This is a genomic window from Variovorax sp. J22G73, assembly GCF_030317035.1.
In the GTDB taxonomy this organism is placed as follows: Bacteria; Pseudomonadota; Gammaproteobacteria; order Burkholderiales; family Burkholderiaceae_C; genus Variovorax.
This window is the reverse complement of the sequence record NZ_JASZYK010000001.1, coordinates 900764-1121208: the sequence shown is the minus strand read 5'-3', so window position 1 is coordinate 1121208 and position 220445 is coordinate 900764. Positions and strand designations below refer to the sequence as shown.

At 67.7% G+C, this 220445-nt stretch carries 221 protein-coding genes, 2 tRNA genes and 1 pseudogene (2 of these 224 running past the window's edge); 119 read left to right on the top strand and 105 right to left on the bottom strand.

All coding sequences use genetic code 11. The features are described from left to right. The 3 genes from QTI51_RS05290 to QTI51_RS05280 all read right to left on the bottom strand — a co-directional run. Positions 1–223: the 5' end (the start) of a DUF72 domain-containing protein gene (locus tag QTI51_RS05290; RefSeq protein ID WP_116908602.1), read on the bottom strand. It extends 563 nt beyond the left edge of the window; only the first 223 of its 786 coding nucleotides appear in the window; it begins with the start codon at positions 221–223; its stop codon lies off the left edge, out of view. Continuing rightward, positions 198–1109 (bottom strand): site-specific tyrosine recombinase XerD, encoded by a 912-nt coding sequence (xerD, locus tag QTI51_RS05285; RefSeq protein WP_116908601.1) that lies wholly within the window; start codon positions 1107–1109, stop codon positions 198–200. Before xerD ends, QTI51_RS05290 begins: the two co-directional genes overlap by 26 nt. A 109-nt stretch (positions 1110–1218) precedes the next feature. After that, positions 1219–2193 (bottom strand): tripartite tricarboxylate transporter substrate binding protein BugE, encoded by a 975-nt coding sequence (locus QTI51_RS05280; protein ID WP_116908600.1) that lies wholly within the window; start codon positions 2191–2193, stop codon positions 1219–1221. Between the two features lie 100 nt (positions 2194–2293). Between QTI51_RS05280 and QTI51_RS05275 the strand changes: the two genes are divergently transcribed. Next, positions 2294–3211: an AEC family transporter gene (locus QTI51_RS05275; RefSeq protein ID WP_165840304.1), complete on the top strand. Its 918-nt coding sequence runs from the start codon at positions 2294–2296 to the stop codon at positions 3209–3211. A 37-nt stretch (positions 3212–3248) separates the two neighbouring features. On the opposite strand, the gene QTI51_RS05270 is transcribed toward QTI51_RS05275, so the two are convergent. The 3 genes from QTI51_RS05270 to QTI51_RS05260 form a co-directional block, all read right to left on the bottom strand. Continuing rightward, positions 3249–4946 carry an ATP-binding cassette domain-containing protein gene (locus QTI51_RS05270; protein ID WP_116908598.1) on the bottom strand — a complete coding sequence of 566 codons (1698 nt, stop codon included), beginning with the start codon at positions 4944–4946 and terminating at the stop codon, positions 3249–3251. A gap of 182 nt (positions 4947–5128) precedes the next feature. After that, the gene (locus QTI51_RS05265) at positions 5129–5881 is read right to left on the bottom strand and encodes a sulfite exporter TauE/SafE family protein (RefSeq protein ID WP_116908597.1); all 753 of its coding nucleotides are present in this window, start codon (positions 5879–5881) and stop codon (positions 5129–5131) included. Between the two features lie 73 nt (positions 5882–5954). Continuing rightward, the gene (locus tag QTI51_RS05260) at positions 5955–7214 is read right to left on the bottom strand and encodes an MFS transporter (protein WP_116908596.1); all 1260 of its coding nucleotides are present in this window, start codon (positions 7212–7214) and stop codon (positions 5955–5957) included. A 149-nt stretch (positions 7215–7363) separates the two neighbouring features. Here QTI51_RS05260 and QTI51_RS05255 point away from each other — a divergent pair, with 149 nt between their 5' ends. The 4 genes from QTI51_RS05255 to QTI51_RS05240 all read left to right on the top strand — a co-directional run bounded on the left by QTI51_RS05255 (position 7364) and on the right by QTI51_RS05240 (position 10643). Beyond that, positions 7364–8248 (top strand): AraC family transcriptional regulator, encoded by an 885-nt coding sequence (locus QTI51_RS05255; protein ID WP_286512516.1) that lies wholly within the window; start codon positions 7364–7366, stop codon positions 8246–8248. A gap of 92 nt (positions 8249–8340) precedes the next feature. Further along, entirely contained in the window at positions 8341–9027 is a 687-nt protein-coding gene (locus QTI51_RS05250; RefSeq protein WP_286512519.1) for a phosphatase PAP2 family protein, read from the top strand. Between the two features lie 144 nt (positions 9028–9171). Further along, a complete protein-coding gene (locus QTI51_RS05245) occupies positions 9172–9414 on the top strand; it encodes an acyl carrier protein (protein ID WP_116908594.1) in 243 nt (80 codons plus the stop codon). After that, a complete protein-coding gene (locus tag QTI51_RS05240; RefSeq protein ID WP_116908593.1) occupies positions 9411–10643 on the top strand; it encodes a beta-ketoacyl-[acyl-carrier-protein] synthase family protein in 1233 nt (410 codons plus the stop codon). The genes QTI51_RS05245 and QTI51_RS05240 overlap by 4 nt, the downstream gene beginning before the upstream one ends. Here QTI51_RS05240 and QTI51_RS05235 read toward each other — a convergent pair. Next, positions 10640–11560 carry a LysR substrate-binding domain-containing protein gene (locus QTI51_RS05235; RefSeq protein WP_116909077.1) on the bottom strand — a complete coding sequence of 307 codons (921 nt, stop codon included), beginning with the start codon at positions 11558–11560 and terminating at the stop codon, positions 10640–10642. The genes QTI51_RS05240 and QTI51_RS05235 overlap by 4 nt on opposite strands. A 168-nt stretch (positions 11561–11728) precedes the next feature. Here QTI51_RS05235 and QTI51_RS05230 point away from each other — a divergent pair, with 168 nt between their 5' ends. The 4 genes from QTI51_RS05230 to QTI51_RS05215 all read left to right on the top strand — a co-directional run bounded on the left by QTI51_RS05230 (position 11729) and on the right by QTI51_RS05215 (position 16372). After that, positions 11729–13084: a M20/M25/M40 family metallo-hydrolase gene (locus tag QTI51_RS05230; RefSeq protein ID WP_116908592.1), complete on the top strand. Its 1356-nt coding sequence runs from the start codon at positions 11729–11731 to the stop codon at positions 13082–13084. Positions 13085–13158: 74 nt separating this feature from the next. Continuing rightward, positions 13159–13608: a DUF2501 domain-containing protein gene (locus tag QTI51_RS05225; protein WP_116908591.1), complete on the top strand. Its 450-nt coding sequence runs from the start codon at positions 13159–13161 to the stop codon at positions 13606–13608. A gap of 131 nt (positions 13609–13739) precedes the next feature. Then, positions 13740–15467 (top strand): SulP family inorganic anion transporter, encoded by a 1728-nt coding sequence (locus QTI51_RS05220; protein WP_116908590.1) that lies wholly within the window; start codon positions 13740–13742, stop codon positions 15465–15467. A gap of 11 nt (positions 15468–15478) precedes the next feature. Next, positions 15479–16372: a LysR substrate-binding domain-containing protein gene (locus QTI51_RS05215; protein ID WP_116908589.1), complete on the top strand. Its 894-nt coding sequence runs from the start codon at positions 15479–15481 to the stop codon at positions 16370–16372. 57 nt (positions 16373–16429) lie between these two features. On the opposite strand, the gene QTI51_RS05210 is transcribed toward QTI51_RS05215, so the two are convergent. After that, entirely contained in the window at positions 16430–17011 is a 582-nt protein-coding gene (locus tag QTI51_RS05210; RefSeq protein WP_207786657.1) for a DUF3299 domain-containing protein, read from the bottom strand. A gap of 127 nt (positions 17012–17138) precedes the next feature. Here QTI51_RS05210 and QTI51_RS05205 point away from each other — a divergent pair, with 127 nt between their 5' ends. Beyond that, positions 17139–17672, top strand: coding sequence for a hypothetical protein (locus tag QTI51_RS05205; RefSeq protein WP_116908588.1), 534 nt, complete (start codon positions 17139–17141; stop codon positions 17670–17672). Here the strand turns inward: QTI51_RS05205 and arfB are convergent. The 6 genes from arfB to clpB all read right to left on the bottom strand — a co-directional run bounded on the left by arfB (position 17641) and on the right by clpB (position 23949). Continuing rightward, on the bottom strand, positions 17641–18048 hold the full coding sequence (gene arfB / locus QTI51_RS05200; protein WP_116908587.1) for an alternative ribosome rescue aminoacyl-tRNA hydrolase ArfB: 408 nt from the start codon (positions 18046–18048) through the stop codon (positions 17641–17643). The genes QTI51_RS05205 and arfB overlap by 32 nt on opposite strands. A gap of 35 nt (positions 18049–18083) precedes the next feature. Then, a complete protein-coding gene (locus QTI51_RS05195; protein WP_286512530.1) occupies positions 18084–19268 on the bottom strand; it encodes an acetyl-CoA C-acyltransferase family protein in 1185 nt (394 codons plus the stop codon). A gap of 31 nt (positions 19269–19299) precedes the next feature. Then, a complete protein-coding gene (locus QTI51_RS05190; protein WP_116907897.1) occupies positions 19300–20082 on the bottom strand; it encodes an enoyl-CoA hydratase/isomerase family protein in 783 nt (260 codons plus the stop codon). Further along, the gene (locus QTI51_RS05185; protein ID WP_116907898.1) at positions 20079–20831 is read right to left on the bottom strand and encodes a TetR/AcrR family transcriptional regulator; all 753 of its coding nucleotides are present in this window, start codon (positions 20829–20831) and stop codon (positions 20079–20081) included. Before QTI51_RS05185 ends, QTI51_RS05190 begins: the two co-directional genes overlap by 4 nt. Before the next feature lie 148 nt (positions 20832–20979). Beyond that, positions 20980–21318: a hypothetical protein gene (locus tag QTI51_RS05180; RefSeq protein WP_286512536.1), complete on the bottom strand. Its 339-nt coding sequence runs from the start codon at positions 21316–21318 to the stop codon at positions 20980–20982. 9 nt (positions 21319–21327) lie between these two features. Continuing rightward, positions 21328–23949 (bottom strand): ATP-dependent chaperone ClpB, encoded by a 2622-nt coding sequence (gene clpB / locus QTI51_RS05175; RefSeq protein ID WP_116907900.1) that lies wholly within the window; start codon positions 23947–23949, stop codon positions 21328–21330. 148 nt (positions 23950–24097) lie between these two features. Between clpB and QTI51_RS05170 the strand changes: the two genes are divergently transcribed. Then, positions 24098–25102 (top strand): Bug family tripartite tricarboxylate transporter substrate binding protein, encoded by a 1005-nt coding sequence (locus tag QTI51_RS05170; RefSeq protein ID WP_116908525.1) that lies wholly within the window; start codon positions 24098–24100, stop codon positions 25100–25102. 48 nt (positions 25103–25150) lie between these two features. Here the strand turns inward: QTI51_RS05170 and QTI51_RS05165 are convergent, their stop codons facing one another. Beyond that, positions 25151–25627 (bottom strand): molybdenum cofactor biosynthesis protein MoaE, encoded by a 477-nt coding sequence (locus tag QTI51_RS05165; RefSeq protein ID WP_116907901.1) that lies wholly within the window; start codon positions 25625–25627, stop codon positions 25151–25153. A gap of 253 nt (positions 25628–25880) precedes the next feature. On the opposite strand from QTI51_RS05165, the gene dapA reads away from it, so the two are divergent. Continuing rightward, complete coding sequence (gene dapA, locus QTI51_RS05160; protein WP_116907902.1) at positions 25881–26792, top strand: 4-hydroxy-tetrahydrodipicolinate synthase; 912 nt, start codon at positions 25881–25883, stop codon at positions 26790–26792. Here dapA and moaD read toward each other — a convergent pair. From moaD to QTI51_RS05125, 7 genes are read right to left on the bottom strand one after another with little or no spacing between them, the layout of a single operon-like run. Continuing rightward, positions 26779–27030 carry a molybdopterin converting factor subunit 1 gene (moaD, locus tag QTI51_RS05155; RefSeq protein WP_116907903.1) on the bottom strand — a complete coding sequence of 84 codons (252 nt, stop codon included), beginning with the start codon at positions 27028–27030 and terminating at the stop codon, positions 26779–26781. The genes dapA and moaD overlap by 14 nt on opposite strands. Positions 27031–27039: 9 nt before the next feature. Beyond that, on the bottom strand, positions 27040–28326 hold the full coding sequence (locus QTI51_RS05150) for a molybdopterin molybdotransferase MoeA (RefSeq protein WP_116907904.1): 1287 nt from the start codon (positions 28324–28326) through the stop codon (positions 27040–27042). After that, positions 28319–28864, bottom strand: a complete 546-nt coding sequence (gene mobB / locus QTI51_RS05145; protein ID WP_116907905.1) for a molybdopterin-guanine dinucleotide biosynthesis protein B — start codon at positions 28862–28864, stop codon at positions 28319–28321. Before mobB ends, QTI51_RS05150 begins: the two co-directional genes overlap by 8 nt. Before the next feature lie 18 nt (positions 28865–28882). Beyond that, positions 28883–30298: a threonine synthase gene (gene thrC, locus QTI51_RS05140; protein WP_286512543.1), complete on the bottom strand. Its 1416-nt coding sequence runs from the start codon at positions 30296–30298 to the stop codon at positions 28883–28885. Further along, positions 30295–31617 carry a homoserine dehydrogenase gene (locus tag QTI51_RS05135; RefSeq protein ID WP_116907907.1) on the bottom strand — a complete coding sequence of 441 codons (1323 nt, stop codon included), beginning with the start codon at positions 31615–31617 and terminating at the stop codon, positions 30295–30297. Before QTI51_RS05135 ends, thrC begins: the two co-directional genes overlap by 4 nt. 55 nt (positions 31618–31672) lie before the next feature. Next, positions 31673–32689: a DUF1176 domain-containing protein gene (locus QTI51_RS05130; RefSeq protein ID WP_116907908.1), complete on the bottom strand. Its 1017-nt coding sequence runs from the start codon at positions 32687–32689 to the stop codon at positions 31673–31675. Further along, positions 32686–33918 carry a pyridoxal phosphate-dependent aminotransferase gene (locus tag QTI51_RS05125; protein ID WP_116907909.1) on the bottom strand — a complete coding sequence of 411 codons (1233 nt, stop codon included), beginning with the start codon at positions 33916–33918 and terminating at the stop codon, positions 32686–32688. The genes QTI51_RS05130 and QTI51_RS05125 overlap by 4 nt, the downstream gene beginning before the upstream one ends. A gap of 156 nt (positions 33919–34074) precedes the next feature. Between QTI51_RS05125 and QTI51_RS05120 the strand changes: the two genes are divergently transcribed. From QTI51_RS05120 to QTI51_RS05090, 7 genes are all read left to right on the top strand, one after another. Continuing rightward, entirely contained in the window at positions 34075–34458 is a 384-nt protein-coding gene (locus tag QTI51_RS05120) for an Mth938-like domain-containing protein (protein ID WP_116907910.1), read from the top strand. Positions 34459–34609: 151 nt separating this feature from the next. Continuing rightward, positions 34610–35086: a peroxiredoxin gene (locus QTI51_RS05115; RefSeq protein ID WP_007830801.1), complete on the top strand. Its 477-nt coding sequence runs from the start codon at positions 34610–34612 to the stop codon at positions 35084–35086. Positions 35087–35296: 210 nt separating this feature from the next. Then, positions 35297–37141, top strand: coding sequence for a PhoH family protein (locus tag QTI51_RS05110; protein WP_116907911.1), 1845 nt, complete (start codon positions 35297–35299; stop codon positions 37139–37141). 161 nt (positions 37142–37302) lie between these two features. Then, a complete protein-coding gene (locus QTI51_RS05105) occupies positions 37303–37683 on the top strand; it encodes a VOC family protein (protein WP_116907912.1) in 381 nt (126 codons plus the stop codon). Positions 37684–37689: 6 nt separating this feature from the next. After that, positions 37690–38139 carry an EVE domain-containing protein gene (locus tag QTI51_RS05100; protein WP_116907913.1) on the top strand — a complete coding sequence of 150 codons (450 nt, stop codon included), beginning with the start codon at positions 37690–37692 and terminating at the stop codon, positions 38137–38139. 23 nt (positions 38140–38162) lie between these two features. Beyond that, positions 38163–38612, top strand: a complete 450-nt coding sequence (locus QTI51_RS05095; RefSeq protein WP_286512551.1) for a GyrI-like domain-containing protein — start codon at positions 38163–38165, stop codon at positions 38610–38612. A gap of 58 nt (positions 38613–38670) precedes the next feature. Next, positions 38671–39426, top strand: coding sequence for a helix-turn-helix transcriptional regulator (locus tag QTI51_RS05090; RefSeq protein WP_116907915.1), 756 nt, complete (start codon positions 38671–38673; stop codon positions 39424–39426). Positions 39427–39432: 6 nt separating this feature from the next. On the opposite strand, the gene dnaB is transcribed toward QTI51_RS05090, so the two are convergent. From dnaB to ppsA, 7 genes are all read right to left on the bottom strand, one after another. After that, entirely contained in the window at positions 39433–40839 is a 1407-nt protein-coding gene (gene dnaB, locus QTI51_RS05085) for a replicative DNA helicase (protein WP_116907916.1), read from the bottom strand. Positions 40840–41017: 178 nt separating this feature from the next. Next, positions 41018–41470 carry a 50S ribosomal protein L9 gene (gene rplI / locus QTI51_RS05080; protein WP_116907917.1) on the bottom strand — a complete coding sequence of 151 codons (453 nt, stop codon included), beginning with the start codon at positions 41468–41470 and terminating at the stop codon, positions 41018–41020. 12 nt (positions 41471–41482) lie between these two features. Then, complete coding sequence (rpsR, locus tag QTI51_RS05075) at positions 41483–41764, bottom strand: 30S ribosomal protein S18 (protein WP_007830781.1); 282 nt, start codon at positions 41762–41764, stop codon at positions 41483–41485. An 18-nt stretch (positions 41765–41782) separates the two neighbouring features. After that, positions 41783–42097, bottom strand: coding sequence for a primosomal replication protein N (gene priB / locus QTI51_RS05070; RefSeq protein WP_116907918.1), 315 nt, complete (start codon positions 42095–42097; stop codon positions 41783–41785). Positions 42098–42101: 4 nt separating this feature from the next. After that, the gene (gene rpsF, locus QTI51_RS05065; RefSeq protein WP_093125029.1) at positions 42102–42476 is read right to left on the bottom strand and encodes a 30S ribosomal protein S6; all 375 of its coding nucleotides are present in this window, start codon (positions 42474–42476) and stop codon (positions 42102–42104) included. A gap of 116 nt (positions 42477–42592) precedes the next feature. After that, positions 42593–43072 (bottom strand): hypothetical protein, encoded by a 480-nt coding sequence (locus QTI51_RS05060; protein ID WP_116907919.1) that lies wholly within the window; start codon positions 43070–43072, stop codon positions 42593–42595. Positions 43073–43205: 133 nt separating this feature from the next. Beyond that, entirely contained in the window at positions 43206–45599 is a 2394-nt protein-coding gene (gene ppsA / locus QTI51_RS05055) for a phosphoenolpyruvate synthase (protein WP_116907920.1), read from the bottom strand. Between the two features lie 193 nt (positions 45600–45792). On the opposite strand from ppsA, the gene ppsR reads away from it, so the two are divergent. Beyond that, positions 45793–46614, top strand: a complete 822-nt coding sequence (ppsR, locus tag QTI51_RS05050; protein ID WP_116907921.1) for a posphoenolpyruvate synthetase regulatory kinase/phosphorylase PpsR — start codon at positions 45793–45795, stop codon at positions 46612–46614. Positions 46615–46653: 39 nt separating this feature from the next. Here ppsR and QTI51_RS05045 read toward each other — a convergent pair whose 3' ends face one another. The 7 genes from QTI51_RS05045 to ahpC form a co-directional block, all read right to left on the bottom strand. Then, positions 46654–47454, bottom strand: a complete 801-nt coding sequence (locus tag QTI51_RS05045) for a heme ABC transporter ATP-binding protein (protein ID WP_116907922.1) — start codon at positions 47452–47454, stop codon at positions 46654–46656. After that, positions 47451–48485 carry a FecCD family ABC transporter permease gene (locus QTI51_RS05040; protein WP_116907923.1) on the bottom strand — a complete coding sequence of 345 codons (1035 nt, stop codon included), beginning with the start codon at positions 48483–48485 and terminating at the stop codon, positions 47451–47453. The genes QTI51_RS05045 and QTI51_RS05040 overlap by 4 nt, the downstream gene beginning before the upstream one ends. Further along, positions 48482–49387 carry a heme/hemin ABC transporter substrate-binding protein gene (locus QTI51_RS05035; RefSeq protein WP_116907924.1) on the bottom strand — a complete coding sequence of 302 codons (906 nt, stop codon included), beginning with the start codon at positions 49385–49387 and terminating at the stop codon, positions 48482–48484. The genes QTI51_RS05040 and QTI51_RS05035 overlap by 4 nt, the downstream gene beginning before the upstream one ends. Next, entirely contained in the window at positions 49384–50520 is a 1137-nt protein-coding gene (locus QTI51_RS05030) for a hemin-degrading factor (protein WP_116907925.1), read from the bottom strand. Before QTI51_RS05030 ends, QTI51_RS05035 begins: the two co-directional genes overlap by 4 nt. Before the next feature lie 39 nt (positions 50521–50559). Further along, complete coding sequence (locus QTI51_RS05025; protein ID WP_116907926.1) at positions 50560–52773, bottom strand: TonB-dependent hemoglobin/transferrin/lactoferrin family receptor; 2214 nt, start codon at positions 52771–52773, stop codon at positions 50560–50562. Positions 52774–52933: 160 nt separating this feature from the next. Next, on the bottom strand, positions 52934–54490 hold the full coding sequence (gene ahpF / locus QTI51_RS05020) for an alkyl hydroperoxide reductase subunit F (protein WP_116907927.1): 1557 nt from the start codon (positions 54488–54490) through the stop codon (positions 52934–52936). Positions 54491–54580: 90 nt separating this feature from the next. After that, the gene (gene ahpC / locus QTI51_RS05015) at positions 54581–55144 is read right to left on the bottom strand and encodes an alkyl hydroperoxide reductase subunit C (protein ID WP_116907928.1); all 564 of its coding nucleotides are present in this window, start codon (positions 55142–55144) and stop codon (positions 54581–54583) included. 262 nt (positions 55145–55406) lie between these two features. Here ahpC and bfr point away from each other — a divergent pair, with 262 nt between their 5' ends. The 12 genes from bfr (at position 55407) to hemP (ending at position 63890) form a co-directional block, all read left to right on the top strand. Continuing rightward, entirely contained in the window at positions 55407–55883 is a 477-nt protein-coding gene (gene bfr, locus QTI51_RS05010) for a bacterioferritin (RefSeq protein ID WP_116907929.1), read from the top strand. 128 nt (positions 55884–56011) lie between these two features. Beyond that, on the top strand, positions 56012–56656 hold the full coding sequence (locus QTI51_RS05005) for a PepSY-associated TM helix domain-containing protein (RefSeq protein ID WP_116907930.1): 645 nt from the start codon (positions 56012–56014) through the stop codon (positions 56654–56656). Positions 56657–56717: 61 nt separating this feature from the next. Continuing rightward, positions 56718–57218, top strand: coding sequence for a DUF2271 domain-containing protein (locus QTI51_RS05000; protein WP_503011482.1), 501 nt, complete (start codon positions 56718–56720; stop codon positions 57216–57218). A gap of 55 nt (positions 57219–57273) precedes the next feature. Beyond that, the gene (locus QTI51_RS04995; protein WP_116907932.1) at positions 57274–58083 is read left to right on the top strand and encodes a DUF4198 domain-containing protein; all 810 of its coding nucleotides are present in this window, start codon (positions 57274–57276) and stop codon (positions 58081–58083) included. 14 nt (positions 58084–58097) lie between these two features. Continuing rightward, on the top strand, positions 58098–59102 hold the full coding sequence (locus tag QTI51_RS04990) for an FAD:protein FMN transferase (protein ID WP_116907933.1): 1005 nt from the start codon (positions 58098–58100) through the stop codon (positions 59100–59102). Further along, entirely contained in the window at positions 59099–60457 is a 1359-nt protein-coding gene (locus tag QTI51_RS04985) for a sulfite reductase subunit alpha (protein ID WP_286512561.1), read from the top strand. The genes QTI51_RS04990 and QTI51_RS04985 overlap by 4 nt, the downstream gene beginning before the upstream one ends. A 92-nt stretch (positions 60458–60549) precedes the next feature. After that, positions 60550–61230, top strand: a complete 681-nt coding sequence (locus QTI51_RS04980) for a Fe2+-dependent dioxygenase (protein ID WP_116907935.1) — start codon at positions 60550–60552, stop codon at positions 61228–61230. Positions 61231–61342: 112 nt separating this feature from the next. Further along, positions 61343–61615, top strand: coding sequence for a (2Fe-2S)-binding protein (locus QTI51_RS04975; protein WP_116907936.1), 273 nt, complete (start codon positions 61343–61345; stop codon positions 61613–61615). A gap of 122 nt (positions 61616–61737) precedes the next feature. Beyond that, complete coding sequence (locus tag QTI51_RS04970) at positions 61738–62427, top strand: energy transducer TonB (protein WP_503011481.1); 690 nt, start codon at positions 61738–61740, stop codon at positions 62425–62427. 22 nt (positions 62428–62449) lie between these two features. Continuing rightward, positions 62450–63163 carry a MotA/TolQ/ExbB proton channel family protein gene (locus QTI51_RS04965; RefSeq protein WP_116907938.1) on the top strand — a complete coding sequence of 238 codons (714 nt, stop codon included), beginning with the start codon at positions 62450–62452 and terminating at the stop codon, positions 63161–63163. 5 nt (positions 63164–63168) lie between these two features. Continuing rightward, positions 63169–63582, top strand: a complete 414-nt coding sequence (locus QTI51_RS04960) for an ExbD/TolR family protein (protein WP_116907939.1) — start codon at positions 63169–63171, stop codon at positions 63580–63582. A 95-nt stretch (positions 63583–63677) separates the two neighbouring features. Continuing rightward, on the top strand, positions 63678–63890 hold the full coding sequence (hemP, locus tag QTI51_RS04955) for a hemin uptake protein HemP (RefSeq protein WP_116907940.1): 213 nt from the start codon (positions 63678–63680) through the stop codon (positions 63888–63890). A gap of 184 nt (positions 63891–64074) precedes the next feature. Here hemP and QTI51_RS04950 read toward each other — a convergent pair whose 3' ends face one another. Continuing rightward, on the bottom strand, positions 64075–64482 hold the full coding sequence (locus QTI51_RS04950) for a GlcG/HbpS family heme-binding protein (RefSeq protein WP_007830736.1): 408 nt from the start codon (positions 64480–64482) through the stop codon (positions 64075–64077). A 172-nt stretch (positions 64483–64654) separates the two neighbouring features. Here QTI51_RS04950 and QTI51_RS04945 point away from each other — a divergent pair, with 172 nt between their 5' ends. Next, positions 64655–65356: a Bax inhibitor-1/YccA family protein gene (locus QTI51_RS04945; protein WP_116907941.1), complete on the top strand. Its 702-nt coding sequence runs from the start codon at positions 64655–64657 to the stop codon at positions 65354–65356. Between the two features lie 44 nt (positions 65357–65400). On the opposite strand, the gene rlmD is transcribed toward QTI51_RS04945, so the two are convergent. Genes rlmD through surE form a run of 5 tightly spaced genes read right to left on the bottom strand, consistent with a single transcriptional unit; the run spans position 65401 to position 70396 of the window. Beyond that, complete coding sequence (rlmD, locus tag QTI51_RS04940; protein WP_116907942.1) at positions 65401–66885, bottom strand: 23S rRNA (uracil(1939)-C(5))-methyltransferase RlmD; 1485 nt, start codon at positions 66883–66885, stop codon at positions 65401–65403. Positions 66886–66915: 30 nt separating this feature from the next. Beyond that, entirely contained in the window at positions 66916–67938 is a 1023-nt protein-coding gene (locus QTI51_RS04935; RefSeq protein ID WP_116907943.1) for a sigma-70 family RNA polymerase sigma factor, read from the bottom strand. Between the two features lie 4 nt (positions 67939–67942). Beyond that, a complete protein-coding gene (locus tag QTI51_RS04930) occupies positions 67943–68851 on the bottom strand; it encodes a peptidoglycan DD-metalloendopeptidase family protein (RefSeq protein ID WP_116907944.1) in 909 nt (302 codons plus the stop codon). A gap of 11 nt (positions 68852–68862) precedes the next feature. Continuing rightward, positions 68863–69636: a protein-L-isoaspartate(D-aspartate) O-methyltransferase gene (locus tag QTI51_RS04925; protein ID WP_116907945.1), complete on the bottom strand. Its 774-nt coding sequence runs from the start codon at positions 69634–69636 to the stop codon at positions 68863–68865. 1 nt (position 69637) lies between these two features. After that, the gene (gene surE / locus QTI51_RS04920; protein WP_116907946.1) at positions 69638–70396 is read right to left on the bottom strand and encodes a 5'/3'-nucleotidase SurE; all 759 of its coding nucleotides are present in this window, start codon (positions 70394–70396) and stop codon (positions 69638–69640) included. 128 nt (positions 70397–70524) lie between these two features. On the opposite strand from surE, the gene QTI51_RS04915 reads away from it, so the two are divergent. Then, positions 70525–71511, top strand: a complete 987-nt coding sequence (locus tag QTI51_RS04915; RefSeq protein WP_116907947.1) for an NADPH:quinone oxidoreductase family protein — start codon at positions 70525–70527, stop codon at positions 71509–71511. Positions 71512–71599: 88 nt separating this feature from the next. Here the strand turns inward: QTI51_RS04915 and QTI51_RS04910 are convergent, their stop codons facing one another. From QTI51_RS04910 to QTI51_RS04900, 3 genes are all read right to left on the bottom strand, one after another. After that, positions 71600–71944, bottom strand: a complete 345-nt coding sequence (locus QTI51_RS04910; RefSeq protein WP_116907948.1) for an H-NS histone family protein — start codon at positions 71942–71944, stop codon at positions 71600–71602. Between the two features lie 271 nt (positions 71945–72215). Continuing rightward, positions 72216–72291, bottom strand: a tRNA-His gene (locus QTI51_RS04905). Positions 72292–72367: 76 nt separating this feature from the next. Next, positions 72368–73012: a YbhB/YbcL family Raf kinase inhibitor-like protein gene (locus tag QTI51_RS04900; protein ID WP_116907949.1), complete on the bottom strand. Its 645-nt coding sequence runs from the start codon at positions 73010–73012 to the stop codon at positions 72368–72370. Positions 73013–73192: 180 nt separating this feature from the next. On the opposite strand from QTI51_RS04900, the gene QTI51_RS04895 reads away from it, so the two are divergent. Beyond that, positions 73193–73441, top strand: coding sequence for a GlsB/YeaQ/YmgE family stress response membrane protein (locus QTI51_RS04895; RefSeq protein WP_116907950.1), 249 nt, complete (start codon positions 73193–73195; stop codon positions 73439–73441). Between the two features lie 113 nt (positions 73442–73554). Continuing rightward, entirely contained in the window at positions 73555–73851 is a 297-nt protein-coding gene (locus tag QTI51_RS04890) for a hypothetical protein (protein WP_116908526.1), read from the top strand. A gap of 14 nt (positions 73852–73865) precedes the next feature. On the opposite strand, the gene QTI51_RS04885 is transcribed toward QTI51_RS04890, so the two are convergent. The 6 genes from QTI51_RS04885 to QTI51_RS04860 all read right to left on the bottom strand — a co-directional run bounded on the left by QTI51_RS04885 (position 73866) and on the right by QTI51_RS04860 (position 79251). Next, the gene (locus QTI51_RS04885; protein ID WP_116907951.1) at positions 73866–74540 is read right to left on the bottom strand and encodes a histidine phosphatase family protein; all 675 of its coding nucleotides are present in this window, start codon (positions 74538–74540) and stop codon (positions 73866–73868) included. Positions 74541–74661: 121 nt separating this feature from the next. Next, the gene (locus tag QTI51_RS04880) at positions 74662–76575 is read right to left on the bottom strand and encodes a SurA N-terminal domain-containing protein (RefSeq protein ID WP_116907952.1); all 1914 of its coding nucleotides are present in this window, start codon (positions 76573–76575) and stop codon (positions 74662–74664) included. Between the two features lie 78 nt (positions 76576–76653). Then, positions 76654–76729 (bottom strand) — tRNA-Val (locus QTI51_RS04875). Positions 76730–76758: 29 nt separating this feature from the next. Continuing rightward, on the bottom strand, positions 76759–77031 hold the full coding sequence (locus QTI51_RS04870) for an HU family DNA-binding protein (protein WP_007830705.1): 273 nt from the start codon (positions 77029–77031) through the stop codon (positions 76759–76761). A gap of 220 nt (positions 77032–77251) precedes the next feature. Next, positions 77252–78337, bottom strand: a complete 1086-nt coding sequence (locus tag QTI51_RS04865; RefSeq protein ID WP_116907953.1) for a tartrate dehydrogenase — start codon at positions 78335–78337, stop codon at positions 77252–77254. Then, on the bottom strand, positions 78334–79251 hold the full coding sequence (locus QTI51_RS04860) for an alpha/beta fold hydrolase (protein ID WP_286512572.1): 918 nt from the start codon (positions 79249–79251) through the stop codon (positions 78334–78336). Before QTI51_RS04860 ends, QTI51_RS04865 begins: the two co-directional genes overlap by 4 nt. A 71-nt stretch (positions 79252–79322) precedes the next feature. Here QTI51_RS04860 and QTI51_RS04855 point away from each other — a divergent pair, with 71 nt between their 5' ends. Further along, on the top strand, positions 79323–80291 hold the full coding sequence (locus QTI51_RS04855) for a LysR family transcriptional regulator (protein ID WP_286512575.1): 969 nt from the start codon (positions 79323–79325) through the stop codon (positions 80289–80291). 25 nt (positions 80292–80316) lie between these two features. Here the strand turns inward: QTI51_RS04855 and QTI51_RS04850 are convergent, their stop codons facing one another. The 4 genes from QTI51_RS04850 to QTI51_RS04835 form a co-directional block, all read right to left on the bottom strand. Next, positions 80317–81204, bottom strand: a complete 888-nt coding sequence (locus QTI51_RS04850) for a DMT family transporter (RefSeq protein ID WP_116907955.1) — start codon at positions 81202–81204, stop codon at positions 80317–80319. After that, the gene (gene pgsA / locus QTI51_RS04845) at positions 81201–81767 is read right to left on the bottom strand and encodes a CDP-diacylglycerol--glycerol-3-phosphate 3-phosphatidyltransferase (protein WP_116907956.1); all 567 of its coding nucleotides are present in this window, start codon (positions 81765–81767) and stop codon (positions 81201–81203) included. Before pgsA ends, QTI51_RS04850 begins: the two co-directional genes overlap by 4 nt. Before the next feature lie 58 nt (positions 81768–81825). Continuing rightward, positions 81826–83829: an excinuclease ABC subunit UvrC gene (uvrC, locus tag QTI51_RS04840; protein WP_116908528.1), complete on the bottom strand. Its 2004-nt coding sequence runs from the start codon at positions 83827–83829 to the stop codon at positions 81826–81828. A gap of 73 nt (positions 83830–83902) precedes the next feature. Next, complete coding sequence (locus tag QTI51_RS04835; protein ID WP_116907957.1) at positions 83903–84817, bottom strand: alpha/beta fold hydrolase; 915 nt, start codon at positions 84815–84817, stop codon at positions 83903–83905. A gap of 114 nt (positions 84818–84931) precedes the next feature. Here QTI51_RS04835 and earP point away from each other — a divergent pair, with 114 nt between their 5' ends. The 3 genes from earP (at position 84932) to QTI51_RS04820 (ending at position 87725) form a co-directional block, all read left to right on the top strand. Then, a complete protein-coding gene (gene earP / locus QTI51_RS04830; protein ID WP_116908529.1) occupies positions 84932–86023 on the top strand; it encodes an elongation factor P maturation arginine rhamnosyltransferase EarP in 1092 nt (363 codons plus the stop codon). 153 nt (positions 86024–86176) lie between these two features. After that, a complete protein-coding gene (gene efp / locus QTI51_RS04825; protein ID WP_028258883.1) occupies positions 86177–86731 on the top strand; it encodes an elongation factor P in 555 nt (184 codons plus the stop codon). A gap of 130 nt (positions 86732–86861) precedes the next feature. Next, entirely contained in the window at positions 86862–87725 is an 864-nt protein-coding gene (locus tag QTI51_RS04820) for an LOG family protein (RefSeq protein ID WP_116907958.1), read from the top strand. A gap of 43 nt (positions 87726–87768) precedes the next feature. Here the strand turns inward: QTI51_RS04820 and QTI51_RS04815 are convergent, their stop codons facing one another. The 8 genes from QTI51_RS04815 to pncB form a co-directional block, all read right to left on the bottom strand. Next, a complete protein-coding gene (locus QTI51_RS04815) occupies positions 87769–88434 on the bottom strand; it encodes a TetR/AcrR family transcriptional regulator (RefSeq protein ID WP_116907959.1) in 666 nt (221 codons plus the stop codon). Between the two features lie 8 nt (positions 88435–88442). Further along, complete coding sequence (locus QTI51_RS04810) at positions 88443–88910, bottom strand: hypothetical protein (RefSeq protein WP_116907960.1); 468 nt, start codon at positions 88908–88910, stop codon at positions 88443–88445. Between the two features lie 83 nt (positions 88911–88993). Beyond that, a complete protein-coding gene (locus QTI51_RS04805; RefSeq protein WP_116907961.1) occupies positions 88994–90532 on the bottom strand; it encodes an MFS transporter in 1539 nt (512 codons plus the stop codon). A gap of 124 nt (positions 90533–90656) precedes the next feature. Continuing rightward, positions 90657–91820, bottom strand: coding sequence for an MFS transporter (locus QTI51_RS04800; RefSeq protein WP_116907962.1), 1164 nt, complete (start codon positions 91818–91820; stop codon positions 90657–90659). Next, the gene (locus QTI51_RS04795) at positions 91817–93211 is read right to left on the bottom strand and encodes a DNA recombination protein RmuC (RefSeq protein WP_116907963.1); all 1395 of its coding nucleotides are present in this window, start codon (positions 93209–93211) and stop codon (positions 91817–91819) included. Before QTI51_RS04795 ends, QTI51_RS04800 begins: the two co-directional genes overlap by 4 nt. 38 nt (positions 93212–93249) lie before the next feature. Continuing rightward, positions 93250–94236: a 2-hydroxyacid dehydrogenase gene (locus QTI51_RS04790; RefSeq protein ID WP_116907964.1), complete on the bottom strand. Its 987-nt coding sequence runs from the start codon at positions 94234–94236 to the stop codon at positions 93250–93252. A gap of 69 nt (positions 94237–94305) precedes the next feature. After that, complete coding sequence (locus QTI51_RS04785) at positions 94306–95718, bottom strand: sodium:proton antiporter (RefSeq protein WP_116907965.1); 1413 nt, start codon at positions 95716–95718, stop codon at positions 94306–94308. A gap of 50 nt (positions 95719–95768) precedes the next feature. After that, positions 95769–96989: a nicotinate phosphoribosyltransferase gene (gene pncB / locus QTI51_RS04780; protein ID WP_116907966.1), complete on the bottom strand. Its 1221-nt coding sequence runs from the start codon at positions 96987–96989 to the stop codon at positions 95769–95771. Between the two features lie 205 nt (positions 96990–97194). Between pncB and QTI51_RS04775 the strand changes: the two genes are divergently transcribed. Next, positions 97195–97428: a CsbD family protein gene (locus QTI51_RS04775; protein ID WP_093303623.1), complete on the top strand. Its 234-nt coding sequence runs from the start codon at positions 97195–97197 to the stop codon at positions 97426–97428. Between the two features lie 61 nt (positions 97429–97489). After that, positions 97490–97897 carry a hypothetical protein gene (locus QTI51_RS04770; RefSeq protein WP_116907967.1) on the top strand — a complete coding sequence of 136 codons (408 nt, stop codon included), beginning with the start codon at positions 97490–97492 and terminating at the stop codon, positions 97895–97897. Positions 97898–97970: 73 nt separating this feature from the next. Here the strand turns inward: QTI51_RS04770 and QTI51_RS04765 are convergent, their stop codons facing one another. After that, on the bottom strand, positions 97971–98426 hold the full coding sequence (locus QTI51_RS04765; protein ID WP_116907968.1) for an acyl-CoA thioesterase: 456 nt from the start codon (positions 98424–98426) through the stop codon (positions 97971–97973). Between the two features lie 249 nt (positions 98427–98675). Between QTI51_RS04765 and QTI51_RS04760 the strand changes: the two genes are divergently transcribed. After that, positions 98676–99227: a phasin family protein gene (locus QTI51_RS04760; RefSeq protein WP_116907969.1), complete on the top strand. Its 552-nt coding sequence runs from the start codon at positions 98676–98678 to the stop codon at positions 99225–99227. Between the two features lie 131 nt (positions 99228–99358). Next, positions 99359–100117: a 3-hydroxyacyl-CoA dehydrogenase gene (locus QTI51_RS04755; protein WP_116907970.1), complete on the top strand. Its 759-nt coding sequence runs from the start codon at positions 99359–99361 to the stop codon at positions 100115–100117. Here the strand turns inward: QTI51_RS04755 and QTI51_RS04750 are convergent. Continuing rightward, the gene (locus QTI51_RS04750; RefSeq protein WP_116907971.1) at positions 100065–101009 is read right to left on the bottom strand and encodes a YihY/virulence factor BrkB family protein; all 945 of its coding nucleotides are present in this window, start codon (positions 101007–101009) and stop codon (positions 100065–100067) included. The genes QTI51_RS04755 and QTI51_RS04750 overlap by 53 nt on opposite strands. An 85-nt stretch (positions 101010–101094) precedes the next feature. Here QTI51_RS04750 and dnaG point away from each other — a divergent pair, with 85 nt between their 5' ends. Next, positions 101095–103134 (top strand): DNA primase, encoded by a 2040-nt coding sequence (gene dnaG / locus QTI51_RS04745; RefSeq protein ID WP_116908530.1) that lies wholly within the window; start codon positions 101095–101097, stop codon positions 103132–103134. Between the two features lie 203 nt (positions 103135–103337). Here the strand turns inward: dnaG and QTI51_RS04740 are convergent, their stop codons facing one another. Then, positions 103338–103586 carry a hypothetical protein gene (locus QTI51_RS04740; RefSeq protein ID WP_286512593.1) on the bottom strand — a complete coding sequence of 83 codons (249 nt, stop codon included), beginning with the start codon at positions 103584–103586 and terminating at the stop codon, positions 103338–103340. Between QTI51_RS04740 and rpoD the strand changes: the two genes are divergently transcribed. The 3 genes from rpoD to QTI51_RS04725 all read left to right on the top strand — a co-directional run bounded on the left by rpoD (position 103579) and on the right by QTI51_RS04725 (position 108265). Then, a complete protein-coding gene (rpoD, locus tag QTI51_RS04735) occupies positions 103579–105771 on the top strand; it encodes an RNA polymerase sigma factor RpoD (RefSeq protein WP_286512596.1) in 2193 nt (730 codons plus the stop codon). The genes QTI51_RS04740 and rpoD overlap by 8 nt on opposite strands. Before the next feature lie 111 nt (positions 105772–105882). Then, on the top strand, positions 105883–107118 hold the full coding sequence (locus QTI51_RS04730; RefSeq protein WP_116907973.1) for a multidrug effflux MFS transporter: 1236 nt from the start codon (positions 105883–105885) through the stop codon (positions 107116–107118). A 19-nt stretch (positions 107119–107137) separates the two neighbouring features. Beyond that, on the top strand, positions 107138–108265 hold the full coding sequence (locus tag QTI51_RS04725) for an HPP family protein (RefSeq protein WP_116907974.1): 1128 nt from the start codon (positions 107138–107140) through the stop codon (positions 108263–108265). A gap of 173 nt (positions 108266–108438) precedes the next feature. On the opposite strand, the gene QTI51_RS04720 is transcribed toward QTI51_RS04725, so the two are convergent. From QTI51_RS04720 to QTI51_RS04710, 3 genes are all read right to left on the bottom strand, one after another. Beyond that, positions 108439–109443, bottom strand: coding sequence for a tripartite tricarboxylate transporter substrate binding protein (locus tag QTI51_RS04720; protein WP_116907975.1), 1005 nt, complete (start codon positions 109441–109443; stop codon positions 108439–108441). A gap of 35 nt (positions 109444–109478) precedes the next feature. After that, complete coding sequence (locus QTI51_RS04715; protein WP_286513715.1) at positions 109479–110618, bottom strand: CaiB/BaiF CoA transferase family protein; 1140 nt, start codon at positions 110616–110618, stop codon at positions 109479–109481. Between the two features lie 107 nt (positions 110619–110725). Beyond that, on the bottom strand, positions 110726–111673 hold the full coding sequence (locus tag QTI51_RS04710) for a hydroxymethylglutaryl-CoA lyase (protein WP_286512601.1): 948 nt from the start codon (positions 111671–111673) through the stop codon (positions 110726–110728). Positions 111674–111785: 112 nt separating this feature from the next. Between QTI51_RS04710 and QTI51_RS04705 the strand changes: the two genes are divergently transcribed. The 3 genes and pseudogenes from QTI51_RS04705 to QTI51_RS04695 all read left to right on the top strand — a co-directional run bounded on the left by QTI51_RS04705 (position 111786) and on the right by QTI51_RS04695 (position 114419). Continuing rightward, positions 111786–112688: a LysR family transcriptional regulator gene (locus QTI51_RS04705; protein WP_286512602.1), complete on the top strand. Its 903-nt coding sequence runs from the start codon at positions 111786–111788 to the stop codon at positions 112686–112688. Positions 112689–112827: 139 nt separating this feature from the next. After that, positions 112828–113736 (top strand): annotated as a pseudogene (locus tag QTI51_RS04700) (MBL fold metallo-hydrolase); the annotation flags it as partial. After that, a complete protein-coding gene (locus QTI51_RS04695; protein ID WP_116907980.1) occupies positions 113730–114419 on the top strand; it encodes a DsbA family protein in 690 nt (229 codons plus the stop codon). The pseudogene QTI51_RS04700 and the gene QTI51_RS04695, both read left to right, overlap by 7 nt. Here the strand turns inward: QTI51_RS04695 and QTI51_RS04690 are convergent. The 8 genes from QTI51_RS04690 to QTI51_RS04655 form a co-directional block, all read right to left on the bottom strand. Then, entirely contained in the window at positions 114416–115120 is a 705-nt protein-coding gene (locus tag QTI51_RS04690; RefSeq protein ID WP_116907981.1) for an ABC transporter ATP-binding protein, read from the bottom strand. The two genes, QTI51_RS04695 and QTI51_RS04690, sit on opposite strands and share 4 nt — an antisense overlap. Continuing rightward, on the bottom strand, positions 115113–115874 hold the full coding sequence (locus tag QTI51_RS04685; protein ID WP_116907982.1) for an ABC transporter ATP-binding protein: 762 nt from the start codon (positions 115872–115874) through the stop codon (positions 115113–115115). Before QTI51_RS04685 ends, QTI51_RS04690 begins: the two co-directional genes overlap by 8 nt. Then, a complete protein-coding gene (locus QTI51_RS04680; RefSeq protein WP_116907983.1) occupies positions 115871–116866 on the bottom strand; it encodes a branched-chain amino acid ABC transporter permease in 996 nt (331 codons plus the stop codon). Before QTI51_RS04680 ends, QTI51_RS04685 begins: the two co-directional genes overlap by 4 nt. Further along, entirely contained in the window at positions 116866–117738 is an 873-nt protein-coding gene (locus QTI51_RS04675) for a branched-chain amino acid ABC transporter permease (RefSeq protein WP_116907984.1), read from the bottom strand. Before QTI51_RS04675 ends, QTI51_RS04680 begins: the two co-directional genes overlap by 1 nt. Positions 117739–117932: 194 nt before the next feature. Then, positions 117933–119105 (bottom strand): ABC transporter substrate-binding protein, encoded by a 1173-nt coding sequence (locus QTI51_RS04670; RefSeq protein ID WP_116907985.1) that lies wholly within the window; start codon positions 119103–119105, stop codon positions 117933–117935. Between the two features lie 168 nt (positions 119106–119273). After that, positions 119274–120260 (bottom strand): PDR/VanB family oxidoreductase, encoded by a 987-nt coding sequence (locus QTI51_RS04665; protein ID WP_116907986.1) that lies wholly within the window; start codon positions 120258–120260, stop codon positions 119274–119276. A gap of 40 nt (positions 120261–120300) precedes the next feature. Then, the gene (locus QTI51_RS04660; RefSeq protein WP_116907987.1) at positions 120301–121095 is read right to left on the bottom strand and encodes a GntR family transcriptional regulator; all 795 of its coding nucleotides are present in this window, start codon (positions 121093–121095) and stop codon (positions 120301–120303) included. After that, positions 121092–122198, bottom strand: a complete 1107-nt coding sequence (locus tag QTI51_RS04655; RefSeq protein ID WP_116907988.1) for an aromatic ring-hydroxylating dioxygenase subunit alpha — start codon at positions 122196–122198, stop codon at positions 121092–121094. Before QTI51_RS04655 ends, QTI51_RS04660 begins: the two co-directional genes overlap by 4 nt. 148 nt (positions 122199–122346) lie before the next feature. Between QTI51_RS04655 and QTI51_RS04650 the strand changes: the two genes are divergently transcribed. The 4 genes from QTI51_RS04650 to QTI51_RS04635 all read left to right on the top strand — a co-directional run bounded on the left by QTI51_RS04650 (position 122347) and on the right by QTI51_RS04635 (position 127534). Then, the gene (locus tag QTI51_RS04650; protein WP_116907989.1) at positions 122347–123468 is read left to right on the top strand and encodes a 5-methyltetrahydropteroyltriglutamate--homocysteine S-methyltransferase; all 1122 of its coding nucleotides are present in this window, start codon (positions 122347–122349) and stop codon (positions 123466–123468) included. 38 nt (positions 123469–123506) lie between these two features. Then, positions 123507–124208, top strand: coding sequence for a glutathione S-transferase family protein (locus QTI51_RS04645; protein WP_116907990.1), 702 nt, complete (start codon positions 123507–123509; stop codon positions 124206–124208). 70 nt (positions 124209–124278) lie between these two features. Next, on the top strand, positions 124279–125667 hold the full coding sequence (locus QTI51_RS04640; RefSeq protein ID WP_116907991.1) for a phospholipase D-like domain-containing protein: 1389 nt from the start codon (positions 124279–124281) through the stop codon (positions 125665–125667). Positions 125668–125860: 193 nt separating this feature from the next. Then, positions 125861–127534: an Ig-like domain-containing protein gene (locus QTI51_RS04635; RefSeq protein WP_286512603.1), complete on the top strand. Its 1674-nt coding sequence runs from the start codon at positions 125861–125863 to the stop codon at positions 127532–127534. A 4-nt stretch (positions 127535–127538) separates the two neighbouring features. Here the strand turns inward: QTI51_RS04635 and QTI51_RS04630 are convergent, their stop codons facing one another. After that, the gene (locus tag QTI51_RS04630) at positions 127539–128717 is read right to left on the bottom strand and encodes an ROK family protein (protein ID WP_286512604.1); all 1179 of its coding nucleotides are present in this window, start codon (positions 128715–128717) and stop codon (positions 127539–127541) included. Between the two features lie 156 nt (positions 128718–128873). Here QTI51_RS04630 and QTI51_RS04625 point away from each other — a divergent pair, with 156 nt between their 5' ends. Further along, the gene (locus QTI51_RS04625; RefSeq protein WP_286512605.1) at positions 128874–130493 is read left to right on the top strand and encodes an ABC transporter permease/substrate-binding protein; all 1620 of its coding nucleotides are present in this window, start codon (positions 128874–128876) and stop codon (positions 130491–130493) included. Between the two features lie 148 nt (positions 130494–130641). Here QTI51_RS04625 and QTI51_RS04620 read toward each other — a convergent pair whose 3' ends face one another. The 6 genes from QTI51_RS04620 to QTI51_RS04595 all read right to left on the bottom strand — a co-directional run bounded on the left by QTI51_RS04620 (position 130642) and on the right by QTI51_RS04595 (position 137149). After that, positions 130642–132078: an aldehyde dehydrogenase family protein gene (locus QTI51_RS04620; protein WP_116907993.1), complete on the bottom strand. Its 1437-nt coding sequence runs from the start codon at positions 132076–132078 to the stop codon at positions 130642–130644. Positions 132079–132217: 139 nt separating this feature from the next. Next, on the bottom strand, positions 132218–133552 hold the full coding sequence (gene gudD / locus QTI51_RS04615; RefSeq protein ID WP_116907994.1) for a glucarate dehydratase: 1335 nt from the start codon (positions 133550–133552) through the stop codon (positions 132218–132220). A 50-nt stretch (positions 133553–133602) separates the two neighbouring features. Next, entirely contained in the window at positions 133603–134052 is a 450-nt protein-coding gene (locus QTI51_RS04610) for a nuclear transport factor 2 family protein (RefSeq protein ID WP_116907995.1), read from the bottom strand. Positions 134053–134129: 77 nt separating this feature from the next. Next, positions 134130–135041 carry a 5-dehydro-4-deoxyglucarate dehydratase gene (gene kdgD, locus QTI51_RS04605; RefSeq protein WP_116907996.1) on the bottom strand — a complete coding sequence of 304 codons (912 nt, stop codon included), beginning with the start codon at positions 135039–135041 and terminating at the stop codon, positions 134130–134132. A gap of 56 nt (positions 135042–135097) precedes the next feature. Continuing rightward, positions 135098–136111, bottom strand: a complete 1014-nt coding sequence (locus QTI51_RS04600) for a Bug family tripartite tricarboxylate transporter substrate binding protein (protein WP_116907997.1) — start codon at positions 136109–136111, stop codon at positions 135098–135100. Positions 136112–136288: 177 nt separating this feature from the next. Continuing rightward, positions 136289–137149, bottom strand: a complete 861-nt coding sequence (locus QTI51_RS04595; protein ID WP_116907998.1) for a FadR/GntR family transcriptional regulator — start codon at positions 137147–137149, stop codon at positions 136289–136291. A gap of 127 nt (positions 137150–137276) precedes the next feature. Between QTI51_RS04595 and QTI51_RS04590 the strand changes: the two genes are divergently transcribed. The 23 genes from QTI51_RS04590 (at position 137277) to QTI51_RS04480 (ending at position 162568) form a co-directional block, all read left to right on the top strand. Further along, complete coding sequence (locus QTI51_RS04590) at positions 137277–138038, top strand: amino acid ABC transporter permease (protein ID WP_116907999.1); 762 nt, start codon at positions 137277–137279, stop codon at positions 138036–138038. Then, on the top strand, positions 138035–138691 hold the full coding sequence (locus tag QTI51_RS04585; protein WP_116908000.1) for an amino acid ABC transporter permease: 657 nt from the start codon (positions 138035–138037) through the stop codon (positions 138689–138691). The genes QTI51_RS04590 and QTI51_RS04585 overlap by 4 nt, the downstream gene beginning before the upstream one ends. Positions 138692–138755: 64 nt before the next feature. Further along, positions 138756–139493: an amino acid ABC transporter ATP-binding protein gene (locus tag QTI51_RS04580; protein WP_286547591.1), complete on the top strand. Its 738-nt coding sequence runs from the start codon at positions 138756–138758 to the stop codon at positions 139491–139493. Positions 139494–139549: 56 nt separating this feature from the next. After that, a complete protein-coding gene (locus QTI51_RS04575; protein ID WP_116908002.1) occupies positions 139550–140344 on the top strand; it encodes a transporter substrate-binding domain-containing protein in 795 nt (264 codons plus the stop codon). A gap of 14 nt (positions 140345–140358) precedes the next feature. Then, a complete protein-coding gene (locus QTI51_RS04570) occupies positions 140359–141180 on the top strand; it encodes an NAD-dependent epimerase/dehydratase family protein (RefSeq protein WP_116908003.1) in 822 nt (273 codons plus the stop codon). Further along, positions 141170–142078 carry an SMP-30/gluconolactonase/LRE family protein gene (locus QTI51_RS04565; RefSeq protein ID WP_116908004.1) on the top strand — a complete coding sequence of 303 codons (909 nt, stop codon included), beginning with the start codon at positions 141170–141172 and terminating at the stop codon, positions 142076–142078. The genes QTI51_RS04570 and QTI51_RS04565 overlap by 11 nt, the downstream gene beginning before the upstream one ends. Positions 142079–142130: 52 nt before the next feature. Beyond that, positions 142131–143108: a TRAP transporter substrate-binding protein gene (locus QTI51_RS04560; RefSeq protein ID WP_116908005.1), complete on the top strand. Its 978-nt coding sequence runs from the start codon at positions 142131–142133 to the stop codon at positions 143106–143108. Between the two features lie 140 nt (positions 143109–143248). Continuing rightward, positions 143249–143737, top strand: coding sequence for a TRAP transporter small permease (locus tag QTI51_RS04555; protein WP_116908006.1), 489 nt, complete (start codon positions 143249–143251; stop codon positions 143735–143737). A 2-nt stretch (positions 143738–143739) separates the two neighbouring features. Next, positions 143740–145035 carry a TRAP transporter large permease gene (locus QTI51_RS04550; protein WP_116908532.1) on the top strand — a complete coding sequence of 432 codons (1296 nt, stop codon included), beginning with the start codon at positions 143740–143742 and terminating at the stop codon, positions 145033–145035. Between the two features lie 36 nt (positions 145036–145071). Continuing rightward, positions 145072–146646, top strand: coding sequence for a galactarate dehydratase (garD, locus tag QTI51_RS04545; protein ID WP_116908007.1), 1575 nt, complete (start codon positions 145072–145074; stop codon positions 146644–146646). Positions 146647–146688: 42 nt separating this feature from the next. Then, on the top strand, positions 146689–147450 hold the full coding sequence (locus tag QTI51_RS04540) for an SDR family NAD(P)-dependent oxidoreductase (RefSeq protein WP_116908008.1): 762 nt from the start codon (positions 146689–146691) through the stop codon (positions 147448–147450). Between the two features lie 73 nt (positions 147451–147523). Beyond that, positions 147524–148504: a Bug family tripartite tricarboxylate transporter substrate binding protein gene (locus QTI51_RS04535; RefSeq protein WP_116908009.1), complete on the top strand. Its 981-nt coding sequence runs from the start codon at positions 147524–147526 to the stop codon at positions 148502–148504. Positions 148505–148515: 11 nt separating this feature from the next. Further along, positions 148516–149586, top strand: coding sequence for a lactonase family protein (locus tag QTI51_RS04530; protein ID WP_116908010.1), 1071 nt, complete (start codon positions 148516–148518; stop codon positions 149584–149586). Between the two features lie 65 nt (positions 149587–149651). Beyond that, the gene (locus QTI51_RS04525; RefSeq protein ID WP_116908011.1) at positions 149652–150659 is read left to right on the top strand and encodes a Bug family tripartite tricarboxylate transporter substrate binding protein; all 1008 of its coding nucleotides are present in this window, start codon (positions 149652–149654) and stop codon (positions 150657–150659) included. 136 nt (positions 150660–150795) lie between these two features. Beyond that, on the top strand, positions 150796–151647 hold the full coding sequence (asd, locus tag QTI51_RS04520) for an archaetidylserine decarboxylase (protein ID WP_116908012.1): 852 nt from the start codon (positions 150796–150798) through the stop codon (positions 151645–151647). Between the two features lie 241 nt (positions 151648–151888). Next, complete coding sequence (locus QTI51_RS04515) at positions 151889–152359, top strand: winged helix-turn-helix transcriptional regulator (RefSeq protein WP_286512630.1); 471 nt, start codon at positions 151889–151891, stop codon at positions 152357–152359. A gap of 86 nt (positions 152360–152445) precedes the next feature. Then, positions 152446–152796, top strand: a complete 351-nt coding sequence (locus tag QTI51_RS04510; RefSeq protein WP_116908013.1) for an FKBP-type peptidyl-prolyl cis-trans isomerase — start codon at positions 152446–152448, stop codon at positions 152794–152796. 163 nt (positions 152797–152959) lie between these two features. After that, positions 152960–153532: a nucleotide exchange factor GrpE gene (gene grpE / locus QTI51_RS04505; RefSeq protein ID WP_116908014.1), complete on the top strand. Its 573-nt coding sequence runs from the start codon at positions 152960–152962 to the stop codon at positions 153530–153532. Between the two features lie 127 nt (positions 153533–153659). Next, the gene (gene dnaK, locus QTI51_RS04500) at positions 153660–155597 is read left to right on the top strand and encodes a molecular chaperone DnaK (protein WP_116908015.1); all 1938 of its coding nucleotides are present in this window, start codon (positions 153660–153662) and stop codon (positions 155595–155597) included. Between the two features lie 110 nt (positions 155598–155707). Then, complete coding sequence (gene dnaJ, locus QTI51_RS04495) at positions 155708–156853, top strand: molecular chaperone DnaJ (protein WP_116908016.1); 1146 nt, start codon at positions 155708–155710, stop codon at positions 156851–156853. A 782-nt stretch (positions 156854–157635) separates the two neighbouring features. Beyond that, on the top strand, positions 157636–159558 hold the full coding sequence (locus QTI51_RS04490) for a PrkA family serine protein kinase (RefSeq protein WP_116908017.1): 1923 nt from the start codon (positions 157636–157638) through the stop codon (positions 159556–159558). Positions 159559–159701: 143 nt separating this feature from the next. Continuing rightward, the gene (locus tag QTI51_RS04485; RefSeq protein WP_116908018.1) at positions 159702–160994 is read left to right on the top strand and encodes a YeaH/YhbH family protein; all 1293 of its coding nucleotides are present in this window, start codon (positions 159702–159704) and stop codon (positions 160992–160994) included. Further along, complete coding sequence (locus QTI51_RS04480; RefSeq protein ID WP_286512636.1) at positions 160991–162568, top strand: SpoVR family protein; 1578 nt, start codon at positions 160991–160993, stop codon at positions 162566–162568. Before QTI51_RS04485 ends, QTI51_RS04480 begins: the two co-directional genes overlap by 4 nt. A gap of 42 nt (positions 162569–162610) precedes the next feature. Here QTI51_RS04480 and aroQ read toward each other — a convergent pair whose 3' ends face one another. Next, entirely contained in the window at positions 162611–163051 is a 441-nt protein-coding gene (gene aroQ, locus QTI51_RS04475) for a type II 3-dehydroquinate dehydratase (protein ID WP_116908019.1), read from the bottom strand. Between the two features lie 47 nt (positions 163052–163098). Next, a complete protein-coding gene (locus QTI51_RS04470; protein WP_116908020.1) occupies positions 163099–164070 on the bottom strand; it encodes a LysR family transcriptional regulator in 972 nt (323 codons plus the stop codon). Positions 164071–164259: 189 nt separating this feature from the next. On the opposite strand from QTI51_RS04470, the gene QTI51_RS04465 reads away from it, so the two are divergent. From QTI51_RS04465 to fghA, 6 genes are all read left to right on the top strand, one after another. Continuing rightward, positions 164260–164928 carry a Rieske 2Fe-2S domain-containing protein gene (locus tag QTI51_RS04465; protein ID WP_116908021.1) on the top strand — a complete coding sequence of 223 codons (669 nt, stop codon included), beginning with the start codon at positions 164260–164262 and terminating at the stop codon, positions 164926–164928. 13 nt (positions 164929–164941) lie between these two features. Continuing rightward, positions 164942–165793 (top strand): aromatic ring-hydroxylating oxygenase subunit alpha, encoded by an 852-nt coding sequence (locus QTI51_RS04460; protein WP_116908022.1) that lies wholly within the window; start codon positions 164942–164944, stop codon positions 165791–165793. Then, the gene (locus tag QTI51_RS04455; RefSeq protein ID WP_116908023.1) at positions 165790–166506 is read left to right on the top strand and encodes a glutathione S-transferase family protein; all 717 of its coding nucleotides are present in this window, start codon (positions 165790–165792) and stop codon (positions 166504–166506) included. The genes QTI51_RS04460 and QTI51_RS04455 overlap by 4 nt, the downstream gene beginning before the upstream one ends. A 40-nt stretch (positions 166507–166546) precedes the next feature. Beyond that, a complete protein-coding gene (locus QTI51_RS04450; protein WP_116908024.1) occupies positions 166547–167665 on the top strand; it encodes an S-(hydroxymethyl)glutathione dehydrogenase/class III alcohol dehydrogenase in 1119 nt (372 codons plus the stop codon). A 130-nt stretch (positions 167666–167795) separates the two neighbouring features. After that, positions 167796–168719 carry an alpha/beta fold hydrolase gene (locus tag QTI51_RS04445; protein ID WP_286512640.1) on the top strand — a complete coding sequence of 308 codons (924 nt, stop codon included), beginning with the start codon at positions 167796–167798 and terminating at the stop codon, positions 168717–168719. 8 nt (positions 168720–168727) lie between these two features. Further along, positions 168728–169615: an S-formylglutathione hydrolase gene (gene fghA / locus QTI51_RS04440; protein ID WP_116908535.1), complete on the top strand. Its 888-nt coding sequence runs from the start codon at positions 168728–168730 to the stop codon at positions 169613–169615. A 19-nt stretch (positions 169616–169634) separates the two neighbouring features. On the opposite strand, the gene QTI51_RS04435 is transcribed toward fghA, so the two are convergent. Next, on the bottom strand, positions 169635–170591 hold the full coding sequence (locus QTI51_RS04435; protein ID WP_207786637.1) for a LysR family transcriptional regulator: 957 nt from the start codon (positions 170589–170591) through the stop codon (positions 169635–169637). Positions 170592–170685: 94 nt separating this feature from the next. Between QTI51_RS04435 and QTI51_RS04430 the strand changes: the two genes are divergently transcribed. The 4 genes from QTI51_RS04430 (at position 170686) to QTI51_RS04415 (ending at position 173341) form a co-directional block, all read left to right on the top strand. Further along, positions 170686–171528, top strand: a complete 843-nt coding sequence (locus QTI51_RS04430; RefSeq protein ID WP_116908536.1) for an NAD(P)-dependent oxidoreductase — start codon at positions 170686–170688, stop codon at positions 171526–171528. Positions 171529–171637: 109 nt separating this feature from the next. Beyond that, on the top strand, positions 171638–172132 hold the full coding sequence (locus tag QTI51_RS04425) for a GNAT family N-acetyltransferase (RefSeq protein ID WP_286512646.1): 495 nt from the start codon (positions 171638–171640) through the stop codon (positions 172130–172132). An 88-nt stretch (positions 172133–172220) separates the two neighbouring features. Beyond that, a complete protein-coding gene (locus tag QTI51_RS04420) occupies positions 172221–172727 on the top strand; it encodes a TfoX/Sxy family protein (protein WP_116908027.1) in 507 nt (168 codons plus the stop codon). Beyond that, positions 172724–173341: a 3'-5' exonuclease gene (locus QTI51_RS04415; RefSeq protein ID WP_286512649.1), complete on the top strand. Its 618-nt coding sequence runs from the start codon at positions 172724–172726 to the stop codon at positions 173339–173341. The genes QTI51_RS04420 and QTI51_RS04415 overlap by 4 nt, the downstream gene beginning before the upstream one ends. A gap of 21 nt (positions 173342–173362) precedes the next feature. On the opposite strand, the gene QTI51_RS04410 is transcribed toward QTI51_RS04415, so the two are convergent. Continuing rightward, on the bottom strand, positions 173363–174091 hold the full coding sequence (locus QTI51_RS04410) for an alpha/beta fold hydrolase (protein WP_116908029.1): 729 nt from the start codon (positions 174089–174091) through the stop codon (positions 173363–173365). A 155-nt stretch (positions 174092–174246) separates the two neighbouring features. On the opposite strand from QTI51_RS04410, the gene QTI51_RS04405 reads away from it, so the two are divergent. From QTI51_RS04405 to arsH, 4 genes are read left to right on the top strand one after another with little or no spacing between them, the layout of a single operon-like run. Then, entirely contained in the window at positions 174247–174606 is a 360-nt protein-coding gene (locus QTI51_RS04405) for an ArsR/SmtB family transcription factor (RefSeq protein WP_116908030.1), read from the top strand. Beyond that, on the top strand, positions 174600–175892 hold the full coding sequence (locus QTI51_RS04400; protein WP_116908031.1) for an arsenic transporter: 1293 nt from the start codon (positions 174600–174602) through the stop codon (positions 175890–175892). The genes QTI51_RS04405 and QTI51_RS04400 overlap by 7 nt, the downstream gene beginning before the upstream one ends. Next, a complete protein-coding gene (arsC, locus tag QTI51_RS04395; protein WP_116908032.1) occupies positions 175889–176320 on the top strand; it encodes an arsenate reductase (glutaredoxin) in 432 nt (143 codons plus the stop codon). Before QTI51_RS04400 ends, arsC begins: the two co-directional genes overlap by 4 nt. Next, positions 176304–177023, top strand: coding sequence for an arsenical resistance protein ArsH (gene arsH / locus QTI51_RS04390; RefSeq protein ID WP_116908033.1), 720 nt, complete (start codon positions 176304–176306; stop codon positions 177021–177023). The genes arsC and arsH overlap by 17 nt, the downstream gene beginning before the upstream one ends. A gap of 18 nt (positions 177024–177041) precedes the next feature. Here the strand turns inward: arsH and QTI51_RS04385 are convergent, their stop codons facing one another. Further along, complete coding sequence (locus QTI51_RS04385; protein ID WP_116908034.1) at positions 177042–178016, bottom strand: AraC-like ligand-binding domain-containing protein; 975 nt, start codon at positions 178014–178016, stop codon at positions 177042–177044. A 242-nt stretch (positions 178017–178258) separates the two neighbouring features. Here QTI51_RS04385 and gnd point away from each other — a divergent pair, with 242 nt between their 5' ends. Then, complete coding sequence (gene gnd / locus QTI51_RS04380; protein WP_286512654.1) at positions 178259–179683, top strand: decarboxylating NADP(+)-dependent phosphogluconate dehydrogenase; 1425 nt, start codon at positions 178259–178261, stop codon at positions 179681–179683. A gap of 4 nt (positions 179684–179687) precedes the next feature. Next, positions 179688–180242 carry a GNAT family N-acetyltransferase gene (locus QTI51_RS04375; RefSeq protein ID WP_116908036.1) on the top strand — a complete coding sequence of 185 codons (555 nt, stop codon included), beginning with the start codon at positions 179688–179690 and terminating at the stop codon, positions 180240–180242. A gap of 46 nt (positions 180243–180288) precedes the next feature. On the opposite strand, the gene QTI51_RS04370 is transcribed toward QTI51_RS04375, so the two are convergent. From QTI51_RS04370 to QTI51_RS04360, 3 genes are all read right to left on the bottom strand, one after another. Then, the gene (locus QTI51_RS04370) at positions 180289–180747 is read right to left on the bottom strand and encodes a DUF2000 domain-containing protein (protein WP_116908037.1); all 459 of its coding nucleotides are present in this window, start codon (positions 180745–180747) and stop codon (positions 180289–180291) included. Next, positions 180744–181484 carry a TetR/AcrR family transcriptional regulator gene (locus tag QTI51_RS04365; RefSeq protein WP_286512660.1) on the bottom strand — a complete coding sequence of 247 codons (741 nt, stop codon included), beginning with the start codon at positions 181482–181484 and terminating at the stop codon, positions 180744–180746. Before QTI51_RS04365 ends, QTI51_RS04370 begins: the two co-directional genes overlap by 4 nt. 84 nt (positions 181485–181568) lie before the next feature. After that, positions 181569–182081, bottom strand: coding sequence for a gluconokinase (locus QTI51_RS04360; protein ID WP_286512662.1), 513 nt, complete (start codon positions 182079–182081; stop codon positions 181569–181571). A gap of 108 nt (positions 182082–182189) precedes the next feature. Between QTI51_RS04360 and QTI51_RS04355 the strand changes: the two genes are divergently transcribed. The 4 genes from QTI51_RS04355 (at position 182190) to QTI51_RS04340 (ending at position 189362) form a co-directional block, all read left to right on the top strand. Further along, on the top strand, positions 182190–185417 hold the full coding sequence (locus QTI51_RS04355) for an efflux RND transporter permease subunit (RefSeq protein WP_116908039.1): 3228 nt from the start codon (positions 182190–182192) through the stop codon (positions 185415–185417). Between the two features lie 93 nt (positions 185418–185510). Beyond that, positions 185511–186785 carry an efflux RND transporter periplasmic adaptor subunit gene (locus QTI51_RS04350; protein WP_116908040.1) on the top strand — a complete coding sequence of 425 codons (1275 nt, stop codon included), beginning with the start codon at positions 185511–185513 and terminating at the stop codon, positions 186783–186785. Between the two features lie 8 nt (positions 186786–186793). Beyond that, positions 186794–188302: an efflux transporter outer membrane subunit gene (locus QTI51_RS04345; RefSeq protein ID WP_286513717.1), complete on the top strand. Its 1509-nt coding sequence runs from the start codon at positions 186794–186796 to the stop codon at positions 188300–188302. A 109-nt stretch (positions 188303–188411) separates the two neighbouring features. Further along, a complete protein-coding gene (locus tag QTI51_RS04340; protein WP_116908041.1) occupies positions 188412–189362 on the top strand; it encodes an alpha/beta fold hydrolase in 951 nt (316 codons plus the stop codon). A 10-nt stretch (positions 189363–189372) separates the two neighbouring features. Here the strand turns inward: QTI51_RS04340 and QTI51_RS04335 are convergent, their stop codons facing one another. Beyond that, entirely contained in the window at positions 189373–190467 is a 1095-nt protein-coding gene (locus QTI51_RS04335) for a PA0069 family radical SAM protein (protein ID WP_116908042.1), read from the bottom strand. 124 nt (positions 190468–190591) lie between these two features. Here QTI51_RS04335 and QTI51_RS04330 point away from each other — a divergent pair, with 124 nt between their 5' ends. From QTI51_RS04330 to QTI51_RS04305, 6 genes are read left to right on the top strand one after another with little or no spacing between them, the layout of a single operon-like run. Then, a complete protein-coding gene (locus QTI51_RS04330; protein WP_116908043.1) occupies positions 190592–191212 on the top strand; it encodes a GbsR/MarR family transcriptional regulator in 621 nt (206 codons plus the stop codon). A gap of 59 nt (positions 191213–191271) precedes the next feature. Continuing rightward, a complete protein-coding gene (locus QTI51_RS04325; protein WP_286512666.1) occupies positions 191272–191694 on the top strand; it encodes a thiol-disulfide oxidoreductase DCC family protein in 423 nt (140 codons plus the stop codon). Between the two features lie 32 nt (positions 191695–191726). Continuing rightward, positions 191727–192683, top strand: coding sequence for an SAM-dependent methyltransferase (locus tag QTI51_RS04320; protein WP_116908045.1), 957 nt, complete (start codon positions 191727–191729; stop codon positions 192681–192683). Between the two features lie 51 nt (positions 192684–192734). Then, positions 192735–193763, top strand: coding sequence for an SRPBCC family protein (locus QTI51_RS04315; RefSeq protein ID WP_116908046.1), 1029 nt, complete (start codon positions 192735–192737; stop codon positions 193761–193763). Continuing rightward, a complete protein-coding gene (locus QTI51_RS04310) occupies positions 193760–194383 on the top strand; it encodes a DUF4166 domain-containing protein (protein WP_116908047.1) in 624 nt (207 codons plus the stop codon). Before QTI51_RS04315 ends, QTI51_RS04310 begins: the two co-directional genes overlap by 4 nt. A gap of 57 nt (positions 194384–194440) precedes the next feature. Further along, complete coding sequence (locus QTI51_RS04305) at positions 194441–194788, top strand: DOPA 4,5-dioxygenase family protein (RefSeq protein ID WP_116908048.1); 348 nt, start codon at positions 194441–194443, stop codon at positions 194786–194788. Positions 194789–194807: 19 nt separating this feature from the next. Here QTI51_RS04305 and QTI51_RS04300 read toward each other — a convergent pair whose 3' ends face one another. Further along, positions 194808–196172 carry a Rieske 2Fe-2S domain-containing protein gene (locus tag QTI51_RS04300; RefSeq protein ID WP_116908049.1) on the bottom strand — a complete coding sequence of 455 codons (1365 nt, stop codon included), beginning with the start codon at positions 196170–196172 and terminating at the stop codon, positions 194808–194810. A 19-nt stretch (positions 196173–196191) separates the two neighbouring features. Further along, positions 196192–197178, bottom strand: coding sequence for a Bug family tripartite tricarboxylate transporter substrate binding protein (locus QTI51_RS04295; RefSeq protein WP_286512672.1), 987 nt, complete (start codon positions 197176–197178; stop codon positions 196192–196194). 108 nt (positions 197179–197286) lie between these two features. Between QTI51_RS04295 and QTI51_RS04290 the strand changes: the two genes are divergently transcribed. Further along, on the top strand, positions 197287–198117 hold the full coding sequence (locus QTI51_RS04290; protein WP_116908051.1) for a helix-turn-helix domain-containing protein: 831 nt from the start codon (positions 197287–197289) through the stop codon (positions 198115–198117). A 22-nt stretch (positions 198118–198139) separates the two neighbouring features. Here QTI51_RS04290 and QTI51_RS04285 read toward each other — a convergent pair whose 3' ends face one another. Continuing rightward, the gene (locus QTI51_RS04285) at positions 198140–198796 is read right to left on the bottom strand and encodes a glutathione S-transferase family protein (RefSeq protein WP_116908052.1); all 657 of its coding nucleotides are present in this window, start codon (positions 198794–198796) and stop codon (positions 198140–198142) included. An 81-nt stretch (positions 198797–198877) separates the two neighbouring features. On the opposite strand from QTI51_RS04285, the gene QTI51_RS04280 reads away from it, so the two are divergent. Then, positions 198878–200107 (top strand): polyhydroxyalkanoate depolymerase, encoded by a 1230-nt coding sequence (locus QTI51_RS04280; RefSeq protein WP_116908053.1) that lies wholly within the window; start codon positions 198878–198880, stop codon positions 200105–200107. A gap of 366 nt (positions 200108–200473) precedes the next feature. Further along, positions 200474–201403 carry a universal stress protein gene (locus QTI51_RS04275; RefSeq protein ID WP_116908054.1) on the top strand — a complete coding sequence of 310 codons (930 nt, stop codon included), beginning with the start codon at positions 200474–200476 and terminating at the stop codon, positions 201401–201403. Positions 201404–201424: 21 nt separating this feature from the next. Here the strand turns inward: QTI51_RS04275 and QTI51_RS04270 are convergent, their stop codons facing one another. Both QTI51_RS04270 and QTI51_RS04265 read right to left on the bottom strand, forming a co-directional pair. Then, entirely contained in the window at positions 201425–202027 is a 603-nt protein-coding gene (locus tag QTI51_RS04270) for an ORF6N domain-containing protein (RefSeq protein ID WP_116908055.1), read from the bottom strand. 83 nt (positions 202028–202110) lie between these two features. After that, the gene (locus QTI51_RS04265; RefSeq protein ID WP_286512677.1) at positions 202111–203073 is read right to left on the bottom strand and encodes a LysR family transcriptional regulator; all 963 of its coding nucleotides are present in this window, start codon (positions 203071–203073) and stop codon (positions 202111–202113) included. 95 nt (positions 203074–203168) lie between these two features. On the opposite strand from QTI51_RS04265, the gene QTI51_RS04260 reads away from it, so the two are divergent. Beyond that, positions 203169–204269: an adenosine deaminase family protein gene (locus QTI51_RS04260; protein ID WP_207786638.1), complete on the top strand. Its 1101-nt coding sequence runs from the start codon at positions 203169–203171 to the stop codon at positions 204267–204269. Positions 204270–204277: 8 nt separating this feature from the next. Next, positions 204278–205270, top strand: a complete 993-nt coding sequence (locus tag QTI51_RS04255) for a Bug family tripartite tricarboxylate transporter substrate binding protein (RefSeq protein ID WP_286512679.1) — start codon at positions 204278–204280, stop codon at positions 205268–205270. Between the two features lie 21 nt (positions 205271–205291). On the opposite strand, the gene QTI51_RS04250 is transcribed toward QTI51_RS04255, so the two are convergent. Continuing rightward, on the bottom strand, positions 205292–205747 hold the full coding sequence (locus tag QTI51_RS04250) for a CBS domain-containing protein (protein ID WP_116908059.1): 456 nt from the start codon (positions 205745–205747) through the stop codon (positions 205292–205294). A 221-nt stretch (positions 205748–205968) separates the two neighbouring features. Here QTI51_RS04250 and QTI51_RS04245 point away from each other — a divergent pair, with 221 nt between their 5' ends. Together QTI51_RS04245 and QTI51_RS04240 are read left to right on the top strand one after the other, a co-directional pair. Further along, on the top strand, positions 205969–207306 hold the full coding sequence (locus QTI51_RS04245) for an O-acetylhomoserine aminocarboxypropyltransferase (protein WP_116908060.1): 1338 nt from the start codon (positions 205969–205971) through the stop codon (positions 207304–207306). A 1-nt stretch (position 207307) separates the two neighbouring features. Continuing rightward, a complete protein-coding gene (locus QTI51_RS04240; RefSeq protein WP_116908061.1) occupies positions 207308–208114 on the top strand; it encodes an alpha/beta fold hydrolase in 807 nt (268 codons plus the stop codon). A gap of 56 nt (positions 208115–208170) precedes the next feature. On the opposite strand, the gene QTI51_RS04235 is transcribed toward QTI51_RS04240, so the two are convergent. The 3 genes from QTI51_RS04235 to QTI51_RS04225 form a co-directional block, all read right to left on the bottom strand. Continuing rightward, positions 208171–209106: a Bug family tripartite tricarboxylate transporter substrate binding protein gene (locus tag QTI51_RS04235; protein ID WP_116908539.1), complete on the bottom strand. Its 936-nt coding sequence runs from the start codon at positions 209104–209106 to the stop codon at positions 208171–208173. 229 nt (positions 209107–209335) lie between these two features. Then, complete coding sequence (locus QTI51_RS04230) at positions 209336–210361, bottom strand: Bug family tripartite tricarboxylate transporter substrate binding protein (protein WP_116908062.1); 1026 nt, start codon at positions 210359–210361, stop codon at positions 209336–209338. A gap of 14 nt (positions 210362–210375) precedes the next feature. Further along, positions 210376–211812, bottom strand: coding sequence for a M20 family metallopeptidase (locus QTI51_RS04225; protein ID WP_116908063.1), 1437 nt, complete (start codon positions 211810–211812; stop codon positions 210376–210378). Positions 211813–211956: 144 nt separating this feature from the next. On the opposite strand from QTI51_RS04225, the gene QTI51_RS04220 reads away from it, so the two are divergent. Continuing rightward, positions 211957–212895 carry a LysR family transcriptional regulator gene (locus QTI51_RS04220; RefSeq protein ID WP_116908064.1) on the top strand — a complete coding sequence of 313 codons (939 nt, stop codon included), beginning with the start codon at positions 211957–211959 and terminating at the stop codon, positions 212893–212895. Positions 212896–212951: 56 nt separating this feature from the next. Here the strand turns inward: QTI51_RS04220 and QTI51_RS04215 are convergent, their stop codons facing one another. Then, positions 212952–213614, bottom strand: coding sequence for an NAD-dependent epimerase/dehydratase family protein (locus tag QTI51_RS04215; protein WP_116908065.1), 663 nt, complete (start codon positions 213612–213614; stop codon positions 212952–212954). Between the two features lie 36 nt (positions 213615–213650). Continuing rightward, positions 213651–214034 carry a thioredoxin family protein gene (locus QTI51_RS04210; RefSeq protein WP_116908066.1) on the bottom strand — a complete coding sequence of 128 codons (384 nt, stop codon included), beginning with the start codon at positions 214032–214034 and terminating at the stop codon, positions 213651–213653. 144 nt (positions 214035–214178) lie between these two features. Here QTI51_RS04210 and QTI51_RS04205 point away from each other — a divergent pair, with 144 nt between their 5' ends. Continuing rightward, complete coding sequence (locus QTI51_RS04205; protein ID WP_116908067.1) at positions 214179–214517, top strand: Mpo1-like protein; 339 nt, start codon at positions 214179–214181, stop codon at positions 214515–214517. Positions 214518–214540: 23 nt separating this feature from the next. Here the strand turns inward: QTI51_RS04205 and QTI51_RS04200 are convergent, their stop codons facing one another. Next, positions 214541–215752: a YihY family inner membrane protein gene (locus tag QTI51_RS04200; RefSeq protein WP_116908068.1), complete on the bottom strand. Its 1212-nt coding sequence runs from the start codon at positions 215750–215752 to the stop codon at positions 214541–214543. Positions 215753–215862: 110 nt separating this feature from the next. Here QTI51_RS04200 and QTI51_RS04195 point away from each other — a divergent pair, with 110 nt between their 5' ends. The 5 genes from QTI51_RS04195 to QTI51_RS04175 all read left to right on the top strand — a co-directional run. Beyond that, complete coding sequence (locus tag QTI51_RS04195; RefSeq protein WP_116908069.1) at positions 215863–216285, top strand: DUF2069 domain-containing protein; 423 nt, start codon at positions 215863–215865, stop codon at positions 216283–216285. Beyond that, the gene (locus QTI51_RS04190) at positions 216285–217712 is read left to right on the top strand and encodes an FAD-binding oxidoreductase (RefSeq protein ID WP_116908070.1); all 1428 of its coding nucleotides are present in this window, start codon (positions 216285–216287) and stop codon (positions 217710–217712) included. Before QTI51_RS04195 ends, QTI51_RS04190 begins: the two co-directional genes overlap by 1 nt. Before the next feature lie 319 nt (positions 217713–218031). Then, positions 218032–218874, top strand: coding sequence for a thymidylate synthase (locus QTI51_RS04185; protein ID WP_116908071.1), 843 nt, complete (start codon positions 218032–218034; stop codon positions 218872–218874). A gap of 13 nt (positions 218875–218887) precedes the next feature. Then, on the top strand, positions 218888–219472 hold the full coding sequence (locus QTI51_RS04180) for a dihydrofolate reductase (protein WP_116908072.1): 585 nt from the start codon (positions 218888–218890) through the stop codon (positions 219470–219472). Beyond that, a protein-coding gene (locus tag QTI51_RS04175; RefSeq protein ID WP_286512687.1) for a phosphatidate phosphatase App1 family protein crosses the window boundary here: on the top strand, positions 219469–220445 show its 5' portion. 175 nt of this gene lie beyond the right edge of the window; 977 of the gene's 1152 nt are visible here — the first part of the coding sequence; its start codon is at positions 219469–219471; its stop codon lies off the right edge, out of view. Before QTI51_RS04180 ends, QTI51_RS04175 begins: the two co-directional genes overlap by 4 nt.

Below are 220445 nucleotides of genomic sequence, written 5' to 3'. Positions count from 1 at the left end.
GAAAGCCCGCGGGCGTGCTCGCGGCCCAGCGTTCGTAGGTGTCGCGCCGGTGCGGGCGGTAGAAAGACGTGTCGATCTCTACCGCGTCGAAACGCCGCGCATAGCGCTCCAGGTGCGAGCCCTTGGGCGAAAACTCTGGCCACAGCACGCGCGGCAGGCTCCAGCCGGCGCAGCCGATGCGCCACGGCGGCGACAGCTCAGCCGCGCGGATGGTGCTTGGCATGCAACTGCTTCAGGCGCTCGCGCGCCACATGCGTGTAGATGGTGGTGGTCGAGATGTCCGCATGCCCCAGCAGCAGCTGCACCGCGCGCAGGTCGACGCCGTGGTTCAGCAGGTGCGTGGCGAAGGCATGGCGCAAGGTGTGCGGCGACAGCGGCACATGAATGCCGGCGGTGGTCGCGTGCTTCTTCACGATGATCCAGAACATCACGCGCGTCATGCCCGCGCCGCGCGCGGTCACGAACAGGTCGGGCGTTTGCTGGGCGTCGAGGATGACGGGGCGCGACTCGTCGATGTAGCGCTCGATCCAGCGGCGCGCCTCGCCGCCGAAGGGCACCAGCCGCTCCTTGTTGCCCTTGCCCAGCACGCGCAGCACGCCGTCGTTCAGGCTCAGGTCGATGGCCTTGAGCGCCACCAGTTCGCTCACGCGCAGGCCGCTGGCGTACATCAGCTCCAGCATCGCGCGGTCGCGCAGGCCCAGCGGCGTCTCGACGTCGGGCGCGCCGAGCAGGTCGTCCACCTGTTTCTCCGACAGCGTCTTCACCGTGCGCGGCATCTGCCGCGCGGGCATGAGGCGGATGGTCGGGTCGGCCACCACGCGGCGCTCGCGCAGCGCCCAGCGGTAGTAGCGCTTGAACACCGTGAGCCGGCGGTTGGCCGAGGTGGCCTTGCCGTTGGTGGACAGGCGCGCGCCCATGTACGCCTGCACGTCGGGCTCGCGCGCGGCGGCGAGCGTGGCGCCCTCGCGCTGCTGGCGCAGCCACTGCGCGAACAGCGCCAGGTCGCGGCGATAGGCGGCCAGCGTGTTCTTCGACAAGCCGTCCTCGAGCCAGAGGGCGTCGATGAATTCGTCGATCTCGGGAGTGGGTGCGGTGGCGGCCTCGGTCATGCGCTGCAAGATAACAAAATCCGGAAATGAAAAAAGCCGCCCGGGCTGCGGGCGGCTTCGGGGGGGCGGCTGCAAGTGGAACGCAGCGCGCGGGAAGCTGCAAGCGGGATCAGTCCAGCTTCAGGTTCTGCTTCTTCACCACTTCCTTGTACACCTCGTACTCGGCCTTGATCTGCGCGGAGAACTGCTCGGGCGTGTTGGCCACGATGAGCGAGCCGGTGTCCTCGATGCGCTTGCGCACCGCCGGTTCTTCCACGGCCTTCTTCACGCCCGCGCTGATCTTCTCGACCACTTCCTTCGGCAGGCCCTTGGGGCCCAGGATGCCGTAGTACGCCATGCGGTTTACCGGCTCCAGGCCCACTTCCTTGAAGGTCGGCACGTTGGGCAGCGCGGCCAGGCGCTGGGGCGCCGACACCACGATGGGGATCAGCCGGCCGCTGGTGATGAAGGGCATGGCCGAGGGAATGTTGTCGAACATGATCGGCACCTGGCCGGCCACCACGTCGTTCAGCGCCGGGCCCGCGCCGCGGTACGGGATGTGCGTGACGAAGGTGTTGGTCAGGCTCTTGTAGAGCTCCATCAGCAGGTGGCCGATGCCGCCGGTGCCCGACGAGGCGTACGAGTACTTGCCGGGGTTCTTCTTCAGCTCGGCCACGAACTCGGCGTAGTTCTTCGCCGGAAAGTTCGGGTTCACCGCAATGATGTTGGGCGTGGCCGCGATGTTGATGATGGGCGTGAAGTCGTTGATCGGGTCGTACGGCGTCTTCGGGTTGATGGCCGGGTTGGCCGCCGTGCTCGACACCGTGGCAATGCCCAGCTTGTAGCCGTCGGGTGTGGCGCGTGCGGTTTCGGCCGCGCCCACGATGCCGCCGCCACCGGCGCGGTTGATCACAACCACCGGCTGGCCCAGCACCTTGCCCAGGGGGTCGGAAATGACGCGCGCCACGATGTCCGTCGTGCCACCCGGTGCGAACGGCACGCTCAGCTCCACGGGCTTGTTCGGATAGCCCTGTGCAAAGCTCTGGCCTGCCACCGCGACCAGCACGGCGCCTCCCACCAGCGCGCTCCATTGACGACGTTGCATCGATAACTCCTTGATTTGTGATGTCGAAAAAACGAAGCCCGGATGCTAGCGGCTGGAGCGCCGTTTACGTGCTGTGGAATACCCACAGTCTGGCCGGTTTATCCTCGAAGCGGTGAACTATGCCCAGCTGCTCTTCCCCGACTTCTCGCTCATCGCCATCGGCTGGCTCCTGTGCCGCTACACCGCGCTCGACCGCCGCGTGTGGGACCAGGTCGAGAGCCTGGTTTACTACTTTCTTTTTCCGGTGCTGCTGTTCCATTCGATCGTGCGCAGCCCGCTCGACTTTGGTGCAACGTCGAACCTGCTGACCGCCGGCCTGTGCATCGGCGCGTGCGGCATCGCGATGGCCTATGCCCTGCCCTTCGTGCCGGGCATCGGCAGGCACATCGACCGGCGCGACCATGCGGCCAGCACGCAGATCGCGTTCCGCTTCAACTCCTTCATCTGCCTGGCGCTGGCGGAGCGGCTGGCGGGCGCCGAGGGCCTGCTGCTGATTGCGGTGCTGATCGGCGTGTGCGTGCCCATCTTCAACATCGCGGCCGTGTGGCCGATGACGCGGCATGCCAAGACCGGCTTCGTGCGGCAGCTGGTGCGCAACCCGTTGATCGTCGCGACCGTGGCCGGGCTGCTGGCCAATGTGCTCGGGCTCACGGTGCCGGGCTGGGCCACGCCCACGCTCACGCGCATCGGTGCCGCCTCGCTCGCGCTCGGGTTGCTCGCGGCCGGCGCGGGCATGAAGTTCTCGACGCTGGGCACGGGCAAGGTGCTGGCGGTGGCGGTGCTGTCCATTCGCCACCTGTTCCTGCCGCTGGTGTCGTGGGGGCTGGTGCACGCGCTGCGGCTCGACGCCACGCAGGCCGTGGTGCTGATGGCCTTCTCCGCCGTGCCGACCGCGTCGAGCGCCTATGTGCTGGCCGCGCGCATGGGCTACAACGGGCCGTACGTGGCGGGGCTGGTGACGTTGTCGACCTTGCTGGGCGTGGCGAGCCTGCCGTTCGCGCTGGCCTTGCCTCGCTGACACCTTGAAAGCGTTGAAGCGTTGACGCGCTGAGCTGCTAGCGCAAGTCGCTCAGCACCCAGCCGCTGCCTCCGCCGCGTCGCGCATCGAGCCGGTGCGTGAGTGCGAGCGCCGACAGGAATCGCTGGTCGTGCGACACCACGACGATCACTCCCGGAAACCCGCGCAGCGCCTGTTCCAGCGCAAGCACCGACGCGATGTCGAGGTGATTCGTCGGCTCGTCGAGCAGCAGCATCTGCGCCGGTGCACCGCCCCACAGCGCGCAGGCCAGCGCGGTCTTCAGGCGCTCGCCGCCGCTGAGCTGCGCCACGGGCCGGCACGCCGCGCCGGCACCAAGGCCCAGCAGCGCGAGCCGGGTGCGCAATTCGCTTTCGAGCAGGGGCGAGTGCAAGGCTTGCAATTGCTGCAACAGCGAACGACCGGGCTGCGATTCGTCGTCCACACCGCGTTCTTGCGCCAGCCACGCGCAACGCAGCGGCGCCTCGCAACGCCCGGCACGCGGCTCATCGCGGCCCGCGAGCATCCGCAACAGGCTGGTCTTGCCGCAGCCGTTCGCACCCGTGACACCGATGCGCACCGGACCATGCAGGCACAGGTTCAACGCCCGCGCATCGGTCGGCCATGCGGGCACCGCTTCTTCGAGGGACAGCACGCGGCGCCCTGCGGGAACCGACGAAGCCGGCAGCGCGAGCGCCACCGCGGGCGCGGCCATCACCTGCGCGGCGGCTTCGCGCACTTCGCCATCGAGCGCATCGCGGCGCTCGCGCTGGCGTTCGTTCTCGCGGCCTGCGTAGGCTTGCGCGTTGTCCTTCAGGCGTCCCAGGTGCAGGCCGCCCAGGTTGGCGTCGCGCGCCCAGTTGGCACCGCGAGCGGCGCGGCGCTGTTGCGCGTCGTGCTGCCTTTGCTGTTCGCGCAGGGCGGTCGCGCGCTCGGTGCGCGCGTGGTCGAGCCGCGCTTGCGCAGCCGCGGCTTCGCGCTCGCGCCACGCGCTGTACGCGGTCCAGCCGCCGGTGCAACTGCGCAGGCGGCCTTGCGGCGTGATTTCCACGATGCGGCCCATGTCCTCCAGCAGTTCGCGGTCGTGGCTTGCGATGACGGCCACGCCGCGCCATGCGGCGAGCTGTGCACGCAGCCAGCGCCGCGCGTCGGTGTCGAGGTGGTTGCTGGGCTCGTCGAGCAGCAAGGCGTCGGCGCCCGACAGGAAGGCGCCGAGCAGCGCCACGCGCGTGCGCTCGCCACCGCTCAACCCGTCGGCTGGTCGGTGCGGCGCGAGTGAGAGTCCCGCGGCCTGCAGCGCGGCGGCGAATCGTGTCGGCAAGTCCCAATGACTGCCGCCTTCGACGAGTTCAAAATCCGACGCCGCACCCGTGCCCGCCTCGATGCGCGCGAGCGCCGCCAGTGGCTGCGCGAGCCCCGCGAGGTCGGCAACGAGCGTGCCCGGTGTCGATGCGATGTCCTGCGCCACATGCGCCACCCGCGCGGGCCGCAGCACCACGCCGGAGCTCGGCGTGGCGTGGCCCGCCAGCAGCTCGATGAGCCGCGTTTTGCCCGCACCGTTGCCACCCACGAGGCCGACGCAGCCGGGCTGGAAGGTCTCGCCGATGTCGTCGAACAGCAGCCGCCCGTCGGGCAGCGCGAGGCTCACGTGACGGAGTTCGAAAGAAGAAAAAGAAGAAAGGAAAGATGAAGCGCCCGGGCCTGCGGCCGCGCGCGGAGCGTGTGTGCGATGAGCCATGCGGCCCTCCGATGAGTTCGTGGCAAGGCGATGCAAGGTGCTGCATCGCGGCGAATCAAGGAAGGCTCAAAGGCGCATTTCGGGGGGACGCTCCAGAAGGGAAAAAGGCCGGCCAAGCCAGCCGGTCACGCACTTGGAAAGCATGCGGCCGGGAAGGTTCCCGGATTCACGGATCTGCTGGATCAAGCGCGCTGCATCAACGCCGGCACCGCCGATGCCAGCATCGCCACGCCCGATGCCGTGAGCAAGCTCAGCACCAGCTTGCGGAACACGGCCTCGCTGATGCCGATGTACAGCCGCGCCCCCAGCAGCACCGGCACCGCGACCGCCACGGCCACCAGCCCCAGCAGCGGAACGGTCGAACGCGCGATGCTGCCGCTGGCCAGGTGGATCGAAAACGCGACCACCAGCATCGCGAGATTGAAGTTCTGGATGACCGCGCGCTGCGTGTCGCGCTGGAAGCCGCGCAGCGTGCACCACAGCGTGGGAATGGTCCCCGAGAACCCGCCGATGCCCGCCATGGCGCCGCCGATGGCGCCGGCCACTCCGTCGGCCACGCGGCCACCGAAAGCCAGCTTGGGCAGGTGCTGCGACATCAGCATGGCCGGGCACCACAGCACCAGCAGCACGCCCAGGCAAAGCTTGAAGACCACGAGGTCCAGGTGCGGCAGCAGCCACACGCCGAAGGGCACGCCGACCAGGCCGCCGAGCACGAAGGGCCAGAGGATGCTCTTGTCGAAGGCGCGGCGCACGGTGAGCGCGGCAATCACCTGGCCGGTGAGCGCGCCGAACAGCGCGAGCACGGCGGCCAGTTGCGGCTCCAGCGTCCAGGCCCAGACCGACATGGCCACCAGCCCGAAAGCAAAGCCCGACAGGCCCTGCACGAACCCCGCCAGCACCGCGCCGGCGATCACATAGACATACAAGGCTTGCATGCGGCCGATGATATCGGCGGCATTCGTACAGGCAGAGAGGTCGGCAGCGAGGTCAGCTCATGCCGCTTGTGATTCAGGCCGAGGCCGGCACCAGCGCCGTGCGGCGCACCCGGCGCACGTTGAAGGCGCTGGCAATCAGCACGCCCTGCACCAGCGCCAGCCCGACGATCACGCTCGTGTACTGGCCGCTGTCCATGAGCCGGCCGAACACCAGCGGCGCAACGGCCTGGCCGATGTCGAGCCCCGCATACACCACGCCGTACACGCGCCCGGTGGCGTTGGGCGGGGTCGACTTCTTCACCAGCAGGTCGCGCGACGGACCGGCCACGCCCGAGACGAAACCCATCGCGCCGAACAGCACCGGCACCACGACCGGCGGAAAGGTGGCAAAGGCCAGCACCAGCGCCAGCGCCGCCGCCACGCCGAAGCCCGCGCCCACGATGCGCTCGCAGCGCGACGGGTCCGACGCCAGGAAACCGCCGAACACCATGCCGACCGCGCTGGCCACCATGTACACGGTGAGGCACATCGCCACCAGCGCCACCGGCACCGCATGCAGGTGGCCGGCGGCCACGGGCGCGAAGGTCTGCACCACGCTGATCACCGCGGCATAGAAGAAGAAAAAGCCGAAGCACATCCACACGGCCGGAATGCGCAGGAAGTCGAATTCGCCGCCGGCCGGCGCGGGCGCGCCCTGCCCCGTTGCCTTGTGCACGGCCGCCGCGTCCAGCGACAGCACGCTGCGGTACACCCACAGCATCAGCAGCACCACGATGGCCACGGCACCCGCCGAAGCCAGCGCCACGCGCCAAGAGAACGCAATGGCGATGGGCACCACGAAGGCCGGCGCCAGCGCCCAGCCCAGGCTGCCGGTGATGCCGTGCACGCTGTACGCATGGCCCAGCCGCGTGGGGGCGACCTTGCGGTTGAACAGCGTGTAGTCCACCGGGTGGAACACGCCGTTGCCGATGCCGCCGACCACCGCGCACAGCAGCAGCATCCAGTAGCTCTGTGCCGCGGCGTAGCCGAAAGCCGCCAGGCCCAGCGCGCCCAGCCCCACGAACAGCACCGGGCGCGGGCCCAGCTTGTCGACGATGAAGCCCGAGGCCGCCTGCACGATGCACGACACCACGAAGAACACGGTCAGCACCGCGCCCAGTTCCACGTAGCTGACGTTGAACGCGTCCTTGAGCCACGGGAACAGCGGCGCCAGGATGAGCTGGCTGAAATGACTGACCGCGTGGGCCAGGCCGACCAGGCCGATCAGCTTGGCGTCGGTGCGCAAGGTGGTGGGCGGGGTGGCGCCCGAAGACGCTGACGATGAAGAGGACATGGATTGCTAAAAAAAACCGGGGCGGGCACCGATGCTATTCGCCGACGACGCGGCAGAATGGCGATACAGCGACAACATTTGTCGAAACCATGCCAAGCGACGCCTCCCCCTCCCTTGCGACTTCCGCGAACGCAGACAACCACCCACCGGTGACACCGCAGCAGCCACCGGCGCCGGGCCCGAACCCGGGCGCACGCGCGCCACGCGGCGCCGTCGCCGCACCGGCGAACAGCGTCGGCCCGCTCACGCCGCACCTCTACGCCCCCGACGCGGTGCGCCCGCTGCGCGCCAAGGAGCACTTTCTCACCGCCGACACGCTGGTCGAGCTGCACCAGCATCCGTGGCCGCAGCTCACCTTTTCCACGCGCGGCGTGATCCGGCTGAGCACGCAGGACGGCAGCTACATCGTGCCGCCCTCGCGCGCGCTGTGGGTGCCGGCCAACATGCCGCACAGCATCACCCTCATCGAAGACGCGGAGCTGCGCACCGTGTACCTGCACGCCTGGATCGCGCCCACCTGGGACAAGTGCGAGGTGCTAGAAATCAGCCCGCTGCTGCGCGCGCTGATGCTGGCGCTGGACACCACGCCCGACGGCCTGCCGCCGGCCGACCCGCATGCGCCGCAGCGCGAACGCATGATCGCGCCGCTGCTGGTCGACGAGGTGGAGCGCGCCACGCAGATCCGCATCGACGTGCCGCTGCCCACCGACAAGCGCCTGCGCCAGCTGTGCGAGGCGCTGCTGCGCAACCCGGCCGACCGCGCCACGCTGGCCGAGCGCGCGGCCACCATCGGCGCCAGCGAGCGCACGGTGGCGCGCCTGTTTCGCGACCAGCTCGGCATGAGCTGGCAGCAATGGCGCCAGCAGGCCGTGATGGCGCACGCCCTGCCGCTGCTGGCGCGCGGCATGGCCGTGAGCCAGGTGGCGGCGGCCAGCGGCTATGCCACCGACAGCGCGTTCTGCGCGATGTTCAAGGCGGCGACGGGGCGCTCACCGACCTCGTTCCAGCACCGCAAGCGCGCCGCCACCGCCTGAAAGGCCAGCCCGGCACCAGGCCGGCATGAGGACCGGCAGCGGGACGTCAGGCCGCGGCGTCATGCCGGTCTGGCAAGATCGCGCACCGACACATGCACACACAGATCCCCCTGCACATGGCGCCCGAGGCCGGGCCACCGACGTGGACCGCCGACATCTGGCTGCGCATGCGCCGCCATTTCGTGCTGAAGGCGGTGGGCACCACGGTCTTCACCTGGCTGTTCTTCATCGGCTACTTCCACCTGCTGCGCAACCCGGCGTTTCCGGTCACGGTGATGCCGCTGACGGCGCTGGACCACCTCATTCCCTTCCAGCCCTACACGCTGGGCGCGTACCTGTCGCTCTGGGTGTACGTGGGTTTCGCGCCGGGCCTGCAGCTGACCTTCAAGGAGCTGGTGGTCTACGGGCTGTGGATCGGCGGGCTGTGCCTCACGGGGCTGGGGCTCTTCTACTTCTGGCCGACGCAGATCCCGGCGCTGCCCCTCGACGCCTCCGGCTACCCCGGCTTCGCGATGCTGCAGGGCGTGGACGCGGCCGGCAACGCCTGCCCGTCGATGCACGTGGCGGTGGCCATCTTCACCGCGGTGCGGGTGCACGACGTGCTGCGCCGCGCGCGCACGCCCGCCTTGTTGTTCTGGATCAACTGGCTGTGGTTCGCCGCTATTGCCTATTCGACGCTGGCGGTCAAGCAGCACGTGGTGCTCGACGTGCTGGCCGGCGCGCTGCTGGGCATGGCGTTTGCATTGCCCTCGCTGCGCTGGAGACCGGGGAAGCGTTAGCACGGGGGATGTCCCTCGTGTTCGAGCGGATATCATCGCTAATCATTGATAACACTCACCACTGGCCGAGGAAGGAATCGATTCAATGGCGTGCCCTCCAGGGGTGGCAATCGATCGGCGGCACATGACGACAGGCATCGCACGATGAGTTCGCTGAAGGAATTGCAGGACCTGATTCACGAGAAGTACGGCATCGATCCGTCGAAGCTCGACCCGCATGCATCGATGCGGGAAACCGGCGGGCTCGACTCGCTGGCCCTCGCTGAATTTCTCTTCGCCATCGAAGACCACTTCGGCATCACCATGCCCGACGAAGACGCGAGCATCGACACCCTGGCCGAACTCGCGCAGCTGGTCGACAAGGTGCGGGCCGCGAAAACAGCGTGAACCACGCCGTCGCGGTCACCGGTCTGGGCGTCGTGGCGCCGCATGGGGACGAGCCCGGCGCGCTGTTCAAGGCGCTGCTGCAGGGCCGTTCGGCCATCCAGCCCGTCTTTCCTGAACTGCCCAAGCCGGCCGCCGCGGCGACGGTGGCCTTCGACGAAACCCGCTGGTTCACCAAGCTGCAGCTCGCGGGCGTGGACCGCGTGAGCCAGCTGGCCGTGGCCGCCGCCGACCTGGCGATGCGCGACGCGGGCCTGGTGAACAGCGACGCCAGCGTCGCGGCCGGCCGTGCCGACCCCGAACGCATCGGCGTGTTCTCGGGCTGCGGCATGGGCGGTGCCGCGGCGCTCGAGGCGGCCTACCGCGGCAACGGCCGGGTGTCTCCGCTGACCATTCCGGCCTTCATGCCCAACGCACCCGCCGCCCACGTGGCCATGCGCCAGGGCGTGCAGGGCCCGGTGCTCACTTATTCGGTGGCCTGCGCCTCGTCGTCCGCGGCGATTGCCGAAGCGGCCAAGGCCGTGCAGCGCGGCGAGGTCGACATCGCCATTGCCGGCGGCAGCGAGGCGCTGATCGTGCCCGGCGTGGTCGTGGCCTGGCAGGCCATGCAGACACTCGCCACCTTCCAGCCCGGCGAAGCGGCCGGCGCGGTGCGGCCCTTTGCCGCCGACCGCAGCGGCTTCGCGCTGGGCGAAGGCGCGGCCTTCCTGATTCTCGAATCGGCCGAGCGCGCACGCGCACGCGGCGCCCGCAGCTACGCCACGCTGGCCGGCTGGGGCCTGAGCAGCGACGCCACCCACCTCACCAAGCCCGACGCCCCCGGCCAGGCCCGCGCCCTGCGCGCCGCCTTGCGCCAGGCCGGCCTGCAGCCGCGCGACGTCGGCTACTGCAACGCGCACGGCACAGCCACGCGCATCGGTGACGTGGTCGAGCGCAATGCGCTGGCCGATGTGTGGGGCGACGACTTCGGCGCGCTGCGCGTCAGCTCGACCAAGGCCTTGCACGGCCACATGCTGGGCGCGGCCGGGGCCATCGAGGCGCTCATCACCGTGCTGGCGCTGCACCACCGCCAGCTGCCGCCGAACGCGCACTGCGCGGACATCGATCCGGCCTGCGCCATGAACCTCGTGGCGCCCGGCGACACCGCGGCGCCCACGCTCGAGGCCGCCATCAGCAATTCATTCGCCTTCGGCGGCACGAACTCCGTGCTGCTGTTCCGCCAGCCAGGCTAGGCCTGCGCAGCCGACAGCTGTGGCTGCGGCTCGGCGGCCGTTTCGCGCAGCCACGCCACGAAGGCGCCGATGAGCGGATCGTCCGTGCGGCTGGGCGCCACGAACACGCTGTAACCCCGGCTCGACGGCGCCCGGTGCGGGCAGGCCAGCACCAACTCGCCGGACCGAAGCTCGCGCTCGACGAAATACGCCGGCACCAGCCCCACGCCCAGGTCGGCGCGCACCGCGGCGATCAGCGTGGAAAACAGGTCGAAGCGGTGCCCCGCCACCAGGTTCTCGGGCGCCCGCGCGTGGGCCGTCTGCGCGAACCATTCTTCCCACGCGCCCAGGCGGGTGCGCAGCTGCAGCAGCGGCGCGGCGCGGAAGTCGCCCCGCGCCATCGCTGCGCGGCCCTTGGCCCCGGGCGCGCAGACGGCCACGCACGACTCGCCCATCAACGGCAGCGCGTTGGCGCCCGGCCACACGGCGTCGTCGTATTGCACGCCGACGTCGAAGGGCATGTCTTCCATGTAGAGATAGGTGGGAAACACCTGCAGGTGCAGGCTGCAACCGGGGTGGCGCGCGATGAAGTCCGGCAGCCGAGGCATCAGCCAGCCCTCGGCCAGCACCGGCACCGCGCCCACAAGCAGGCGCAGGCCGTCGGTGCGTTGGGCCATGGCTTCGAGCGTGTGGTTCTGCAGGCGCAGCAGGTCGCCTGACACCTGGCCGTGGTAGCGCCTGCCGGCCTCGGTCAGCTCGGTGCCGCGCGCGGTGCGCTGCACCAGCCGCACGCCGATCTGCGTTTCCAGCAACCGCAGCTGCTGGCTCACCGCGCTGTGCGTGAGGCACAGTTCCTCGGCCGCCTTGCCCACGCCATGATGGCGGGCGACGGCGTCGAAAATCAGCAGCGCGCGGGTGCTGGGAATGTGGCGGCGCATGGTGGCCATGAAAGCAGCTTGGGAATGCCCCGGAAATGCCGGTTCGTTAGAAAAACTGACAACGCCGCAGATTAAACCAGAGCAGCCGCCTAGCACAGCCGCAAGAATTGCTGACGACGCCGCGTCGACGGCTCGTTTGTTTCCGCTTCACTTCCAAGGATTCTTCACATGGCTCGCCCTGCACTCTTTCGCCTTGCTCCGCTCGTGCTTGCGCTCGCATCCGCCGCGGCCGGCCTTGCCCACGCCCAGACCGGCTCCGTCGCGGCCACGCCGACGCAGGTGCGCCCCGAGATCGACAAGGCCTATACGCAGCTGATGGCCTCGCCCGCCATCCAGAAGCTGCTGGAAGCGGTCAAGGCCGACCACGAGCGCTCGGTGGAAGACCTGAAGATGCTCACCGAAATCGAAGCCCCGCCCTTCAAGGAACAGAAGCGCGCCGAGGCCTTCCTTGCGCGCATGAAGGCGCTGGGCCTCACCGACGCGAAGATCGACGCCGAAGGCAACGTGGTCGGCCTGCGCAAGGGCACGGGCAACGGGCCCAAGCTGCTCATCTCGGCCCACCTTGACACCGTGTTCCCCGCCGGCACCGACGTGAAGGTGAAGGAGCGCGACGGCAAGCTCTACGCGCCGGGCATCTCCGACGACACGCGCGGCCTGTCGGTGCTGCTGTCGTGGCTGAAGGTGCTGAACGACAACAAGGTGCAGACCGTGGGCGACCTGCTGTTCGTGGGCAATGTGGGCGAAGAAGAGCTCGGCAACCTGCGCGGCATCAAGGCCATCTTCAGGGACAACCTCGACATCGACGGCATGGTCGGGCTGGAGCCCGCGCCCGAAGGCACGGTGCTGATGCTGGGCACCGGCAGCCACCGCTACGAAGTGACCTTCAAGGGCCCGGGCGGCCACAGTTTCGGCGCCTTCGGCCAGGTGCCCAGCGCCATCCACGGCATGGGCCGCGCCATTGCGAAGATCGCCGACGTGCGCACGCCGAGCTTCCCGAAGACCACCTTCACCGTGGGCACGGTGGGTGGCGGCACGTCGGTGAACACCATTGCGCCGGACGCGCGCATGGCCGTCGACATCCGCTCCGACGAGATGGCGCCGCTGCTGGAAACCGAGAAGAAAATTCTGGCCGCCATCGACGAGGCGGTGGTCGAGGAAAACAAGCGCTGGAACGTGAACACGCTGAGCGTGAGCACCAAGCTCATCGGCGACCGTCCGGGCGGCCGCACGCAGTCGGACACGGTGATCGTCGAGGCCGCCACGCGCTCGAACGCGGCCTTCGGCCACAAGACGCTGCTGACGGGCGCCAGCACCGACGCCAACGTGCCGATGTCGCTGGGCATTCCGGCCATCATCATCGGCGGCGGCGGCAAGACCGGCGGCTTCCACGCGCTGTCCGAGTGGATCGACGTGACCGACGGCTGGAAGGGTGCGCAGAACTCGCTGGTGACGGTGCTGGGCCTGGTCGGCGTGCAAGGCACGAGCACGCCGTTGCTCGAAAAGCGCCCCCCGCGCGCGAAGTAAAAACGCGCGCCGCGGGGCCCCGGGCGCCATGGCGTCTCCGTTATGCTGGTGGCCGCTTTCCACAGGAGACCACCATGCATGCTCGCTCCACCCTCATTGCCCTGGCCCTGCTCGCAGCGGGCGCCTCGGCGCAGGCCAACAACCTGCTCGACCAGCTGAAGGAAAAGGCCGGCGAGGCCGCCGGTGCCAGCTCGGCGGGCTCGCAAGGCAGCGCAGGCGGCTCCGCCCTCGGCAACCTCGGCTTCAAGATGCCGGCCATCGGCTCCAGCACCATCGGCAACGCCGCCGGCGTGCTGCAGTACTGCGTGAAGAACAACTACCTGGGCGGCGACGCGGCCTCGGTCAAGGACAAGCTGCTGGCCAAGATCACCGGCCAGAAGCCGCAGGAGACCGGCTTCGCCAGCGGCGCCAAGGGCCTGCTGAAAGGCGGCGACGGCCAGACGCTGAACTTCAAGATCCTGTCGTCGAAGGTCAAGACCAAGGCCTGCGACTACGTGCTGAAGAACGCGACCTCGCTGATCTGACGCCCCCCGGGGCGCTGAAACCGACGCTGCCTCCTTCATTGCATTCCGCATAGCTTCCCGCGGCGCACCGCGCACCTGATCGCCGCCTTTTTCTCCGCCCTGCCCGCTTTCCCGTGCGCTCGCAAACGTCCATGACCCCGGCTGCCTCCCCTTCTTCCCTCCGCCAGCGCCTCGCGCGCTGGGTTCCCTGCCTGGCCTGGCCGCGCCCTTCCGCCGCGCTGCTGCGCAACGAGGCCATGGCCGGCATCACCGTGGCGCTGATGGTCATTCCTCAGGGCGTGGCCTACGCGGCGCTGGCCGGCATGCCGCTGGTGACGGGCGTGTACGCGGCGCTGTTCCCGGCGCTGATCGCGGTGATGTTCAGCTCGTCGCAGCGGCTGTCGGTCGGGCCCACGGCGCTCACCAGCTTGCTGGTCGGCGCCTCGCTCGCGCCGCTGGCGGTGGCGGGCAGCGCCGAATGGGTGGCCATGGCGGTGTGGCTCACGCTGATGTCCGGCGCCATCCAGATCGTGCTGGGCGCGGGGCGTTTCGGCTGGCTGCTGCGGCTGGTGAATTCGCCGGTGCTCATCGGCTTCACGCAGGGCGCGGCGGTGCTCATCGCCATTTCGCAGCTGCCCGCGCTGCTGGGCTTCACGGGACGCACGATTCCCCAGGTGCTGCAGGGCGGCCCGCTGCCCGACCTGGTGGCCATCGCCTTCGGGCTGGGCAGCGTGGCGGTGCTGTGGCTGGGCAAGCGGCTGCTGCCGCGCTTTCCGACCACCATGGCGCTGGTGGCCGGCGCGGCCGCCATCAGCTGGCTCGTCAACTACGCGCTGCGCGGCGGCGCGGTGGTGGGCAGCCTGCCCTCGGGCCTGCCTTCGCTCTACTGGCCCGGCCTGCTGCCGCTGGGCACCTTCAGCGCGCTGGTGCTGCCGGCGCTGATGATCACGCTGGTGAGCTTCCTGGAAACCGCCTCGAGCGCCAAGGTCGACAACGCCCGCGCCGGCACGCTGTGGAACGAAAACCAGGACCTCATCGGCCAGGGCCTGGCCAAGCTGGCCTCGGGCTTCACGGGCGCGTTCCCGACCAGCTCGTCGTTCTCGCGTTCGGCCATCACGCTGTACGCGGGCGCGCAGACCGGCTGGGCCACGCTCTTCAGCGTGGTGGTGGTGGCCGGCGCGCTGCTGTGGCTCATGCCGCTGCTGTACCACGTGCCGCAGGCGGTGCTGGCGGCGGTGGTGGTCACGGCCATATTGGGGCTGGTGAAGCCGGCGAGCTTCAAGGCGCTGTGGCGGGTGTCGCGCATCGAGGCGGGCATTGCCTTCGGCACCTTCGTGCTGACCATCGCGACCGCCCCCAGCATCTACTGGGGCGTGCTGGGCGGCCTGCTGGCCAGCATGGCGCACTACATGTACCGCCACCTGCACCCGCGCATCATCGAGGTGGGCCTCCACCCCGACGGCAGCCTGCGCGACCGCCACCTGTGGAAGCTACCGCCGCTGGCGCCGCACCTGTATGCGCTGCGCATGGACGCCGAGCTCGACTTCGCCTCCGCCTCCACGCTGGAGCGCGCGCTCACCGTGGCGCTGGCCGAGCAGCCCGCGCTCACCGACGTGTGCCTGTTCGCGCAGCCCATCAACCGTGTCGACATCACCGGCGCCGAGGTGTTCGGCTCGATCCGCCGGCTGACCGAAGCCAAGGGCGTGCGGCTGCACCTGAGCGGCCTGAAGCTGCCGGCCATGCAGGTGCTGGAACGCGCCGGCCTGCTGGCGCCCGGGCCGATGCTTTTCAGCTATCGCACCGACGGCGAGGCGCTGGCCGCGCTGATGCCGCGCATCGACGTGCCGGTGGCGGAAGCCGCGGCTGAAGCGGCGCACTGACCCTTGCGCCCATGAAAACCACCATCGAGGAACTCGTCGCCTTCCGCACGGTGGTGGACGCGGGCTCGATCACCGCCGCGGCCGACCAGCTCGCGCAAACCGTGTCGGGCATCAGCCGCGCGCTGAGCCGGCTCGAGCAGAAGCTGGACACCACGCTGCTGCGCCGCACCACGCGACGGCTCGAGCTCACCGAGGAAGGCGCGGCCTTCCTGCAGCGCACGCGCGCCATCCTGGAGGCCATCGACGACGCCGAGGAGCACATGGCCGCGCGCCGCGAGCAGCCCGCGGGACGGCTGCGCGTGAACGCGGCCTCGCCCTTCATGCTGCACGCCATCGTGCCGCTGGTGCCCGCGTTTCGACAGCTCTATCCGCAGATCAGCCTCGAGCTGGACACCGACGACCTGCCCATCGACCTGCTGGAGCGGCGCACCGACATCGCCATTCGCATCGGCCCGCTGCGCGACTCCACGCTGCATGCGCGCCCGCTGGGCACGCACCGGCTGCGCGTGCTCGCGAGCCCCGCCTACCTCGAGGCGCACGGCAAGCCGCGCAAGGTGAGCGAGCTGGCCGAACGGGCCGGGCATGTGCTGCTGGGCTTCACCCAGCCCGAGTCGCTGAACCGCTGGCCGCTGCGCGGCGTGCATGGCGACGAATGGAACATCACGCCCACCGTGGCCGCGTCGAGCGGCGAAACACTGCGCCAGCTGGCACTGGCCGGCGTGGGCATCGTGTGCCTGTCGGACTTCATGACCGAGGCCGACCGCGTGAGCGGCGCGCTGGTGCAGGTGCTGGCCAAGGACACGGTGGACGTGCGACAGCCCGTCAACGCGGTGTACTACCGCAACACGCAGCTGTCGGCGCGCATCACCTCGTTCCTGGATTTCCTGTCGCAGCGAATGACCTGAACTCAGCGCATGAGCTGAACGGTGCGGCGGCTCTGCCGCCCGTTCAGCTCCGCGAGCTCACTGCGGCTGCTTCGGCGTGAAGCGCTCGACCTCGGCCGACGCGATCTCGTAGCCGCTCACGCCCATGTCCACCGAATTGAAGCGCGCCGCCTTCAGAGTGCCGCTGACGTACACCGTGTCCATCGCGTGCAGCCCCTTGACGGGCGCGGGCGCGATCACGTGCACGATCTGGTTGGCCGGTGGCGGCGGGGTGTGGATGCAGGCGCCGAAGTAAGGCACCAGCAGGAATTCGCGAATGCCGTCCTGCGTGGCGTCCAGCGGCACCACGAAACCCGAGAGCCTGGCGGCCTTGCCGTCGAGCGCCACGTTGACCGGTGCGTTGTCCCACACGGCGCGCATCTCGTCGAGCATCTGGATGGCGATGGGGTCGTTGTCGCGCAGCGCCTCCAGGCTGATGTTGCGATAGCGCTTGGTCGGGTCCCAGCTCTTGGGAATCAGCTCTTCCCACTTCAACTCGGTGGCCGTGGCCGCCGCGTTGCCCGCGCCCTGCGCAACCCCCGGCCCGCACCCGGTCAGCAGCGCAGCCGCCGGGGCCAGTACCAGCGCGGACAGCAGCACGCGCGAAAAGAACCTTCTCATGACTCCGATTGTGCTTGGGCGGTGTGTCAGACCCGTAAAGCGGGGTCTTTGGCACTCAATGTCTCCCAGATCACACAAATTCATTGCAAAGCGCCAGAATGCCGCACCACGACACGAGGAGCTCCGCATGGCACCCACAGGATGGCTGGGACTCACGTCCCTCGGCACGGTTCACACGGCGATCAGCCTGGTCGCTGTCGTCGCAGGGCTCTGGGCCCTGTTTCGCTACAGGGAAATCACGATGCGCACCGGCCTGGGACAGGTCTTCGTGTGGACCACCGTGCTCACCTGCCTCACCGGCTTCGGCATCTTCCAGCACGGCGGCTTCGGCAAGCCGCATGTGCTGGGCATCATCACGCTGGTGGCGCTGGCGGTGGGCGCCGCGGCCGGGCGCGGCCTGCTGTTCGGGCGCGGCGCGCGCTACGTGGAGGCGGCGGCGTTTTCGGCCAGCTTTCTCTTCCACTGGATTCCGGCCTTCACCGAGCCGCTGACGCGCCTGCCGCTGGGCGCGCCGCTGCTGTCGAGCCCGGATGCGCCCGAGCTCAAGGCCATTACCGGCGTGCTGTTCCTGCTGTACCTGGTGGGCGTGGGGCTGCAGGTTCGGCGGCTGCGCGGTGGGGGCGCGCCGCTCAGTCCTGCACCCGTCCGCGCAGGCTCTTGATCTGCGAACGCTGGCTCTTGCCCTCGAGCCGGCGCTGCTTGGAACCGTAGGTCGGCTTGGTCGCGCGCCGCGCGCGCGGCGGCGTGGCCACGCTGTCGACCACCGCCTGCAGGCGCGCGAACGCGTCGGCGCGGTTCATTTCCTGCGTGCGGTGCTGCTGCGCCTTGAGCACCAGCACGCCCTCCTGCGTGATGCGGCTGTCGCGCAGGGCGAGCAGCCGCTCCTTCACGTCGGCGGGCAGCGAGCTGGCGGGAATGTCGTAGCGCAGGTGCACCGCGCTGGACACCTTGTTCACGTTCTGCCCGCCCGCCCCCTGCGCGCGAATGGCACTGATCTCGACTTCGTCGGGATCGATCAGCAGGGGTGGGCGCAGCATGGCGGCAAGTGTGCCCTGAGTCCGCTCGGGTGGGCTCAGACGCGCTCGAACACCGCGGCAATGCCCTGCCCGCCGCCGATGCACATCGTCACCAGCGCGTAGCGCCCGCCGGTGCGGTGCAGCTCGGCAATCGCCTTGGTGGTGATGATCGCGCCCGTCGCGCCCACCGGGTGGCCCAGCGAAATGCCCGAGCCGTTCGGGTTCACCTTGGCCGGGTCGAACCCCAGCTCCTTGATGACCGCGCAGGCCTGCGCCGCGAAGGCCTCGTTCGACTCGATCACGTCGAAGTCGCTCACTTTCAGCCCGGTGCGCTCCAGCACCTTGCGCGTGGCCGGCACCGGGCCGATGCCCATGTACGCCGGCTCCACGCCCGCGTGCGCGTAGCCCACCAGGCGCGCCAGCGGCTTCAGGCCCAGCGCCTTCACGCGGCCGCCTTCGGCCAGCACCACGGCGGCGGCGCCATCGTTGATGCCCGAGGCATTGCCGGCGGTGACCAAGCCGTCCTTCTTGAAGGCGGGCTTCATCTTCGCCAGCGTGTCGACGGTGGTGTCGGCGCGCACGTGCTCGTCGGTGTCGAACAGCACCACGCCCTTGCGCGTCTTGACCTCGACCGGAACGATCTGCTCCTTGAAGCGGCCCGCGGCAATGGCGGCCGCCGCGCGCTGCTGGCTGGCCACGGCCAGTTCGTCCATCTGCTCGCGCGTGATGCCATAGCGCGCGGCCACGTTCTCGGCGGTGATGCCCATGTGGATCTTCTCCCACGGGTCGTGCAGGATGCCCAGCATGTAGTCGACCAGCACCGCGTCGCCCATGCGCGCGCCGTAGCGTGCCGAGGTGTCGAAGTACGGGCCGCGGCTCATCGACTCCGAGCCGCCGCCGATGGCGATGTCGCAGTCGCCCAGCGCAATGGCCTGCGCCGCCGACACGATGGCCTGCAGGCCCGAGCCGCACAGGCGGTTCACGTTGAAGGCCGGCGTCTCGATGGGGCAGCCCGCGTCGATGGCCGCCACGCGGCTCAGGTAGGCGTCCTTCACGTCGGTGGGAATCACGTTGCCCATCACCACGTGGCCGATGGCGTCGGCCGCCACGCCGCTGCGCTCGATGGCGGCCTTGACGGCGGTGGTGGCCAGCTGGGTGTTGGGCACGTCCTTCAGCGCGCCGCCGAAGGTGCCGATGGCGGTGCGGGCGGTGCCGACCACGAAGATGTCGCGTTGGGTCATGGGTGGGTCTCCTGGGTTTGAAAGATGGAATTCAGCGGCCTGTGAAGGCTGCGGGCTTCTTGTCGAAGAAGGCGTTCAGGCCGATGCGGAAGTCGTCGGTGGCCGCGCAGACCTGGAAGGCGGCCGATTCGGCGTCGAGCTGGCCCGCCAGGTCGCGCCCGAGCGAGCCGCGCATCAGCCGGCGCAGGTTGCCCAGCGCCACGGTCGGGCCCTTGGCCAGCCGGTGCGCCAGCGCCAGCGCCTGGGCCTCCAGCTCGGCGGCGGGCACCACGCGGTTGACCAGGCCCATGCGCTCAGCGGCGGCCGCGTCGTAGGTGTCGCCGAGCATGGCGATTTCCAGCGCGCGGCGCATGCCCACCAGCCGCGGCAGCGCCCACGAGGCGCCCACGTCGCAGCTGGTGCCGATGTTCACGTAGGCGAGGTTGAAGCGCGTGCCCTCGGCGGCGAGCACGAAGTCGGCCTGCAGCATCAGGCTCAGGCCCGCGCCGGCGGCCACGCCGTGCACCTGCGCGACCAGCGGCGCGTCCATGGCGTCGAGCACGCGCAGCGCCTCGTGCAGCGGGCCGATCAGGTCGGCCGCGCCCTGTTTCGGGTCGGCGCTGAGCACGCCGAGGTCGCCGCCGGCCATGAAGCCCTTGCCCGCGCCGCTCATGAGCACGGCGCGCACGCCCTTGTCGGCGGCCAGCTCGCGGGCGGCGGCGAGGAAGGCATTGGCCATCGGCACGTCGATGGCGTTGAGCGCGCCGGGCCGGTTGAAGCGAATGGTGGCCACGGCACCGTCGCGGGCCAGCAGCAAGGGGGCGTCTGTCGTCATGCGGTCTTTCCTTTTTTTGCAGCAGATTGGCGTGGCGCCGCGCCCGTGGCGGGCGGGCTGGCGGGCGCGGGCCGTTGAAGCAGGCCGCCCAGCAGCAGGTCGATGCCCTGGTCGGCGATCTGCGTGGGCGTGAGGCTGCCGCCGGGGCGGTACCAGCGGCCGATCCAGCTGAGCGCGCCCGCGAGCATGAAGGCCGCCATCTTCGGATCGCAGGGCGCGAGCGAGCCTTCGGCGATGCCGGCTTCGACGAGCTGGCGAAACTGCGCGTCGATGCCCGCCTTCAGGCGGAGCAACTCGGCCTTCAGCGGCTTGGGCAGCGGGTCTTCGCCGATACGGATCACGCAGCGGCCGAAGTCCTGCGTGACCACGCCCGCGTAGATGCGCATCGAGGCCTCGAGCTGGTCGATGGCGCTGCCACCGTTGGCGCGCACCTCGGCAATGCCGGCATGCATCAGGTCGAGCGCGGTCTTCACGCACTCGAGCAGGATCTGGTCCTTGTTCTCGACGTAGTAGTACAGCGTGGGCTTGCTGACGTTCAGCCGCTCGGCAATGTCGTCGAGCGAAGTGGCGTGGAAGCCGCGCTCGTTGAAGAGTTGCGCGGCGGTCTGCAGCACGGCCTGGCGCTTGACCTCGCGCTGGCGCGCGCGCTTGCCCGCGGGCTCCCAGGGAGAGCCGGAAGACCCCGCAGATCCGGCGGGCTCGGCGGATGAGGGATAAGGAACGGAAGGAGGAGAAACGGAGCGGGCCATCGGTGCGAAACAGGATGGCCGAAGGTCCGACACCGCACAGCGCGGCGAGAAGGGAATTTACTGGCCAGTAGAAATTCTACGGGCCGGTAAACATCCAGGCAGCGAAGGCTGCAAAAACCGCCAAGACCGCGAAGCCCGTTGCCGGGGCTCAGTCGCCGCGCACAGGCCGGGCCCGCACGTCGGTCACGTCATCGGCGGGGCCGATGGCGATGGGACTGCGCACCGACTCGCCGCGCGCGCGGGCGTTGACCACATCGGCCGCCTGCGGCTCGGCCGGCTGTGCCGCATGGCGAAACCGGTCGAAGCCCGAGCGCGGGTTGAAGCGCCCGCCCATCGACGCGGTCCAGGGCGTCACGGGCTTGCCCGTGAGCCGGCCCCAGGCGTAGCGCATGCCCCACACCGCGGCCAGCAGCATCACCGCCACGGCCAGGCTGGCCGCGAAAACCAGCCCCAGGAGCAGAAGAACGACGCGAAAAATAAAGTTCATCATCCGACTTTAGGCCGAGGCGGCCGCCGTTGGTTCCCCGCTCTTGGTGAACGAGAACTGCCCCGGCGACTGGATCGGGTCGGTGTTGACCTCGATGGTGTCCTTCGGCCCGAAACTGCCGTCGAGCAGCAGCTTCGACAGCGGGTTCTCGATGCGCTGCTGGATGGCACGCTTGAGCGGTCGCGCGCCGAACACCGGGTCGAAACCGACCTTGGCAATCTCGGCCAGCGCCGCGCTCGACACCTCCAGCCCCAGGTCCATCTTCGCCAGGCGCGCGGTCAGCACCTTCAGCTGGATGGCGGCAATCGACTCGATGTTCTTCGCGTCCAGCGCATGGAACACCACGGTCTCGTCGATGCGGTTCAGGAACTCGGGGCGGAAGTAGTTCTTCAGCTCGTCCCACACGGCTTCCTTGATCTCTTCCGAGGGCTTGCCCACCATGGCCTGGATGATGGGCGAGCCGATGTTGCTCGTCATCACGATCACTGTGTTCTTGAAGTCCACGGTGCGGCCCTGGCCGTCCGTGAGGCGGCCGTCGTCGAGCACCTGCAGCAGCACGTTGAACACGTCGGGGTGGGCCTTCTCGACCTCGTCGAGCAGCACCACGCTGTAGGGCTTGCGGCGCACGGCTTCGGTGAGGTAGCCGCCCTCTTCATAGCCCACGTAGCCCGGCGGCGCGCCGATGAGGCGGGCCACCGAGTGCTTCTCCATGAACTCGCTCATGTCGATACGGATCAGGTGGTCTTCGCTGTCGAACAGGAAGCCCGCGAGCGCCTTGCACAGCTCGGTCTTGCCCACGCCCGTGGGGCCGAGGAACAGGAACGAGCCCGTGGGGCGGTTCGGGTCCGACAGGCCCGAGCGCGAACGGCGGATCGCGTTGGCGACCGCGCCGATGGCCTCGTTCTGGCCGACCACGCGCTCGTGGAGCTTGTCTTCCATCACGAGCAGCTTGTCGCGCTCGCCCTGCATCAGCTTGGCGACCGGAATGCCGGTGGCGCGCGCCACGACCTCGGCGATTTCCTCGGCGCCGACCTGCGTGCGCAGCAGCGTGGGCGCGCTCGACTTGCCCTTGCTGGCTTCGGCGTCCTGCGCCTCCTTCAGGCGCTTCTCGAGCGCGGGCAGCTGGCCGTATTGCAGCTCGGCCACCTTGTTGAAGTCGCCCTTGCTGGTCGACTCGGCAATCTGGAACTTGATCTTGTCGATGTCCTCGCGCACCTTGGCGCTGCCCTGGGCCTGCGCCTTCTCGGCCTGCCAGATCTCGTCGTAGTCGGCAATTTCCTTCTGCAGCTTGGCGATCTCGCCCTCGATCAGGCCGAAGCGCTTCTGCGAGGCCTCGTCCTTCTCGCGGCGCACGGCCTCGAGCTCGATCTGCAGCTGGATCAGGCGGCGGTCGAGCCGGTCCATGACCTCGGGCTTGGAGTCCATCTCGATCTTGATCTTGGCCGCGGCCTCGTCGATCAGGTCGATGGCCTTGTCGGGCAGGAAGCGGTCGGTGATGTAGCGGTCGCTCAGCTCGGCCGCGGCCACGATGGCCGGGTCGGTGATGTCCACGCCGTGGTGCACCTCGTACTTTTCCTTCAGGCCGCGCAGGATGGCCACGGTGGCTTCCACGCTGGGCTCGCCCACGATGATCTTCTGGAAGCGGCGCTCCAGCGCGGCGTCCTTCTCGATGTACTTGCGGTATTCGTCCAGCGTGGTGGCGCCCACGCAGTGCAGCTCGCCGCGCGCGAGCGCCGGCTTGAGCATGTTGCCCGCGTCCATCGCGCCCTCCGCCTTGCCCGCGCCGACCATGGTGTGCAGCTCGTCGATGAAGACGATGGTCTGGCCTTCGTCCTTCGCGAGCTCGTTCAGCACGGTCTTCAGGCGCTCTTCGAACTCGCCGCGGAACTTGGCGCCGGCCAGCAGCGCGGCCATGTCGAGCGACAGCACGCGCTTGCCCATGAGCGACTCGGGCACCTCGCCGGAAATGATGCGCTGCGCCAGGCCTTCGACGATGGCGGTCTTGCCCACGCCGGGTTCGCCGATGAGCACGGGGTTGTTCTTGGTGCGGCGTTGCAGCACCTGGATGGCGCGGCGAATTTCCTCGTCGCGGCCGATGACCGGGTCGAGCTTGCCCAGGCGTGCGCGCTCGGTGAGGTCGGTGGTGTATTTCTTCAGGGCTTCGCGCTGGCCTTCGGCGTCGGCGCTGTTCACACCCTGGCCGCCGCGCACGGCATCGATGGCCGACTCGAGCGACTTGCGGCTCAGGCCGTTTTCCCTGGCGATCTTGCCGACGTCGGCCTTGCTGTCAGCCAGCGCGAGCAGAAAGAGTTCGCCCGCGATGAACTGGTCGTTGCGCTTGATCGACTCTTTCTCGGTCGCCTGCAGCAGCTTGTTCAGCTCGGGGCCGACCTGCACGACGTCGTGGCCCTGCACCTGGGGCAGTTTCTTGATGGCGCCCTCGGCGGCCTGCAGCAACCCCGGCACGTTGACGCCGGCACGCTCCAGCAGGGCGCGCGGGCCGTCGTCCTGGCGCAGCATCGCGACCAGCAGGTGGGCCGGTTCGATGTAGGCGTTGTCGTTGCCCAGCGCGAGCGACTGGGCATCGCCCAGGGCTTCCTGAAATTTGGTGGTGAGTTTGTCTTGTCGCATGGTGGTATTCCTGCTTCCAAAATAGGGCCGTTCGGGCACGATTCAAGGTTTTGACAATTACGTGCGGACTACCGGAGCCTGGGCACGGGTATTGCACGACACCCGTTTCCTGCCCGTAGGCATTTCTCTCTCTCGAATGGAGTCGATCATGGTTTTTTCAATGCAGCGCGTTCAACCGGTGCGCCGGGCGATCAGCGCCGGCCTGCTTCTGGGCGCTCTGAGCACCCTGGGCCTGAGCGGCCTTGCGCAGGCGCAAAGCGGCACCCCCATCCGCCTGCTGGTCGGCTTCCCGGCCGGCGCGGGCACCGACGCCATTGCGCGCACCCTGGGCGAAAAGCTCAAGGACGTGCTGGGCGTGCCGGTGGTGGTCGAGAACCGTGCCGGCGCCGGCGGCCAGATTGCCGCGACCGTGTTGAAGTCTTCCCCCGCCGACGGCCACACGCTGCTGCTGTCGCACGACCACACGATCTCGATCCTGCCGCAGGTCATCAAGAACCCGGGCTTCAACCCCGCCACCGACTTCGTGCCCGTGGCCGGCTTTGCCACCTTCGCCAACGTGCTGGCCGTCTCGGGCGGCACGCCGGCCAAGACCATGGACGAGTACGTGAAATGGGTGCGCACGCAAAAGGGCGGCAAGGAAACCATCGGCATCCCGGCGCCGGCGTCGATTCCCGAGTTCCTGGTGAAGATGATCTCGGACAAGTACAAGATCGACGTGCAGCCCGCGCCCTACCGCGGCAGCGCGCCCATGACGGCCGACATGCTGGGCAACCAGATCACCGCGGGCATCGCCTCGGTGCCTGACTTCATCGAGAACCACAAGGCCGGCAAGGTGCGCATCGTGGCGTCCATCGGCGCCAAGCGCCAGGCCGTGATTCCGAACGTGCCGACCTTCACCGAGCTGGGCTTCGCCAACCTGGACGACCTGCCCTACTACGGCATCTTCGCGCCGGTGGGCACGCCGCAGCCGATCATCGACAAGTACGGCGACGCGCTGCAGAAGGTGCTGGCCATGCCCGACGTGAAGCAGAAGCTGACGACGATGGGGCTGACGGTCGGCTACGAGTCGCAGGGCCAGTTCGCGGGGCGCGTTCGCACGTACACGCAGAGCTGGGAAAAGATCATCCAGGGCAGCGGGTTCAAGCCGCTCTGATGCCTTGCGCTTGCTCCCTCTCCCCTCGGGGAGAGGGAGCGACGCGGCTCAGGCGTTGGGAGCGCTGATGCCCCAGCGCGCCAGCGCCGCGTCGTCCGCGACGCGCGCATCGACCCAGCGCGCACCTTCGGGGGTCTGTTCCTTCTTCCAGAACGGGGCCTGCGTCTTCAGGTAGTCCATCAGGAACTCGCAGGCCTCGAAGCTCTGGCCGCGGTGCGCGGACACCACCGCCACCATCATGATCTGGTCCAGCGGCTGCAGCAGGCCCACGCGGTGGACCACGCGCGCACCCAGGATGTCGAAGCGCCGGTGCGCCTCGTCGATCATGGCCTCGACGGCCTTCTCGGTCATGCCGGGGTAGTGCTCCAGCTCCATCGACGCGACGCTGCTGCCGTCGTTGCGGTCGCGCACCGTGCCCACGAAACTGCAGACCGCGCCCACGCGTTTGTCGCCGGCACGCAACGCGGCGACCTCTTGCGAGAGGTCGAAATCGGCCGTCTGTATGGAAACACGCGCAACGTTCATTTCCGAATTGTGGCATCGCGCTAGACTGCCGCCATGCCTTGCCACGCCACGCCCTCCACAGTGCTTTCGCACGCGGGAAGCGGCTGCGCGCGCCAGGGCAGCAAAGCCAAAAAACCAAAGCTCGTCTGACCGGAGCCGAGGTTCCGTCGTCGGATGAGCGACGGAACCTGCCAAGGTCTTTGGCCCCTTCATGGGTTTCGCGCACGTCCGACGGTGGTTCTTTCCATCGGTCGATTCCTCGAAGGAAGCCCGCGTGCCTCAACAACCTACCGCCACCGCCCCTGACTTCTCGGGCTTCTGGGTGGCCCTTGTCACCCCGTTTCGCGACGGCGCCGTCGACCACGACGCCCTTGCCGCCCTGACCCGTCGCCTGGCCGCCGACGGCGTGACCGGCTTCGTGCCCTGCGGCTCCACCGGCGAAGCCGCCGCCCTCGACGAGGCCGAGCAGCTGGCCGTGCTCGACACCGTGCTGGCCGCGGCCGGCGGCCTGCCGGTGGTCATGGGCATTTCCGGCTACCACCTGGGCAAGGCCACGGCCTGGGCCCGCAAGCTCGGCGAACGCCCGATCGCGGGCCTGCTGGTGGCCGCGCCGCACTACATCCGCCCGTCGCAGGCCGGCCTGCTCGAATGGTTCGGCACCATCGCCGACGCGAGCACGGCGCCGGTGCTGGTCTACGACATTCCCTACCGCACCGGCGTCACCATCGCCCGCGACACGCTGCTGGCGCTGGCCGCGCACCCGCGCATCCGCGGCATCAAGGACTGCGGCGGCGACATGGCCAAGACGCGCGCGGTGATCGCCGACGGCCGGCTGCAGGTGCTGACGGGCGAAGACCACCAGATCTTCGGCACCATGGCCGAAGGCGGCGTGGGCGCCATCGCGGCCAGCGGCAACGTGCAGACGCGGCGCTTCGTGCAGTTGGTGCGCCTGCTGGCGGACAACAGGCTGGCCGAGGCGCGCGCCGAATGGCAGGCGCTGCAGCCGCTGGTGGAAATGCTGTTCGCCGAACCGAACCCCAGCCCGCTGAAGGCGCTGCTCGCGCACGGGGGCGAGGTGCACGACGAGTTGCGCTCGCCGATGACCCGCGCCTCCGAAGGGCTGCGCGAGCGCCTCGTGGCGCTCGACGCCCACCTCGAAAGCCTCGACGGCCTCAACCGCCAGTAACGGGGGGGAAGAAGGCGACCTCGCAGCCTTCGCGCAAGGCTGCGGCCTCGTCGCTCATGAGCTGGTCGAGCGCCATGCGCACCGCCTTGCCGCGCGCCAGCGCGGTGGCATAGGCGCCGCCGCGGGCGATGAGCTCGTCGCGCAGGGCGGCGAGCGTGTCGGCTTGCGTGTCGACGGTTTCGTTGCTGCGCGAAAGCGCCTCGCGCACCGAGGCGAAATAACGGACCTGGACCTTCATGGCGAATGCTCAGCCCAGCAGCGAGGCGAAGGGAATGAAGTTCACCGTGTCGCCCGCTCGAATGGTCTGGCCGGCCGGGTTGTCGACCACGCCGTCGCCCCAGACCATCGAGGTGAGCACGCCCGAGCTCTGGTTGCCGAACAGCGCCAGCCCGCCCGCCGCGTTGCGCCGCGCGCGCAGGAATTCGCGGCGCTTGTCGGCGCGCAGCCAGTCGAAGTCGGCGCGCATCTGCACGGGCTCGGGCGCCACGCGCGTGGCACCCTGCAAGGTCAGCAGAAAGGGCCGCACCAGCATCAGGAAGGTCAGGAAGCTCGACACCGGGTTGCCCGGCAGCCCGGTCACATGGCAGGCACCCTGCCCGTTGCTGCGCGCAATGGACCCATAGGCGAACGGCTTGCCCGGCTTCATCGACAGCGACCACAGCTGCAGCTCGCCGAGCGATTGCAGCGCGGCGCGGATGTGGTCTTCTTCACCCACCGACACGCCGCCGGTCGTGATGATCAGGTCGCTGGCCTCGGCCGCGTCGCGCAGCGCGGCGATGGTGGCTTCGCGGTCGTCGGGCACGATGCCCAGGTCGTTCACCTCGCAGCCCAGGCGGTGCAGCAAGGCACGCATGAAGAAGCGGTTGGAGTTGTAGATGGCGCCGGGCTTCATCGCGTCGGGCGCGACCTCGCCGGGCATGACCAGCTCGTCGCCGGTGGAGAGCATGGCCACGCGCGGCTTGCGCGCGACCTGCAGCTTGTGAAAGCCGACGCTGGCCGCCAGGCCGAGCGCGGCGGGCGTGAGGCGCTCGCCCTTCTTCAGCACCACGTCGCCCGCGGCCACGTCTTCGCCCGCGCGGCGCACCCACTGGTCTGCCGCCGGCACGATGGCGATGCGCACCGAGCCCAGGCTGCCTTCCTGCGGCGTGGCGGCGGTGTCTTCCTGCATGACGACCGCGTCGGCGCCCTCGGGAATCTGCGCGCCCGTGAAGATGCGCGCCGCCGTGCCGGCCGCCAGCGCCGTGCCGACGGTGCCCGCGGGAATGCGCTGCGCCACCGTCAGCTCGGCACCGGGCGCGGTGCAGTCGGCCACGCGCACGGCGTAGCCGTCCATGGCGCTGTTGTCGCGCGGCGGCACGGTCAGGCCGGAAACCAGGTCTTGCGCCAGCACGCGGCCGTCGGCGTCGAAGGTGATGACGCTTTCGGTCGGCAGCGCCGGCTGCGCCTTCGCGAGCAGGACGGCAATGGCCTCGTCCAGCGGCATCAGCGGCGGGCGCAGGGAAGAAGCGGCGAAGGGAACAGGTGTGTCAGCCATGGTGTTCGGGGTTGTATTCGAAGCGCTCGCCGCTGTCGATCAGCCACCTGGCAATGGCCTCGGCGTCGTTGAGGTCGAACAGGGGACGCTCGGTGGGCGACGGCAGGCTGGCCGGGTCGTCCGTGGCAATGGCGACCACGAAGGGGTCGTCGGTGTAGAGCACCGGGCGAAGCGGCTCGCCGCCCTCGGGCTGGCGCCAGATCTCGATCTTCGGCACGTCGCTGTGCCTGAAGCCCTCCACCAGCACCCAGTCGGCCGCGGGGTGCACCTCGGCCAGCAGCTGGTGCACGTCGGGTTCCACCGGCACTTCGAACTCGCGCATGACCGCCAGCCGCTGGTCGGAGGCCACGACCACCTCGAAGGCGCCCGCCTCGCGGTGGCGGTAGGTGTCCTTGCCCGGGTGGTCGATGTCGAACTTGTGGTGCGCGTGCTTGACCACCGACACGCGCTGCCCCAGCCGCTTGAGCGCCGGAATGAGCCGCTCCAGCAGCGTGGTCTTGCCCGCGCCCGAGTAGCCGGCGAAGCCGACGACCTTCATGCGGGGGCCCGGGCGTGCTCAGTCACAGTTTTCCGCGATGTAGGCCTTCACGGCTTCGGCGTCGGCCGGCAGCTTGACGACGCGCTTGGGCAGCGCCTCGATGCCTTCGAACTTCTTCGGCCGCTCGGGCTCCTGGCCCAGCGCCTCGACCAGCGTGGCCGCGAACTTGATGGGCAGCGCCGTTTCCAGCACCACCATCGGCACGCCGGGCGCGAGCTGTTCGCGCGCGGCCTTCAGGCCGTCGGCGGTGTGGGGGTCGACCAGCGTGGCGAAGCGCTTCTCGGTGTCGCGGATGGTGGCCAGGCGGTCGGCGTGCGTGCTGCGACCGCTCTTGAAGCCGAAGCGTTCCGCGGCCTGCTTGAATGCCGGGTCGGCGCTCAGGTCGAAGCTGCCGTTCAGGCCCAGGTCTTCCACGAACAGCTGGCGCAGCCTGGCGGCGTCGCGACCGACCAGGTCGAACACGAAGCGCTCGAAGTTGCTGGCCTTGCTGATGTCCATCGACGGGCTGGAGGTCTCGTGCGTGTCGACGGCGCCGCGCACGCGGTAGATGCCGGTGCGGAAGAATTCGTCGAGCACGTCGTTCTCGTTGGTGGCGACCACCAGCGTCTGGATGGGAAGGCCCATCATGCGCGCCACGTGGCCCGCGCAGACGTTGCCGAAATTGCCCGAGGGCACGGTGAAGCTCACCGGCTTGTCGTTGCCCGCGGTGGCCTGGAAGTAGCCCGCGAAGTAGTAGACGACCTGCGCCAGCAGCCGCGCCCAATTGATCGAGTTGACCGTGCCGATGCGGTACTTGCGCTTGAAGCCCAGGTCGTTCGACACGGCCTTGACGATGTCCTGGCAGTCGTCGAACACGCCGGTGATGGCGATGTTGTGGATGTTCTCGTCCTGCAGGCTGAACATCTGCGCCTGCTGGAACGGGCTCATGCGGCCGTCCGGCGAGGTCATGAACACGCGCACGCCCTTCTTGCCGCGCATGGCGTACTCGGCCGCGCTGCCGGTGTCGCCGCTGGTGGCGCCCAGGATGTTGAGCTCGGCGCCGCGGCGGGCCAGTTCGTACTCGAACAGGTTGCCCAGCAGCTGCATCGCCATGTCCTTGAAGGCCAGCGTGGGGCCGTTGGACAGGGCCTCGAGGTACACGCCGTCTTTAAGTTCGCGCAGCGGTACGATTTCTTCGGTGCCGAACACCTCGGCCGTGTAGGTCTTGGCGCAGATCGCCTTCAGGTCGGCCGGCGGAATGTCGTCGATGTAGAGCGAGAGGATCTCGAAGGCCAGCTCGGCATACGGCAACGCGCGCCACCTGGCGAGCGTGGCGGTGTCGACATGCGGATAGGTCTCGGGCAGGTACAGGCCGCCGTCGGGCGCCAGGCCCTCGAGCAGGATTTCGCAGAAGCGCTTGCGGTCGGGATGGCCGCGGGTGCTCAGGTAGTTCACTTCAACTCTTCCTTGCGGATACGCACGATGGGTTCGAGCACGGTGGGCAGCGCCTGCAGTTCGGCCAGCACGTCGTTGACGGTGCCTTCGCGCGCGTCGTGCGTGAGGATGATGAGGTCGGTCTGCGTGGAGCCTTCGCCGCCCACTTCGTCGGCTTCGCGCTGCAGCACGGCGTCGATGCTGATGCCGGCGGTGGCCAGCAGGCCCGTCACCTTGGCGAGCACGCCGGCCTGGTCGGCCACGCGCAGGCGCAGGTAGTAGCTGGTGACCACCTCGGACATCGGCAGCACCTGCAGGTCGCTCATGGCGTCCGGGTGGAACGCCAGGTGCGGCACGCGGTGCGCGGCGTCGGCGGTGTGCAGGCGGGTGATGTCGACCAGGTCGGCAATGACGGCGCTGGCCGTCGGCTCGCTGCCCGCGCCCTTGCCGTAGTACAGCGTGGTGCCCACGGCGTCGCCGTGCACCACCACCGCGTTCATCGCGCCCTCGACGTTGGCCAGCAGGCGCTTGGACGGCACCAGCGAGGGGTGCACGCGCAGCTCGATGCCCTTGGTCGTGCGCTTGGTCACGCCCAGCAGCTTGATGCGGTAGCCGAGCTGCTCGGCGTACCGGATGTCCTGCGCGGCGAGCTTGGTGATGCCCTCGACATGGGCCTTGTCGAACTGCACCGGAATGCCGAACGCGATGGCGCTCATCAGCGTGACCTTGTGCGCGGCGTCCACGCCTTCGATGTCGAAGGTCGGGTCGGCCTCGGCGTAGCCCAGGCGTTGCGCCTCCTTCAGCACGGTGGCGAAGTCCAGGCCCTTGTCGCGCATCTCGGACAGGATGAAGTTGGTGGTGCCGTTGATGATGCCGGCGATCCACTGGATGCTGTTGGCCGTGAGGCCTTCGCGCAGCGCCTTGATGATCGGGATGCCGCCGGCCACCGCGGCCTCGAAGGCCACCATCACGCCCTTGGCGTGCGCGGCCGCGAAGATTTCGGTGCCGTGCACCGCGAGCAGCGCCTTGTTGGCGGTGACCACGTGCTTGCCGGCAGCGATGGCCTCGAGCACCAGCTGCCTGGCGATGCCGTAGCCGCCGATGAGCTCGATGACGATGTCGATGTCGGGGTTGGCGATGACTTCGCGCGCATCGGCAACCACCTTCACGCCTTCGCCGGCCACTTCGCGGGCGCGGGCGGTGTCGAGATCGGCCACCATGGTGATCTCGATGCCGCGGCCGGCGCGGCGCTTGATTTCTTCCTGGTTGCGCTGGAGCACCTTGAAGGTGCCGCTGCCGACCGTGCCTGCGCCGAGCAGGCCTACTTGGATGGGTTTCATTGGGAGAGTCGAGTTCATGGCGTTCATGGTTTGAATGGGGTGGTGAGCGGCGCGATCACGGCGCGGTCACGACGCGGCTGACGTGGCGCGGCAGGTTCCAGGCGCCGCCGGGAAAGTCGCGGCACAGGCTGTCGACGGTGGCGCCGGTTCGCACGAAGCCCTTGCCGTCGAAGTGCCAGGTTTCGGTCGACACGCAGTCGCCGATGCCGCGGACCCTCATGACCGAGGAGACGCTGGCGTCCTTGTCGTCGAAGTCGCCGTTGGCCTCGAGGGCCGATGGCGCATAGGGCGGCTTGTCGTTGGCGATCCAGAGCTGGCTGGTGGAGTTGTAGGCCCCCACGCTGCAATCCAGCGACAGCAGCACCTTGCTGTCGGTCAGGCGGTGGACCTGGAACGACTTGGGCTGCACCGCGTCGGTGTTGTTGCACGGGCCGTCGGCTTCGCTCAGCTTGAGAGAAGGAAAGATGCGCGCCGCCAGGGCGTCGTCACCAGGGCGCGGCTTGACGGGCTTGAGCGCATGGACCACGGGCATCGGCAACGCCGCCAGCACGGCGGATTCAGGCTTGCTGCCGCGGCGCACCAGCGCGCCCGGCGTATCGACGCGGCCCTGGGCTTCGTCCATCTTCAACAGCACGGCGTTGAGGCCGGAAAGAGAAAGCACCCATTTCTTGCCGCCACCGGCCGTGAGGGTGGCGTCGTCGCTCTTGAGGAGTTCGGGCAGCACGGCGCGAACCTGGCTGGCGTCGAGGCTGGGGGAGCCGCCTTCGAGGCCGGACACGGTGGCCTTGCCGACCTTCAGGCGCAACGGGCCCTTGGGTTCTTCTTCGCCGCCGGTCTGCAGTTCGATCTCTACCGCGGTGCCGGGGCCGGCCTTGCGGGTGATGCGCATCGACACCGGCTCGCCGTCCTGCTGGTAGCCGGCGGCGCGGCAGGTGCGCGTGTTGTCGCAGGCCAGCTCCCAGTCGTTGTGGGAAAAGGAGACCGGCCGCGTCTCGGCGGCTCCCGCTGCGATGGCAGCCGAGGCGGACAGTGCCGCGAACGACAGCACCGCGGCAAGGCAGGCGGGTTTCATGGGCGCGTCTTGCGGCGCAAGCGGTACTGCTCCAGGAACTTCGCGATGCGGTTGATGGCCTCGCGCAGGTCGTCCTCATGGGGCAGGAACACGATGCGGAAGTGGTCGGGCGTGGCCCAGTTGAAGCCGGTGCCCTGCACCAGCATCACGCGGGTTTCCTTCAGCAGCTCGAGGAAGAACTGGCGGTCGTCCTCGATCGGGTAGACCTCGGGGTCTAGCTTGGGGAACATGTAGAGCGCCGCGCTGGGCTTGACGCAGCTCACGCCGGGAATGGCGGTGATGAGTTCGTAGGCCAGGTCGCGCTGGCGGCGCAGGCGCCCGCCGTCGCACACCAGGTCGTTGATGCTCTGGTAGCCGCCCAGCGCCGTCTGGATGGCCCATTGACCGGGCACGTTGGCGCACAGGCGCATGTTCGAGAGCATGTTCAGGCCCTCGATGTAGTCCTGCGCACTGCGCTTGTCGCCCGACACCACGAGCCAGCCGGCGCGGTAGCCGCACGAGCGGTAGCTCTTGGACAGCGAGTTGAAGGTCAGCGTGAGCACGTCGCTCGACAGGCTGGCGATGGCGGTGTGCTTGACGCCGTCGTACAGCACCTTGTCGTAGACCTCGTCCGCGAAGATCACGAGGCCGTGCTCGCGCGCGATGGCCACGATGCTCTTGAGCAGTTCGTCCGAATAGAGCGCGCCGGTCGGGTTGTTCGGGTTGATGACCACGATGCCCTTGGTGCGCGGCGTGATCTTGGCGCGGATGTCGTCCAGGTTGGGCATCCAGCCGTTGGCCTCGTCGCACAGGTAGTGCACCGGAGTGCCGCCCGAGAGGCTGGTGGAAGCGGTCCACAGCGGATAGTCGGGGGCCGGCAGCAGCAGCTCGTCGCCGTCGTCGAGCAGCGCGTTGGTGGACATGGCGATCAGCTCGCTCGCGCCGTTGCCCAGGTAGATGTCGTCGAGCGTGACGCCCGTGATGCCCTGCTTCTGCGTCTCGTGCATCACCGCCTTGCGCGCGGCGAAGACCCCCTTGCTGTCCGAATACCCCGCCGAGTTCGGCAGGTTGCGGATCATGTCCTGCTGGATTTCCTCGGGGGCATCGAAGCCGAACACGGCGAGGTTGCCGATATTGAGCTTGATGATCTTCTGGCCGTCCTCTTCCATCTGCTTGGCGGCGTCCATGATGGGGCCGCGGATGTCGTAGAGCACGTTGGCCAGCTTGGCCGATTTCTTGAGCTGCTTCAAAGGGCCCTCCCGGGCGCGAATTAACGGGTTGAAACGGGTTGCTTACTCGGAGTTACAGGCCGCCGGAGGCCGCGTCCAAAGATCCAGGGGAAAGCCCTTTCGAGCCCCTTGGCACCAGGGAAAACCTATAATTTGACCACAGTTCCCAGTGCCCAGATGAAGCTCCAGCCCGACAAATCCGACGCCCAATCCCTCACCGCACACGGCCCCGGCTGGGTGGCGATCAACAACGAAAAAGTCGAGGGCAGCGTCGTGGTCGGCTCGCGCGGCGAGCGCTTCGAATGGCCCTGCAAGAGCTTCGACGACATCGGCGCCGCGCATTTCGAGCAACTGGCATCGCTCGGCGCCGAATTGATCATCTTCGGCAGCGGCAACCGCATTCGTTTTCCCCAGCCCGCGTGGCTGCGTCCGTTGATGGCGCAACGCACTGGCGTGGAGACCATGGACACCGCCGCAGCCTGCAGAACGTACAACATATTGGCCGGCGAAGGCAGGCACGTGATCGCCGCTCTGCTGGTCGAGAGTGCGTCGGGCGGCTGAGCGCCGAGTTTTCGGGGTAAAATACTAGGTTGCGAACAGGCCCGCTACCCCAAAGTTAGCAACGACCAATCCTTCATTCTTCGAGCAAGCCCCGTCTGAAAACGTGGCGAGAGGGCTCGGAGAACGGAATCTAACGGAGAAAACAAGTTTCATGGCGATCGTTGTCAACAAACCCATTCCTGAATTCGACGCCAACGCCACGGGCGGCCTCAAGGTCTCGAATACCTCGCATCTCGGCCACGTGCTGGTCATGTACTTTTACCCGAAAGATAACACTCCGGGTTGCACGACCGAAGCGATGCAATTCCGCGACCGCTACAAGGACTTCGAAAAGGCAGGCGCCACGGTCTTCGGCGTGTCGCGCGACAACATGAAGTCGCACGACGAATTCAAGGCCAAGCTCGAACTCCCCTTCGAGCTCATCGCCGACACCGAAGAAAAGATGTGCCACATGTTCGGCGTGGTCAAGAACAAGATCATGTACGGCAAGAAGGTCAAGGGCATCGAGCGCAGCACCTTCCTGATCGGCGCCGACGGCATCCTGAAGGCCGAATGGCGCGGACTCAAGGTCCCCGGCCATGTCGACGACGTGCTCAAGGCCGTCAAGGCCCTCAAGAAGGCCGCCTGAGATTTGCACCGGGCGCCGGGCTGTTCTTTTGCGCCGCGACGTGGGGATTGCCCTACGCGGCGCGTAAAGAGCCTCCGGCGCGTCATCCGGGGTGTGCATAATGGCCTCATGCCGTTGAGCTCCACGACCGCATCCCCCGAACAAAGCCGCCTTGGTCAACAGGCGGCTTTTTCGTTTTCTGGTTCCCACCTTCTGCGAGCGACCTGACCCATGCCATTGCCTCCCGCCCCCTCGAAACGCGCTGCATTGCTCTCGCCGGACGCTCTCGACGCGCCCGCGCGGCCCTCGCACAGAGGTTCGCGCCGTGCCGGCGATTCGCGCGATGACGCCTCCGCGAAAAGCGGACCGCAGCCACTGGAACTGTTCGACAACCTCGGCACGGAAGGCGGCGGCGACGCTGTCGCGCGTCCGGCACGCCGCGCCAAGGCCAAGGTAGCGCCGGCGTCTGCCCCGGCGACCGCACCCGCCCGCGCACCCGTGAATGCGCCCGTCAGTGCACCTATCAGCGCACCTGTCAGCGCACTCGTGAGTGCACCGCAGCAACCCGCCGCCGTGCAGGTCGAGACGCGCGTCCCCACGCCCTCCCCCGCACCGGTCGCCGCGCCACAGCCCCCGGCACGCGCCAAGCGCAGCAAGTCCGCCGGCCCGGCCAAGCTGTTCGTGCTCGACACCAACGTGCTGCTGCACGACCCGATGTGCCTGTTCCGCTTCGAGGAGCACGACATCTTCCTGCCGATGATCGTGCTGGAAGAGCTCGACGGCCACAAGAAGGGCACCACCGAAGTCGCGCGCAACGGCCGCCAGACCAGCCGCACGCTCGACGCACTGGCCGGCGCGCAAGACGCCGACATCGACAAGGGCCTGAAGCTCGACACCACCGGCCACCGCGAAGCCGGCGGCCGGCTGTTCTTCCAGACCGCCCCGCTCGACTACTCGCTGCCGGTCAGCCTGCCCCAGGGCAAGGCCGACAACCAGATCCTCGGCGTGGTGCAGGCCCTGCGCGACGAGTACGCCACCGACAAACCGGGCAAGCCCAAGCAGGAAGTGGTGCTGGTGTCCAAGGACATCAACATGCGCGTCAAGGCGCGCGCGCTGGGGCTGGCCGCCGACGACTACCAGAACGACAAGACGCTGGAAGACGGCGACCTGCTCTACGCCGGCTCGCTCGCCCTGCCGCCCGACTTCTGGACCCGCCAGAGCAAAACCGTCGAGAGCTGGCAAAGCGGCAGCACCACCTTCTACCGGATCAGCGGTCCGCTGGTGCCCAACCTCTACATCAACCAGTTCGTGTTCTTCGAGGCGCCCGGCGAGCCGAGCATGTACGCGCGCGTCACCGAAATCCGCGACAAGACCGCGGTGCTCAAGACGCTCAAGGACTACAGCTCGGGCAAGAACGCGGTGTGGGGCGTGAACACGCGCAACCGCGAGCAGAACTTCGCGATGAACCTGCTGATGGACCCTGAGATCGACTTCGTCACGCTGACCGGCACCGCCGGCACCGGCAAGACGCTGATGGCGCTGGCCTCGGGCCTCACGCAGGTGCTCGACGACCGCCGCTACACCGAGATCATCATGACCCGCGCGACCGTGAGCGTCGGTGAAGACATCGGCTTCCTGCCCGGCACCGAAGAAGAAAAGATGGGCCCCTGGATGGGCGCGCTCGACGACAACCTCGAGTTCCTGGCCAAGGGCGATGGCGGCGGCGCCGGCGAGTGGGGCCGCGCGGCCACCAACGAGTTGATCCGCAGCCGCATCAAGGTCAAGAGCATGAACTTCATGCGCGGGCGCACCTTCCTGAACAAGTACGTGATCATCGACGAGGCGCAGAACCTGACGCCCAAGCAGATGAAGACGCTGATCACACGCGCGGGCCCGGGCACCAAGATCATCTGCATGGGCAACCTGGCGCAGATCGACACGCCGTACCTCACGGAAGGCTCCTCGGGCCTGACCTTCGCGGTCGACAAGTTCAAGGGCTGGCCGCACGGCGGACACATCACGCTGGCACGCGGCGAACGCTCGCGCCTGGCCGATTTCGCAAGCGACGTGCTCTAAGCCGCGCATCGAACCCGAGGGCTCGAACCGACAAAGCCCGCATGCTCCACGGAGCATCGCGGGCTTTTTTTCGCCCGCCATGACAGGCTACTGACAAGACGTTGTCAGTAGCCGGGCCGCACCATCAGGGCTCCTTCAACAGACACGAAAGAGAGCCCTTCATGCAACAACAAAGCGCCATCAGCTGGTTCGAGATTCCGGTTGCCGACCTCGACCGCGCCCAGGCCTTCTATGAAACCGTGCTGGACCGCAAGCTGCGTCGCGAAAGCATGGGCGGTGACGCGCTGGCCGTGTTTCCCTATGAGCGCCCCGCCACCGGCGGCGCCCTGCAGGCAGGCGCCAGCGCCACCGCGCGTGCCGGCAGCAGCATTCGCATCTACCTGGACTGCGCGCCGAACAGCATCGACGGCGTGCTCGCGCGCGTCGAGGCGGCCGGCGGCCACATCGTCGCGCCCAAGTCGGCATTGCCGCCGGGCATGGGCTTCATCGCCCACATGCGCGACACCGAAGGCAACGAAGTCGGCCTGCACGCACTGAGCTGACACGTCATGGCCCAACGCAACTGGATCGCCGTGGCCAGCGCCGAGCACGCCAGGCGTGGGCGCGACCACCGCCCGCTCGGCTTCATGCAGGTCGGCCACGGCAAGCACGCGCCGCTCAAGCGGCTTGCCGCGGGCGACCGCGTGGCCTACTACTCGCCGGCCACGGTGTTCAGCGGCACCGACAAGCTGCAGAGCTTCGTGTCGATCGGCATCGTGCAGCCCGGCGCGCCCTACGAGTTCGACATGGGCAACGGCTTCGTTCCCTGGCGCCGTGACGTCGCTTATGCACACTCGCACGAGGCGCCGATCGCGCCGCTGATCGAGCGGCTCGCGTTCATCGAGAACCCCAAGCTGTGGGGCTACAAGTTTCGCTTCGGCATGTTCGATATTTCAGACGCCGACATGAAACTGATTGCCGAGGCCATGAAGGCCGACCTGAAAATGCTCGCACTTTGATCGCACTTCGAGAAAGAGAAAACATGGAACCTACCCGTCACCACCAGGACGCCTTCAGCGTCGCCGGCATTTCGGTGCGCACCACCAACCGCGAGGAAGGCAACCCGGACACGGCGCGCATCGGCGCGCTGTGGCAACGCTTCTTTGGCGAGGAAACCTATGCAGCGACGCCGCACCGCACCGCCGACACGCGCATCTTCAGCGTCTATTCGGCCTACGAATCGGACGCGCATGGGGCCTTCGACGTGATGGCGGGCGTGGCGGTCTCGGGCGGCACGAACAGCGTGGCCATCGAGGCCGGCGACTACCTCGTGTTCAACGGCCAGGGCGAGATGCCGCACATGGTGATCGCCACGTGGCAGCGCATCTGGCAGTATTTCGAGGCGCACCCGGAAGTCGTGCGCACCTACCGCAGCGACTTCGAGGCCTACGAAGGGCCGGACAAGGTATCGATCCACATCGGCGTTTCGTGAGCAACCCGAAGCGCTCGATCTCCGAAGACATCGCCACAAAACTCTCCTTGCCACTTTGATGCGCCGCGCCGACCGCCTCTTCCAGCTCGTGCAGCTCATTCGCGGCCGCCGCCTGACCACGGCCGCCTTTCTAGCACAGCGCCTGGAGGTGTCCGAGCGCACGGTGTACCGCGACGTGGCCGACTTGCAGCACCAGGGCGTGCCCATCGAGGGCGAGGCCGGCGTCGGCTACCGGCTGGGCGCGGGCTTCGAACTGCCGCCGCTGATGTTCACGCAGGACGAGGCTTCGGCGCTGGTGGCCGCGGCGCGGCTGGCGCAGAGTTGGGTCGACCCTGCGCTGGCACGCGACATCGAAAGCGGGCTGGGCAAGATCCTGTCGGTGCTGCCGCCGGCGGCGCGGGTTTCCGCCGAGGCGCTCGCCCTCTACGCACCGGCCATGGGCCTGGACGACGCCCTGCGCGCGCGGCTGCAGACGCTGCGCGAAACGGTGCAGTCGCACCACAAGCTGCGGCTGCAGTACCACGACGTGTCGGGCGATGCCAGCGAGCGCACCGTGCGGCCGCTGGGCTGCTTCTATTGGGGCAAGGTCTGGACGTTGTCGACCTGGTGCGAGCTGCGCAACGACTTTCGCGGCTTTCGCGTGGACCGCATGGCCGCGATCGAGGTGCTGCCGGAGCGCTTTCGCGACGAACCGGGCAAGACGCTGGCCGACATGCTGCGGCAGCTGAAGGCCGAGACGGTGCAGGGAAAGATCGTGCCGCAGAAGCCGCAAGACCCGCCGCCGTGGTCCGACACGGCAACCAGCGGCGGCTGAGCCCGCTCAGTACTCGTCGTTGTGGCTGTAGCCGACCAGGTTCTCGAACTTGGTGATCGGTTTCAGGAACGCCAGCTTGATGGTGCCGGTGGGGCCGTTACGGTGCTTGCTGATGATCACCTCGGCAACGCCCGGCTCCTTCGACTCCTTGTTGTAGTAGTCGTCGCGGTAGATGAACATGATGATGTCCGCGTCCTGCTCGATGGCGCCCGACTCGCGCAAGTCGCTCATCATGGGGCGCTTGTCGGTCCGGCTTTCCACCCCGCGGCTGAGCTGCGACAGCGCAATCACCGGGCACTTCAATTCCTTGGCCAGCATCTTCAGGCCGCGCGAGATTTCGCCCACGGCCGTGGCGCGGTTCTCGTCGCCCGAACTGCTGGTCGACATGAGCTGCAAGTAGTCGACCACGATCAGGCCCAGGCGCCCGTACTGGCGCGCCAAGCGGCGCGCATTGGCGCGCAGCTCGCTGGTCGACAGGCCCGGCGTTTCGTCGATGTGCAGCGACACGGTGCGCAGCTTCTCGATGGCTTCGGTCAGGCGTGGCCACTCCTCGTCGCTGAGCTTGCCAGTGCGCAGGTGGCCCTGGTCGATGCGGCCGATGGAGCCCACGATACGCACCGCCAGCTGGGCAGCACCCATTTCCATCGAGAACACCGCCACCGGCAGCCCCTCTTCCAGCGCCACGTGCTCGGCGATGTTGATGGCGAGCGAGGTCTTCCCCATCGAGGGCCGCGCGGCCAGCACGATCATGTCGCCCGGCTGCAGGCCCGAGGTCATCTTGTCGAAGTCGTTGAAGCCGGTGCGAACGCCCGTGATGTCGTTCGGGTTCTCGGCCATCTCGGTCACGCGGTCGAGCAGCTCGACCACCAGGGCGTCCATGCTCTGGAAGCCCTGCTTCATCCGCGTGCCTTCTTCGCCGATGTTGAAGATTTTCTGTTCGGCTTCGTCCAGGATCTTGTCGACGGCCTTGCCCTGCGGATTGAAGGCGTTGGTCGCGATCTCGTCGCTGGCGGACACGAGCTTGCGCAGGATCGAGCGCTCGCGCACGATCTCGGCGTAGCGGCGGATGTTGCTCGCGCTGGGCACGTACTGCGCGAGCGAGTTCAGGTACACCAGCCCGCCGATGTCGTCGGCCTTGCCAAGATTCTGCAGCTGCTCGTAGACCGTGATCACATCGGCCGGCTTGCTGGCGTTGATGAGCCCGCCGATGGCCGCATAGATCAGCTTGTGCTCGTGGCGGTAGAAGTCGCCGTCGACCAGCAGGTCACCCATGCGGTCCCAAGCGCCGTTGTCGAGCAGCAGGCCACCGAGCACGCTCGATTCGGCCTCGATGGAGTGAGGCGGAATGCGCAGCTTGGCAACTTCGCGATCGGCCGACGGGTTGTTGTCGGCATAGGAAAAAACGGCGGCCATGGACTTCCCTTGCAACCCTGCATGCTAAGCCGCGCACGCGAATGCGTGTGTGGACAAGGTTGTGAATAAACGGTGATCTTCCAGTGCAATCGGCTGGAAAACTCGGGTGCGGAAAAAGAAAAAAGAAAAGCCGCCCGAGGGCGGCTTTTGCTGCAGCGCAAAGATGCGCTGAGAACGATCAGGCGGTTTCGCCGTAGACCGTCACGGTGATGTCGACCACCACGTCGGTGTGCAGGGCAACGCTCACAGTGCTGTCGCCAACCACCTTGATCGGGCCGTTGGGCAGGCGCACTTGCGCCTTGACGACCTTGTAGCCCTGCTTGTTCAGCTCTTCGGCGATGTCGCCGTTGGTGACCGAACCGAACAGACGACCGTCGACGCCAGCCTTTTGCGTCAGCTTGATGGTCGTGCCACCGAGCTTCTCGCCTTGTGCTTGCGATTCGGCCAGCTTGGCGGCCGCAGCCTTTTCGAGTTCGGCGCGCTTGGCTTCGAATTCGGCCTTGTTGCTGGCGGTGGCGCGGCGGGCCAGACCCGTGGGGATCAGGAAGTTGCGTGCGTAGCCGTCCTTGACCTTGACGATATCGCCCAGGGCACCGACGTTGACAACCTTGTCCAGAAGAATGATTTGCATGGTCAGGGCTCCTTAGACGCGGTGCTGGTCGCTGTACGGCACCATGGCCAGGAAGCGCGCGCGCTTGATGGCGGTGTTCAGCTGGCGTTGGTAGATCGCGCGCGTGCCGGTCAGGCGTGCGGGGATGATCTTGCCGTTTTCGCTGATGAAGTCACGCAGCGTGTCGATGTCCTTGTAGTCGATTTCTTCGACGCCAGCGACGGTGAAGCGGCAGAAGCGCTTGCGCTTGAACAGCAGCGACTGGGTGTTGCGCTTCGGGCGCTTGTCTTTGTTGAATTTCTTGAACGTGGCCATGATGGACCTCTCGAAAAATTAATCTTGCTGGAAGTCCTGCACATGCAGGACCGGATGCTTGCCGTTGCCCGGTGTCGCGAGAAATCCCTGAAAACGCCAGAGACTTCCCATCGACTGCCTTGCGAGCCGTTCGGCGATGGCGCCGAAGGCAACGGCCTTGAGGGCCGCTTTCACCTGCCTGGGCTTTCCCGCCTCCTGGAGCGTCGACTCGTGTTCGAGCTTCAGGTCGATGGCGGGCAAGCCGGCTGGCGTGTATCGCAGGGTTCCGAGTTCGGCAACCGAGGCGGTCAGCAAAAGCTGATTGACCCCTGTTGCCGCAGCGGCGGCACTCACACCATCAGTTGTTGTTGGCGGCGTATTCGGCCTGCTGAGCCTTGCGGGCTTCTTCGCGCTCGACCGTCTTCATCATCGACGAAGGACCGGTGTCGGCCTTCTTCTTCTGAACAGTCAGGTGGCGCAGCACGGCGTCGTTGAACTTGAACGCGTGTTCCAGTTCGCCCATCACGGCTTGTTCAGCTTCGATGTTGACGCACAGGTAGTGAGCCTTGTTGAGCTTGTTGATCTGGTAAGCCAGCTGACGGCGGCCCCAGTCTTCAACGCGGTGGATCTTGCCGCCGCCGGCCGTGATCAGGCCCTTGTAGCGCTCCAGCATGGCCGGAACTTGTTCGCTCTGATCCGGGTGGATCAGCAAAATGATTTCGTAGTGACGCATGGCACTCCTTGTGGATTCTTCCGAAGAAGAGAAAAAAGCCACCTGCAGCGTCTGGCGCAGTGTGGCAAGGCAAAGCCGGCGATTATAGCCCTGTAATTCGCAGGCCGGCAAGCGGCTCAGTCGTTCAGGGCCTTGTCGAGCGCCGCGGCCTTCTCGGGGCCGACCGCCGCACGGATCTTGGGCGCCAGCGCGACCAGGTCTTCGTAGCTGGCGGTGCCCTCCACCTGCAGGTTGAGCCTGAAACCCATCAGTCCGAGGCTGCCGGTGAGCTGAGTGGCGATGGGATAGGCGTCCTTGTAGCGCTGCTGCTTGCTGCGTCCGGAGCCGATGCTTGCCGCGGCACCCGTCGAAGGCGGGACCAGCTCGGAGCCCGCAGATACAGGCACCGCCGAATGCGTACCGCCCGCAGGCGCCAGCACCCCGAGCTCGACCATCTGGTCGATATCCTCGCGCGCGATGCCCATGCCTGCGGCCAGCACGTCGTCTACCGAGCGCTTGCCGTCGAAAAGAATGAATGCCGAACGCTGGCGCGGCGACAGCGGGACCGATCGGTCCTTCAAGGCCCGCTGGCCCGTCTCCGTCTTGACAAGAATCATGGTGTCTTCCCCTTCCGGGATACGCCCGTGAATCTCATCAGTCTGGCATCAATTACGCATTTTGTTTCAATAAAACGCGCAAGACGCGGGAATCCCCCGATGGGGATTTCCGCAATCCGCAATGCGCCGGAGGTCAGCGATTGGCCAGTTGCTGCCAGGTGTCGATCACGCTGTCAGGGTTCAGCGAGATCGATTCGATGCCCTGCTCCGCCAGCCACAGCGCGAAGTCCGGGTGGTCGCTGGGGCCCTGGCCGCAGATGCCGACGTACTTGCCTTGCGCCTTGCAGGCCTTGATGGCGCGACTCAGCATGGCCTTCACGGCCGGGTCGCGCTCGTCGAAGTCGGCCGCCAGCAGCTCGAGGCCCGAGTCGCGGTCCAGGCCCAGCGTCAGCTGGGTCAGGTCGTTCGAGCCGATCGAGAAGCCGTCGAAGAACTGCAGGAACTCATCGGCCAGGATGGCGTTGCTCGGCACCTCGCACATCATGATCAGCTTGAGCTCGTTCTCGCCGCGCTTCAAGCCGTGCTCACCCAGCAGCCCGGTCACGCGCTCGGCTTGGCCCAGCGTGCGCACGAAGGGCACCATGATCTGCACGTTGACGAGGCCCATGTCGTTGCGCACGCGCTTGAGCGCCTCGCATTCCATGGCAAAGGCTTCGCCGAAGTCGGCGCTCAGGTAGCGCGCGGCACCGCGGAAGCCCAGCATCGGGTTCTCTTCTTCCGGCTCGTAGCGGCTGCCGCCGATGAGCTTGCGATATTCGTTCGACTTGAAGTCCGACAGCCGCACGATGACCGGCTTGGGCCAGAACGCGGCCGCGATGGTCGCGATGCCTTCGGCCACCTTGTCGACGTAGAAAGCACGCGGCGAGGCGTGGCCGCGGGCCACCGACTCGACGGCCTTCTTCAGGTCGTTGTCGACGTTCGGGTAGTCGAGGATGGCCTTCGGGTGCACGCCGATGTTGTTGTTGATGATGAACTCCAGCCGGGCCAGGCCCACGCCGTGGTTCGGCAGTTGCGCGAAGTCGAAGGCAAGCTGCGGGTTGCCCACGTTCATCATGATCTTCAGGTCGATCTCGGGCATCACGCCGCGCTGCACTTCCGTCACTTCGGTCTCGAGCAGGCCGTCGTAGATGAAGCCGGTGTCGCCCTCGGCGCAGCTCACGGTGACCAGCGTGCCGTCCTTCAGCAGGTCGGTGGCGTCGCCGCAGCCGACCACGGCCGGAATGCCGAGTTCGCGCGCGATGATGGCCGCGTGGCAGGTGCGCCCGCCGCGGTTGGTGACGATGGCGGCGGCGCGCTTCATCACCGGTTCCCAGTTGGGGTCGGTCATGTCGGTGACGAGCACGTCGCCGGCCTGCACCTGGTCCATTTCGCTGATGTTGTGCACCAGGCGCACGGCGCCGGTGCCGATCTTCTGGCCGATGGCGCGGCCTTCGGCCAGCACGGCGCCCTTGCCCAGCAGCTTGTAGCGCTGCTCGGCCTTGCCCTGCTGCTGGCTCTTCACCGTCTCGGGGCGCGCCTGCAGGATGTAGAGGTGGCCGTCGGTGCCGTCCTTGCCCCACTCGATGTCCATCGGGCGGCCGTAGTGCTCCTCGATGACCAGCGCGTACTTGGCCAGTTGCTCGACGTCGGCGTCGCTCAGCGAATAGCGGTTGCGCTGCTCGGCCTTGACGTCGGTGGTCTTCACCAGCTTGCCGCTCGCCTTCTTTTCCTCGGGCGTGGCGAACTCCATCTGGATCAGCTTGGAGCCCAGGTTGCGACGGATCACGGCGCGCTTGCCAGCGCGCAGCGTCGGCTTGTGCACATAGAACTCGTCGGGGTTCACGGCACCCTGCACCACCGTTTCGCCCAGGCCGTAGCTGGAGGTGATGAACACCACGTCTTCGAAGCCCGACTCGGTGTCGATGGTGAACATGACGCCGGCGGCGCCCAGGTCGGAGCGCACCATGCGCTGCACGCCGGCCGACAGCGCGACCACGTCGTGCTCGAAGCCCTTGTGCACGCGGTAGCTGATGGCGCGGTCGTTGTACAGGGAGGCGAAGACCTCCTTCATCTTGTGCAGCACGTCCTCGATGCCGACCACGTTCAGGAAGGTTTCCTGCTGGCCCGCGAACGAGGCGTCGGGCAGGTCTTCGGCCGTTGCCGACGAGCGCACGGCGAACGAGGCGGCCGGGTTGCCGGCGCTCAGCGTGGCAAAGGCTTCGCCGATGGCTTTCTGCAGGTCGGCCGGAAAGGGCTGGGCCTCGACCATGGCGCGGATTTCGGCGCCGGCGGTGGCCAGCGCGCGCACGTCTTCGGTGTCCAGAGCGGCCAAGCGCTTGCTGATCTTGTCGGCCAGGCCGTCATGGGCCAGGAACTGGCGGAATGCGTGCGCCGTGGTCGCGAAACCGGTCGGCACCCGCACGCCTTGCGGCAGCTGCGAGATCATTTCGCCGAGGCTGGCGTTCTTGCCGCCAACCGCCTCGACGTCGGTCATTCTCAGGTTTTCAAACGGTACGACCAGGGCGGTCGCGTCGAAAAGTGCAGACATGGGGAAGCTCCAGAAGTTGAAACCGGTGCCGCATGCAGACGGCGCGGCACGATCGTTGTCGTTGCTTTGGGTGCGGGCGCGGTGTGCATGGAAAGAAATGAGGGGGTCGGGAAAGCGGATTCCCGATAATGGCCCGGATTGTAGGCGTGGCAAGGTCGCGCGCGCCGCAGGACAAGGCCGCAAGAGCAACACCATGCATACACGCACTGTTTTCTTCATTTCCGACGGCACCGGCATCACGGCCGAGACCTTCGGCAATGCCGTTCTCGCCCAGTTCGAGATGAAACCCCGCCACGTGCGCCTGCCCTTCACCGACACGGTCGACAAGGCCCACCAGGCGGTGCGGCACATCAACCACACGGCCGAGCTCGAGGGCGTGCGGCCCATCGTCTTCACCACCCTGGCCAACATGGACGTGCTGGAAGTGATAGAGACCGGCTGCAAGGGCATGCTGCTGGACATGTTCGGCACCTTCGTGCGGCCGCTGGAAATCGAGCTGGCCATGAAGTCGAACCACCGCATCGGCCGCTTCAGCGACGTGAGCAAGAGCAAGGAATACAACGACCGCATCGCCGCCATCGACTTCAGCCTGCAGCACGACGACGGCCAGAGCAACCGCGACCTCGAGGGCGCCGACGTCATCCTGGTGGGCGTGAGCCGCAGCGGCAAGACGCCGACCTCGCTCTACCTGGCCATGCAGCATGGCCTGAAGGCGGCCAACTACCCGCTGATTCCGGAAGACTTCGATCGCCGCCAGCTGCCGCCGGCCCTCACGCCGCACCGCAAGAAGATCTTCGGGCTGACCATCCAGCCCGAGCGGCTGAGCGAGATCCGCAACGAGCGCCGTCCGAACTCCCGCTACGCCAGTCTCGAAAACTGCCGCCACGAGGTGAGCGAGGCCGAGGCGATGATGCGCCGCGCCGGTATCCGCTGGCTGTCGACCACCACCAAGTCGATCGAGGAAATCGCGACGACGATCCTGCAGGAGCTGCGGCCCGAGCGGCTGAACTACTGAAGTCGCTATCTTTTAGATAGCAGCCGCAAGATCACGGGGTCACCCGAAGAGATATTGCACGGTGCCGTCCGCGCTGGTCACCGGCTGGCACGGCGTGCGCCAGACCGCCTCGATCAGCGCCGGCTCGAGCACCTCGGCCGCCGGCCCCTGCACCAGCCCGGCATTGCCACCCAGCACCACCACCTCGTCGGCATAGCGCCGCGCCAGGTTCAGGTCGTGCAGCACCGCCACCACGCCCACGCCGCGCTCGGCCCAGGCGCGCAGCAGGCGCATCGCCGAGTGCTGGTGCGCCAGGTCGAGTGCCGCGGTGGGTTCGTCCAGCAGCAGCCAGCGGCTGGCCCCATCGGGCCGCGGATGCCACAGCTGGGCCAGCGCGCGCGCCATGTGGGCCCGCGCCTTTTCGCCGCCCGACAGCGTATTGAGGATGCGCGGCGCCAGCGCCGACACGTCGGTCAGCGACATGGCCTCCTCCACGATCGCATCCTCGTCGCGCCCGGGCGCGCGCCGGTGCGGATAGCGGCCCAGCGCCACGATCTCCTGTGCCGTGAAGTCGAAGGCGACCGCGCTCTCCTGCGGCATCAGCGCGCGGCGCAGCGCCAGCGCCGGCATGCCGTGCGCCTCGAGCGGGCGACCATCGAGCGTCACCCTTCCCTGCGTCAGCACGCGCTGGCCGGCCAGCACCGACAGCAGCGTCGACTTGCCCGCGCCGTTCGGCCCGAGGATGGCCGTTACCCGTCCAGCCGCCAGCTGCACGGAAGCGTTGGCCAGCAGCGTCTTGTCCCCGATGCGGACCTCGACATCGGCGCAGGCGAGCGCCATCGGATCGATCGGCTTGCTCATATGCGTCCCTTGAACCGCCGCAGCATCCACAGGAACACCGGCACGCCGATGAACGCGGTGAGCACGCCCAGCGGCAACTCGGCCGGCGCCATCGCCGTGCGTGCCACCGTGTCGGCCACCAGCACCAGCACCGCGCCCAGCAGGGCCGAGGCCGGCAGCACCACGCGATGGTCGGGCCCGGCCACCATGCGCACCCAGTGCGGCGCGATGAGCCCGATGAAGCCGATGATCCCGGTCGTCGCCGTCACCGCTCCCACGGCCACCGCCGTGACGACGATGGCGCGCCGCTTGACGCGCTCGACGTCCACGCCCAGCAATGCCGCCTGCGCCTCGCCCAGCGCGATGGCGTTCAGCGGCGCGGCCAGCGAGCGCGCTGCAATGCAGGCCAGCAGCACCGCCGCGGCCACCAGCAGCACGGCGCTCCAGCGCGCGCCGCCCAGGCTTCCCAGCAGCCAGAACTGCAGGCTGCGCAGTTGCTCGTCGGTCGCCATCACGCTGAGAAAGCCGAGCCCCGCGCCCGCCAGCGCGTTGACCGCGATGCCCGCCAGCAGCATCAGCGCCATGCGCGTGCCGCCCTCGCTGCGCGACAGGCCGTAGATCAGCAAGGTCACCGAGAGCCCGCCGCCGAAAGCCATGAGCACCAGCGTCCAGCTGCCCAGCGTGCGCGGCAGCGATGGCCAGAGCGACGCGCCCAGGATGATCGTCACGCCCGCCGCCAGCGCGGCGCCGCTGCTGATGCCCACCAGCCCCGGATCGGCCAGCGGGTTGCGAAAGAGCCCCTGCATCAGCGTGCCCGCCATGCCCAGCCCCGCGCCCGCCGCCACGCCCAGCAACAGCCGCGGCAGGCGGATGTTGAGGAACACCAGGTGCTCGGGCGACTTGTCGGCACCGTGCCCCAGCGTCGCCAGCACGTTCCAGAGCTGCGGCAGGCTGATGGCGTAGGCGCCCGACACCGCGCCCAGCACCAGCGCCGCGGCGAGCAGCAGCGCGCTGCCGCCCAGCACGGCCCGTGCGGAAAACCGCTGGCTCATGCCACGGCTGCCACAAATTTCTCGTGCAGGTCGGCAATCGATGCCGGCGTGCGCGGGCCGAAGCCCAGCAGCAGCAAGGCGTCCTGCGTGATCAGGCTGCGCTTTTTGAAGGCTGGCGTGAGCGCCAGTTCGGGCCGCTGCCAGAACTTGTCGACGCCGCCGTGCGCTTCGATGCTCTGCGTGCTCGTGAGGATGACGTCGGGCGCGGCGCTGGCCATGGCCTCGGCCGTCATCGGGCGGTAGCCCTGGAAGCCGCCGAGCGCGTTCACGCCGCCGGCAAAGCCGATCACCGAATGCGCGGCGGTCTTCTCGCCCGACACCTGCGGACTGGCGCTGTGCGACAGCACGAACAGCACGCGCGGCTTCCGGCCCTTGAAGGCGGCCACCCGCTGCTGCACCTGGCCCCACTCGGCATCGAGCCGGGCCTGCAGCGCGCGCGCCTGGGCCTCGCGGGCGGCGGCGCGGCCCACGGCCTGCACCTTGCGCTGCACCTCGGCCCAGCTGTGGTCGGCTTCGATGATCTCGACCTTCACGCCCGCGCTGCGCACCTGGTCGAGCACCACCGACGGGCCCGACTCGTTGGTGGCGATGATGGCGTCGGGCTTCAGCGACAGCAGGCCCTCGGCCGACAGCTGGCGCATGTAGCCCACCTTGGGCGTGGCGCGCGCGGCGGCCGGGTACAGGCTGGTGGTGTCGGTGCCCACGAGCTGCCCTTCGGCGCCCAGCAGGTACACGACCTCGGTGATGGCGCCGCTCACGGTCACCAGCTTCGGCAGCTTCGGCTCCTGCGCGAACAGCGGCAGCGCGGCGGCACCGAGCGACGAAGCGCTCAGAAGGCCCAGCAGGCGCAGCACGTCGCGGCGCTGCGCGAGGCGGGTGTGGATGTCCATCGCGGCGCTCATGGCTTCTGCGCGGTGGGTTGCAGGCGCGGCAGCACGCGCACGATGCGCCGCCACTCCTCGCGCTCGGGGTGGCCCGGCTTGCGCGCGCCGAAGAACATCGCCATCAGCTCGCCGGCCTGGTCGAAGGCCTCGACCGAGGTGACGATGCCGTCGCTGGTCGGCTTCTCGACGATCCATACGCTGGCGATGCGGTCTTCGCGCATGTGGAGGTTGAAGCCGGGGTCGAGCACGTTGAGCCAGCGCATGGGCGCGGCGCCTTCGCCGTGGCCCTTCATTTCCATCGGCTCGATGCGGACCACCGGGCCGGAGTGGATCTGGATGCAGCCCGGGCTGCCGACGAACACCATGATGGGCGTGCCGTCGAACGCGGCTTCGTTCAGCAGGCCGCCGATGGCACCGAGCGCGGCGCGCTGCGTGAACTCGCCTTCGGTCAGCCGAAAGCTCTGCTGGCGCTCCACGCCGAACTTGTTGAGCAGGCCGAAGAACTCGTGCGTGTCCTTCATGCCGCGCCAGGCCTCGGCCAGGGCCGCGCGGTCGATGGCGCTGTCGTCGCGCGGCGCGGCATTGTCTTCGGCGGGCACGAACACCACGGGCGCATTGGGTGCATCGGGCGCGGTGTAGGTGTCGATCATCGACTGGAACGCATCGCGGTCGGTCGCGTCGCGCACGAAGATCTTGTGCACCGCCACGCCCTGCGGGTTGAAGAACTGCAGGCTCAGCGACGGCGCAACGCCGGGGTTGGCCGCCGCCTCGCTCACCGCGAAGCCCGCATGCCAGCGGCTGAAGAACAGCCGCAGGTCGATGGCCTCGCCCAGCGCGAGCCCCATGGCTTCGCTTCCCGACACCTTTTCATAAACCCCGGTCTTCTCGTGCACCGTGGTCTCGTTGCGCGTGAGCGCGAGCACGGGGCCGCACAGCTCCAGCGCCTGCAGCAGCTCGACCCACGGGCCGCGCAGCCGCGTGGCGCGCAGCGCCTTGTCGTGCGTGCCGGTGTGCGCGGCCACGGCCGCGCCTTCTGACAGGCCCATGGCCGCGGCGGCGTCCTTGTGGCGCATGCCCTTGGCGCGCAAGGCGGCAAAGCGCTCTCGCTGGTCCTGGTGGCCTTGCTGGTCTTGATCTCGGTCGGCGTTCATCGGGTTTTCCTTTGTCGTGTGCAATGCGATCGATGGCAATCAGAAGTCGGCCACCAGCGATACGTTGAAGCTGCGGCCCGGCTGCGTGTAGGCGTCGCGCGTGGTCGAGGTCGAGGCCAGGCCGCGCACGTCGCTCCACATCCAGTAGCGCTTGTTCGTGAGGTTGGTGACCGACGCGTTCAGCCGCAGGTCCTTGCGGATGCGCCACTGTGCGCTGATGTCGAAGGTGGTGGCCGCGGGCGTGCGGAACTGCGTGCCGGTCGTGACCTCGCTGGCGTCGATGTCCGACCACTTCTTGCGCGCGTGGTTCACCGCGTCCAGCCGCACGCTCCACACCGGCGCCTGGTACTTGATGCCGACGGCCGCTTTGCTCGGGTCGATGGAATTGAGCGGGCGGTTGTTGGTGCGGTCGCGCCCGCGCGTTTGTCCGTAGGCAAAGGGCACGGAGAAGCCGTTGCCGTTGTCGGTGAAGTCCAGCTCGCCCTTGAACTCGAAGCCGCTGATGCGCGCGCGCCCGATGTTCACCGACTGGAAGGTCGCCGGATTGGTGCGCGAGCCGAACACGCCGCCGACCTGGCGGTCGTTCTCGATCAGGTCCTTGTAGTCGCCCGTGAACGCGGCCACGTCGTAGCTCAGCACGCCGACGCGCCCGCGCGTGCCGATCTCGATGTTCTGGCTCTTCTCGGGCTTCAGGTTCGGGTTGGGAATGGTCTTGTAGCCCGAGATCACGTTCTCGAAGAAGTTGTTGACCTGGAACGCGTTGGGCGCCTTGAAGCCCGAGGCGTAGTTGCCGTAGAGGCTCCATTGCGGCGTGGCGCGGAACAGCACGCCGAGCTTGGGCGACACGGCCGAGCCCGAGAGCGACACCGCCTGCGCGCCGAAGCCTGCCTGCTTCGCGTCGAGCGAGAAGCGGTCGAAGCGAATGCCGGGCGTGATGCTCCAGCGGTCGTGGATGAACTCGTCCTGCAGGTAGAAGGCATACGAGGTCTCGCGCGTGTCGGGGAAGCGCTTGAGCGGATAACTCTCGCCGGCCGGCGGTACCAGGCCGGCCTGCAGGTTCTCGACGCTGGTGCGGGTGTAGTCGAGGCCGTAGGTGATCTTCTGCGCCCAGCTCCCCATGTGCACCGTCTTGTCGGCCTGCAGGCCGAGCTGCCAGGTGCTCTCGTCGTAGGTCACGTCGCGCGTGCGGTCGGCGGCGGTGTAGCGGTCTTCGTAGATGAACTCGCGCGACTTCGCCTTCTGGTAGCTCGCCACGGCCAGCAGGCTGTCTGCCACCACCGAGTTCACGCGAATGCGACCGTCGTAGGTGAAGCGGTCGCGCTGCAGGTCGGTCTTGGCGTTCAGGCCAATGACCGAGGTCGATGCGTACGGCGGCTTCGACACACCCGACAGCAGGTCGTAGCGGGCGGTCTTGTCGACGTGCTCGAAGGTGAAGCCGTGGCGCTGGTCGGCATTGGGCGTGAGGATGACCTTGGCCAGCAGCGCCTTGTTGCGGTCGCGCTCCGGGTTGGGCGTGGTGCGGTCGACGTTGGCCGCGTTGTTGGTGCCCATGTTTTCCAGCGCGCTGGAGCGGCCGATGTTGGCCGAGATGAGCCACTGCAGCGTGTCGTTGGCCTTGCCCGCGAGCGTGACGCCGCCGTGCGTGCCGTTGTCGTCGCCGCTGTAGCCGATGTTGGCGCTGCCGCCGAAGGTCTTGCCGTCCTTCAGGTAAGACGCCGGGTCGCGCGTGATGAAGTTCACCAGCCCCGCGAGGCCGTCGGAGCCGTAGAGCGCGGACGCCGGGCCCTTGATGATCTCGATGCGCTCGAGCAGGCCGATGTCGAAGTAGTCGCGCCCGAACGCGTTGGCGCTGAACACATAGCTGCGCGGCGTGCGGATGCCGTCGGTCAGCATCAGCACGCGGTTGCCGTCGAGGCCGCGGATGTTGAAGCCCGCGTTGCCGTCGCGGCCCGTGCTGCCCTGCGCCAGGCCGAAACGCGCCGGCGCGCGCTTGACCGACACGTTGGGCAGATCGCGCACGGCATCGCGGATGTCGGTGATCTGCTTGGACTCGATGTCGTCGCGGCCGATGACCTCGGTGCTCACCGGCAGGTCGTCGCGCGCCTGCTCCGAGCGCGAGCCGCTCACCACCACTTCATTGAGCGCCGCCACGCGCTGGGCCCATGCGGGCGCCGCGAGACCGAGCCCGGAGGCGATCAGGCAAGGCAGGAGAGCGAGGCGGTGGGAGGAGCGAAGTTGGGTTTTTGCGGCCACGAAAAAAGGTCCAGAAACAGTTGAAAAACTGCTTGCTGGACCTTCTTGCGCAAGAAACTGCGCCGTGCGACCTGGCTGGCAATGAGAGGCGTCCTAGCAACGTAGGACAACGCCTTTCATTGTATGAGAATAATTCTCATCTAAACAACTAAATGCTTACTTATGCTGGGGCCGATGTGCGAATCAAATGGTCGAACGCACCCAGCGCCGCCTTCGCACCGTCGCCGGCCGCGATGATGATCTGCTTGAACGGCACAGTGGTCGCATCGCCTGCCGCGAACACGCCGGGCACCGAGGTCTGGCCGCGCGCGTCCACGATGATTTCGCCGTGCTTCGACAACTCGACCACGCCCTTGAGCCAGTCGGTGTTGGGCACGAGGCCGATCTGGATGAACACGCCTTCGAGCTCGACCTTCTTCGACTCGCCCGTCGCGCGGTCCTTGTAGACCAGGCCGTTGACCTTCTGGTCGCCGGTGATCTCGGTGGTCTGCGCGTTGGTGAACACGTCGACGTTCTTCAGGCTCCTGAGCTTGCGTTGCAGCACGGCGTCGGCACGCAGCTGGGTGTCGAACTCGATCAGCGTCACATGGCCCACGATGCCGGCCAGGTCGATGGCAGCCTCCACGCCCGAGTTGCCGCCACCCACCACCGCCACGCGCTTGCCCTTGAAAAGCGGACCGTCGCAATGCGGGCAGTAAGCCACGCCCTTGTTCTTGAACTCGTGCTCGCCGGGCACGTTGATGTTGCGCCAGCGCGCGCCGGTCGAAATGATGACGGTCTTGCTCTTGAGCGACGCGCCGCTTTCTAGCTGCACCTCCACCAGGTCCTTGCCCGGAACCAGCGCCTTGGCGCGCTGCAGGTTCATGATGTCGACGTCGTAGTCGCGCACATGTTCTTCGAGCGCATGGGCGAACTTCGGGCCTTCGGTTTCCTTGATGGAGATGAAGTTCTCGATGCCCATGGTGTCCAGCACCTGGCCGCCAAAGCGCTCGGAAGCCACGCCGGTGCGGATGCCCTTGCGCGCCGCGTACACCGCGGCTGCCGCGCCTGCGGGGCCACCGCCGACGATGAGCACGTCGAACGCTTCCTTGCCGGCGATCTTCTCGGCTTCGCGCTCGACGCCGCTGGTGTCGATCTTCGCGAGGATTTCTTCCAGGCTCATGCGGCCCTGGCCGAACTCGGTGCCGTTCAGGAACACGGTCGGCACGGCCATGATCTGGCGTTCCTTCACTTCGTCCTGGAAGGTGCCGCCTTCGATCATCGTGGTGCGGATGCGCGGGTTCTGGATCGCCATCAGATTCAGCGCCTGAACGACGTCGGGGCAGTTGTGGCAGGTGAGCGAAACGTAGATCTCGAACTCGAAGTCGCCGTCGAGCGCCTTGATCTGGTCGAGCACCGCCTGCTCGACCTTCGGGGGGTAGCCGCCGATCTGCAGCAACGCAAGAATCAGCGACGTGAATTCATGGCCCATCGGCAGGCCGGCAAAACGCGGACCGTGGTTTTCGCTCGGACGGTTGACCGAGAACGAGGGCTTGCGGTGGCTGTCGTCGCGGCTTTCGGTCAACTTGACCAGCGGGGACGAATCGGCCACGTCCTTCAGCAGCGACAACATCTCGCCCGAGGCCTGGCTGTCGTCGAGCGAGGCGACGATCTCGATCGGCTGCGTGGCGCGTTCGAGGTAACTCTTCAATTGGGCTTTGGTGTTTGCGTCGAGCATGAGGAACTTTCTTTCGATAACTGGAAACTATCAACTGGGGCCGAAAAAGCCCGGGGCCTCGTGAGCGCCCGGGCTTTCGCGCGGGGACGCTTAGATCTTGCCGACGAGGTCGAACGACGGAGCGATGGTCTTGTCGCCGTCATTCCACTTGGCCGGGCAGACTTCGTTCGGGTGGGCGGCGGTGTACACGGCTGCCTTCAGCTTGCGCAGCGTTTCCTTCACGTCGCGGGCGATTTCGTTGGAGTGCACTTCGGCGGTCTTGATGATGCCTTCGGGGTTGATCACGAAGGTGCCGCGCAGTGCCAAGCCTTCTTCAGGAATGTGCACGCCGAAAGCGTTGGTCAGCGTGTGGGTCGGGTCGCCCACCAGCGGGAACTTGGCCTTGCCGACGGCCGGCGAGGTGTCGTGCCAGACCTTGTGCGAGAAGTGCGTGTCCGTGGTCACGATGTAGACCTCGGCACCCAGCTTCTGGAACTCGGGGTAGTTGTCGGCCGCGTCTTCGACTTCGGTCGGGCAGTTGAAGGTGAACGCTGCCGGCATGAAGATCAGCACGGACCATTTGCCCTTGAGCGTCTCGTCGGACACATCGATGAACTTGCCGTTGAGGTAGGCCTGGGTCTTGAAGGGCTGGACTTGGGTGTTGATCAGGGACATGGTGATTCCTTGGATGCTTCGGGTGGACAGAATTAAGTGCGAGCCATGAGTATAACTACCAATTAAACATCTTTAATAGCCAGTACCTATTAAAAGTATTGGGAGTTGCTATGTTCCCGATGGCTGCAAAACGCGTTCGGCAACGTTTCAATACGAACGTGTATCACCATCAAACGCATGCAGACCGGCGCAGCATGGGATTGCTTGCAAGTGCGCGTGCGCTCCTCTGACAATCCCCTCTTTCAGAACAAGGAAAACGATCATGAAGGGCGACCCCAAGGTCATCGAACATCTGCAGGCGCAGCTCAAGAACGAGCTGACCGCAATCAACCAGTACTTCCTCCACTACCGCATGCTCAAGCACTGGGGCCTGGACAAGCTGGCGAAGAAGGAATACGAGGAATCGATCGGCGAAATGAAGCACGCCGACAAGCTGATGGACCGCATCTTCATGCTCGACGGCCTGCCGAACCTGCAGGACCTGGGCAAGCTGAACATCGGCGAAGACGTGCCCGAACTGCTGCGCTGCGACCTCGGCGCCGAAACCGGCGCGCAAGCCACCATCAAGGACGGCATCCAGCATTGCGAACTGGTGCGCGACTACGTTTCGCGCGACCTGCTGCAAGAAATCCTGGACGACACCGAAGAGCACATCGACTTCCTGGAAACGCAAATCGACCTGATCGACCGCGTCGGCCTGCAGAACTACCTGCAATCGCAGATGGGCGAACTCGAATAAGTACTGCGCAGCGCTTTTGCGCCGGCCAATGCAACGGGACTTCGGTCCCGTTTTTTATTGCTTTACGTAACTTAACTCCTCACGAATAACAGTCATTCTCATTCGCCCGGATAAAATCCGCGCCTTCGATGACTGCCACCCGCCCCGACAACCGCCGCCGTGCCTACTGGCTCAAGACCCTGCACGAATGGCATTGGGTCAGTTCGGCGATCTGCCTGATCGGGATGATCCTGTTCAGCGTGACGGGCTTCACGCTCAACCACGCAGGGCAGATCGAGGCCAAGCCCGCCGTCACAAAGCTGAGCGGCACGGTCGACGAGCCGCTTCGTGCAGCGCTCGAAAAGCTGCTGCCCGCCGCCAGGGCGCAGAAGGGCAAGGCCCCCCTGCCCTCCGAACTGCAGGCCTGGGTGCAGGCGCACTGGGACATCGGCACCGCCGGGCGCGACGCCGAATGGTCCGACGACGAAATCTATCTCTCGCTCCCACGCCCCGGCGGCGATGCGTGGCTGCGGCTGAACCTCGCTGACGGCGAGATCGAATACGAGCGCACCGACCGCGGCTGGCTCTCCTACCTCAACGACCTCCACAAGGGCCGCAACACGGGCGCCGCGTGGAGCTGGTTCATCGACATCTTCGCGGGCGCCGCGCTGGTCTTCTCGATCACCGGCCTGTTCATTCTCAAGATGCATGCGGGCAACCGTCCGTTCACCTGGCCGATGGTGGGCATGGGCCTGGTCATTCCGGTGCTGCTCGCGCTGCTGTTCATTCATTGATTCACCGATCCAGGAAAAGAGGTTTCCCGTGCACGTTCGCTACTCCCTCGCGCCGCTCGCCATGTCGGCGCTGTTCGCCGCCCCGGCTTTCGCGGCCGGCCTGGCCGTCAACATCGAGATCCCGCGGCTGAACGCGTCGGAGTACCACCGTCCCTATGTCGCGACCTGGATCGAGCGCGCCGACAACACCGTCGCCGGCACGCTGGCCGTCTGGTACGACGTGCGCACCAAGACTAACAACCCCGAGGGCGAAGGCACCAAGTGGCTGAAAGACCTGCGCCAGTGGTGGCGCCGCGGCGGCCGTGAACTCGCGGTGCCGGTCGATGGCGTCACGGGCGCCACCAAGCCGGCCGGCAAGCACCAGCTGAGCTTCACCGAAGGCACGGCGCCGCTGCCCAAGCTCGCACCCGGCGCCTACAAGCTGGTGGTGGAGGCGGCACGCGAAGTCGGCGGCCGCGAAGTGGTGAGCATCCCGTTCCAATGGCCGCCGACGGCAGCGTCGCAGCCGACCGCCAGCGGCAAGGAAGAGCTGGGCGAGATCAAGCTCGAACTCAAGCCCTGACTCACGCCAAGCCGGAACCACCGTCCGCCTCCCAACAAGCACCCAAAGACCTCCCATGACCCGCCTCCCCCTGCGCACCACCGCCCTCGCCTTCGCCCTTTCGGCCATCGCTTCGCTGGCCCAGGCACACAACGCCTGGCTGCTGCCCTCGTCCACCGTGTTCTCCAAGGCAGACACGGTCAGCGTCGATGCCGCCGTGTCGAACGACCTGTTCGTTGCCAACCATGCGCCGCTGCGCCTCGACGGCCTGCAGATCACCGCGCCCGACGGCAGCACCGTCAAGCCCGAGAGCGAAGCCAAGCTCAAGCTGCGCAGCGTGTTTGACGTGAGCGTCGCGCAAACCGGCACCTACCGCATCGCCGTGGTCAACGCCGGCGCGTTCGCCAGCTGGAAGGACAAGGCCACCGGCCAGGCCAGGCGCGCGCGCGGCTCGGTCGACACCATTGCCAAGGAAGTGCCCGCCGACGCGACGGACGTGAACATCACGCAGTCGTCGGGCCGCATCGAGACCTTCGTGACGGTGGGCAAGCCGTCAGCGCTCAAGCCGGTCGGCCAGGGCCTCGAGCTCATCGCCAGCGGCAGCCCGACCGACCTGGTGAAGGGCGAGAAGGCCACATTCACGCTGCACCTGGACGGCCAGCCCGCCAAGGACCTCGAAGTGACCGTGACGGCCGGCAACACCCAGTACCGCGACAAGCTCGAAGAGCTCAAGCTCAAGACCGACGACAAGGGCCAGTTCAGCTTGACCTGGCCGGCCGCCGGCATGTACTGGCTCGACGCCAGCACCAAGGACGGCAAGACCACCGTGCCGCAAGCCAAGGAACGCCGCCTGAGCTACGCGGCAACCCTTGAAGTGATGCCCTGACACAGCCAGCCACCTTGGGCCTTTCGTTCAGCACCTGGCGCGCTGGCGGCTACGCCAACGCGGCCGTCCCGCGCCCCGCAGACCCCGCCACACTGCAGCAGTTGGCCGGACAGACCATGGGCACCACGTGGTCGCTGCGCTTCGACAACCCGCGCATGCTGCCGCTGGCGGAAGTGCGCGGCAGCGTCGAGTCGGCGCTGGCGCGCGTGGTCGCGCAGATGAGCCATTGGGAGCCCGACTCGGACATCGGCCGGTTCAACCGCGCTCCGGCCAACTCGCGTCACGTGCTGCCCGTGGAGTTCGCCACCGTGATGCGCTGCGCGGACCATTGGGCGCAAGCCAGCGATGGCGCCATTGACCCGACGGTCGGCCCGTTGGTCGCCTGTTGGGGTTTCGGCCCTGACGCAAGGAGCGACGGACTGCCCGACGCGCAAGCGCTGGCAGCCGCCCGCACACGCACCGGACGGTCCAGCCTCGAATTCGACACCGTCGAAGGCTCGCTGCTGCAGCCGGGCGGCTTCTCGCTCGATCTTTCAGGCATCGCCAAGGGGTTTGCCGTCGACCACGGCGTGGACGAGTTGCGCGCGCTCGGCCTGAGCGACCTGCTCTTCGAAATCGGCGGTGAGTTGCGCGGCGCCGGGCGCCGCCCCGGCGGCCAGCCCTGGCAAGTGCAGGTCGACAGCGGCCCGGCTGCGGCGCGGCGCGTCGCCCTTGCGGACATGGCGATCGCCACCTCGGGCGACCGCTGGCACCGGCGCTCGCACGCGGGGCGCGACTGGTCGCACACCATCGACCCGCGCACCGGCGAGCCCACCACGCACGCGCTGGCCAGCGTGACGGTGATGCACGCGGAATGCATGCACGCCGACGCCCTGGCGACCGTGTTGACGGTGCTGGGCGCGGAAGAAGGGTTCGACTTCGCGCAACGCCACGAGATTGCCGCGCTGTTCGTGAGCCATGGCGACACGGCGGCTGTGGAGCGCATCACGCGCGCCTGGCCGACGCCGGCAGGCGCATGAACGAGGCGGCGTGGCGCGCCCTGGGCGCGAGTTCCACCGTGGTGGCCTACGCGGCGCTGTGTGCGTCGGTCTATCTGCGTGAGCACAGGCGGCGAGCCGCCAGCGCGCGCGATGCCGCCGCGCTGTCCGCGGGAGGCAATGAGCCACCCGTGCTCGTGCTGTTTGCCAGCCAGACCGGCCAGGCCGAAGCCATCGCGTGGCAGACCGCGCGGCAGTTGAGCGCGGCCGGAACACCCGCGCGCGTCATGGAGCTGAATGCGCTCGATGCCGAGACGCTGGACTCGGCGAAACGCGCGCTCTTCATTGCCAGCACCTACGGCGAAGGCGATGCGCCCGACGGCGCCAGCGTGTTCGAGGAACAGGTGATGAACGCCCCGCCGGCGTTGCCCTCGCTCCGCTATGCAGTGCTGGCATTGGGCGACCGCCAGTACGCCCACTTCTGCGGCTTCGGTCGCGCGCTGGACGAGTGGCTGCTGGCGGCCGGGGCGTCGCGCGAGTTCGATCGCATCGAAGTCGACAACAGCGACCCCGCCGCATTGGCGCAGTGGCAATCCCGCTGGGGCGACGTGCCCCTCGACGACCAGGACGCCGCGGCGCCGTTCGCGCAGTGGCGCCTCGTTGCACGCGAGCTGCTCAACCCGGGCAGCGCGGGCGCCCCCGCCTTCCACCTGGGGCTGGTGCCGCAGAGCGGCGCGCTGCCGCACTGGGCGTCCGGCGACCTGGTGCAGGTCAGCGTGGCCAGCGACCCGGCGCGTCCGCGCGATTACTCGATCGCATCGGTGCACGCCGATGGCGAACTGCAGTTGCTGGTCCGCCAGGAGCAGCACCCCGACGGCACGCTGGGCGCGGCGTCGGGCCTGCTCACGTCCACGCTCGCCATCGGCGACACCGTGGGCCTGCGCATGCGTCCGCACCGCGGCTTTCGCCTGGAGGCGAACGAGGCGCGGCCGCTGATCCTCATCGGCAACGGCACCGGGCTGGCCGGCCTTCGCTCGCACCTGCGCGCCCGCGCGGCGGCGGGCAGGCACGACAACTGGCTGGTGTTCGGCGAACGCCAGGCGGCCCACGACTTTCTGTATCGCAACGAAATCGAGGCCTGGCAGGCCAGCGGCGTGCTGCGGAAGCTCGACATGGTGTTCTCGCGCGACCAGGAAGAGCGCCTGTATGTGCAGCACCGGCTGCTGCAGTCGGCCGACGCGCTGTCGCAGTGGCTGCGGAACGGCGCGGCCGTCTATGTCTGCGGGAGCTTGCAGGGCATGGCGAGCGGCGTGGACGCTGCCTTGCGGCAGGTGGCGGGCGAGGCGCTCATGCGCGAATTGGCGGCGAGCGGGCGATATCGCCGCGACGTCTATTGACCCCCCGTGACTTGCCGCTGCCCGCCGACCGCGGTGCGACACTCGCACCCCGGCCCGCGCCGGGGCTTTTTTCTTTGTGGAGTTCCTGACAAATGATGCTGCACGTGCCCGATGTGCTGAGCCCCGCCCAGGTGCGCGAGATGCGCGCGGCGCTGGACGCGACGAATTGGACCGACGGCCGCGAGACGGTGGGCGACCAGGGCGCGCAGGTCAAGCGCAATCGCCAGCTGCCCGAGCAATCGGCGGTGGGCCGCGAACTCGGCGCCGCCGTGCTGGCCGCGCTGGCCCGCAACGCGCTGTTCTTCTCAGCAGCGCTGCCGTTGCGCTTCGTGCCGCCGTTGTTCAACCGCTACGAGGGCGGCGAGCACTATGGGGTGCATGTCGACGGCGCTGTGCGCGCCCTGCCCGGCAGCGCCCAGCAGCTGCGCACCGACCTGTCGTGCACGCTCTTCTTGTGCGAGCCGGAAGACTACGAGGGCGGCGAGCTGGAGGTGATCGACACCTACGGCTCGCACGAAGTGAAGCTGCCGGCGGGCGATCTCATTCTTTATCCGGCGAGCAGCCTGCACCGCGTGCACCCGGTGACGAGCGGTGCGCGGGTGTGTTCGTTTTTCTGGCTGCAGAGCATGGTGCGCAACGACCAGCAGCGCGGGATGCTGTTCGAGCTGGACCAGAACATCCAGAAGCTGCGCGCCCGGCTGGGCGAATGCGAGGAAACCGTGGCGCTCACGGGGCACTATCACAATCTGTTGCGCCTCTGGTCGGAGGTGTGACCCGAAGAATCCACCATTGCAAACTGGTCACTTCATAGTTATTGCAAATGCGATGGATTCTTATTTATAATCGGTCACTTCCAACAGCCAGCCAACTGCCGCTTTCACCGCCATGATCGTTTGCGTCTGCCGCCGAGTGTCCGACCGCGAAATCGCACGCCACGTGCGCGCGGGCATGACTTTCGACGAAGTCCAGTTCGAGCTTGGCGTGGCCACCCAGTGTGGACAATGTGAAGGCTGTGCGCGCGATATCGTCGCGCAGTGCAGCGCTTCTCACCCGGTGGCCGCATTGAATTGCGAATCGGGCGCCAGAGCGATCCAGCTTGCCAACTCCATCAAGGAAAGCAAGGCATGGAACTCGTCTCGGCACTCGGCGGCAGCCTGATCCTGGTCGCAGGGTCGGTCTGGTGGATTTTTCGCAAGTGACGCACGCGGTACACAACGCGTCCTCGTAGCGGTTTTGCTGCAATCGGGGTACCTTGCAAGGTGCCCGCATTCGAATGGTTGATCGTGTCTGACCGCTTTGCCCCTCCCCCCTCCTTTCTCGGCCTTTCCCGCAATGTGGTCATCGCGGGCAGCGTCATCCTGTTCCATGGTGCCGCGCTCTGGGCGCTGCAGAGCGGCTTGCTTCGCCGCGCCGCCGAAGTGGTGATCCCAGTCGAAATACTGAGCCAGTTCGTCGAGCCGCCCAAGCCCAAGGAAGACCCGCCTCCGCCGCCCCCGCCCCCACCCCAGCCGAAGGTGAGCAAGGCGCCGCCGCCCCCGCGGCCCCAGGCCATTCGCGAGCCGAAGCCCACGCCCGCGCCTCAGGCGCCCGTTGGCGTGACCGAGCCGCCGCCGCCTCCCGCGCCACCGGCACCGCCCGCCCCGCCGGCGCCTCCCGCGCCGCCGCCCTCACCGCCGGCACCGCCCGCGGTGCAGCTGCCGTCGAGCAGCGCCGACTACCTTCAAAACCCGAAGGCCACCTACCCCGCCATGAGCCGCCGGCTGGGCGAACAGGGCAAGGTGATCGTGCGGGTGCTCGTCGGTGTCGACGGGCTGCCCAAGAGCGCGGAAGTCAAGAAATCCAGCGGCTTCGATCGCCTCGACGAAGCCGCGGTGGAATACATCATGAAATGCCGGTTCGTCCCCGGCAAGGTCAACGGCGTGGTGCAGGCCATGTCGTATGACGCCCCCGTCAACTACGTCCTGAACTAATTTTTCTCTGGAGCAACTTCGTATGGATTCCCAATTTGGCTTGATGAACGTCTGGAACCAGGGCGATTTCGTCACCAAGGCCGTGGCGGTGCTGTTGATCGGCATGTCGCTCGCGTCGTGGATCGTGATCATCGTCAAGGCACTCGACGTCATCCGCTACAAGCGCCTGGCCAAGCACTCGCAAGACTTCTGGCACAGCGAAGACTTCGCCACCGCGCTGAACAAGCTCGGCACCGACGACACCAACCCTTTCCGCGCGCTCGCCCTCGAAGGCCGCGAAGCCGCCGCGCACCATCGCAACACCAAGGCGCACCTGCACGACGCGCTGGACGTGAGCGACTGGATCACGCGTTCGCTGCGCAACGGCATCGACGCTTTCACGGCACGCCTGCAGACCGGCCTCGCCATCCTCGCATCGGTCGGCTCCACCGCCCCCTTCATCGGCCTGTTCGGCACGGTTTGGGGCATTTACCACGCGCTGATGAGCATCGGCTCGGCCGGCCAGGCGACCATCGACAAGGTGGCCGGCCCGATCGGCGAGGCGCTGATCATGACGGCGCTGGGCCTGGCCGTGGCCATTCCGGCGGTGCTGGGCTACAACGCGCTGGTTCGCGGCAACAAGTTCGTGCTGACCAAGCTCAATGCCTTCGCGCACGACCTGCACGCCTACTTCGTGACCGGTGCCCGCGTGCAGAGCGGCAGCGAAGCGATCGTGGTCCCGCTCAAGAAGGGCTGAGCATCATGGCTTTCGGTACACAAGACGAACCTGATGAGGTGATGAACGAGATCAACATGACGCCGCTGGTCGACGTCATGCTGGTGCTCCTGATCATCTTCATCATCACCGTGCCGGTGATGAAGCACGCGGTCAACATCGACCTGCCCCGCGCTTCCAGCGAGCCCGAGCAGCCCAAGCCGCAGAACATCCTGTTCAGCGTGACGGCCGACGGCGCCTACTACTGGAACGAAGAAAAGATCGACGACAGCGTGCTGCCTGCCCGCCTGGCCGCCGAAGCCGCCAAGGAACCGCAGCCCGAGCTGCACATCCGCGGCGACAAGGCCGTGCGCTACGAGCGCGTGGCCAAGGCCATGTCGGAAGCCCGAGAGGCCGGCGTGCGCAAGATCGGCTTCATCACCGAGCCCGATACGAAGTGACCTGAAAAACGCAATGAAAAAAAGTTGATCGACGCGATTGACTTTTTATTGCGAATCATTATCATTCAGTCATCGCTTCGATAAGGGAACTCCAGATGCCAGCCACTCCGAATGCCTTTTCTGTTCTGAACCATCCTTCGCTCGACCAATCGGGTGGCGGCCATGCGTCCATCCAGGCAGCGCTTCCGGCGCCCATGGTCGAAAGCACGGAGCTTCTCAAGGGAAGCAAGACCGTGGGCATCATGCACAACGGTTCCCTCTATCGGCTCCAGGCCACCAAACTCGGCAAGCTGATCCTGACCAAGTAAGGTCGTCAGCGCGCCCCTCGCGCAAGTTTCATCGTGGGGCGACTCAAGGAGATTCATCTCCGAAGGGTCGTTTTTTGCTAGCCAACGGTTCGCCGACTAGCCAAGCTTTTTTTCACGCTGAAGCATCCGAAAAAGAAAACGCCGACCTCGAAGTCGGCGTTTTGCTTTGTGAGGAACGAAACGATCAGAGGCCGAGCGCAGCGATACCGGCCTTGGCGATCTGCGCGTCTTCGTTCGACTTCACACCGCTCACGCCCACCGCGCCGATCACGTGGCCGTCCTTCACGATCGGCACGCCGCCTTCGAGCAGGCCCTGCACTTCAGGTGCCGTCAGGAACGCGGTGCGGCCGCCGTTGATGATGTCTTCGTAGACCTTGCTTTCGCGGCGGCCCATGGCGGCCGTGTGGGCCTTGGCGGGGGCGATGTGCGAAGACAGCGCTGCGGCGCCGTCCAGGCGTTGCAGCCAGAGCAGGTTGCCGGCGTCGTCCGAAATGGCGATGGTCACCGCCCAGTTGTTCTTGAGGGCCTCGGCTTCGGCGGCGGCGGCAACGGCCTTGACATCGGCGAGTTCGAGGAAGGATTTGGTCTTCATGGTGTGCTCAGGTTGCGTAAAACCCGACAGCATAACGGCCACGCCGCCAGCAGTGCCTTCGGGCCGGTGCCAAGCTCCGGAACGTCGGGCGTACGGTCTTTTTCGAACCTGCCCTTGCAGGCCCCTAGAATGCGCCCCAACTGCGTCAGCAGCAACCACAGGAGCTCCGGCCATGACCGACCGCGTTACCACCCTAGACACCTCCACCAGCTACGGCCAGCCGCTGGCCCAGGCCGAACGCCAACGCGTGCTGCGCAACACCTACTGGCTGCTGGCACTGAGCCTGCTTCCCACCGTGCTGGGCGCCTGGGTCGGGGTCAGCACCGGGATCACGCGCTCGCTGACCGGCGGGCTCGGCCTCATCGTGTTCATGGGCGGCGCATTCGGCTTCATGTTCGCCATCGAGAAGACCAAGAACTCCGCCGCCGGCGTGCCGGTGCTGCTGGGCTTCACCTTCTTCATGGGCCTGATGCTCTCGCGGCTGATCGCGATGGTGCTGGGCTTCAAGAACGGCTCCGAACTCATCATGACGGCCTTCGGCGGCACCGCCGGCGTGTTCTTCGTGATGGCCTCGCTGGCCACCGTCATCAAGCGCGACCTGTCGGGCATGGGCAAGTTCCTGTTCGTCGGCGCGATGGTGCTGATGTTCGGCGCCATCATCAACGTGTTCGTGGGTTCGAGCACCGGCATGCTGGTCATCTCGGTGGCGGCCATCGGCATCTTCTCGGCCTACATGCTCTATGACCTGAAGCAGATCATGGACGGCGGCGAAACCAACTACATCACCGCCACGCTCGCGCTGTACCTCGACCTGTTCAACGTGTTCCAGAGCCTGCTTGCGCTGTTGGGCATCTTCGGCGGCGAGCGCGACTGACGAGCCAACCGCACTTCCACAAAAAAGGCCCTTTCGGGCCTTTTTCATTCCAGCTCGAAAACCGCTATCGACTCCACGTGCGCCGTGTGCGGGAACATGTTGACCACCCCCGCGAAGGTGCAGCGGTAGCCCGCCTGGTGCACCAGCAGGCCGGCATCGCGCGCCAGCGTCGAGGGGTTGCAGCTCACGTACACGATGCGCTTCGGCGGCGTCCAGCCGTCGGTGCGCAGCTCGGGCTGCTGGTGCAGGTCGGCCATGGCCTTGGCAAGCGCGAAAGCGCCTTCGCGCGGCGGGTCGACCAGCCACTTGTCCGCGCTGCCGTCGGCCACCAGCATGGCCGGCGTCATGTCGAACAGGTTGCGCGCCACGAAAGTGGCGGGCGACAACGCGCGGCGGGCGGACGTCGCGGGCTGGTTGCGCTGGAAGTTGTCGGTCGCGCGGGCAACGAGCGTGTCGCTGCCTTCGATGCCCAGCACCTCGCGGCCCCGGCTTGCCAGCGGCAGGGTGAAGTTGCCCAGCCCGCAGAACCAGTCGATCACACGCTCGTGCGATTGCACGTCGAGCAGGCGCAGCGCCTTGCCGACCAGCGCCCGGTTGATGTGCGGATTGACCTGCGTGAAATCGGTGGGCTTGAACGGCATCGTGACGCCGAATTCAGGCAGCCGATACGCCAGCGGCGTGCCGCCCTCTTCCAGCAGCTTCACGGTGTCCGGGCCCTTGGCCTGCAGCCACCATTGCACGCCTTCGTTCTGCGCGGCAAATGCCTTCAGTCGGTCGATGTCGCCGCGTGACAGCGGCTCGAGGTGCCGCAACACCAGCGCGATCGTGCCCAGCCGCGTGGAGTCGGGCGCGTCGCCGCAGGCCAGCTCGATCTGCGGGCAGGTCTCGCGCGCATCCATGGAGCCGATCAGCGCGCGCAGCGGCATCAGCATGTCGCTGACCTGCTTGGGCAACACCGGGCACACCTGCATGTCGGCCAGGTAGCGGCTCTTGCGCTCGTGAAAGCCGATCAGCACCGTGCCCTTCTTGACCACGTGGCGCACCGAGAGCCGTGCGCGGTAGCGGTAGTGCCAGGCCGGCCCTTCGAGCGGGCGCAGCAGGTTCTCGGGGCGCACCTTGCCCAGGTGCCACAGGTTGTCTTCGAGCGCACGCTGCTTCACGGCAACCTGGGCGGCAGGGTCCAGGTGCTGCATCTTGCAGCCGCCGCAGGCGCCGGTGTGCAGGCCGAAGTGCGGGCAGCCGGGACGCACGCGCTGCGACGATTCGCGGCGAATGGTCGTGACCGTGCCCTGCTCCCAGTTGTTCTTGCGGCGGTGCACGTTGAACTGCACTTCCTCGAAGGGCAACGCGCCTTCAATGAACACGACCATGCCGTCGGCCTTGTGGGCCACGCCCTGTGCGTCGAGGTCGAGCGACTCGACCTGCAACCACTCTTCACCAGGATTCGCAGGAAGGCTCGCTGCGACTTTCACGGAGGCTTTCGCGGGGACTGTCGGGGGGAATTGGTTTTCTTCGATGGGTTCCGTCATCCCCCGATTGTCTCAGCGTGCGCGAACCCTCTAGAACAGCGCGTCCCGCCCGACGCCCGAGCGGGCCAGCTGACGGCGCATCTTGGCCAGCGCTTCGTTCTGGATCTGCCGGATGCGCTCGCGCGTAAGCCCCAGCCGCACGCTCAGCACCTCGAGCGTCTCGGGCTCGCGGTCGTGCAGCCCGTAGCGGCCCTCCAGCACCTCGCGCTCGCGCGCATCGAGGGCGTGCACCCATTGGTCGAGCAGGCGCTCGACCTCGTGGGTGTGAGTCACATCGGTCGGGCTGGCCTGCGCGTCCTCCGAGGCCACGGTGTCGGCCAGCGTGAAGCCTTCGTCGCCGCGCGCGTCGCCCGCGTCCAGCGAGCGCGGCGCCTCGGACAGCGCGAGCAAATCGGACACCGATTGCACGTCGCGCCCAAGCAGCGCAGCAATGTCCTCCACGCGAACGCCGTCGGGCCGCTGCGCCACGAACTCCGCATCGCCTTCCAGCGTGCGGCGCGCGCGCAGCACTTGCTGCAGCTCGCGCACCACATGCACCGGCAGGCGGATGGCACGCGCCTGCGTCATGAGCGCGCGCTCGACCGACTGGCGGATCCACCACGTCGCGTAGGTTGAAAACCGGAAGCCGCGCTCAGGCTCGAACTTGCCGATGGCGTGCATCAAGCCGAGGTTGCCCTCCTCGATGAGGTCAGACAGCGGCACGCCCCGGCCGAGGTAGCTCTTGGCGATGTTCACGACGAGCCGCAGGTTGTGCTCGATCATCGATTGCCGCGCGGCGAAGTCGCCGGCGCGCGCGGCGCAGGCGGCCTGGTATTCCTCGGCGGGCGTGAAGAGCTCGGTGCGCCGGACCTGGCGCAGATAGACGGTGAGTGCGTCGGCGCCCTCGCCACCGGGCGCCTCGCTCAGCGCGCTACGGGGTGCGGCGCTGTCGCTTGCAGAAGCGTCTGGCGTTCCGTCGGAAGCAGCCGTGGGCTCCTCGGGAACGTCTTTCAGGCTGCCCTTGCCCGCCGACCCGCGCACAGGCTGTGTGCGACGGGGGCGGGAGGCAGCCATGGCATCACCGATTCGGCAGGTAGCGAGAAGGATCGACGGGCTTGCCCTGGCGGCGGATCTCGAAATGCAGCTTGACGCGGTCGGCGTCGCTGTTGCCCATCTCGGCGATCTTCTGGCCCTTCTGAACCGACTGGTCTTCCTTCACGAGCAGCGTCTGGTTGTGCGCATATGCCGTGAGGTAGGTGTTGTTGTGCTTCAGGATGATCAGGTTGCCATAGCCGCGCAGGCCGGCTCCTGCATAGACCACGCGACCATCTGCGGCGGCCAGCACGGGGTCGCCCGCCTTGCCGCTGATGTCGTAGCCCTTGTTCTTGGCTTCGTCGAAGCCGGCGATCAGCGAACCGCTCGCAGGCCAGATCCAGCCAAGGTCTTCGTCACCCGAGTTGCCGCTGCTGCCGGGTGCCGACGGCGATGCTGTGACAGGCGTGGGCGGCTTGGCCGCGCTGGCCGGTGCCGTAGGCACAAGGGCCGGCGGCGGCGTCACGGGCTTGGTGGTCGCGCCTTCAGAAGAAGATGACGCGCTGGCCGGCGGGGCCGAGGCCACGGCCGTTCCGGTCGGCGGAATCACGCGCAGCACCTGGCCGACTTCGATGAGGTCGGGGTTCTCGATGTTGTTCCAGCGAACGATGTCCTGCCAGCGCTGGCCGGTGTCCGCACCGATGCGGCGGATGCTGTCGCCGGGACGCACGGCGTAGTAGCCGGGCTTGCCATAGTTTTCGATCCCTGCCAGCGGCCTGCCGTTGGCGTCGGTAGTGATGGGAGGGCCGCCGGGCACTGTCGCGCTCGGTGCGCGCGTCATGGTGCCGCGGTCTTCGACCGGCGCCGGCCCACGCGGTGTGGAACAGCCCGCGATCACGAGCACAAAGGCCAACGTGACGCCAGCGAACCAACTCCGATTGCCAAAACCCTGCATTTGTTATTCCTTCAAGCGATGCCTGATTTTAGGGGGACAAAGTGAACCGCCTCAAGAATGAGCCGCTCCAGTCCACGGGGGGTCTTGTCGATGACGACAAGGGCCTGGCCACCGCTGGCGGAATGCGTCGGCGCCACGATGCGGCCCCCCACCGCGAGCTGGTCGATCCAGGCTTGCGGCACCGCCTCGCCGCCCGCGGCCGCGATGATGCCGGCGTAGGGAGCGCCCTTGGCGTAGCCGATCATTCCGTCGCCCAAGATCAGGTGCACGGTGGCCAGCCTGAAGGGGCGAAGGTTCAGGCGCGCGCGCTCGTGAAGGCCGCGCAGGCGCTCGATGCTGTACACCTCGGTCGCCACGTGGTTCAGCACGGCGGCCTGGTAGCCGCAGCCGGTGCCGATCTCCAGCACGCGCCCGAGCTTGTCCTGCGGTTTGCCGGCCAGCGCGGGCGCGCCCAGCAGTAACTCGATCATGCGGGCCACCACGCTCGGTTTGGAGATGGTCTGCCCGAGCCCGATCGGCAGGCTGGTGTCTTCGTACGCCTGGTTGACCAGCGCGCTGTCGACGAAGCCATGGCGCTCCACGGCCCCCATCGCGCGCAGCACGCGCGGATCGGAAATGCCTTGCGCCGCGAGCTTTTGCACCATGCGCGTACGAACGGCGGCGGACGCCATCGAGGGCGTGGACGGCACCATGGGCTTGACCGGCACGGCAGGCATGCGCCCGCGCGTGGCGGCGGAAGCGGTGGGTGTCAGGCGAACAGGAAAACTGGGCCGTTGCGTGGCCATGTCAGTTGCCGAGACGGGCCACCGTCTCGCGCCATTGGCCGAGGTTGGCGTGGTCGGTCAGGTCGATCTGCAGCGGCGTCAACGCAATGTGGCCGGCGGCCGTGGCGTGGAAGTCGGTGCCCTCCCCGCTGTCCTTGGCGCCGCCGGCACCGGCGATCCAGTACATGGTCTCGCCGCGCGGGCTGTCCTGCGTGATCACTTTTTCTGCCGCGTGGCGGCGGCCGAGCCGGCAGACCTTCACGGGCTTCAGTTCGTCGAACGGTTTGTTCGGCACGTTCACGTTGAGCAGGAAGGCATCGCCCTCGAGCATGCGTTCGCGCTCGATCTGCTGCACCAGGCGCCGCGCCACTTGCGCAGCCGCGTCCACGTGGGCCCAGCCTTTTTCGATCTGCGAGAACGCGATGGCCGGAATGCCGAACAGGTAGGCCTCCATGGCCGCGCCGACGGTGCCTGAATAGATGGTGTCGTCGCCCATGTTCGCGCCGTTGTTGATGCCGGACACCACCAGGTCGGGCTGGTAGTCGAGCAGGCCCTTGAGCGCGATGTGCACGCAATCGGCCGGCGTGCCGGTCACGTAGCGAAAGCCGTTGTGCGCTTCGCGAACGTACAGCGGAGCGGCCAGGGTCAGCGCATTCGACTTGGCGCTGTTGTTGTGCTCGGGAGCAATCACCTCGACATCGGCGATGTCCCTGAGCGCGTCGTGCAGTGCGACGATGCCCGGCGCCTGAAAGCCATCGTCGTTGGAAATGAGTATCTTCATGGTGTCCTGGAGTCGCTCGGATTGTAGGCGTCGGGTGCGTCGCAGCAGGGACAAGCCCACCCCGGTGCGCCGCCTATCATCCCCCGCATTCATTGCCCCCACCTGACTCATTCGAAGGAGACTCCAGCATGCACGCATGGCTTTGCGAAAACCCCACCGGCGTCGACGCGCTGACCTGGAAGGAACTGCCGACACCCACGCCGGGGCCGGGCCAGGTGCTGATCGAAATCAAGGCGGCGAGCCTTAATTTTCCCGATCTGCTGATCGTGCAGAACAAATACCAGATGAAGCCGCCGCTGCCCTTCGTGCCGGGCTCTGAATACGCAGGCGTCATCCAGGCGGTGGGCGAAGGCGTCACGCACCTGAAGGTCGGCCAGAACGTGGCCTGCCTGTCGGGCACCGGCGGCTTCGGCACGCACACGCTGGCCCCCGCGGCGCTGTGCATGCCGCTGCCCGAGGGTTTCGGCCATGTCGACGCGGCCGCGTTCATCATGATCTACGCCACCTCGTGGCACGCCTTGATGGACCGCGCACAGCTCAAACCGGGCGAGACCGTGCTGGTGCTCGGCGCGGCAGGTGGCGTGGGCACGGCCGCCATCCAGATTGCCAAGGCCGCGGGCGCCAAGGTGATTGCGGCGGCATCGACCGACGAGAAATGCGAACTGTGCCGCTCCATTGGCGCCGACGCGACGATCAACTACACCACGCACGCGCTTCCCAATGGATTTCGTGACGCCGTGAAGGCCGCGACCGACGGCAAAGGCCCCGATGTCATTTACGACCCTGTCGGTGGTGATTTTGCGGAACCGGCCTTTCGCTCGATCGGATGGCGCGGTCGCTATTTGGTGGTGGGTTTTGCGTCCGGCCCCATTCCGTCGCTGCCATTGAATCTGACGCTGCTGAAAGGCGCTTCTCTCGTGGGTGTGTTCTGGGGCGATTTCGCTCGGCGCGAACCCAAGGCTAATGCACAGATGATGGCCGAATTGGCCCAGTGGTACGGCCAGGGAAAGATCAAGCCGGTGATCGACAGCACGATGCCGATGGCCGAATTGAAGGCCGCCTACGCGCACATGGGGTCGCGCGGCGTCAAGGGAAAACTCGTGATGGTGAACTGAGTTCGCTGCGGCCTGCCGGCACGCCAATAAAAAAGCCCGCATGCGCGGGCTTTTTTATTGGGCAGTTGCCCAGGACTCCAACAGGCACTTACTTGATCTCGTAATCAGAAAGCGACTTGCCGGCGGCCAATGCCTCGGTCACCCAGCGCGGCTTGCGGCCACGGCCACCGGACCAGGTTTCGCCCGTCGGGCCGCGGTATTTGGCGGCAGCCTTGGCCGGCGCGGTGCCCGCGGCGCGCTTCACAGCACTCACGCGACCGGTCAGCTTCAGGTCGGAGGCCGTCAATCCGTATTCGGCAATCTTCTTGCGCAACTCTTCGATCACGCCGGCGCGCTCATGGTTGCGCAGGTCTTCGGCCTGCTTGCGCAATTGCGCAATCTGCTCGTCATGCTTCTTGATCTGGGAATTGATATCGGCGAGTGTCGAAGCCATTGATGGACTCCAGAAATTGAAAACGAGCGGATTTTAATTCAGTTTACTTTTGCCGCAAGCCTTTATCCGAGCGAAAAAATTGAATTCGCATTGCGTTGATGCAACAACTCGCAACACGCGCGCACCACTTTGGGCGCTTATAGGAGAGGGAAAGGAGATCGATCGGAGTGCGCTGGTAGAAAACGGCGGTCCGGAAATGACAACGCCGGGGCAAGCCCGGCGGTGCAACTCTTTGCATGCTATTGAGCAATAGCGCTAAAGAGATATTTTTTGGGGTGGCTGATGGGACTCGAACCCACGACGACCAGAATCACAATCTGGGACTCTACCAGCTGAGCTACAGCCACCGTAGAGCCTCTGATTGTAGCGTCAAAAATCGCGCTTTTCACTACTCAATGAAAAAGACGCTGCTTGAACGCCACATCAGCCCGCCGCCAACGGTCCGCTCGGTACTGCCGCGCCCTCCTGGATCTTGACCGTGCCGTCGGGCCGCTCGTGCGTGCCGATCAGCAATCCGCTGGCGATCGCATGCGCATTCAGCGCCTCGACGACCTCGTCGCGCCCCGGCGCTTCAGAAAATTCCGGAGCCACCGCCAGCGCAAACACCTGGAACGCATACCGGTGCACGCCGTGCCCCGGCGGCGGATCGGGCGGCAGCCAAGCCGACTGCAGCGCCGAGTTGCGACCGACCTGCACACCCAACCCATCGTTCCCCTCGCTCGGAATAGCCGCCTCGGCCAACGACCCGTCGCCGACCGGCAAGCCCACCACGATGGCATGCACCAGCGGATTGGGCGTGGGCGAATCAGCGTCCTCCACGATCAACACCACCGACGCCGTGCCTGACGGCAGCCCCGTCCACTGCAACGGCGGCGAAACCCCCTCTCCATCAGGCGCATCGGCAGTGAAGCGAGGCTGCAGCGGCCCATGATCGACGAACGCGACGCTGCTCAGTGCAATCGACGCCATTCCCTCGCGCATGCCGAGGGTGTTGAAAACAATGTTGTCGAGACCGGCGCGCACGCCGTGCAACGCGTGGCCGATGACATCAGGGAGTTTTTCGAGCATAGGCAACGGTGTACCTTGCCGACCAGAACGCGGCTGTAGGACGCCGCGCAGGTCCGCGTCACGACAGCAAGCCAAAATTCCACGCCCTCGAAATTCATCTGCGTTGGCGTACACGCGCGCTCAAATCGAGCCGCTATCATGGCTTTTGCCACGCCACTTCACCACCAAAGGAATTTCTTCATGAGCATCGTCTGGACCATTCTGATCGGGTTCGTCGTGGGTCTTGTGGCGCGCGCCGTCAAGCCGGGCGACGATTCCGCGGGCTTCATCGTCACCACCATCATCGGCATCGCCGGCTCACTGATCGTCACCTACGTCGGCCAGTCGATGGGCTGGTACACCGCGGGCCAGGGCGCCGGCTTCATCGCCTCCGTGCTGGGCGCGATCGTGCTGCTGGTTCTCTACGGCCTCATCAAGCGCAAGAGCTGATGCCGACGCGGCCGCGCCGCGCCAAGGGGGCGGCCGGCGCCGACGCCAACGCAGACACCAAGCCACCCAAGTCGGCACAGCCCCGCAAACCGCGGGCCAGGCACCACGTCTACGTGGTCGAGCTCGACGACCGCGTCTGGAACAACGCGCGGTTCCGCCGCGCCAACCCCGACTACCAGCTCGGCAAGCCGTTCGTCTATGTCGGCATGACCGGCCTGGACCCTGACATCCGCTTCGACAAGCACAAGGCCGGCATCCAGGCCAACAGCTTCGTGCAGCAGTTCGGCCTGCACCTGCTGCCTGCGCTCTACGAGCGCTACAACCCGCTGACTTACGAAGACGCTCGCCTGATGGAGGTCGACCTCGGCATCGCGCTGCGCAAGGCGGGCTACGGCGTGTGGCAGGCCTGAGCCCGCACACGCATTCAGGAGTAGGTGACCCAATCCTCGTACGCCGGCCCGTCCAGATGCGGCAGCGTGTTGTAGGTCACCAGCATGTGCCGCTTGGGCGTGAAGGCGAACTCCGTCACCGATGAATTGCGGATGCGCAGGTTGAGCTCGACGGTGGTCTCCGCGCTCGTGCCCAGCACGTGGCCGACCGCGGTGCTGATCGGCCCGCCACTGGACACCACCAGCACTTTCGCGCCATGGTGCTTGTCCCGCACGTGGTCCAGCGCCGTAGTCACGCCCGCCAGAAAGTCGACATAGCTCGGCATGCCGACCGGCTCGGTCCGGCCCTGCATCCACGCATTCAGCCCTTCGCGCAGCAGCCTGAAGTGGTGGCGGTACATCTCGGGCGAATCCGGCTTCTGGAGCTTGCCTTCGTGGATGGTGGCGATGACGGCTTCGCTGTCGTATTCGTTCAGGCCGGGCCAGGGCAGCACGTCGTCGCGCGCCAGGCCCAGGCCTTTCGCAATGCCTTCCCATGTCTGGCGATGGCGCGTCAACGTGCCGGTGATGACCGCGTCGAACACCATGCCGCGCTCGCGCCAGTACTCGCCCAGGCGCACGGCCTGCCGATGCCCGAGTTCGCTCAGGTTGTCATAGTCCGCAGCGCCGAAACTGGCCTGCCCGTGGCGCACGAGGTAGAGGGTTCCCATGCGGGCGATTCTGGCAAGAAGCGAAGACCCGGCTTGTCCCTCGTGCGACCGCCTCGTTGGCGCCGCCCCAAATGAAAAAGCCCGGGCATCGGCCCGGGCTTTTTCACGAAGAGGCGCTGGCTCAGCGGCCTGCGGCCACGGGGAGCGCGTCTGCCGGCTTGGGCACCAGGATCTCCGCCTTGAAGCGTTCCTTCAGCAGGTTGTAGTACGCAGCATCTTCGGCCGCGGACACCGACTGGCCGACCTGTGCCTGCTCCTGCTTCGCGAGCTCGGGGGCCGGCGGCGTGCGCGGCACGACCTTGGTCACGCGAACCACCGCATAGCCTTGGGTGCCGAGGTCCACGCCCACGAGCGCGGGCAGCTTGGAGGCGTCGGCACGCAGCGCGGCGTCGATGACCGCCAGCGGTTGCGATTGCGCTTCGCGGCGCGACACCGTCACAGGCGCGCCGAAGGTTGCGCCGTCGGCCTTGGTCGTCCAGGCGGCGAGCTTGGCTTCGCCTTCGGTCTTGGCGAGCACGGCGGCACGCTCGGTGACCAGCTGCGCGCGGATCTTGTCCTTCACTTCGGCCAGCGGCACCGGGTGCGCGGCCGTGTACTGCGTGACGCGGCCCGATGCGAGCTGGCTCGAACCGACCTCGATGGCCTCGGTGTTCTGCTTGCGATCCAGCGAATCGGGTGCGAACAGCGCGCTCAGAAAGTTGCGGCTGGCCAACGCGCCGGTCGCACCGGGTGCCGGCGTGCGCGCCACGTTCTTGGCCGTCTGGATCGTGAGCTTAAGTTTGTCGGCAGCGGGCTTGAGACTGTCGGGCGTCTGATACACGGCATCGGTGAAAGCCTCGGCGGCCTTCGCGAATTCCTGCGTGGCCTGCTGCGCGCGGGCTTCGTTCTCGATGGTCGCGCGCACCTGTTCGAAAGGCGGCACCACGGCCGGCTTGATGTCGGTCACCTGGATGATGTGGTAGCCGAACTCGGTCTCGACGATGCCGCTGATCTCGCCCTTCTTGAGCGAGAACATCGCGTCTTCGAACGGCTTGACCATGGAGCCGCGCGTGACGAAGTCAAGGTCGCCGCCCTTTTCCGCCGAACCGGGGTCCTGCGAATTCTTGCGTGCCACTTCAGCGAAGGTGTTGGGCGCCTTCTTCACTTCGGCCAGCAGCTGCTCGGCCTTGGCCTTCGCCTTTTCGCGGTCGGCGGCGGCCATGCCGGTCGGCGCGGTGATCAGGATGTGGCTCGCACGGCGCTCTTCCTTCGTGCCGAAGCGCGCGGTATTTTCCTTGTAGTAGGCCTGCAGGTCGGCGTCGCTCAGCACGATGTTCTTCTTGGCGGCCTCCAGGTCGAGCAACAGGTACTCGACGTCGGCGCGCTCGGGCGCCTGGAACTGCGCCGCGTGGTCCTTGTAGTAAGCCTCGATGTCGGCGTCGCTCACCGTCACCTTCGATGCAAAGCTGTCGGGGTTGAAGCGGGCCACCTGGATCTCGCGGCTGTCATAGAAGGCGTTGATGGTGGTGGCGGCCAGCGCGGGCGGCGTGAAGGCCGTGCCCGACACGCCCAGCAGCACCTGCTGCGTGGCCATGTCCGAGCGCACGCCGGCTTCGTATTGCTCGGGGGTGCGGCCGGTCACGCGCTGGAAGGCATCGCGATCGAACTTGCCATCGGGCGTGCGGAATGCCGCCAGGCCCTGGTCCTGCGCGAACATGCGCGACAGGCGGTCTTCGGACACCGTCATGTTGCCCTTGGCGGCAGCTGCGGCCAGCACGCGGTCGCGCACCATGCGCTCCAGCGTGGCGTAGCGCAAGGCGTCGGAGTCGAGCACCGTCGGGTCGACGTTGGGCGACTGCTGGCGGATGCGATCGGTTTCCACGCGGTGCTGCTGGTCCCACTCGGGCTTGGTGATGGGTTGGCCGTCCACGCGCGCCACCTTCTCGTCGCTGCTGCCCTGGTAGCGCTCGACACCGAAGAGCACGAACGAGGGAATGATCAGCAAGAACAAGAAAATCATGACGATCTTGTTGTACTTGCGGAAGAAATCAAACATGCTTGAACACTCTTTTTCGACGGATGTCGGACGGCAATAAAAAAGGCGAACTTGCGGTTCGCCTTTGCATCGGGTGGGTGGTGGGTGCTGAGGGGCTCGAACCCCCGACCTACGCCGTGTAAAGGCGCCGCTCTACCAACTGAGCTAAGCACCCCACCGGAAATACTCTCCGAGTCTACCGTGTCAGTTCAGCGCGTCTTTCAGCGCCTTGCCCGGACGGAACTTCGGAATCTTGGCGGCCTTGATTTTAATCGCGTCGCCGGTGCGGGGATTTCGGCCGGTGCGGGCCGCGCGCTTGCCGACTGCGAAAGTGCCGAAACCGACGAGCGACACAGAGCCGCCCTTCTTGAGCGTGGTACGAATAGCGCCAATGGTGGATTCGAGCGCACGGGTTGCTGCGGCTTTGGAAATATCGGCGTTCTTTGCGATGTGCTCAATCAGTTCGGTCTTGTTCACAAGGGCCCCTTGTAGAAAAAAAGTTGGTCGGCTTTCGTCAGCTGCGACCTGGCCGCGCTGTGTGCGACTCAAGAACCTGGCAGGCCTGACGCCTCGGCAGCGCACTGCCATCGAGGATTACAACCACTGGTCTGCAGGGTGTCAATAAGACGCGAGGCCTTGCAGATCAGCGGAGCGCGCGATTTTAGGGGCGTTTCGTGAAGTCTTTTTTCGCAGTGGTTCAGAGCGCGTTGGCGATCGCCTTGCCCAGGTCGCTGGTGCTCGCCGTGCCACCGATATCGGGCGTGCGCGGTGCGCCGCTTTGGGGCGCGAGCACCTGCTCGATGGTCGACAGGATGGCGTCGTGCGCCTGCTTGTGGCCCAGGAATTCCAGCATCATCGCGCCGCACCAGATCTGACCGATGGGGTTCGCGATGCCCTTGCCCGCGATGTCCGGCGCCGAGCCGTGCACCGGTTCGAACAGCGACGGCGTGGTGCGCTCGGGGTTGAGGTTGGCGCTGGGCGCGATGCCGATGGTGCCGGTGCACGCCGGGCCCAGGTCCGACAGGATGTCGCCGAACAGGTTGCTCGCCACCACCACGTCGAAGAAGTCGGGCCGCTGCACGAAGTGCGCGGTGAGGATGTCGATGTGGAACTTGTCGAGCGTGATGCCCGGGTAGTTCTTGCTCATCTCGGCCACGCGCTCGTCCCAGTAGGGCATGGTGATCGAGATGCCGTTCGACTTGGTGGCGCTCGTCAGGTGCTTCTTGGGGCGCGACTGCGCGAGCTCGAAGGCAAACTTCAGCACGCGGTCCACGCCCACGCGCGACATCACGGTTTCCTGCATGACGATCTCGCGCGGCGTGCCCTGGTACATGCGCCCGCCGATGCTCGAGTACTCGCCCTCGGTGTTCTCGCGCACGATGTACATGTCGATCTCGCCGGGCTCGCGCGGCGTGCCGTCGCGGCGCACCACGGGCGCGATGATGCCGGGCATGAGCCGCGCGGGGCGCAGGTTGATGTACTGGTCGAACTCGCGGCGGAACATCAGCAGCGAGCCCCACAGCGACACGTGGTCGGCAATTTTCTCGGGCCAGCCGACCGCGCCGAAGAAGATGGCGTCGTGGCTGCCGATCTGGTCCTTCCAGTCGTCGGGCAGCATCTGGCCGTGCTTTTCGTAGTAGTCCCAGCTCGAGAAGTCGAAGTGGTCGAACTTCAGGTCGATGCCGAACTTGACCGCGGCCGCCTCGAGCACGCGCAGGCCCTCGGGCGTGGTTTCCTTGCCGATGCCGTCGCCGGCGATGACTGCGATTCTCTGAGTGGTCATGGGGTCGCTCCTGCCTGTTGGGGAGATGGAGATGAAAAGAATGCCAGCGCCTCGGCGAGCAACTCGCCCGGCGCCTCTTCGGGAACGTAGTGGCCGCACGGCAGCGCGCGGCCCGACACATCGGCGGCGCGCTCGCGCCACAGCGCCAGCACATCGAAAGCCTTGCCCACCGCGCCATGCTCGCCCCACAGCACGCGCAGCGGCTGCGCAAGCTGCCGCCCGGCGGCGATTTCGGCGCGGTCGTGCACGAGGTCGATGGTGGCGGAGGCCCGGTAGTCTTCGCAGATCGACTCGGCCGTGCCCGCGATGCCTGCGCAGCGCTCGTACTCGGCGAGCACCTCGGGCGCAAAGGGCGCGAGCCCCGCGTGCCGGCCGCCCATCACGCTGCGCACGTAGCGCACCGGATCGGACGCGATCAGCGCCTCGGGCAGCGGCGGCGGCTGGATCAGGAAGAACCAATGCCAGTAAGCCTTGGCGAACGCCTCGGACGTGTTCTCGTACATCGACAGCGTGGGCGCGATGTCGAGCAGCAGCATGCATTCGACGGCCTGGGCGTGGTCGGCCGCGAGCCGGTGCGCCACGCGCGCGCCGCGGTCGTGCGCCAGCACGCCGAAGCGCTCGAAGCCGTGGTGCTGCATGGCGGCGAGCGCATCGAGCGCCATCTCGCGCTTGCTGTAGACCGCGTGTTCGGCATCGGCCGCCGGGCGGCCCGAATCGCCATAGCCCCGCAGGTCGACCGCGACCACGGTGAAGCGCTCGGCCAACGCGGGCGCCACCCGGTGCCAGATGGCGTGCGTTTGCGGATGGCCGTGAAGCAACAACAGCGGCGCGCCGCTGCCGCCGATGCGGCCATGGATTCGCACGCCGTTGCGTTCGATATCGAACGTGGGAAAGGAAAGAAAGGAGGCGGTCACGGCGACGATTGTGCGTTGCGCCTCCGCGATCATCAAGCAACAATCGACCAATTCATACTTTCCGATTCGGCATGAATACTCCCTCGATGGACCGCGGCGACCTGGCGCTGGTGCTCGCCATTCGCGACCAGGGCAGCTTGGCAGGCGCGGCCGCGACGCTCGACGTGGTGCCTTCGGTCGTCACCAAGCGGCTGGGCGCGCTGGAGGCGAGGCTGGGTCAGCGCCTGTTCGACCGCACCACGCGCAGGCTCAGCGTCACGGCCGAAGGCGAGGCGGTGTGCCTGCATGCGCGCGTGCTGCTCGACGGCTTTGCCGCGCTCGAAAGCGAACTCGGCGAACGGCAGAACGAGCTGACCGGCACCATCCGCCTGGCCGCGACCTTCGGCTTCGGCAGGCGCTGGCTCGGGCCGGCGCTGGCGAGCTTCCAGGCGCGCCACCCTGCCCTGCAGATCGAGCTGGTGCTCACCGAGCAACTGCCCGACCTCGGCGCGGCAAGCTACGACGGCGCCGTGTGGTTGTGGGCGGTGCAGCAACCCCGCGCGGCCGACTGGGTCACGCGCCGCATCGCGCGCAACCAGCGCGTGCTGGCCGCCGCGCCCGCTTACCTGGAGCGTCGCGGCATGCCGGCCACCGTGGAGGCATTGGCTTCGCACGACTGCCTGGTCGCACGCGAGAACGGCGACAGCCACGCCAGCGGCCAACGCCAGCACGCGCTCTGGAGCTTGCGCCAAGCGCGCGATGGCGGCACCGCGCGCGTGCGCGTGCAAGGCCCGCTGGCCAGCAACTCAGGAGAAATGGTGCGCGACTGGTGCCTGGCCGGGCACGGGGTGATGCTGCGCAGCTTGTGGGACATCGCGCCACAGCTTGCCAGCGGCGAACTGGTGCGCGTGCTGCCGCAGTACGCCATGCCGGAAGCGGACATCCACTGGGTCGCGCCCTGGCGACCGAAGACGCCGCGCCGCGTGCGCCTGCTGATCGACCACCTGGTGGAGCAATTTCGCGGGGAGCCCTGGAAGCCGGGCAAGACCGGCACGCGCTGAATAGAGAGAAAGAACCCGGCCCCGCTCAGCGGCCGCCGCGCACCACCAGGCTCACGCCCACGGCAGTGAGCGCGATGCCCAGCACCGTGACCAGCGTGATCGGCTCCGAGAACAGCAGCCACGCCATCACCGCGGTGCAGGGCGGCACCAGGTACAGCAGGCTGGTTACTGCGGTGGCGGTGCCGCGCTGGATCAACATATAGAGCAGCGAGCTGCCGCCCAGCGACAGCGCCAGCACCGACCACGCCATCGCGCCGACCGAGTACGCATTCCATTCGATGCCCTGCGACTCCAGCGCCGCGAACGGCAACGTGACCAGCAGCGCCGCCGCCATCTGCACCGCGCTGGCGCTGCGCACGTCGCATGGCGCGACGAAACGCTTCTGGTACAGCGTGCCCGCCGTGATCGACAGCAGCGCCATCACCGCCAGCCCCATCGTCAGCGCATTGACCTCGGCGCCCTGCCCGAACTTGCGCGACACCACCAGCACCAGCCCCGCGAAGCCGAGCAGGAGCCCGGCCCATTGCCGGTTCGAAATGCGTCCGCCATTGAAGGCCAGCCACACCGCCGTCAACACCGGCTGGATGCCGACCAGCAAGGCCACCAGCCCCGCGCCCATGCCCGCATGCACCGCGGCCCAGACGCCGCCCAGGTAGCCCGCCTGCATCAGCACGCCCGTGACCGCCAGGTGGCCCCACTGGGCGCGCGCCTTGGGCCACGCGACCTTGGCCAGCGTGACCCACAGGCCGAAGCACACCAGCGACAACGCATAGCGAACGGCGAGGAACTTGAGGGGTGGCGCATACGGCATGCCGTAGCGCGCAACGATGAAACCCGTGCTCCATATCAGCACGAACACGGCCGGCATCGCCCGCAGCCAACCCGCGTTGCGGGCCGTGGCCGCCGAGGTCATTTGGTGCGGGCCCGGATTTCCGGAATGGCCTTCTGCAGGTAATACACCATCGACCAGATGGTGAGCACCGCGGAGATCCAGATCAGCCACTGGCCCCACAGGCCGGTGTCGATCACCTTGAACAACCGCCCGTCATACAGCAGGAACGGAATGGCCACCATCTGCACGGTGGTCTTCACCTTGCCGATCATGTGCACCGCCACGCTCTTGCTGGCACCGATCTGCGCCATCCATTCGCGCAGGGCAGAAATGGCGATCTCGCGGCCGATGATGATCAGCGCCACGAACACGTCGGCCCGCTGCAGATGCACCAGCACCAGCAGCGAGGCGCACACCAAGAACTTGTCGGCCACCGGATCGAGGAAGGCGCCGAAGGCCGAGGTCTGGTTGAGCTTGCGCGCCAGGTAGCCGTCGAGCCAGTCGGTGGCGGCGAAGACGATGAACATCACCGTGGCGATCAGGTTGCGCATCGGCTCGCTGATCGGCAGGTAGAACACGCCGACGATCAAAGGGATCGCGACGATGCGCGTCCAGGTCATGATGGTCGGAAGGGTCCAGAACATTTCTTGATTGTGTCATGGCGGCATTAACCCTCGACTGAGGGTCTCGCGCCCGTTGCCGTCAGTGCAGCGCCTTGTAGATTTCTTCTGCCAGGTCGGACGCGATGCCCTCCACCGACGCGATGTCTTCCACGCTCGCCGCCGCCACGCCGCGGATGCCGCCGAAGCGCTGGAGCAGCCGCGCGCGGCGCTTCGGGCCGATGCCCGGAATGTCCTCGAGCTGGCTGCCACCCACGCGCACCTTCGCGCGCTTGGCCCGCATGCCGGTGATCGCGAAGCGGTGCGCCTCGTCGCGAATCTGCGCGACCAACATCAGCGCGGCCGAGTCCTTGCCCAGGTAGACCTTCTCGCGGCCGTCGGCGAACACGAGCTCTTCGAGGCCGACCTTGCGGCCCTCGCCCTTCTCGACCCCGACGATCAGCGACAGCGGCAGCCCGAGTTCGCTGAACACCTCGCGCGCCATCGACACCTGGCCCTTGCCGCCGTCGACCAGCACCAGGTCGGGCATGCGCGCGGTGCGAGTCTTCGGGACGGTTGGCGTATCCGTCGTATCCGTCGTATCCGGCGCTGCCGCGGCCCCTTCGCTCTCGACATCGCCGGGCGGAAGCTCCTCGGTCTCGGCGGCCATCGCCTCGGCCAGCTTGCCGTAGCGGCGATGCAGCACCTGGCGCATGGCGGCGTAATCGTCGCCGGGCGTGATGCCCTCGATGTTGTAGCGCCGGTACTGGCGGTTCTGCATCGTGTGGTGCGCGAACACCACGCACGAGGCCTGCGTGGCTTCGCCGGCGGTGTGCGAGATGTCGAAGCACTCGACGCGAAACTCGTCCAGGTCTTCCGACGCCAGCTCCAGCGCATCGGCCAGCGCGCGCGTGCGCGCCTGCTGCGAACCCTCTTCGGCGAGCAGCCGGGCGAGTTGCAGCTTGGCGTTGGTCTGTGCCATTTCGAGCCAGTGGCGGCGCTGCTCGCGCGGCTGGAACACCGCCGTCACGCGGCCGCCGGCCTGCAGCGAAATCGCCTCGATCAGCTCGCGGCTCACCTGCTCGCTCAACACCAGTGTGGCCGGCACCGGCACGTCGATGTAGTGCTGGGCGATGAAGGCCTCGAGCACCTGCACCTCGATGGCGTCGGCGACGAACGACGCCCCGCCTTCACTTTCATCGTCGTCCAGCTCGCCGTGATGAATCTGCGCCGCGTCTTCCACGTGCACCGGAAAGTACGGCCGGTCGCCCAGGTGCCGGCCGCCGCGCACCATGGCCAGGTTCACGCAGGCCTTGCCGCCCTGTACCTGCACGGCCAGGATGTCCACGTCCTTGTCCGAGGCGATCTCGATGGACTGCTGGTGCAGCACGCGCGAGATGGCCGACATCTGGTTGCGCAGTTCGGCCGCCTGCTCGAACTCGAGCTTCTCGGCATGCGTGGTCATGCGCTGCTCGAGCTTCGAAAGCACGAGTTGCGTGTCGCCCATGAGGAAGGCCTCGGCGCTGGCCACGTCCTGCGCGTAGGCGTCGGGCACGATGTGGCCTACGCAGGGTCCGCTGCACCGCTTGATCTGGTACAGCAGGCACGGGCGCGTGCGGTTGGCGTACACGGTGTCTTCGCAAGTGCGCAGGCGGAACACCTTCTGCAGCAGCTGTATCGATTCCTTCACCGCCCATGCGCTCGGGTACGGCCCGAAGTAGCGGTGCTTCTTGTCGACCGCGCCGCGGTAGTACGCCAGCCGTGGAAACTGGTGCGACGCGATCTTCAGGTAGGGATAGCTCTTGTCGTCGCGAAACAGGATGTTGTAGCGCGGCTTGAGCGTCTTGATGAGGTTGTTCTCGAGCAGCAGCGCCTCGGCCTCGGAACGCACCACGGTGGTTTCCATGCGCGCGATCTTCGAGATCATGTGGCCGATGCGCGTGCCGCCGTGGCTCTTCTGGAAGTAGTTGGCCACGCGCTTCTTGAGGTTGCGCGCCTTGCCCACATAAAGCACCGCGCCCGCGGCGTCGAAATAGCGATAGACACCCGGCAACTGCGGCAGGGCCGCGACTTCGCTGAGCAATTGATCGGAGTGCACGTCTGACATGGCGGCTATTGTGGCGCGCGCCGCGCAGGGCACGCCGACCCGCGGCACCAAGGCACCATGCGGAGTGAAACCTTTATGCCCTGACGGCTGCGACAGGGCGTGCCGCGGGCTCGGCCATGGCCACCGCGCCGCCCCTCAGGAACCCGAGGATGCGCCGGCTCACGTCGGCGCCCTCCTCGTGCAGCACCCAGTGGCCCGCGCCCTCGATGCGCTGCAGTTCACCGCGGTCGCACAGCGCAATGCTGGGCTGGGCCATCTCGATGCCGAGCGCCTCGTCCTGCACGCCCCACAGCAGCAGCGTCGGCATGGGAATGCGCGTGTCCGCATGGATGCGCGAGCGGTCGCGCATCAGCGCGCGGTACCAGTCGAGCATGGCGGTCAGCGCGCCCGGGCGGCTCCAGGCCTCGCGGTACTGCGCAATTTCCGCGTCGGAGAAAGCGCCCGGCCTGCTGCCGTTTCTCAGCACCCGCACCAGCCCCCGGAAATCGTGCCGGCGCAGCAGCCGCTCGGGCAGGCGCGGAATGCGGAAGAAGTGCATGTACCAGCTGCGCAGGCGCTGCCGCCCGACCGACATGTGGCGCAGCATCACCGCCAGGTGCGGTGAATTGACGATGACCAGCCTCCTCACCAGTTCCGGGTTGCGTGCCGCCACGCGCCAGCTCACCACGCCGCCCCAGTCGTGGCCGAGCAGCGTCACCGTGTCGCGGCCGGTGCTACGGATCAGCGCGCAGATGTCGTCGGCCAGCGTCTCGAGCGCGTAGGCGTCCACGCCCTGCGGCTTGTCGCTCTCGCCATAGCCGCGCTGGTCGGGCACCCAGACGCGGTAGCCGGCGGCGGCAAGCGCATCGATCTGGCTGGCCCAGCCGCGCCAGAACTCGGGAAAGCCGTGCAGCAGCATCGCCACCGGCCCGTCGGGCGGACCGGCCTGCACCACATGAAAGCGGATGCCGTTGGCCTCGACGAAAACGTGTTCATAGGCGTCGCTCATCGTGCGACACCCCAGCGCTGCATCCTCATGATCTCTCTCCGGTGATTGTTGTTCGGCCAGCATAGCAACCGGCAACCTGCCGGCAGCGCCGCGAACCCGGGCACACTCGCGGCCATGCAATCCAGGCGATGGGACATCTTCTGCAAGGTCATCGACAACCACGGCGACCTCGGCGTCTGCTGGCGGCTGGCCTGCCAGCTCGCGGTGCGCGGCGAAAGCGTGCGGCTGTGGATCGACGACGCATCGGCGCTGCGCTGGATGGCGCCCGCGGGCCACGAAGGCGTGGAGGTGATCGACTGGCTCGACGCGGGCGCGCTGCAAGCCGCCGTGGCCGCGCCGGCGCCCGACGTGCTGGTCGAGGGCTTCGGCTGCGAGCCGGCACCCGAGCTGGTCGCGCGTTTTGCCGAGGCGCCGGGCCGAGCCTGGGTCAACCTCGAATACCTGTCGGCCGAGCCCTATGTCGAGCGGCTGCACGGCCTGCCCTCGCCGGTGTTCAAGGGCCCCGGCGCCGGGCTGACCAAGCGCTTCTTCTATCCGGGCTTCACGTCGGCCACGGGCGGCCTGCTGCGTGAACCCGACCTGATGCAGCGGCGCGCGCGCTTCGACCGCGCGCCCTGGCTGGCCGCGCAACAAATCGCGTGGGCAGGCGTCGGGCGCCTGGTTTCGCTGTTCTGCTACGAGCCACCCGCGCTGGCCGCGCTGCTGGAGCAGCTGGCGCAGGGCCTCGAACCTACCCACCTGCTGGTCACGGCGGGCCGTGCGACGCAGGCGGTGCAGGCGCTTCTTCCGGATTCAGGCCCGGCGACGCGCGTGCCCGCGGTGCGCGGTGCGCTATCAATTTCATACCTGCCGTACCTCACGCAATCCGACTACGACCATTTGCTGTGGTCCTGCGACCTGAACTTCGTGCGCGGGGAAGATTCATGGGTGCGCGCCATCTGGGCGGGCGCGCCCTTCGTCTGGCAGATCTACCCGCAGGACGACGACGCGCACCACGTCAAGCTCGGCGCGTGGCTCGACTGGCTCGGCGCCTCGCCGTCGTTGCGGCTTTTCCACCACGCCTGGAACGGCTTCGACGACACCCCCCTGCCACCGCTCGAAACGCAGGGGGCGTGGCATCAAACGATGGAAAACGCCCGCACCCGGTTGCTGGCGCAAGACGATCTGGTCACGCAACTGCAGGATTCGACCGCCCAAAAAAGCTAAAATAGCGGGCTTTGCGGATTTCGGCCCGGATCTCGACGATCCGAGATGCTCTCCGCTAAACCTGCCGCGGGACATGTACCGCGGGGCAACCACTTCGGCACACGTCGCCGAGGGGCCCCGTGCACCGAGCGGCCAACATCCAGAGACCCTGATATGAAAATCGCTCAAGAAATCCGCGCCGGCAACGTCATCATGCACGGCAAGGACCCGATGGTCGTGCTCAAGACCGAATACAGCCGCGGCGGCCGCAACTCCGCCACCGTGCGCATGAAGCTCAAGAGCCTGATCGCCAACTTCAACACCGAAGTGGTCTTCAAGGCCGACGACAAGATCGACCAGATCGTGCTCGACAAGAAGGAGTGCACCTACTCCTACTTCGCCGACCCGATGTACGTCTGCATGGACACCGAGTACAACCAGTACGAAGTCGAAGCCGAAAACATGGGCGACGCCCTGAACTACCTCGAAGACGGCATGGCCGTCGAAGTGGTGTTCTACGACGGCAAGGCCATCTCGGTCGAACTGCCCACCAGCGTCGAGCGCGAAATCACCTGGACCGAGCCGGCCGTCAAGGGCGACACCTCGGGCAAGGTCATGAAGCCCGCCAAGATCGCCACCGGCTTCGAAGTGCCCGTGCCCCTGTTCGTGGCGCAAGGCGACAAGATCGAAATCGACACGCGCACCGGCGAATACCGCAAGCGCGTCTGAGCCCGCAGGGCTCCGGTTTTCCGGCTGACCACCACCCTCGAAGAAGGCTCCGCAAGGAGCCTTTTTTGTTGTCTGGGCATGCCGATTGCAACGCTGCACAATCACTCAGGTCCTTCTGTCTGGTTTCCTCATGAACAACACGCACAACCTTCACGACAAACGCCTGGCCGACGCCTGGGCCACGCTGCACTCCCATGCCGACAAGGGCCTGCCGCTGGACCCCGACCCCTCGCGCATTGCCTTCGCCGACCCCGAGTTCCTGCTGCGCCGCGAAACCCGCGGCATCCGCATGCAGCTGGAGCTGATGAAGCCCGACCTCGAGCAGCGCGCCCACGGCATCGAGAACACCGTGGTGGTGTTCGGCAGCGCGCGCTTTCGCAGCGAGGAAGATTCCGCCGCCCTGATCGCGCAGGCCGATGCGGCCGGCGACACCGTGGCAGCCGACCGCTGGCGCCGGCTGGCGCGCAACTCGCACTACTACGAGAAGGCGCGCGCCTTCGGAAAGCTGGTGGCGCAGTACAGCAACGACAAGGAGCCGCAGGACAAGCTCTTCGTGTGCACCGGCGGCGGCCCCGGCATCATGCAGGCGGCCAACCGCGGCGCGCATGAAGGCGGCGGCCTCTCGGTCGGCCTGGCCATCGCGCTGCCGATGGAAGAAGAAGCCAACCCGTACGTCACCCCGGCGCTGAGCTTCAAGTTCCACTACTTCGCGATCCGCAAGATGCATTTCATGATGCGTGCGAAGGCGCTGGTGGCGTTCCCGGGCGGCTTCGGCACGCTCGACGAGCTGTTCGAAGTGATCACGCTGGTGCAGACGAAGAAGTCGAAGCCGGTGCCGATCGTGCTCTTCGGCTCCGACTACTGGAAGCGCATGATCGACTTTGACTTCCTGGTCGACGAAGGCGTGATCTCCCCGGGCGACGTGAAGCTCTTCGAATACGTCGACGCGCCAGACGACGCATGGAGCGCGATCAAGCGCTTCTACAAGCTCTGAGCTGAGCGCGGGGCCCGGCACTTTCAGCTGGGCCCGGTCGGGTTCAACCGGCGCTGTCGTCGTCCTCACAAGGATGCAGCGCCTGCTCGAAGAATTTCGTGAGCGCCCGCACGCGGCGCTTGCGCTCGGCATCGCCGGTCTGGCCCATGGCCACGGCGTCGTCGGCCACGCCGTGCAGCGCATTGAAGAGCACCACGGCCGTGAAGGTCGCGTCCTCCACGTCCCAGATGCCGGCGGCATCGCCCTGCTTCAGCAGCCCGACCAGCTGCGTGATGACCGCGTTGTCGTTGCGCATGCGCCGGTCTTCCGGGCGGTATTCGTGGAACACGACGTCATGCAGCGCGACGTTGTCCAGGTAGGTCTGCAAGCCCGCTTCCACCCAGGCCTTCAGGCGGGCGTGGTGGTTGTCGGGGCGCTGCCGGTCCATGGCCGCCTGCAGGCGGCCGCAGAAGGTGTCGACGAAGCGCTGCTGCAGCGCGCCGAGCAGCGCCTCTTTCGACGGAAAGTACAGGTAGAACGTGCCCTTGGCCACCTGCGCACCGGCGGCGATGTCGTCGATGCTGGTGGTGGCGATGCCCTTCGAAATGAAGAGCCGCTCCGCGGCGTCCATCAGCGCGGCGGCGCGCGTTTCAGGAGCCTTGGTGCGGCGGCGCGGCGCGGCCTCGCCTTCGGGTTGTGCGGGGTCCGTGGCCGTACCGCTGGTGCTCATCGACGGCCTCAGCGAACGGGAGCGGCCACGGCTGCAGCCGCGCGTGCCGAGCGGATCGCCGCACGCACCGCGGCCAAGTCGAAAGGCAGGCCGCCCGGCACCATCACGCGCTCGCCGAGCCACACGAGCGCATCGTCGGCGTCGGCGAAGGTGCTGGCGGGCACGCCGAAGAGTTTTTCTACGTTCATCTTGCGGATTTTTTCGTACTGGTCGGCGGGCACCACGCTCGCCATGCCCATCATATGGCGGCGAATGTCGGCGCCGCGCGCCTGGAGCCACTGCTTGGCGTTCTGCGCGCTGCCTTCGGGGTGGACCAGCGCGTCGGCGTCGGCGAACACGCGCAGCGAGGCGAAGCGCTCGCCCCGGTCGAGCCAGCGGTTCCAGTCCTCGGTGAAGGCGTGCATGCTTTCGAGCGTCTGCAGGCCTGATGACACGCTGATGACGAGGGGCCACTGGCTGAGTTCGTGATGGATCATGGAAAGCTCCTTGGAAAAAACCGGATGACGGCGCGCAGACAAGCGCACCGACACGAGTGCGGCGGGCATCGAATGACGCAGCCTCAGGCGCGGGCGGGCACGACGGCGGCACGCGGCCGCACGCCCACGAGCAGCCCTGCCGCCAGCAGACCGGCGATGCCGGCGCAGGCCATCGCGGCGTGGAAGCCGCCCGCGAGCGCATCGGCAAGCAGCCGATGGGCCGCGGCCGCATCCAGCGAAGTCAGCGAGGCCAGCGCACCCAGGTCATGACGCCCGACCGCGGCCACCGCGGCCTGCTGCGCATTGCGAAGGCCCGCCTGCGCGAGCGCGTCGGCCAGCAGCGACGTGGCGCGCGTGCTCATCAAGGTGCCGAGCAGCGCAATGCCGATCAGCATGCCGGCCTGGCGCAGCGCATTCATCGTGGCCGACGCCATGCCCGAACGCTGCGCCGGCACCGAGGCCATCACCGCCGTGCTGGTGGCCGGCACCGCCAAGCCCGAGCCCGCGCCGAGGAACACGAACAGCAAGGCCAGCAGCGCGTACGGCGTGTCGGCCGAGAACAGCGTCAGCAGCAGCATCGACGCGCCGATGAGCGCGTAGCCCGCGACCATCAGCGTGTGCACCTCGTGACGCCGGGCGAGCCGGCCGAACTGCGAGGCCACGACGCCGGTCGCGACGAACTGCGGCACCAGCCGCCAGCCCGTCTCGCTGGGCGACCAGCCCTGCACCTGCTGCAGGAACAGCGAGAAGAAGAACAGGCTGGCGTACGTAGAGAAACCGAGCACGAAAGACGCGAAGTTGGTCACCGAAAAGCGCGCGTCGCGAAACAGCCCGAGCGGCAGCAGCGGCCGCGCCACGCGCGCCTCCACCACCAGGAACAGCACCAGGCCGACGGCAGCCGACACCAGCGCGCTCGCGGCCTGCGCCGAGCCCCAGCCGTGCTCACCCGCCGCGATCAGCCCGTAGGTCAGCGCGCCCAGCCACAGCACGCTGAGCACCTGCCCGAGCGGGTCGAGCGCGGCGTGCTCGGGGTGCGCGCTCTCCTGGATGCCCCAGACCCCCAGCCCCACGGTCAGCAGCCCGATCGGGATGTTGATGAGGAAGATGCTCTGCCAGCCCGCGTGGTCCACCAGCAACCCGCCCAGCAGCGGCCCGAGGATCAGCGACAGCGCGGTGAACGACGACCAGCCGCCGATCACCCTCGCCCGGCTCGCAGGCTCGGGAAAAGCGTGCGCCAGCAGCGAGAGCGCGCCCGGAATCAGCAGCGCCCCGGCCACGCCCTGCACCGCCCGGCCCGCCAGCAGCGTCGGCAGGCTGGTGGCCACCGCGCACAGCGCAGAACCGATGGTGAACACGCTCACGCCGGCCAGCCAGGCGCGCTTGCGGCCGTAGCGGTCGCCGAGCGGGCCGGCCGACAGCATGAACGCCGACAGGCACAGCGCGTAGATGTCGATCACCCACTGCAGGCCGGCCAGGTCGGTGGACAGCGCGCGCTGCAGCGTGGGCAGCGCGACGTTGACGATGCTCACGTCGAGCGTGGCGATGAAGCTGCCGAGGAAGACCGCGGCAACGAGCGCGATGCGGCGGCGCGGGTCGGCCGCCGGCAGGGAACGGGAATTCATGGACGCCTCAAGGTCGCTGAAGAAGGCGCCGATACTGACTGTCGGTCAGTCAAATGTCAATCAAATGAGAATTGCTCTTATTTGAAGCGTGGTTTTCAGTTGTTGCGTGCCGCGGTCGCGCCTCTCAAGCCTTCAGGCCCCAGGTGGCCCGCGCCCCCAGCGCCACCACGCCGCCGACCACCCAGAACACCCCGCCGATGCCGATGATCGCGCCCAGCGAGCCGAACAGCATCGGCATCGCGACGCTGGACGCATTGATGGTCATGAGCCGCAGGCCCAGCGCCTCGCCGTGGCGCGCGTGGGGCGTGATCTGGTGAAGCATGCTCATCACCATCGGCTGCACCGCGCCCAGCGAGAAGCCCAGCACCACCGAGCACAGGCCCATGGTCCAGGCCGAGTCGAGCAGCGGATAAACCGCGAACACCAGCGCCGTGACGATGGTGGAAGTCAGGATCACGCCGCGCTCCGACGAGCGCGAGGCAATCACCGGCAGCATCACCCGGATGACCGCCGCCGCGATGGCGAAGGCGCCGAGGATCGAGCCGATCACCGAGGCGCTGATGCCGCGGTCGTGCCCCAGCACCGGCAGCACGAAGGCATGCACGTCCCAGCTCGACGACTGCAGCCAGTTCACGAACAGCAGGCGGCGGAACATCGGCTCGCGCAGCAGGTCCCAGGCGCGCGTGGGTGCGGCGCCAGCCAGCGGCGCCGTGGGCGGCGGCTCGTGCGCACCGCGCGCGAGCATCCAGCAGATCAGCGGAAGGCCCGCCATCGCCACGAAGCAGATGCGAAACGCAAGCATGTCCGCCGGCGCCCGGCCCGCATGGTCGATCAGCATGCCGGCCAGGAACGGCCCGACGAAGTTGGACAGGGCGGGCGCGATGGCCAGCCAGCTGAACACGCGCTTGAGCTGCGTCGGGTCGTGCGCCGAGCGGCCCACGTGCCGCTGCAGGGCGATCACGGTCGCGCCCGTGGCGCCGCCAGTCAGCAACGCCGCCAGGCACATCACCGGAAAGACCGGAAAAACGGCGACGAGCCCCGCTCCCACCACCGCGGCAATCACCGACAGCCACAGCGGCCGCTTGAAGCCGTGCCGGTCCGCGAAGCGCCCCGCGGGCAAGGCCAGGAACACCTGGGTCAGCGCGAACAGCGAGATCAGCACGCCGACGGCGGCGGCGCTGTAGCCCTGTTGCAAGGCCAGCAGCGGCGTGGCGAGCCGCATGCCGGCCATGGTCGCGTGCAGGCACACCTGGGCGCCGATGACACGCAGCAGTTCGGAACCTTTCACGGGATGTCTTCGCCCTCTTTGTCGTTTTCGTTGTCGGTATCGGTGCCGGTCGAAGGCAGCAGCGCCTGCGCCTGCGCATCGGGCAGCGCCTCGACCTTGCGCAGCGCCAGGCGCATCTGCCTGGCGCGCGTGTCGGCCTTGTCGAGCGTGTCGGAGGCCTTGGCCACCTGTTCCTTGATGCGCGAAACCCATTCGCCGTAACGCTCGAACTCGGTCTTGACCGCGCCCAGCACCTTCCACACCTCGGAGGCCTGCTGCTCCAGCGCAAGCGTGCGAAAGCCCATGTGCAGGCTGTTGAGCATGGCCAGCAAGGTGGTCGGGCCGGCCAGCGTCACCCGGTGCTGGCGCTGAATGGCGTCCATCAGGCCGGGGCGGCGCAGCACCTCGGCATAGAGGCTCTCCACAGGCAGGAACAGGATGGCGAAATCGGTCGTGTGCGGCGCGGCCAGGTAGTTGTCGGCGATGGACTTCGCCTCGGTGCGGATGCGTGCCTCCAGCGCCTTGGCGGCCAGCTCGGCACCGGCGGCATCGGCGCGTTCGTGCGCATCGATGAGCCGCTCGTAGTCGTCGCGCGGAAACTTGGCGTCGATAGGCAGCCACACCGGCGCGCCGTCATCACCGCGGCCCGGAAAGCGAATCGCAAAGTCCACGCGCTGTCCGCTGCGCGGCTTGGTCTCCACCTGCTTGGCGTACTGCTCGGGCGTGAGCACCTGTTCGAGCAGCGCCTCCAATTGCACCTCGCCGAACACGCCGCGCGTCTTCACGTTGGTCAGCACGCGCTGCAGGCTGCCGACGCCGACGGCCAGCGTCTGCATTTCGCCCAGGCCCTTGTGCACCTGCTCGAGCCGGTCGGCCACCTGCTTGAAGCTTTCGCCCAGGCGCGCCTCGAGCGTGCTTTGCAGTTTCTCGTCGACGGTCTTGCGCATCTCGTCGAGCTTGGCGGCGTTGGTCTGCTGCAGCTGCGCGAGCTGGGTTTCCATGGTCGCGCGCACTTCAGACAGGCGGCGCGCATTCGCGTCGCTCAGGCTTTGCAGCTGCGTGTTGAGCGTGTCGGCCAGCGTCTTCTGCAGCGAGGCGAGCTGCAGCGAGAACGCGTCGAGCTGCGCGTTCTGCGTGCGCGTGGCTTCGGCGCCCTGCTGCACCAGCGAGCGCTGGAAGGTGGCGAAGGCCTGCGCCGTTTCTTGCCGTGCACCGCGCGAGCTGTCGGCGATTTCGCGGCGCAGTTCGTGCTCGGTGCGCTCGCTGGCCGAGCCCATCGTGGCCAGCACGCGCAGCAGGTCGCCGTGGTCGGGCGGGGGCTGTCGGCGTGCGAGCAGCCAGATCACCAGCACGAGCTGGATGACCGCGAGCGCGGCCAGCGCGATGAGGATCAGGTCTGAATAGGAATCCAAGGTCGGGGGGGCGCTGCCGCTGCTCGCTGTGGTTGTGTTTATTTGCTTGCCGCGGGGACCGGCGTCACGGGTGTCAGGGGTCCCTTGCCGCCGAAGTACGCGATGAGGTTGTCCGCCGCCAGGTCGGCCATGGCGCGGCGCGTGGGCACGGTGGCGCTCGCGATGTGCGGCGTGAGCACCACGTTAGGCACGGTCAGCAGGTCGGGATGCACCTTGGGCTCGCCCTCGAACACGTCGAGGCCGGCGGCGGCAATGCGCTTCTCGCGCAGGGCCACGGCCAGCGCCGCGTCGTCGACGATGCCGCCACGCGCGATGTTGACCAGCGTGGCCGTCGGCTTCATCAGCGCGATTTCGGCCGCGCCGATGGTGTGGTGCGAGGCCGCCGAATACGGCACCACCAGCACCACGTGGTCGGCGGTCTGCAGCAGCTCCTGCTTGCTCACGTAGCTGGCCTTGCATTCGGCTTCCAGCGTGGCGTCGAGCCGCGAGCGGTTGTGATAGACCACCTTCATGCCGAAGCCGTGCGCACCGCGCCTGGCAATGCCCTGCCCGATGCGGCCCATGCCGATGATGCCCAGCGTGGAGCCGTGAATGTCGGAGCCGGCGAACATGTCGTAGCTCCACTTCTGCCATTTGCCGGCGCGCAAGAAGTGCTCGCTTTCGGTGATGCGGCGCGCCGTGGCCATCAGCAGCGCAAAGCCGAAGTCGGCGGTGGTCTCCGTCAGCACGTCGGGCGCGTTGGTGCCCAGCACGCCGTGCGCGGCCATGGCGTCGACGTCGAAGTTGTTGTAGCCCACGGCCATGTTGGCGCACATCTTCAGATCGGGGCAGGCGTCGAGCACGGCGGCGTCGATGCGCTCGCTGCCGGTGGTGAAGGCGCCCTGCTTGCCTTGCAGCCTGGCAATGAGCTGCTCCTTGCTCCAGCCCTCGTCGGCCTGGTTCGACTCGACCTCGAAATGCTGCGACAGGCGCTCGAGGGTCTCGGGAAAGATCGCGCGCGCGACCAGGATCTTGGGCTTGCTCATGAGGTTGTCTCTCTCTGCGAAAAATGGTCAGCGGAAAAGGATCAGCGGGAAAGGGTCAGCGAAAGAAGGTCAGCGGAAGAAGATGAAAGTGGAAACGACGAACAGCGGCACCAGGATGGTCAGCGACCACGCCATGTACCCGAAGAAGCTCGGCATGCGCACGCCGCGGCTCTCGGCGATGGCCTTGACCATGAGGTTGGGCGCGTTGCCGATGTAGGTGTTGGCGCCCATGAACACCGCGCCGGCCGAGATGGCGGCCAGCGTGCTGGCGTAGGTGGTCATCAGCGCGGCCGGGTCGCCGCCCGCGGTGTTGAAGAACACCAGGTAGGTCGGCGCGTTGTCCAGGAACGAACTCAGCACGCCCGTGGCCCAGAAGTACATCGCCGGGTCGGGCTGGCCGTCAGCGCGCGTCACGGCCGAGACGATGGCGCCGAACGGCCCCTGCGTGCCGGCCTTGAGCATCGCGATGACGGGAATGATGGTCAGGAAGATGCCCGCGAACAGCTTGGCCACCTCGGCCATGGGCTCCCACTCGAACTGGTTGGCCGCGTGCACCTTGGGCGCGGTGAGCTTGTACGAGACCACGGCGATCAGCGCCAGGCCCAGGTCGCGCACCAGCCCCGGCAGGCCGACCTCGGTGCCGAACACATCGAAGGCGACCGGCGACTTCCAGAAACCGCTGAGCAGCACCAGCGCGACCACGCCGCCCAGCAGCCAGAAATTGGCCGTGCCGTCGAAGCCCAGGCGCCCGGTGTCGGGCGTGGGGTCGGCACTCAGCACGCCGTCCTTGCGATAGAAGCGGCGGTCGATGGCGTAGAACAACGCCAGCAGCACGGCGAGGATGAAGAGCGTCTCGAACAGGATGTTCTGCGCCGTCCAGAAAAAGCCCACGCCCTTCAGGAAACCGAGGAACAGCGGCGGATCGCCCAGCGGCGTGAGCGCACCGCCCGCGTTCGACACGATGAAGATGAAGAACACGATCACGTGCACCTTGCGCGGCCGGTTGTCGTTGGCGCGGATCAGCGGGCGAATCAGCAGCATCGACGCGCCCGTGGTGCCCATGAAGCTCGCAAGCACCGCCCCGATGGCCAGGATCGCCGTGTTCAACCCCGGCGTGCCGCGCAGGTTGCCGCGAATGTGAATGCCGCCCGCCACGGTGAACAGCGCGGTCAGCAGGATGATGAACGGGATGTACTCGGCCACCAGCGCATGCACCAGCTGAACGCCGGCCATGCCCGCGCCGTACGTCGCGGCAAAGGGCAGCAGGAACGCCAGCGCCCAGGCGGCCGAGATCTTGCCGTAGTGGTGGTGCCAGAACGCGGGTGTGAACAGCGGCAGCAACGCGATCGACAACAGAATGCCGGCAAACGGCACGCCCCACAGCGGCGACAGTTGCCCGCCGTCGAAGTCAGCGGCGCAAGCCAGGGCGGGAAGCAGCAGCAGCGCCGCCGCGGCAGCGCCTTGTCGAATCGTTTTTTGCATGGGGGGCCGTACCGTACCAGACCGGGTGGTGCAGGAGCGCGGTACAGCCTTCAGGCCGCGGGTTGTTCGATCTCGAAGACCTGGCGCAGGTAGGCCAGGTATTTCTCGTCCTCGCACATGTTCTTGGAGGGCGTGTCCGACAGCTTGGCCACGGGCTGGTCGTTGCAGTGGATCATCTTGATGACGATCTGCAGCGGCTCGTAGCCCAGGTCGTTGGTGAGGTTGGTGCCGATGCCGAAGGCCAGCTGGCAGCGCCCGCGGAACTGCTGGTACAGCTCGATAGTGCGCGGCACCGTGAGGCCGTCGCTGAAGATCAGCGTCTTGGTGCGCGGATCGACCCGGTTGGCGATGTAGTGGGCCAGCATGCGCTCGCCCCACTGGAACGGGTCGCCGCTGTCGTGGCGCGCGCCGTCGAAGAGCTTGCAGAAATACAGGTCGAAGTCGCGCAGGAAGGCGCTCATGCCGTACACGTCGGACAGCGCGATGCCCAGGTCGCCGCGGTACTCGCGCGCCCAGCTCTCGAAGCCGAAGATCTGGCTGTCGCGCAGCCGCGGGCCGAGCGCCTGGCAGGCCTGAAGGTATTCGTGCGCCATGGTGCCCAGCGGAATCAGCCCCAGCTTCATGGCGTACAGCACGTTGCTGGTGCCCGCCAGTTGCGGCAGCCGCGCGCCGGGCGCGGCCTGCACCGCTGGCGAGGTGACGGCGCCGAGCCGGGCGGTGAGCGTGCGCAACACCTCTTCGTGCCAGTCCTTGGAGAAGCGGCGACGCGTGCCGTAGTCGGCGATCTTGAGGTCGCTGAGGCCGTCGTCCTGCAGCTGTGAAATCTTGGTTTCGAGGCGGCGGCGGCCTTCCTCGAGGTCGGGCTTTTTCTGCGTATTGCGAAAGTACACCTCGTTCACGATCGCCAGCACCGGGATCTCGAACAGGATGGTGTGCAGCCAGGGGCCCTTGATGCGGATCTCGAGCTCGCCCGAGGGCTGGGGAATGATGTTGATGTACTTCTCGTTGAGCCGGAACAGGCCCAGGAAGTCGACGAAGTCGCTCTTGATGAAGCGCATGGAGCGCAGGTAGGCGAGCTCGGCGTCGCGGAACTGCAGCGAGCACAGGCTGCGGATCTCGTCGCGGATCTGGCCCGCGAACTGCGCCAGGTTCACGCCCGGGTTGCGGCACTTGAAGCGGTACTCGACGCGGGCCCCGGGAAAGTGATGCAGGACCACCTGCATCATCGTGAACTTGTAGAGGTCGGTGTCGAGCAGGCTGTGAATGATCATGGTGCTGGGCGCGGTACGGGCAGTGCGGCGCGATGCGTTGGGGTGTCTCAAACTTTCGGCGTCCGTTCGATTATCACGGGAGGCGTCGGCCTCTGCCTACGGGGCGTGAACAGCAAGTCCTACCGAGGGGGCGAATCCACCGGACGACAGTGATTTCACGGCGGCAACAACAGACCGCCGAATCAACCTATCCAAGGAGATTCGCATGAACAAGGACACCATCGAAGGCAACTGGAAGCAGCTCAAGGGCAAGGTCAAGGAGCAATGGGGCAAGCTGACGGACGACGACTTCGACGTCATCGCCGGCAAGCGCGACCAACTGCTCGGCCGCATCCAGGAACGCCACGGCATCAGCCGCGACGAGGCGGAAAAGCAGGTCAAGGACTGGGAATCGCGTGACGGCCGCTCGCCGGACGCGCTGTGGTTCGAGCGCTATTGAGCGCTTTGCCCCTGAACTTCCCCCTTCCCCGATTCCACCGACTCTTCAAAGGAAAAAACCAATGAAAAAGCACCTCCTCATGCTGGCCCTGGCCTCCACCTGCTTCATGACCACGCAGGCCAGCGCCATGACCAAGGACGAATACAAGGTCGCCAAGGAAAAGATCGAAGCCGACTACAAGGTCGCCAAGGCCCAGTGCGACACGATGAAGGACAACGCCAAGGACGTCTGCCAGAAGGAAGCCAAGGGCAAGGAAGACGTTGCCAAGGCCGAACTGGAACAGCAATACCAGCCGAGCGACGCCCACGCCCGCAAGGTGGCTGAAGAAAAGGTGAAGGCCACCTACGAAGTCGCGAAGGAAAAGTGCGACGACCAGAAGGGCGACGCCAAGTCGGCTTGCGAAAAGCAGGCCAAGGCCGACGAAGCCCAGGGCAAGGCCGACATCAAGGCCATGAAGAAGACCATGTAAGTCACGTACGGCTACGCAGCCTTCGAAAAGATCAACGGCGCCCTTGGGCGCCGTTTGTCATGGAGCGTTCGGGTCAGGCCTTGAGCGAGTCGACCACCTTCTGTAATGCGTCGGGCAGCGGCACCGGGCGTTGCGTGGTGCGGTCCACGTACACATGGATGAAATGGCCCTGCGCGGCTGCGGTCTCCGAGCCTTCGGCGAACATCGCGATCTCGTAGCGCACGCTCGAGCGGCCGGCCTGCGCCACGCGGATGCCCGCCTCCACGGTCTGCGGAAACGCGATCGGCGCGAAATAGTTGCACTGCGTCTCGACCACGAAGCCGATGGTCTGGCCCTGATGAATGTCGAGCGCGCCCTGCTCTATCAGCAATGCGTTCACGGCGGTGTCGAACCAGCTGTAGTAGACGACGTTGTTCACGTGGCCGTACATGTCGTTGTCGGCCCAGCGCGTGGGAATGCTGCGGAACGCGCGATAGCTGTCGCGCTTGTGGGGGGTGGGTTTGGCGGCAGGGGTGGCGGCTTCAGTCATGGCGCGGCATTCTGCCAGCGGTGCCTGCCGCGGAACGTCGCGTGCAGGTCAGCGAAAGACGCAGGCTTGAAGCCCGCTTTTTGGCCGCGCGGCCAAATTTAGAAGACGGGTTCTAAATTGCTGCAGAGCAGCAAAAACCCCTTGATCGCAAAACTCAGCTGCCTATACTTGAGGCCATGCTGCACCGCAACATTGACGGCGAGACAGCGCAACGTGAACCGACCACTCAATCCCTTCTGGAGATCTCAAATGGCCCTGACCGCTGACCAAATCCTCGCCGCCCAAAAAGCCAACCTCGAAACCCTGTTCGGCCTGACCACCAAGGCTTTCGAAGGCGTGGAAAAGCTGGTCGAGCTGAATGTGACCGCCTCGAAGGCTGCCCTGGCCGAAGCTCAGAGCACCGCCCAGGCCGCCCTGAGCGTCAAGGACGCACAAGAACTGCTGACCCTGCAAGCCAGCCTGTTCCAGCCCCTGGCCGAAAAGACCGCTGCCTACAGCCGTCACCTGTACGACATCGCCCAAGGCACCGGCGCTGAATTCGGCAAGGCTTTCGAAGCCAAGGCCTCTGAAGCCCAGCAAGCCTTCGTCGGCCTGGTCGACAGCGCTTCCAAGAACGCCCCCGCCGGTTCGGAAACCGCCGTCGCGGTCATGAAGAGCGCCGTGGCTGCCGCCAACAACGCTTTCGAATCGGTTCAAAAGGCCGTCAAGCAAGCTTCGGACGTCGCCGAAGCCAACTTCAACGCCGTGTCGTCGCAAGCCGTTGCCGCTGCGAAGACCGCGACCGCTTCGCGCAAGCGCTAAGCCGTCGACCACCACCAGTTGTCTCCTTGGGTCCTCACGGATCCAATTCAGGGCCTCATCTTCGGATGAGGCCTTTTTTTTCGCCCGGCGAGCGTCTTCGATAATGGCCGCCTCATCTCAGGAGACTTTCAATGCAGATCGACGGCAAGGTATTTATCGTGACCGGTGGCGCTTCGGGCCTCGGCGAAGGCACGGCGCGCATGCTGGCCGCCAACGGCGCCAAGGTGGTGATCGCCGACATGCAGGCGGACAAGGGTGAAGCCGTTGCGAAGGAAATTGGCGGCGTCTTCGTCAAGTGCGACGTGAGCCAGGAAGCCGACGGCCAGGCCGTGGTGGCTGCCGCGGTCAAGCTCGGCAAGCTGGTGGGCCTGGTCAATTGCGCAGGCATCGCGCCGGCCGAGAAGACCGTCGGCAAGAACGGCCCGCACGCGCTGGCCGTGTTCAGCAAGACCGTCACGGTCAACCTGATCGGCAGCTTCAACATGATTCGCCTGGCCGCCGACGCCATGGGCAAGAACGAGCCGGAAGCCACGGGCGAGCGCGGCGTGCTCATCTCGACCGCCTCGGTCGCGGCCTACGACGGCCAGATCGGCCAGGCCGCCTACAGCGCCTCGAAGGGCGGCGTGGTCGGCATGACGCTGCCCATTGCGCGCGACCTCGCACGCAGCGGCATCCGCAACATGACCATCGCCCCCGGCATCTTCGGCACGCCCATGCTGTTCGGCATGCCGCAGGAAGTGCAGGACGCCCTGGCCGCCAGCGTGCCCTTTCCTTCGCGCCTGGGCACGCCCGACGACTACGCCAAGCTGGCCAAGCACATCATCGAGAACGACATGCTCAACGGCGAAGTGATTCGTCTGGACGGAGCGATTCGACTGGCTCCCCGCTGAGCTCGTCCTTGCCCGGCTTCACGCTGCCGGTGCGGTCCAGGCGCTCGTAGTTCGCGATCACCTGGGCTCCCAGCAGCACCAGCGTGGCCGCGATCTCCAGGCTCAGCAGCACCACGATCGCCGTGGTGAGCGAGCCGTAGACCACATTCACCTGCGACAGCGTCGAGAAGTACCAGATCAGCACGCGCCGCGTGAGCTCCCACAGCAGCGCGGCCGTCACCCCGCCCAACAGCGCGTGCCGCAGCGACATGCGCCCGGCCGGCATCACGAGGTAGAGCGAGGTCAGCATGAAGATCTCGCCGCCCAGCCCCAGCAGGTACAGCAGCAGGCCCGAAATGCCCGACAGCGACCAGCTGCGGCCCAGCAGGTCGACACTTTCCTGCCCCACCAGTTGCAGCGCGCCCGAGACCAGCGTGACCAGCAGCAGCCCCACGCACAGGCACAGGATGTACACGTAGGGCATGGCCACCGACACCAGGAAGTGGCGCTTGTGGTCGGCCTTGCGGTGGTGAAAGATCACCGCCATCGCGCTTTCGAGCACGCTGAAGGCCAGCGAGCTGAAGAAGATCATCGTCACCAGCAGCACCGGGCCGAGCACGTCGCGGTGGTCCAGGAAGCTCGACAGCTCGGCCACGATGGCCTTCGACTGGCCCGGCAGCAGCCACTCCAGGTAGCGGCCGATGGTGCGCAGCAGCTCGGCCTGCTCGATGACGTGCGACAGCGCGATCACGCTCACGATCAGCAGCGGCACGATCGACAGCAAGGCGTAGTACGCCACCGCGCCCGCGAGCAGCAGGCCCTGGTTGGCGCGGAATTCCTTGAGCGCGTCCCAGCCGAATCGCAGGGGGTGGCGCAGCAGCGGCGCGGCGTGTTGAAGGGGGTTGGGCGTCATCTGGCGTGGATTTCGGACGCTTTCAGTATGCCGTCGGCCCGCGGGGGCGGCGCCGCTTGCGTATGATTTGCCGCTCTTCGCCTACATGACCATCCCCGCTTCATTCATCCAGGAACTCATCGCGCGCGCCGATGTGGTCGAAATCGTCGGCCGCTATGTGCAGCTCAAGAAGGCCGGCGCCAATTTCATGGGGCTGTGCCCGTTCCACGGCGAGAAATCGCCCTCTTTCTCCGTCAGCCCGACGAAGCAGTTCTATCACTGCTTCGGCTGCGGGGTGCACGGCAACGCCATCGGCTTCCTGATGGAGCACGCGGGCATGGGCTTCGTCGAGGCGGTGCACGACCTGGCCGGCCAGTACGGCCTGCAGGTGCCCGAAGACGACGCCTCCCCCGCCGAGCGCGCCCGCGCCGCCACCCAGCGCCAGAAGCAGGCCACGCTGACCGACGTGCTGGAGAAAGCCGGCGACGCCTACCGCAAGCACCTGCGCCAGGCGCCCGGCGCCATCGATTACCTGAAGGGCCGCGGCGTCTCGGGCGAAGTGGCCAAGCAGTTCGGCATCGGCTACGCGCCGGCCGGCTGGCGCTCGCTGGCCAGCGTGTTCCCCGACTACGACGACCCGCTGCTCGCCGAAAGCGGCCTGGTCATCGTCAACAACGAGGAAGGCCAGCTCAGCGAGGCCGACGCCAAGCGCTACGACCGCTTTCGCGACCGCGTGATGTTCCCGATTCGCAACGTCAAGGGCGAATGCATCGGCTTCGGCGGCCGGGTGCTGGGCGACGAAAAGCCCAAGTACCTGAATTCGCCTGAAACGCCCGTGTTCAGCAAGGGCCGCGAACTCTATGGCCTGTACGAGGCGCGCGCCGCCTTCCGTGACCGCGGTTTTGCGCTGGTCACCGAGGGCTATATGGACGTGGTGGCGCTGGCGCAGCTCGGCTTTCCGAATGCGGTGGCCACGCTGGGCACCGCCTGCACGACCGAGCACGTGCAAAAGCTGTTCCGCTTCACCGAATCGGTGGTGTTCAGCTTCGACGGCGACGCGGCCGGCCGCCGCGCCGCGCGCAAGGCGCTCGACGGCGCCCTGCCCTATGCCACCGATGTGCGCAGCATCAAGTTCCTGTTCCTGCCGGCCGAGCACGACCCCGACAGCTTCATCCGCGAGCACGGCGCCGAGGCCTTCGCCCGCTTCATCAACGAGGCCACGCCGCTGTCGCGCTTCATGCTCGAGGCCGCGCGCGAAGGCTGCGACCTCACCTCCGCCGAAGGCCGCGCCCACATGACCAGCAACGTGCGCCCGCTGTGGAGCGCCATGCCGGACGGCGCGCTCAAGCGGCAGTTGCTGAGCGAAATTGCCACGCTGGTGCAACTCGACGCGGCGGCGTTGTCGGACCTGTGGGCCTCCCTGCCGGGCCCGCGCAAGGCAGGCGGCACGCCCGCGCAGCAGCGGCACAACGAGCCCGGCGGCTACGACGCCGGAGGCAGCGGATACAGCGGCGGCGGAGACGACTACTACCCCGACATGCCCCCGCCGCAGGACTTCGAGCCGCCGCGCTATGAAAGCGATAGCAAGCCGAAGTTCCAGCAGCGCAAGTTCGTCAAGGGCAAGCGCTGGGGCGGCAAGTTCGAGGAGCCCATCGAGCCCCTGCGCGGACGCGGCGCCCCGCCCAGCCGCCCCGACGTGGCGGTGCGGCTGCTGCTGTCGAACATGGCGCAGTGGGATGCGCTGTCGCACGAGCTTCACGTGATGCTGTGCGAGCTGCCCGGCACGCACGGCGCGCTCTTCACCTGGCTGGACAGCCAGCTGCACGAGCACGGCGTGCAGCCCTGGGCCGCGCTGCGCGAAGGCATGCGCGGAATGGATTTCGAAGCGCTGGCCGAGCGGCTGATGTCCGTGGCCGAGGCCGGCCCCGTCCCCGAGGGCGAAGAGGCGCAACACCTGGCCGAAGCCGCCCGCGAACTCACCAGCGTGCTCGACTTCATGCTCGACGACCTGCTCAAAGCCCAGCAGAGCGAAGCCATTGCGGCGGTCGGAAAAGACCCGAAAGCCCTCGAGCGCTACAAGGCGCTGGAAACCCGCCGACTCGAATTGCGTGCACGCATTCGCGCTTCTGGTGCAGAAACTGCTTGAAATTTGCGCAACGCGCTATAATGTAGGGCTTCGCAACTGGCGAAATTAGGCAAGAGCGACAGCAGCACCTCCGGGCCGACCCTCAGCGCAACGCACTCCACCGGTAAATTCCGGCGGAAAGGGTCAATAACCGCAAGGACTGCACACCAAATGTTCGCCCGACATCTTGCCTGTGAGGAATTAATTCCTCTTTCCCAATTGTTTTAGTCCGTGCCTGTGCACGGGCTGGTGGCGCTGTCCGCGTGACGGTGCGCCTGTGATTTCGCTTGTCTTTTCTTGTCGTAACGAGGTCGTATGCCCAGTTCAAAGAAGCCTGCTCCTTCACTTGCCAAAAGCGTCGCCACCAAGCCCGCAGCAGAAAAACCGTTGAAAGCCGGCGCGAAGCCAGCAACTAAGACGGGTGCCACCGCATCCAAAGCGGCAGCCGCAACGAAAGTGAAAACCGTGCCCACGAAATCGACCTCTCTCGACGATCCCAAAAAAGCAGCCGCCCCGGCCGCAAAGAAAGTCGGCCGCCCGCCGAAGGCCGCCGCTGCAGGTGCAGCCTCGCCCGCCACCGGCGCCAAGCGCGGCCGCAAGCCCAAGGCTGACAAGGACGCGCCCGAGAGCGACATCGACCTGTCGGACATCGAGGAAGACATCGCGGGCGACGAACCCGCCGCGGCCACCACGACCGAAGAAAAGGTCAAGCCGCTGCGCATGAAGATCAGCAAGGCGAAGGAACGCGCCTTGATGAAGGAGTTCGGGCTCGACGAGACCGTGCTCTCCGAAGAAGACCTGGCCAAGCGCCGCTCGCGCCTGAAGACCCTGATCACGCTGGGCAAGACCCGCGGCTACCTCACGCACGGCGAAATCTCCGACCACCTGCCCGACAAGCTGGTCGACGCCGAGACCATGGAAGTCGTGGTCACCATGTTGAACGATATGGGCGTGGCGGTGTACGAGCAGACGCCCGACGCCGAGACCCTGCTGCTGAACAACACCGCGCCCACCGCCACCACGGTGGAAGAAGCCGAGGAAGAAGCCGAAGCGGCCCTCTCCACGGTGGACAGCGAATTCGGCCGCACCACCGACCCGGTCCGCATGTACATGCGCGAAATGGGCACGGTCGAGCTGCTGACGCGCGAAGGCGAAATCGAAATCGCCAAGCGCATCGAAGGCGGCCTGATGGCCATGATGGAAGCCATTTCGGCCTCCCCCGCCACCATCGCCGAAATCCTGCGCCTCGCCGCTGAAATCCGCGAAGGCAAGGTCGTCATCTCCACCATCGTGGACGGCTTCTCGAACCCCAACGAGGCCGACGACTACGTGGCCGAAGAAGACTTCGACGAATTCGACGAAGAAGACGACGACGACGGCAAGGGCGGCTCCAAGGCCCTGACCAAGAAGCTCGAAGAACTCAAGAACGAGGCGCTCGCGCGCTTCGACCGCATCGCCGGCATGTTCGAGAAGGTCCACAAGATCTACGACAAGGAAGGCTACGGCACGCCCGCGTACGCCAAGGCGCAAGAGTCGCTGTCCGAAGAGCTGATGACCATCCGCTTCACGGCCAAGACCATCGAGAAGCTGTGCGACCTGGTTCGCACGCAGGTGGACGACGTGCGCAAGAAGGAACGCGAACTGCGCCGCATCATCGTGGACAAGTGCGGCTTCCCGCAGGACGAGTTCATCCGCGACTTCAGCGGCTACGACAAGAACGGCAACCGCATCGCGTCGAACCTGCTGAACCTGAAGTGGGTCGAGAAGCAGGCCGCCGCCGGCAAGCCCTGGAGCGCCGTGCTCGCGCGCAACATTCCGCCGGTGCAGGAACTGCAGCAGCGCCTGGCCGACATCCAGTCGCGCGTGGTGGTGCCGCTCACGCAGCTCAAGGACATCAACAAGCGCATGAACGAAGGCGAGTCGTCTTCCCGTGACGCCAAGAAGGAAATGATCGAGGCCAACCTGCGCCTCGTGATCTCCATCGCCAAGAAGTACACCAACCGCGGCCTGCAGTTCCTGGACCTGATCCAGGAAGGCAACATCGGCCTGATGAAGGCGGTCGACAAGTTCGAATACCGTCGCGGCTACAAGTTCTCGACCTACGCCACGTGGTGGATCCGCCAGGCCATCACCCGCTCGATTGCCGACCAGGCGCGCACCATCCGCATTCCGGTGCACATGATCGAGACGATCAACAAGATGAACCGCATTTCGCGCCAGCATCTGCAGGAGTTCGGCTTCGAGCCCGACGCCGGCATCCTGGCCGCGAAGATGGAGATTCCGGAAGACAAGATCCGCAAGATCATGAAGATCGCCAAGGAGCCGATCTCCATGGAAACGCCGATCGGTGACGACGACGATTCGCACCTGGGCGACTTCATCGAGGACAGCAGCAACACGGCGCCCATCGAGGCCGCCATGCAGGCTGGCCTGCGCGACGTGGTCAAGGACATCCTGGACAGCCTCACGCCGCGCGAAGCCAAGGTGCTGCGCATGCGCTTCGGCATCGAGATGTCGACCGACCACACGCTCGAGGAAGTGGGCAAGCAGTTCGACGTGACCCGCGAGCGCATTCGCCAGATCGAGGCCAAGGCGCTGCGCAAGCTGAAGCACCCGAGCCGCTCCGACAAGCTGCGCAGCTTCATCGACACCCTGTAATCCAGGTTCGCTGAAGCCAAACGCCCGCCTTGCCCCTGACCCGGGCGGCGGGCGTTCTCTATTTGCAGACCCGACAACCCAACACCCCAAGAACAACGGAGCCCCCTCCCCATGAATCCCGATGCAGACAAACTCTGGCAAGCCCCGCGCTGGGCGCTTGCCGTGCTGCTCGCCGTGCTGGGCATGCTCGGGCCCTTTTCCATCGACACCTACATCCCGGCCTTCTCGGGCATTGCGCAGTCCATCGGCGCGACGCCGGCAGAGATGCAGCAGACGCTCTCGGCCTACCTGTTCGGCTTTGCGTTCATGAACCTGTTCCACGGCGCGCTGTCGGACAGCTTCGGCCGCCGGCCCGTGGTGCTGTGGGGCCTGGCGGTGTTCACCATCGCCTCGCTGGGCTGCGCGCTGTCGCAGAACATCACGCAGCTGGTGCTGTTCCGCGGCCTGCAGGGCCTGTCGACGGGCGCGGGCATCGTGGTCTCGCGCGCGGTCATTCGCGACATGTTCCCGCCCGCCGAGGCGCAGCGGGTCATGAGCCAGGTGACGATCTATTTCGGCGTGGCGCCGGCCATCGCGCCCATCGTGGGCGGCTTCCTGTTCGTGCACGCGGGCTGGCACGCGGTGTTCTGGTTCCTGGTGGCGGTGGGCGTGGTGCTGTTCACGGCCAACTACAAGCTGCTGCCCGAAACGCTGCACAAGAGCCACCGCCAGCCCTTCCAGGTGCGCCACCTGATGCGCGGCTACTGGGACCTGTGCTCCGACCCGCGCTTTCTGCTGCTGGCGTTCGCCAGCGGCGTGCCTTTCAACGGCATGTTCCTCTACGTGCTTGCCGCGCCCGCCTTCCTGGGCGACCACCTGGCGCTGCAGCCGCAGCAGTTCTTCTGGTTCTTCCTGCTGACCATCGGCGGCATCATGCTCGGCGCGCGCGCCAGCGGGCGCATGGCCGGCAAGGTGGCGCCCAAGCGGCAGATTCGCGACGGCTTCCTCATCATGCTGGTGACCTCGGTGGTCAACGTGGTGGCCAACACCTTCTTCCAGGCGCACGTGGCCTGGGCGCTGTGGCCGCTGGCGGTGTTCGCCTTCGGCTGGGCGCTGATGGTGCCGGTGGTCACGCTGCTGGTGCTCGACCTGCACCCCGAGCGCCGCGGCATGGCCTCGTCGCTGCAGGCGGTGATCGGCTCCACCGCCAACGGCATCGTGGCCGGCGCTATCGCGCCGCTGGTGATGCATTCGACGCTCGCGCTCGCGCTCACCTCGCTGGGCATGCTCGTGATCGGGCTGGTCGCCTGGGTGTGGCTGCACGGCCGCTGGCCCGAGATCGGGCGGCTGGTGGCCCACGAAGGCTGACGACGGAGCTCACGGTCCGATGCGGTTCGACGCACTCCTGACCCACGCGCGCGCCTGGCTGCCAGGCCGCACTACCATCGATGCCCGCGAGCGCCTGCGCGCCGTGGCCGGCGCCGGGCTCGGCCTGCTGGTCACGGCGCTGCTGTCGCACTGGCTGGCGGGCCCGCTGCACGCGAGCGTCTGGCTGATCGCGCCGCTGGGCGCCAGTGCCGTGCTGGTGTTCGCGGTGCCCGCGAGCCCGCTGGCGCAGCCCTGGTCGGTGATCGGCGGCAACACGCTGTCGGCGCTGGTCGGCATCGCCTGCGCCAACTGGATTCCCGAGCCGGCCATCGCGGCCGCCGTGGCGGTGGCCCTGGCCATCGCGCTCATGTTCAGCGCGCGCTGCCTGCACCCGCCCGGCGGTGCTGCGGCCTTGCTCGCGGTGCTGACGCACACCACGCAGTTCTCGTCCGCACTCTTCCCGTTCTTCACCAACTCGCTGCTGCTGGTGCTCGCGGGCGTGGCCTACAACTCGCTCACCGGGCGCCGCTACCCGCACGTGCAGGTGGCGCGCCCGCCGGCCACCGACGCGCGCTTCAGCCAGGCCGACATCGACGCCGTGCTGGCGCGCTACAACCAGGTGCTGGACATCAGCCGCGACGACCTCGCGTCGCTGATCCAGCAGACCGAGCTGGAGTCGTACAGGCGCCGGCTGGGCACGCTGCATTGCGCGGACATCATGTCGCGCGAGCCCGTGTCGGTGGAGTTCGGCACGCCGCTGCAGGAAGCGTGGTCGTTGATGCACGAGCGGCGCATCAAGGCCCTGCCCGTCACCGACCGCACGCGCCGCGTGGTGGGCATCGTGACGCAGGCCGACTTCTTCCGGCAGCTCGACCTGCAGCACCACGAGGGCATCGCCGGCAAGCTGCGCGACCTGATCCGCGCGACGCGCACGGTGATGTCGGACAAGCCCGAGGTGGTCGGGCAGATCATGACGCGGCAGGTGCGCGTGGCCAGCGCGGAGCGGCCGGTGGTCGACCTGGTGCCGCTGTTCTCCGAGGGCGGACACCACCACATTCCGATCATCGACGGGGAGAAGCGGCTGACGGGGATGATCACGCAGTCGGATTTCGTGCGGGCTTTGTACCGGGCGGTGGGACCGGCGTAGGGCTGGGTATTTCTCCCTCCCCTTCCGGGGGAGGGTCGGGGTGGGGGCACGGCAGCTTCAACGACAACGCGGCGCCTCATCGAGCGCCGCTTGCCCCCATCCCAGCCTTCCCCCGGAAGGGGAAGGAGCAAGACCGTATTTCTCCCGCCCCTCCCGGGGGAAGGAGCAAGACCTTATTCCAGGACCACGTTCGCCTTCTTCACCAGCGCCGCATAGCGCGCAGCCTCGCTGCGGAAGTACGCCGCCGCCTGCTCCGGCGTCGTCGGCTTGATCACGTTGCCCTGCTTGTCCATCGCCTCGCGCACCTCCGCGCTCGTGAACGCGGCCGCCACGGCGTCGTGCACGCGCTGGATGTCCGCGGCTTGCATCTTCGGCGGGCCGATCACCGCGAACCAGCCTTCGACCGCGTAGTTCGGCAGCCCCTGCTCCGCGATGGTCGCGATGTCGGGCGCGGCCGCCGAGCGGGTCGGGCCGCACAGGCCGATGGCGCGCAGCGCGCCGCTCTTGATGTGCGGCTGCACGGCCGGCAGCGACACCACGCCCATCTCGACCTGCCCGCCGATCATGTCCGTCACCATCGCGCCCGTGCCCTTGTACGGAATGTGGCGCGCCTTCACGCCGGCCTCGTCCATGAACATCTCGCCGGCCAGGTGAATGATGGTGCCGTTGCCCGACGACGCGTAGTTGTAGCCGCCGGGCTTGGCGCGCAGCAGCGCCACCAGCTCGGGTACGTTCTTCGCGGGCAGCTTGGGGTTGGCCACCAGCACCAGCGGCGTGGCGCCGACCACGCTGATGGGCGTGATGTCGTTGATGGCGTCGAACGGCATCTTCTTGAACACCGCCGGGTTGATGACGTGGTTGTTCGACACCATGCCCAGCGTGAGCCCGTCGGGCGCCGCCTTGACGATGGCCGCCGCGCCGGTGATGCCGCCCGCGCCGGGCAGGTTCTCGATGACCACCGGCTGGCCGAAGGCCTTGCCCAGCGCGACCGAGGCGGCGCGCACGATGGTATCCACGCCCGAGCCCGCGCTGATCGGCAGGATGAAGCGAATCGGCTTGTCCGAACCCTGCGCCAGCGCGGGGCACGCGGCCACCGCGGCGGCGCACGCGCCGAAGCCGAGCACCGCGCGGCGGTTCAGCAGATTCAACCGATGCATCGAAGGAAGTGTGTGGGTCATGTCTCGTCTTTCTTGTGTTTTGAAGAATCTCTGGCTCAGGCCACCGCCGCCCCGGCATGCAAGGCGTCCACCTGCTCGCGCGCATAGCCCAGCTCGGCCAGCAGCTCGCGGGTGTGCTCGCCCAGCGTCGGTGGATGCAGCCGCACGCCGAGGCGGTCGCCGCCCAGCGCGATCGGAAACAGCGTGGTCTGCGCCATTTCGCCGGCGCGCTCGCCGTCGGGCAGGCGGATGTCCGCGAGCCCGCCGGTGGCCTTCAGGTGCGGGTCGTCGTACAGGTCCTGCGGCCGCACGATGGGCGCGAAAGGCAGCCCCCTGGCCTCGAACAGCGCCGACAGCTCCGCCGCCGACCGGTCCGCCAGGCGTGCGCGCAGGTCGGCCAGCAGCGTCGGGCGCATCCGCACGCGGTCGTTGTTGGTGAGCAGGGCCGGGTCGGCCTTCAGGTCGTCGAAGCCCAGCGCATCGCAGAAGGTCTTCCACTGCGCGTCGCTCACCGCGGCCAGGAAGATCTGCTCGCCGTCTTTCACGGTGAACACGTCGTACAGCGCCCAGGCCGAGATGCGCTCGGGCATCGGCGCCGCCGCCTGCCCCGTGATGGCGTACTGCAGCATGTGCTGGCCGACCAGGAACACGTTGTTCTCGAACAGCGCCGACTGCACCTCCTGCCCCTTGCCGGTCTCGGCGCGCTGCATCAGCGCGGCGATGGCGCCGATGGCGCCGAACATGCCGCCCATGATGTCGTTCACGCTGGTGCCCGCGCGCAGCGGGTCGCCGGGGCGCCCGGTCATGTAGGCGAGGCCGCCCATCATCTGCACCACCTCGTCGAGCGCGGTGCGGTGCTCGTAGGGGCCGGGCAGAAAGCCCGTGTGGTTCACGTACACCAGGCGCGGGTTGAGCTTGCCCAGCGCGGCGTAGCCCAGGCCGTACTTGTCCATGGTGCCGGGCTTGAAGTTCTGCGCCACCACGTCGGCCGTGGCGCACAGGCGCAGCGCCGCTTCCAACCCCTGCGGATGCCGCAGGTCGAGCGCGATGCTCTTCTTGTTGCGGTTGAACATCGGGAAAAAGCCCGCGCCCGCGCCCAGCAGGTGCCGCGTGCGGTCGCCGTCGATGGGCTCGACCTTGATCACCTCGGCGCCCAGGTCGGCCAGCACCATGCCGCAGGTCGGGCCCATGACCATGTGCGTGAACTCGACCACGCGGATGCCGGCGAGCGGCAGGCGCTTTTCGCCGGCTGCCGTTGTGTCTGTCGTTCCCGCTGCAGTTCCTGCTGTCGTTGCCGTCGCGCTCATGCCGCGACCTCTTCGCCCACCGCGAAAGTCTTCGGAAAACCCGCGCGCCACACCGTGCCCTGCAGCGTCTCGCCGTCCAGCCAGCCCGCCACGCGGCGGCGCAGGTCGAGCAGCTTCGGCAGGTCGATGCCGGTGGCCACGCCCATGCTCTGCAGCATGAACACCAGGTCTTCGGTGTCGACATTGCCGCTGGCACCCGGCGCATGCGGGCAGCCGCCGATGCCGGCCAGGCAGGCGTCGAAGCGCGTGATGCCCACTTCGAGCGCCGCATAGGCGTTCGCCAGCCCCATGCCGCGCGTGTCGTGGAAATGCCCGCACCACAGCCGGTCGCCCGCGATGCGCAACGCGCGCTCGAACAGGCTGCGCACCATCGCCGGGTCGGCGTAGCCGACGGTGTCGGCCAGGCTCACGCGGTCGGCGCCCGCGTCGAGCAGCGCCTGCATCAGCCGCAGCACCTCGTCGGGCGCCACGTGGCCCTGCAGCGTGCAGCCGAAGGCCGTGCCCACGCCGCCGTCGATCAGCGTCTTCGAGCCCGCCGCGTCGCGCGCCGCGCGAATGCGGGCCACCTCGGCCACCACCTCGTCGGGCGTCTTGCGCAGGTTGGCCAGGCTGTGGGCGTGGCTGGCCGACAGCGGCACGATCATCAGGTCGGCCTCGCCTGCGATCGCACGCTCCGCGCCCTTCAGGTTGGGCACCAGCACCGAGGCGAACAGCCCCGGCAGCGTCTTGGCATAGGCCAGCAGCTCGGCCGTGTCGGCCAGCTGCGGCAGCAGGTGCGCCGGCACGAACGAGCCGACCTCGATCTCGCGCTGGCCGGCCGCGTGTGCGTCGCGGATCCATTCGAGCTTGCGGGCGGTGGGCAGCACGCGGGCGATGCTTTGCAGGCCGTCGCGCAGCCCCACTTCGCGAACGACCGCGTGTGGCGGCAGGAAGGCGTGAATCAAGACTTTGTCTCCGTCGTGAGGAATGTGCGGGGGGAACGAAGCGGATGTTAGAAGTTCCGAACAGCGCCAGAAGGTATATTTTGGAAGCCATTCGCTTCCATATCGGAACACCATGAGAGACCTCGACCTCACCACCCTGCGCCTGTTCGTCTCGGTCTGCGAAACCCGCAGCATCGCGCGCGCCGGCGAGCAGGCCAGCATCGTCGGCTCGGCCATCAGCAAGCGGCTGGCGCAGCTGGAAGATGCGGTCGGCACGCCGCTGCTGCTGCGCAAGCGCCGCGGCGTGGTGCCGACGCCGGCCGGCGAAACCCTGCTGGAGCACGCGCGCGCCATGCTCGGCAGCGCGAACCGCATCGAGCGCGACATGGCCGCCTACGCCGGCGGCGCGCGCGGGCATGTGCGCATCCTGGCGTCGGCCTCGGTCATGGCCGAGTCGCTGGCCGAGGACGTCGCGGGCTTCCTGCAAGACCCGGCGAACCGCAACATCCGCGTGGACATGGAAGAGCGCGTGAGCCCGGAGATCGTGCGCGGCATCCGCGAGGGCGTCGCCTCCATCGGCCTGTGCTGGGACGCCGCCGACCTCGAGGGGCTGGAGCGGCGCAGCTACCGCAGCGACCACTTGGCCATCGTCGCGCACCCTTCGCACCCGGTGGCGCGGCACGAGGCGGTGCGCTTCGAGCAGGTGCTCGACCACGAGTTCGTCGGCATGCCCGCGCTGAGCGCCGTGCAGCTGATGCTCGCGCGCGAGGCGGCGGTGGCAGGCAAGCCGCTGGTGTACCGGGTGCTGGTGTCCAACTTCGACGCGGCGCTGCGCGTGGTGCGCGCGGGGCTGGCCATCAGCGTGGTGCCGGCGGAGGTGGCGCGGCCCTTCACCGACGCCTTCGGCCTGCGACTGATGCCGCTGACCGACGACTGGGCGCGGCGGCGCTTCGCGATCTGCTTTCGTGGCGGGGAGGCGTTGTCGCCGTCGGCGCAGCTGCTGGTGACGCACCTGGAGCGGTGCGCGACGGACTGATTCGCCAGTCCTATTCAGCCCGATTCGCCCGATTCGCCCGAAATACGAAACGATCCATTGCCCTGGAGGCGGTTTTTATTTCAGTTCGCGCAACCTAGCATCGGCGCACTGTCACCTCTCACCGCCCAGAAAGATCGCCATGTTCCGCAGAGCCCTCCTCTCCACCGCCACCCTGGCCGCCCTCGCCTCGCTTTCAGGCTTCGCGCCGCTGGCGCAAGCCGCCCAGCCGCTTCGGCTCGAGGTGTTCAACCCCGGCGCCCGGTCGATGTTCCCGGTGTCTTCCGAAATCGTCACCGGCCAGGCCGAGGCCGTGCTGATCGACGCGCAGTTCCAGCGCAACGACGCCGAGGCGCTGGTGCGCAAGATCAAGGCGACGGGCAAGAAGCTCACCACCGTCTACATCAGCCACAGCGACCCCGACTACTACTTCGGCCTCGACGTGGTGCAGGCCGCCTTCCCCGACGCGAAGATCGTCGCCACCCCGCAGACCGTGGCCGCCATCCGGCCCTCGAAGGACGGCAAGCTCGCTCACTGGGGCCCCATCCTGAAAGACAACGCTCCCAAGGCGCTGGTCGTGCCCGATGCACTGGCCGGCGACAGCCTCACGCTCGAGGGCCGCAAGATCCAGGTGGTCGGACTGGACGGCCGGGACAGCTCCCCGCCCGAGCGCAGCTTCGCGTGGATTCCCTCGCTGAAGGCCGTGGTCGGCGGCATTCCGGTGTCGGCCAACATCCATGTGTGGGTGGCCGACACGCAAACGCCGCAGTCGCGCCGCGACTGGATCAAGACGCTGGACCGCATCGCCGCGCTGCACCCCAAGACGGTGGTGCCCGGCCACTACCTGCCGAACGCCGACGGATCGGCGCCGTACACGGTGGCGTCCGTCAAGTTCACGCGCAGCTACCTGCAGGCCTTCGAGGTCGAGGCGGCGAAGGCGAAAGACTCGGGCGAACTCATCGCCGCGATGAAGAAGCGCTACCCCAGGCTGGAAGACGCCTCGTCGCTCGAACTCGGCGCCAAGGTCGTCAAGGGAGAAATGAAATGGCCGCAATGAACGATACCGCCGAAGCAAGCGCCCCGGAAGGCGCCACCCTGCACTACATCTTCGACCCGCTGTGCGGCTGGTGCTACGCCGCCGCGCCGCTGGTGGCGGCCGCGCGCGGCGTGCCGGGCCTGAAGGTCGCGTTCCACGGCGGCGGCATGATGACCGGCGCCAACCGTCGCCCCATCACGCCGCAGTGGCGCGAGTACGTGATGCCGCACGACCGCCGCATCACCGAAATGACGGGCCAGCCCTTCGGCGAGCGCTACTTCGAAGGCCTGCTGCGCGACACCGGCGCGGTGATGGACTCGGAGCCGCCCACCACCACCGTTCTCGCGGCCGAGTCGCTGCGCGCGGGCGGGGGTCTGGACATGGTGCACCGCCTGCAGCAGGCGCACTACGTCGAAGGCCGGCGCATCGCCGATGCCGATGTGCTGGCCGAGCTGGCAGTCGACATCGGCTTCGACGCCGCCGCCTTCGAGGCCGCGTTCGCGCAGCTGTCGGGCGAGGCGACCGCGCAGCACATCGCCGAAAGCCGCCAGTTGCTGCAGCGCGCGGGCGGCCAGGGCTTTCCGACCTTCGTGCTGGTGCAGCCCGACGGCCGCGCCAGCCGCATCGACGCCGGCCCCTGGCTGGGCCGCGCCGACGACTGGAAGGCGAAGCTGGCGGCGTTGGCCGAAGGCGCCTAGCGCGCCACGCCCAGCAGCCGGTCGAGCACCTCGGGCTGCGTGCGCAAGGTCGCGGCCTTGTCGGTGTGCACGATGGTGCCGTGGTCGAGCACCACGGCCTCGTCCGAAATCGCGAGGATCGCCTGCGGGTGCTGCTCCACGATGATCGCGGCCAGCCCCTCGTCCTGCGTGATGCGGCGAATGGCGCGCAGCAGCTCTTCCACGATGATGGGCGCCAGCCCTTCGAGCGGCTCGTCGAGCAGCAGCAGCTTGGGGTTGAGCACCAGCGCGCGGCCCACGGCCAGCATCTGCTGCTCGCCGCCCGAGAGCTGCGTGCCCAGGTTGGTCTTGCGCTCGGCCAGGCGCGGGAACATCTCGTAGACGCGCTGCGCGTTCCACTTTCCAGTGCGCTCCACGGCCGTGAGGTTCTCGTGCACCGTCAGCGACTTGAAGATGTTCCGCTCCTGCGGCACCCAGCCGATGCCCGCCGCCGCGCGCTGGTGCGGCGCCAGCTTGTGCAGCGCCTGCCCGCCCAGCGCGATGGTGCCGCCGTGCTGGCGCGTGGCGCCCGCCAGCGTGTTGATGAGCGTGGTCTTGCCCGTGCCGTTGCGGCCCAGCAGCGCCAGCGTCTGGCCTTCGCCCAGCGCGAACGCCACGTCGTGCAGCACCACGGCTTCGCCGTAGCCGGCGCTCAAGTTCTCGATGCGCAGCAGCTCAGACATGGGCAGCTTCTCCGTGGCCCAGATAGACCTCTTTCACCTTGGGATCGTTGGCGATGGTTTCGGGGTCGCCCTCGGTCAGCAGCGTGCCGTTGACCAGCACGGTCATGCGGTCGGCAAAGCTGAACACCAGGTCCATGTCGTGCTCGATGAGCAGCACCGATACATCGGCCGGCAGCGCGGCCACGGTCTGCAGCAGCTCTTCGCGCTCGCCGGCGGGCACGCCCGCCACCGGTTCGTCGAGCAGCAGCACGCGCGGCTCGCAGGCCAGCGCAATCGCAATCTCGAGCAGGCGGCGCTTGCCGTAGGCCAGGTGCTTCACCTGCTGCAGCGCCACGTCGCCCAGGTGGAACTGCTCCAGCAGCTGCCCGGCGCGCTCGGCAATGGCCTTGCTCGCGCCCAGCGGGCGCCACCATTGCGCGCCGATGCCCTGGTGTTGCGACACCACGAGCGCCAGCGTTTCCAGCGGCGTCATCGAGTCGAACAGCTGGTTGATCTGGAAGGTGCGCACCAGCCCGCGCGCCACGCGCTTGTGCGGCGCCAGCGTGGTGATGTCCTCGCCCAGCAGCGTGATGCGGCCTTCGGTGGGCGTGAGCACGCCGGTGAGCTGGTTGATGAGCGTGGTCTTGCCCGCGCCGTTGGGGCCGATCAGCGCATGGCGAGCGCCGCGCTTGAGCTCCATCGTCACGTTGTTGGTGGCGGTGATGCCGCCGAAGCGCATCACGAGGCCGTGGGTGGAAAGCACGGTGTCGGTCATACGGCACCGCCTTTCTTCTTGCCCGCGCCGAACCAGGTCCAGGGCTTGAGCAACCGGTCGCGGCCCACCAGCACCAGCAGCACCAGGATCAGGCCGATCCAGAACATCCAGTACTGCGGCGTCACGGCCGACAGCCAGGTCTGCAGCAGCTTGAAGACGATGGCGCCCGCCACGCCGCCATAGAGCCAGCCCACGCCGCCGATGACCAGCATCAGCAGCACGTCGGCCGAGCGGTCGAAGGCCAGCACGTCGAGCGACGCGAAGCCCGTGGTCTGCGCCAGCAACGCGCCCGCGGCGCCAGCAATGCCGGCCGCGATGGTGTAGACCGTGGCCAGCCGCGACACCACCGGAATGCCGATGGCCATGGCGCGCAGCCGGTTGTCGCGAATGGCCTTCAGCGTGGCGCCGAAGGGCGAATGCACCAGCCGGCGCATCAGCAGGAACAGCACCAGCATCACGGCCAGCGAATACCAGGCGGCCGTGCGGCCGTACAGGTCGAACTCGAAGAGGCCGAGCACCGGCCCCATGACCACGCCCTGCAGCCCGTCGGCGCCGCCGGTGAGCCAGTCGAGCTTGTTGGCCAGCTCCAGCAGCAGCAGCGCGGTGCCCAGCGTGACCATCAGCCGCGTGAGGTCGCTGCCGCGCAGGATCGTCACGCTGGCGACCAGGCCCAGCACGGCCGACAGCACGGTCGCCACCACCAGACCCACGGTCGGGTCGGGCATGACGAGCTTGGCGAACAGCGCCGCGGCGTACGCGCCGAAGCCGAAGAAGGCCGCATGCCCCAGCGACACGATGCCGGTGTAGCCCAGGATGAGGTCGAGCGACATCGCGAACAGCGCGACGATGGCGATCTCGTTGACCAGCAGCGAGTGCGAGGGCATGGCCAGCGGCAGCGCGAAGGCCACCGCCCACACCACGAACTCCAGCGGTCGCCAGCGGGCCTTGCGCAGCAGGGCCGACTGGAAGTCGGCGGTGGAAGGCGTGCTCATCAGCGGCCTCCCTTGCGCGTGAACAGGCCCTGGGGGCGCCACATCAGGATCAGGATCATCAGCAGGTAGACGGTGAACGCACCCATCTTCGGAATGAAGTACTTGCCCGCCACGTCGGCAATGCCCAGCAGCAGCGCCGCCGCGAGCGGCCCGGTGATCGACGAGGTGCCGCCCACGGACACCACGATCAGAAAATAGATCATGTACTTGAGCGGAAAGGTCGGGTCGAGCCCCAGAATTTCGGCGCCCAGCGCACCGCCCAGCCCCGCCAGGCCGGAGCCCACCGCGAAGGTCAGCAGGAACACGATGTTCACGTTGATGCCCAGGCCCGCGGCCACGCGCGGGTCGTCCACGGCGGCGCGCAGCCGGCTTCCGAACCGGGTCTTCGAAAGAATGAGCTGCAGCACCACCGTGAGCACCGCGCACACGCCGATGATGAAAAGCCGGTAGTGGCCCATGCCCAGCATGAACGCGCCGTCGCCGATTTCGGTGCGCCCGCGCAGCCATTCGGGCAGCTGCACGTTCTGCTGCGACGAGCCCACGAAGTAGTCGATGGCCGCCACCGCCATGAAGGCGAGGCCGATGGAAAACAGCACCTGATCGAGGTGCGACTTGCCGTACATGGGCCGGTAGAGCGTGCGCTCGAGCAAGGCCCCGGCCAGCCCGACGACGATGAAGGCGAGCGGCAGGCAGGCCAGGAAAGGCAGGCCGAGCTTCTGCATCGCGAACACCGTGAGGTACCCGCCGGCCATGGCGAAGGCGCCGTGCGCGAGGTTGATGAAGTTCATCAGCCCCAGCGTCACGGCCAGTCCGACTGCCAACACGAAGAGCAGCATGCCGTAGGCGATGCCGTCGAAAAGAATGGTCAACATGTCAGTGTTTCAGGAGCTTGTTGCGGCTTGCGGTTGGTTTGTTCGGGATGGGTTGAACAGGCCGCCGGGCACTCCCCTTCGAGCAACGAAGGAGGAGGCCGCAGGCCGGGGGACAGTCGAGAAAAGGGGCACCCCGCCGGCACGATCGCGCCCCGAATGCCCCTCTCTTGATCTCCGACCTGCGGAAAGGAAACCTACTTCGTCTTGCCCGGGTCCTTCACGCTCTTAATCACGTCGAACTCGACGTTGTAGAGCTGGCCGTCCTTCTTCTCGACCTTGCGCAGGTACACGTCCTGCACCACGTCGCGGGTCTGGGCGTCGATCATCATCTGGCCGCGCGGGCTCTCGAAGACCTGGCCCTTCATCGCGGCCAACAGTGCCTCGCCGCCGCCCGCGCCCTTGGTCGCCTTCAGGGCTTCGTAGATCACGCGCATGCCGTCATAGCCACCCACGGCCATGAAGTTGGGGCGCAGCTTGGGGTTGGCCTTTTCGAAGGCTTCCACGAACTTCTTGTTCATGGCCGAGGGGTGCGCCGCCGAGTAGTGGTGCGAGGTGACCACGCCCAGCGCGCCGTCGCCCATGTCGTTGAGCTGGTCGTCGTCCGTCACGTCGCCGGTGGCGATGAGCTTGATGCCGGCCTTGTCCATGCCGCGCTCCAGAAACTGCTTCATCACCGCCGCACCCGCGCCCGAGGGCACGAAGACGAACAGCGCGTCGGGCTTGGCGTCGCGCACCTTCTGCAGGAAGGGCGCGAAGTCGGGGTTGCGCAGCGGCACGCGCAGCTTGTCAATCACCTTGCCGCCGTTCAGCTGGAAGCGCTCGCTGAAGAACTTCTCGGCGTCGTTGCCGGGGCCGTAGTCGGCCACCAGCGTCACCACGGTCTTGATGCCGTTCTTGGGCGCCCAGTCGCCCATGGGCACCGACACCTGCGGCAGCGTGAAGCCCGAGCGAACGATGTAGGGCGAGGCCTCCGTGATGCTCGAGGTGGCCGCGGCCATCACGAGCTGGGGCGTCTTCGACTGGGTGGCGATGGGCGCCACGGCCAGGGCCAAAGGCGTCAGGCCGAAGCCGGCGAGCACGTTCACCTTGTCGTTCACCACCAGTTCCTGCGCCAGGCGCTTGGTCACGTCGGGCAGGCCGGTGTCGTCCTTGATGATGAGCTCGACCTTCTTGCCGGCCACGGTGTCGCCGTTCTGGGCCATGTACAGGCGCGCGGCGGCTTCGATCTGGCGGCCGGTGGAGGCCGACTGGCCCGTCATCGGCAGGATGAGGCCGATCTTGAACTTGTTGTCCTGGGCGCTGGCCAGCGACATTGAAAGCGCGAGCGCCGACAGTGCGGCGGTCTGGATGAGATGGCGTCTTTGCATGTTTTTCCTTCAGGGACGGAACTCGAAACCGGGGCTATTTTCAACACTTTGCAACATTCGGCGAAGCAGGCAATCACCTACCCGGCCCCTCTCGCGGGCCTTTGTTGCGCGATCAATAAATGAACTGCGCGATCATCGCGCAAGCTGGCTTCAGCCGCGCTTGCGGCCTCAGCTGTCGGCGCGGTACGCGGAGTCAAGCGTGAGCGTACCCACGGCGCGTGACACACAGGCGCAAATGCGCGTGGCGGCTTCTTTTTCGTGCTCGCTGAGGAACACGTCGCGGTGGTCGACCTGGCCCTCGACGGCCAGCACGTGCATGGCGCACAGGCCGCACTCGCCGCGCTTGCAGTCCCACAGCGTCTGCACGCCGGCGGCGTCGAGCGCGTCGAGCAAGGTGCAGTCGGCCGGCACGGTGATGGTCAGGTCGTGCCTCGGAATGCGCACCTCGAAAGCCTGGGTCGCGAAGCGCCCGCTGCTGCCGAAGGTTTCGAAGCGCAGGTCTTCGAGCGGGCGGCCGGCCGCATGCCAGGCGCGCTTGAGCGCCTCGAGCATCGGCACCGGGCCGCAGGTGTAGAGCTGGCCGCCGGGCGGCAACGCGGCGATGGCGGCCGCGAAATCGATGGGGGCCGACCCTTCGTGCGCCGACACGCCCTCGCCCAGCGCCTCGCGCAGGTGTGGCAGGTAGCCGAACTCGCCCGCGTGGCGCGCGCCGTAGAGCATCTTCACCGGCACGCCGTTGCGCTTCGCATGCGCGCCCAGGCGCTGCGCCATCAGCACCAGCGGCGTGATGCCGATGCCGCCGGCCACCAGCAGGTAGCCGGGCGCGGACATGTCGAGCGCGAAGTGGTTCTGCGGCGCGCTCACCTGCAGGCGGTCGCCCACGGCCAGCTGCCACATCGCGAGCGAGCCGCCGCGGCCGTCGTCCAGCCGCTTCACGGCAATGCGCCAGCACTGGCCGTCGCCCTCGCCGACCAGCGAGTACGAGCGGGTCTGCAGCCGGCCCTGCGCCGTCATCACCTGCACCTGCAGGTGGGCGCCGGGCTCGTAGCTGTCAGCAAAGCCGCCGTCGGGGCGCAGCTCGAACTCGCGCACGGTGGGCGTCACGTCGCGCAGCGCGACGACCTGCGCCTGCATCCATTGAAGATCGCTTTTCATCGGGGGAACACCAGGGGCAAAAAGAGAAAGGACGGCCGCTTCAGCCGCGGCGGCGAATCAGCTGCACGCCGGGCAGCGGGCGCTGCTCGGCGGTGGGCGTGCCGTGCAGCGCCTCGCGCAGGTTGCGACGCGCGATGCGGCTGTGCTCGCGCATCAGCGCTTCGGCGCGCGAGCCCTCGCCGGACTCGATGGCGTCGAGCACCTGCAGGTGCTGGTCTTGCGCGATGACGAGCATGTCGCGCGCAGCCGGCGAATTGGCCTGCACGATGACAAAGCCCGAGGGCGAGGCGAACGGCAGGTTGACCACGCGCTCCAGCTGCTGCGCGATGACGGGGCTGCCCGCCATTTCGCACAGCAGCGCATGAAAGCGCTCGTTGTGCGTCACGTAGCGCGAGAAGGCCGCGTCGTCCAGCGCCGGTTCGCGCAGCAGTTCGTCGATGCGCGCGAGGCAGGCGCGCGCTTCGCGCAGCACCACCGGCGCCGCGCCGCGCTCGGCTGCCAGCCGCGCGACCAGGCCTTCGAGCGTGCCGCGCAGCTCGATGGCGTCGGCCACGTCGCGCTCGGAAAACGTGCGCACCGCGTAGCCGCCGTTGGGCAAGGCTTCGAGCAGGCCTTCCTGCTCCAGCCGCATCAGCGCGGTGCGCACCGGGGTGCGCGACACGCCGAGCTGCTCGGAGATGGCCACCTCGGCAATGCGCGCGCCGCCGGGCAGCTCGCCCGCCAGGATCATTTCGCGCAGCCGCAGCTGCGCCTTCACGCCCTGGGAGCTGCCGCTGTCGGCGGGCTCGGCGGGGTTGACTGGGTTGGCGGCACCGGACACAGCGGCGACCTTCATGCGGCCTGCTTCTCGACGGCGCGAATGGGAATGGCCGCGCGCGCGGGCTTTTCCTTCTCGACCATGCGGTCGATGAGCCGGCGCGCCCACATGGAGCCGGCGTCGATGTTCAGGTTGTAGAACTTGTGGTCGGGGTGGTCGTCCATGGCTTTCTGCTGGGCCTCGAGCACCAGCTCGTCCTCGCGGAAGATGCCCGAGACGCCTTCGCGCAGCTCGTGCGTGAGGCGCTGCTCGCCCAGGCAGTAGTTGCGCGAGAAGGCCCAGAAGTACAGGCAGGTCTTGTCGGTCTCGGGAGTGATGGTGTTGAGCACGTAGCCGTTCACGCCCTTGCTGCGGTCGCCCGGGTTCTCGCCGCTTGGAACCGCGCCGCTGCCGGCCTCGGCCACGCCCACGTCGATGTTCACCGTGCACGGGCCTTCGAAGCGAATGATCTGCCAGCGGTCGACCTTGCCCGTGTAGCCGCGCGCATGGCGAATCTGGCTGCCCCAGAAAGGCGGCGGGTCGATGTTTTCCATCCAGCGCGTCACGGTGGCCGAGCGGTCGCCGTGCGTGGCCACGAAGGGCGCCTCGGCCACCTCGCGGTTGCCGATGGACGAGCCGTGCACGAAGGTCTCGTGCGTCAGGTCCATCAGGTTGTCGACCACCAGGCGGTAGTCGCAGTTGACGCGAATCATCTTGCCGTCGCCGGCCCAGGCGGGGTCGTCGTTCCAGTGCATGTCGGGGATCGATGCCGGGTCGGCCTTGGCCGGGTCGCCGGGCCAGATCCACACGAAGCGGTGCCTTTCCACCGCCGGAAAGCTGCGCACGCAGGCCGAGGGGTTGAGCGTTTCCTGGCTCGGCATGTGGGTGCAGCGGCCCTGGCTGTTGTAGACCAGCCCGTGGTAGCCGCACACCAGCTCGTCGCCTTCCAGGCGGCCCAGCGACAGCGGCATCAGCCGGTGCCAGCAGGCGTCTTCCAGCACGGCCACCTGGCCGTCGGTGCGGCGGAACAGCACCACTTTCTGGTTGCAGATGGTGCGCGGCAGCAGCGCGTGACGCACTTCGACGTCGTAGGCGGCGGCATACCAGGCGTTCAGCGGAAAGGCGGTCGTGGGCGTTTTCATGAATACGCAATGTATACAGAGACAGCCAAATTTCCAGCGATTTATCGCTATTTCAGGGTAAACACCGACTCCGCTGTATACAGGCAGCTTCATTTCGATGGCGATACGATCTGCGCTCGTTCCCCCAAAAATCACGACGGAGTCATCCATGTCACAGCACGCCGCATTGCCCGCCCGCTTCGACCACGTGGGCAGTTTCCTGCGTCCCAAGTACCTGCTCGAAGCCCGCGAGCAGAAGGCCGAGGGCGAGATCACGCCCGAGCAGCTTCGCCTGGTCGAAGACAAGGCCATCACCGAGATCGTGAAGTTCCAGGAAGACATCGGCCTGAAGAGCATCACCGACGGCGAATTCCGCCGCACGTACTTCCACATCGACTTTCTCGACCAGCTCGGCGGCGTGAAGACCGACATTCCGGTCACCATCCGCAAGCCCGACGGCACCGAGGAGCTGGCCCCGCCCGCCATGCGCGTGACCGACACGGTGCGCCACGTGAAGGACATCCAGCTGGCCGACTTCCAGTACCTGAAGAGCCAGGTGGCCGCGGGCAACACGCCGAAGGTGACCATTCCCTCGCCGACCATGCTGCACTTTCGCGGCGGGCGCGCGGGCATCAGCAAGACGGCATACCCCGAGCTCGACCCGGCCTTCTACGACGACGTGGCCAAGGCCTATGGCGACGAGCTGCGCTCGCTGGCCGCGGCCGGCTGCACCTACGTGCAGATGGACGACACCAACCTGGCCTACCTGTGCGACGAGCACATGCGCGAAGCCGCCCGCAAGCGCGGCGACGACCCGAACGAGCTGCCGCACCGCTACGCCGCCTTCATCAACAAGGTGGTCGCGCAGAAGCCGCCGGGCATGCTGCTGGCCATGCACCTGTGCCGCGGCAACTTCAAGAGCACGCACGCCGCGGCCGGCAACTACGAGCCCGTGGCCGAGGCGCTGCTGAAGGAGATGGACCTGGACGCCTACTTCATGGAGTACGACGACGCCCGCTCGGGCGACTTCAAGCCGCTGCGCTACCTGCCCAAGGGCAAGACCGTGGTGCTCGGCCTGGTGACCACGAAGTTCGGCGAGATGGAAGACAAGGACGAGCTCAAGCGCCGCATCGACGACGCCGCCAAGTACGCCTCGCTCGACCAGCTGGCGCTGTCGCCGCAGTGCGGCTTCTCCAGCACCGTGCACGGCAACAACATCGCGGTGGAAGCGCAGCGCGCCAAGCTGCGCCTGGTGGTCGAGACGGCGCAGGAGGTCTGGGGCTCGACCTGATGCACCGGGGGCCGGTTTCTGGTCAAGTCGCAACCCATATGACGACAACCCTCTACTCCGGTCCCCTCAGCATGTTCGGCGCCAAGGTCGAGATCGCGGCGCGCGAAAAAGGCGTGCCCTTCGATCTCGTCATGGTGCCCTTCACCACCGACGACGCCTACGAGCCCAAGCACCCCGAGGTGCTGCGGGTCAACCCGGTCAAGCAGCAGGTGCCGGTGTGGGTCGACACCATCGGCGGCGACCACGGCGGCCCTGACGAAGTGGCGCTGTTCGACTCCACCCAGATCCTCGAGTACCTCGAAGACCGCTACCCCGGCCCCGCGCACCTCGCGCTGTGGCCCCGCGGCATTGCCGAGCGGGCCCGCGCGCGGCAGCTGGAGCAGAAGTCTGACGAGGTGTTCTTCCCCCACGTCATCAAGCTCTTCGGCCTGCAGCACGACATGAAGAGCGCCGCCGCGGTGGCGGCCTGCGCCGGCTGCGCGCGCTTCTACGACGAGATGGAAGGCCTGCTGGCCACGCGCGAGCACCTGGCCGGCCCGTATTCCTTCGCCGACATCGCCTTCTACATGGCGTGCGTGTTCGCCGACCGCAAGGGCGCGGGCATGACCGACGCCACGCCGCGCCTGCTGGCCTGGCGCACCCGCGTGGGCGAGCGGCCCGCGGTGCGCGCGGTGGTCGACCCGATGATGCGGTTCCTTGCCTCGCAGGGGCGCGGCGTGCCGGCCTTCCTGCGGCGCTGAACGGGCAGCAGAACGACCGGCGCCGAGGGAAATCGGCGCCGCGCCGGGGGTGCTCAGGCATCATCGACCCATGCCCATTGCAAGCGTCTCGAAGTTCGACTGGCTGCCTTCTCCCTCGCAGCATTTCCTGGTCGTGACCTTCGCACTGCTCGTCTACGTGCTGACCACGCGCGCACGCCGCGAGCAGCGCGCCCCCACCACGGCCATCGCCTGGGTCATGGGGCTGGTGCTGATGCCCTACTTCATCCTGCCGATGTACCTGCTGTTCGGCCAGCGCAAGCTGCGTCCCGCGGGTTCGCCCCGGCCGCCGCGCTCGGTGCCGCCGGGGCACTGGGCGGCCGACCTGATCGAGAGCTTCGGCCTGGCGCCGCCCGGGCGCAGCGCCATCCGCATGCACGCCGACGGCGAGGCCGCGCGCGAGGCGCTGTGGCAGGTGATCGACGGGGCGCGCGAGCGCATCGACGTGTGCACCTTCATCATCGGCAACGACGCGCTCGGCCACGCCGTGCTCGAGCGCCTGGCCCAGCGCGCGCGCGAAGGCGTGAAGGTGCGCGTGCTGCTCGACGGCTTCGGCGCGCTCTCGCTGCCGCGCCACCATTTCGACCGGCTGCGCGCGGCGGGGGGCGAGGTGGCGGTGTTCCGCCCCTTCTTCAGCCTGCGCCGCATCGGCCCGCGCAACCTGCGCAACCACCGCAAGTTCACCATCGCGGACGACGCCTGGCTCTGGTCGGGCGGGCGCAACCTGGCGGGCGAGTACTTCACCGGCAACGAAAAGCACCGCGTGGCCTGGCTCGACCTGTCGTTCGACCTGCGCGGCAGCGTGGCCGCGGCGGCGGCGCGGCAGTTCGACCACGACTGGGCCTCGGTGCGCAGCCGCAAGGCCCGCGCCATCGTGTGCGACGACGCGCCCGAAGGCCCCGGCACCGCCATGGCCCAGTTCCTGCCCAGCGGGCCCGACCAGACCGAAGACACGGCGCACGCGCTGCTGATCGACGCGTGTTTTCGCGCCGAGCACCGGCTGCTGGCCATCACGCCCTACTTCGTGCCCGGCGACGGCCTGCGCGACGCGCTGCGGCTGGCCGCGCGGCGCGGCGTGCAGGTGACCATCGCGATGCCGGCCGTGTCCAACCACCGGCTGGCCGACTTCGTGCGCGCGCGCGCCATGCGCGACCTGGCGCGCGCGGGCGTGAGCTTTCGCATGCTGCCCTTCATGGCGCACGCCAAGGCGGTGGTGGTCGACGACGAACTGGCGATGTGCGGCTCCATCAACCTCGACCTGCGCAGCCTGCTGCTGAACCACGAGGCGGCGGTGGTGTTCTACGGCGCGGACCAAATCGACTGGCTGGCCGAGTGGATCGAAACCACCGCTTCCGCCGGCGAGCCCTACCGCGCGCGGCGCCCCGGGCTGATGCGCGACCTGGCCGAGGGGCTGCTGCTGACGGTAGCTTTCCAGCTGTAATCGCGGTGCGCAAATGCAACGTTTGTGAAACAAACGGAAGCTGAGCCCTAGAATTCCCACCGGTTCCGGTAGTTGACCCCGGCCCCGGGGTTGACCGATGCGAGCGTTGTCGAGGCTGCGAGCACAGGCGAGCGCAGCGCTTGCATCGCTGTTCGCGCTGTGTGGAATGAAGGCGATCACGGCCCTGATTGCCATGACAGCTGCCTTCGCTGCCCTGTTCCCGGCCCACGCCGCCCATGCCGCCATGGACAACATCGGCCGCGCACCGCCCAGCGTGCACCGCCTGAAACTCATCGTCGACCCCGAGCTCGCCGCCGACATCGGCCCCGCCGAAGCCGGCCGCCGGCTTGCCCAGTACGTGGCAGACGTCAATACCGTGTTCACGCGCGAAACGGTGCGCAGCTTTGCCTTCGACCCCACCACCGACCTGCAGTTGGTGCCGCCCGCCGCCGCGCCGCAGTGCGCCTACAACGGCCTGGTCAACGGCGAAGTGGTGGTGTGCATCAACAAGTCCACCCGCGGCTACAGCCACGGCGGCCTTTCCACCAGCTGGACCTTTCCACAGAAGGGCGTGGCCTGGAACCTGAACTGGGTCGCCATTCACGACCCGCTGCGCCTGTCGCGCGCGCCCAGCCCGGGCGTGCCCGAATCGACCGAGAAAGACTACCTGGGCCGCCAGCTGAAGACGCTGCTGCACGAGTTGGAGCATGTGTTCGGCGCCGGCGCGGGCGAGTACTACAACGGCATCGCCGTGGCGGACACCACCGGCGTGGCGCCCATCGTCGACCTGGCGCTGGCCGACGACAGCGACCGCTACTGGTGGACGCGCCAGCACTGGCGGCTCGACCCGCTGCTGGGCACCGTGTTCGAGCAGCGCCGCGACCCGGCGGCCAACCGCATCGCCACGCTGGACATGATTCGCTTCACGCCCGGCACCAAGGCCAACATCGACACCGACTGGACCGACTGGCCCAAGCTCGGCAGCTCCAAGTTCATGGCCGGCACCACCAGCACGCAGGTGCGCGTGAGCGACCGAGACAGCGGCGCCGCGCTGCCCGGCGCGCAGGTGTCGGTGTGGCGCAACCCGGGCGCGGGCAAGCCGCTGGTGATGCTGGTGACGGGCGTGGCCGATGCGTCGGGCCGCTTCGTGTTCGACTGGGACTGCGGCTTCAGCTGCTTCGTCGTGGGCAAGTCGACCCTGCTGGTGAAGGCGCATGCGCAAAACCGCGCGCCGGGCGCGAGCTGGTTCACCATCTTCGACGCCTTCGAGCAGAAGGCGGTGCAGGGCCAGCCGGGCTTCACCATCGACCTGGCGCTGGGCGGCATCGACGTGACGCCGCCGACCGTGTCGCTGTCGGCGCCGTCGAACGCCACGGTCGGCCAGCCCACGGTGATCGCACCGGCGGTGGTCGACAACGTGGGCGTGTGGGGCGTGAAGGTGCTGGGCCGCGACAGCATTCCGATCTGCACCTTCACCGCCCCGCCCTACACCTGCAGCTGGACGCCGAGCAGCGCGGGCGTGCAGACCATTCGCGTGATCGGCGTGGACGCCGCGGGCAACACCGCGGTGGCATCGGCCAATGTCGTCGTGAGCCCGCCGAGCGTGACCGCGCCACCGGCCGTGGCGATGACGGTGCCCCCCGCCGCCGCGGCGCGCGCGCCCGCGCAGCTGGCGGCCAACGCCTCGGCCGGCGTGGCGCAGCTGAGCTTCATCGTCGACGGCAAGACCGTGTGCAGCCTGCAGGCCGCGCCCTTCTCCTGCCGCTGGACGCCCTCGGCCGCGGGCTACGCGAACATCGAGGCGCGCGCCATGGACGCGGCGGGCAACATCGCGAGCGTGTCGGCGCTCACGCGCGTGACGCCTTAGAGGGTCAGGCTTTTTTCGCGGCCTTCTTGGCGGACTTCTTGGCTGTCGAGTCCTTCTCGGTCTTTTCGGCCTTCTCGTCCTTCGAGCCCTTCGCCTTCCTGGAGGCCTTCGCAGCCTTCCCGCCCTTCGGCGTCAGCTCCTCGGGCAGCGGCACGTTCGTGAAGCTCACATTGCCCAGCCCCGTGCCGATGGTCAGCACGCCCCAGTGCTTCACGTCGCGCATGAAGGGCAGCTCGCTCAGGCCCTGCACCACCGCGTCGTTGTGCATCAGAACCAGCATCGGGTCGGCGCCCAGCGTCAGCATGCGCCGCCACACCGCCGTCGGCAGGTGGAAAGCGTGGCTCTCCCAGTCGCCGGGCAGGTTCTGCGCGCCGCGCGCAATGGAGCCGTCGGGGCGAATCAGCCCCGGGCAGCCGATGCCGATGAAAGGCGCGAGCCGGATCTTCTTGCGCTCGCTGTAGCGCACCATGTCCATCAGCATGTCGGCGATGTGCTCCACCATCAGGCTGCGGTTGGGGCTCTCGTCGGCATGGCGCCACTTCTCGCGCCGCACCACCCGCGCACGCGAGAAGTCCTGCGTCTTGCGAAAGCGCGTCTGCACGATGCCGCAGCGCACGTTGGTGCCGCCGATGTCCACCGCCAGGATGGCGTCGTACTTGCGCAGCAGCGCCGGCGGCGTGAGGTGCACCCAGCCGATGAGCCCGCCGTCGTCCACGTTGTGCGACAGCCGGCCCATCTGCACGTGCAGGCCCAGCTCCTCGAGGATGGCGGCCGTTTGCAGCACCGCGCGCTCGCCCACGTCGCTCTCCGGAAAGCCGCCGCCGATGACGATGCGCTCCACCTTGTGCCACGAGGGCTGACGCAGAAAGCGCTGGATCACCGAGGCGAGTTCTTCGGTGAACTCCTCGATCACGCCGTGCATCACGTCGCCGGCCTCAGAGGCCCTCTTCGCGCCGAGCACGCGGTCGAGCTCCTTCTTGCTCAGGTCGCGCGAGTGCATGTCGCCCAGCGGGTCGACGCCGTTCTTGCGGCGGCGCTTGCGCCAGCGCTCCAGCAGTTCCCTGAACGCCGTCTGGCTCGCCTGGTCGCCGACGAACCCGTCCTTGTCGCGCAGCTGAAGGCTGTAGCCCTCCACATGCACACCAGGCAGTTCGCGCAGCCCATGCACATCGGTGGCGGGCAAGGGATCGGGTTGGGAGGGGTCCGGTGTCGAGGGTGTGGGCTTCATGGACATCGATGATGCCCCCCGCCGCCTGCAGGGCGCATCGGTTGCGCGCACGACGGCGTGTAGGAGATTGGCGGGTACGCCGAACGGGGCGTTGTCTATAAACTGCCCGCGATGCACATGCTCCGCCGCCCGTGGCAACCTGCCCTGCTGCTCCTGCCGATCCAGTCGATCCTGAAGCTCTTGCCGCTCTTGCCGCTCCTGCTCGCGCTGTTCGGCACGGTGCTTGGCTCGCAGGCCGCGCACGCCGCGCACGCCGCGGACGACACCTTGCGCGTCGGCTCCAAGCGCTTCACCGAGTCGTACATCCTGGCCGAGCTGCTCGCGCAAACGGCCGCGCCGCACACCGCGTCGGCTCCCGTGCTGCGGCAGGGCCTGGGCAACACGGCCATCGTGTACGAGGCACTGCGCTCGGGCGCCATCGACCTCTATGCCGAATACACCGGCACCATCGCGCAGGAAATCCTGAAGGGCCAGCCCGCCGACACGCGCGAGGCCATGAACGCGTCGCTGGCGCCGCTCGGCCTGGGCGTGGCGATACCGCTGGGCTTCAACGACGGCTATGCGCTCGCGGTGCGCGCCGCCGATGCCGACAAGCTGGGCCTGCGCACCCTGAGCGACCTGGCCAAGCACCCCGAGCTCAAGCTGGGCCTGTCGAACGAGTTCATCGGCCGCGCCGACGGCTGGAAGGGCCTGGCCAAGCGCTACGGCTTCAAGCAGGTGCCCAGCGGACTCGACCACGGCCTGGCCTACGACGCGGTGGCGGCCAGGCAGATCGACGTGATCGACATCTACACCACCGACGCCAAGATCGACCACCTGGGCCTGCGCGTGCTCGAGGACGACAAGAAATACTTTCCGCGCTACGACGCCGTGGTGCTCTACAAGCTCGACCTGCCCACGCGCCTGCCGCAAGCCTGGGCTGCGTTGAAGACGCTCGAAGGCAAGGTCGACGAGCACGCGATGATCGCGATGAACGCGCGCGCCGAACTGCAGAGCGTGCCCTTCGACGTGATCGCGCGCGACTTTCTGGCGAGCACCAGCAAGGATGCGAAAGCACAAACCCAAACTAAAACCCAGGCGCAGGAACCGCGCCGCGGCTTCGTCGCCAAGCTGTTCGGCCCCGACCTGTGGAAGCTCGCGCGGCAACATCTGCTGCTGGTGGCGTTGTCGGTCGGCATCGCGATCCTCATCGGCGTGCCCATCGCGATCCTGGTGTTCCCGCATGTGCGGCTGCGCGCGGTGGTGCTGGGCCTGGCCAGCCTGATGCAGACCGTGCCGTCGTTGGCGTTGCTGGCGGTGTTGATCTCGATGCTCGGCGCCATCGGTGCCTTGCCGGCGCTGATTGCGCTCACGCTGTATTCGCTGTTGCCGATCATGCGCAACACGGTCACGGGCCTGACCGAAGTGCCCAGCGGCTTGCGAATGGCCGGCACCGCCCTCGGCATGACCCCTCCGCAAAGTCTCCAGCTGGTGCTGTTGCCCCTGGCCTTGCCCACGTTGTTGGCGGGTGTGCGAACAGCCACGGCCATCGCCATCGGCACCGCGACCATCGCGGCCTTCATCGGCGCGGGCGGCTTCGGCGAACGCATCGTGACGGGCCTGGCGCTGAACGACCGCGAACTGTTGATGGCGGGTGCGTTGCCTGCTGCGGCGTTGGCGCTGATCAGTGAAGGCGTGTTCGAACTGATCGAGTTCCTGATGCGGCGCAGTCGCAGGGCGCCTCTTTCCTAGGTCTTCTTCGTGTTGTGTTGGCTTGCGTTGTTCAGGACAGCGGTCGTTGATCGCGATTCACCAGCAGCGTGCCCTGTTCACACGCCCTGAACAGCAGCAACAAAAAAGCCCCCGGCAAAGGGGGCTTCCAAAAGCACAAGACAACGAATCAGGCCAGCGTATAGGCCGTCTTCACCGTAGTGAAGAACTCCTGCGCGTACTTGCCCTGTTCGCGCGGACCGTAGCTCGATCCCTTGCGGCCGCCGAACGGCACGTGGTAGTCCACACCCGCGGTCGGCAGGTTGACCATCACCATGCCGGCCTGGCTGTGGCGCTTGAAGTGCGTGGCGTATTTCAGCGACGTGGTCGCAATGCCGGCCGAGAGACCGAACTCCGTGTCGTTCGCCGTGGCCAATGCCTCTTCGTAGTTTTTCACGCGAATCACGCTCGCCACCGGGCCGAAGATTTCTTCGTTGTTGATGCGCATCGACGCGGCCGATTCGCTGAACAGCGCGGGCGACATGTAATAGCCGTCGGTCTCCAGCTTCAGCAGCTCGCCGCCGGCCGCCAGCGTGGCGCCCTCGCCCTTGCCGATGGCGATGTATTCCATGTCCTGGTTGAGCTGCGACTTCGACGACACCGGCCCCACGTCGGTGCCCTGCGCCAGCGCGTCGCCCACCTTGATCCTGGCCATGCGCTCCTTCATGGCAGCGATGAACTTCGGGTAGATGCCTTCGGTCACGATCAGGCGGCTGGACGCCGTGCAGCGCTGGCCGGTCGAGTAGAACGCGCTCTGCACGCTCAGCTCCACGGCCTGCGCCAGGTCGGCGTCGTCCAGGACCACCTGCGGGTTCTTGCCACCCATTTCGAGCTGCACCTTCTTGTGGTTGGTCACGCACTGGATCGCGATGTTGCGGCCCACGCCCACCGAACCCGTGAAGCTGATCGCATGGATGCCGGGGTGCTTGACCAGCGCCTCGCCGATCACGCTGCCGCGGCCCATCACCAGGTTGAACACGCCGGCCGGAATGCCCGAGCGGCTGATGATTTCGCTCAGCGCCCAGGCGCTGCCGGGCACCAGGTCGGCGGGCTTCAGCACCACGCAGTTGCCGAAGGCCAGCGCGGGCGCGATCTTCCACGCCGGAATGGCGATCGGAAAGTTCCACGGCGTGATCAGGCCGACCACGCCCACCGGCTCGCGCGTGATCTCCACGCCGATGTTCGGGCGCACCGAGGGCAGCACCTCGCCCGACAGGCGCAGGCATTCGCCCGCGAAGAACTTGAAGATCTGGCCCGCGCGCGTGGCCTCGCCGATGCCTTCGGCCTTGGTCTTGCCTTCTTCGCGCGCCAGCAGCGTGCCCAGCTCTTCCTTGCGCGCGAGGATCTCGGTGCCGATCTTGTCGAGCGCGTCGGAGCGCGCCTGGATGCTGCCCGTGGCCCAGGCCGGAAAGGCCGCGGTGGCGGCCGCCACGGCGGCATCGACGTGGGCGGCGTCGCCCTGCGTGTACTGGCCGAGCACGTCGGACAGGTTGCTCGGGTTGACGTTGGGGCTGTAGCTTGCGCCGGCACGCCATTCGCCAGCGATCAGGTTGTCGAAGTTCTGCATGTTGTGTTCCTTTGAGTGCGATTCGCGAAGGGGCTGTTCATTTTCGGGACTACCGCGCAACCGGCTTTGCCGGCCCGCTGGTATTGGCCCGGCAGGGGCTAGGAGGCCACACGAAGTGGGCAAAGCCTGGGGGCGAGCTCTATCTGACCATGCACGGCTTCTTGTTGTCGAAGGTCCAGTTCGGAATCAGGTATTGCATGGCCTGCGCATCGTTGCGCGCGCCCAGGCCGTGCTTCAGGTACAGCTGGTGCGCCTTCTCGACCTCGGCCATGTCGAGCTCCACGCCCAGGCCGCCGCGCGTGGGCACCTTCACATGGCCGCCCTCGATCTGCAGCGGTGCCTTGGTCAGGCGCTGGCCGTCCTGCCAGATCCAGTGCGTGTCGATGGCTGTCACCTTGCCCGGCGCGGCCGCCGCCACGTGCGTGAACATGGCGAGCGACACGTCGAAGTGGTTGTTCGAGTGCGAGCCCCAGGTCAGGCCCCAGGCCTGGCACAGCTGCGCCACGCGCACCGAGCCCTGCATGGTCCAGAAGTGCGGGTCGGCCAGCGGAATGTCGACCGACTGCAGCGACAGGCTGTGCACCATCTCGCGCCAGTCGGTGGCGACCATGTTGGTGGCCGTGGGCAGGCCGGTGGCACGGCGAAATTCGGCCATCACCTCGCGCCCCGAGAACACGCCTTCGGCGCCGCACGGGTCTTCGGCATAGGCCATCACGCCGTGCAGGTCGCGGCACAGCCGAATGGCGTCCTGCAGCAGCCAGCCACCGTTGGGGTCGAGCGTGACGCGCGCCTGCGGAAAGCGCTCGTGCAGCGCGCGGATGGCCTCGACTTCTTCTTCGCCGCGCAACACGCCGCCCTTGAGCTTGAAGTCGGTGAAGCCGTAGCGCGCATGCGTGGCTTCGGCCAGGCGCACGATGGCCTCGGGCGTCATGGCCTCTTCGTGGCGCAGGCGGAACCAGTCGTCGGCGGCGCCGGGGTCGCTCTCGTACGGCAGGTCGGTCTTGTTGCGGTCGCCCACGTAGAACAGGTAGCCCAGCATCTGCACCGCGTCGCGCTGCTGGCCTTCGCCGAGCAACGCGGCCACGGGCACCTCGAGGAACTGGCCCAGCAGGTCGAGCAGCGCGGCCTCCACCGCGGTGATCGCGTGGATGGTCACGCGCAGGTCGAAGGTCTGCTGGCCACGCCCGCCGCTGTCGCGGTTGGCGAAGGCGTGGCGCATGCTGTTGAGCACCGCGTGGTGCCGCCCGATGGGCTGGCCGACGATGAGGCTGCGCGCGTCTTCCAGCGTCTGGCGGATCTTTTCGCCGCCCGGCACCTCGCCCACGCCGGTGCGCCCGGCGCTGTCGGTCAGGATGAGCAGGTTGCGCGTGAAGAACGGGCCGTGCGCGCCGCTCAGGTTCATCAGCATGCTGTCGTGGCCCGCGACGGGAACCACGCGCAGGGCGGTGATGGTGGGGGTCTGGCTTGCGCTCATTGCACTCCTTGCGTTCCTTGCACTTGCTGGTGTTGCTTCGGTCGTCGCATTCAGACGCGAACGGCCTGGCGGGCCAGCAGCTTCCAGGTGCCGCCCTGCTTCTGCCACACGCCGAGGATCTTCAGCGCCACCTTGCCGGGCTTGCCCGAGTCGTTGGTGTCGGCCGCCAGCGAGTGGCGCACGACGGCGGTGTTGGCGTCGACCACCTTGATGGTCTGCTCGGTGATGGTAATGGTCACGAAGTCGGACTTGCCGTCCATCAGGTCGGCGATGAAGCTGGCCTTGGTGTCGACCTTGCCGCCCGAATGGCCGTAGCTCAGGTCGTCGGCCACCAGCGCGCCGAGCGAGGCGGCGGTCGGGTCGATCATGGCGATGCGCAGGCGCTCGGCGGCGGCGGCCACTTCGGGCTGGGCCGACGCGGTGCTGCCCGCGGGCATCATCGAGCAGCCCGAGAAGGCGACGGCCGCGGCGGCCATGAGGAAGATCTTCTTGATGGACATGGTGTTGTGTGTCTCCGTGTTTTTCTTGAATGCCTGCGGCGTTGAGGCGTGAGGCGTTGCAGCGTTGCCGTGCCGGCTTACTGCGGGCCGAGCGCGTCGATCAGCGCCTTCAGCTGTTCCACCTCGGCGGGCTTCAGGTCGGTGAGCGGCGCGCGCACGGGGCCGGCGTCGTGGCCGACGATCTTGGCGCCCGCCTTCACGATGCTCACGGCGTAGCCCGGCACGCGGTTGCGCAGCTCCAGGTAGGGCATGAAGAAGGTCTTCAGCAGGTGGTGCTGCGTCTTCAGGTCGTCGGCGGCCACGGCCTTGTAGAAGTCCATGGCGGTCTTCGGAATGAAGTTGAACACCGCCGACGAGTACACCGGCGTGCCCATCGCCTTGTAGGCGGCGGCGTAGACCTCGGCCGTGGGCAGGCCGCCCAGGTAGGCGAAGCGGTCGCCCATGCGCTGGTAGATGGCGACCATGGCCTCGATGTCGCCGATGCCGTCCTTGAAGCCCACCAGGTTGGGGTTGCGTTCGGCCAGGCCGGCCAGGGTTTCGGGCTTCAGGCGGCTGGAGGCGCGGTTGTAGACGATCACGCCGAACTTCACGCTCTTGCACACGGCTTCCACGTGCGCGGCCAGGCCTTCCTGCCCGGCTTCGGTGAGGTAGTGCGGCAGCAGCAGGATGCCGTGCGCGCCGGCCTTCTCGGCGGCTTGCGCGCACTGGATGGCGAAGCGCGTCGGGCCGCCGGCGCCGGCAATGATGGGCACCACGCCGCGGCAGGTGTCCACCGCGGTCTTGATGATGCCGGGGTACTCGTCGCCCGTCAGCGAGAAGAACTCGCCCGTGCCGCCGGCCGCGAACAGCGCGCTCGCGCCGTAGGGCTGCAGCCATTCGAGGCGCTTGACGTAGCTTTGCGCGTTGAAGTCGCCGTTGCTGTCGAAGTCGGTCAGCGGGAACGAGAGCAGGCCGGAGCCCATGATGGTCTTGAGTTCTTGCGGGTTCATGGGGAAGAGTCCTGTGAAGATTTGAAAGAAAGAAAAAAAAGGGTGAAGGCAGCCGGTCAGTCGAGCCTGACGTTGGCCTCTTTGATGACTTGCGCCCAGCGCGCGCGCTCCTTGGCGAAGAACTGGTCCTGCTCGGGGGCGGTCATGGTCACGACCTCGGCGCCCTGCCCCGCGAGGCGCGCGCGGATGTCGGGCGTGCGAATGATGCGCACCAGCTCGCGGTTGAGCCGCGCGACCACCGCGTCGGGCACGCCGCGCGCGGCGACCATGCCCTGCCAGGTGCCCGACTCGAAGCCGGGCGCGCCCTGCTCTGCAATGGTGGGCACATTGCCGATGAGCGGCATGCGCGTGGCCTTGGACACCGCGATGAGCTTGAGCTTGCCGGCCTGCACCTGCGGGTAGGTGGCGAGCATGCCGTTCATGAGCACCTGCGTCTGGCCCGAGACGGTGTCGAGCACGGCCTGCACGCCGCCCTTGTAGGGCACGTATTCCCACTTGGCGCCGATCTTGCGCTGCAGCTCGATGCCGGCCAGGTGCGCGGTGCTGCCGCTGGCGGTCACGGCGAAGTTGAGGTCGCTGCCGCTCTTTTTCGACAGCTCGACCAGCTCCTTCAGCGTGCTCGCCTGCACCGAGGGGTGCACCACCAGCAGGTGCGGCGAGTAGGCCAGCATGGCCACGCTGCGCAGGTCCTTCGACGGGTCGAACGGCAGCTTGGGGTACAGCGACGGGCTGATGGCCAGCGCGCCCAGGTCGCACAGCATGAGCGTGTAGCCGTCGGCCGGCGCCTTGGCCAGCAGGTCGGCGCCGAGGTTGCCGTTGGCGCCGGCGCGGTTGTCGATGATGACCGACTGCCCCAGCGCCTCCGACAGCGGCTGCGTGATGGAGCGCGCAATGATGTCCGACGAGCCGCCCGGCGGGTACGGAACGATGATCTTGATGGGCTTGGCCGGCCAGTTGGCGCCCGCCCCTTGCGTGCCGGAGGCCGCCTGGGCGAACGCGCGAGCTGGCAGGCCGGCGGCCAGTGTGGTTGCAAGTGCGGCGCCCAAGGCGCCGCGTCGGTTGATGCGCATGCTGTCTCCTGATTTGTTCGATGAAGCCACGACCTCGCTCGTCCCGCCTCGCGAGTTATCAGTCATCGTACAACTAGAAAAACAACTTGTCCAGATTGGACGCCAAGAAAAGTTGGCTCCGTGGTGTCGGAAAGTTCGGAAAGCCTAGGGCGCTAAAGGCCCTGCGGCCCTGCGGCGCTACGGCGCCGGCGAGCCCTGCCCCGCAGCACTTGCAGCCGCGTCGGCTTTCGCCTTCTGCTGCGCGGCTTCCTGCGCGATGCGCAGCCGCTCGCGGCTGTTGGTCAGGTGGATGCGCATGGCAGCGCGGGCCGACTCGGGGTCGCGCCGCGCGATGGCCGCATAGATCTCTTCGTGCTCGCGGTTCACGCGGCTCAGGTACGGCGCCCCGCCCTCGTGCGTGCGGATGGCGCTGATGCGCGTGCGCGGGATCAGCGTGGTGCCCAGGTGCCGCATGATGTCGGCGAAATACGGGTTGCCGGTCGACTGCGCGATCTGCAGGTGAAAGCGAAAGTCGGGCCCCACCGTGTCGCCCGCCACCACCACGTTCTTCTCGAAATCGTCCAGCGCCTGGCGCATGGCCACGAGCTGCTCGTCGGTGCGGCGGCTGGCGGCCAGGCCGGCGGATTCGGTTTCCAGGCTGATGCGCAGCTCGAGCACGGCCAGCACGTCGACCGATGCGGCGATCTCGCCCGGGTCCAGGCGAAACACCCCGCTCGAACGCGGCTGCAGCACGAAGGTGCCCACGCCGTGCAGCGTCTCGACCAGCCCGCCGGCCTGCAGCTTCGACAGCGCCTCGCGCACCACGGTGCGGCTCACACCGTAGGCCTGCATGATGGCCGACTCGGTGGGGAGCTTGTCACCCGGTCGCAGCGACTGGCTGCGGATCTTCTCGCCCAGGTCTTCCACCAGCCCGTGGGCGAGGCCGCGTGCGCGCTGGCGCGGACGCCCCACGAACGCGGCACCCACGGCGGCACCGCCCGCCCCGGCTTCCACCGGCGCCTCTGATACCAAGGGATTACCCGCAATCGACTGAACCATGGTCACGATGATAATCCCCAAACTAGTTGTACGACAACAGATAACTCATCACTCAAACCTCTTTAGAAGCCGCTGCTGAAAGCGCCACAACCCCTGAAGAGGCACTGGCGGTCCGCACGGCACTCACATGAAGTATTCCCTCGACTTCGCCCCGTTGGCATCGTACTGGCCCGTTTTCGTCAACGGTGCATGGCTGACGCTCAAGATGACCGCGCTGGCCGTGGTCATCGGCGTATGCGTCGGCACGCTGGTGGCCTTTGCCAAGCGCAGCCGCATCAAGCCGCTGTCGCGCGCCTGCACCGTCTACATCGAGATCGTGCGCAACACGCCGTTCCTGGTGCAGATCTTCCTGCTGTACTTCGGGCTGGCCAGCTTCGGCGTGCGCATGCCCACCTTCGCGGCCGCGGTGCTGGCCATGGTGATCAACATCGCGGCCTACGCCGCCGAAATCATCCGCGCCGGGCTCGAGTCGGTGCCCAAGGGGCAGATCGAGGCGGCCGAATGCCTGGGGCTGTCGAAGTGGCGCATCGGCTGGCACGTCATGCTGCAGCCGTCCATCGAGAAGGTGTACCCCGCCCTCACGAGCCAGTTCCTGCTGATGATGCAGGCCTCGGCCATGGCCTCGCAGATCTCGGCCGAAGAGCTCACGGCCATCGCCAACACGGTGCAGTCGGACACCTTCCGCTCGCTTGAGACCTACATCGTGGTCGCGGCGCTGTACCTGGTGCTCTCGCTGTTCATCAAGCTGGTGACCTGGGCGCTGGGCGAGTACCTGTTTCGCCGCCGCCGCGTCATTCGCCGCGCCACCGCGCAGGCCGGCAACGCGCAGCCCGCCGCGGGCCCGGACACCTCCACGGCCGCCGTCGCGGTGCACGGGGGTGCCGCATGAGCATCGGCCACTTCACCTTCACGCACCTGATGTACCTGGTGCAGTCCATCGGCTGGACGCTGCTGCTCTCGGCCATCGCCTTCGCGCTGGGCGCCATCGGCGGCTTCGGGCTGATGCTCGCGCGCATCTCGCCGCGGCCGTGGCTGCGCTGGTTCGCGGTGGTCTACATCGAGTGCATCCAGGGCATTCCGCTGCTGATCCTGCTGTTCATCGTGTACTTCGGCCTGTCGGTGTACGGGCTGTCGCTGCCCTCGCTGGTGGCCGCGGGCATCGCGATGATGATCTACGTCAGCGCCTACCTGGGCGACATCTGGCGCGGCTGCATCGAGGCCATGCCCAAGCCGCAATGGGAAGCCTCCGAATGCCTGGCCTTCTCGCGCTGGCAGACGCTTCGCCTGGTGATCATTCCGCAGGCCATGCGCCTGTCGCTGCCGCCCACGGTCGGCTTCCTGGTGCAGATCATCAAGATGACTTCGCTGGCCTCGGTGATCGGCTTCGTCGAGCTCACGCGGGCCGGCCAGATCATCAACAACACCATCTTCCAGCCCTTCCTGGTCTTCTTCCTGGTCGGTGCTTTCTATTTCGCCCTGTGCTATCCGCTGTCGCGTTGGAGCGAAGCGATGGAGAAGAAACTCAATGTCGCCAATCAATAAGCCGTCGCCAGGCCGTTCCCAAGTCGGCTTTGCCGCCCCCTCGGGGGGTGGCGAAGCACACGAAGTGGCAAGCCGGGGGGCCATAGTCAAGCTGGACCACGTCTACAAGAGCTTCGGCTCCAACCAGGTCCTCAAGGGTGTTTCTTTCGAGGTCGCCAAGGGCGAGATGATCGCAATCATCGGCGCCAGCGGCTCGGGCAAGAGCACGGCGCTGCGCTGCATCGACCGGCTCGAGGTGATCGACAAGGGCACCATCGAGGTCTGCGGCATCCGCGTGGACAGCCCCGGCGTCGACCTGAAGCAGCTGCGACTCGAAGTGGGCATCGTGTTCCAGAGCTACAACCTGTTCCCCCACCTCACGGTGCAGGAGAACATCATGCTGGCGCTGCGCCACGTGAAGAAGCAGTCGCGCGACGAAGCACGCGACGTTGCCGTGCGCGTGCTCGACCAGGTCGGCCTGAAGGCCAAGGCCGACGCCTACCCCGAACAACTCTCCGGCGGCCAGCAGCAGCGCGTGGCCATCGCGCGCTCGCTCGCCATGTCGCCCAAGGTGATGCTGTTCGACGAGGTCACCTCCGCGCTCGACCCCCAGCTCACCGGCGAGGTGCTGCGCGTGATGGAAGACCTGGCGGCCGGCGGCATGACCATGCTGCTGGTGACGCACGAGATGGCCTTCGCCAAGCGCGTGGCCGACCGGATCATCTACATGCACCAGGGCACCGTGTGGGAAACCGGCCCCGGCGAAATGCTCGACGCGCCCAAGACGCAAGAGCTGCATGCCTTCCTGAACAACGGGCTGTAAGCAGGCAGCCCGGGTTCCTTCATCACTCCCATATCAATTCACTCCAGGAGACTTTCATGAAACTCGGCAACCTCTTCACCCGCACCTGCATCGCGCTGGCCCTCGTGGGCGGCGTGGCGCAAGCGGCCATGGCCGACCAGCTCGACGACATCAAGAAGGCCGGCAAGGTGCGCGTGGCCATCGCCATGGGCACGCCGCTGTTCAGCTTTGCCGACGCCAACCTGCAGCCCACCGGCTCCGACGTGGACACCGCCACGCAACTGGCCAAGGACCTGGGCGTGAAGCTGGAAATCGTCTCCATCACCAACGCCGCGCGCGTGCCCACGCTGCAGGCGCAGCGCGCCGACCTGGTCATTGCCGACCTGTCGATCACGCCGGAGCGCGAGAAGGTCGTCGACTTCTCGGTGCCCTACGCGGTCATCAGCATCATCGTGGGCGGCCCCAAGAGCATCAAGGTGGCCGACTACGCCGACCTGAACGGCAAGCGCATCGGCCTGACGCGCGCCACCGTGAACGACACGCTCACCACCCAGCAGGCCAAGGGCGCGGAAATCGTGCGCTACGAGGACGACGCCACGCTCATCACCTCGATGGTCACGGGCCAGATCGACCTGTTCTCCAGCACGCCGTCGAACCTGAGCGAAATGGTCAAGCAGGCGCCCACGAAGAACCTGGAGCTCAAGTTCGCGCAGAAGGACTTCGACCTGGGCATCGCGCTGAACAAGGAGCAGCCCAAGCTCAAGGAGTGGGTGAACAACTGGGTCGTCACGAACCAGAAGAACGGCAAGCTCAACGCCATCTACAAGAAGTACCACAACCGCGACCTGCCCGAACGCATCACCAAGCTCTGAACGGACGAGTGAAGATGGAAGCCTCGAAGAACAAACTCAACCGGCTGCTGCTGACCGGCGCGGCCGGCGGCCTGGGCAAGGTGCTGCGCGAGCGGCTCAAGCCCTATGCCGACGTGCTGCGCCTGTCCGACATCGCCTCGCTGGCCCCGGCCGCCGACGCGAGCGAAGAGGTGGTGCCCTGCGACCTTTCCGACAAGGCGGCGGTGCATGCGCTGCTGGAAGGCTGCGACGCCATCGTGCACCTGGGCGGCGTGTCGGTGGAGCGGCCGTTCGAGGAGATCCTCGAGGCCAACATCAAGGGCATCTTCAACGTGTACGAGGCCGCGCGCCGCCACGGCGTGAAGCGCGTGGTGTTCGCCAGCTCGAACCACGTGATCGGCTTCTACAAGCAGAGCGAGCACATCGACGCGCACGCCGCGCGCCGGCCCGACGGCTACTACGGCCTGTCGAAGTCCTTCGGCGAGGACATGGCGCAGTTCTACTTCGACCGCTGGGGCATCGAGACGGTGAGCATCCGCATCGGCAGCTCGTTTCCCGAGCCGCTCAACCGCCGCATGATGAGCACCTGGCTGAGCTACCGCGACCTGACCACGCTGATCGAGAAGTCGCTGTTCACGCCCGGCGTGAAGCACACGGTGGTCTACGGCATGTCGGACAACCGCGACGTGTGGTGGGACAACAGCGCCGCCGCGCACCTGGGCTTCGTGCCGCAGGACGGCTCGGAAGTGTTCCGCGACAAGGTCGAGCAGCAGCCCCCCGTGGCGCCGAACGACCCGAACGCCATCTACCAGGGCGGCGCCTTCACCGCACAGGGCCCGTTCGGCGATGCCGGCTGAACTCGTTCTAGACGCGCGCAACGCCACCGGCGAAAGCCCGGTGTGGCATGCGCGCGAGCAGGCGCTGTACTGGGTCGACATTCCGGCGCGCACGCTGAACCGCTGGCACGCGGGCGAAGGCCATGCGATGTGGACCGCGAATGAAATGATCGCCTGCATCGCCCCGCGCGCGGACGTGCCCGGCGAGTGGATCGCCGGCATGGAAAGCGGCCTCTTCTCGCTGAAGCCGCAGGCCGACGGCACGCTGGCCGCCACCTCGCTCGCCAAGGTCGAGCACGCGATGCCGGCCATGCGCTTCAACGACGGCCGCTGCGACCGCCAGGGCCGCTTCTGGGCCGGCACCATGCTGCTGGACATGTCGGCGGGCGCGCGCGTCGGCCGCCTCTACAGCCACGCAAGGGGCGACACAGGCGACACAGGCAACACGGGCGCGGCCCTGCGCATGGACGACTTCATCGTGCCCAACGGCCTGGCCTTCAGCCCCGACGGCCGCACCATGTACCTGTCTGACTCGCACCCCACGGTGCAGGCAGTCTGGGCCTTCGACTACGACACCGACACCGGCACGCCCCGCAACCGCCGCCTGTTCATCGACATGCAGCCCCTGCCCGGGCGCCCCGACGGCGCCGCCATGGACACCGACGGTTGCTACTGGATCTGCGGCAACGACGCCGGCCTGGTGCACCGCTTCACGCCCGACGGCCGGCTCGACCGCTCGCTCGAAGTGCCGGTGAAGAAGCCGGCCATGTGCGCCTTCGGCGGCGCGGGCCTGGACACGCTGTTCGTCACCTCCATCCGGCCCGGCGGCATCGACCTGTCGGACCAGCCCCTGGCCGGCGGCGTGTTCGCGCTGCGGCCGGGCGCGCAGGGCGTTGCAGAGCCGATGTTCGGCACCTGAAGACGGCACGGCGCACCCCTTTCGACAACCACCAAAGCAGAGGATGAGACAAATGAAATTCACCAAGACCCTTATCGCAATTTCCGCGTGCGCCGCAGCCGCGCTGACCACATTGGCTGCACACGCCACCGAGTTCCGTTCGGCCGACATCCACCCCGACGACTACCCCACCGTGACCGCGGTGAAGTTCATGAGCGAGCGCCTGAAGGCGCTGTCGGGCGGCAAGCACAGCATCAAGGTGTTCAACAACAGTTCGCTCGGCAGCGAGAAGGACACCATCGAGCAGACCAAGATCGGCGCGCTGCAGATGGTGCGCGTGAACATCGCGCCCATGAACAACATCTGCGCCGAGACGCAGGTGCCGACCATGCCCTTCCTGTTCCGCTCGGTGGACCACCTGCACAAGGTGCTGGACGGCCCCATCGGCGAAGAGATCCTGAAGTCGTGCGAGAAGCAGGGCTTCGTGGGCCTGGCCTACTACGACAGCGGCGCCCGCTCGATGTTCACCGCCAAGAAGCCGGTGCGCAGCTTCGCCGACATGAAGGGCCTGAAGGTTCGCGTGCAGCAGTCCGACCTGTGGGTGTCGATGCTGGAAGCCATGGGCGCCAACGCCACGCCGATGCCCATGGGCGAGGTGTACACGGGCCTGAAGACCGGCCTGATCGACGCGGCCGAAAACAACTACCCCACCTACGAAAGCGCGCGCGCCTTCGAAGTGGCCAAGTACTACAGCAAGACCGAGCACTCGATGGCCCCCGAGATGCTGCTGTTCTCCAAGCGCGCGTGGGACAAGCTCTCCCCCGAAGAGCAGGGCTGGATCCGCCAGGCCGCCAAGGAATCGGTGCCCTACATGCGCAAGCAGTGGGAAGAGCGCGAAGTGAAGTCGCTGGCCACGGTGAAGGCCGGCGGCGCCGAGATCATCGAAGTCGACAAGGCCCCGTTCCAGGCCGCGATGAAGCCGGTGTACGACAAGTTCATCACCGACGCGAAGCTCAAGGACCTCGTGAAGCGCGTGCAGGACACGAAGTAAGCAAGTCGGTCCGTTGAATTGGCTCCTTCCCCTCCCGGGGGAAGGTCGGGAGGGGGCACGACGGCGCGGGAGTAAACGCGCCGCCTGCCCCCACCCCTGCCCTCCCCCCAGGGGAGGGAGAAAGACAAAGAAGAACTCACATGTACACCAAACTTTGCCGCACCCTCGCCCGTGCCTGCATGTGGTTGGGCATCCTCGGTCTCGTCGCGGTGATCTGCGCGGTGAGCTGGCAGGTGTTCGGCCGCTACGTGCTCAACAACACCCCCACCTGGGCCGAAAGCCTGGCGCTGCTGCTGGTCATCTACGTCACGATGTTCGGCGTGGCCGTGGGCGTGCGCGACGCGGGCCACATCGGCCTGGAGTCGTTCCTGGTGCTCGCGCCCGACTGGCTGCGCCTGAAGATGGAATACCTCATCCACGTGCTGATCCTGACCTTCGGGCTGGCCATGGCCTGGAACTGCGCCTCGCTCGCCGAATCGGTGTGGGACTACCGCCTGCCCACGCTGTGGATCTCCGAGGGCTGGAAATACGTGCCCGCCTCGCTGGCCGGCGTGCTCATCGTGATGTTCTCCATCGAGCACATCATCGCCCTGGCCCAAGGCCGCGAAGTCGAACCCTCGTGGGCCTGACCATGACCATTCCTCTTCTCATTCTTTGCCTTTCCTTCACGCTCTTTCTCCTGCTGGGCGTGCCGGTCGCTTTTTCCATCGGGCTGTCGGCCCTGGCCACGCTGCTGTATGAAGGCCTGCCGCTGGCGGTCGGCTTCCAGCAGATGACCTCGGGCATGGGGATCTTCTCTTTCCTGGCCATTCCGTTCTTCATCTTCGCGGGCGAGCTGATGCTCTACGGCGGCATCGCGGACCGCATCGTCAACCTGGCGCGCGACCTCGTGGGCCATGTGCGCGGCGGCCTGGGCATGTCGAACGTGGTGGCCTGCACGCTGTTCGGCGGCGTCTCGGGCTCGCCCGTGGCGGACGTCTCGGCCATGGGCGCCGTGATGATCCCCATGATGAAGAAGGAGGGCTACCACGCCGACTACGCGGTCAACGTGACGACGCACGCGGCGCTGGTCGGCGCGCTGATGCCGACCAGCCACAACCTCATCATCTATTCGCTCGCGGCGGGCGGCAAGGTGTCGATCGCGGCGCTGATCCTGGCGGCGCTGCTGCCGGCGGCCGTGCTCACCATCAGCAACCTGGCGGCCGCCTACCTGGTGGCGGTGAAGCGCGGCTACCCGGCCGGCAGCTTCCCGGGCTGGACGATCGTGGGGCGCTCGTTCGCGGCGGCGCTGCCGGGCCTGTTCATCGTGGTGCTGATCCTGGGGGGCATCCTGTCGGGCATCTTCACGGCCACCGAGTCGGCCGCGGTGGCGGTGCTGTACGCGCTGGGGCTCACCATCTTCGTGTACCGCACGCTGAAGTGGGAGCACTTCATCAAGGCGGCCTCGAAGGCGGTGCGCACCACCGGCGTGATCCTGCTGCTGATCGGCATCTCCAGCACCTTCGGCTACCTCATCAGCCTGTACGGCGTGGCCGAGCTCACGGGGCAGATGCTGTCGCAGGTGACGAGCACGCCGTGGGTCATCTTCCTGCTGATCAACATCATCCTGTTCGTGCTGGGCACCTTCCTGGACATGGCCGCCACCATCCTGCTGTGCACGCCCATCTTCCTGCCCATTGCCCAGCACTACGGCATGACCTCGGTGCAGTTCGGCATCGTGATGCTCATCAACTGCGCGCTGGGGCTGAACACGCCGCCCGTGGGCACCACCCAGTTCGTGGGGTGCGCCATCGGCGGGGTGTCGGTGGGCACGGTGATGCGCACGATCTGGCCGTTCTACGGGGCATTGATCTTTGCGCTGGGCGTGGTCACATTCGTGCCTGCGTTCTCGACCTGGCTGCCCAGCATGTTCATGGTCGTGAAGTAAGCGCAACAGGCCCGAGCACGCCCCGAGGAACCCACGATGACAGAAACCACGCGCCCACCGCACCGCATCCGCATCCACGCCGCGGACAACGTGGCCATCGTCGCGAACGACGGCGGGCTGAAGGCCGGCACGGCGTTCAGCGACGGCCTCGTGCTGGTGGACACCGTGCCCCAGGGCCACAAGGTGGCACTGGCCGACCTGGCCGAGGGCGACGCCATCGTGCGCTACAACGTGGTGATCGGCTACGCGCTGAAGGCGCTGCCGCGCGGCAGCTGGGTGCACGAGCGCGTGATGCGCATGCCCACCGCGCCCGGGCTCGACGGCCTGCCCATCGCCACCGTGAAGCCCCCCGCCCTGGCGCCGCTGGAGGGCTACACCTTCGAGGGCTACCGCAACGCCGACGGCTCGGTGGGCTCGCGCAACATCCTGGCCATTACCGAAACGGTGCAGTGCGTGGCCGGCGTGATCGACTTCGCGGTGCAGCGCATCAAGGCCGAGTTGCTGCCGAAGTACCCGAACGTGGACGACGTGGTGGGGCTGGCGCACGGCTACGGCTGCGGCGTGGCCATCGACGCGCCCGACGCGGTGGTGCCCATTCGCACGCTGCGCAACATCAGCTTGAACCCGAACTTCGGCGGCGAGGTGATGGTGGTGAGCCTGGGCTGCGAGAAGCTGCAGCCCGAGCGGCTGCTGCCGCCGGGCAGCATCCCCATCGTCGACCGGCGCGGCGAAGCGGCGGGCAGCGACGAACTCGACGTGGTCTGCCTGCAGGACGACGAGCACGTCGGCTTCATGTCGATGATCGACTCGGTCATGCGCCAGGCCGAGCAGCACCTGGTGCGCCTGAACGCGCGCCGCCGCGAGACCGTGCCCGCCAGCGAGCTGGTGGTGGGCGTGCAGTGCGGCGGCAGCGACGCCTTCTCGGGCGTGACCGCCAACCCGGCCGTGGGCTTCTGCACCGACCTGCTGGTGCGCGCGGGCGCCACGGTGATGTTCTCGGAAGTGACCGAGGTGCGCGACGGCATCGACCAGCTCACCTCGCGCGCGGCCACGCCCGAGGTGGCCGCCGCCATGATCCGCGAGATGGCCTGGTACGACGCCTACCTGGAAAAGGGCCGCGTCGACCGCAGCGCCAACACCACGCCGGGCAACAAGAAGGGCGGGCTGTCGAACATCGTCGAGAAGGCGATGGGCTCCATCGTCAAGTCGGGCTCGGCGCCCATCACCGGCGTGCTGGCGCCGGGCGAGAAGGTGGCGCAGAAGGGCCTCGTCTACGCGGCAACGCCGGCCAGCGACTTCATCTGCGGCACGCTGCAGCTGGCCGCGGGCATCAACCTGCATGTGTTCACCACCGGCCGCGGCACGCCCTACGGGCTGGCCGAGGTGCCGGTCATCAAGGTGGCCACGCGCAGCGACCTGGCGCGCCGCTGGCACGACCTGATGGATGTGAACGCGGGCCGCATCGCCGACGGCGAGGCCAGCATCGAGGACATCGGCTGGGAAATGTTCCACCTGATGCTCGACGTGGCCAGCGGCCGCAAGAAGACCTGGGCGGAGCACTGGAAGCTGCACAACGCGCTGGTGCTGTTCAACCCGGCGCCGGTCACCTGAACCCATCCCCTGCAGAACACACACCACACACGGAGCACGCAAATGGAAGACCTCAAGGACAAGGTGGCCCTCGTCACCGGCGCCAGCACCGGCATCGGCGCGGCGGTGGCCATCGCCTTCGCCGCGCGCGGCATGCGCGTGGCGGTGCACTACAACAGCTCGGTCGCCGAGGCCAACGAGGTGGTCGAGACCATCCGCGCGGCCGGCGGCGCCGCCGTGGCCGTGAAGGCCGACGTGCGCGACACGGGCGCCATCCGCGACTGCGTGAAGCAGGTGGTGGACGAGTTCGGCCGCATCGACGTGCTGGTGAACAACGCCGGCAGCCTGGTCAAGCGCGTGCCCATCGCCGAGTTCGACGACGCGCTGTTCGACGAGGTGATGCACATCAACGCACGCTCGGTGCTGGCCTGCTGCCGCGAGGTGGTGCCGCTGATGCGCGCGCAGGGCGGCGGCAACATCATCAACGTGACCTCGGTGGCGGCACGCACCGGCGGTGGGCCCGCGGCCTACCTGTACGCGGGCGCCAAGGGCTTCGTGAGCACGGCCACGCACGGGCTGGCCAAGGAGCTGGTGGGCGACCGCATCCGCGTGAACGCGGTGGCGCCGGGCGTCATCCAGACGCCGTTCCAGGACCGCTTCTCGACGCCCGCGATGCTGGAGAACTTTCGCGCCGGCATCCCGATGGGGCGCCTCGGCACGGCCGAGGAGTGCGTGGGCGCCTTCCTGTACCTGGCTTCGGAGCAACTCTCGGGCTATGTCACCGGGCAGGTGCTCGAGGTGAACGGCGGGCAGTACATGCCCTGAGCCATGGCCTGAGCCACGCTCTGCCCCTGCCGCTGCTTTCAGCTTTCAAAGATCAACAACGGAGACAAAGAAGATGACGACGAAATTCCTGCGCAAGTTCGCGGCCCTCACCGGCGCGGCCTGCATCGCCTTCGGCCTCGCGGCACCCGCCGCCCAGGCCGCCGGCAACGACTACCCGAACCACACGGTCGAGCTGATCGTGCCCTACCAGCCCGGCGGCGGCACCGACGCGCTGGCCCGCGCCTTCGCCGACGCGAGCCGCAAGCACATGTCTGAAAGCATCGTCATCGTGAACCGCCCCGGCGCGGGCGGCGCCATCGGCTGGAACGAGGTGATCCATTCGCGCCCCGATGGCTACAAGCTGGCGGTGCTCACGGTGGAGCTGCTCACGCTGCCGCACCTGGGCCTGGCCAAGTTCAACTACGACGACTTCCAGCCGATCGCGCAGCTCAACGCCGACCCGGCCGCCATCACGGTGAAGGCCGACTCGCCCTACAACACCATCGAGGAATTCCTGGCCGCGGCCAAGAAGAAGCCCGGCGAAATGGGCGTGGGCAACTCGGGCACCGGCTCCATCTGGCACCTGGCGGCCTCGGCGCTCGAAGACAAGACCGGCGCCAAGTTCAACCACATTCCGTTCCAGGGCGCGGGCCCGGCCGTGCTGGCGCTGCTCGGCGGCCACGTCGACGCGGTGGCCGTGAGCCCGGCCGAGGTGTCGACCTACGTGCAGGCCGGCAAGCTGAAGATGCTGGTGCTGATGGCCGACAAGCGCATGGCCGCCTTCGACAAGGTGCCCACCGCCAAGGAGCGCGGCATCGACATTTCCATCGGCACCTGGCGCGGCCTCGGCGCGCCGAAGAACACGCCGCCCGAAGTGATGGCCAAGCTGCGCGACATCGCCGCCAAGACGGCCAAGGAGCCGCTGCTGCGCGAGGTGATGGACAAGCAGAACCTGGGCTACGTGTACACCGACGGCGCCGCCTTCAAGGAAACGCTGGCCAAGGACAACGACTACTTCAAGGCACTGATCACCAAACTGGGCATCAAGCCCTGAGCGACGCAGCGATGAAGACGACCATCGCATCGCTGCTGTGGCTGGCCGCGGCCGCGCCGGCCCCGGCGCTCGCCGCAACCTGGGTGTACGTGTCGAACGCGGACAGCCAGGAAATCTCGGTGCTGGAGCTCGACCGCGCGCAGGGCGCGCTCAAGCCCGTGCAGACGCTGAACGTCGGCGGCACGGTGATGCCGATGGTGGTGAGCCGCGACAGGCGCGTGCTGTACGCCGCGCTGCGCTCGCAGCCGTTTCGCGTGACGGCGCTGTCCATCGACGGCGCCAGCGGCAAGCTGCAGAAGCTCGGCGAGGCGCCGCTGGCCGACAGCATGGCCAACATCGACCTGGACGCGAGCGGCCAGTGGCTGTTCGCGGCCTCGTACCAGGGCGGGAAGATCACGGTGAACGCGGTGGGCAAGGACGGCACGGTCGGCCCCATCCACCAGCTGATCCAGACCGGGCCGAACGCGCACGCCATTCACGCGGACGCCAGCAACCGGTTCGTGCTCGCGACCAGCCTGGGCGCGGACAACGTCTCCAGCTGGCGCTTCGACGCGCAGAAGGGGCTGCTGTCGCCCAACGACCCGCCGCTGACCGCCACCGCCGCCAAGTCGGGCCCGCGCCACTTCGTGTGGGACAAGGCGCAGCGTTACCTCTACCTGCTCGACGAACTCGACGCGGGGCTGCACGTGTACGCCTGGGACGCCGCGCGCGGCACGCTGAAGCTCGCGCAGAGCACCACCACCCTGCCCGCCGGCTTCACCGGCAAGCCCTGGGCGGCCGACCTGCACCTGACGCCCGACGGGCGCTACCTGTATGCGTCGGAGCGCACGTCGAGCACGCTGTCGGCCTTCAAGGTCGATGCCGCCACGGGGCAGCTGCAGCCGCTGGGCTTCACGCCGACCGAGAAGGGGCCGCGCGGTTTCGCCATCGACGCGACCGGGCGCTACCTGATCGCCGCGGGGCAGGAGTCGAACGGCATCTCTCTGTATGCCATCGACCCCGACACCGGCGCGCTGGGCAAGCCGCAGCACCTGGACGTTGGCAAGAACCCGAACTGGATCGAGATCGTCGACGTGCCGTGACGGGGTCGGCCCCTCACCCTGATGCTTCACGGCGCCACCACCCAAAACCATAAGGAGACATTGACATGCAACGCCGCACCCTCATTCGCACCGCCCTCGCCGCTTCGCTCGGCTCCGCGTTCACCGCCGGGCTTCCCGCCGCCTTCGCGCAGGGCAGCAACAGTTGGCCCACGGGCAAGGCCATCACCTACCTCGTGCCCTTTCCGGCCGGCGGCACCACCGACGTGCTGGGCCGCCTGATCGCGCAGAAGCTGGGCCCGGTGCTGGGCACCAGCGTGATCATCGACAACAAGGGCGGCGCCGGCGGCAGCGTGGGCTCCGAGGTGGGCGCGCGCGCCGCGCCGGACGGCTTCACGCTGGTGGGCGGCACCATCAGCTCGCACGCCATCAACGTGAGCCTGTACCCGAAGATCGGCTACGACCCGATCAAGTCGTTTGCCCCGGTAACGCTCATCGGCACCAACCCGGTGGTGCTGGTGGTGAGCCAGTCGAGCCCCTACAAGACGCTGAAGGACGTGATCGCGGCCAGCAAGGCCAAGCCGGGCGGGCTCTCGTCGGCCTCGGCCGGCACGGGCACCTCGCAGCACCTGGCGCTGGAGCTGCTGGCCTTCAAGTCGGGCGTGAAGTTCACGCACATTCCCTACAAGGGCAGCGGCCCGGCCATCCAGGACGCGATCGGCGGGCAGGTCGACATGATGTTCGACACCACCGTGGTGGCGGGCCCGCACATCCAGAGCGGCAAGCTGCGCGCCATTGCGGTCACGTCGTCGAAGCGCCTGGCCTCGATGCCCGACGTGCCCACGGTGGCCGAGTCGGGCGTGCCGGGGCTGCAGGACTTCGAGGTGGTGTCGTGGCAGGCCATCTTCGTGCCCGCGGGCACGCCGGCGCCGGTGGTCGACAAGCTGCACACCGAGATCCGCAAGATCCTGGCGACGCCCGAGATGCAGGACAAGCTCAAGGGCTTCGGCATGGAGCCGACCGACCTCAGCACCACGCAGATCGCCGCGTTCCAGAAGACCGAGGTGGACAAGTGGGCACAGGTCATCAAGGCAGCGGGCATCAAGGCCGACTAGCTTCGGGCGCGCGGCGCGCCCGAAGCGGCGGCGGGGCCGGGAAACCAAGGGAAGCTTCCTACGCCCCGGCGCGGGAGCGCTTTATAGAATGCCCCTCCCGACCCCGATTCCAACTCCAATTCCAGGCCCTCCCCACGTGTCCGACCGCTCCGCCGTACTGCCCCAATACCTGTTCCCGAAACAGGCACTGACCAATTTCGCCGGCTGGGTCGCGGGCAAGGAGCGGGGGGCTGTCACGACGTGGATCATCCGGCGCTTCGTGGCCAAGTACGACGTGAACATGGGCGAGGCGCTGGAGTCGGACGTCGAGTACTACAAGAGCTTCAACCAGTTCTTCACGCGCGCGCTCAAGCCCGGCGCCCGCCCGCTGGCGCAGGCCGACCTGGTGTGCCCGGTGGACGGCGCGATCAGCCAGTTCGGCCCCATCGAGGGCGACCAGATCTTCCAGGCCAAGGGCCACAACTACACGACCACGGCGCTGGTGGGCGGCGACGCCACGCTGGCCGCCAAGTTCGCGCACGGCAGCTTCGCCACGCTGTACCTGAGCCCCAAGGACTACCACCGCATCCACATGCCCTGCGACGGGCGGCTGGTGCGCATGATCCACGTGCCGGGCGACCTGTTCTCGGTGAACCCGACCACGGCACGCGGCGTGCCCGGCCTGTTCGCCCGCAACGAGCGCGTGGTGTGCGTGTTCGAGTCGGCGCAGGGCCCCTTCGTGCTGGTGCTGGTGGGCGCCACCATCGTGGGCAGCATGGCCACGGTGTGGCACGGCGTGGTCAACCCGCCGCGCGTGGGCGAGCTGCGCGAGTGGAGCTACAACGACCAGCAGATCGACATCCGCAAGGGCGACGAGATGGGCCGTTTCTTGCTCGGCTCCACCGTCGTCATGCTGTTCCCCAAGCCGCCCGTGGCGTTCAACCCGGAATGGTCGCCGGGCCGCGCGATCCGCCTGGGCGAGGCCATGGCCAACTACGCCGGCGTTTGACCGGTCTGCGAGTGCGGTTCATCACGCCGTTCGTGACACCGTTTTGTGACACCAATTTGTGAGGCTTTGTCTCACAACCCGCATGCAGCATGCGCCGACAGCTATAAAACTAGTAGCATCCTCTTCCTTTGCGATATAGTCGCCGGCCGACGAGACGGCCCTAGACGGTCAGAAACGGTCCAGCCCCAACCACAAGAACGCGAGGCCCGGTGGCTCGCCCAGCTTCGAGGAGATGATGTCGATGAGTACCAAGGAAAACGCTGCCGTCAGCCAGCTGCTCGCCCTGCTCGAAGCCCGCTACGCGCTGCGCGTGCTCTGGGCCCTGCGCGACGGCCATGCCCAGACCTTTCGCCTGCTGCAGGACAGCGTGGGCGGCATCACTCCCAACACGCTGAACACCCGCATCAAGGAACTGCGCGAGGCCGGAATCGTCGGCCACGGCAGCGACGGCTACAGCCTCACGCTCAGCGGGCAAGACCTGCTCAAGCGGCTGTCCGACCTGCAGGCCTTCGCCGGCAAGTGGCAGCTCGGGCAGCTCAAGAAGGCGGCGGCGCCGGTCGTTCCAGCAGCTACCGCCGCTGCGCCAGCTACAGCTCCCGGGACCACTGCGCCAACCGCGCCGACCGCGCCCGCCGCAACCGAGCCTCCCGCCACCACGGCGGCGCCTGCTCCCACACCCGCGCCGCCCACCGACGACACCGGCACCCGCTGACCGACGACAGGCCGGCGCCGCCCGGCCTCGGTAAACTCCGCGCCTTCGATTCAATTTCACACCCATCGACGCAAGGAGCGTTTCCCATGCCTACCACCCCCTCCGGCCTGCAATACGAAGACACCGAAGTCGGCACCGGTTCCGAAGCCAAGGCCGGCCAGCACGTGCATGTGCACTACACCGGCTGGCTCTACAACGACGGCGTGCAAGGCGCCAAGTTCGACTCCAGCCGCGACCGCAACGACCCGTTCGCGTTCTCGCTGGGCGCCGGCCAGGTCATCAAGGGCTGGGACGAAGGCGTGGCCGGCATGAAGATCGGTGGCAAGCGCACCCTGATCATCCCGGCAGCCCTGGGCTATGGCGCCCGCGGCGCCGGCGGCGTGATTCCCCCGAACGCCACGCTGAAGTTCGACGTTGAGCTGCTTGACGCCCACTGAGTTTGCGCAAAACGGCTTGAAAGGCCCGATTCCGGGCCTTTTTCATGTCCAACCGGCCCTGAAACGGGCCTTTTCAGCGCATTTCTTCGCTTGAAATGCCCTGGGCCAGCCCCAAGTGGCTGGCTATCGTTTGTTTTTCCGGCTCACGCCGGTTCTTTGAAAAATGACTGACCCGCAACAATCCGCACAGAATTCGCAAATGCTGCAAGGCGAGCCCAGCCCCGAAGAACTGGAGGCCGCGCAAGCCGCCAACGAAGCCGATGCCCTCGCCGCCCTGGCACAGGCCCAAGGCGAACTGGCTGCCCTTCAGGCCAAGAACACCGAACTCGCCGACCAGTACCTGCGCGCCCAGGCCGACGTGCAGAACGCCCGCCGCCGCGCCGACGACGAGATCACCAAGGCCCGCAAGTTCGCCGTCGAGGCCTTCGCCGAAAGCCTGCTGCCCGTGACCGACAGCCTGGAAGCCGGCCTGGCCATCAAGGACGCCACCCCCGAGCAGATCCGCGAAGGCGCCGAAGCCACGCTGCGCCAGCTGAAGAGCGCGCTCGAACGCAACAAGGTGATCGAAGTGGCGCCCGCCGCCGGCACCAAGTTCGACCCGCACCAGCACCAGGCCATCTCGGTGGTGCCCGCCGACCAGGAACCCAACACCGTGGTCACCGTGCTCCAGAAGGGCTACACCATCAACGAGCGCGTGCTGCGCCCGGCGCTGGTGACGGTCAGCGCACCCAAGTAATCACGCAAAGACGCGAACCGCGCACACAAGATTCCCACAGGAAATCCCCGCATCGTCCACTTGAATCGCGACGGGTTATCCACAAGTTCATAACAACATATTTTTCAGGCTTTCAGGAGTACAGAACATGGCAAAGATCATCGGCATCGACCTCGGCACCACCAACTCGTGCGTGTCGATCATGGAAGGCAACACCACGCGTGTGATCGAGAACTCGGAAGGTGCGCGCACCACGCCGTCGATCGTCGCGTACCAGGAAGACGGTGAAGTGCTGGTCGGTGCCTCGGCCAAGCGCCAGGCCGTCACCAACCCGAAGAACACGCTCTACGCGATCAAGCGCCTGATCGGGCGCAAGTTCGGCGAAAAGGAAGTGCAGAAGGACATCGACCTGATGCCCTACACCATCGCCAAGGCCGACAACGGCGACGCATGGGTCGAAGTGCGCGGCAAGAAGATGGCCCCGCAACAGGTCAGCGCCGACATCCTGCGCAAGATGAAGAAGACCGCCGAAGACTACCTCGGCGAAACCGTGACCGAAGCCGTGATCACGGTGCCGGCCTACTTCAACGACGCCCAGCGCCAGGCCACCAAGGACGCCGGCCGCATCGCGGGCCTCGACGTCAAGCGCATCATCAACGAGCCCACCGCCGCGGCCCTGGCCTTCGGCCTGGACAAGCAGGACAAGGCCGACCGCAAGATCGCCGTGTATGACCTGGGTGGCGGCACCTTCGACGTGTCGATCATCGAAATTGCCGACGTGGACGGCGAGAAGCAGTTCGAAGTGCTGTCGACCAACGGCGACACCTTCCTGGGCGGCGAAGACTTCGACCAGCGCATCATCGACTACATCATTGCCGAGTTCAAAAAGGAACAAGGCGTCGACCTGAGCAAGGACGTGCTGGCCCTGCAACGCCTGAAGGAAGCCGCTGAAAAGGCCAAGATCGAGCTGTCGAACAGCGCGCAGACCGACATCAACCTGCCGTACATCACGGCCGATGCGTCGGGTCCGAAGCACCTGAACATCAAGCTCACCCGCGCCAAGCTGGAAAGCCTGGTCGACGAGCTGGTCGAGCGCACCATCGCCCCCTGCCGCCTGGCCATCAAGGACGCCGGCATCAGCGTGAGCGACATCAACGACGTGATCCTGGTCGGCGGCATGACCCGCATGCCCAAGGTGCAGGAAAAGGTGAAGGCCTTCTTCGGCAAGGAACCGCGCAAGGACGTGAACCCCGACGAAGCCGTGGCCGTCGGCGCCGCCATTCAAGGGCAAGTGCTCTCTGGCGACCGCAAGGACGTGCTGCTGCTGGACGTGACCCCGCTGTCGCTGGGCATCGAGACCATGGGCGGCGTGATGACCAAGATGATCACGAAGAACACCACGATCCCGACGAAGTTCGCGCAGACCTTCTCGACCGCCGAAGACAACCAGCCGGCCGTGACCATCAAGGTGTTCCAGGGCGAACGCGACATCGCCTCGGGCAACAAGGCGCTGGGCGAGTTCAACCTCGAAGGCATTCCGCCGGCATCGCGCGGCACGCCGCAGATCGAAGTGAGCTTCGACATCGACGCCAACGGCATCCTGCACGTGGGCGCCAAGGACAAGGGCACGGGCAAGGAAAACAAGATCACCATCAAGGCGAACTCGGGCTTGAGCGAAGACGAGATCCAGAAGATGGTGAAGGACGCCGAGCTCAACGCCGAAGACGACAAGAAGAAGCTCGAGATCGTGCAGGCCCGCAACCAGGGCGAAGCCATGGTGCACAGCGTGAAGAAGTCGCTGGGCGAGCACGGTGCCAGCCTGGAAGCCGCTGAAAAAGACGCGATCGAAGCCGCGATCAAGGACCTGGAAGAAGCCCTCAAGGGTGAAGACAAGTCCGCCATCGAGGACAAGACCAACACGCTGATGACGGCCAGCCAGAAGCTCGGCGAGAAGATGTATGCCGAATCGCAGGCCGCGGCCGGCGCCTCGGCCGCCAGCGGCCCGGCTGGCGCGGAAGCTGCTGCGCATGCGCAGGCCGACGACAACGTGGTCGACGCCGAAGTCAAGGAAGTCAAGAAGGGCTGATCTTCAGCCGCTTGCACGAGGCTGGAACACCTGAAAAGGTGCTCCAGCCTTTCTTGCTTCCGAGTTATCCGTTTTTCCTGCTGCTTCCCTGACCTGTTGAGCGACCTGCCATGGCCACCAAACGCGACTATTACGAAACCCTCGGCGTCCCCAAGAACGCGAGCGAGGAAGAAATCAAGAAGGCTTATCGCAAGCTCGCGATGAAGCACCACCCCGACCGCAACCACGGCGACACCAGCAAGGACGCCGAGGCCAAGTTCAAGGAGGTGAAGGAAGCCTACGAAATGCTGTCCGACGGGCAGAAGCGCGCGGCCTACGACCAGTACGGCCATGCCGGCGTCGACCCCAACATGCGCGGCGGCCCGGGCGCGGAAGGCTTCGGCGGCTTCGCGGAAGCCTTCGGCGACATCTTCGGCGACGTGTTCGGCGGCGGTGGTGGCCGGGGCGGACGCACCAGCAGCGGCCGCCAGGTGTTCCGCGGCAGCGACCTGAGCTACGCGATGGAAATCACGCTGGAGGAAGCCGCCGAGGGCAAGACCACCGAGATCCGCATTCCCACCTGGGACGAGTGCGACACCTGCCACGGCTCGGGCGCCAAGCCCGGCACCAAGCCCATCACCTGCACCACCTGCCACGGCGCGGGCGCGGTGCAGATGCGCCAGGGCTTCTTCAGCGTGCAGCAGACCTGCCCCACCTGCCACGGCAGCGGCAAGATCATTCCCGAGCCCTGCACCGTGTGCCATGGCCAGGGCAAGATCAAGCGCAACAAGACGCTCGAAGTGAAGATTCGCGCCGGCATCGACGACGGCCAGCGCATGCGCGTCACCGGCAGCGGCGAGCCCGGCGTTAACGGCGGCCCGCCGGGCGACCTGTACATCGAGATCCGGCTGAAGAAGCACGACATCTTCGAGCGCGACGGCGACAACCTGCACTGCGTGGTGCCGGTGAGCATGACCACGGCGGCGCTGGGCGGCGAGATCAACGTGCCCACGCTCAAGGGCGCGGCGGCCATCGACATTCCCGAGGGCACGCAAAGTGGCAAGCAGTTCCGCCTGCGCGGCAAGGGCATCAAGGGCGTGAACTCCAGCTACCCGGGCGACCTGTACTGCCACGTGCGCGTGGAAACGCCGGTGAAGCTCACCGAGCACCAGCGCAAGGTGCTCAAGGAGCTGGACGAGTCGCTGAAGAAGGGCGGCGAAAAGCACAGCCCGACCGACAAGGGCTGGTTCGACAAGGCGAAGGAATTCTTCAGCTGAGTCGGTGCGCGGCGGGCTTGGAGGCCCGCCAGCACCAAAGGCGTGCAGCAGCGGGGCGAACGCGCTGCTTTCCATGCCTTGCGGCACCCCGGTGCTGCATCGCACGCCACTTCTCCTGCGGCATGTAACACCTGAGACCTCATCTCGGGTGGCCGCACCCTCCTCCCCTCAGGGCCGCTCCGCGGCCCTTTTTCATGTCCGTTGCTTCAACGTGGTGCATCGAGCCGCAAGAAGCCGGCGCACGGCACCAGCACGGCGTTTGCCGCACCGTCTCGGACCACGCCGACCCGCATCCGCGTCGCGTTCCCACGCGTACAAGCGGAAGCCGCTCATACAGAAGTGGCGCGAGGATTGCTTTTATATTTTTTTCAACGAGCAATAAACCAAACGGCAGATCGCGCGTTATTGAGGAAGACGCCCCGTTTTATTGAGCCCCGAGGCTCAATAGGCGGTGCTTTACCGGAGAAAACAGGAATATGGACGATGGCCATTCGCCATAGGTGTTTCACCCGGGGAGAATTAAGAAAGCGAGCTTTTGAATTTAGCCGAAATTTGAAAATCCGTTCCGCATTTTTCGAGGAACTTTACTCGGCGATGGGGTTCTGATTTAACAAATGATTTGCCAGGTTCAATCTTTGCTTTATGCTGGTTGTTAAGCAGATTGTGTAAGGGGAGTTTTCCGCGGCATGCAGCCACGGGCAGGCACAACCTTTAAATGTTGCGCATCGCCTTTGCTGCACGCTATCGGGCCAAAAGCCCATTGACTTGATGGAGGCGTGACCATGGATGTGATCAGCAACTTTGCCGCCCGCTACGAGCGCACCCGCGAGGAAGTCATCTCGCTGCAGGACTACCTGGACACCTGCAAGCGCGACCCCACGGCGTATGCCACCGCCTCCGAGCGCATGCTCAAGGCCATTGGCGAACCCGAACTGGTGGATACCCGCAACGACCCCCGTCTTTCGCGGATCTTCGCCAACAAGGTCATCAAGATCTATCCGGCGTTCAAGGAGTTCTATGGCATGGAAGAAGCCATAGAACAGGTGGTGTCCTATTTCCGCCACGCCGCGCAGGGGCTGGAAGAAAAGAAGCAAATCCTTTACCTGCTGGGCCCGGTGGGCGGCGGCAAGAGTTCGATCGCCGAGCGGCTCAAGCAGCTCATGGAGCACGTTCCTTTCTACGCCATCCAGGGCTCGCCGGTCAATGAATCGCCCCTCGGGCTGTTCGACACGACCGAAGACGGCGAGATCCTTGAAAAGGAATACGGCATCCCGCGCCGCTACCTGAACCGAATTCTCTCGCCCTGGGCCGTCAAGCGCCTGGAGGAGTACGGCGGCGACATCCGCCAGTTCAAGATCGTCAAGCGCTTCCCGTCGGTGCTGCGCCAGATCGCGGTGGCCAAGACCGAGCCGGGCGACGAGAACAACCAGGACATCTCCTCGCTGGTCGGCAAGGTCGACATCCGCAAGCTCGAAACCTACGCCCAGGACGACCCCGACGCCTACGCCTACTCCGGCGGCCTGTGCCTGGCCAACCAGGGGCTGCTGGAGTTCGTGGAAATGTTCAAGGCGCCCATCAAGGTGCTGCACCCGCTGCTCACGGCCACGCAGGAAGGCAACTTCAAGGGCACCGAAGGCTTCGGCGCCATCCCCTTCGACGGCATCGTGCTGGCGCACAGCAACGAGAGCGAGTGGAAGGCCTTTCGCAACAACAAGAACAACGAGGCTTTCCTCGACCGGATCTACATCGTCAAGGTGCCCTACTGCCTGCGCGCCTCGGAAGAAATCAAGATCTACGAGAAGCTGGTGCGCAACTCGTCGCTGGCGCAGGCGCCCTGCGCCCCCGGCACGCTGCGCATGATGGCCCAGCTCTCGGTGCTCACGCGGCTGAAGGAGCCGGAGAACTCCAGCACCTTCAGCAAGATGCAGGTGTACGACGGCGAAAGCCTGAAGGACACCGACCCCAAGGCCAAGTCGATCCAGGAGTACCGCGACTACGCGGGCGTCGACGAGGGCATGAGCGGGGTTTCGACCCGCTTCGCGTTCAAGATCATTTCGAAGGTCTTCAACTTCGACAGCTCCGAAGTGGCCGCGAACCCGGTGCACCTGATGTACGTGCTCGAGCAGCAGATCGAGCGCGAGCAGTTCGCCCCCGAGGTCGAGCAGAAGTACATCAGCTACATCAAGGAGCTGCTGGCGCCGCGCTACGCCGAGTTCATCGGCAAGGAGATCCAGACCGCCTACCTGGAGAGCTACAGCGAGTACGGCCAGAACATCTTCGACCGCTACGTGACCTACGCCGACTACTGGATCCAGGACCAGGAGTTCCGCGACGTGGACACCGGCGAGGTGTTCGACCGCGCGTCGCTCAACGGCGAGCTCGAGAAGATCGAGCGGCCCGCGGGCATCGGCAACCCGAAGGACTTCCGCAACGAGATCGTCAACTTCGTGCTGCGGGCGCGTGCCGGCAACAGCGGGCGCAACCCGGCCTGGACCAGCTACGAGAAGCTGCGCTCGGTGATCGAGAAGAAGATGTTCTCCAACACCGAAGAGCTGCTGCCCGTGATCAGCTTCAACACCAAGAGCAGCGCCGACGAGCAGAAGAAGCACGAGGACTTCGTCACGCGAATGGTCGAGAAGGGCTACACCGCCAAGCAGGTGCGCTTGCTCTGCGAGTGGTACCTGCGGGTGCGCAAGAGTTCGTGATATGGCACACCCCCAGGCTTCGCGCACTTCGTGTCGCTTCTCCAACCCCCTTGCAGGGGGCAACGCCAGCGGCCCGGCAAAGCCGGTTCCGCGGCGTTTCACGAAGGAACGCAGCCTGATAAGTCACTAAGGGAGCAGACACCGTGGCCATCCTGCAGCAGATCATCGACCGCCGGCTTTCGGGCAAGAACAAGTCCATTGGCAACCGCGAGCGCTTTCTCCGGCGCTACAAGGGGCAGATCCAGGAGGCGGTGCGGCGCGCGGTGAGCGGGCGCAACATCCGCGAGCTGGAGCAAGGCGAAGACGTGACCCTGCCGCGCCACGATGTGTCCGAACCCGTGTTCGGCCATGCCCGTGGCGGCGACCGCGAGTATGTGCACCCGGGCAACCAGGAGTACCTGAAGGGCGACCGCATCAAGCGCCCCGAAGGCGGGGGCGGCGGTGGCTCGGGCAGCGGCGAGGCGAGCGACAGCGGCGAGGGCGAGGACGACTTCGTCTTCCGCCTCACGCGCGAAGAATTCATGCGCGTGTTCTTCGACGACCTGGCACTGCCGCACCTCATTCGCACGCAGATCGCCGACGTGCCCGAGTGGAAGAGCCACCGCGCCGGCTTCACCAGCGACGGCTCGCCCAACAACCTGCACGTGGTGCGCTCCATGCGCGGCGCGCTGGCCCGGCGCATTGCGCTGGGCGGCGAGCCGCGCAGGGAGCTCAAGCGGCTGGAGGCGCACCTGCTCCACCTGCAGCAGCATCCGCAGGCGGCGCAGGCCTTCATCCAGACCGAGATCCGCGAAACCGAGGAGCGCATCGCGGAGCTGCGCCGCACCATGCGGCACGTGCCCTACATCGACCCCATCGACCTGCGCTACCGCAACCGCGTGAAGACGCCGGTGCCCAGCGCGAAGGCCGTCATGTTCTGCCTGATGGACGTCTCGGGCTCCATGGACGAGGCGCGCAAGGACATGGCCAAGCGCTTCTTCATGCTGCTGTACATGTTTCTCACGCGGCACTACGAGACCATCGAGCTGGTGTTCCTGCGCCACCACACGCAGGCGCAGGAAGTGACCGAGGAAGAGTTCTTCCACGCCACCGAGACCGGCGGCACCGTGGTGTCCAGCGCGCTGGTGCTGATGGACGAGATCATCAAGGCGCGCTACCCCAGCGGCGAGTGGAACGTGTACGGCGCGCAGGCCAGCGACGGCGACAACTGGCACCAGGACAGCGGGCGCTGCCGCGAGCTGCTGGTCAACGACATCCTCCCCATGGTGCGCTACTACGCCTACGTGCAGGTGGCCGAGACCGAGCAGAACCTGTGGCAGGAGTACGCGCAGCTCGAGGGCGTGCAGCCCAACTTCGCCATGCGCAAGGTGTCGGACGCGCAGGACATCTATCCGGTTTTCCGCGACCTGTTCAAGAAGGAAGGGGTCACGTCATGAGCTCCGTCATTTCAGGCACCACGGCCAAGGTTCTTCGCGCGCCCCCGCCCGCCTCCACCCTGCCCCGGCTGGAGCGGCTGCCCAGCCCGTCGGACTGGACCTTCGACCTCATCGAGGCCTACCACGCCGAAATCGCGAAGACCGCGCGCGGCTACGGCCTGGACGTGTACCCCAACCAGCTCGAGGTGATCACCGCCGAGCAGATGATGGACGCCTACGCCAGCGTGGGCATGCCCATGATCTACAGGCACTGGTCGTACGGCAAGCAGTTCATCTCCACCGAGAAGAACTACAAGCGCGGCCACATGGGGCTGGCGTACGAGATCGTCATCAACTCCGATCCGTGCATTGCCTACCTCATGGAAGAAAACACCATGGCCATGCAGGCCCTGGTGATCGCGCACGCGGCTTACGGGCACAACAGCTTCTTCAAGGGCAACTACCTGTTTCGCATGTGGACCGATGCGTCGTCGATCATCGACTACCTGGTCTATGCGCGGCACTACATCGCCGAGTGCGAGGAGCGCCACGGGCTCGATGCGGTCGAAGAATTGCTCGACTCCTGCCACGCGCTGATGAACTACGGCGTGGACCGCTACCGCCGCCCGCAGAAGCGCTCGCTGGCGCAGGAAAGCGCGCAGCGCGCCGAGCGCGAGCGCCATATGCAGCAGCAAGTGAACGACCTGTGGCGCACGCTGCCGCGGCGCAGCGAGCAGGCGGCCGAATCCGATGCCGCGCGCCGCTTTCCGTCGGAGCCGCAAGAAAACCTGCTGTACTTCATCGAGAAGAACGCCGCGCTGCTCGAGCCGTGGCAGCGCGAGGTGGTGCGCATCGTGCGCAAGATCGCGCAGTATTTCTACCCGCAGCGCCAGACGCAGGTCATGAACGAAGGCTGGGCCACCTTCTGGCACTACACGCTGCTCAACACCATGTACGACCGCGGGCAGCTGGCCGACGGTTTCATGATGGAGTGGCTGAGCTCGCACACGGGCGTCATCTACCAGCCGCCCGTGGGGCACCGCGCCTACAGCGGCATCAACCCCTATGCGCTGGGCTTCGCGATGTTCACCGAGCTGCGCCGCATCTGCGAGAAGCCCACCGAAGAAGACCGCCGCTGGTTCCCCGACTTCGCGGGTTCCGACTGGCTGAAGACGCTGGACTACGCCATGCGCAACTTCAAGGACGAGAGCTTCATCGGCCAGTTCCTGAGCCCCAAGACCATGCGCGACTTCAGGCTGTTCGCCATTCGCGATTTCCAGAGCGAGTCGGAGCTGCAGGTGTCGGCCATCCACGACGACAGCGGCTACCAGGCGCTGCGCGAATCGCTGTCACGCCAGTACGACATCAGCAGCCGCGAGCCCGACATCCAGGTGTGGAACGTGGCCACGCGCGGCGACCGTTCGCTCACGCTGCGCCACACGCAGCGCAACAACCTGCCGCTGCACGACGGTGCCGAAGAAGTGCTGAAGCACGTCGCGCGGCTCTGGGGCTTCGACGTGCACCTGGAGAGCATCGACAACGCCGGGCGCGTGAGCCGCAGCTGGAAAGCCACGGCGCCCAAGCAGCAGTACTAAAGAGACCTGCGAGGCTAGCGAGCCGTCAACGGCATCAGGGCATCACGGCACCAGCGCCGCGATGGCGAGGGTGTAGCCCTTCACGCCCAGCCCCACGATGATGCCGCGCGCCGCGGGCGAGATGTACGAGTGGTGGCGGAACTCCTCGCGCGCGTGCACGTTGGAGATGTGCAGCTCGATCACCGGCACGCTCGCGCCCTTGATGGCGTCGTGCAGCGCGATGGAGGTGTGGGTGTAGGCGCCCGGGTTCATCACCACGCCCAGCATGTTGCCCACCGCCACTTCGCGGCCGGCCTCCTGGATCCAGTCGATCAGCACGCCTTCGTGGTTCGACTGGCGGCATTCGATTTCCACGCCGTGCTTCGCGCCGGTTTCCTTGCACAGCCGCTCCACGTCGGCCAGCGTGTCGCGTCCGTACTGTTCGGGCTCGCGCGTGCCGAGCAGGTTGAGGTTGGGGCCGTTGAGGACGAGGATTTTCTTCATGATGAACGGGTGGACAGTGGGTGGAAGGCCGGGGCCGGGGGCGCCAATTATGGTCTTGCGGCCGTCCGGCGACGCTTGCCGGCCGACGAGCCGACGTAGTAGTTGTAAGAGTCGATGTCCACCACGCAGCGCGCCATCAGGTCGACGAAGGCGCGCAGCTTCTGGCCCATGTAGCGCTGGCGCTGGTAGGCGCAGTAGATGCGGCGCGGCTCGGGCTGCCACTGCGGCAGCACCGGCACGAGCACGCCCTGCTCGACCTCGGGCCGCACGAAGAAGGCCGGCAGCAGCGCGATGCCCAGGCCGTCGATGCAGAAAGTTTTCATGACCCAGTGGTCGTTGGTCTCGAACGCCGGCTCGGGGCCGAAGGCGAAGCTCGACGCGCCAGACACCAGCAGCACCTGCGCGCGGGTCGACGAAGGCTCCTTCATCACGATGGACTGGTGCCGCGACAGTTCTTCGGGCGAACCCGGCATACCGTGGCGCGCCAGGTACTGCGGGCTCGCGTACAGCCCGTAGTTCAGCCGGCCCAGCAGCTTGGCCACCAGGTTGGGCGCATCGGGCGGCTCGGCGCACACGTAGCAGTCGACATCGTCCACGCGCGGCGCATGAAAGCCGCTGGCCACGTCGAGCTGGCAGCGCACATCGGGGTGCGACGCGAGAAACAGCTTGACCACATGGCAGACGAAGGAGGTGCTGAACTGCGTGTCGGACAGCAGCGAGAGCCGGCCCGACACGCCGGTCGTCAGCTCGTGGACCTCGGTGCTCGCCGCTTCGAGCCGGCCCGTGACCTCGTCGAGCAGGCCTTCGGCGCGCAGCAGGAAGGCGCGGCCGGCCTCGGTGAGCGCCATGCGGCGCGGGCTGCGCAGCAGCAGTTGCGCGCCCAGCAGCTCTTCGAGCCGCACGAGCTGGCGGCTCAGCGTGGCCTTCGACGTGCCCGAGAGGCTTTCGGCCCTGGTGAGGCTGCCGCTTCGGGCGACCAGCACGAAGGCCTCGACCAGCGCGAGATCGATGCGGCTCATTCGGCTCTTGCAGCTCGTGCGGCCTGTGCAGAAGGTACGGACAGCGCACCGGACACGGGCGAGCGTTTCAGGAATGAAAAGATGCGTCTCTTCATGTGGCTTTCTTCGGTGGGGCGGAAGCGGTACGGTATCACCGGCATCTCATACGAATGCCCTGCAGCCCTGCCAGCTTCCGCACCCTCACGACGAATGAACACACACGACACCAACCCCTGGCACCCCGTTGCCCGCGCCGCCGACCTGCGCCCGGGCGCCAACATCGTCGCCGGCTTCGCCCAGGGCCAGGAGCTCGCGCTCTGGCGCGCCGCCGACGGCAGCGCCCAGGCCTGGGAAAACCGATGCCCGCACCGCAGCGTGCGCTTCACGCTGGGCCAGGTCATCGAGAACCGGCTGGCCTGCGCGTACCACGGCTGGGAGTACGAAGCGGGCAGCGGGCAGTGCACGCGCATTCCGGCCCACCCGGCCATGCAGGCGCCGCGCAACGTGTGCGCGAAGACCTTCCCCATCGCGGAGGCCGCGGGCATGCTGTGGGTCGCGCTGTCGCCCGACACAGCCGCGCCGCCGGCATTGGCCGATGCCGTGCCCGCCGGCTGGCACTTCTGCCGCACGCTGACCGTGCGCGCACCGGCCGCCGCCGTGCGTGACGCACTGCTGCAACGCGGCTTTGCAAGCAACGCGGACTCCGGCGGCTGGCGCGGCCGGCTCGACGGCGTCGACACCGTCGCGCTGGTGCTCGACGCGCAACCCGCCCTCACCTTCGTCCACCTGTGGAGCGACGCCCTCAACGGCAGCGCCGCAATGGCGACCCTGCACACCGCCGCGCGCACCCTGCGCGGCGACATCGAAGCCCTCGGCTAAAGAAAGCCCGCCCATGCCCTTCGTAACCGACGACCCCAACATGCTCGACGACTGGCTCGTTCTCGGGCCCGCCACCACGGTGCCGCGCACCACCCGCCTGCTCGGCGAAACCGTGCGGCTGTGGACCGATGGCGACGGCACGCCGCACTGCCGCGTCGGCGAGCAGCCGCTGGCCGTGCAATCGCGCTACGGCTACCTCTGGGCCTGCCCCAGCGGCCGGCCGGCGCGCGCGTTGTTCGACTTTCCCGAATACAGCGAACCCGGGCGCCGCACCATCGACTGCGGCGGCATCGGCGTGGCGGTGTCGGGCCTGCGCGTGATCGAGAACTTCCTGGACATGGCGCACTTCCCCTTCGTGCACGCCGACTACCTCGGCAAGGTGCCGCACACCGAGGTCGCGCGGTACCAGGTGGCCATAGAGCCCGCCACAGGCGAGATCTGGGCCACCGACTGCCGCTTCTGGCAGCCGCGCGCCTCGGCCGCGCACGACACCGGCAGCGAGGTGCTCTACAAGTACCGCGTGATGCAGCCCTTCTCGGCCATGCTCTACAAGTCGAGCTTTCGCGAGGGCGCGCTCGACGCCATCGGCCTGTTCCTGCAGCCGGTGGACGACGAGCATGTCGTCGCCCACACGGTGCTGGCCTGCTACGACGACGACTCCAGCGGCGCCGCGCTCATCGCCTTCCAGCACACCATCTTCGGGCAGGACAAACCCATACTGGAGAACCACGCCTTCAAGCGCATGCCGCTCGAAGGCCGCGCCGAAACGCCCACGCGCGGCGACACCTCGTCGGTCACGTACCGGCGCTGGCTGCGCGAGCGCGGCATGCGCTTCGGCGTGAAACACTCGGAGACCGGGGCATGACGATGAAGCTGTACGACTACCCGCTCTCGGGCAACTGCTTCAAGGTGCGGCAGATGCTGGCGTGGCTCGGCATCGACTACCAGACGGTGCCGGTCGATTTTTTTCCGGGCCGCGAACACAAGTCAGCCGCCTTCCTGGCGAACCTCAACCCGCTGGGCCAGTTGCCGGTGCTCGATGACGACGGCTTCGTGCTGCGCGATGCGCAGGCCATCCTGGTCTACCTGGCGAGCCGCTACGACACGCAGCGCCGCTGGTATCCGGACGACCCGAAGCTGCGCGGCCAGGTCGCCATGTGGCTGGCCACGGCCGACGACATCACCCGCACCGCGTCGGCCGCGCGGCTGCACGACGCGCTGGGCTACCACCACCTGGACATCGAGGCCTGCCGCCGCGGCGCGCGCGAGGTGTTCCGCGTGCTCGACGACCATCTGGCGGAACAGTCGGAACAGGCGGAACAGTCGGAACAGGCGGGACAAGCCGAACGGGCAGAGCATGCCGGGCATGCCGGGCAAGCCGGCACGGGCATGCGCTGGCTGGCCTCGTCCGGCGACCCCACCATTGCCGACCTGGCCTGCTTTCCCTACGTCGCGCTGGCCGGCGAGGGCGGCATTTCGCTCGACGAATTTCCCGCACTGCGAAACTGGGTCTGGAATTTCCGCCACGTGCCGGGGTTCATCGGCATGTCGGGTATCTTCCCTGCTGGCCCTGCCTGAGAATCCTCATCCCTCCCGCTTTCTGAAGAACCCCAACACCATGAAAACCAAAGCTGCCGTCGCCTGGAAATCCGGAGAACCGCTCACCATCGAAACCGTGGACCTCGAAGGTCCGAAGTTCGGCGAAGTGCTGGTGGAAATCAAGGCCACCGGCATCTGCCACACCGACTACTACACGCTCTCGGGCGCCGACCCCGAAGGCATCTTCCCCGCCATCCTGGGCCATGAAGGCGCGGGCATCGTGGTCGACGTGGGCCCCGGCGTGACCACGCTCAAGAAAGGCGACCACGTCATTCCGCTGTACACGCCCGAGTGCCGCCAGTGCAAGTTCTGCCTGAGCCGCAAGACCAACCTGTGCCAGCTCATCCGCGGCACGCAGGGCAAGGGCCTGATGCCCGACGCCACCAGCCGCTTCAGCCTCGACGGCAAGCCCATCTTCCACTACATGGGCACCAGCACCTTCAGCAACTACACGGTCGCGCCCGAGATCTCGCTGGCCAAGATCCGCGAGGACGCACCCTTCGACAAGGTCTGCTACATCGGCTGCGGCGTGACCACCGGCATCGGCGCGGTGATCTTCACGGCCAAGGTCGAGGCAGGCGCCAACGTGGTCGTGTTCGGCCTGGGCGGCATCGGCCTGAACGTGATCCAGGGCGCCAAGATGGTGGGCGCGGACAAGATCATCGGCGTCGACCTGAACCCCGAGCGCGAAGCCATGGCCCGCAAGTTCGGCATGACGCACTTCATCAACCCGAAGGACATCGAGGCGGCCGGCGGCAACATCGTCGATGCCATCGTGCAGCTGACCGACGGCGGCGCCGACTACAGCTTCGAGTGCATCGGCAACACGAAGGTGATGCGCCAGGCGCTCGAGTGCACGCACAAGGGCTGGGGCCGCAGCATCATCATCGGCGTGGCCGAGGCGGGTGCGGAAATCAGCACGCGGCCGTTCCAGCTGGTCACCGGCCGCAAGTGGGAAGGCTCGGCCTTCGGCGGCGCGCGCGGCCGCACCGACGTGCCGAAGATCGTCGACTGGTACATGGAAAACAAGATCAACATCGACGACCTGATCACGCACACCATGCCGCTGGAAGACATCAACAAGGGCTTCGACCTGATGAAGCGCGGCGAGTCCATTCGCGGCGTGGTCATTTACTAACCCCCAGGCTTCGCGCACTTCGTGTCGCTTCTCCAACCCCCTTGCAGGGGGCAACACCAGCGGCCCGGCAAAGCCGGTTCCGCGGTGTTCCTGGAATAACTCCCACGTGCTCTTCGGAGGTGAGTCGGTGATGCAAAAGATGGAACCCTTGCACAAGATCGAGGCCGGTGTGCTCGAAGTCGCGTACTTCGAGGCCGGCCCCGCCGACGGCCCGCCGGTGCTGCTGATGCACGGCTTTCCGTACGACATCCATACCTACGCGGAAGTGGCGCCCCTGCTCGCCGCGCAGGGCTGCCGGGTGATCGTGCCGTACCTGCGCGGCTACGGCGCCACGCGCTTCCTGAGCGACGCCACGCCGCGCTCGGGCGAACAGGCCGCGCTGGGCGCCGACCTGCTGGCGCTGCTCGACGCACTGAACATCGAACGCGCCGTGCTCGCCGGCTACGACTGGGGCGGCCGCGCGGCCTGCGTGGTCGCGGCGCTGTGGACGGAGCGGGTGGCGGGGCTGGTCTCTTTCAACAGCTACAACATCCAGAACATCGCCAAGGCGATGGAGCCCGACACGGCCGAGAACGAGCACAGCCTCTGGTACCAGTACTACTTTCACAGCGAGCGCGGCCGCGCCGGCCTGGCCAAGGACCGCAAGGGCATCACCCGGCTGCTGTGGAAGCTGTGGTCGCCCACGTGGAAGTTCGACGACGCCACCTTCGAGCGCAGCGCCGCCGCCTTCGACCACCCCGACTTCGTGGACGTGGTGATCCAGTCGTACCGCCACCGCTTCGGCCTGGCGCCCGGCGACCCTGCCTATGCCGACATCGAGCGCCGCCTGGCGGCCCAGCCCGCCATCGGCGTGCCCACCATCACCTTCGACGGCATCGACGACGGCGTGCGCCCACCGGCCGAGCCGTCGGCGCATGCCCACCGCTTCAGCGGGCCGCGCTCGCACCGGCTGGTGCCCGGCGTGGGCCACAACATGCCGCAGGAAGCGCCGCGCACCTTCGCCGACGCGGTGCTCGAACTGGTGCCCGCCCTGCGCGAAAAAAAGACCTCATGACGGACCCCATGACCGACAACACCCCCAAGACCCTTTCCGCGCACCACGCCTTCGGCGGCGTGCAGAGCTTTCACGAGCACGCGTCGCATGAAATCGGCCTGCCGATGCGCTTCTCGGTCTACCTGCCGCCGCAGGCGCTGAAGAGCAACCCCGAACGCGTGCCCGCCCTGCTCTACCTCGCGGGGCTCACCTGCAACGAGGAAACCTTCGCGACCAAGGCCGGCGCGCAGCGCATGGCCGCGAGCCTGGGCATTGCGCTGATCGCGCCCGACACCAGCCCGCGCGGCGCCACGGTCGAAAGCCTGCCGGGCGCCAAGGACAGCTGGGACTTCGGCATCGGCGCCGGCTTCTACCTCGACGCGCTGGCCGGGCCCTGGGCCACGCACTGGCGCATGGAAAGCTGGATCGTGCACGAGCTGCTGCCGCTGGTGGCGCAGCATTTTGCCATCGACGGCGAACGCATCGGCATCTTCGGCCACTCGATGGGCGGGCACGGCGCGCTCACGCTGGCGCTGCGGCATCCGGGGCGCTTCAGGTCGCTGTCGGCCTTTGCGCCCATCTGCGCGCCCACGCAGTGCCCGTGGGGCGAGAAGGCTTTCGCCGGCTACCTGGGCGAGCCGGGCGCCGACCGCGCGCAATGGCTGGCGCACGACGCCAGCGCGCTCATGAAATCGCAGGTGGCCGCGCCCTACCCGCAGGGCATCCTCGTCGACCAGGGGCTGGACGACAAGTTCCTGGCCGAGCAGCTGCACCCCGAGGCCTTCGAGGCCGCCTGCTTCGCCGCCGGCCAGCCGCTCACGCTGCGCCGGCATGCGGGCTACGACCACGGCTACTACTTCATCCAGAGCTTCATGGCGGACCACATCGCGCACCACGCGCAGACCCTCAGGGCCTGAACAGGCCGGGCTCGGAGGTTCAGGGCCTGAGCAGCCCACGCGCGCCGATGGTCTCGGGCATGGCCTCGCGCACCGCGTCCAGGAAGCGCCGCAGGCGCACCGGATAGAAACGCGCCGGCGGATAGACCAAGTACATCGGCAAGGGCGCGGCGCACCACTCGGGCAGCAGGTGCACCAGCTCGCCGCGCGCAATGTCGTCGTGCACCGCCCAGGCCGATGCCGCGCACACGCCCAACCCCATCAGCGCCGCGGTGCGCAGCGCGTAGAGGCTGTCGGTGGTGAGCTGCGTTCGAATGCCGATGGCGCGCGACGCCCCCGTGACCGAATGCGTGAGCGTGATCTCGTTGCGGTAGTACATGCTCAGCGCAATCCACGGCAATGCGGCCAGCGCCTCGACATGGTCCGGTACCGGCAAGCCGCCCTTCACTGGCGAGCCGCCCAGCACCGACGGTGCCGCCACCACGATGCGCGGCACGTCCGCCAGCTTGATCGCCACCACCGACGGGTCGGTCACCTCGCCCACCTGGATGGCGCAGTCGATGTTCTCGGCAATGAAGTTCGGCGTGCCGTCGCGCAGCATCCACTCCACCCGCACGCGCGGGTGGCCGCGCAGGAAGCTGGCGAGCGGCCCCAGCAACTGCTGCTGGCCGAAGGCATGCGGCACCAGCACGCGCAGCGTGCCCTCGGGGTCTTCCTGCGTGCCGCGCAGGTCGGACTGCAGCGCGTTCCAGTTGGCGACCATGTCCTTGGCGCGCTCGTAGCAGCGCTCGCCGTCCTCGGTGAGGTTCATGGCGTGCGTGGAGCGCTGCAGCAGCTTCACGCCCAGCGAGCGTTCCAGCGCCTGCAGCCGGCGGCTCACGGTGGGCTGCGTGGCGCCGATCTGCGCGGCGGCGGCCGACAGGCTGCCCGCCTCCACGATGCGCACGAAGGTCTGCATCAGCTCGATGCGGTCGGCGGCGGCCGTGTTCTTTTCCATGCGCCGAGCGTATAGCGCTTTTGCGGCGGCGCGTACTTCCGCCACGCCGCGCGGGCCGGCAGACTGGCCGGCTTTCAACGTGGAGATCGACTCAATGGACACAGCATTCATCGGCATCGGAAGCATGGGCGCGGCCATGGTGCCGAACCTGGTCGCGGCGGGCCACCGGGTGGCGGTGTGGAACCGCAACCCGGCGCCCGCCGAGGCGCTGGAGGGCATGACGCTGCTCGACGCCCCGGCCGCGGCCTTCCAGCACGAAGTGGTGCTCACGATGCTGGCCGACGACGCGGCCGTGCGCGGCGTGATCGTCGATTCGGGCGCGCTGCGCTCGGCGCGGCCCGGCTGCGTGCACGTGATGATGGCCACCATCTCGCCCGCGCTGTCCGGCGAACTGGCGGCGCTGCACGAGGAGGCGGGCGTGGCCTACGTTGCGGCGCCGGTGTTCGGCGTGCCGGCCGTGGCCGCCGCGGGGCAGCTCAACATCATGGCCGCGGGGCCGGAACAGGCGCTGGCCACGGTGCGCCCGCTGCTCGACGCGATGAGCCGGCGCGTGTGGCCGCTCGGCGAAGACCCGCTGCGCGCCAACGTGGCCAAGATCGCCGGCAACATGATGATCGCGCAGGCCATCCAGGCCCTGTCGGAGGCCGTGGCGCTGGGCGAGTCGTACGGGTTGCGGGGCGCGGACTTCATCGACATCGTGACCAACACGCTGTTCGCGAGCCCCAGCTACCAGCGCTACGGCAAGCGCATCGCCACGGGCGACTACGAGCCCGGCTTCAAGCTCACGCTGGGGCTGAAGGACGTGAACCTCGCGCTCGACGCGGGCGAGGCCAGGCAGGTGGTGCTGCCCGCCGCGCGCATCGTGCAGCAGCGCATGCACGCGGCCATCGCGCAGGGGCTGGGCGGCAAGGACTGGTCGGCGTTCGGGCAGGCCTGAACGACAAAGAAAGTTCAGGAAAAACGCCGGAGGGCAAGCCAAGGGAAGCCGAGGGAAACGTTCGCATCGGGTGTTCACCGCGCTGTGCTCGGGCCGTATCATGGTTCGCATGTCCGCCGCCCAGATCCCCGCCTTTCAACTGCGATCGCGCGAAGGCGGTCCCGAAGAAAACATGGTGCTGGCCGGCATCTGGCGCCGCGCCTGGACCTCGGCCAACCGCGGGGCCGCCACCATCGAGCCCATCGCCCACTGGCTGCACCGCGTGCAGACCGAATTCGGCCCGCCCGCCGACGTGGTGCTGGCCGAGCGCGAGGGCCAGGTGCTGGCCTTCATGGTGCTGCTGGGCCGGCGCGAGTACGTGGCGCAGCTCTTCGTCGAGCCGCACCTGCGCAGCCAGGGGCTGGGGAAGGCGCTGCTGGACGAGGCCTGCGTGCGCATTCCCACCGGGTGGCGGCTGCACGTGGCGGTGACCAACACATCGGCGCAGCGCTTCTACGAGCGCTACGGCCTCGAGCGCGGCACCGTCGATCGCCACCCCACCAGCGGGCGCGAACGCATCGCCTACCATTGGTCGCCCTCGCGCCCGCCGTGGCGCGTGGGCTGAGCCGCCCCCCTCTTTCCAGCCACCATCCCGCCAGCGTGCGCACCGAGCCCATCGCCCTTCGGAACGGCCACCGCATCGAGACCACTTCATGAGCGCCTTCGTCGACAGCCTGCACGAGATCTTCGAGCGCTTCGGGCGCATCGCGCCGCGCCGCATGTTCGGCGGGCACGGCATCTTCCACGAGGGCCGCATGATCGCCATCGTGCAGGGCGACACGCTCTACCTGAAGTCCGACGTCGAAAGCGCGCCGCACTTCGACCGGCAGAACCTGCCGCCCTTCACGTACATGCGCCAGGGCCAGGAGACGCCGCTGTCGTACCGGCAAGCCCCGGCGGACCTGTTCGAAGACCGTGAAGAGGCCGCGCTGTGGGGCCGGCGCGCGTACGAAGCCGCGCTGCGTTCAGGCCAGCCGCCCAAGCCGAGAAAGCCATCCGCTGCCAGAAAGTCGCCGGCCAAAAAGGTGCCGGCCAGGAAGGTACCAGCCAAAAAGGCGGCGGCCAGGAAAGCACCCGTCAAGACACCCGCAAAGAAAGCCTCAGTGAAGAACGCAACGAAAAAAGCAGCGAAGAAAACAGCGAAAGCCAGCGCCCGGTGAACGACAACGCCTCTCTCCCACATCTCCCGCCGCTGCCCGAGCGCGAACAGATCGCGCTGCTCGAACCCTTCGACGGCCTCGGCCTGCGAGACATCGTGGTCGTGCAGACGCTGGCGGACGCCGAGCGCGCCGCCGCCACGCTGCTGGCGGCCGGCATTGCGGGCTTCGACACCGAATCCAAGCCCACCTTCGCGAAGAACGAGGTGTCGGGCGGCCCGCACGTGGTGCAGTTTTCGACGCGCGACACGGCCTGGCTCTTCCAGCTGCACCGCACCGACTGCAACCCGGTGGTGGCCGCGCTGATCGCCTCCGCCGAGCTGCGCAAGGTGGGCTTCGGCCTGTCGGGCGACCTCACGCTCATTCGCAACCGGCTGGGCATCGAGCCGGGCGCGGTGTTCGACATCGACAACGAGTTCCGCCGCCGCGGCTACCGCAAGTCGGTGGGCGTGAAGGCGGCGGTGGCGCTGGTGTTCGAGCGGCGCTTCATCAAGTCGCGCAAGGCGACCACCTCGAACTGGGCCAACAAGCAGCTCACCGAGGCGCAGATCCGCTACGCCGCGAACGACGCCTATGCGTCGATCCGCGTGTACGACGCGCTGTTCGCACGCAACTGAAACCGAAGCGCCCCGGGCCGCTCAGTCGCGCCCGGCTTCGACGATCGCCTGCGCCAGCCGCGGCGGGTTCGAGAAGAACATCTCGTGGCTGCCCGGGCACTCCACCAGCCTGAACAACCCCAGCCGCTCCGACAGCCTGGGATGCCACGGCAGCCCATGCGGCAGCGCGGTGTCCTGCAGGCAATTGACGTACGACTTGCCCAGCGCCAGCGCCGCCAGCGGCTGGCTCAGCCGGATCTTGTCGGTGAAGGTGCGGTACGGGTGCGGGTTGAGCTTGTCATAGGCGGCCTGCGCGGTCGGCAGGTCGGCGTCGTTGATGAAGGCCTCGCGCCAGATCTCGAAGGGCAGCGTGACCGCGTTGGCGTTCGCGGCGGCCACGGCGTCGAACATGCTCACGTAGTGCGGCGGCACCATGTCGTTGAGCGACTCGCCGTCCAGCGGCACGAAGGCGTTGATGTACACCAGCCGCTTCAGCCGCGCGGCGATGCGGTCGGCCACGCCCGAGATCACCATGCCCCCGTAGCTGTGGCCCACCAGCCGCACCTGCGTGAGGTTCTTCTGCTCGATGAAGCGCACGGCGGATGCGATGGCGTCGTCCAGCGTGGTGGCGGCGCGGTCGTCGCCCGGGTTGTTGCCGGCCAGCGTGGGGCAATGCACGGTGTGGCCGGCCGCGCGAACGCCGTCGGCCACGGCTTCGATTTCGGCGCCGGTGTGCCACGCGCCGTGGACGATGACATAGGTGTCGGACATGGGGTCTCCTTCGTTTGTGACGGAGACAGACTGTAGGAACGGCATCGTTCCGCGGATGGCCGGTGCGTGCCAGCGCGATGGCCGGTTCGTGCCAGTTCATCCTGATCGATGCCGCTTGGGTTGCTCCAATTCAACTATTCAACGATACTTGAAATATGGAAGAAAACGACGTCGTCCGCTCGCTCGCCGCCCTGGCGCAGCCCATTCGCCTCCGGGTGTTCCGCGCCCTGGTGGTCGCCGGACCGGCGGGCCTGACCCCCGGCACGCTGACCGAATCGCTCGAGGTCTCGGCCACCAGCCTGTCGTTCCACCTGAAGGAGCTGATGCACTCGGGACTGGTCTCGCAGGAGCGCCAGGGCCGCAACCTGGTGTACCGCGCGGCCTTCGCGCAGATGAACGGCCTGCTGGCCTACCTCACGGAGAACTGCTGCCAGGGCGAGGCCTGCGACGCGAGCTGTTCGCCGGCATGTGACACAGCAGGCACATCGGGCACATCGGGCACGCCGGCATGCTGATCGCCCTCGCGATCTTCGCCTGCACGCTGGTGCTCGTCATCTGGCAGCCGCGCGGCCTGGGCATCGGCTGGAGCGCGTCGCTGGGCGCCGCGGCCGCGCTGCTGACGGGCACGGTCCAGCTGGCCGACATTCCGGTCGTGTGGGGCATCGTGTGGAACGCGACCGCCACCTTCATCGCGGTGATCGTCATCAGCCTGTTGCTGGACGAGGCCGGCTTCTTCGAATGGGCCGCGCTGCACGTGGCGCGCTGGGGCGGCGGGCGCGGGCGGCTGCTGTTCGCGCTGATCGTGCTGCTGGGCGCGGCCGTGTCCGCGCTGTTCGCCAACGACGGCGCGGCGTTGATCCTCACGCCCATCGTCATGGCGATGCTGCTGGCGCTGGGCTTCACGCCGGCCGCCACGCTCGCCTTCGTGATGGCGGCGGGCTTCATCGCCGACACCGCCAGCCTGCCGCTGGTGGTGTCGAACCTGGTGAACATCGTCTCGGCGGATTTCTTCGGCATCGGCTTCAACGCGTATGCCGCCGTGATGGTGCCGGTGAACGCGGTGGCGGTGCTCGCGAGCCTTCTGGTGCTGATGCTGTACTTTCGCCGCGGCATTCCGGTGCGCTACGACATGGGCCGGCTCAAGGCGCCGGCCGAGGCGATTCGCGACCCCGCGACCTTCCGCGCCGGCTGCGTTGTGCTGGCGCTGCTGCTCGCCGGCTTCTTCGCCCTGGAGCCGCTGGGCGTGCCGGTCAGCGCGGTGGCCGCCTTCTGCGCCTTCGTGCTGCTGATGGTCGCGGGGCGCGGCCCGGTCATCGACACGCGCAAGGTGCTGCGCAACGCGCCGTGGCAGATCGTCGTGTTCTCGCTGGGCATGTACCTGGTGGTCTACGGGCTGCGCAACGCCGGGCTCACCGTGCACATCGCGTCGCTGCTCGACGTGTTCGCCCAGGGCGGCGTCTGGGGCGCCGCGATGGGCACCGGCCTGCTCGCGGCGGCGCTGTCTTCGGTGATGAACAACATGCCGACCGTGCTGGTCGCGGCGCTGTCCATCGACGCGTCTTCGGCCACCGGCGCGGTGAAAGAAGCCATGGTGTACGCCAGCGTGATCGGCTGCGACCTCGGTCCGAAGATCACGCCCATCGGCAGCCTGGCCACGCTGCTCTGGCTGCATGTGCTGGCCCGCAAGGGCATGGCCATCGGCTGGGGGTACTACTTCAGGGTCGGCCTCGTGCTGACCCTTCCCGTGCTGTGCGCGACCCTGGCGGCGCTGGCACTCAGACTGGGCTTTTCGCTCTCATGAACGACATCACGATCTATCACAACCCGGCCTGCGGCACCTCGCGCAACGTGCTCGCGCTGATCCGCAACACGGGCGAGCAACCCACGGTCATCGAGTACCTGCGCCATCCGCCGGACCGGGCCACGCTCACGGGGCTGATTGCCGCCATGAACATGCCGGTGCGCGAGCTGCTGCGCCGCAAGGGCACGCCCTACGACGAACTGGGCCTGGACGACCCGAAGTGGACCGACGCGCAGCTGCTCGACTTCATGCTCGCGCACCCGCTGCTCATCAACCGACCGATCGTGGTGACGCCGCTCGGCACGCGGCTGTGCCGGCCCTCCGAGGCGGTGCTCGACCTGCTGCCGCGCCCGCACCTGGGCGCGTTCACCAAGGAAGACGGCGAAGCCGTCATCGACGCGAAAGGCCAGCGTGTCCGCCACCCCTGAACTCCCCCACATCGACCCCGCGCACTTCCGCGCGCCCGACCTGCAGCGCCTGTGGCCGGCGCAGCGTGCCACGCATGCGCCGCGCATCCTGCTGCTGTACGGCTCGGTGCGCGAGCGCTCGTACAGCCGGCTGCTGACCGAAGAGGCCGCGCGCCTGCTGCGCGCCATGGGGGCCGAGGCCCGCATCTACGACCCGCGCGGCCTCCCGCAGCCAGACGACGCGCCGGACGATCACCCGAAGGTGCAGGAGCTGCGCACGCTGGCGCAGTGGAGCGAGGGCATGGTGTGGTGCTCGCCCGAGCGGCACGGCGCCATGACCGGCGTGATGAAGACGCAGCTCGACTGGATTCCGCTGGCGGTCGGCTCGGTGCGGCCCACGCAGGGCAAGACGCTGGCGGTGATGGAGGTGTCGGGCGGCTCGCAGTCGTTCAACGCGGTGAACCAGCTGCGCGTGCTGGGGCGCTGGATGCGCATGCTTACCGTGCCCAACCAGTCGTCGGTGGCCAAGGCCTTCATGGAATTCGAGGAAGACGGCCGGATGAAGCCCTCGCCGTACTACGAGCGCGTGGTCGACGTGATGGAAGAGCTGGTGAAGTTCACGCTGCTCACGCGCGACTGCGCCGCCTACCTGGTCGACCGCTACAGCGAGCGCCGCGAGAGCGCGCAGGCGCTGTCGGCGCGGGTGAACCTGCGCAGCATCTGAGCGGGCGGCCAGGGTCGGTCAGTCGCGCAGCAGCCGGCGCAGCACGCCCGGCGTCGCGCCCAGGTGCCGGCGGCATTGCCGCACGAAGTGCGAGGCGTCCGCCAGCCCCACGCGAAAGCCGATCTGCGCCACGCTCAGCCGGTCGAAGCGCGCATCGGCCAGCATGCGCTGCGCGGCCTGCATGCGAAAGCCCGCCAGCGCGGTCGCGAAGGTGGTGTTGCTCTCGGCCAGGCAGCGGTGCAGGCCGCGCTGCGAAATGCCCAGCCCGTTCGCCACGCAGGCGGCGGTGAGGCCGGGTTCGGCATGCCGCTCGCGCGTGGCGTCGAGCACCTGGGCGCGCAGCGCGGCGCGGCCTTCGCTGCCGGCGTGCTGCATCGGGGGCTGCCCCTGCCCGAGCGCCAACGCCAGCAGGCTGCCCAGCTGGTCGCACAGCAACTGCGCGGGCAACGGCGGCCTGGCGGCCATCTGCGGCGTGCACTGCCGCACGAAGCCGCTCAGCACACCGCCCCACCCCGCCTGCCCGTCGATGCGGCGCGCCACCTGGTCGCCGGCGTCGGGCAGCCATGCGTCGACCCAGGCGGTCGGCAGTTCCAGCGACACGGTGTCGGCCGACTGCAGCAGGTGAAATTCGTAGAGCCGGCGCGAATCGACCAGCACCGGGTCGCCGGGCAGCAGGCGCGCGCAGCGGCCGTCCTGCGCCATGGTCCAGGCCGAGTCGGTCTTGCACAGCAGGTAGTAATAGTTGTGACGGCTGTGGGCAATGGCGCGGCGCGTGCGGTAGACGTCCTGCGCGCTGCCGCGCACTTCGTTGACGACGAGCGGGCCCAGGGGCGCGGATTCGAGCGAGGCGGCGAAGTGGCTGGCCTGCACGGGGCTGGTGATGTCCATCTCGAGAAAGCCCTCGCACACCGCGCCCACCCAGTAGTCCAGCCGCTGCGCAGGGGGCACGGCGTCGGTGGACCAGCGGTGGAACGCTTGTGGGGCTTGGCTCATGGCGGGGAAGTTACCGAAGGCACGCCCGCTTGCCAAGCGGGTAAATAGCCCACGCCCGCTTGCCAAGCGGGTAAATAGCCCATGCCCGCTTGCCAAGCGGGCAACTACGCCACACGCGCTTGCCAAGCGGGTATAGCCCCTCTCCCACGGCACCGCGCCCGCCACACCGGCAAAATGACCGGCGAACCAACCCGTGCGCGGACACCCCGGCGCATGCACACGAAAGAAGGGCAAGACAGGTCATGAGCAGCAAGCAAAGCGATTTCGGACTGATCGGCCTGGCCGTGATGGGCCAGAACCTCGTGCTGAACGTGGAAAGCCGCGGCTTCCAGGTCAGCGTCTACAACCGCACCGAAGCGACCACCGAAGCCTTCGTCGCCGCCAACCCCGGCAAGAAGCTGGTGGGCGCCAAGACGCTCGAGGAGTTCGTGCAGAGCCTGGCCAAGCCGCGCAAGATCCAGATCATGGTGAAGGCCGGCGCGCCGGTCGACCAGGTCATCGAGCAGCTGATTCCGCTGCTGGACAAGGACGACATCGTCATCGACGGCGGCAACAGCCTCTACACCGACACCGAACGCCGCGACGCCTACCTGTCGAGCAAGGGCCTGCGCTTCATCGGCGCGGGCGTCTCGGGCGGGGAAGAAGGCGCGCGCAAGGGGCCGTCGATCATGCCGGGCGGGCCGCTTTCCACCTGGGAGGTGATGAAGCCGATCTTCGAGAGCATCGCGGCCAAGGTGGACGGCGAGCCCTGCGTGATCCACATCGGCCCGGGCGGCGCCGGCCACTACGTGAAGATGGTGCACAACGGCATCGAGTACGGCGACATGCAGCTCATCTGCGAGGCCTACAGCCTGTTCAAGGCGGCCGGCTTCACCACCGACGAGATGGCCGCCATCTTCAACGAGTGGAACGACGGCGAGCTGCAGAGCTACCTCATCCAGATCACCGCCAAGGCGCTGGAGCAGAAAGACCCGGAAACGGGCCAGCCGATCGTCGACGTCATTCTCGACAAGGCCGGCCAGAAGGGCACGGGCCAGTGGACGCTCATCAACGCGGCCGAGAACGCGGTGGTCATCAGCACCATCAACGCCGCCGTCGAGGCGCGCGTGCTGTCCTCGCAGAAGAAGGCGCGCGTGGCGGCCAGCAAGCAGCTGCAGGGCCCGAAGGTGGAACTGTCGCTCGAGAAGAAGGCGCTGGTGGCCAAGGTGCACGACGCGCTGTATGCGTCGAAGGTCATCAGCTACACGCAGGGCTTCGACCTCATCAAGACGATGGGCGCCAAGAAGGAATGGAAGCTCGACCTGGGCGGCATCGCGTCGATCTGGCGCGGCGGCTGCATCATTCGCGCGCGCTTCCTCAACCGCATCACCGACGCCTTCCGCACCGACCCGGCGCTGCCCAACCTGATGCTGGACCCCTTCTTCAAGGACCTGCTGAACCGCACGCAGCAGAACTGGCGCGAAACGGTGGCGCTGGCGGTGAGCAACGGCATTCCGGTGCCGGCGTTCAGCGCCTCGCTGGCCTACTACGACAGCTACCGCACCGAGCGCCTGCCGGCCAACCTGCTGCAGGCGCAGCGCGACTTCTTCGGCGCGCACACCTACGAGCGCACCGACAAGCCCGAAGGCAAGTTCTTCCACACCGACTGGCCCGAAGTGATCGGCTGATGCCATGCCAGCCCTCGACTACCCCAGCCACCTGGTCGAGGACTGGCAACTGCGCGACGGCACGCCGGTGCGCATCCGCCCGATTCGCGCCGACGACCTCGGCATGCACACGGCCTTCGTCGCGGGCCTGTCGAGCGAAACGGGCTACCACCGGCTGCTGTCGCCGCGCAAGCCGCAGCCCGACGAGCTATGGCGCATGACGCACATCGACTACGACCACGAGCTGGCGCTCATCGCGACCACCGGGGTCGACGGCCATGAACAGCAGATGGGCGTGGTGCGCTATGTGCGCGGCGAAACGCCCGAGACGGCGCACATCGCCGAATTTGCCGTGGTCATCGCCGACGCATGGCAGCACCACGGCCTGGCGTTCAAGCTGCTGCGCAACCTGATCGACGCCGCCAGGGCCGCCGGCGTGAAGCAGCTGGCGGACATCACGCTGTACGACAACATCGGCATGCTGGCGCTCGCGCGCAAGCTGGGCTTCAGGCTGCAGCGCGATCCGGGCAACCCGAACGTCACGCGGCTGCGGCTGGCGCTGGACTCGCCTTCGCGCTGAAGCCGGGCGCGTCGTTCCAGCCTGAACCGGCCTGCCCCCGCCTGTTTCAGCCCAGGAGCCCCAGCTTGGAGACCACCTTGCCCAGCGGCTTGCGCTCGCCGATGAGCGCCACCGCCACATAGCGCAGGTCGGTCGCGGGCACGGCCGCCACGGCTTCGCCGAAGGCCGCGTAGTTGGTGGTCTGCTGGCCCTGCACCGGAAAGTCGACCACGTCGCACTCGGTGGTGGCCATGGCCTTCTGGCGCACGGCGGCCAGTTCGTCCTGGCTGGCGCCGAGCACGGCGATGCCGATGGGGATCAGCCCCGGGTGCACGCCGCCCGAGGCATCGACCAGCGGCGCGCCGACCAACCCCGGATGGCGCTGGCCCACGGTGAGCGCGACGACGGCCGCGGCGTTGGCCGCCAGCCCCGCGGGCAGCGCGTTGTCGACGACGATCACGCAGCGCTCCGGGAGCGCTGGCAGGGATGGCGACGTCAGGGACGATGGCGTGGCGGTGTCGTTCATGCGGATTCGGGGTTCGATGTCGGTTTGCGGAACGCGGCGGGCGCGTCGAGCCGCCGCAGTGCGTCGCCCACCTCGGCGCGGAACTGCGAGAGCGCGTCCAGCGAGGCGTCGGCGGGCATGAAGGCGCTCCACAGCATGTCGGTGAGCTGGGCGGCGGTCTGCTCGATGTCGGGCTTCTTGCCGGAAACGACGTAGTCCCACAGCACGTGCTCCATGGCGCCGTAGACCATGTCGCGCAGCAGCCGCAGGGGCACGCCTTCGCGCAGCTCGCCCGCCTCGCGCGCGGCGCCCAGCGCATGCATCAGCGGCGCGGTGTAGCGGCGCTTCAGGTCGGCGATGACGCTGCCGAAGGCGGCGTCCGCCGTGCGCCCTTCGCTCAGCACCAGCGCGCAGAGGCCGGCGCCCTCGCCCATCAGGTTGACCAGGTGCTTGCGCACCACGAAGGCCAGCTTGGCGCGCAGGCCGTTCAGTGGCGGCAGCTCGCGTTCCAGCTCGCCCGAGATCTGGTCGTACCAGCGGCGAATGACCTGCAGGCACAGCTCGCGCTTGCTGCCGAAATAGGTGAACACGGTGGCCTCGGAGACGCCCAGGCGCTGCGCGATCTCCGCCGTGGTGGTGCGCTCGAAGCCTTTTTCGGCGAACACCTCCTTCGCTATCGCGAGCAGGCTTTCGATGCGGCGGCCGGATTTTTCGCCGCGCGCGGCGCGGCGTGTGTTGAGGGTGTCTGTGTCGGACATGCGAGGCCTGTTCCTGAGCGTTGCTCAATCATAGACCAACCTACCCCACAAATTACCAATGAAAAAAACCTGAGTCCTGCTCGATTATTTAGTTTCAGCAGCCAACCAAGCCATCGCCTGCGCCACCGCCTTCCCCAGCGGCAAGGTCGCGTCCACCGCCAGCACCCCCGGCTCGCCCACCGGCGATTCGAGCGTCGCGAACTGGTTGGCCACCAGGCTCGCCGGAAACATGTGCTCGCCCGCGCCGGCCCGCGCCGCCACCCGGCGCTCGGATTGCGCCCGCTCGATGGCCATGAACACGAAGCGCAGCCCCGGCGCCGCCGCGCGCAGCTGCTCGCGGTAGATGCGCTTGAGCGCCGAGCAGGTCAGCACCGCGCCCTTCGGCGAATCGGCCAGCGCGCGGCCCAGCGTGGCCAGCCAGCCGGCGCGGTCGGCGTCGGTGAGCGCGATGCCGTGGCTCATCTTCTGCACGTTGGCCGGCGGATGGTGGTCATCGCCTTCTATCAGCGGCAGCCCGAGGGCTGTGGCCAGCGCCGCGCCCAGGCTCGACTTGCCGCATCCCGACACGCCCATCACTACCAGCCAGACCCTGTCCATATTCACCCTTTTGGTAAAGCGCCACACCTAACAAACGGCGCCCGCAAACTTAAATCTACTTCCTTATGATGCGAAACCTTTTTCCGTCGGAAGCAGAGAGTCCTCTCCATGGTCCAGCTTGCGTTGCGTCGCCCGTACACCTTCATCGTCATGGCGATGCTGATCGTGCTGGCCACGCCTTTTGTCCTGGCGCGCATGGCCACCGACATCTTCCCGGAAATCAACATTCCGGTGGTCAGCGTCATCTGGAACTACACCGGCCTGCCGGCCCAGGAAATGGGGCAGCGCATTTCCGGCCAGGTGGAGCGCGGGCTGACCACCACGGTGAGCGACATCGAGCACATCGAGTCGCAGTCGCTGGCGGGCGTGTCGATCATCAAGGTGTTCTTCCAGCCCACGGCCAACATCGAGATGGCCATCTCGCAGGTGGTGGCCTCCATGCAGGCGCAGGTGAGGCAGCTGCCGCCGGGCATCACGCCGCCGCTGGTCATCAAGTACTCGGCCTCCAGCGTGCCGGTGATCCAGCTGGCGCTGTCCAGCCCCACGCGCTCTGAAAACTCGCTGTTCGACGCCACCGTCAACCAGCTGCGCCCGCAGCTCATCACGGTGCCGGGCGCGGCCATTCCGTTTCCCTACGGCGGCAAGAACCGGCTGATTTCGGTCGACCTCGACACCCAGGCGCTGCAGGCGCGCGGCCTCTCGCCGGCCGACGTGGTGAACGCGGTGAACACGCAGAACCTGATCCTTCCCTCGGGCACGGCCAAGTTCGGTTCCACCGAATACAACGTGAAGATGAACGGCTCGCCCGACGCCATCGCGGGCCTGAACGACCTGCCGGTGCGCACCGTGAACGGCGCCACCACCTACCTGCGCGACGTGGCCTACGTGCGCGACGGCTTCTCCCCGCAGACCAACGTGGTGCGCCAGGACGGCGTGCGCGGCGTGCTGCTGTCGGTGCTGAAGAACGGCGGCGCCTCCACGCTGGACATCGTGTCGAACATTCGCGCCATGCTTCCGGTCGCCGCGCAGACCATGCCAGACGACATCAAGATCACCCCGCTGTTCGACCAGTCGGTGTTCGTGAAGGCGGCGGTGAAGGGCGTGGTGTTCGAGGCCATCCTGGCGGCCGCGCTCACGGCCGCGATGGTGCTGCTGTTTCTGGGCAACTGGCGCAGCACGCTGATCATCGGGCTGACCATTCCGCTGTCGATCCTGGCGTCGATCCTGGTGCTGTACGCGCTGGGCGAAACGCTCAACCTCATGACGCTGGGCGGCCTGGCGCTGTCGGTGGGCATCCTGGTCGACCAGGCGATCGTGACCATCGAGAACATCGAGCGGCACCTGCACATGGGCACGCCGCTGATGGAGTCCATCGAGGTGGGCGCGGGCGAAATCGGCTCGGCCGCCTTCGTGTCCACGCTGTGCATCTGCATCGTGTTCGTGCCGATGTTCTTCCTGTCGGGCGTGGCGCGCTTCCTGTTCGTGCCGCTGGCCGAGGCGGTGGTGTTCGCCATGCTGGCCTCGTACCTGCTCTCGCGCACGCTGGTGCCCACGCTGGTGATGCTGCTGATGGGCGGCTCGCACGGCGAGCACGCGCCGGCGGCCGATGCGAAACCCAGCGCGCTGCAGCGCCTGTACCGCGCCTTCGACCGCCGCTTCGAGCGCGTGCGCCGCGCCTACACGCTGGTGCTGTCGGCGGTGCTGTCGAAGCGCGCGGGCTTCATCGGGCTGTTCCTGGGCTTCTGCCTGCTGTCGTGCCTGCTGTACCCGGCGCTGGGCCGCGACTTCTTCCCGACGGTGGACGCCGGCCAGATCCGCCTGCACCTGCGCGCGCCCACGGGCACGCGCATCGAGGAAACCGCGCGCCTCACCGACCAGGTCGAGGCCGCCATTCGCGAGCTGGTGCCGCCGGACCAGCTCGAGACCATCCTGGACAACCTGGGCGTGCCTAACAGCGGCATCAACCTGTCCTACAGCAACGCCGGCACCATCGGCACCTTCGACGGCGAGCTGCTTCTGTCGCTGAAGGAAGGCCACAAGCCGACCGACCATTTCGTGTCGATCCTGCGGGCCGAGCTGCCCAGGCGCTTTCCGGGCATCGAGTTCTTCTTTCAACCGGCGGACATCGTCACGCAGATCCTGAACTTCGGCCTGCCGGCGGCCATCGACGTGCAGTTCAGCGGCAACGACATGGCCGGCAACGCCCTGCGCGCGGCCGAACTCACCAAGGCCATCCGCCAGATTCCGGGCGCGGTCGACGCCCACGTGCACCAGCGCCTGGACGGCCCCGCGCTGAGCCTGCAGATGGACCGCACGCGGCTGCAGCAGTACGGGCTCACGGCCTCGAACGTGGGGCAGAACGTGCTCATCGCGCTGTCGGGCAGCTCGCAGACGGCGCCGGCCTTCTGGCTGAACCCGGTGAACGGCGTGGTCTACAGCATCGCGGTGCAAACGCCGCAGTACACGGTCGATTCGCTGGACTCGCTGCTGAACATTCCGGTGGGCGCGGGCGCGAACGCCGCGGCTGGCACGGGCGCGCAGCAGCTGCTGGGCAACCTCGTCACCACCCAGGCCGACCGCCAGCCGGCCGTGATGTCGCGCTACAACATCGCGCCCGTCATCGACGTGTACGTGAGCGTGCAGGGCACCGACCTGGCCAGCGTGGCCTCCAAGGTGCAGAAGCTGGTCGACGAGATGCGCCCCAAGCTCTCGCGCGGCAGCCGCGTCGAGATACGCGGGCAGGTGCAGACCATGCAGTCGTCGTTCATCGGCCTGGGCGTGGGCTTGGCGATGGCCATCGTGCTCGTGTACCTGCTGATCGTGGTCACCTTCCAGTCGTGGCTGGACGCGGCCATCATCATCACCGCGCTGCCGGCCGCGCTGGCGGGCATCGCGTGGATGCTGTTCATCACCGGCACCACGCTGAGCGTGCCGGCGCTCACGGGCGCCATCATGACCATGGGGGTGGCCACGGCCAACTCCATCCTGCTGGTGTCGTTCGCCAGGGAGCGGCTGGCCGCGGGCATTCCGCCGCTGTCGGCCGCGCTGGAAGCCGGCGCCACCCGCATCCGCCCGGTGCTGATGACGGCGCTGGCGATGATCATCGGCATGATCCCCATGGCCCTGGGCCTGGGCGAAGGCGCCGAGCAGAACGCGCCGCTGGGCCGCGCGGTGATCGGTGGCCTGATCTTTGCCACGGTGTCGACATTGTTTTTCGTACCCGCCGTGTTCGCGGGGGTGCACAGTCGGCTTGCGCACCGCAGGGCGGCACGCGAAGCGTCGCAGCAACCGCAGCAGCAACAACCCCCAGCGGGCGCAGCGCCCCAGGAGAACTGAAACCTTGACCCCCACGCTCATTCACTTCGTGTATTCGCTGCCCCCCGGGGGGGCCGCAGCTCGGCTTGGGAGCGGCCCGGCGCCGAGCTGGTCATGACGGAGCAACGCCACTCGGCATTGGCCATCCACCCCATCGCCGTCGAAGAGGGCGAAGGCGAGCTGCTGCGCCGCCGGCAGATCGTGCGGCGCACGCGCTGGCTGGTGCTGGTCGTCCTGGTGCTGCTGGCGCTGGGCGCGGCGCGCACCGTGTTCTTGCGCATGGCCAACGCCCGCGCGCTCGAAACCGGCACCACCGAGCGGGCCAGGCAGTATGTGCAGACCGCCCTGCCCCGCACGCCCACCGCCGGCCAGACGCTGGCGCTGCCGGGCACGCTGCAGGGCTTTGTGCAGTCGCCCATTTCGGCGCGCGCCAGCGGCTACCTGAAGCGCTGGACCAAGGACATCGGCAGCCGCGTCGAAAAAGGCGAGCTGTTGGCGGAAATAGAAACGCCCGAAATCGACCAGCAGCTTTCGCAGGCCGTGGCCGCGCGCGCGCAGGCCGCCTCCGGCCTGGAGCTGGCCCGCAGCACCGCCGAACGCTGGGAGGCGCTGCGCAAGAAGGACGTGGTTTCGCAGCAGGACCTCGACGAGCGCCGCAGCGCCGTGGCGCAGGCCACGTCGAACGTGGCCGCGGCCGATGCCAACGTGCAGCGGCTGAAGCAGACCGAAGGCTTCAAGCGCGTGGTGGCGCCGTTCGCGGGCGTGATCACGCGGCGCAATGTCGACACCGGCGACCTGATCGACGCAGGCGCGGGCGGTGGCGCGGGCCGCGCGCTGTTCGTGCTGGCGCAGACCGATCCGCTGCGCGTGTACATCAACGTGCCGCAGGCCTACGCCCAGCTCGTGAAAGCCGGCCAGCCGGTGGTGGTCACGCAGGCCGAGCTGCGCGGCCAGACCTTCAAGGGCGAGGTGGCGCGCACCGCCGGCGCCATCGACACGACCACGCGGATGATGCAGGTCGAGGTGGCGCTGCCCAACAAGGACGGCGCGCTGCTGCCGGGCGCCTACGTGCAGGTGTCGCTGCCGCTGGCGGCCAGCCGCACGCTCACCGTGCCGTCGAACGCGCTGCTGTTCCGCGCCGAGGGCACGCGCATCGCGGTGGTCGGCGCGCAGGGCCGCATCAACCTGCGCCCGGTGACGCTGGGGCGCAACTACGGCGAGAACGTCGAGGTGATCGACGGGCTCGAGGGCACCGACCGCATGGTGCTGAACCCCTCCGATTCGCTGGCCGAAGGCGACGTGGTGGCGGTGGCGCCCGATGCCCCGCCGGCCGATGCCAAGGCCGTCCCGGCCGGCGCGGCGCCCGCGCCGAAGAAGGAACCGGCGTGAAGCTGCGCATGCCCGTGGCAGCGAACACGGCTGCCCTCCTCCGGCCTTTGCTGCCTTTGCTGCCCTTGCTGTTCGTGGCCGGTTGCGCCGTCGGCCCCGACTACAAGGCGCCCGACACGCCCCTGCCCGTCAGCTGGAAGCTCGAGGAGCCCTGGCGCGTGAGCACGCCCAGCGACAGCGCCGACAAGGGCCCGTGGTGGAAGCGCTTCGACGACGCCACGCTCGACACCCTGCAGGCGCAGGCCATGGCCGGCAGCCCGACGCTGGCCATCGCCAATGCGCGGCTGGCGCAGGCCCGCGCTGCGCTGGCCTCCAACTCGGCCAGCCTGTACCCGCAGCTGGGGCTGGGCACGCGCGCCTCGCGCCTGAAGATTTCCGCCAACCGGCCACTCACCAACTACGCCAGCCCCAACTCGTCGACCGTGCAGAACGACTTCGCGCTCTCGCTCAACGCTAGCTACGAGGTCGACCTGGCCGGTCGCGTGCAGCGCACGGTCGAGGGCGCCCGCGCGTCGGCCGAGCAATCGGCGGCCGACCTGGCCAACACGCGGCTGCTGCTGAGCGCCGACTTGGCCAGCAACTACTTCAACCTGCGCTCCAGCGACATCGAGCTCGACGTGATCACCCGCTCGGTCGGCCTGCAGCGCCGCGCGCTGGAGTTCGTGACCGCGCGCCACGACCTGGGCGCCGTGTCGGGCCTGGACGTGGCGCAGCAGCAGGCGCTGCTGGAAACCACGCTCACGCAGATCGACGTGCTCAAGAAGCAGCGCGCGCAGTACGAGCACGCGCTGGCCACGCTCACCGGCACGCCGGCGCCGCTCTTCGCGCTGCCGGTGGACCTGCGCGAGATCAAGCCGCCCGCGGTGCCGCTGGGCGTGCCTTCGGAAATGCTGCAGCGCCGGCCCGACGTGGCCTCGGCCGAACGCGCCATGGCCGCGGCCAATGCGCAGATCGGCGTGGCCACCGCGGCCTTCTACCCGAGCATCTTCATTTCGCCGACCCTGGGCGTGGACAGCCGCACCATCGAGACGCTGTTCAACGGCCCCAGCCTGCTGTGGTCGGTGGGCGTGTCGGCCACGCAGGTGCTGTTCGACGGCGGGCGCGTGCGCGCCAACGTCGACTTTGCCAAGGCCGGCTACGACGCCACCGTGGGCAGCTACCGCCGCACCGTGCTCACCGCCATGCAGGAGGTGGAAGACGGCATCACCGGGCTGTCCGCGCTCGACAGCGCCACCGCGCAGGCGCAGTCGGCGGTGTCGGCCGCGCGCCGCGTGCTCGACATGGCGAGCAGCCGTTACGAGGGCGGTGCCTCGACCTACCTCGACGTGATCACCGCGCAGCAGTCGCTGCTGACGGTGGAGCGCCAGGCCGCGCAGCTGCAGGGGCAGCGGCTGCTGACCTCGGTGTTCCTGGTGAAGGCGCTGGGGGGCGACTGGTGCGGGGCGGACGACGCGGCCGCCGGCTGCCATCTGCAGGGAAGTCTGCAGGGGATGGTGGGCGTGGCCAAAAGCCAGTAGCATCGCGCCGCCTTGCCGTTGCGGCCCCTCTAGCCCTTGCGTGCGCTGCGGCACAAGGCACACACCCCCCGCGTCGTACGGACGCTGCCTCGTACCGAAGGACGCGACCATGCGCAAACGGATTCTCGGATTCCTCACTGTCGCGTTGCTCGCGACCACCGCACTCACCCAGGCCCACGCGCAAGGGAAGGCGCAGAAGGAACAGGGCGTGCCGGCCTTCTCTTCCGCCTTCAAGACGCGCGAAATCGCCGTCAACGGCACCACGCTGCATGTGCGCGTGGGCGGCACCGGCCCCGCCATCACCCTGCTGCACGGCTTCGGCGAGACCGGCGACATGTGGGCCCCCATGGCCAACGCCTTCGCGCGCGACCACACGGTGGTGGTGCCCGACCTGCGCGGCATGGGCCTGTCGGCGCGCGCCACCTCGGGCTTCGACAAGAAGACGCAGGGCCAGGACATCGCCCAGCTGCTCGACACGCTCGGCGTGGCGAAGACCCAGCTGGTCACGCACGACATCGGCAACATGGTGGGCTACGCCTTCGCGGCGCAGTACCGCGACCGCGTGACGCGCTTCGTGCTCATCGACGCGCCGGTGCCGGGCGTGGGTCCGTGGGAAGAAATCTTGAAGAGCCCGCTGCTGTGGCACTTCCGCTTCGGTGGCCCCGACATGGAGCGACTGGTGGCCGGGCGCGAGCGCATCTACCTCGACCGCTTCTGGAACGAGTTCTCGGCCACGCCGGCCAGCTTCAGCGAGGGCGCGCGCAAGCACTACGCCCGCCTGTACGCACGGCCGGGCAACATGCATGCGGGCTTCTCGCAGTTCGCCGCCTTCGACCAGGACGCCATCGACAACAAGGCCTTCATGGCGCAAGGCAAGCTCGAAATGCCGGTGCTGGCCGTGGGCGGAGAAAAGTCGTTCGGCCCGACGATGGCGGTGGTGATGCGCGCCACGGCGACGGACGTGACCGAGGGCATCGTGCCCGGCTCGGGCCACTGGATCATGGAAGAGAACCCGAGCGCCACCACCAAGCTGGTCGGCGACTTCCTTAACAAGAACTGAAGGCGCCAGCCTAGAACAGGCTGCCCTGCCCCGCCGCGCCCGGGGGGCGGAACGCGCCGACGTCGAGCGCGATGCGCTCGCGGTTGAAGCCGATGCGCTTCGTGGCCTTCTCGAAGCGCTGGCGGATCAGGTCGGCCCACAGGCCCGAGCCTTTCATGCGGGTGGCGAAGTCGGCGTCGTAGTCCTTGCCGCCGCGCATCTCGTGGATGCGGGCCATGATGCGATCGGCGCGCTGCGGGTAGTGCAACGCCAGCCATTCCTTGAAGAGCGGCGCCACCTCCCACGGCAGCCGCACCACCGTGTAGAAGGCGCTGCGCGCGCCGGCCTCCCACGCGGCTTCGAGCACCTGCTCCATGTCTTCGGTGACGAAGGGAATCTGCGGCGCCACGCTCACCCCCACCGGCACGCCGGCATCGGCCAACGCGCGAATGGTGCGCAGCCGCCGGTGCGGCGCGGCGGCGCGCGGCTCCAGCTTGCGCGCGAGTTCGCCGTCGAGCGTGGTCACGGTGACGTACACGGCCGCCAGCCGGTCGGCCGCCATGGGCGCGATCAGGTCGAGGTCGCGCTCGACCGCGCTCGACTTGGTGACCAGCGCGAACGGGTGCCGCGTTTCCTGCAGCAGCTCGATGACCGAGCGCGTGAGCCGCAGTTCGCGCTCGATGGGCTGGTAGCAGTCGGTGGCGGTGCCGATGGCGACGTGGCTGGGGCGGTAGCTCTTGCGGCCGAGCTCGGTGCGCAGCACCTCGACGATGTTGCGCTTGGCGATCAGCTTGGTCTCGAAGTCGAGGCTAGGCGACAGGTTGAGGTAGCTGTGCGTGGGGCGCGCAAAGCAGTAGATGCACCCGTGCTCGCAGCCCCGGTACGGGTTGAGCGAACGGTCGAAGGGAATGTCGGGCGAGTCGTTTTCGCTGAGCACCGACTTCACGTCCTCGAAGCGAATTTCGGTGGCCAGCGGCTGCAGCTCGGCCGCCTCGGCCACGCCTTCTTCGAGCGTGCCCCAGCCGTCGTCGAAGTCGTTGCGCTCGTCGCGCGAAAAACGGTGCGCCAGGCGTGTGGCCGCACCGCGGCCCTTGATGGCGTGGATGGGAATCAGGGCGGCGGGCATGGCGGGTCCTTTGGACGAAAGGAATTTACTGGTTATTCATACAGTATTCCAGCGCTCCGCGAATGTCCAACGATTTTTCAATTTCTCTATTGACAGAAATTTCGCAAATCCTAAACTTGACGCCATGGAACTCACCGACATTCAACGCAAGTTCGTCCTGCACTGGGGCGAAATGGGCTCCATGTGGGGCGTGAACCGCACGGTCTCGCAAATCCACGCTCTGCTCTTCGCGCACGGCAAGCCCATGAACGCAGAGGAGCTGTCCGACACGCTGGGCGTGGCCCGCTCCAACATCAGCAACAGCCTGAAGGAGCTGCAGGCCTGGAACCTGGTGCGCATCACCCACACGCTGGGCGACCGGCGCGACTATTTCGAGACCAGCGTCGACGTGTGGGAGCTGTTTCGCACCGTGGTGCGCGAGCGCAAGGAGCGCGAGTTCGACCCCACCGTGCGCGTGCTGCGCGAGCTGGTGTCCAGCCCCGACTTCCAGAAGGAGCCGGCCGATGCGCAGGACCGCATCCGCTCCACCATGGAGCTGATGGACAAGCTGGCCACCTGGGCCGACGAAATGCTGCGGCTGTCGCCCGGCACGCTCGACAAGGTGCTGACGCTGGGCGCGAGCGTGCAGAAGTTCGTGCGCGGCGACGCCATCGCCTCCGGCAAGGACGGCAAGGACGGCAGCGGCGACAAGGGCAACAAGGGCGAAGACCCGGACGCCCACCACGCCAGCCTCCCCATGATCTGAACCTCCCTTTTTTTGCCTATAAATTTCTGTTTTGACAGAAATATCGAGAACCAAGAACCATGAGCCACACCGCCGCACCCAGCTATCCGTTCACGATCTTTTTCGATGCCAGCTGCGCGATCTGCTCCGCCGAAATGGGCAACATGAAGGCGCGCGACACGGCCGGCCGGCTGCAGCTGGTCGACTGCTCGCCGCCGGGCTTCGACGCCGGCCCGGCACCGCGCGAAGCGCTGATGGCCGCCATTCACGTGGCAGACGCCGACGGCCGCGTGTTCGTTGGCGTGCCGGCCATTCGCCTGTGCCGCACGGCGGTCGGGCTTTCGAGCGGCGGCTTCCTGCTCGACCTGCCGCTCGTCGCGCCGCTGGCCGACCGCGCCTATGCGCTGCTGGCGCGCAACCGCTACCGCATTCCGCGCTGGCTGGCCAACCGGTTGGCCGGGCGCATCGCACGCTCTTGCGACGACGGCAGCTGCCGCCTTTGAAAACCGAAGAACCACCCAGCGAGGGAACTGCCATGCCCACTGTCTTCCAGCCCGACTTCCGCCTGCCGCAGGGTGCGCCGACGAACGCCCCGTCCGGCCACGCCAGCGCCTCCATCACGGCCGAAGACACCCAGCACTACTTCACCGAAGTGGCGGTCGACTACAGCGCCTGGAGCCCCAGCTACAACATGCACTTCGGCTTCTGGCGCGCCGGCCTGAACCCGCTGCGGCGCGAAGGCATGTTGGTGGAAATGAACCGCGTCATCGGCCGCGCGCTGCAGCTTCCGCAGCCGCCGCAAGGCAGCGCACCGCGCCGCTGCGTGCTCGACCTGGGCTGCGGCGCCGGCGCCACCGCGCGCACGCTGGTGGGCGACGACCCGTCGCTGTACGCCATCACCGTGACCAACGTGGCCGTGCAGAACCGCATCGCCGCCAGGCTGGACGCCGCCGCCGGCGTGGCCGACCGCATGGCGCACCTGGAGGCCGACTACACCCGCACCGGCCTGCCCGCGGCGCAGGCCGACGGCGCCTGGGCCGTCGAGAGCGCCTGCTACGCCGACGGCACGGCCAAGGCCGGCTTCGTTCGCGAGGCCGCGCGGCTGCTCAAGCCCGGCGCGCGGCTGGCCGTGGTCGACGGCTTCCTGCTGCGGCGCGAACCGGGCCGCCTGGCCGGCTGGCTGCACCGCCTGTGGGCCGACAGCTGGGCCGTGCCGACGCTGGCCGTGCGCGACGACTTCGTCGCGGCGTTGCGCGCGCACGGCTTCGAGGACATCGAAGTGAAGTCGCTGCGCTGGCGCGTGGCACCCACCGCGCTGCACATTCCGGTGCTGGCCACGCGCTTCACGCTGGCCGAGCTGTGGAAGGCGCGCGGCAAGCTCAGCCCGTGGCGGCGCAAGCACATCGTGGCGAGCTACTGCGCGCTGGCACTGGGCATGTTCTGGCGCGACTTCGACTACTGCATGGTCACCGCCAGGCGCCGCGCCGACTGAACGGGCCCGCACGCAAAAAACAAGACAACGCAACGAGGAGAAGGTTCTTTCATGCACAACGACACCGGGGAAAGCAGGCTCGCAGACATGCCGGACGAACCGCGGCGGCGCATGCCCTTCGCATGGTTCTGGCCGATGCTGGCGGGCGCGCTCGTCGCGCTGGTGCTGCGCATCGTGTTCAGCGGCGGGCCGGGGCACCGCTTCTCGCCGATGCTGGGTTCGTTCGTGTACTTCGTGCCCGCGGTGTGCGGCGCGGTCACGGTGTACCTGGCCGAGCGCATCGAGCGGCGCAGCTGGGGCTACTACCTGTGGGCGCCGTGGGTGGCGACGGCGTTGTTCGTCACCGGCACGCTGGCAGTGTTCATCGAGGGGATCATCTGCGCCATCGTCATCGTTCCGCTGTTCGCGGTGATGGGCAGCGTCGGCGGGCTGGCGATGGGCATCGTGTGCCGCATCACGAACTGGCCCCGGCCCGCGCTGTACGGCTTCGCGCTCGTGCCCCTGCTGCTGGGCGGCATCGAGCCCCAGCTGCCCAACCCCGACCAGTTCTCGCAGACCTCGCGCACGCTCTTCATCGCGGCGCCGGCCGCGCGCGTGTGGCATTCGCTGAACGAGGCGCGCGACATCCAGCCCGCCGAGGTCGGCGAGGCCTGGGCCTACCGCATCGGCGTGCCGATGCCGGTGTCGGGCGTGACCATCGACACACCCGACGGCCGCGTGCGCCAGGTGCAGTGGCAGAAGAACGTGCACTTCGAAGAAATCATCACCGAGTGGCAGCCCGAGCGCGTGCTGAAGTGGCGCTACCGCTTCACGCCCGAATCATTTCCCGCCGGCGCGCTGGACGACCACGTGATGATCGGCGGCCAGTATTTCGACCTGCGCGACACCACCTACACCCTGACCCCGCGCGACGGCGGCACCGACCTGCGCATCGACGTGTCGTGGCGGCTGAGCACGCGCTTCAACTGGTACGCGGACCGCGTGCTGCAGGCGCTGCTGGGCAACGGCTCGGAAAACATCCTGCGCTTCTACAAGGCGCGCAGCGAAGCCACGACCGCCATCGCGCAGGCCGCACGATGACACGGCAACCCGTCTTTCAGCAGGTGCTGGGCCCGGCGTGGGAGCAACTCGGCGACGTGGTTCGCCGGCACTACACGATGGCGCCGTTTTCCGACGACAAGGTGTGCGTGCGCGGCGTGATGAGCGAGGTCTGGCATGCGCGCTGGGCCGCGCTGCTGATGCCCTTCGGCCGGCTCTTCGGCGCGCTGGTGCCGCACACGGGCAGCAACGTGCCCATCGACGTGCACTACCGCTGCCACCCTGGCAACGCGCACCTGTACTGGAACCGCGTCTTCCACTTCGCGGGCAAGCCGCCCTTTCACTTCCGTTCGCACATGGCGCACGATGCGCGGCGCGGCGGCGAGGTGATCGAGTACGTGCGCTTCGGCGTCGGCATGCGGCTGGCCGTGAGCGCGGAAGAAGGCGCGCTGGTGTTCCGCGACCTGGGCTATGTCTGGCGCATTGCCGGGCTGCGCATCGCGCTGCCTCTCGGGCTGCTGCTGGGCACCGCGTACGTGGAAGAGCGCCCCGATCCGCACGACGCCGACCACTTCACCATGCGGATGCGCCTGCGCCACCGCTGGTTCGGCGACGTGTTCCGCTACAGCGGGCGTTTTCACCTGGAGCGGCAAGTTGTCTAGGGGCGCGCAAGGCAGATGGAGGCATCTCGGCGCACTTCGGGCCACAATGCGCCCACCATGCCGCGCCGCCCAGAAAACCTCTACCCCCAGTACCACGCCCACATCTACTTCGCGCCCGCCACGCTCGCGCAGGCCCGCGCGCTGGTCGAGCGCGCGGGCCGCGAGCTGATGGTGGTGGTCGGGCGGGTGCACGAGCGGCTGGTGGGGCCGCACCCGCACTGGAGCTGCCAGCTCGCCTTCGACGCCGGCCAGTTCGACCAGGTCATCGGCTGGCTCGACGCCAACCGCGACGGCCTCGACGTGTTCGTGCACGGCCTGACCGGCGACGACTTCGCCGATCACACGGCGCATGCCATGTGGCTGGGCGAGGAAAGCGCGCTCGACCTGCGGATGTTCCGGCACTGAATCGCTAGGCTGCCTTTTCTTACGCTCTGTTTTCTTCCGCTCTCTTTTCGGCCGTCTCTTCTTCTTTCGCTGCCTCGGCCTCGGCTCGCGCACCGTGCACCTTGAAGAAGGTCGCACCCTCGACCTTCTGCCCGATGGCCTGCTCGTAGGCCGCGCGCACATCGTCGGGTTGCCCGGCCTGCCCGAAAAAGTCCTTCAGGTACGGTCCCAGCAGCGGGTGCGCCGCCAGCTGCTCGCGCGGCAGCCCGCGGATCATCTCGTCGCGGCACGCTGAAGGCAGGAACACATCGCGGTTCTTTTCAGCATCGCGGATCAGCCCCTTGGGCTCGTGCGCGGGGTCGGCCTGCATCGCCTCGATTTCCTCGAAGAAGCGGCGCCGCATCATCACGATGCCCTTGTCGCTCTGCCCCAGCTTCTCGCGCGTGCGGTCGGTGACGGCGCCCTGCCCCACCCACACCACGAAGTCCTGGTTGGCGACGTGGCTGGTGATCCACCGGCCCGTCACCGGGTCCTTGATGGGTCCGTACCACGACGGGATGCGCTGCTGCACATAGGGCTCCTGCTCGTTCGGCACGCGGCTGAGCACCCACAGCACGCTCAGCGTGTGGTGGTCGTCGATGGGCACGCGCCATTCGAAGTGGTGGCCCAGGAAGAAGCCGTTGGGCCACAGCGTGACGCGCCCGGTGGTCCACATCACGTTGTCCTCGTGCTCGCCGCCGCGCAGGCGCTTGTAGACGAAGCCGTGCTCGAACTCCTCGAAGGCCAGCTTCAGGTGCGTGGGTACGTAGGGCCCCTCGTCGCCCTGCAGCCGCGTGGTCCAGTTGTTGTGCGTCCACTCGAAGTGCACCGGGTCGATGGAGTTCTCCTGGCACTGGAACCAGTTGCACGGAATTTCCGCGAACACCGCCTGCGCGAAGCCGTTCCTGCAATTGAACAGCTCCCAGTCGGGCAGCAGCGGCGCGGGCTGCGGGCCCATGTAGGCCCACAGCAGGCCGGCCTTTTCCTGCACCGGGTAGGCCTTGATCTTCGTGTTTTTGCGCATGCGCGCGCCGGGGTCCAGCGTTTCCTCGAAGGGCTGGTGCACGCACTGGCCGCTGGCGTCGTACTGCCAGCCGTGGTAGCTGCAGCGCAGGCCGCATTGCTCCACGTAGCCGTACGACATGTCGGCGTTGCGGTGCGGGCAGCGCCGGTCGACCAGGCCGTAGTTGCCGCCCAGGTCCTTGTAGAGCACCAGGTCTTCACCCAGGATGCGCAGCGGCTTCACGGCCTTGTCGTCGAACTCGCTGGCGCCGGCGACGGGGTGCCAGTAGCGGCGCAGGTAGTCGCCCATCGGCTTGCCGGGGCCCACTTCGGTCAGCAGGCGGTTCTTTTCTTCGCTCAACATGCATCGTCTCCCTTGTTCATCAATCGGCGCGAATGCCGAACTCGCGCACCAGCTTGCCGAAGCGCTGGTCGTCGTCTGAAATCTGCTGTGCCAGCACGGCCGGTGCGCCGCCCACGGGCTCGATGCCGAGCGCGGCCATCTTGGCCTGCACGTCGGGCATCTTCAGGATCTCGTTGAAGTGCCTGTTCAGCGCCTGCACCACGTCGGCGGGCATGGCCTTGGGGCCGAGCAGGCCCATCCAGGCGCTCACGTCCACGTCCCTGTAGCCCAGTTCGATGAAGGTGGGCACCTGCGGCATCAGCTTCGTGCGCTGGCGCTCGGCCACGGCGAGCGCCACGAGCTTGCCCGCGGCGATGTGGCCCGCCACCGCGCCCGGCGTGATCCAGCCCATGCTGATGTGGCCGCCCAGCGCGTCGTTGACCACCGGCGCCACGCCGCGGTACGGCGCGTGCGTGGCGGCAATGCCCGCGTCCTTGTTGAGCAGCTCGCCCGCGATGTGCATCGGCGAGCCCGCGCCCGGCGTGCCATAGGTGGTGGTGTTGCCGGCCTTGGCGCCCGCCACGAGCTGCGCGACGTTGTGGATGCCGGTGGCCGGCGCGGTCACCAGCAGCAGCGGGATGTTGCCGGTCTTGACGATGGGCGTGAAGTCTTTCACCACGTCGTGCGCCACGCCGGGGCCGGCCTTGAGCACATGCTGCGCGATGGGAAAGGTGCTGGGCGTGAACAGCAGCGTGTAGCCGTCGGCCGGCGCCTTGGCGACCCACACGTTGCCGATCATGCCGCTGGCGCCGGGCCGGTTGTCGACCAGCACCGGCTGGCCGACGCGCTGCGAGAGCTTCTCGGCGTAGGTGCGCGCAATGGCGTCGGTGTCGCCGCCCGCGGGGTAGGCGACGACGATGGTGATGGGCTTCGAGGGCCAGCCTTGCGCCGTGGCCGCTGCCGTGGCACATAGCAAAAGAATGGCTCCTGCAGCGGCACGGACCGCGTTTCGGTGGTGAAACATCATGCTCTTTTCTTTCAGTGGGAACGACGTTGAAGGTCGTCGCACTTTAGGAACGGCATCGCGAAGCCAGAAGCTATAGTTTCACCGAGTGAACCATTTTCGGGAGGCCGCATGTCGGACACCGCAGGCGCGCAGAGCGTGAAATCCATCGATGCGCTGCGGCGCGGGCTCGACGTGATGCTGGCCATCCAGCGCTCGTCGGCCGTCACGCTGCAGGAGCTGCACCGGCAGACCGGCCTGTCGAAGGCCACGCTGCTGCGCATCCTGAAGACGCTGCAGCAGGCGGGCTGGGCCGAGCGCAGCGAGGTCGACAAGCGCTACGTGCCCACCTCGGCCACCGGCCAGGCGGGGCCGGTGGTGGCATGGCGCACGCGGCTGTCCGCACTGGCCGCGCCCGCGCGCGCCACGCTGCAGCGCGTGGTGCCCTGGCCCATCGACCTGGGCGTGCGCGACGGCACGGCCATGCTCATCCTGGACACCGACCGCCCGCGCAACGGCCTGGCCGTGAACTACCGCGCGCTGGGCTTCAGGCCGCCGATGCTGCTGTCGTCGCTGGGGCGCTGCTACCTGTCGTTCTGCCCGGAAGACGAGCGGCGCGAAATCCTGGCGGCGCTGGCGCGTTCGCCCACCGACTTCGACCGCAGCGCGCGGCGGCCCGAGAACATCCGGCGCATGGTGGCGCACGCGCGCGACCTGGGCTACGTGGCGCGCGACCCCACGTCGACCAGCCTGGATTCGCCCGACCGCTTCGGCGCGGTGTCGGTGCCCTTGCGCCTGGGCGAACGCGTGGTGGGTTGCCTAAGCTGCGCGTGGCTGCCCGCGGTGAAGAGCGAGCGCGACATCGTCGCGGCGCACCTGGCCGACCTGCGGCAGGCCGCGCAGAACATCGAGCGCAAGCTGGCGCAGGCGGGCTTCGGGCCGCCGCCCGTGGCCATCGGCTGAAAGATCGGCGGGTGCGGGCGCCTCAGAACTCCGCGTCGAGCTCGTCGATTTCCTCGGGTTCCTTCTTCGCCTCGGCCACCCATTCCTTCATGGCCGGCAGCTCCATCACGCGCTTGCAGTAAGAGGCGCACACGCTGTCGAGCGCCACGTCGTAGCTGAGAAAGCGCGTGACCACGGGCGCGTACATTGCGTCGGCCATGCCCGGCTGCTTGCCGAACAGGAACGGGCCGCCGTAGGCCTTCAGGCACTCGCGCCAGATGGCGACGATGCGGTCGATGTCGGCCTGCGCGCGCGACCACACCTTGAAGTTCTTGAAATGGGCCTTGATGTTCATCGGCAGCGCGCCGCGCATAGAGCCGAAGCCCGAGTGCATCTCGCCGCAGATGGCGCGGCAATGGGCGCGCGCGGCCACGTCGTCGGGCAGCAGGCCGGCCTTGGGCTTGATCTCGTTCAGGTACTCGCCGATGGCCAGCGTGTCCCACACCTTCACGCCGCCGTGCTGCAGCGAGGGCACGAGCATGGAAGACGACAGCAGCAGCATCTCGGCCTTCATGGCCGGGTCGTCGGGCGGAATGACCTTCTCGCTGAACTCCAGCCCGGCCAGCCTGCACATCAGCCAGCCGCGCAGCGACCAGGCGCCGTAGTTCTTGCTGCTGATGGTGAGAACGGGTTTGGCCATCGGGAAGCTCCTTGGAGGTTGCACCACCGCGTGCAAGCGCCATGCCATGCGGCTGGCCCGCAACTTGCCTGCTGCAGCGGCATGCTGTACCGGGCCTACCAGAACCAAGCCGACCTGCTCTCGCCGGCGCGGCTCGCGTCGCAGTACCTGGGCAAGGCCCTGTGGCAGGACGGCACCGAGCGCACCATGATGCGGCGCATGGCCGCCCAGTTCGAGGTGTTCTCGCGCATGCGCCTCACGCACACGCGCCCGCCCTACGGCATCGACAGCGTGCAGGTGGCCGGCGCCGAGGGCGCCGAGGTGGCCGTGCACGAGGAAACCGCCCTCGTCTCGCCCTTCGGCACGCTGCTGCATTTCAAGAAGGACATTGCCGCCGTGCACCCGCCCGTGCTGCTGGTTGCACCACTGTCGGGCCATTTCGCCACGCTGCTGCGCGAAACCGTGCGCACGCTGCTGCGCGACCACGACGTGTACCTGACCGACTGGCACAACGCGCGCGACGTGCCGCTGTGGCATGGCGGCTTCAGCCTGGACGACTACACGCTGCAGCTCATCAAGTTCCTGGAGGCCATCGGCCCCGGCGTGCACATGGTGGCGGTGTGCCAGCCCTGCGTGGCCGCGCTGGCCGCCACCGCGCTGATGGCCGAGGACGACAACCCCGCCACGCCGCGCAGCCTCACCCTGATGGCCGGGCCGGTCGATTGCCGCATCAACCCCACCGGCGTGAACGTGCTGGCCACCAGCAAGCCCATCGAGTGGTTCCGGCGCAACCTCATCAGCCACGTGCCGTGGCCGCATGCCGGCGTGATGCGCCGCGTGTACCCCGGCTTCCTGCAGCTGTCGGCCTTCATGAGCATGAACCCCGAGCGGCACAAGAAGCAGTTCCAGGACATGGTCACCCACCTGGTCGAGGGCGAGCTCGACAAGGCCCGCACCATCGGCGCCTTCTACGACGAGTACCTGGCGGTGAACGACCTGCCGGCCGAGTTCTACCTGGAGACGGTGGAGCGCGTGTTCCAGACCTACGACCTGCCGCGCGGCGTGCTCACCGTGGGCGAGCGCACCGTGAACCCCGCCGCCATCCGCCGCACCGCGCTGCTGACGGTGGAAGGCGAGCGCGACGACATCTGCGCCGTGGGCCAGACGGTGGCGGCGCAAGACCTGTGCACCAACATCCGCCCCTACCTGAAAACACACCACCTGCAGGCCGGCGTGGGGCACTACGGCGTGTTCAGCGGCAGCAAGTGGAACGCGCAGATCTACCCGCGCGTGCGCGAGGTGATCCACGCGGCCGCCGAGCTGCACGGTTAGCCGTCACAGGTTTACCGCGCTTCAATCTGGCAAGAGGTGTGAGGCCATTGTTTGCCCTTGCACGTGGGCCTTCCTACACTCGGGCCCCATGCAACGCCAGGCACCCATCCGCGAGACATCGCGCGCAGTCTTCACTGCGCGGATGACTGCGGGGTCGCACCAGACCCTCGCAGATCTCTGAGCCCGGCGGTCAGCCTCCCCTTCTTTTTCTTCAGCATCTTTTTTCGACCGCCGGGCCCCAGCCTTGCGCGGTAGCGCGCCCGTGCACGAACACGGGCACGCCGCGCTTTCCCCCAGCTGATTGATTCGCCCGCCGCGCCGCTTCACCCCGGCCGCGGCCGGCCTTGCCATGCGGAAAGAACATTGATGAACATCCAATCGATCCTGGCGGTGACGGACCTGTCCGCGCACGGCCTGCGCACCGTGGTGCGCGCGGCCTCCATCGCGGCGGCGCACGGCGCGCTGCTGAAGGTCATGTACGCGCCCTCGGCCTTCAGCGGGCCGGCCGACGCCGATGCGGCCCGAGGCCTGGGCGCGGTGTGCCTCGAGGTGGCCGAGCGCTTCGGCATCCTCGTGAAGAAGGTCGGCGACACAAGCGGCAGCCTTGACGGCGCGGCGCAAGAGGCCCGCTGGTGCGACCTCGTCGTGATCGGGGACGAGCCCGACCGCTTGCTGCGCGCCTTCTTCCACGGCCAGCCCGCCGAGCGCCTTCTGCGGGCCGCGCAACGCCCGGTACTGGTCGCGCGGCTGCACGCCCGCGCGGGCGGCTACGGCCGCATCCTCGTCGCCGTCGATCTCATGGACGCATCGCGTCCGTTGGTGGACCTGGCCTGCGCCTTCGACAGCGCGGCCGAGATCGAGCTGTTCCACGCCTTCACCGCCATGCACGAGGGCAAGCTGCGCTATGCGGACGTGTCGGCCCACGTCATCGACGCCTACCGCCACGCCTGCGCGCGCCATGCGCGCGAGCGCATGCTGTGGCTGTCGGACGCGTCGAGCGCGCGGCGCAACCGCGTGGTGTCGTCCATCGGGCGCGGCGACCCGGCGCGCCAGGCCGCCGTGCAGCAGCAGTACACCCAGGCCGACCTGCTGGTGGTCGGCAAGCGGCAACGCGGCGCGCTCATGGACTTCCTGTTCGGCAGCGTGGCGCTGCGCGTGCTGCGATGGTCGACAGGCGACGTGCTGGTGGTGCCGCGCGGCGCGCTGCGCCCCTCGCAAGCGCGGGAAACGCAGGGGTGCCGTGCGGGGGCAGTAGCGGTGACGGCGCAAGACCACGCGACGGCCGAATTGCACTGACCGCGGGGGGCGCGTTGTCGCTCAGTCCTTGCGCGCCTTGCCCTTGGTCGTCTTCTTGTCTTCGGGGGTCAAAAAGCCGATGGGTCGCTTGGGCGGGTCGGGTGGCATCGTCAGTTCCCGGATCGCCTCGAAGACCTGCCTCAACTGGTTGCGCGTGTTTCGGCTGAACGTGTCGTGGCTCAGCTCCAGCCGCTCTGTCTTCTCCTCGATTTCCGCCAGCCGCTTGGCCAGGTCCTCGTGCAAGCTCGCGGCTTGCCGCAGCCGCACGAACGCGCGCACGACGTAGATGCCCATTTCAACGGCCTGGTTCGAAGCCAGAACATTGGCCAGCGCCACGGCGCCGAACTCTGTGAAGGCGAACGGCAGCGATCTGGAAAACTTGAGCTTCGAGAGGTGGTCACAGTTTGTGACCACCTCTGCCTTCTCGGCAGCGTCGAGCTGGAACATGAAGTCTGGCGGGAAGCGCGCCGCATTGCGCTTGACGGCCTGGTTCAGCGCCTTGGTCGGCACGCCATAGAGCTCGGCCAGATCGGCGTCGATCATCACCTTGAGCCCGCGCAGCACCTGGATGCGGCCCTCGATGCGCGGCAGCAGCGCGCCCTCCGTTGTCGTGGTCGTGGTCATGCGTTCCCTGATATTTTTTCCCTTGGCCTTTCACTATGTCACAGCGTCACGGCACCGCACTGCCGCACGCGACCGCCACGTGCCTACCGTCGCGCGCGCGGCGCCTTGCTCATCCGCCGCACCGCCAGCTCCCCCGCCTGCGGCAGCCGCTCGCGCAGGAACGCGATCAGCTCCTGTGCCACCACGTTGCGCATCGGCCCCGGCAGGTAGGCCAGCACCACGCGGCGCTCGACGCGTGGCTTCAGCAGCGGCACCACCACCAGCTCGGGGTCGCGCAGCGACGAGGTGTACAGCCGCGGCATCAAACCCAGCGCCTGCCCGCTGCGCACCAGCGCATAGAGCGTTTCGGAATAGCTCACGCGGTACGGCTCCGCGCCCTGCGCGAACTGGGCGCGCGCCGGGTTGCCCAGCGCGGGCATGCTGCCGCTTTCGAACAGCACCAGCCGCTCCTTGCCGATGGCCTCCCACTGGGCGTCGCCGGCGGCCGCCAGCGCGTGGTCGCGCCGCACCACCAGCACCAGCGGGTCGCGGAACAGGTCGATGCAGGTCAGCCCGCCCGGCGGCTCGGTGATGGCGGCGACGGCCATGTCGAGCTGGCCGCTGCGCAGCTCGGCCAGCAGCGCGTTCGAAGGGGCGTCGCGCCAGGAGAGCTCCACCTCGCGTCCGCCGCGTTGGCCGGCTTGAAGAAACTCGCTCGCCGCAGCAGCCAAGCGCGCGCTGGCCGAGGGAATCACGCCGATGCGCACGAAAGCCCGCCCGCGCTGCACCGTGCTCTGGATGTCGCGCAGCGCCACCTCGAAGGTGTTGACCAGGAAATCGGTGCGCGCCAGCACCTCGGCGCCCACCGGCGTGAGCTCCAGCCGGTGGGTGGAGCGCGTGAGCAGTTCGGCGCCCAGCAGCTTTTCCATCTGCTTGATGGCGTTGCTGAGCGCCGGCTGCGTGATGGCCAGGCGCTTGGCGGCCCGGCCGAACTGGCCTTCTTCGACCAGCACCGAGAAGAACTGCAGCTGGCGCAGCGTGAGCGCACGCAGGGACAAGGCGGCCATGGGCACTCCTGGTTGCATCGGTCATTGATTCAGTGAATCAAATTATAGAAATTCAAAATTTTCCTTATGGCTTCTTCATTACTAGACTGCCACGAATGACCAGCCCCACCCTCGCCCCGCTCACGCTGGAGCACTTCCTGCGCGCGATTCCCAAGGTCGAGCTGCACTGCCACCTGTTCGGCACGGTGCGCCACGACACCTTCAAGCAGCTGAACCAGCGCGCCGGCGCGCCGCTGGCGGCCGACGAGATCGAAGGCTTCTACACGCGCGGCGAAAAGCCCGTGGGCGTGCTGCGCGTGCTGCGCGCGCTCGACGCCCAACTGGTGCGCAGCGCCGGCGACCTTTACCAGCTCACGCTCGAGTACCTGCAGGACGCGGCCTCGCACAACGTGCGCTACGCGGAGTTCTTCTGGAACCCGACCGGCACGGTGCATGCGTCGGGCATTCCGTACGCCCTGGCGCAGGGCGCGATCGTGCGGGCGATCCACGACGCGCAGCAGGAGTTCGGCATCGTCGGGCGCCTCATCGCCGCCATCGACCGCGAGGCCAGCGCCGCGGCGGCGGTGGAGATGGTCGAGTGGGTGAAGGCGCACCGCTGCGACGAGGTGATCGGCATTGGCATCGACTACCGCGAGAACGACCGCCCGCCCGAGCTGTTCACCCAGGCCTACGCCAACGCGAAGAAGGCCGGGCTGAAGACCACCGCGCACGCCGGCGAGTTCGGCATGCCCTGGACCAACGTGCGCACCGCGCTCGACGTGCTGCAGGTCGACCGCATCGACCACGGCTACACGGTGGTCGACCAGCCCGACTTTGCCCGCCAGTGCGCCGAGCGCGGCATTCTCTTCACCGTGGTGCCGACCAACTCGTACTACCTGCGCACGCTGCCGCCGGAGCGCTGGGCGCTCGACCACCCGATTCGCCGCATGCCCGGCCTGGGCCTGCGCATCCACCCCAACACCGACGACCCGACGCTGCACAAGGTGACGCCCACGCAGGCCTGGCTGATGATGGTGCGCGACTTCGGCTTCGGGCTGGACGACCTGCGCGGCTTCATGCACAACGGCCTGGACGGTGCCTGGATCGACGACACCCAGCGCCGCGCCTGGCGCGCGCAATGGAGCGACGCCTTCGACTCGCTGCGCGCGCGCCTGGCCACCGAACCCACCCCCGCCGTTCCCCCGACCCTCGGATGACCCACGCCATGAACACCCCTCGCCGCCTCCTTCTTGCTGCCGCAGCCTGCGCCGCACTGCCCATCGCCGCGCTTCCCACCGCGGCGTTCGCGCAAGCCTGGCCCGCCGCCAAGCCCATCACGCTGATCGTTCCCTACTCGGCCGGCGGCAGCGTGGACGTCAACGCCCGCCTCGTGGCACAGCGCCTGGGCGAGCGGCTGAAGCAGTCGGTGGTGATCGAGAACGTGAGCGGCGCGGGCGGCGCCATCGGCGTGGCCAAGGCGGTGAACGCCGCGCCCGACGGCTACACGCTGGTGGTCGGGCCCGACAGCGCCATCGCCATCGGCAAGCTGGTCAACCCCACGGCGTTTCGCTTCGACCCGCTGAAGGACCTGGCGCCGGTCGGCCTGCTGAACACCGCGCCCATGGTGCTGGTGGCGCGCCCCGGCCTGGAGGCCCAGACCTTCACCGACTTCGTGAAGCTCGCCAAGGCCAAGCCCGGCAAGTACAACTACGCCACCTCCGGCGTGGGCACCGTGCTGCAACTGGCCATGGAACTGCTGAAGGAGCGCAGCGGCATCTTCGTGACGCACGTGCCCTACCGCGGCGGCGCGCAGATTGCCACCGACGTGATCGGCGAGCAGGTCGACCTGGCGATGCTGGTGAGCACCAGCGCCATTCCGCACGTGAACGGCAAGCGCCTGAAGGCGCTGGGCATCACCAGCAGCAAGCGCCTGGCCGCGCTGCCCAACGTGCCCACCTTCGACGAGATGCCCGGGCTGAAGGGCTTCGACATGGTGAGCTGGACGGGCATCTTCGCGCCCGCCAGGACGCCGCCCGCCGTGGTGGCGCAGATCAACCAGGAGCTGAACGCGGTGCTGCAGGAAGAAGGCGTGCGCAGCAAGCTCGTGGAGCAAGGCGCGCTGCCGGGCAGCGGCACGGCGGAGTCGTTCGGGAAGTTCGTGCAGGCCGAATACGGCCGCAACCAGAAGATCGTGCAGACCGCCAACATCAAGGAGTGATGTGGCAGCGAGACCGGCAGGTCAGCCGGTCTTGCTCTCGTCTTCCGCCGGCCAGTCGCGGATGTAGGCCTTGAGCATCTTGTTCTCGAAATTCTGGCTGTCCACCACGGCCTTGGCCACGTCGTAGAAGCTGATCACGCCCATCAGCATGCGCTGGTCCATCACGGGCATGTAGCGCGCGTGGCGCTCCAGCATGATGCGGCGGATTTCGTCGAGGTCGGTTTCCAGCGTGCAGGTAACGGGCGCGTCGTCCATGGCTTTTCGCACGAGCGTGGTGCCGACCTGGCCGCCGTTGTTGACGATGGCCACGATCACTTCCCTGAAGGTCAGCATGCCGACCAGGTCGCCGTGCTCCATGACCACCAGCGAACCGATGTCCTTTTCCGCCATGGTGTTGGCGGCTTCTGCCAGCTGGTCGTCTGGCGTGATGGTGAAGAGCGTATTGCCCTTCACGCGAAGGATGTCGCTGACTTTCATCGTGTGCTCCTCTCGGGACTCAATCTCGGCTATCTCAGGGGGGTGTCGCTGGGGTGTCTCTGGGGTGCCTGTACAGGCGTACCGTTTTTGAATATAGCCCACAATCGGCGCCGACCCGCACGCCCCTGTCGCGCACGCATGAATTGCGCGCGCCGCGGGCCGTGCGCAGCGCCCCCGGCGCCCCCCCAGCGACCCCATAGAGACAACAGAGAAAGGCCTCCATGCCCGGATATTCCGACCCCGGTTTCGACACCCTCGCACTGCACGCCGGCGCCTCGCCCGACCCCGTCACCGGCGCACGCGCGGTGCCCATCCACCTGACCACGTCCTTCGTGTTCGAGTCGAGCGACCACGCCGCGGCCCTGTTCAACCTGGAGCGCGCCGGCCACGTGTACTCGCGCATCAGCAACCCGACCAACGCGGTGCTGGAGCAGCGCGTGTCGGCGCTCGAAGGCGGCATCGGCGCCATCGCCACGGCCAGCGGCCAGGCCGCGCTGCACCTGTCGGTGGCCACGCTGATGGGCGCGGGCTCGCACATCGTGGCCAGCACGGCGCTGTACGGCGGCTCGCAGAACCTGCTGCACTACACGATGCGCCGCTTTGGCATCGAGACCACCTTCGTGAAGCCCGGCGACCTGGACGGCTGGCGCGCCGCGGTGCGCCCCGAGACCAAGCTCTTCTTCGGCGAAACCGTGGGCAACCCCGGCCTCGACGTGCTCGACATTCCCGCCGTGAGCGACATCGCGCACGAAGCCGGCGTGCCGCTGCTGGTCGACTCCACCCTCACCTCGCCCTACCTGATCAAGCCCTTCGACTGGGGCGCCGACCTGGTCTACCACTCGGCGACCAAGTTCCTGTCGGGCCACGGCACCGTCATCGGCGGCGTGGTGGTCGACGGCGGCAGCTTCGACTGGGAAAAGGCATCGCGAAACGCCCCCGACGGCAGCGCGGGCAAGTTCGCCGAGCTGACGCAGGCCTACGACGGCTTCCACAACATGGTCTTCAGCGAGGAAAGCACCGTCGGCGCCTTCCTGCTGCGCGCGCGCCGCGAGGGGCTGCGCGACTTCGGCGCCTCGATGAGCCCGCACACGGCGTGGCTGATCCTGCAGGGCATCGAGACGCTGCCGCTGCGCATGGAGCGCCACATCGACAACACGCAGAAGGTGGTCGAGTTCCTGGCAACGCACCCGTTCGTCTCGCGCGTGGGCCACCCGCTGATCGAATCGCACCCCAGCCACGCGCTCGCGCAGAAGCTGCTGCGCCACGGCGCGCGCGGCGCCGGCGCGGTGTTCAGCTTCGACATCAAGGGCAGCCGCGCGCAGGGCAAGGCCTTCATCGAGGCGCTCAAGCTGTTCAGCCACCTGGCCAACGTGGGCGACTGCCGCAGCCTGGTGATCCACCCGGCCAGCACCACGCACTTCCGCATGACCGACGAGGCGCTGGCCGGCGCGGGCATCTCGCAGGGCACCATTCGCCTGTCGATCGGGCTGGAAGACCCGGCCGACCTGATCGACGACCTGAAGCGCGCGCTGAAGGCCGCTGAGAAGGCGGGTGCCTGACATGAACTACACCGTCAACGGCCACGCCACCTACTGCTACACCGGCGCCAAGCCCCTCGACCCGGCCAAGCCCACGGTCGTGTTCATCCACGGCGTGCTGAACGACCACAGCGTGTGGATCCTGCAAAGCCGCTGGTTCGCCAACCACGGCTGGAACGTGCTCGCGGTCGACCTGCCCGGCCACTGCAAGAGCGAAGGCCCGCCGCCCGCCAGCGTGGAAGACGCCGCGCAGTTCGTCCTTGCGCTGCTGGACGCGGCCGGCGTGCAGAAGGCGGTGCTGGTCGGCCACAGCTTCGGCTCGCTGATTGCGCTGGAGGCCGCCGCGCGCGCGCCCGAGCGCGTCACGCACCTGGCGATGGTCGGCACCGCCTACCCGATGGTGGTGTCGCCCGCACTGCTCGACGGCGCGCTCAACGACCCGCAACGCGCCATCGCGATGGTCAACACCTTCTCGCATTCGATGATGGCGCCGCCGCCCTCCTCGCTGGGCCCGGGCACCTGGCTGCACGGCAGCTCGCGCGCGCTGATGCGCCGCGTGCTCGCGAGCAACCGCGACGCGAACGTGTTCCACATCGGCTTCAAGGCCTGCAACGACTACGCCAACGGCGAAGCGGCGATGGAGAAGGTGCAGTGCCCGGTGCTGTTCCTGTTGGGCGAAGCCGACCAGATGACGCCGCCGCGCGCCACCAAGCCGCTGGTGGCCAAGGCCCGCCATGGCAAGGTGGTGACGGTGCAGGCCGGCCATGCGCTGATGAGCGAGGCGCCCGACGCGGTGCTGTTCGCGCTGAGGGACTTCGCGGCGTCCTGAGCAGGACGCCACGGCGCCACGGAGCCGTGGCGCTGTAACGCTGTGGCCCGGTGGCTTCAGTCCACCGAGATGCCGGCCCGGTTGGCCTGCATGCGGTAGCGGGCAATTTCGCTGTCGGCCTCCCTGCGGAACGCGGCCGGGCCGACCGACACCGCCTCCATGCCCTGCGCGCGCAGGGCCGCCCGCACATCCGCATCGCGCACCGTGGCCGCCAGCGCGCGCGACAGCTTATCGATCACCGCCACCGGCGTGTGCGCCGGCGCGGCCAGGCCGAACCAGGCCTCGAAGGTGGCTTCGCCCAGCCCTTGCTCGGCGAGCGTGGGCACGTCGGGCAGCGAACTGGCGCGCGCCGTGCCCAGCACGGCCAGCGCGCGCATCTTGCCCGCGCGCACCTGCGGTTCCAGCGCGCCGGCCACCTCGATGCCGAGCTCGACCTCGCCGCCGTTCACCGCCGTCACGAGCTGCCCGGTGGTGGTGTACGGAATGGCCTGCAGCTGGATGCCCGCGGCCACCGAGAGCATTTCGCCGGCCAGGTGCGGGCCCGAGCCCGGGCCGAAGGTGCCGTAGCGGATGCGCCCGGGGTGGGCCTTGGCGTACGAGAGCATTTCGGGCAGCGAACGCCAGGGCGTGCCCCGGCCCGCCACCAGCGCCAGCGAGGTGCGCGCCACGATGGCGACGGGCGACAGGTCGCGCGCCGGGTCGTAGGGCAGCTTCTTGCGCAGCGCGGGGTTCACGCTGAAGCTGGTGGAGCCCGACAGCAGCAGCGTGTAGCCGTCGGGCGCGGCCCTGGCGACAGACTGCGTGCCGATGACCGTGGCCGCGCCGGGCCGGTTCTCGACGTACACCGGCTGCCCCAGCCGCGCCGCCAGGCCGCCCGCCAGCGCGCGCGCCACGATGTCGCTGCCGCCCCCGGCCGAAAACGGCACCACCACGCGGATCGGGCGCTGCGGCCAGGCGCCTGTGGACGCGGCCTGCGCAGGGGCACCGGGCATGGCGGCAAAGCACAGCAGCGCCAACGGCAAGCAACGGCGCAAGGCAAACAGGGCGAACCGGGCGCGAGAAGCACCCGGGGTGCGGGACGAAGTCTGTGTCATGGAATCTGCTGGGGGCCGGGCGAGCGGCACGGCCTGTCGCCGCGCGGGCAACGAACAGTTTTCGAGTTTGCCCGATGGCACGGCCCCGCGCCGCGCCGGGGCCGCCTTCGCCCTTCGCGCCCGCGTCCTACTCGGCGGCAATGCCCGCGCGGTGCGCCAGCGCCCGGTAGCGCGAGATCTCGCCTTCCATCTGCGCGCGGAACGCCGCCGCGCCGATGGCCACCGGCTCCATGCCCTGCGCCCGCAGCTGCGCCTGCAAGGCGGCGTTGCCCATGGTGGCCGTGACCGCATGTGCCAGCTTGTCGACCACCGGTGCCGGGGTGCGCGCTGGCGCGGCAAAACCGTACCAGGCGTCGAAGGTGGCGTCGGGCAAGCCCTGCTCGGCCAGCGTGCGCACCTCGGGCAGCATGCTGGAGCGCGTGGCGCCCACGATGCCCAGCGCGCGCAGCTTCCCCGAGCGCACGTGCGGCGCCACGGCGGCCACGGTGTCGATGCCGACCTCGATCTCGCCGCCGATCACGGCCATCGACCCCTGGCTGCTGCCTTTGTACGGAATGTCCTGCAGCTGGATGCCGGCGGCCAGCGCCAGCAGCTCGCCCGCCAGGTGCGGGCCCGAGCCCGAGCCGAAGGTGGCGTAGCGGATGCTCTTCGGCCGCGCCTTGGCCGCGGCGACCAGCTCGGCCACCGAATGAAACGGCGTGCCCTTGCCCACCACCAGCACCAGCGGCGTGCGCGCCACGATGGCGATGGGCGCCAGGTCGCGCACCGGGTCGTAGGGCAGCTTGGCGCGCAACGCCGGGTTCACGCTGTAGCTGGTCGAGCCCGAAAGCAGCAGCGTGTAGCCGTCGGGCGCGGCCTTGGCGACGGCGTCGGTGCCGATGATGGTGGCGGCGCCTGGCTTGTTGTCGATCACGATGGGCTGCCCGAGCCGCTCCGACAGGGCCTGCCCCATCGCGCGCGCCACCAGGTCGGTGCCGCCGCCCGGTGGAAAGGGAACGACGAGCTTGATGGCGCGTTCGGGCCAGGCGTTCTGTGAGTCCTTCGCGGCCTGTGCGGCCTGTGTGTCTTGGGCGAAGGCGGGCGCCTGCGCGCCCAGGATGGCACAAGCGCCGAGCAGCAGGCCGGCAGTGCGGCGGGAAACGGTGAAGTTCATCGGGCGTGTGCGTATCAGGAGTTGGAAGAAGAAGCAGGAGCCGCCGGCGAAACCCGCCCGGCCGCCCACGGCGCGCGCCCCGGCTCGCCCAGGTCCCAGTACAGGCCGGCCATGATCCGCAGGCCCTCCCGCGCCAGCGGCGCGAGCAGGTGCTCGTTGGGCGCGTGCTGCGCGCAGGCCGGGTACGAGTGCGGCACCCACAACGTCGGCAGGCCCAGCACATCGGCGAACACGTCGTTGGGCAGCGAGCCCGCGAGGTTGGGCAGCAGGTCGAGCCGCTGCCCGCTGCTGCGCTCGATGGACTCGCGGGCCCAGCCGACCCAGGGGTTCTCCACGTCGAGCCGCGTGGCCGCGCCGGTGAGCGTGACGGCCACCTCGACCTGGCTGAAGCCGTGCGCATCGAGGTGCGCGCGCACGATCTGCTGCAGGTCTTGCCACGGCGTGCCGACCACGAAGCGCAGCTGGCAATGCGCCACGGCCTCCGAGGGAATGGCGTTGACCGGCCGCGCGGCCGAGCCCGCGCCCAGCGCCAGCACCTCGATGGTGTTCCACGCCACCAGCCGTTCGGCCGGGCTCAGGCCCGGCTCGCCCCAGCCTTCGTCGATGGCGGGGTCGTCCGCGCCGCCGCCGATGGCGATGCTCGCCAGCGCATGGCGCACGGCCTCGCTGACCGGCGGCGGGCGCAGCGCTTCGACCAGGATGCGCCCGCGCGCGTCCACCAGCGAGGCCACCGCGTGGCTGAGCACGGTGCCCGGGTTGAGCAGCACGCCGCCCCAGTTGCCCGAGTGGTAGCCGCGCGGCCGGGCGCGCAGCCGCAGGCTGAAGTTGACGGCGCCGCGCGAGCCCAGGAACAGCGTGGGCCGCTCCGCGCTCACGCGCGGCCCGTCGCTGGCAATGAACAGGTCGGCGCGCAGCCGGTCGCGCTGCTGCGCGCACACCGCGTGCAGGCCGGGCGAAGCGGCCTCCTCGCCCATCTCGACCAGCCACGTCACGTTGAAGCCCAGGCGACCGCCGCGCGCCTCGATGGCCGCGGCCAACCCGCCGAGGTTGATGCTGTGCTGGCCCTTGTTGTCGGCGGTGCCGCGACCGTACCAGCGCTCGCCGCGCACGGTGAGCGCCCAGGGCGCGAGGCCCTCCTGCCACTGCGCGTCCTGCCCGCTCACGACGTCACCGTGGCCGTAGGTCATGACCGTGGGCAGGGCCGGGTCCTCGACGCGGCGCGCGATGAGGAAGGGGCCGCCACCGGCCACCGGGTTGGGCACCACCTCGCAGCTGAAGCCGAGCGCCGCGAGCGGCGGAATCATTTCATCGCGCAGGTAGGCCTCCAGCGCGGGCGTGGCGGCGCCCGTGTCGCTTTCGGTGCGAAAGGCGACGCGGCGCTGGAGGTCGGCGAAGAAGCCGCCGCCGTCGAAGTAGGCACTGGCGGCGGCCAGGCTGTCGGTGCGTTGCATGAGGGGGTGTCCTTGTCTGTCCATCGGGGTGCAGCAAGTACAAGGCCTGGAAGCCGATGCTTCCAGCATCGTTTTGGCAAGCTAGCATTGCCTTGAAGGCAATGCCCGGCAGCTATCTACCGACCAACCGACCTACCCGTCCCCATGACACTCCCGCTTCTCAGCATCCCGATGCGGCACTTTCTTGAAGTGGCGCGTAGCGGCTCGGTCAACCAGGCGGCGGCGCGGCTGTTCGTCGCCTCGTCGGCGGTGAGCCGGCAGATTGCCAAGCTGGAAGACAGCTTGGGCACGCCGCTGTTCGAGCGGCACGCGCGGGGCATGGCGCTCACGGCCGCGGGCGAACGGCTGGCGGCGCACCTGCGCAATGCGCAACTCGACATCGAGCAGGTGGTCGAGCAGGTGCGCGACCTGGGCGGCCAGGGCGCGCGGCGCATCCGCATGGCCTGCACCGAAGGCTTCGCGGGGCACTTCATGCCGCTGGTGATGCGCAGCTTCGAGCAGGCGAACCCGGGCTGCCAGCTGGAACTGCACGTGGGCTGTCCCGACGGCGTGAGCGCGCTGCTGGCGCGCGGCGAGACCGACATCGCGCTCAAGTACGTGGTGGCGCCGGAGCCCGGCCTGGCCGTCGCGCACACGGCCACCGCGCCGGTGTATGCGGTGCTGCGGCCCGACCATCCGCTGGCGCGCCAGCGCGTGGTGTCGGTGGCCGACGCGGTGCGCTACCCGCTGGCCGTGGGCGACAAGGGCGTCACCGCGCGCCAGCTGTTCGACCAGGCCTGCAGCCTGCAGGGGCTGCGCTACCAGGCGATCTTCGTGAGCAACTTCTCTTCGGTGCTGTTGCCGCTGCTGCGCACGCCCGACGTGATGCTGTCGGGCCACCTCACGGTGATGCACCTGATCGACGCGGGCACCGTGGTGGCGCGGCCCTTTGCTGAAGCGCCGCTGCAGCAGCGGCAGCTGCAGGTGCTGGCGCTCGAAGGCCGCACGCTGCCGCCGCTGGCGCAGGACTTCGTGAAGCACCTGGTGGGCGCCATCGCCAGCGCGGGCCGGCGCAAGCTGGGGCGGGCACGCTCGACCAGATGAAGCGACCTGAACCGAGCTGAGCCGAGCTGAACCGACCTGAACCGAGCTGGCGCGCCTCAGCCCAGCGCGTTGATGTCCGCCGGGTCGAGCAGCTTCTTCGGCGCGCCGCTGCGCGCCACGGCCAGCATCGCGCGGCCGACCTTCTCGGTGGTCGTCACCTTGTTCGGCCAGAGCCTGTACGCCAGGCTCAGCAGCGGCGAAAGCACGACGTAGATGCCGTCGTACAGCGGCGTCTTGGAGCGCACGCCGTGCAGCGGCTGGATGACGCCGGGGCGGAACATGTAGGCCCCCTTGAACGGCAGGCGCAGCAAGGCGTTTTCAGTCGCGCCCTTCACCCGCGCCCACATGCTGCTGCCGCGCTCGCTGCTGTCGGTGCCCGCGCCGGTCACGTAGGTGAAGGTCATGCCCGGGTTCAGCCGGGCGAGCACGGTGGCGGCGGCCAGCGTCAGGTCGTAGCTGATGCGCTTGTATTCGGGCTCCTTCATGCCCACGGACGACACACCCAGGCAGAAGAAACAGGCATCGAAGCCCTGCAGCTGCGACTCGATAGCGCTGTAGTCGTACATGTCCTTGTGCACCAGGTCGCGCAGCCTGGCGTGCTGCTGCCCCGTGGGGTTGCGGCCGATGGCGACCACGCCTTGCACGTCGGGCGCCAGCAGGCACTCGCGAAGCACGCCCTGGCCCACCATGCCGGTGGCGCCAAAAATCAGGATCTTCATGAGGGGACCGCCGGGGTAGGTAGGGAAAGAGAAAACTCAGAGCGTGAAGACGGCCGGCTTCTTGTTCAGCACCGCCAGCAGCAGGTCGACATCCAGGCTCGACGGCTTGGGTGGCTGCAGCGCGCCGAGCATGCGCGAGAGCGTTTCGGCGTGCGGCAGCAGCGGGCCCAGGAAGCGCGTGCCGTCCGCGCCCGCGACCAGCAGGGTCGGGAAGGTCTCGACGTCGAAGGCGTCGGCAATGTCGGCGTGGTCCTCGATGTCGACCCAGGCGAAGCGCAGCTCCGGATGCGCGCGCGCCACCTGCTCGAGCAGCGGGCGGTAGTCGCGGCAGGTGCCGCACCATTCGGCGCACAGGCACACGACCCACAGCGCATCGGCGGCCGGCCCGGTGGATTCAGGGGTGCTGGAAAGAGCGCTCAAGGCTGATGCGTCGAAGGTGTGATGGAAGGGCCGGATGGTGCCGGCGGAAGGTCGTGGCTATTATGGACAAAGCCCCTGGAATCCACCGCCAAGCCGTTCCAAAGGCATTCCAGAGGGGTTCCAAGGTCACAGGAGACTCGCACGATGAACACCACGACCGCACCCGGATCTGCCGTCGATCCGCGCCGTTTCAAGAGCTTTGCCGAGTTCTATCCGTTCTACCTGACCGAGCACGCCGACCGCACCTGCAGGCGGCTGCACTTCGCGGGCTCGACGCTGTCGCTGGCGTGCCTGGTGGCGCTGGTGGTCACGCTCAACCCGTGGTGGCTGCTGGCCGCGCTGGTGGCGGGCTACGGCTTCGCCTGGGTCGGGCACTTCGGCTTCGAGAAGAACAGGCCGGCCTCGTTCAAGCGCCCGCTGTACTCGTTCATGGGCGACTGGGCCATGTACCGCGACATCTGGCTGGGGCGCGTGAAGATCTGAACGGCCCGTCCGCTGCAACGCTGCTAGATCAGCAGCACATCGCCCAGCCGGAGCGAGCGCAGCGGGCCCTTCTGCCACAGGTCTTCGAGCGGTTCGGCGCGCGGCATCATCAGCTCGCGCAGCAGCGGCTCGATGGGGGTCGACGGGTCGGCCAGCAGCACGTAGCGCGGGTCGCGGTCGTCGGGCTCCTCGGCCAGCGGCGCGATCCAGTCGAGCGCCACCAAAGTTTCGAGCACCGGCGCCAGTTGCAGCGCATCGACCCGCATGCGCGTCACCAGCTCCGTCGCGCCCATGCCCTTGGCCGGCGTGGCGCGCGCACGGGCCAGGTGCTGCAGCGACTCCATCGCCAGTTGCAGCGGCCAGCCCGCGGTGCCGCCGCGCCGGGCCACGCCCGTGAGCAGGCTGGGCAGGTAGGCCGAGATGACCGCGCCCAGCAGCACGATCACCCAGGCCACATAGATCCACACCAGCAGGATCGGAAAGGTGGCGAAGGCGCCGTACACCACCGAGTAGGTCGGCACCAGGCTCAGGTAGTAGCCCAGCACGCGCTTGGCGATCTCGATGGCCGCCGCCACGAACACGCCGCCGGCCCAGGCGTGCGACCAGCGCACGTTGGTGTTGGGCACGTAGTGGTACAGCGATGCCATGCCCACCGCGAGCAGCGCGAACTCGAAGGTGTCGAAGAACAGCTTCACCATGCCACGCCCCACCACGTCGCTGGTGGCCGACACCACGTACGAGGTGGTCGACAGGCTCACCGCCAATATCACCGGCCCCAGCGTGATGGCCGCCCAGTAGATGAGCACGCGCTGCGCAAAGGGCCGCGGCGTGCGCACACGCCAGATGTTGTTGAGCGTCTTGTCGATGGTGAGGATCAGCGCAATGGCGGTGATGAGCAGCACGATCAGCCCCGCGATGCCCAGCCCGCTGGCCTTGCTCGCGAACTGGTTCAGGTAGCCGAGCACCTGGCGCGAGATGTTCTCGGGAATCAGGCTTTCCACCAGCCAGCGCTGCAGCCGGCCCTGCATCTTGGCGAACATCGGGAACACGGTGAAAAGCGCCAGCGCCACCGTGAAGAAGGGCACCATCGCGATGGTGGTCGTGAAGGTCAGGCTGCTGGCCGTGAGGCCGAGCTTGTCTTCGCGAAAACGCTCGCCCAGCACCGCCGCGGTGTTGCGCCAGGGAAAGCGAGAAAGATCCCTCCAGAGTTGCCGACGATTCATGGCCGGTATCATGCCATTCGCTCTTTTTGTTCACGCCCCGCAGCGACGCGGGGCGTCCTCTTCGTTCTCGCTTCTTTCCCGCTTCTTTCCCGCTTTTTTCCCACTTCGTTCCCACTTCCACCGTGTCCGCCACCCCGCTGCCCCCCTCCTCCGTTCGCGCCACCCGCTGGGCCGCTGTGGGCAGCCTCGTCGGCCTCATCGTGCTGGGCCTGGCCTGGGAACTGTGGCTGGCGCCGCTGCGCCCGGGCGGCTCGCTGCTGGCGCTGAAGGTGCTGCCGCTGGTGGTGCCGCTGGCGGGGCTGTGGAAGAACCGCATGTACACCTACCGCTGGGTCAGCCTGATGATCTGGCTCTATTTCACCGAGGGCGTGGTGCGCGCCTGGAGCGACACCAACGGCACGGGCCAGGTGCTCGCGCTGGTCGAGGTGCTGCTGTGCCTGGTGCTGTTCGCGGCCTGCGCATGGCATGTGCGCCTGCGGCTGCGCCACGCCAAGGCCGCCGCCGCGAGCGCTGCCGCCGCCCGTCAACTGGAAGCCTCCGCCTGATGACCACTTCTTCTTCACTTCTCGATCAATTGCGCGCCATCGTCGGCGCGGCCAACGTGCTCAACGAGGGCGACCTCACCGCCTACGAGCAGGACTGGCGCAAGCGCGCGCGCGGCAAGTCGCTGGCCGTGGTGCGCCCCGGCAGCACGCAGCAGGTGGCCGACGTGGTCAAGGCCTGCGCCGCCGCCGGCACGGCCGTGATTCCGCAGGGCGGCAACACCGGCCTGGCGGTCGGCTCCATTCCCGACGAGAGCGGCACGCAGGTGGTGCTGAGCCTGCAGCGGCTGAACGCCATCCGCACCATCGACGGCGCCAACCTCACCATGACGGTGGAGGCCGGCTGCATCCTGCAGACGCTGCAGGAAACGGCCGAGAAGGCCGGCTACCTGTTCCCGCTGAGCCTGGCGGCCGAGGGCAGCTGCACCATCGGCGGCAACCTGGCCACCAACGCCGGCGGCACGCAGGTGGTGCGCTACGGCAACACGCGCGAGCTGTGCCTGGGCCTGGAAGTGGTCACGCCGCAGGGCGAGATCTGGGAAGGCACCAGCGGGCTGCGCAAGGACAACACCGGCTACGACCTGCGCGACCTCATCGTGGGCAGCGAAGGCACGCTGGGCGTGATCACCGCCGCGACCATGAAGCTGTACCCGCTGCCGGCCGCGCAGCTCACCGCCTGGGCCGCCGTGCCTTCGCTGGACCATGCGGTCACGCTGCTGGGCCTGGCGCACAAGCACCTGGGCTCGGGCCTCACGGGCTTCGAGGTGATGGGCAAGTTCGCGCTCAGCCTGGTCGACAAGCACATGCCGCAACTGCGCGTGCCTTTCATCAAGGACGAGGCGGTGCCCTACTGCGTGCTGCTGGAGAACTCCGACAGCGAATCCGAAGACCACGCCCGCGCGCGCTTCGAGGCGCTGCTGGAAACCGCGTTCGAAGACGGCTGCGTCACCGACGCGGTGGTGGCCGAGAACCTGGCGCAGGCGCACCAGCTCTGGCACATCCGCGAGAGCATTCCGCTGGCGCAGGCCGAGGAAGGGCTGAACATCAAGCACGACATCTCGATTCCCGTGTCGCGCATTCCGGCCTTCGTGGCCGAGACCGACGCGCTGCTGGCACGAGAGATCGAGGGCGTGCGGCTCGTGAATTTCGGGCACCTGGGCGACGGCAACCTGCACTACAACGTGCAGGCGCCGGAGAACATCGACACCAAGGCCTTCCTGAAAAACGAGGAAGAGCGCATCAACACGCTGGTGTACGACGCGGTGGAGAAGTTCGGCGGCTCGTTCTCGGCCGAGCACGGCGTGGGGTCGCTGAAGGTCGACAAGCTGGAGAAGCACAAGTCGCCGGTGGCGCTGGAGATGATGCGCGCGATCAAGCGCGGGCTGGACCCGAAGAACATCCTGAACCCGGGGCGGGTGATCCGCGTCTAGCGTATTGCGCCCTGCCCCGATGGGGAGGGTTGGGGTGGGGGCACTCGGCCTTCATCACCGGCGCGCCTTTTCGAGCGCCGCGTGCCCCCATCCCGGCCTTCCCCCGGAAGGGGAAGGAGCAAGACCGGGATCTGCTTGCGGCTCGGGCTGCAGGTATTTCTCCCTCCCCCGCTAGGAGAGGGTCGGGGTGGGGGCAAGCGGCCTCCACCACTGGCGCACCTTCACGAGCGCCGCATGCCAGCCTCCCGGCGCACCGGCACTTAAAATTCGAACACCGTCCGCACACGCCCCGCAGCCCCGCAGCCCAGACGCCCTCGCCATGACCTCCACGACCTCACGCCCCATCCGCTCCCAATACGAAGACTTCATGCGCCACGTCGACACGCACGGCGTGTTCAAGAGCGACCGCACCGGCACCGGCACCAAGAGCGTGTTCGGCCACCAGATGCGCTTCGACCTGAACGAAGGCTTTCCGCTGGTCACCACGAAGAAGGTGCACCTGAAGTCCATCATCCAGGAGCTGCTGTGGTTCCTGACCGGTTCCAGCAACAACAACTGGCTGAAGGAACGCGGCGTGAGCATCTGGGACGAATGGGCGCGCGAAGACGGCGACCTGGGCCCGGTGTACGGCGTGCAGTGGCGCAGCTGGCCCACGCCCGACGGCGGCCACATCGACCAGATCGCCGACGTGATCAAGACGCTGAAGAGCAACCCCGACTCGCGCCGCATCATCGTGAGCGCCTGGAACGTGGCCGAGCTGTCGAAGATGGCGCTCATGCCTTGCCATGCCTTCTTCCAGTTCTACGTGGCGCCGCCGCAGGCCGAGGGTGAGCGCGGCAAGCTCAGCTGCCAGCTCTACCAGCGCAGCGCCGACATCTTCCTGGGCGTGCCCTTCAACATCGCCAGCTACGCGCTGCTCACGCACATGGTGGCGCAGCAGTGCGACCTGGACGTGGGCGACTTCGTCTGGACCGGCGGCGACTGCCACATCTACAGCAACCACGCCGATCAGGTGGCGCTGCAGCTCAGCCGCACGCCGTACCCGTACCCCACGCTGAACATCAAGCGCAAGCCCGACTCGATCTTCGACTACCAGTACGAGGACTTCGAGGTGCTCGACTACCGGCACGGCGACCCGATCAAGGCGCCCGTGGCGGTGTGACCGGAGCAACCGCATGAGCGAGCCCCGCATCAACCTCATCTTCGCGCGCGCCGCCAACGGCGTGATCGGCGCGCACAACACCATTCCCTGGCACCTGCCGGAGGACATGGCGCACTTCAAGCAGCAGACCGCCGGCGCGCCGGTGGTCATGGGCCGCAAGACCTGGGACTCGCTGCCGCCGCGCTTTCGGCCGCTGCCGGGCCGGCAGAACATCGTGGTGACGCGGCAGGCCAACTGGCAGGCCGAAGGTGCGCAGCGTGTGGGGAGCCTGCAGGAGGCGTTCTCTTTCATTGCACAACACGTCGCGCAGCCTGCAGCACAACAGGCGCCCCAAGACATCTGGGTCATCGGCGGCGCGCAGATCTACGCCGAGGCCGAGCCCCTCGCCCACCGCGCGGTCGTGACCGAACTGGCGCGCGACTACGAAGGCGACGCCCACGCGCCTGAACTCGACGCCGCCGTGTGGCGCGAAACGCAGCGCGAGTCGCATGTGTCCGCCAAGGAAGGCATCGCCTTCAGTTTCGTGACCTACGAGCGCGCCACCGACCCGGGCCCTTCCACCGTTTCCGCAGCCTCCGCATCGTCCACGCACGAATGAACGACACCGCCCCTCGCCACCCGCCCGCCCCGCCCCTGCGGCGCCGGTCCGTGGTGATGGGTGCGGCACTGGCCGCAGGCGTTGCAGGTCTCTCTCCTTTGCGCGCGCTGGCCGCGCCCGAGCCGCTGGAGCCCGATGAAGAGGCGCTCTTCATGACCGGCACGGCGCGCCCCACGGCCGACGGCCGGCTCGAGGTCGACATCCACGGCTGGATCTTCGAACGCGAGCACCGCTGGGGCCTGAACACCGCGCTGGCGCGCTACCTGGGGCTGAACCTCAAGAAGCTCTCGCCCGCCGCGCGGCTCCGCTTCAACCAGCGCACCGCGCTGTTCCATGCGGAATCGGAAGAAGACAAGGTCATCGACATTGACTTCGACGGCAGCCCCACCCGCGTCACGATGCCGCCGTCGGGCAAGGACGGCCGCGTCAACCTGCGCGTGGTGATCGACATGCCGCGCGCCACGCTGCTGTCGCCGCAGGCATCGTCGCAGGAGTGGGTGCAGTTCCACGGCGTGACCGGTCCGGGCGAGCTGCTGCACCGCTTCCGGGGCCAGGCGCTGATCGTGCCGCCGCAGGGCCTGTCGGTGATCTCGGACATCGACGACACCATCAAGCGCACGCAGGTGCGCGACCGGCGCGAGATGCTGCTGAACACCTTCTCGCGTCGTTTCGAGCCCGCGCCGCGCATGGCGCAGTGGTACCGCGAGATGGCGAAGACGCCCGACACGCGCTTTCACTACCTGTCGGCAAGCCCAATACAGCTGTACCCGCCGCTGGCGGACTTCATTCGCGGCGCCGACTTTCCCGCGGGCAGCATGCACCTGCGCGAGAGCACCACGTGGCGCACGCTGGTGCCCGGCGCGGAAGATTCGCGCGCGCACAAGCTGGGCGTGATCGAGCGGCTGCTGGCCGAGTTTCCGCAGCGCCGCTTCGTGCTGGTGGGCGACTCGGGCGAGGCCGACCCCGAGATCTA

Bases quoted from the DNA above. Each gene is read 5' to 3' on its own strand.
- QTI51_RS04560 (WP_116908005.1), top strand. From the start codon at position 142,131: ATGAAATTCACCAAGACCCTTATCGCAATTTCCGCGTGCGCCGCAGCC.
- QTI51_RS04280 (WP_116908053.1), top strand. From the start codon at position 198,878: ATGCTGTACCGGGCCTACCAGAACCAAGCCGACCTGCTCTCGCCGGCG.
- arfB (WP_116908587.1), bottom strand. From the start codon at position 18,048: ATGCTGCGCCCACCCCTGCTGATCGATCCCGACGAAGTCGAGATCAGT.
- QTI51_RS05235 (WP_116909077.1), bottom strand. From the start codon at position 11,560: ATGCGCCGCCACATTCCCAGCACCCGCGCGCTGCTGATTTTCGACGCC.
- QTI51_RS04660 (WP_116907987.1), bottom strand. From the start codon at position 121,095: ATGAAGGTCGCCGCTGTGTCCGGTGCCGCCAACCCAGTCAACCCCGCC.
- QTI51_RS04670 (WP_116907985.1), bottom strand. From the start codon at position 119,105: ATGCAAAGACGCCATCTCATCCAGACCGCCGCACTGTCGGCGCTCGCG.
- QTI51_RS05000 (WP_503011482.1), top strand. From the start codon at position 56,718: ATGTCGGCGCTGTTCGCCGCCCCGGCTTTCGCGGCCGGCCTGGCCGTC.
- QTI51_RS04910 (WP_116907948.1), bottom strand. From the start codon at position 71,944: ATGGCTTCGACACTCGCCGATATCAATTCCCAGATCAAGAAGCATGAC.
- QTI51_RS05215 (WP_116908589.1), top strand. From the start codon at position 15,479: ATGAAAACCACCATCGAGGAACTCGTCGCCTTCCGCACGGTGGTGGAC.
- earP (WP_116908529.1), top strand. From the start codon at position 84,932: ATGCAATCCAGGCGATGGGACATCTTCTGCAAGGTCATCGACAACCAC.
- QTI51_RS04365 (WP_286512660.1), bottom strand. From the start codon at position 181,484: ATGTCCGACACAGACACCCTCAACACACGCCGCGCCGCGCGCGGCGAA.
- QTI51_RS04645 (WP_116907990.1), top strand. From the start codon at position 123,507: ATGACGACAACCCTCTACTCCGGTCCCCTCAGCATGTTCGGCGCCAAG.
- QTI51_RS05170 (WP_116908525.1), top strand. From the start codon at position 24,098: ATGGTTTTTTCAATGCAGCGCGTTCAACCGGTGCGCCGGGCGATCAGC.
- gnd (WP_286512654.1), top strand. From the start codon at position 178,259: ATGAGCAGCAAGCAAAGCGATTTCGGACTGATCGGCCTGGCCGTGATG.
- QTI51_RS04420 (WP_116908027.1), top strand. From the start codon at position 172,221: ATGAGCGCCTTCGTCGACAGCCTGCACGAGATCTTCGAGCGCTTCGGG.
- QTI51_RS04375 (WP_116908036.1), top strand. From the start codon at position 179,688: ATGCCAGCCCTCGACTACCCCAGCCACCTGGTCGAGGACTGGCAACTG.
- QTI51_RS05250 (WP_286512519.1), top strand. From the start codon at position 8,341: ATGCACACACAGATCCCCCTGCACATGGCGCCCGAGGCCGGGCCACCG.
- QTI51_RS04490 (WP_116908017.1), top strand. From the start codon at position 157,636: ATGGATGTGATCAGCAACTTTGCCGCCCGCTACGAGCGCACCCGCGAG.
- QTI51_RS04260 (WP_207786638.1), top strand. From the start codon at position 203,169: ATGACCAGCCCCACCCTCGCCCCGCTCACGCTGGAGCACTTCCTGCGC.
- QTI51_RS05095 (WP_286512551.1), top strand. From the start codon at position 38,163: ATGGAACCTACCCGTCACCACCAGGACGCCTTCAGCGTCGCCGGCATT.
- QTI51_RS04810 (WP_116907960.1), bottom strand. From the start codon at position 88,910: ATGATCCATCACGAACTCAGCCAGTGGCCCCTCGTCATCAGCGTGTCA.
- QTI51_RS04815 (WP_116907959.1), bottom strand. From the start codon at position 88,434: ATGAGCACCAGCGGTACGGCCACGGACCCCGCACAACCCGAAGGCGAG.
- QTI51_RS04300 (WP_116908049.1), bottom strand. From the start codon at position 196,172: ATGTTGAGCGAAGAAAAGAACCGCCTGCTGACCGAAGTGGGCCCCGGC.
- QTI51_RS04655 (WP_116907988.1), bottom strand. From the start codon at position 122,198: ATGAAAACGCCCACGACCGCCTTTCCGCTGAACGCCTGGTATGCCGCC.
- QTI51_RS04320 (WP_116908045.1), top strand. From the start codon at position 191,727: ATGCCCACTGTCTTCCAGCCCGACTTCCGCCTGCCGCAGGGTGCGCCG.
- QTI51_RS04340 (WP_116908041.1), top strand. From the start codon at position 188,412: ATGCGCAAACGGATTCTCGGATTCCTCACTGTCGCGTTGCTCGCGACC.
- aroQ (WP_116908019.1), bottom strand. From the start codon at position 163,051: ATGAAGAAAATCCTCGTCCTCAACGGCCCCAACCTCAACCTGCTCGGC.
- QTI51_RS05045 (WP_116907922.1), bottom strand. From the start codon at position 47,454: ATGAGCAAGCCGATCGATCCGATGGCGCTCGCCTGCGCCGATGTCGAG.
- QTI51_RS04620 (WP_116907993.1), bottom strand. From the start codon at position 132,078: ATGCAGAACTTCGACAACCTGATCGCTGGCGAATGGCGTGCCGGCGCA.
- QTI51_RS04760 (WP_116907969.1), top strand. From the start codon at position 98,676: ATGGCCCTGACCGCTGACCAAATCCTCGCCGCCCAAAAAGCCAACCTC.
- QTI51_RS04465 (WP_116908021.1), top strand. From the start codon at position 164,260: ATGAACACACACGACACCAACCCCTGGCACCCCGTTGCCCGCGCCGCC.
- QTI51_RS05225 (WP_116908591.1), top strand. From the start codon at position 13,159: ATGCATGCTCGCTCCACCCTCATTGCCCTGGCCCTGCTCGCAGCGGGC.
- QTI51_RS04325 (WP_286512666.1), top strand. From the start codon at position 191,272: ATGAGCCACACCGCCGCACCCAGCTATCCGTTCACGATCTTTTTCGAT.
- QTI51_RS04525 (WP_116908011.1), top strand. From the start codon at position 149,652: ATGCAACGCCGCACCCTCATTCGCACCGCCCTCGCCGCTTCGCTCGGC.
- QTI51_RS04255 (WP_286512679.1), top strand. From the start codon at position 204,278: ATGAACACCCCTCGCCGCCTCCTTCTTGCTGCCGCAGCCTGCGCCGCA.
- QTI51_RS05030 (WP_116907925.1), bottom strand. From the start codon at position 50,520: ATGAACGCCGACCGAGATCAAGACCAGCAAGGCCACCAGGACCAGCGA.
- QTI51_RS04690 (WP_116907981.1), bottom strand. From the start codon at position 115,120: ATGTCTGAGCTGCTGCGCATCGAGAACTTGAGCGCCGGCTACGGCGAA.
- surE (WP_116907946.1), bottom strand. From the start codon at position 70,396: ATGAAGATACTCATTTCCAACGACGATGGCTTTCAGGCGCCGGGCATC.
- QTI51_RS04770 (WP_116907967.1), top strand. From the start codon at position 97,490: ATGAAAAAGCACCTCCTCATGCTGGCCCTGGCCTCCACCTGCTTCATG.
- QTI51_RS04470 (WP_116908020.1), bottom strand. From the start codon at position 164,070: ATGAGCCGCATCGATCTCGCGCTGGTCGAGGCCTTCGTGCTGGTCGCC.
- QTI51_RS05130 (WP_116907908.1), bottom strand. From the start codon at position 32,689: ATGAAACCCGCCTGCCTTGCCGCGGTGCTGTCGTTCGCGGCACTGTCC.
- QTI51_RS04185 (WP_116908071.1), top strand. From the start codon at position 218,032: ATGACCTCCACGACCTCACGCCCCATCCGCTCCCAATACGAAGACTTC.
- QTI51_RS04430 (WP_116908536.1), top strand. From the start codon at position 170,686: ATGGACACAGCATTCATCGGCATCGGAAGCATGGGCGCGGCCATGGTG.
- QTI51_RS04345 (WP_286513717.1), top strand. From the start codon at position 186,794: ATGCCCGTGGCAGCGAACACGGCTGCCCTCCTCCGGCCTTTGCTGCCT.
- QTI51_RS04290 (WP_116908051.1), top strand. From the start codon at position 197,287: ATGTCGGACACCGCAGGCGCGCAGAGCGTGAAATCCATCGATGCGCTG.
- QTI51_RS04950 (WP_007830736.1), bottom strand. From the start codon at position 64,482: ATGAAGACCAAATCCTTCCTCGAACTCGCCGATGTCAAGGCCGTTGCC.
- QTI51_RS04540 (WP_116908008.1), top strand. From the start codon at position 146,689: ATGGAAGACCTCAAGGACAAGGTGGCCCTCGTCACCGGCGCCAGCACC.
- QTI51_RS05115 (WP_007830801.1), top strand. From the start codon at position 34,610: ATGGCGATCGTTGTCAACAAACCCATTCCTGAATTCGACGCCAACGCC.
- QTI51_RS05220 (WP_116908590.1), top strand. From the start codon at position 13,740: ATGACCCCGGCTGCCTCCCCTTCTTCCCTCCGCCAGCGCCTCGCGCGC.
- QTI51_RS05185 (WP_116907898.1), bottom strand. From the start codon at position 20,831: ATGGCCCGCTCCGTTTCTCCTCCTTCCGTTCCTTATCCCTCATCCGCC.
- QTI51_RS04885 (WP_116907951.1), bottom strand. From the start codon at position 74,540: ATGGGAACCCTCTACCTCGTGCGCCACGGGCAGGCCAGTTTCGGCGCT.
- QTI51_RS04965 (WP_116907938.1), top strand. From the start codon at position 62,450: ATGGATTCCCAATTTGGCTTGATGAACGTCTGGAACCAGGGCGATTTC.
- QTI51_RS04675 (WP_116907984.1), bottom strand. From the start codon at position 117,738: ATGTTGACCATTCTTTTCGACGGCATCGCCTACGGCATGCTGCTCTTC.
- dnaB (WP_116907916.1), bottom strand. From the start codon at position 40,839: ATGGCCGCCGTTTTTTCCTATGCCGACAACAACCCGTCGGCCGATCGC.
- ppsA (WP_116907920.1), bottom strand. From the start codon at position 45,599: ATGTCTGCACTTTTCGACGCGACCGCCCTGGTCGTACCGTTTGAAAAC.
- QTI51_RS05120 (WP_116907910.1), top strand. From the start codon at position 34,075: ATGAAGCTCCAGCCCGACAAATCCGACGCCCAATCCCTCACCGCACAC.
- QTI51_RS04705 (WP_286512602.1), top strand. From the start codon at position 111,786: ATGAGAGACCTCGACCTCACCACCCTGCGCCTGTTCGTCTCGGTCTGC.
- QTI51_RS04355 (WP_116908039.1), top strand. From the start codon at position 182,190: ATGGTCCAGCTTGCGTTGCGTCGCCCGTACACCTTCATCGTCATGGCG.
- hemP (WP_116907940.1), top strand. From the start codon at position 63,678: ATGCCAGCCACTCCGAATGCCTTTTCTGTTCTGAACCATCCTTCGCTC.
- ahpF (WP_116907927.1), bottom strand. From the start codon at position 54,490: ATGCTCGACGCAAACACCAAAGCCCAATTGAAGAGTTACCTCGAACGC.
- QTI51_RS05280 (WP_116908600.1), bottom strand. From the start codon at position 2,193: ATGCAACGTCGTCAATGGAGCGCGCTGGTGGGAGGCGCCGTGCTGGTC.
- QTI51_RS05035 (WP_116907924.1), bottom strand. From the start codon at position 49,387: ATGAGCGCCGCGATGGACATCCACACCCGCCTCGCGCAGCGCCGCGAC.
- QTI51_RS04445 (WP_286512640.1), top strand. From the start codon at position 167,796: ATGCAAAAGATGGAACCCTTGCACAAGATCGAGGCCGGTGTGCTCGAA.
- QTI51_RS05100 (WP_116907913.1), top strand. From the start codon at position 37,690: ATGGCCCAACGCAACTGGATCGCCGTGGCCAGCGCCGAGCACGCCAGG.
- QTI51_RS04275 (WP_116908054.1), top strand. From the start codon at position 200,474: ATGAACATCCAATCGATCCTGGCGGTGACGGACCTGTCCGCGCACGGC.
- QTI51_RS04435 (WP_207786637.1), bottom strand. From the start codon at position 170,591: ATGGAAAAGAACACGGCCGCCGCCGACCGCATCGAGCTGATGCAGACC.
- QTI51_RS04480 (WP_286512636.1), top strand. From the start codon at position 160,991: ATGAGCTCCGTCATTTCAGGCACCACGGCCAAGGTTCTTCGCGCGCCC.
- QTI51_RS04315 (WP_116908046.1), top strand. From the start codon at position 192,735: ATGCACAACGACACCGGGGAAAGCAGGCTCGCAGACATGCCGGACGAA.
- QTI51_RS04835 (WP_116907957.1), bottom strand. From the start codon at position 84,817: ATGAGCGACGCCTATGAACACGTTTTCGTCGAGGCCAACGGCATCCGC.
- QTI51_RS05260 (WP_116908596.1), bottom strand. From the start codon at position 7,214: ATGTCCTCTTCATCGTCAGCGTCTTCGGGCGCCACCCCGCCCACCACC.
- QTI51_RS04190 (WP_116908070.1), top strand. From the start codon at position 216,285: ATGACCACTTCTTCTTCACTTCTCGATCAATTGCGCGCCATCGTCGGC.
- QTI51_RS04305 (WP_116908048.1), top strand. From the start codon at position 194,441: ATGCCGCGCCGCCCAGAAAACCTCTACCCCCAGTACCACGCCCACATC.
- QTI51_RS04250 (WP_116908059.1), bottom strand. From the start codon at position 205,747: ATGAAAGTCAGCGACATCCTTCGCGTGAAGGGCAATACGCTCTTCACC.
- efp (WP_028258883.1), top strand. From the start codon at position 86,177: ATGAAAATCGCTCAAGAAATCCGCGCCGGCAACGTCATCATGCACGGC.
- QTI51_RS05190 (WP_116907897.1), bottom strand. From the start codon at position 20,082: ATGACGACAGACGCCCCCTTGCTGCTGGCCCGCGACGGTGCCGTGGCC.
- QTI51_RS04510 (WP_116908013.1), top strand. From the start codon at position 152,446: ATGCCTACCACCCCCTCCGGCCTGCAATACGAAGACACCGAAGTCGGC.
- uvrC (WP_116908528.1), bottom strand. From the start codon at position 83,829: ATGTCAGACGTGCACTCCGATCAATTGCTCAGCGAAGTCGCGGCCCTG.
- QTI51_RS04715 (WP_286513715.1), bottom strand. From the start codon at position 110,618: ATGGTCATGGGCCCGACCTGCGGCATGGTGCTGGCCGACCTGGGCGCC.
- QTI51_RS04775 (WP_093303623.1), top strand. From the start codon at position 97,195: ATGAACAAGGACACCATCGAAGGCAACTGGAAGCAGCTCAAGGGCAAG.
- QTI51_RS04765 (WP_116907968.1), bottom strand. From the start codon at position 98,426: ATGACTGAAGCCGCCACCCCTGCCGCCAAACCCACCCCCCACAAGCGC.
- QTI51_RS05230 (WP_116908592.1), top strand. From the start codon at position 11,729: ATGGCTCGCCCTGCACTCTTTCGCCTTGCTCCGCTCGTGCTTGCGCTC.
- QTI51_RS04370 (WP_116908037.1), bottom strand. From the start codon at position 180,747: ATGAACGACACCGCCACGCCATCGTCCCTGACGTCGCCATCCCTGCCA.
- QTI51_RS04805 (WP_116907961.1), bottom strand. From the start codon at position 90,532: ATGAATTCCCGTTCCCTGCCGGCGGCCGACCCGCGCCGCCGCATCGCG.
- gudD (WP_116907994.1), bottom strand. From the start codon at position 133,552: ATGAGCGCAAGCCAGACCCCCACCATCACCGCCCTGCGCGTGGTTCCC.
- moaD (WP_116907903.1), bottom strand. From the start codon at position 27,030: ATGAAGGTCCAGGTCCGTTATTTCGCCTCGGTGCGCGAGGCGCTTTCG.
- QTI51_RS05105 (WP_116907912.1), top strand. From the start codon at position 37,303: ATGCAACAACAAAGCGCCATCAGCTGGTTCGAGATTCCGGTTGCCGAC.
- QTI51_RS04880 (WP_116907952.1), bottom strand. From the start codon at position 76,575: ATGTTTGATTTCTTCCGCAAGTACAACAAGATCGTCATGATTTTCTTG.
- QTI51_RS04240 (WP_116908061.1), top strand. From the start codon at position 207,308: ATGAACTACACCGTCAACGGCCACGCCACCTACTGCTACACCGGCGCC.
- QTI51_RS04680 (WP_116907983.1), bottom strand. From the start codon at position 116,866: ATGAGCACGCCTTCCACCGCCGACTTCCAGTCGGCCCTGCTGCGCAAG.
- QTI51_RS04555 (WP_116908006.1), top strand. From the start codon at position 143,249: ATGTACACCAAACTTTGCCGCACCCTCGCCCGTGCCTGCATGTGGTTG.
- fghA (WP_116908535.1), top strand. From the start codon at position 168,728: ATGACCGACAACACCCCCAAGACCCTTTCCGCGCACCACGCCTTCGGC.
- QTI51_RS04535 (WP_116908009.1), top strand. From the start codon at position 147,524: ATGACGACGAAATTCCTGCGCAAGTTCGCGGCCCTCACCGGCGCGGCC.
- rlmD (WP_116907942.1), bottom strand. From the start codon at position 66,885: ATGACGGAACCCATCGAAGAAAACCAATTCCCCCCGACAGTCCCCGCG.
- QTI51_RS04820 (WP_116907958.1), top strand. From the start codon at position 86,862: ATGAACAACACGCACAACCTTCACGACAAACGCCTGGCCGACGCCTGG.
- QTI51_RS04945 (WP_116907941.1), top strand. From the start codon at position 64,655: ATGACCGACCGCGTTACCACCCTAGACACCTCCACCAGCTACGGCCAG.
- QTI51_RS04360 (WP_286512662.1), bottom strand. From the start codon at position 182,081: ATGGACAGGGTCTGGCTGGTAGTGATGGGCGTGTCGGGATGCGGCAAG.
- QTI51_RS04915 (WP_116907947.1), top strand. From the start codon at position 70,525: ATGCACGCATGGCTTTGCGAAAACCCCACCGGCGTCGACGCGCTGACC.
- ppsR (WP_116907921.1), top strand. From the start codon at position 45,793: ATGCATACACGCACTGTTTTCTTCATTTCCGACGGCACCGGCATCACG.
- rplI (WP_116907917.1), bottom strand. From the start codon at position 41,470: ATGCAAATCATTCTTCTGGACAAGGTTGTCAACGTCGGTGCCCTGGGC.
- QTI51_RS04205 (WP_116908067.1), top strand. From the start codon at position 214,179: ATGAACACCACGACCGCACCCGGATCTGCCGTCGATCCGCGCCGTTTC.
- QTI51_RS04335 (WP_116908042.1), bottom strand. From the start codon at position 190,467: ATGCCCGCCGCCCTGATTCCCATCCACGCCATCAAGGGCCGCGGTGCG.
- QTI51_RS04385 (WP_116908034.1), bottom strand. From the start codon at position 178,016: ATGAGCCAAGCCCCACAAGCGTTCCACCGCTGGTCCACCGACGCCGTG.
- QTI51_RS05150 (WP_116907904.1), bottom strand. From the start codon at position 28,326: ATGGCTGACACACCTGTTCCCTTCGCCGCTTCTTCCCTGCGCCCGCCG.
- rpsR (WP_007830781.1), bottom strand. From the start codon at position 41,764: ATGGCCACGTTCAAGAAATTCAACAAAGACAAGCGCCCGAAGCGCAAC.
- QTI51_RS04450 (WP_116908024.1), top strand. From the start codon at position 166,547: ATGAAAACCAAAGCTGCCGTCGCCTGGAAATCCGGAGAACCGCTCACC.
- QTI51_RS05090 (WP_116907915.1), top strand. From the start codon at position 38,671: ATGCGCCGCGCCGACCGCCTCTTCCAGCTCGTGCAGCTCATTCGCGGC.
- QTI51_RS04425 (WP_286512646.1), top strand. From the start codon at position 171,638: ATGTCCGCCGCCCAGATCCCCGCCTTTCAACTGCGATCGCGCGAAGGC.
- QTI51_RS05245 (WP_116908594.1), top strand. From the start codon at position 9,172: ATGAGTTCGCTGAAGGAATTGCAGGACCTGATTCACGAGAAGTACGGC.
- QTI51_RS04220 (WP_116908064.1), top strand. From the start codon at position 211,957: ATGACACTCCCGCTTCTCAGCATCCCGATGCGGCACTTTCTTGAAGTG.
- QTI51_RS05060 (WP_116907919.1), bottom strand. From the start codon at position 43,072: ATGATTCTTGTCAAGACGGAGACGGGCCAGCGGGCCTTGAAGGACCGA.
- QTI51_RS04285 (WP_116908052.1), bottom strand. From the start codon at position 198,796: ATGGCCAAACCCGTTCTCACCATCAGCAGCAAGAACTACGGCGCCTGG.
- QTI51_RS04865 (WP_116907953.1), bottom strand. From the start codon at position 78,337: ATGACCACTCAGAGAATCGCAGTCATCGCCGGCGACGGCATCGGCAAG.
- QTI51_RS04295 (WP_286512672.1), bottom strand. From the start codon at position 197,178: ATGATGTTTCACCACCGAAACGCGGTCCGTGCCGCTGCAGGAGCCATT.
- QTI51_RS04215 (WP_116908065.1), bottom strand. From the start codon at position 213,614: ATGAAGATCCTGATTTTTGGCGCCACCGGCATGGTGGGCCAGGGCGTG.
- garD (WP_116908007.1), top strand. From the start codon at position 145,072: ATGACAGAAACCACGCGCCCACCGCACCGCATCCGCATCCACGCCGCG.
- QTI51_RS04730 (WP_116907973.1), top strand. From the start codon at position 105,883: ATGAATCCCGATGCAGACAAACTCTGGCAAGCCCCGCGCTGGGCGCTT.
- QTI51_RS04410 (WP_116908029.1), bottom strand. From the start codon at position 174,091: ATGTCCGACACCTATGTCATCGTCCACGGCGCGTGGCACACCGGCGCC.
- QTI51_RS04515 (WP_286512630.1), top strand. From the start codon at position 151,889: ATGAGTACCAAGGAAAACGCTGCCGTCAGCCAGCTGCTCGCCCTGCTC.
- arsC (WP_116908032.1), top strand. From the start codon at position 175,889: ATGAACGACATCACGATCTATCACAACCCGGCCTGCGGCACCTCGCGC.
- QTI51_RS04265 (WP_286512677.1), bottom strand. From the start codon at position 203,073: ATGGCCGCCTTGTCCCTGCGTGCGCTCACGCTGCGCCAGCTGCAGTTC.
- QTI51_RS04405 (WP_116908030.1), top strand. From the start codon at position 174,247: ATGGAAGAAAACGACGTCGTCCGCTCGCTCGCCGCCCTGGCGCAGCCC.
- QTI51_RS05180 (WP_286512536.1), bottom strand. From the start codon at position 21,318: ATGAACTTTATTTTTCGCGTCGTTCTTCTGCTCCTGGGGCTGGTTTTC.
- QTI51_RS04980 (WP_116907935.1), top strand. From the start codon at position 60,550: ATGATGCTGCACGTGCCCGATGTGCTGAGCCCCGCCCAGGTGCGCGAG.
- QTI51_RS04595 (WP_116907998.1), bottom strand. From the start codon at position 137,149: ATGGTTCAGTCGATTGCGGGTAATCCCTTGGTATCAGAGGCGCCGGTG.
- dnaK (WP_116908015.1), top strand. From the start codon at position 153,660: ATGGCAAAGATCATCGGCATCGACCTCGGCACCACCAACTCGTGCGTG.
- QTI51_RS05005 (WP_116907930.1), top strand. From the start codon at position 56,012: ATGACTGCCACCCGCCCCGACAACCGCCGCCGTGCCTACTGGCTCAAG.
- QTI51_RS04610 (WP_116907995.1), bottom strand. From the start codon at position 134,052: ATGTCCATCAAGAAGATCTTCCTCATGGCCGCCGCGGCCGTCGCCTTC.
- QTI51_RS05165 (WP_116907901.1), bottom strand. From the start codon at position 25,627: ATGAACGTTGCGCGTGTTTCCATACAGACGGCCGATTTCGACCTCTCG.
- QTI51_RS04245 (WP_116908060.1), top strand. From the start codon at position 205,969: ATGCCCGGATATTCCGACCCCGGTTTCGACACCCTCGCACTGCACGCC.
- ahpC (WP_116907928.1), bottom strand. From the start codon at position 55,144: ATGTCCCTGATCAACACCCAAGTCCAGCCCTTCAAGACCCAGGCCTAC.
- QTI51_RS04565 (WP_116908004.1), top strand. From the start codon at position 141,170: ATGCCGGCTGAACTCGTTCTAGACGCGCGCAACGCCACCGGCGAAAGC.
- QTI51_RS04930 (WP_116907944.1), bottom strand. From the start codon at position 68,851: ATGCAGGGTTTTGGCAATCGGAGTTGGTTCGCTGGCGTCACGTTGGCC.
- QTI51_RS04180 (WP_116908072.1), top strand. From the start codon at position 218,888: ATGAGCGAGCCCCGCATCAACCTCATCTTCGCGCGCGCCGCCAACGGC.
- dnaJ (WP_116908016.1), top strand. From the start codon at position 155,708: ATGGCCACCAAACGCGACTATTACGAAACCCTCGGCGTCCCCAAGAAC.
- QTI51_RS04895 (WP_116907950.1), top strand. From the start codon at position 73,193: ATGAGCATCGTCTGGACCATTCTGATCGGGTTCGTCGTGGGTCTTGTG.
- QTI51_RS05040 (WP_116907923.1), bottom strand. From the start codon at position 48,485: ATGAGCCAGCGGTTTTCCGCACGGGCCGTGCTGGGCGGCAGCGCGCTG.
- QTI51_RS04585 (WP_116908000.1), top strand. From the start codon at position 138,035: ATGAGCATCGGCCACTTCACCTTCACGCACCTGATGTACCTGGTGCAG.
- QTI51_RS04460 (WP_116908022.1), top strand. From the start codon at position 164,942: ATGCCCTTCGTAACCGACGACCCCAACATGCTCGACGACTGGCTCGTT.
- QTI51_RS04755 (WP_116907970.1), top strand. From the start codon at position 99,359: ATGCAGATCGACGGCAAGGTATTTATCGTGACCGGTGGCGCTTCGGGC.
- grpE (WP_116908014.1), top strand. From the start codon at position 152,960: ATGACTGACCCGCAACAATCCGCACAGAATTCGCAAATGCTGCAAGGC.
- QTI51_RS04530 (WP_116908010.1), top strand. From the start codon at position 148,516: ATGAAGACGACCATCGCATCGCTGCTGTGGCTGGCCGCGGCCGCGCCG.
- QTI51_RS04785 (WP_116907965.1), bottom strand. From the start codon at position 95,718: ATGCAAAAAACGATTCGACAAGGCGCTGCCGCGGCGGCGCTGCTGCTG.
- QTI51_RS05110 (WP_116907911.1), top strand. From the start codon at position 35,297: ATGCCATTGCCTCCCGCCCCCTCGAAACGCGCTGCATTGCTCTCGCCG.
- dnaG (WP_116908530.1), top strand. From the start codon at position 101,095: ATGACCATCCCCGCTTCATTCATCCAGGAACTCATCGCGCGCGCCGAT.
- QTI51_RS04925 (WP_116907945.1), bottom strand. From the start codon at position 69,636: ATGGCCACGCAACGGCCCAGTTTTCCTGTTCGCCTGACACCCACCGCT.
- QTI51_RS04350 (WP_116908040.1), top strand. From the start codon at position 185,511: ATGACGGAGCAACGCCACTCGGCATTGGCCATCCACCCCATCGCCGTC.
- QTI51_RS04625 (WP_286512605.1), top strand. From the start codon at position 128,874: ATGCACATGCTCCGCCGCCCGTGGCAACCTGCCCTGCTGCTCCTGCCG.
- QTI51_RS04960 (WP_116907939.1), top strand. From the start codon at position 63,169: ATGGCTTTCGGTACACAAGACGAACCTGATGAGGTGATGAACGAGATC.
- QTI51_RS04590 (WP_116907999.1), top strand. From the start codon at position 137,277: ATGAAGTATTCCCTCGACTTCGCCCCGTTGGCATCGTACTGGCCCGTT.
- QTI51_RS04995 (WP_116907932.1), top strand. From the start codon at position 57,274: ATGACCCGCCTCCCCCTGCGCACCACCGCCCTCGCCTTCGCCCTTTCG.
- QTI51_RS04235 (WP_116908539.1), bottom strand. From the start codon at position 209,106: ATGCCCGGTGCCCCTGCGCAGGCCGCGTCCACAGGCGCCTGGCCGCAG.
- bfr (WP_116907929.1), top strand. From the start codon at position 55,407: ATGAAGGGCGACCCCAAGGTCATCGAACATCTGCAGGCGCAGCTCAAG.
- QTI51_RS04900 (WP_116907949.1), bottom strand. From the start codon at position 73,012: ATGCTCGAAAAACTCCCTGATGTCATCGGCCACGCGTTGCACGGCGTG.
- QTI51_RS04750 (WP_116907971.1), bottom strand. From the start codon at position 101,009: ATGACGCCCAACCCCCTTCAACACGCCGCGCCGCTGCTGCGCCACCCC.
- QTI51_RS05135 (WP_116907907.1), bottom strand. From the start codon at position 31,617: ATGAAACCCATCCAAGTAGGCCTGCTCGGCGCAGGCACGGTCGGCAGC.
- QTI51_RS04640 (WP_116907991.1), top strand. From the start codon at position 124,279: ATGCCCATTGCAAGCGTCTCGAAGTTCGACTGGCTGCCTTCTCCCTCG.
- QTI51_RS04550 (WP_116908532.1), top strand. From the start codon at position 143,740: ATGACCATTCCTCTTCTCATTCTTTGCCTTTCCTTCACGCTCTTTCTC.
- QTI51_RS04570 (WP_116908003.1), top strand. From the start codon at position 140,359: ATGGAAGCCTCGAAGAACAAACTCAACCGGCTGCTGCTGACCGGCGCG.
- clpB (WP_116907900.1), bottom strand. From the start codon at position 23,949: ATGCGACAAGACAAACTCACCACCAAATTTCAGGAAGCCCTGGGCGAT.
- QTI51_RS04600 (WP_116907997.1), bottom strand. From the start codon at position 136,111: ATGCGCATCAACCGACGCGGCGCCTTGGGCGCCGCACTTGCAACCACA.
- QTI51_RS04400 (WP_116908031.1), top strand. From the start codon at position 174,600: ATGCTGATCGCCCTCGCGATCTTCGCCTGCACGCTGGTGCTCGTCATC.
- QTI51_RS04650 (WP_116907989.1), top strand. From the start codon at position 122,347: ATGTCACAGCACGCCGCATTGCCCGCCCGCTTCGACCACGTGGGCAGT.
- QTI51_RS04455 (WP_116908023.1), top strand. From the start codon at position 165,790: ATGACGATGAAGCTGTACGACTACCCGCTCTCGGGCAACTGCTTCAAG.
- QTI51_RS04790 (WP_116907964.1), bottom strand. From the start codon at position 94,236: ATGAGCAAGCCCAAGATCCTGGTCGCGCGCGCGATCTTTCCCGAGACC.
- xerD (WP_116908601.1), bottom strand. From the start codon at position 1,109: ATGACCGAGGCCGCCACCGCACCCACTCCCGAGATCGACGAATTCATC.
- QTI51_RS04935 (WP_116907943.1), bottom strand. From the start codon at position 67,938: ATGGCTGCCTCCCGCCCCCGTCGCACACAGCCTGTGCGCGGGTCGGCG.
- rpsF (WP_093125029.1), bottom strand. From the start codon at position 42,476: ATGCGTCACTACGAAATCATTTTGCTGATCCACCCGGATCAGAGCGAA.
- QTI51_RS04635 (WP_286512603.1), top strand. From the start codon at position 125,861: ATGACAGCTGCCTTCGCTGCCCTGTTCCCGGCCCACGCCGCCCATGCC.
- QTI51_RS04695 (WP_116907980.1), top strand. From the start codon at position 113,730: ATGGCCGCAATGAACGATACCGCCGAAGCAAGCGCCCCGGAAGGCGCC.
- QTI51_RS05205 (WP_116908588.1), top strand. From the start codon at position 17,139: ATGGCACCCACAGGATGGCTGGGACTCACGTCCCTCGGCACGGTTCAC.
- QTI51_RS04225 (WP_116908063.1), bottom strand. From the start codon at position 211,812: ATGCAACGCACCGACAGCCTGGCCGCCGCCAGTGCCTACTTCGACGGC.
- QTI51_RS04200 (WP_116908068.1), bottom strand. From the start codon at position 215,752: ATGATACCGGCCATGAATCGTCGGCAACTCTGGAGGGATCTTTCTCGC.
- QTI51_RS04685 (WP_116907982.1), bottom strand. From the start codon at position 115,874: ATGACCGACACCGTGCTTTCCACCCACGGCCTCGTGATGCGCTTCGGC.
- QTI51_RS05210 (WP_207786657.1), bottom strand. From the start codon at position 17,011: ATGAGAAGGTTCTTTTCGCGCGTGCTGCTGTCCGCGCTGGTACTGGCC.
- pgsA (WP_116907956.1), bottom strand. From the start codon at position 81,767: ATGTTCTGGACCCTTCCGACCATCATGACCTGGACGCGCATCGTCGCG.
- QTI51_RS04855 (WP_286512575.1), top strand. From the start codon at position 79,323: ATGAATACTCCCTCGATGGACCGCGGCGACCTGGCGCTGGTGCTCGCC.
- QTI51_RS05195 (WP_286512530.1), bottom strand. From the start codon at position 19,268: ATGACCCAACGCGACATCTTCGTGGTCGGCACCGCCCGCACCGCCATC.
- QTI51_RS04985 (WP_286512561.1), top strand. From the start codon at position 59,099: ATGAACGAGGCGGCGTGGCGCGCCCTGGGCGCGAGTTCCACCGTGGTG.
- QTI51_RS04975 (WP_116907936.1), top strand. From the start codon at position 61,343: ATGATCGTTTGCGTCTGCCGCCGAGTGTCCGACCGCGAAATCGCACGC.
- QTI51_RS04310 (WP_116908047.1), top strand. From the start codon at position 193,760: ATGACACGGCAACCCGTCTTTCAGCAGGTGCTGGGCCCGGCGTGGGAG.
- mobB (WP_116907905.1), bottom strand. From the start codon at position 28,864: ATGAAGGTCGTCGGCTTCGCCGGCTACTCGGGCGCGGGCAAGACCACG.
- QTI51_RS04270 (WP_116908055.1), bottom strand. From the start codon at position 202,027: ATGACCACGACCACGACAACGGAGGGCGCGCTGCTGCCGCGCATCGAG.
- QTI51_RS04230 (WP_116908062.1), bottom strand. From the start codon at position 210,361: ATGAACTTCACCGTTTCCCGCCGCACTGCCGGCCTGCTGCTCGGCGCT.
- QTI51_RS04575 (WP_116908002.1), top strand. From the start codon at position 139,550: ATGAAACTCGGCAACCTCTTCACCCGCACCTGCATCGCGCTGGCCCTC.
- QTI51_RS04725 (WP_116907974.1), top strand. From the start codon at position 107,138: ATGCGGTTCGACGCACTCCTGACCCACGCGCGCGCCTGGCTGCCAGGC.
- QTI51_RS05265 (WP_116908597.1), bottom strand. From the start codon at position 5,881: ATGCAAGCCTTGTATGTCTATGTGATCGCCGGCGCGGTGCTGGCGGGG.
- QTI51_RS04850 (WP_116907955.1), bottom strand. From the start codon at position 81,204: ATGACCTCGGCGGCCACGGCCCGCAACGCGGGTTGGCTGCGGGCGATG.
- QTI51_RS04330 (WP_116908043.1), top strand. From the start codon at position 190,592: ATGGAACTCACCGACATTCAACGCAAGTTCGTCCTGCACTGGGGCGAA.
- QTI51_RS05270 (WP_116908598.1), bottom strand. From the start codon at position 4,946: ATGGCTCATCGCACACACGCTCCGCGCGCGGCCGCAGGCCCGGGCGCT.
- kdgD (WP_116907996.1), bottom strand. From the start codon at position 135,041: ATGAACCCGCAAGAACTCAAGACCATCATGGGCTCCGGCCTGCTCTCG.
- QTI51_RS04720 (WP_116907975.1), bottom strand. From the start codon at position 109,443: ATGACCCACACACTTCCTTCGATGCATCGGTTGAATCTGCTGAACCGC.
- QTI51_RS04665 (WP_116907986.1), bottom strand. From the start codon at position 120,260: ATGAAAAGCGATCTTCAATGGATGCAGGCGCAGGTCGTCGCGCTGCGC.
- pncB (WP_116907966.1), bottom strand. From the start codon at position 96,989: ATGATCATTCACAGCCTGCTCGACACCGACCTCTACAAGTTCACGATG.